238 protein-coding genes, 10 tRNA genes, 1 other RNA gene, 1 pseudogene and 1 other annotated feature (1 of these 251 cut by a window edge) are annotated in these 230,686 nt (G+C 44.8%); of the genes and pseudogenes, 226 read left to right on the forward strand and 24 right to left on the reverse strand.

From position 1 onward, the window contains the following. Positions 1–235: 235 nt before the first annotated feature. From OCV65_RS02085 to OCV65_RS02325, 49 genes and pseudogenes are all read left to right on the forward strand, one after another. Complete coding sequence (locus tag OCV65_RS02085; RefSeq protein ID WP_262580787.1) at positions 236–1,009, forward strand: NifB/NifX family molybdenum-iron cluster-binding protein; 774 nt, start codon at positions 236–238, stop codon at positions 1,007–1,009. A gap of 190 nt (positions 1,010–1,199) precedes the next feature. Further along, complete coding sequence (locus tag OCV65_RS02090; RefSeq protein WP_262580788.1) at positions 1,200–2,639, forward strand: AlbA family DNA-binding domain-containing protein; 1,440 nt, start codon at positions 1,200–1,202, stop codon at positions 2,637–2,639. A gap of 42 nt (positions 2,640–2,681) precedes the next feature. Continuing rightward, positions 2,682–3,077, forward strand: a pseudogene (locus OCV65_RS02095) (UPF0158 family protein); the annotation flags it as partial. Between the two features lie 130 nt (positions 3,078–3,207). Further along, positions 3,208–3,327 carry a DUF4869 domain-containing protein gene (locus OCV65_RS13400; protein WP_416810571.1) on the forward strand — a complete coding sequence of 40 codons (120 nt, stop codon included), beginning with the start codon at positions 3,208–3,210 and terminating at the stop codon, positions 3,325–3,327. 15 nt (positions 3,328–3,342) lie between these two features. Then, complete coding sequence (locus OCV65_RS02105; RefSeq protein WP_330666864.1) at positions 3,343–3,525, forward strand: hypothetical protein; 183 nt, start codon at positions 3,343–3,345, stop codon at positions 3,523–3,525. A 111-nt stretch (positions 3,526–3,636) separates the two neighbouring features. After that, complete coding sequence (locus OCV65_RS02110; RefSeq protein ID WP_262580790.1) at positions 3,637–4,836, forward strand: hypothetical protein; 1,200 nt, start codon at positions 3,637–3,639, stop codon at positions 4,834–4,836. 181 nt (positions 4,837–5,017) lie between these two features. After that, positions 5,018–7,210 carry a hypothetical protein gene (locus tag OCV65_RS02115; RefSeq protein WP_262580791.1) on the forward strand — a complete coding sequence of 731 codons (2,193 nt, stop codon included), beginning with the start codon at positions 5,018–5,020 and terminating at the stop codon, positions 7,208–7,210. A 31-nt stretch (positions 7,211–7,241) separates the two neighbouring features. Beyond that, positions 7,242–10,649 carry a tubulin-like doman-containing protein gene (locus OCV65_RS02120; RefSeq protein ID WP_262580792.1) on the forward strand — a complete coding sequence of 1,136 codons (3,408 nt, stop codon included), beginning with the start codon at positions 7,242–7,244 and terminating at the stop codon, positions 10,647–10,649. A 28-nt stretch (positions 10,650–10,677) separates the two neighbouring features. Next, a complete protein-coding gene (locus OCV65_RS02125; RefSeq protein ID WP_262580793.1) occupies positions 10,678–12,723 on the forward strand; it encodes a hypothetical protein in 2,046 nt (681 codons plus the stop codon). Next, positions 12,720–16,745 carry a hypothetical protein gene (locus OCV65_RS02130; protein WP_262580794.1) on the forward strand — a complete coding sequence of 1,342 codons (4,026 nt, stop codon included), beginning with the start codon at positions 12,720–12,722 and terminating at the stop codon, positions 16,743–16,745. Before OCV65_RS02125 ends, OCV65_RS02130 begins: the two co-directional genes overlap by 4 nt. A 116-nt stretch (positions 16,746–16,861) precedes the next feature. Next, positions 16,862–18,085, forward strand: coding sequence for a transglutaminase domain-containing protein (locus OCV65_RS02135; RefSeq protein ID WP_262580795.1), 1,224 nt, complete (start codon positions 16,862–16,864; stop codon positions 18,083–18,085). A 6-nt stretch (positions 18,086–18,091) separates the two neighbouring features. Then, positions 18,092–21,043 (forward strand): HD domain-containing protein, encoded by a 2,952-nt coding sequence (locus OCV65_RS02140; protein ID WP_262580796.1) that lies wholly within the window; start codon positions 18,092–18,094, stop codon positions 21,041–21,043. A 4-nt stretch (positions 21,044–21,047) separates the two neighbouring features. Beyond that, positions 21,048–24,809 carry a toll/interleukin-1 receptor domain-containing protein gene (locus OCV65_RS02145; protein WP_262580797.1) on the forward strand — a complete coding sequence of 1,254 codons (3,762 nt, stop codon included), beginning with the start codon at positions 21,048–21,050 and terminating at the stop codon, positions 24,807–24,809. Between the two features lie 15 nt (positions 24,810–24,824). Beyond that, positions 24,825–26,987 (forward strand): hypothetical protein, encoded by a 2,163-nt coding sequence (locus OCV65_RS02150; RefSeq protein WP_262580798.1) that lies wholly within the window; start codon positions 24,825–24,827, stop codon positions 26,985–26,987. Continuing rightward, entirely contained in the window at positions 26,984–27,757 is a 774-nt protein-coding gene (locus OCV65_RS02155; protein WP_262580799.1) for a hypothetical protein, read from the forward strand. The genes OCV65_RS02150 and OCV65_RS02155 overlap by 4 nt, the downstream gene beginning before the upstream one ends. A 102-nt stretch (positions 27,758–27,859) precedes the next feature. Then, entirely contained in the window at positions 27,860–28,753 is an 894-nt protein-coding gene (gene rhuM, locus OCV65_RS02160; protein ID WP_262580800.1) for a Fic family protein, read from the forward strand. Positions 28,754–28,864: 111 nt separating this feature from the next. Next, positions 28,865–30,196 carry a DUF1015 domain-containing protein gene (locus OCV65_RS02165; RefSeq protein WP_262580801.1) on the forward strand — a complete coding sequence of 444 codons (1,332 nt, stop codon included), beginning with the start codon at positions 28,865–28,867 and terminating at the stop codon, positions 30,194–30,196. A 166-nt stretch (positions 30,197–30,362) separates the two neighbouring features. Further along, positions 30,363–30,512 carry a 50S ribosomal protein L33 gene (gene rpmG / locus OCV65_RS02170; RefSeq protein WP_118384167.1) on the forward strand — a complete coding sequence of 50 codons (150 nt, stop codon included), beginning with the start codon at positions 30,363–30,365 and terminating at the stop codon, positions 30,510–30,512. Between the two features lie 27 nt (positions 30,513–30,539). Further along, a complete protein-coding gene (gene secE, locus OCV65_RS02175) occupies positions 30,540–30,734 on the forward strand; it encodes a preprotein translocase subunit SecE (RefSeq protein ID WP_118384166.1) in 195 nt (64 codons plus the stop codon). 31 nt (positions 30,735–30,765) lie between these two features. Beyond that, complete coding sequence (gene nusG / locus OCV65_RS02180; protein WP_118384165.1) at positions 30,766–31,281, forward strand: transcription termination/antitermination protein NusG; 516 nt, start codon at positions 30,766–30,768, stop codon at positions 31,279–31,281. An 88-nt stretch (positions 31,282–31,369) separates the two neighbouring features. Next, positions 31,370–31,795, forward strand: coding sequence for a 50S ribosomal protein L11 (rplK, locus tag OCV65_RS02185; protein WP_118384164.1), 426 nt, complete (start codon positions 31,370–31,372; stop codon positions 31,793–31,795). An 80-nt stretch (positions 31,796–31,875) separates the two neighbouring features. Further along, a complete protein-coding gene (gene rplA, locus OCV65_RS02190) occupies positions 31,876–32,568 on the forward strand; it encodes a 50S ribosomal protein L1 (protein ID WP_262580803.1) in 693 nt (230 codons plus the stop codon). Between the two features lie 151 nt (positions 32,569–32,719). Further along, positions 32,720–33,745 carry a YARHG domain-containing protein gene (locus tag OCV65_RS02195; RefSeq protein WP_262580804.1) on the forward strand — a complete coding sequence of 342 codons (1,026 nt, stop codon included), beginning with the start codon at positions 32,720–32,722 and terminating at the stop codon, positions 33,743–33,745. Between the two features lie 16 nt (positions 33,746–33,761). Further along, a complete protein-coding gene (locus tag OCV65_RS02200; RefSeq protein ID WP_262580805.1) occupies positions 33,762–35,315 on the forward strand; it encodes an N-acetylmuramoyl-L-alanine amidase in 1,554 nt (517 codons plus the stop codon). Positions 35,316–35,349: 34 nt separating this feature from the next. Next, on the forward strand, positions 35,350–36,018 hold the full coding sequence (locus OCV65_RS02205; RefSeq protein ID WP_262580806.1) for a zinc-ribbon domain-containing protein: 669 nt from the start codon (positions 35,350–35,352) through the stop codon (positions 36,016–36,018). 26 nt (positions 36,019–36,044) lie between these two features. Next, positions 36,045–36,187, forward strand: a sequence feature (ribosomal protein L10 leader region). Between the two features lie 41 nt (positions 36,188–36,228). Then, entirely contained in the window at positions 36,229–36,786 is a 558-nt protein-coding gene (rplJ, locus tag OCV65_RS02210; RefSeq protein WP_262580807.1) for a 50S ribosomal protein L10, read from the forward strand. 120 nt (positions 36,787–36,906) lie between these two features. Then, complete coding sequence (rplL, locus tag OCV65_RS02215) at positions 36,907–37,281, forward strand: 50S ribosomal protein L7/L12 (protein ID WP_118384157.1); 375 nt, start codon at positions 36,907–36,909, stop codon at positions 37,279–37,281. A 262-nt stretch (positions 37,282–37,543) separates the two neighbouring features. Beyond that, positions 37,544–41,404, forward strand: coding sequence for a DNA-directed RNA polymerase subunit beta (gene rpoB / locus OCV65_RS02220; RefSeq protein WP_262580809.1), 3,861 nt, complete (start codon positions 37,544–37,546; stop codon positions 41,402–41,404). Between the two features lie 14 nt (positions 41,405–41,418). Beyond that, complete coding sequence (gene rpoC / locus OCV65_RS02225; protein ID WP_262580812.1) at positions 41,419–45,039, forward strand: DNA-directed RNA polymerase subunit beta'; 3,621 nt, start codon at positions 41,419–41,421, stop codon at positions 45,037–45,039. An 11-nt stretch (positions 45,040–45,050) separates the two neighbouring features. Next, complete coding sequence (locus OCV65_RS02230) at positions 45,051–45,410, forward strand: helix-turn-helix transcriptional regulator (RefSeq protein ID WP_243007126.1); 360 nt, start codon at positions 45,051–45,053, stop codon at positions 45,408–45,410. A gap of 102 nt (positions 45,411–45,512) precedes the next feature. After that, the gene (locus tag OCV65_RS02235) at positions 45,513–46,088 is read left to right on the forward strand and encodes an HD domain-containing protein (RefSeq protein ID WP_262580813.1); all 576 of its coding nucleotides are present in this window, start codon (positions 45,513–45,515) and stop codon (positions 46,086–46,088) included. Next, positions 46,072–46,581 carry a VanZ family protein gene (locus OCV65_RS02240; protein WP_262580814.1) on the forward strand — a complete coding sequence of 170 codons (510 nt, stop codon included), beginning with the start codon at positions 46,072–46,074 and terminating at the stop codon, positions 46,579–46,581. Before OCV65_RS02235 ends, OCV65_RS02240 begins: the two co-directional genes overlap by 17 nt. Before the next feature lie 322 nt (positions 46,582–46,903). Then, complete coding sequence (rpsL, locus tag OCV65_RS02245; RefSeq protein ID WP_118384151.1) at positions 46,904–47,323, forward strand: 30S ribosomal protein S12; 420 nt, start codon at positions 46,904–46,906, stop codon at positions 47,321–47,323. 223 nt (positions 47,324–47,546) lie between these two features. Further along, complete coding sequence (gene rpsG, locus OCV65_RS02250) at positions 47,547–48,017, forward strand: 30S ribosomal protein S7 (protein WP_199665892.1); 471 nt, start codon at positions 47,547–47,549, stop codon at positions 48,015–48,017. A gap of 15 nt (positions 48,018–48,032) precedes the next feature. Then, a complete protein-coding gene (gene fusA, locus OCV65_RS02255; RefSeq protein ID WP_118452103.1) occupies positions 48,033–50,153 on the forward strand; it encodes an elongation factor G in 2,121 nt (706 codons plus the stop codon). 141 nt (positions 50,154–50,294) lie between these two features. Then, on the forward strand, positions 50,295–51,488 hold the full coding sequence (gene tuf / locus OCV65_RS02260; protein WP_262580815.1) for an elongation factor Tu: 1,194 nt from the start codon (positions 50,295–50,297) through the stop codon (positions 51,486–51,488). 242 nt (positions 51,489–51,730) lie between these two features. Continuing rightward, positions 51,731–52,315, forward strand: coding sequence for an FHA domain-containing protein (locus OCV65_RS02265; protein ID WP_262580816.1), 585 nt, complete (start codon positions 51,731–51,733; stop codon positions 52,313–52,315). Positions 52,316–52,334: 19 nt separating this feature from the next. Continuing rightward, a complete protein-coding gene (locus tag OCV65_RS02270) occupies positions 52,335–54,650 on the forward strand; it encodes an ATP-binding cassette domain-containing protein (RefSeq protein WP_262580817.1) in 2,316 nt (771 codons plus the stop codon). 18 nt (positions 54,651–54,668) lie between these two features. Next, positions 54,669–56,678 carry a serine/threonine-protein kinase gene (locus OCV65_RS02275; protein WP_262580819.1) on the forward strand — a complete coding sequence of 670 codons (2,010 nt, stop codon included), beginning with the start codon at positions 54,669–54,671 and terminating at the stop codon, positions 56,676–56,678. Continuing rightward, positions 56,675–56,809: a hypothetical protein gene (locus tag OCV65_RS02280; protein WP_262580821.1), complete on the forward strand. Its 135-nt coding sequence runs from the start codon at positions 56,675–56,677 to the stop codon at positions 56,807–56,809. The genes OCV65_RS02275 and OCV65_RS02280 overlap by 4 nt, the downstream gene beginning before the upstream one ends. 15 nt (positions 56,810–56,824) lie before the next feature. Further along, positions 56,825–57,832 carry a hypothetical protein gene (locus tag OCV65_RS02285; protein WP_262580823.1) on the forward strand — a complete coding sequence of 336 codons (1,008 nt, stop codon included), beginning with the start codon at positions 56,825–56,827 and terminating at the stop codon, positions 57,830–57,832. Between the two features lie 13 nt (positions 57,833–57,845). Then, positions 57,846–58,115 (forward strand): zinc ribbon domain-containing protein, encoded by a 270-nt coding sequence (locus tag OCV65_RS02290; protein WP_262580824.1) that lies wholly within the window; start codon positions 57,846–57,848, stop codon positions 58,113–58,115. A gap of 30 nt (positions 58,116–58,145) precedes the next feature. After that, complete coding sequence (locus tag OCV65_RS02295; protein WP_262580825.1) at positions 58,146–59,960, forward strand: WG repeat-containing protein; 1,815 nt, start codon at positions 58,146–58,148, stop codon at positions 59,958–59,960. 20 nt (positions 59,961–59,980) lie between these two features. Further along, positions 59,981–60,259, forward strand: a complete 279-nt coding sequence (locus OCV65_RS02300) for a zinc-ribbon domain-containing protein (RefSeq protein WP_262580826.1) — start codon at positions 59,981–59,983, stop codon at positions 60,257–60,259. After that, complete coding sequence (locus tag OCV65_RS02305) at positions 60,238–60,525, forward strand: WG repeat-containing protein (protein ID WP_416810572.1); 288 nt, start codon at positions 60,238–60,240, stop codon at positions 60,523–60,525. The genes OCV65_RS02300 and OCV65_RS02305 overlap by 22 nt, the downstream gene beginning before the upstream one ends. Before the next feature lie 15 nt (positions 60,526–60,540). Beyond that, positions 60,541–62,286: a zinc-ribbon domain-containing protein gene (locus OCV65_RS02310; protein ID WP_262580829.1), complete on the forward strand. Its 1,746-nt coding sequence runs from the start codon at positions 60,541–60,543 to the stop codon at positions 62,284–62,286. A 76-nt stretch (positions 62,287–62,362) separates the two neighbouring features. Continuing rightward, positions 62,363–62,668 (forward strand): hypothetical protein, encoded by a 306-nt coding sequence (locus OCV65_RS02315; protein WP_262580831.1) that lies wholly within the window; start codon positions 62,363–62,365, stop codon positions 62,666–62,668. A 68-nt stretch (positions 62,669–62,736) separates the two neighbouring features. Beyond that, positions 62,737–63,609, forward strand: a complete 873-nt coding sequence (locus tag OCV65_RS02320) for a YitT family protein (RefSeq protein WP_262580832.1) — start codon at positions 62,737–62,739, stop codon at positions 63,607–63,609. A gap of 92 nt (positions 63,610–63,701) precedes the next feature. Beyond that, on the forward strand, positions 63,702–63,875 hold the full coding sequence (locus tag OCV65_RS02325) for a hypothetical protein (protein WP_158574281.1): 174 nt from the start codon (positions 63,702–63,704) through the stop codon (positions 63,873–63,875). A gap of 76 nt (positions 63,876–63,951) precedes the next feature. Here OCV65_RS02325 and OCV65_RS02330 read toward each other — a convergent pair whose 3' ends face one another. Then, entirely contained in the window at positions 63,952–64,737 is a 786-nt protein-coding gene (locus OCV65_RS02330; protein WP_262580833.1) for an HAD family hydrolase, read from the reverse strand. Positions 64,738–64,853: 116 nt separating this feature from the next. Between OCV65_RS02330 and rpiB the strand changes: the two genes are divergently transcribed. The 3 genes from rpiB to uraA all read left to right on the forward strand — a co-directional run bounded on the left by rpiB (position 64,854) and on the right by uraA (position 67,656). Then, positions 64,854–65,312, forward strand: coding sequence for a ribose 5-phosphate isomerase B (gene rpiB, locus OCV65_RS02335; RefSeq protein ID WP_118384145.1), 459 nt, complete (start codon positions 64,854–64,856; stop codon positions 65,310–65,312). Between the two features lie 137 nt (positions 65,313–65,449). Continuing rightward, positions 65,450–66,268: an N-acetylmuramoyl-L-alanine amidase gene (locus OCV65_RS02340; RefSeq protein ID WP_262580835.1), complete on the forward strand. Its 819-nt coding sequence runs from the start codon at positions 65,450–65,452 to the stop codon at positions 66,266–66,268. A 119-nt stretch (positions 66,269–66,387) separates the two neighbouring features. Beyond that, complete coding sequence (gene uraA, locus OCV65_RS02345) at positions 66,388–67,656, forward strand: uracil permease (protein WP_262580836.1); 1,269 nt, start codon at positions 66,388–66,390, stop codon at positions 67,654–67,656. A 37-nt stretch (positions 67,657–67,693) separates the two neighbouring features. Here uraA and OCV65_RS02350 read toward each other — a convergent pair whose 3' ends face one another. Then, positions 67,694–68,971 (reverse strand): HlyC/CorC family transporter, encoded by a 1,278-nt coding sequence (locus OCV65_RS02350; RefSeq protein ID WP_262580837.1) that lies wholly within the window; start codon positions 68,969–68,971, stop codon positions 67,694–67,696. A gap of 183 nt (positions 68,972–69,154) precedes the next feature. Here OCV65_RS02350 and murB point away from each other — a divergent pair, with 183 nt between their 5' ends. The 20 genes from murB to OCV65_RS02450 all read left to right on the forward strand — a co-directional run bounded on the left by murB (position 69,155) and on the right by OCV65_RS02450 (position 81,416). Next, positions 69,155–70,066 (forward strand): UDP-N-acetylmuramate dehydrogenase, encoded by a 912-nt coding sequence (gene murB / locus OCV65_RS02355; protein WP_262580839.1) that lies wholly within the window; start codon positions 69,155–69,157, stop codon positions 70,064–70,066. 2 nt (positions 70,067–70,068) lie between these two features. Then, a complete protein-coding gene (rapZ, locus tag OCV65_RS02360; RefSeq protein ID WP_262580841.1) occupies positions 70,069–70,950 on the forward strand; it encodes an RNase adapter RapZ in 882 nt (293 codons plus the stop codon). Between the two features lie 6 nt (positions 70,951–70,956). Next, on the forward strand, positions 70,957–71,865 hold the full coding sequence (gene whiA, locus OCV65_RS02365; protein WP_262580843.1) for a DNA-binding protein WhiA: 909 nt from the start codon (positions 70,957–70,959) through the stop codon (positions 71,863–71,865). Next, the gene (locus OCV65_RS02370) at positions 71,862–72,116 is read left to right on the forward strand and encodes an HPr family phosphocarrier protein (RefSeq protein ID WP_118382395.1); all 255 of its coding nucleotides are present in this window, start codon (positions 71,862–71,864) and stop codon (positions 72,114–72,116) included. The genes whiA and OCV65_RS02370 overlap by 4 nt, the downstream gene beginning before the upstream one ends. A gap of 140 nt (positions 72,117–72,256) precedes the next feature. After that, positions 72,257–73,177 (forward strand): diacylglycerol/lipid kinase family protein, encoded by a 921-nt coding sequence (locus OCV65_RS02375; RefSeq protein ID WP_262580844.1) that lies wholly within the window; start codon positions 72,257–72,259, stop codon positions 73,175–73,177. A gap of 76 nt (positions 73,178–73,253) precedes the next feature. Continuing rightward, positions 73,254–73,325: transfer RNA gene (locus tag OCV65_RS02380), tRNA-Glu, on the forward strand. Positions 73,326–73,579: 254 nt separating this feature from the next. After that, positions 73,580–74,548 (forward strand): class II fructose-1,6-bisphosphate aldolase, encoded by a 969-nt coding sequence (gene fba / locus OCV65_RS02385; protein WP_118452120.1) that lies wholly within the window; start codon positions 73,580–73,582, stop codon positions 74,546–74,548. Positions 74,549–74,808: 260 nt separating this feature from the next. Next, the gene (locus OCV65_RS02390) at positions 74,809–76,920 is read left to right on the forward strand and encodes a glutamine synthetase III family protein (protein WP_262580845.1); all 2,112 of its coding nucleotides are present in this window, start codon (positions 74,809–74,811) and stop codon (positions 76,918–76,920) included. 143 nt (positions 76,921–77,063) lie between these two features. After that, positions 77,064–77,525: a DUF1700 domain-containing protein gene (locus tag OCV65_RS02395; RefSeq protein WP_262580846.1), complete on the forward strand. Its 462-nt coding sequence runs from the start codon at positions 77,064–77,066 to the stop codon at positions 77,523–77,525. Positions 77,526–77,776: 251 nt separating this feature from the next. Continuing rightward, positions 77,777–77,983: a hypothetical protein gene (locus OCV65_RS02400; RefSeq protein WP_118382399.1), complete on the forward strand. Its 207-nt coding sequence runs from the start codon at positions 77,777–77,779 to the stop codon at positions 77,981–77,983. 177 nt (positions 77,984–78,160) lie between these two features. Next, the gene (locus tag OCV65_RS02405) at positions 78,161–79,312 is read left to right on the forward strand and encodes a THUMP domain-containing class I SAM-dependent RNA methyltransferase (protein WP_262580848.1); all 1,152 of its coding nucleotides are present in this window, start codon (positions 78,161–78,163) and stop codon (positions 79,310–79,312) included. A 34-nt stretch (positions 79,313–79,346) separates the two neighbouring features. Further along, positions 79,347–79,970: an RdgB/HAM1 family non-canonical purine NTP pyrophosphatase gene (gene rdgB / locus OCV65_RS02410; RefSeq protein ID WP_262580849.1), complete on the forward strand. Its 624-nt coding sequence runs from the start codon at positions 79,347–79,349 to the stop codon at positions 79,968–79,970. A gap of 30 nt (positions 79,971–80,000) precedes the next feature. Beyond that, positions 80,001–80,480 carry a metallophosphoesterase family protein gene (locus OCV65_RS02415; protein WP_262580850.1) on the forward strand — a complete coding sequence of 160 codons (480 nt, stop codon included), beginning with the start codon at positions 80,001–80,003 and terminating at the stop codon, positions 80,478–80,480. Between the two features lie 168 nt (positions 80,481–80,648). Next, positions 80,649–80,723, forward strand: a tRNA-Pro gene (locus OCV65_RS02420). 7 nt (positions 80,724–80,730) lie between these two features. Next, a tRNA-Gly gene (locus tag OCV65_RS02425) sits at positions 80,731–80,801 on the forward strand. Positions 80,802–80,829: 28 nt separating this feature from the next. Next, positions 80,830–80,903 (forward strand) — tRNA-Arg (locus OCV65_RS02430). A gap of 89 nt (positions 80,904–80,992) precedes the next feature. Then, positions 80,993–81,066 (forward strand) — tRNA-His (locus OCV65_RS02435). A gap of 14 nt (positions 81,067–81,080) precedes the next feature. Then, positions 81,081–81,152, forward strand: a tRNA-Gln gene (locus OCV65_RS02440). Between the two features lie 11 nt (positions 81,153–81,163). Beyond that, a tRNA-Lys gene (locus OCV65_RS02445) sits at positions 81,164–81,236 on the forward strand. Positions 81,237–81,335: 99 nt separating this feature from the next. Next, positions 81,336–81,416 (forward strand) — tRNA-Leu (locus OCV65_RS02450). Positions 81,417–81,466: 50 nt separating this feature from the next. Here the strand turns inward: OCV65_RS02450 and OCV65_RS02455 are convergent. Then, the gene (locus tag OCV65_RS02455) at positions 81,467–82,267 is read right to left on the reverse strand and encodes a hypothetical protein (RefSeq protein WP_262580851.1); all 801 of its coding nucleotides are present in this window, start codon (positions 82,265–82,267) and stop codon (positions 81,467–81,469) included. 262 nt (positions 82,268–82,529) lie between these two features. Here OCV65_RS02455 and OCV65_RS02460 point away from each other — a divergent pair, with 262 nt between their 5' ends. The 5 genes from OCV65_RS02460 (at position 82,530) to OCV65_RS02480 (ending at position 87,207) form a co-directional block, all read left to right on the forward strand. Beyond that, on the forward strand, positions 82,530–83,744 hold the full coding sequence (locus tag OCV65_RS02460; protein ID WP_262580852.1) for a MalY/PatB family protein: 1,215 nt from the start codon (positions 82,530–82,532) through the stop codon (positions 83,742–83,744). 14 nt (positions 83,745–83,758) lie between these two features. Beyond that, positions 83,759–84,208, forward strand: a complete 450-nt coding sequence (locus OCV65_RS02465) for a hypothetical protein (protein ID WP_262580853.1) — start codon at positions 83,759–83,761, stop codon at positions 84,206–84,208. Positions 84,209–84,259: 51 nt separating this feature from the next. Further along, positions 84,260–85,639, forward strand: a complete 1,380-nt coding sequence (locus tag OCV65_RS02470) for a TrpB-like pyridoxal phosphate-dependent enzyme (RefSeq protein WP_262580854.1) — start codon at positions 84,260–84,262, stop codon at positions 85,637–85,639. A gap of 24 nt (positions 85,640–85,663) precedes the next feature. Beyond that, on the forward strand, positions 85,664–86,662 hold the full coding sequence (locus tag OCV65_RS02475) for a lipoate--protein ligase (RefSeq protein WP_262580856.1): 999 nt from the start codon (positions 85,664–85,666) through the stop codon (positions 86,660–86,662). Between the two features lie 239 nt (positions 86,663–86,901). Next, positions 86,902–87,207, forward strand: coding sequence for a hypothetical protein (locus tag OCV65_RS02480; RefSeq protein WP_262580857.1), 306 nt, complete (start codon positions 86,902–86,904; stop codon positions 87,205–87,207). 244 nt (positions 87,208–87,451) lie between these two features. On the opposite strand, the gene OCV65_RS02485 is transcribed toward OCV65_RS02480, so the two are convergent. The 4 genes from OCV65_RS02485 to OCV65_RS02500 form a co-directional block, all read right to left on the reverse strand. Beyond that, positions 87,452–88,228, reverse strand: coding sequence for a DeoR/GlpR family DNA-binding transcription regulator (locus OCV65_RS02485; protein ID WP_118382408.1), 777 nt, complete (start codon positions 88,226–88,228; stop codon positions 87,452–87,454). Between the two features lie 8 nt (positions 88,229–88,236). Continuing rightward, on the reverse strand, positions 88,237–89,736 hold the full coding sequence (locus tag OCV65_RS02490; RefSeq protein ID WP_262580858.1) for an FGGY-family carbohydrate kinase: 1,500 nt from the start codon (positions 89,734–89,736) through the stop codon (positions 88,237–88,239). A gap of 238 nt (positions 89,737–89,974) precedes the next feature. Further along, positions 89,975–90,610, reverse strand: coding sequence for a class II aldolase/adducin family protein (locus OCV65_RS02495; protein WP_118382411.1), 636 nt, complete (start codon positions 90,608–90,610; stop codon positions 89,975–89,977). Beyond that, positions 90,610–91,455, reverse strand: a complete 846-nt coding sequence (locus OCV65_RS02500; protein WP_262580859.1) for an L-ribulose-5-phosphate 3-epimerase — start codon at positions 91,453–91,455, stop codon at positions 90,610–90,612. The genes OCV65_RS02495 and OCV65_RS02500 overlap by 1 nt, the downstream gene beginning before the upstream one ends. Before the next feature lie 348 nt (positions 91,456–91,803). On the opposite strand from OCV65_RS02500, the gene OCV65_RS02505 reads away from it, so the two are divergent. From OCV65_RS02505 to OCV65_RS02515, 3 genes are all read left to right on the forward strand, one after another. After that, positions 91,804–93,891, forward strand: coding sequence for a substrate-binding domain-containing protein (locus tag OCV65_RS02505; RefSeq protein WP_262580860.1), 2,088 nt, complete (start codon positions 91,804–91,806; stop codon positions 93,889–93,891). Between the two features lie 76 nt (positions 93,892–93,967). Beyond that, positions 93,968–95,500: a sugar ABC transporter ATP-binding protein gene (locus OCV65_RS02510; RefSeq protein WP_262580861.1), complete on the forward strand. Its 1,533-nt coding sequence runs from the start codon at positions 93,968–93,970 to the stop codon at positions 95,498–95,500. Continuing rightward, the gene (locus tag OCV65_RS02515; protein ID WP_118382415.1) at positions 95,500–96,510 is read left to right on the forward strand and encodes an ABC transporter permease; all 1,011 of its coding nucleotides are present in this window, start codon (positions 95,500–95,502) and stop codon (positions 96,508–96,510) included. The genes OCV65_RS02510 and OCV65_RS02515 overlap by 1 nt, the downstream gene beginning before the upstream one ends. A gap of 114 nt (positions 96,511–96,624) precedes the next feature. On the opposite strand, the gene OCV65_RS02520 is transcribed toward OCV65_RS02515, so the two are convergent. Beyond that, on the reverse strand, positions 96,625–97,611 hold the full coding sequence (locus OCV65_RS02520; RefSeq protein WP_262580862.1) for a sugar-binding transcriptional regulator: 987 nt from the start codon (positions 97,609–97,611) through the stop codon (positions 96,625–96,627). 221 nt (positions 97,612–97,832) lie between these two features. Here OCV65_RS02520 and OCV65_RS02525 point away from each other — a divergent pair, with 221 nt between their 5' ends. From OCV65_RS02525 to OCV65_RS02545, 5 genes are all read left to right on the forward strand, one after another. Continuing rightward, positions 97,833–98,828 (forward strand): thiamine pyrophosphate-dependent dehydrogenase E1 component subunit alpha, encoded by a 996-nt coding sequence (locus OCV65_RS02525; RefSeq protein WP_118382417.1) that lies wholly within the window; start codon positions 97,833–97,835, stop codon positions 98,826–98,828. Between the two features lie 18 nt (positions 98,829–98,846). Next, positions 98,847–99,830 carry an alpha-ketoacid dehydrogenase subunit beta gene (locus OCV65_RS02530; protein WP_330424354.1) on the forward strand — a complete coding sequence of 328 codons (984 nt, stop codon included), beginning with the start codon at positions 98,847–98,849 and terminating at the stop codon, positions 99,828–99,830. Positions 99,831–99,853: 23 nt separating this feature from the next. Next, a complete protein-coding gene (locus tag OCV65_RS02535) occupies positions 99,854–101,200 on the forward strand; it encodes a dihydrolipoamide acetyltransferase family protein (RefSeq protein ID WP_262580863.1) in 1,347 nt (448 codons plus the stop codon). Between the two features lie 14 nt (positions 101,201–101,214). Continuing rightward, positions 101,215–102,969, forward strand: coding sequence for a dihydrolipoyl dehydrogenase (lpdA, locus tag OCV65_RS02540; RefSeq protein WP_262580864.1), 1,755 nt, complete (start codon positions 101,215–101,217; stop codon positions 102,967–102,969). A 158-nt stretch (positions 102,970–103,127) separates the two neighbouring features. Then, positions 103,128–104,171: an ATP-dependent 6-phosphofructokinase gene (locus tag OCV65_RS02545; RefSeq protein ID WP_262580865.1), complete on the forward strand. Its 1,044-nt coding sequence runs from the start codon at positions 103,128–103,130 to the stop codon at positions 104,169–104,171. 119 nt (positions 104,172–104,290) lie between these two features. Here the strand turns inward: OCV65_RS02545 and OCV65_RS02550 are convergent, their stop codons facing one another. Next, positions 104,291–105,220: a permease gene (locus OCV65_RS02550; protein ID WP_243061122.1), complete on the reverse strand. Its 930-nt coding sequence runs from the start codon at positions 105,218–105,220 to the stop codon at positions 104,291–104,293. A 311-nt stretch (positions 105,221–105,531) separates the two neighbouring features. Between OCV65_RS02550 and OCV65_RS02555 the strand changes: the two genes are divergently transcribed. Genes OCV65_RS02555 through OCV65_RS02565 form a run of 3 tightly spaced genes read left to right on the forward strand, consistent with a single transcriptional unit; the run spans position 105,532 to position 107,168 of the window. Beyond that, complete coding sequence (locus tag OCV65_RS02555; protein ID WP_118452139.1) at positions 105,532–106,416, forward strand: LysR family transcriptional regulator; 885 nt, start codon at positions 105,532–105,534, stop codon at positions 106,414–106,416. A gap of 1 nt (position 106,417) precedes the next feature. Next, positions 106,418–106,906, forward strand: coding sequence for an N-acetyltransferase (locus tag OCV65_RS02560; RefSeq protein WP_262580866.1), 489 nt, complete (start codon positions 106,418–106,420; stop codon positions 106,904–106,906). 37 nt (positions 106,907–106,943) lie between these two features. Next, the gene (locus OCV65_RS02565) at positions 106,944–107,168 is read left to right on the forward strand and encodes a hypothetical protein (RefSeq protein WP_262580867.1); all 225 of its coding nucleotides are present in this window, start codon (positions 106,944–106,946) and stop codon (positions 107,166–107,168) included. A gap of 189 nt (positions 107,169–107,357) precedes the next feature. Here the strand turns inward: OCV65_RS02565 and OCV65_RS02570 are convergent. Then, positions 107,358–107,440 (reverse strand) — tRNA-Leu (locus OCV65_RS02570). A gap of 194 nt (positions 107,441–107,634) precedes the next feature. On the opposite strand from OCV65_RS02570, the gene OCV65_RS02575 reads away from it, so the two are divergent. From OCV65_RS02575 to smpB, 9 genes are all read left to right on the forward strand, one after another. Continuing rightward, entirely contained in the window at positions 107,635–108,360 is a 726-nt protein-coding gene (locus OCV65_RS02575; protein ID WP_262580868.1) for an NAD-dependent protein deacylase, read from the forward strand. An 89-nt stretch (positions 108,361–108,449) separates the two neighbouring features. Further along, positions 108,450–109,409 (forward strand): type II CAAX endopeptidase family protein, encoded by a 960-nt coding sequence (locus tag OCV65_RS02580; protein ID WP_262580870.1) that lies wholly within the window; start codon positions 108,450–108,452, stop codon positions 109,407–109,409. A gap of 103 nt (positions 109,410–109,512) precedes the next feature. Next, positions 109,513–110,871: a Trk system potassium transporter TrkA gene (gene trkA, locus OCV65_RS02585; protein WP_118382429.1), complete on the forward strand. Its 1,359-nt coding sequence runs from the start codon at positions 109,513–109,515 to the stop codon at positions 110,869–110,871. A 16-nt stretch (positions 110,872–110,887) separates the two neighbouring features. Further along, positions 110,888–112,342: a TrkH family potassium uptake protein gene (locus tag OCV65_RS02590; RefSeq protein ID WP_262580871.1), complete on the forward strand. Its 1,455-nt coding sequence runs from the start codon at positions 110,888–110,890 to the stop codon at positions 112,340–112,342. A gap of 159 nt (positions 112,343–112,501) precedes the next feature. After that, positions 112,502–113,848 (forward strand): phosphoglucosamine mutase, encoded by a 1,347-nt coding sequence (gene glmM, locus OCV65_RS02595; protein WP_262580872.1) that lies wholly within the window; start codon positions 112,502–112,504, stop codon positions 113,846–113,848. A gap of 49 nt (positions 113,849–113,897) precedes the next feature. After that, positions 113,898–115,211 (forward strand): phosphopyruvate hydratase, encoded by a 1,314-nt coding sequence (gene eno / locus OCV65_RS02600; protein WP_262580873.1) that lies wholly within the window; start codon positions 113,898–113,900, stop codon positions 115,209–115,211. A 29-nt stretch (positions 115,212–115,240) separates the two neighbouring features. Then, positions 115,241–115,483: a preprotein translocase subunit SecG gene (gene secG / locus OCV65_RS02605; RefSeq protein WP_118382433.1), complete on the forward strand. Its 243-nt coding sequence runs from the start codon at positions 115,241–115,243 to the stop codon at positions 115,481–115,483. 73 nt (positions 115,484–115,556) lie between these two features. Further along, positions 115,557–117,713, forward strand: a complete 2,157-nt coding sequence (gene rnr / locus OCV65_RS02610) for a ribonuclease R (protein WP_262580874.1) — start codon at positions 115,557–115,559, stop codon at positions 117,711–117,713. Continuing rightward, positions 117,700–118,167 carry an SsrA-binding protein SmpB gene (gene smpB / locus OCV65_RS02615; protein WP_118452148.1) on the forward strand — a complete coding sequence of 156 codons (468 nt, stop codon included), beginning with the start codon at positions 117,700–117,702 and terminating at the stop codon, positions 118,165–118,167. Before rnr ends, smpB begins: the two co-directional genes overlap by 14 nt. Before the next feature lie 701 nt (positions 118,168–118,868). Here the strand turns inward: smpB and OCV65_RS02625 are convergent. Together OCV65_RS02625 and OCV65_RS02630 are read right to left on the reverse strand one after the other, a co-directional pair. After that, complete coding sequence (locus OCV65_RS02625; RefSeq protein ID WP_317258768.1) at positions 118,869–120,470, reverse strand: recombinase family protein; 1,602 nt, start codon at positions 120,468–120,470, stop codon at positions 118,869–118,871. 39 nt (positions 120,471–120,509) lie between these two features. Next, positions 120,510–120,869, reverse strand: coding sequence for a hypothetical protein (locus tag OCV65_RS02630; protein ID WP_262580875.1), 360 nt, complete (start codon positions 120,867–120,869; stop codon positions 120,510–120,512). 256 nt (positions 120,870–121,125) lie between these two features. Here OCV65_RS02630 and OCV65_RS02635 point away from each other — a divergent pair, with 256 nt between their 5' ends. The 64 genes from OCV65_RS02635 to OCV65_RS02955 all read left to right on the forward strand — a co-directional run bounded on the left by OCV65_RS02635 (position 121,126) and on the right by OCV65_RS02955 (position 165,243). Further along, complete coding sequence (locus OCV65_RS02635; protein WP_147567713.1) at positions 121,126–121,317, forward strand: hypothetical protein; 192 nt, start codon at positions 121,126–121,128, stop codon at positions 121,315–121,317. Between the two features lie 97 nt (positions 121,318–121,414). Beyond that, the gene (locus tag OCV65_RS02640; RefSeq protein ID WP_055304116.1) at positions 121,415–122,080 is read left to right on the forward strand and encodes a transglycosylase SLT domain-containing protein; all 666 of its coding nucleotides are present in this window, start codon (positions 121,415–121,417) and stop codon (positions 122,078–122,080) included. A gap of 43 nt (positions 122,081–122,123) precedes the next feature. Continuing rightward, on the forward strand, positions 122,124–122,276 hold the full coding sequence (locus OCV65_RS02645) for a hypothetical protein (RefSeq protein ID WP_262580876.1): 153 nt from the start codon (positions 122,124–122,126) through the stop codon (positions 122,274–122,276). Then, a complete protein-coding gene (locus OCV65_RS02650; RefSeq protein WP_055304120.1) occupies positions 122,266–122,664 on the forward strand; it encodes a PDDEXK family nuclease in 399 nt (132 codons plus the stop codon). Before OCV65_RS02645 ends, OCV65_RS02650 begins: the two co-directional genes overlap by 11 nt. Beyond that, a complete protein-coding gene (locus tag OCV65_RS02655; protein ID WP_055304122.1) occupies positions 122,658–124,061 on the forward strand; it encodes a DEAD/DEAH box helicase in 1,404 nt (467 codons plus the stop codon). Before OCV65_RS02650 ends, OCV65_RS02655 begins: the two co-directional genes overlap by 7 nt. Continuing rightward, on the forward strand, positions 124,052–126,559 hold the full coding sequence (locus tag OCV65_RS02660) for an ERF family protein (protein WP_055304124.1): 2,508 nt from the start codon (positions 124,052–124,054) through the stop codon (positions 126,557–126,559). Before OCV65_RS02655 ends, OCV65_RS02660 begins: the two co-directional genes overlap by 10 nt. After that, a complete protein-coding gene (locus OCV65_RS02665) occupies positions 126,559–127,593 on the forward strand; it encodes a YqaJ viral recombinase family protein (protein ID WP_227070039.1) in 1,035 nt (344 codons plus the stop codon). The genes OCV65_RS02660 and OCV65_RS02665 overlap by 1 nt, the downstream gene beginning before the upstream one ends. Positions 127,594–127,606: 13 nt before the next feature. Further along, a complete protein-coding gene (locus OCV65_RS02670; protein WP_055304127.1) occupies positions 127,607–127,846 on the forward strand; it encodes a hypothetical protein in 240 nt (79 codons plus the stop codon). 13 nt (positions 127,847–127,859) lie between these two features. Continuing rightward, a complete protein-coding gene (locus OCV65_RS02675) occupies positions 127,860–128,369 on the forward strand; it encodes a hypothetical protein (protein ID WP_055304129.1) in 510 nt (169 codons plus the stop codon). Between the two features lie 55 nt (positions 128,370–128,424). After that, positions 128,425–128,691, forward strand: coding sequence for a DUF3310 domain-containing protein (locus tag OCV65_RS02680; protein WP_055304131.1), 267 nt, complete (start codon positions 128,425–128,427; stop codon positions 128,689–128,691). After that, complete coding sequence (locus OCV65_RS02685) at positions 128,645–129,121, forward strand: hypothetical protein (RefSeq protein WP_262580877.1); 477 nt, start codon at positions 128,645–128,647, stop codon at positions 129,119–129,121. Before OCV65_RS02680 ends, OCV65_RS02685 begins: the two co-directional genes overlap by 47 nt. Before the next feature lie 82 nt (positions 129,122–129,203). After that, the gene (locus tag OCV65_RS02690) at positions 129,204–129,545 is read left to right on the forward strand and encodes a nucleoside triphosphate pyrophosphohydrolase family protein (RefSeq protein WP_015554722.1); all 342 of its coding nucleotides are present in this window, start codon (positions 129,204–129,206) and stop codon (positions 129,543–129,545) included. Then, on the forward strand, positions 129,542–130,102 hold the full coding sequence (locus OCV65_RS02695; RefSeq protein WP_262580878.1) for a hypothetical protein: 561 nt from the start codon (positions 129,542–129,544) through the stop codon (positions 130,100–130,102). Before OCV65_RS02690 ends, OCV65_RS02695 begins: the two co-directional genes overlap by 4 nt. Before the next feature lie 3 nt (positions 130,103–130,105). Continuing rightward, positions 130,106–130,498 carry a hypothetical protein gene (locus OCV65_RS02700; RefSeq protein WP_055304134.1) on the forward strand — a complete coding sequence of 131 codons (393 nt, stop codon included), beginning with the start codon at positions 130,106–130,108 and terminating at the stop codon, positions 130,496–130,498. Positions 130,499–130,511: 13 nt separating this feature from the next. Continuing rightward, entirely contained in the window at positions 130,512–131,177 is a 666-nt protein-coding gene (locus tag OCV65_RS02705) for a hypothetical protein (RefSeq protein ID WP_055304136.1), read from the forward strand. Then, positions 131,164–131,580 carry a hypothetical protein gene (locus OCV65_RS02710; protein ID WP_055304138.1) on the forward strand — a complete coding sequence of 139 codons (417 nt, stop codon included), beginning with the start codon at positions 131,164–131,166 and terminating at the stop codon, positions 131,578–131,580. The genes OCV65_RS02705 and OCV65_RS02710 overlap by 14 nt, the downstream gene beginning before the upstream one ends. Continuing rightward, a complete protein-coding gene (locus OCV65_RS02715) occupies positions 131,573–131,824 on the forward strand; it encodes a hypothetical protein (protein WP_055304140.1) in 252 nt (83 codons plus the stop codon). The genes OCV65_RS02710 and OCV65_RS02715 overlap by 8 nt, the downstream gene beginning before the upstream one ends. Next, positions 131,825–132,121, forward strand: a complete 297-nt coding sequence (locus OCV65_RS02720; protein WP_015554728.1) for a hypothetical protein — start codon at positions 131,825–131,827, stop codon at positions 132,119–132,121. It abuts the gene before it with no gap. Next, positions 132,078–132,902: a primase C-terminal domain-containing protein gene (locus OCV65_RS02725; RefSeq protein ID WP_055304142.1), complete on the forward strand. Its 825-nt coding sequence runs from the start codon at positions 132,078–132,080 to the stop codon at positions 132,900–132,902. The genes OCV65_RS02720 and OCV65_RS02725 overlap by 44 nt, the downstream gene beginning before the upstream one ends. After that, a complete protein-coding gene (locus OCV65_RS02730) occupies positions 132,899–133,099 on the forward strand; it encodes a hypothetical protein (RefSeq protein WP_055304144.1) in 201 nt (66 codons plus the stop codon). Before OCV65_RS02725 ends, OCV65_RS02730 begins: the two co-directional genes overlap by 4 nt. Before the next feature lie 118 nt (positions 133,100–133,217). Beyond that, positions 133,218–133,805: a DUF6273 domain-containing protein gene (locus OCV65_RS02735; protein WP_055304146.1), complete on the forward strand. Its 588-nt coding sequence runs from the start codon at positions 133,218–133,220 to the stop codon at positions 133,803–133,805. A gap of 183 nt (positions 133,806–133,988) precedes the next feature. Next, positions 133,989–134,156, forward strand: a complete 168-nt coding sequence (locus tag OCV65_RS02740) for a hypothetical protein (RefSeq protein ID WP_262580879.1) — start codon at positions 133,989–133,991, stop codon at positions 134,154–134,156. Continuing rightward, positions 134,156–134,614, forward strand: coding sequence for a type II toxin-antitoxin system PemK/MazF family toxin (locus tag OCV65_RS02745; RefSeq protein WP_147567703.1), 459 nt, complete (start codon positions 134,156–134,158; stop codon positions 134,612–134,614). Before OCV65_RS02740 ends, OCV65_RS02745 begins: the two co-directional genes overlap by 1 nt. A 5-nt stretch (positions 134,615–134,619) precedes the next feature. Continuing rightward, positions 134,620–135,027, forward strand: coding sequence for a hypothetical protein (locus tag OCV65_RS02750; RefSeq protein ID WP_262580880.1), 408 nt, complete (start codon positions 134,620–134,622; stop codon positions 135,025–135,027). Further along, positions 135,027–136,517 carry a DNA primase family protein gene (locus tag OCV65_RS02755; RefSeq protein ID WP_055304150.1) on the forward strand — a complete coding sequence of 497 codons (1,491 nt, stop codon included), beginning with the start codon at positions 135,027–135,029 and terminating at the stop codon, positions 136,515–136,517. The genes OCV65_RS02750 and OCV65_RS02755 overlap by 1 nt, the downstream gene beginning before the upstream one ends. Further along, the gene (locus OCV65_RS02760) at positions 136,517–137,188 is read left to right on the forward strand and encodes a radical SAM protein (RefSeq protein ID WP_262580881.1); all 672 of its coding nucleotides are present in this window, start codon (positions 136,517–136,519) and stop codon (positions 137,186–137,188) included. The genes OCV65_RS02755 and OCV65_RS02760 overlap by 1 nt, the downstream gene beginning before the upstream one ends. Next, entirely contained in the window at positions 137,188–137,394 is a 207-nt protein-coding gene (locus OCV65_RS02765) for a hypothetical protein (protein WP_055304154.1), read from the forward strand. Before OCV65_RS02760 ends, OCV65_RS02765 begins: the two co-directional genes overlap by 1 nt. Positions 137,395–137,396: 2 nt before the next feature. Then, positions 137,397–137,702 carry a hypothetical protein gene (locus OCV65_RS02770; RefSeq protein WP_055304156.1) on the forward strand — a complete coding sequence of 102 codons (306 nt, stop codon included), beginning with the start codon at positions 137,397–137,399 and terminating at the stop codon, positions 137,700–137,702. Continuing rightward, positions 137,686–137,868, forward strand: a complete 183-nt coding sequence (locus OCV65_RS02775; RefSeq protein WP_055304158.1) for a hypothetical protein — start codon at positions 137,686–137,688, stop codon at positions 137,866–137,868. The genes OCV65_RS02770 and OCV65_RS02775 overlap by 17 nt, the downstream gene beginning before the upstream one ends. Next, positions 137,846–138,082 (forward strand): hypothetical protein, encoded by a 237-nt coding sequence (locus tag OCV65_RS02780; protein WP_055304160.1) that lies wholly within the window; start codon positions 137,846–137,848, stop codon positions 138,080–138,082. The genes OCV65_RS02775 and OCV65_RS02780 overlap by 23 nt, the downstream gene beginning before the upstream one ends. A 242-nt stretch (positions 138,083–138,324) precedes the next feature. Then, a complete protein-coding gene (locus OCV65_RS02785) occupies positions 138,325–139,032 on the forward strand; it encodes a hypothetical protein (RefSeq protein WP_055304162.1) in 708 nt (235 codons plus the stop codon). Between the two features lie 454 nt (positions 139,033–139,486). Further along, positions 139,487–139,774, forward strand: coding sequence for a DUF8033 domain-containing protein (locus OCV65_RS02790; RefSeq protein WP_055304164.1), 288 nt, complete (start codon positions 139,487–139,489; stop codon positions 139,772–139,774). A gap of 19 nt (positions 139,775–139,793) precedes the next feature. Further along, positions 139,794–140,138: a hypothetical protein gene (locus tag OCV65_RS02795; RefSeq protein ID WP_262580883.1), complete on the forward strand. Its 345-nt coding sequence runs from the start codon at positions 139,794–139,796 to the stop codon at positions 140,136–140,138. Continuing rightward, complete coding sequence (locus tag OCV65_RS02800) at positions 140,131–140,487, forward strand: hypothetical protein (RefSeq protein WP_262580884.1); 357 nt, start codon at positions 140,131–140,133, stop codon at positions 140,485–140,487. Before OCV65_RS02795 ends, OCV65_RS02800 begins: the two co-directional genes overlap by 8 nt. 3 nt (positions 140,488–140,490) lie before the next feature. Beyond that, positions 140,491–140,754: a hypothetical protein gene (locus tag OCV65_RS02805; protein ID WP_015554737.1), complete on the forward strand. Its 264-nt coding sequence runs from the start codon at positions 140,491–140,493 to the stop codon at positions 140,752–140,754. Between the two features lie 13 nt (positions 140,755–140,767). Continuing rightward, entirely contained in the window at positions 140,768–141,076 is a 309-nt protein-coding gene (locus OCV65_RS02810) for a hypothetical protein (protein WP_055304166.1), read from the forward strand. A gap of 572 nt (positions 141,077–141,648) precedes the next feature. Continuing rightward, positions 141,649–141,858 (forward strand): helix-turn-helix domain-containing protein, encoded by a 210-nt coding sequence (locus OCV65_RS02815; RefSeq protein WP_015554739.1) that lies wholly within the window; start codon positions 141,649–141,651, stop codon positions 141,856–141,858. 125 nt (positions 141,859–141,983) lie between these two features. Continuing rightward, positions 141,984–142,739, forward strand: coding sequence for a recombinase family protein (locus OCV65_RS02820; protein ID WP_055304198.1), 756 nt, complete (start codon positions 141,984–141,986; stop codon positions 142,737–142,739). Positions 142,740–142,750: 11 nt separating this feature from the next. After that, positions 142,751–143,143, forward strand: coding sequence for a DUF5067 domain-containing protein (locus OCV65_RS02825; protein WP_262580885.1), 393 nt, complete (start codon positions 142,751–142,753; stop codon positions 143,141–143,143). A 190-nt stretch (positions 143,144–143,333) separates the two neighbouring features. Further along, the gene (terL, locus tag OCV65_RS02830; protein ID WP_055304195.1) at positions 143,334–144,968 is read left to right on the forward strand and encodes a phage terminase large subunit; all 1,635 of its coding nucleotides are present in this window, start codon (positions 143,334–143,336) and stop codon (positions 144,966–144,968) included. Positions 144,969–145,191: 223 nt separating this feature from the next. Further along, positions 145,192–146,649 (forward strand): phage portal protein, encoded by a 1,458-nt coding sequence (locus tag OCV65_RS02835; protein WP_055304193.1) that lies wholly within the window; start codon positions 145,192–145,194, stop codon positions 146,647–146,649. Positions 146,650–146,760: 111 nt separating this feature from the next. Next, entirely contained in the window at positions 146,761–147,348 is a 588-nt protein-coding gene (locus tag OCV65_RS02840; protein WP_055304191.1) for a hypothetical protein, read from the forward strand. Next, positions 147,348–148,274 (forward strand): hypothetical protein, encoded by a 927-nt coding sequence (locus OCV65_RS02845; RefSeq protein WP_015554743.1) that lies wholly within the window; start codon positions 147,348–147,350, stop codon positions 148,272–148,274. The genes OCV65_RS02840 and OCV65_RS02845 overlap by 1 nt, the downstream gene beginning before the upstream one ends. An 18-nt stretch (positions 148,275–148,292) precedes the next feature. Then, on the forward strand, positions 148,293–148,610 hold the full coding sequence (locus OCV65_RS02850) for a phage head-tail connector protein (protein ID WP_055304190.1): 318 nt from the start codon (positions 148,293–148,295) through the stop codon (positions 148,608–148,610). After that, entirely contained in the window at positions 148,607–149,014 is a 408-nt protein-coding gene (locus tag OCV65_RS02855; protein WP_015554745.1) for a hypothetical protein, read from the forward strand. Before OCV65_RS02850 ends, OCV65_RS02855 begins: the two co-directional genes overlap by 4 nt. After that, on the forward strand, positions 149,007–149,540 hold the full coding sequence (locus tag OCV65_RS02860) for a hypothetical protein (RefSeq protein WP_055304188.1): 534 nt from the start codon (positions 149,007–149,009) through the stop codon (positions 149,538–149,540). Before OCV65_RS02855 ends, OCV65_RS02860 begins: the two co-directional genes overlap by 8 nt. Beyond that, positions 149,537–149,941: a hypothetical protein gene (locus OCV65_RS02865; protein ID WP_055304187.1), complete on the forward strand. Its 405-nt coding sequence runs from the start codon at positions 149,537–149,539 to the stop codon at positions 149,939–149,941. The genes OCV65_RS02860 and OCV65_RS02865 overlap by 4 nt, the downstream gene beginning before the upstream one ends. Positions 149,942–149,947: 6 nt before the next feature. Continuing rightward, the gene (locus OCV65_RS02870) at positions 149,948–150,373 is read left to right on the forward strand and encodes a phage tail tube protein (protein WP_015554746.1); all 426 of its coding nucleotides are present in this window, start codon (positions 149,948–149,950) and stop codon (positions 150,371–150,373) included. A 25-nt stretch (positions 150,374–150,398) separates the two neighbouring features. Beyond that, on the forward strand, positions 150,399–150,728 hold the full coding sequence (locus OCV65_RS02875; RefSeq protein WP_015554747.1) for a DUF5055 domain-containing protein: 330 nt from the start codon (positions 150,399–150,401) through the stop codon (positions 150,726–150,728). 11 nt (positions 150,729–150,739) lie between these two features. Further along, on the forward strand, positions 150,740–151,177 hold the full coding sequence (locus OCV65_RS02880) for a hypothetical protein (RefSeq protein ID WP_147609148.1): 438 nt from the start codon (positions 150,740–150,742) through the stop codon (positions 151,175–151,177). 5 nt (positions 151,178–151,182) lie between these two features. Continuing rightward, positions 151,183–155,868: a hypothetical protein gene (locus tag OCV65_RS02885; protein WP_262580888.1), complete on the forward strand. Its 4,686-nt coding sequence runs from the start codon at positions 151,183–151,185 to the stop codon at positions 155,866–155,868. A gap of 15 nt (positions 155,869–155,883) precedes the next feature. Beyond that, entirely contained in the window at positions 155,884–156,255 is a 372-nt protein-coding gene (locus tag OCV65_RS02890; RefSeq protein WP_015554749.1) for a DUF6711 family protein, read from the forward strand. A gap of 12 nt (positions 156,256–156,267) precedes the next feature. Further along, a complete protein-coding gene (locus OCV65_RS02895; protein ID WP_055304183.1) occupies positions 156,268–158,490 on the forward strand; it encodes a hypothetical protein in 2,223 nt (740 codons plus the stop codon). Between the two features lies 1 nt (position 158,491). Beyond that, positions 158,492–158,917, forward strand: coding sequence for a hypothetical protein (locus OCV65_RS02900; protein WP_015554751.1), 426 nt, complete (start codon positions 158,492–158,494; stop codon positions 158,915–158,917). After that, entirely contained in the window at positions 158,918–159,544 is a 627-nt protein-coding gene (locus OCV65_RS02905) for a hypothetical protein (protein WP_055304181.1), read from the forward strand. A 2-nt stretch (positions 159,545–159,546) separates the two neighbouring features. Then, positions 159,547–160,449, forward strand: a complete 903-nt coding sequence (locus OCV65_RS02910; RefSeq protein WP_055304179.1) for a DUF6273 domain-containing protein — start codon at positions 159,547–159,549, stop codon at positions 160,447–160,449. A gap of 43 nt (positions 160,450–160,492) precedes the next feature. After that, positions 160,493–161,035: a hypothetical protein gene (locus tag OCV65_RS02915; RefSeq protein WP_055304176.1), complete on the forward strand. Its 543-nt coding sequence runs from the start codon at positions 160,493–160,495 to the stop codon at positions 161,033–161,035. 153 nt (positions 161,036–161,188) lie between these two features. Continuing rightward, positions 161,189–162,400, forward strand: a complete 1,212-nt coding sequence (locus tag OCV65_RS02920) for a reverse transcriptase domain-containing protein (RefSeq protein WP_055304174.1) — start codon at positions 161,189–161,191, stop codon at positions 162,398–162,400. Continuing rightward, positions 162,364–162,699: a hypothetical protein gene (locus OCV65_RS02925; protein WP_055304172.1), complete on the forward strand. Its 336-nt coding sequence runs from the start codon at positions 162,364–162,366 to the stop codon at positions 162,697–162,699. The genes OCV65_RS02920 and OCV65_RS02925 overlap by 37 nt, the downstream gene beginning before the upstream one ends. Beyond that, positions 162,692–162,793, forward strand: coding sequence for a CD1375 family protein (locus OCV65_RS02930; protein WP_015554755.1), 102 nt, complete (start codon positions 162,692–162,694; stop codon positions 162,791–162,793). Before OCV65_RS02925 ends, OCV65_RS02930 begins: the two co-directional genes overlap by 8 nt. A gap of 50 nt (positions 162,794–162,843) precedes the next feature. After that, positions 162,844–162,972, forward strand: a complete 129-nt coding sequence (locus OCV65_RS02935; protein ID WP_015554756.1) for a CD1375 family protein — start codon at positions 162,844–162,846, stop codon at positions 162,970–162,972. A 63-nt stretch (positions 162,973–163,035) separates the two neighbouring features. After that, positions 163,036–163,362, forward strand: a complete 327-nt coding sequence (locus OCV65_RS02940) for a hypothetical protein (protein WP_147609155.1) — start codon at positions 163,036–163,038, stop codon at positions 163,360–163,362. A 15-nt stretch (positions 163,363–163,377) separates the two neighbouring features. Further along, positions 163,378–164,835 (forward strand): glucosaminidase domain-containing protein, encoded by a 1,458-nt coding sequence (locus tag OCV65_RS02950; protein ID WP_330666866.1) that lies wholly within the window; start codon positions 163,378–163,380, stop codon positions 164,833–164,835. Positions 164,836–164,976: 141 nt separating this feature from the next. Next, positions 164,977–165,243 (forward strand): phage holin, encoded by a 267-nt coding sequence (locus OCV65_RS02955; protein ID WP_015554758.1) that lies wholly within the window; start codon positions 164,977–164,979, stop codon positions 165,241–165,243. 74 nt (positions 165,244–165,317) lie between these two features. On the opposite strand, the gene ssrA is transcribed toward OCV65_RS02955, so the two are convergent. The 5 genes from ssrA to thiS all read right to left on the reverse strand — a co-directional run bounded on the left by ssrA (position 165,318) and on the right by thiS (position 168,605). Then, positions 165,318–165,665, reverse strand: a transfer-messenger RNA (tmRNA) gene (gene ssrA, locus OCV65_RS02960). A gap of 73 nt (positions 165,666–165,738) precedes the next feature. After that, positions 165,739–166,341, reverse strand: a complete 603-nt coding sequence (locus OCV65_RS02965) for a thiamine phosphate synthase (RefSeq protein ID WP_262580890.1) — start codon at positions 166,339–166,341, stop codon at positions 165,739–165,741. Beyond that, complete coding sequence (gene thiH / locus OCV65_RS02970; protein WP_118382437.1) at positions 166,328–167,554, reverse strand: 2-iminoacetate synthase ThiH; 1,227 nt, start codon at positions 167,552–167,554, stop codon at positions 166,328–166,330. The genes OCV65_RS02965 and thiH overlap by 14 nt, the downstream gene beginning before the upstream one ends. Before the next feature lie 18 nt (positions 167,555–167,572). After that, on the reverse strand, positions 167,573–168,349 hold the full coding sequence (locus tag OCV65_RS02975) for a thiazole synthase (RefSeq protein ID WP_262580891.1): 777 nt from the start codon (positions 168,347–168,349) through the stop codon (positions 167,573–167,575). Between the two features lie 58 nt (positions 168,350–168,407). Next, the gene (gene thiS / locus OCV65_RS02980; protein WP_118382439.1) at positions 168,408–168,605 is read right to left on the reverse strand and encodes a sulfur carrier protein ThiS; all 198 of its coding nucleotides are present in this window, start codon (positions 168,603–168,605) and stop codon (positions 168,408–168,410) included. Positions 168,606–168,939: 334 nt separating this feature from the next. Here thiS and OCV65_RS02985 point away from each other — a divergent pair, with 334 nt between their 5' ends. Then, entirely contained in the window at positions 168,940–169,398 is a 459-nt protein-coding gene (locus OCV65_RS02985) for a ferritin-like domain-containing protein (protein WP_118382440.1), read from the forward strand. A gap of 29 nt (positions 169,399–169,427) precedes the next feature. Here OCV65_RS02985 and OCV65_RS02990 read toward each other — a convergent pair whose 3' ends face one another. Then, positions 169,428–170,315 (reverse strand): LysR family transcriptional regulator, encoded by an 888-nt coding sequence (locus OCV65_RS02990; protein WP_262580892.1) that lies wholly within the window; start codon positions 170,313–170,315, stop codon positions 169,428–169,430. A gap of 148 nt (positions 170,316–170,463) precedes the next feature. Between OCV65_RS02990 and OCV65_RS02995 the strand changes: the two genes are divergently transcribed. The 6 genes from OCV65_RS02995 to OCV65_RS03020 all read left to right on the forward strand — a co-directional run bounded on the left by OCV65_RS02995 (position 170,464) and on the right by OCV65_RS03020 (position 175,892). Next, positions 170,464–170,949: a DUF2798 domain-containing protein gene (locus OCV65_RS02995; protein WP_262580893.1), complete on the forward strand. Its 486-nt coding sequence runs from the start codon at positions 170,464–170,466 to the stop codon at positions 170,947–170,949. A gap of 155 nt (positions 170,950–171,104) precedes the next feature. Then, positions 171,105–171,530: an Hsp20/alpha crystallin family protein gene (locus OCV65_RS03000; RefSeq protein ID WP_262580894.1), complete on the forward strand. Its 426-nt coding sequence runs from the start codon at positions 171,105–171,107 to the stop codon at positions 171,528–171,530. A gap of 145 nt (positions 171,531–171,675) precedes the next feature. Next, positions 171,676–173,031, forward strand: a complete 1,356-nt coding sequence (locus OCV65_RS03005; protein WP_262580895.1) for a sodium-dependent transporter — start codon at positions 171,676–171,678, stop codon at positions 173,029–173,031. A gap of 26 nt (positions 173,032–173,057) precedes the next feature. Further along, the gene (locus tag OCV65_RS03010) at positions 173,058–174,266 is read left to right on the forward strand and encodes a threonine/serine exporter family protein (RefSeq protein ID WP_262580896.1); all 1,209 of its coding nucleotides are present in this window, start codon (positions 173,058–173,060) and stop codon (positions 174,264–174,266) included. A gap of 43 nt (positions 174,267–174,309) precedes the next feature. After that, positions 174,310–175,335, forward strand: a complete 1,026-nt coding sequence (locus tag OCV65_RS03015) for a threonine aldolase family protein (RefSeq protein ID WP_262580897.1) — start codon at positions 174,310–174,312, stop codon at positions 175,333–175,335. Between the two features lie 23 nt (positions 175,336–175,358). Continuing rightward, a complete protein-coding gene (locus OCV65_RS03020) occupies positions 175,359–175,892 on the forward strand; it encodes a DUF3877 family protein (RefSeq protein ID WP_262580898.1) in 534 nt (177 codons plus the stop codon). A gap of 78 nt (positions 175,893–175,970) precedes the next feature. Here the strand turns inward: OCV65_RS03020 and OCV65_RS03025 are convergent, their stop codons facing one another. Then, on the reverse strand, positions 175,971–176,303 hold the full coding sequence (locus tag OCV65_RS03025; protein WP_262580899.1) for a hypothetical protein: 333 nt from the start codon (positions 176,301–176,303) through the stop codon (positions 175,971–175,973). A 158-nt stretch (positions 176,304–176,461) separates the two neighbouring features. On the opposite strand from OCV65_RS03025, the gene OCV65_RS03030 reads away from it, so the two are divergent. The 18 genes from OCV65_RS03030 (at position 176,462) to OCV65_RS03115 (ending at position 196,804) form a co-directional block, all read left to right on the forward strand. Then, on the forward strand, positions 176,462–177,136 hold the full coding sequence (locus OCV65_RS03030; RefSeq protein WP_118452156.1) for a response regulator transcription factor: 675 nt from the start codon (positions 176,462–176,464) through the stop codon (positions 177,134–177,136). Then, positions 177,136–178,608, forward strand: coding sequence for a sensor histidine kinase (locus OCV65_RS03035; RefSeq protein WP_262580901.1), 1,473 nt, complete (start codon positions 177,136–177,138; stop codon positions 178,606–178,608). Before OCV65_RS03030 ends, OCV65_RS03035 begins: the two co-directional genes overlap by 1 nt. Before the next feature lie 136 nt (positions 178,609–178,744). Beyond that, positions 178,745–179,350, forward strand: a complete 606-nt coding sequence (hisH, locus tag OCV65_RS03040; RefSeq protein WP_262580902.1) for an imidazole glycerol phosphate synthase subunit HisH — start codon at positions 178,745–178,747, stop codon at positions 179,348–179,350. A 15-nt stretch (positions 179,351–179,365) separates the two neighbouring features. Beyond that, entirely contained in the window at positions 179,366–180,127 is a 762-nt protein-coding gene (gene hisF, locus OCV65_RS03045; protein WP_118452157.1) for an imidazole glycerol phosphate synthase subunit HisF, read from the forward strand. 22 nt (positions 180,128–180,149) lie between these two features. Next, the gene (locus OCV65_RS03050) at positions 180,150–180,818 is read left to right on the forward strand and encodes a uracil-DNA glycosylase (protein WP_262580903.1); all 669 of its coding nucleotides are present in this window, start codon (positions 180,150–180,152) and stop codon (positions 180,816–180,818) included. A gap of 43 nt (positions 180,819–180,861) precedes the next feature. After that, a complete protein-coding gene (gene lpdA, locus OCV65_RS03055) occupies positions 180,862–182,286 on the forward strand; it encodes a dihydrolipoyl dehydrogenase (RefSeq protein WP_262580904.1) in 1,425 nt (474 codons plus the stop codon). A 36-nt stretch (positions 182,287–182,322) separates the two neighbouring features. Next, positions 182,323–183,012: a DUF6652 family protein gene (locus tag OCV65_RS03060; protein WP_177999721.1), complete on the forward strand. Its 690-nt coding sequence runs from the start codon at positions 182,323–182,325 to the stop codon at positions 183,010–183,012. 105 nt (positions 183,013–183,117) lie between these two features. After that, on the forward strand, positions 183,118–184,254 hold the full coding sequence (locus OCV65_RS03065) for an exonuclease SbcCD subunit D (protein ID WP_262580905.1): 1,137 nt from the start codon (positions 183,118–183,120) through the stop codon (positions 184,252–184,254). Beyond that, entirely contained in the window at positions 184,251–186,989 is a 2,739-nt protein-coding gene (locus OCV65_RS03070; RefSeq protein ID WP_262580907.1) for an AAA family ATPase, read from the forward strand. Before OCV65_RS03065 ends, OCV65_RS03070 begins: the two co-directional genes overlap by 4 nt. 1 nt (position 186,990) lies before the next feature. Continuing rightward, the gene (locus OCV65_RS03075) at positions 186,991–188,529 is read left to right on the forward strand and encodes a Y-family DNA polymerase (protein ID WP_262580909.1); all 1,539 of its coding nucleotides are present in this window, start codon (positions 186,991–186,993) and stop codon (positions 188,527–188,529) included. A gap of 55 nt (positions 188,530–188,584) precedes the next feature. Continuing rightward, positions 188,585–188,788: a hypothetical protein gene (locus OCV65_RS03080; RefSeq protein ID WP_262580910.1), complete on the forward strand. Its 204-nt coding sequence runs from the start codon at positions 188,585–188,587 to the stop codon at positions 188,786–188,788. 30 nt (positions 188,789–188,818) lie between these two features. Next, positions 188,819–190,132, forward strand: a complete 1,314-nt coding sequence (locus OCV65_RS03085) for a Na+/H+ antiporter NhaC family protein (RefSeq protein WP_262580911.1) — start codon at positions 188,819–188,821, stop codon at positions 190,130–190,132. Positions 190,133–190,259: 127 nt separating this feature from the next. Beyond that, positions 190,260–191,894, forward strand: a complete 1,635-nt coding sequence (locus tag OCV65_RS03090) for a class I adenylate-forming enzyme family protein (protein ID WP_262580912.1) — start codon at positions 190,260–190,262, stop codon at positions 191,892–191,894. Between the two features lie 143 nt (positions 191,895–192,037). Continuing rightward, positions 192,038–192,811 carry a transporter substrate-binding domain-containing protein gene (locus OCV65_RS03095; protein WP_262580913.1) on the forward strand — a complete coding sequence of 258 codons (774 nt, stop codon included), beginning with the start codon at positions 192,038–192,040 and terminating at the stop codon, positions 192,809–192,811. Positions 192,812–192,908: 97 nt separating this feature from the next. Beyond that, complete coding sequence (locus OCV65_RS03100) at positions 192,909–193,565, forward strand: amino acid ABC transporter permease (protein WP_118382466.1); 657 nt, start codon at positions 192,909–192,911, stop codon at positions 193,563–193,565. Positions 193,566–193,579: 14 nt separating this feature from the next. Beyond that, positions 193,580–194,365, forward strand: a complete 786-nt coding sequence (locus OCV65_RS03105; RefSeq protein ID WP_262580914.1) for an amino acid ABC transporter ATP-binding protein — start codon at positions 193,580–193,582, stop codon at positions 194,363–194,365. A gap of 117 nt (positions 194,366–194,482) precedes the next feature. After that, on the forward strand, positions 194,483–195,451 hold the full coding sequence (locus OCV65_RS03110) for an acyltransferase family protein (protein ID WP_262580915.1): 969 nt from the start codon (positions 194,483–194,485) through the stop codon (positions 195,449–195,451). A 39-nt stretch (positions 195,452–195,490) separates the two neighbouring features. Beyond that, positions 195,491–196,804 (forward strand): M18 family aminopeptidase, encoded by a 1,314-nt coding sequence (locus tag OCV65_RS03115; RefSeq protein WP_262580916.1) that lies wholly within the window; start codon positions 195,491–195,493, stop codon positions 196,802–196,804. A gap of 102 nt (positions 196,805–196,906) precedes the next feature. Here OCV65_RS03115 and OCV65_RS03120 read toward each other — a convergent pair whose 3' ends face one another. Next, on the reverse strand, positions 196,907–197,767 hold the full coding sequence (locus OCV65_RS03120; protein ID WP_262580917.1) for a class I SAM-dependent methyltransferase: 861 nt from the start codon (positions 197,765–197,767) through the stop codon (positions 196,907–196,909). A gap of 259 nt (positions 197,768–198,026) precedes the next feature. Here OCV65_RS03120 and yedF point away from each other — a divergent pair, with 259 nt between their 5' ends. The 7 genes from yedF to OCV65_RS03155 are packed head-to-tail and all read left to right on the forward strand — an operon-like array spanning position 198,027 to position 205,391. Next, positions 198,027–198,635, forward strand: a complete 609-nt coding sequence (yedF, locus tag OCV65_RS03125; protein WP_262580918.1) for a sulfurtransferase-like selenium metabolism protein YedF — start codon at positions 198,027–198,029, stop codon at positions 198,633–198,635. Positions 198,636–198,669: 34 nt separating this feature from the next. Beyond that, the gene (gene selD / locus OCV65_RS03130) at positions 198,670–199,710 is read left to right on the forward strand and encodes a selenide, water dikinase SelD (protein ID WP_262580919.1); all 1,041 of its coding nucleotides are present in this window, start codon (positions 198,670–198,672) and stop codon (positions 199,708–199,710) included. A gap of 13 nt (positions 199,711–199,723) precedes the next feature. Beyond that, the gene (gene selA, locus OCV65_RS03135; protein ID WP_262580920.1) at positions 199,724–201,130 is read left to right on the forward strand and encodes an L-seryl-tRNA(Sec) selenium transferase; all 1,407 of its coding nucleotides are present in this window, start codon (positions 199,724–199,726) and stop codon (positions 201,128–201,130) included. 15 nt (positions 201,131–201,145) lie between these two features. Continuing rightward, positions 201,146–203,059: a selenocysteine-specific translation elongation factor gene (gene selB, locus OCV65_RS03140; RefSeq protein WP_262580921.1), complete on the forward strand. Its 1,914-nt coding sequence runs from the start codon at positions 201,146–201,148 to the stop codon at positions 203,057–203,059. Continuing rightward, entirely contained in the window at positions 203,059–203,976 is a 918-nt protein-coding gene (locus OCV65_RS03145; RefSeq protein WP_262580922.1) for a selenium metabolism-associated LysR family transcriptional regulator, read from the forward strand. The genes selB and OCV65_RS03145 overlap by 1 nt, the downstream gene beginning before the upstream one ends. A gap of 24 nt (positions 203,977–204,000) precedes the next feature. Then, positions 204,001–205,143 (forward strand): aminotransferase class V-fold PLP-dependent enzyme, encoded by a 1,143-nt coding sequence (locus OCV65_RS03150; protein WP_262580923.1) that lies wholly within the window; start codon positions 204,001–204,003, stop codon positions 205,141–205,143. Positions 205,144–205,154: 11 nt separating this feature from the next. After that, positions 205,155–205,391: a putative Se/S carrier protein gene (locus tag OCV65_RS03155; protein WP_262580924.1), complete on the forward strand. Its 237-nt coding sequence runs from the start codon at positions 205,155–205,157 to the stop codon at positions 205,389–205,391. A 36-nt stretch (positions 205,392–205,427) separates the two neighbouring features. On the opposite strand, the gene OCV65_RS03160 is transcribed toward OCV65_RS03155, so the two are convergent. Together OCV65_RS03160 and OCV65_RS03165 are read right to left on the reverse strand one after the other, a co-directional pair. Further along, positions 205,428–206,015 carry a TetR/AcrR family transcriptional regulator gene (locus tag OCV65_RS03160; RefSeq protein WP_262580925.1) on the reverse strand — a complete coding sequence of 196 codons (588 nt, stop codon included), beginning with the start codon at positions 206,013–206,015 and terminating at the stop codon, positions 205,428–205,430. A 135-nt stretch (positions 206,016–206,150) separates the two neighbouring features. Further along, positions 206,151–207,185, reverse strand: coding sequence for a proline racemase family protein (locus OCV65_RS03165; protein ID WP_262580926.1), 1,035 nt, complete (start codon positions 207,183–207,185; stop codon positions 206,151–206,153). Positions 207,186–207,508: 323 nt separating this feature from the next. Between OCV65_RS03165 and OCV65_RS03170 the strand changes: the two genes are divergently transcribed. The 9 genes from OCV65_RS03170 (at position 207,509) to OCV65_RS03205 (ending at position 214,458) form a co-directional block, all read left to right on the forward strand. Then, positions 207,509–207,606, forward strand: a tRNA-Sec gene (locus OCV65_RS03170). Between the two features lie 188 nt (positions 207,607–207,794). Then, entirely contained in the window at positions 207,795–209,207 is a 1,413-nt protein-coding gene (locus tag OCV65_RS03175; protein ID WP_262580927.1) for a proline reductase-associated electron transfer protein PrdC, read from the forward strand. Between the two features lie 115 nt (positions 209,208–209,322). Next, on the forward strand, positions 209,323–211,212 hold the full coding sequence (prdA, locus tag OCV65_RS03180; RefSeq protein WP_262580928.1) for a D-proline reductase (dithiol) proprotein PrdA: 1,890 nt from the start codon (positions 209,323–209,325) through the stop codon (positions 211,210–211,212). A gap of 14 nt (positions 211,213–211,226) precedes the next feature. Next, positions 211,227–211,523, forward strand: a complete 297-nt coding sequence (locus OCV65_RS03185; protein ID WP_118382483.1) for a CBO2463/CBO2479 domain-containing protein — start codon at positions 211,227–211,229, stop codon at positions 211,521–211,523. Between the two features lie 2 nt (positions 211,524–211,525). Further along, the gene (locus OCV65_RS13550) at positions 211,526–211,978 is read left to right on the forward strand and encodes a glycine/sarcosine/betaine reductase selenoprotein B family protein (protein WP_465245496.1); all 453 of its coding nucleotides are present in this window, start codon (positions 211,526–211,528) and stop codon (positions 211,976–211,978) included. 27 nt (positions 211,979–212,005) lie between these two features. Further along, complete coding sequence (locus tag OCV65_RS13555; RefSeq protein WP_465245497.1) at positions 212,006–212,251, forward strand: hypothetical protein; 246 nt, start codon at positions 212,006–212,008, stop codon at positions 212,249–212,251. 185 nt (positions 212,252–212,436) lie between these two features. Then, positions 212,437–213,204 (forward strand): proline reductase cluster protein PrdD, encoded by a 768-nt coding sequence (gene prdD, locus OCV65_RS03195; protein WP_118452179.1) that lies wholly within the window; start codon positions 212,437–212,439, stop codon positions 213,202–213,204. Positions 213,205–213,218: 14 nt separating this feature from the next. Continuing rightward, the gene (locus OCV65_RS03200; RefSeq protein ID WP_262580929.1) at positions 213,219–213,707 is read left to right on the forward strand and encodes a glycine/sarcosine/betaine reductase component B subunit; all 489 of its coding nucleotides are present in this window, start codon (positions 213,219–213,221) and stop codon (positions 213,705–213,707) included. Positions 213,708–213,798: 91 nt separating this feature from the next. Then, positions 213,799–214,458 carry a YcxB family protein gene (locus OCV65_RS03205; RefSeq protein WP_262580930.1) on the forward strand — a complete coding sequence of 220 codons (660 nt, stop codon included), beginning with the start codon at positions 213,799–213,801 and terminating at the stop codon, positions 214,456–214,458. A gap of 85 nt (positions 214,459–214,543) precedes the next feature. Here the strand turns inward: OCV65_RS03205 and OCV65_RS03210 are convergent, their stop codons facing one another. Then, on the reverse strand, positions 214,544–215,476 hold the full coding sequence (locus OCV65_RS03210; RefSeq protein ID WP_262580931.1) for a permease: 933 nt from the start codon (positions 215,474–215,476) through the stop codon (positions 214,544–214,546). A 634-nt stretch (positions 215,477–216,110) separates the two neighbouring features. Here OCV65_RS03210 and OCV65_RS03215 point away from each other — a divergent pair. Beyond that, positions 216,111–217,601, forward strand: a complete 1,491-nt coding sequence (locus OCV65_RS03215; RefSeq protein WP_262580932.1) for a sodium-dependent transporter — start codon at positions 216,111–216,113, stop codon at positions 217,599–217,601. Positions 217,602–217,821: 220 nt separating this feature from the next. On the opposite strand, the gene OCV65_RS03220 is transcribed toward OCV65_RS03215, so the two are convergent. Continuing rightward, the gene (locus tag OCV65_RS03220; protein ID WP_262580933.1) at positions 217,822–218,694 is read right to left on the reverse strand and encodes a LysR family transcriptional regulator; all 873 of its coding nucleotides are present in this window, start codon (positions 218,692–218,694) and stop codon (positions 217,822–217,824) included. 685 nt (positions 218,695–219,379) lie between these two features. On the opposite strand from OCV65_RS03220, the gene rpsJ reads away from it, so the two are divergent. The 23 genes from rpsJ to OCV65_RS03335 all read left to right on the forward strand — a co-directional run. After that, the gene (gene rpsJ / locus OCV65_RS03225; RefSeq protein WP_118382489.1) at positions 219,380–219,697 is read left to right on the forward strand and encodes a 30S ribosomal protein S10; all 318 of its coding nucleotides are present in this window, start codon (positions 219,380–219,382) and stop codon (positions 219,695–219,697) included. Positions 219,698–219,762: 65 nt separating this feature from the next. After that, positions 219,763–220,446, forward strand: a complete 684-nt coding sequence (gene rplC, locus OCV65_RS03230) for a 50S ribosomal protein L3 (RefSeq protein WP_118452182.1) — start codon at positions 219,763–219,765, stop codon at positions 220,444–220,446. Between the two features lie 31 nt (positions 220,447–220,477). Continuing rightward, the gene (rplD, locus tag OCV65_RS03235; RefSeq protein WP_118382491.1) at positions 220,478–221,098 is read left to right on the forward strand and encodes a 50S ribosomal protein L4; all 621 of its coding nucleotides are present in this window, start codon (positions 220,478–220,480) and stop codon (positions 221,096–221,098) included. Then, positions 221,098–221,403 carry a 50S ribosomal protein L23 gene (gene rplW, locus OCV65_RS03240; RefSeq protein ID WP_118382492.1) on the forward strand — a complete coding sequence of 102 codons (306 nt, stop codon included), beginning with the start codon at positions 221,098–221,100 and terminating at the stop codon, positions 221,401–221,403. Before rplD ends, rplW begins: the two co-directional genes overlap by 1 nt. A gap of 68 nt (positions 221,404–221,471) precedes the next feature. Continuing rightward, a complete protein-coding gene (rplB, locus tag OCV65_RS03245) occupies positions 221,472–222,314 on the forward strand; it encodes a 50S ribosomal protein L2 (protein WP_118452183.1) in 843 nt (280 codons plus the stop codon). A gap of 23 nt (positions 222,315–222,337) precedes the next feature. Then, positions 222,338–222,619 carry a 30S ribosomal protein S19 gene (gene rpsS, locus OCV65_RS03250; RefSeq protein ID WP_118382494.1) on the forward strand — a complete coding sequence of 94 codons (282 nt, stop codon included), beginning with the start codon at positions 222,338–222,340 and terminating at the stop codon, positions 222,617–222,619. 29 nt (positions 222,620–222,648) lie between these two features. Beyond that, positions 222,649–223,035 (forward strand): 50S ribosomal protein L22, encoded by a 387-nt coding sequence (gene rplV / locus OCV65_RS03255; RefSeq protein ID WP_118382495.1) that lies wholly within the window; start codon positions 222,649–222,651, stop codon positions 223,033–223,035. An 11-nt stretch (positions 223,036–223,046) separates the two neighbouring features. Further along, positions 223,047–223,700 (forward strand): 30S ribosomal protein S3, encoded by a 654-nt coding sequence (gene rpsC, locus OCV65_RS03260; protein ID WP_118382496.1) that lies wholly within the window; start codon positions 223,047–223,049, stop codon positions 223,698–223,700. 2 nt (positions 223,701–223,702) lie between these two features. Continuing rightward, positions 223,703–224,140, forward strand: coding sequence for a 50S ribosomal protein L16 (gene rplP, locus OCV65_RS03265; protein ID WP_118382497.1), 438 nt, complete (start codon positions 223,703–223,705; stop codon positions 224,138–224,140). Beyond that, entirely contained in the window at positions 224,130–224,333 is a 204-nt protein-coding gene (gene rpmC, locus OCV65_RS03270) for a 50S ribosomal protein L29 (RefSeq protein WP_118382498.1), read from the forward strand. The genes rplP and rpmC overlap by 11 nt, the downstream gene beginning before the upstream one ends. Before the next feature lie 29 nt (positions 224,334–224,362). After that, positions 224,363–224,617, forward strand: coding sequence for a 30S ribosomal protein S17 (gene rpsQ / locus OCV65_RS03275; RefSeq protein ID WP_118382499.1), 255 nt, complete (start codon positions 224,363–224,365; stop codon positions 224,615–224,617). Positions 224,618–224,637: 20 nt separating this feature from the next. Further along, positions 224,638–225,006, forward strand: coding sequence for a 50S ribosomal protein L14 (gene rplN / locus OCV65_RS03280; RefSeq protein WP_118382500.1), 369 nt, complete (start codon positions 224,638–224,640; stop codon positions 225,004–225,006). A 16-nt stretch (positions 225,007–225,022) separates the two neighbouring features. Further along, positions 225,023–225,334: a 50S ribosomal protein L24 gene (rplX, locus tag OCV65_RS03285; protein WP_118382501.1), complete on the forward strand. Its 312-nt coding sequence runs from the start codon at positions 225,023–225,025 to the stop codon at positions 225,332–225,334. A gap of 23 nt (positions 225,335–225,357) precedes the next feature. Then, a complete protein-coding gene (rplE, locus tag OCV65_RS03290; protein WP_118452185.1) occupies positions 225,358–225,900 on the forward strand; it encodes a 50S ribosomal protein L5 in 543 nt (180 codons plus the stop codon). An 11-nt stretch (positions 225,901–225,911) separates the two neighbouring features. Further along, a complete protein-coding gene (locus tag OCV65_RS03295; protein ID WP_118382502.1) occupies positions 225,912–226,097 on the forward strand; it encodes a type Z 30S ribosomal protein S14 in 186 nt (61 codons plus the stop codon). Positions 226,098–226,123: 26 nt separating this feature from the next. Continuing rightward, positions 226,124–226,525 carry a 30S ribosomal protein S8 gene (gene rpsH, locus OCV65_RS03300; protein WP_118382503.1) on the forward strand — a complete coding sequence of 134 codons (402 nt, stop codon included), beginning with the start codon at positions 226,124–226,126 and terminating at the stop codon, positions 226,523–226,525. A gap of 194 nt (positions 226,526–226,719) precedes the next feature. Next, positions 226,720–227,262 carry a 50S ribosomal protein L6 gene (rplF, locus tag OCV65_RS03305; protein ID WP_118382504.1) on the forward strand — a complete coding sequence of 181 codons (543 nt, stop codon included), beginning with the start codon at positions 226,720–226,722 and terminating at the stop codon, positions 227,260–227,262. 19 nt (positions 227,263–227,281) lie between these two features. Next, positions 227,282–227,650 carry a 50S ribosomal protein L18 gene (gene rplR / locus OCV65_RS03310; protein ID WP_118382505.1) on the forward strand — a complete coding sequence of 123 codons (369 nt, stop codon included), beginning with the start codon at positions 227,282–227,284 and terminating at the stop codon, positions 227,648–227,650. Between the two features lie 14 nt (positions 227,651–227,664). After that, entirely contained in the window at positions 227,665–228,174 is a 510-nt protein-coding gene (rpsE, locus tag OCV65_RS03315) for a 30S ribosomal protein S5 (RefSeq protein WP_118382506.1), read from the forward strand. Between the two features lie 18 nt (positions 228,175–228,192). Beyond that, on the forward strand, positions 228,193–228,372 hold the full coding sequence (gene rpmD / locus OCV65_RS03320; RefSeq protein ID WP_118382507.1) for a 50S ribosomal protein L30: 180 nt from the start codon (positions 228,193–228,195) through the stop codon (positions 228,370–228,372). A 30-nt stretch (positions 228,373–228,402) separates the two neighbouring features. Then, the gene (rplO, locus tag OCV65_RS03325; protein WP_118382508.1) at positions 228,403–228,843 is read left to right on the forward strand and encodes a 50S ribosomal protein L15; all 441 of its coding nucleotides are present in this window, start codon (positions 228,403–228,405) and stop codon (positions 228,841–228,843) included. After that, positions 228,843–230,159 (forward strand): preprotein translocase subunit SecY, encoded by a 1,317-nt coding sequence (secY, locus tag OCV65_RS03330; RefSeq protein WP_118382509.1) that lies wholly within the window; start codon positions 228,843–228,845, stop codon positions 230,157–230,159. Before rplO ends, secY begins: the two co-directional genes overlap by 1 nt. A 60-nt stretch (positions 230,160–230,219) precedes the next feature. Continuing rightward, on the forward strand, positions 230,220–230,686 hold the 5' portion of the coding sequence (locus OCV65_RS03335; RefSeq protein ID WP_262580934.1) for an adenylate kinase. 178 nt of this gene lie beyond the right edge of the window; 467 of the gene's 645 nt are visible here — the first part of the coding sequence; its start codon is at positions 230,220–230,222; its stop codon lies beyond the right edge, outside the window.

Below are 230,686 nucleotides of genomic sequence, written 5' to 3' on the forward strand. Positions count from 1 at the left end.
CATGATAATGGATCCTTTCTTTCATACTGGTTTAAGTATATCAGATTCATTAAAAACTGTCCGAAAAAGTGTCTTAATTTATGAGACCATTATAAACGCAGGGTATCTGTAAATTAAAAAATAATGAAAAGAAGTAATACTATAAGGTGATTCATAAAAGGCATATGTCAAAAACGTTATTGACATATGCCTTTTATAGGGCTATTATATAAGAAAAGCGAGAAAGGAGCAGTTTATGCCGAGACCAGTAAAATGCAGAAAAGTTTGCCATTTCCCCAATGTTTTAGAATTTCTTCCGGCAGATAATGCTGAGAAAAAAGCACCCATTGTTCTAACGGTAGATGAGTACGAGACAATTCGTCTTTTGGACAAGAAAGGTTATAGTCAGGAGCAGTGCGCAGCATCTATGCAAGTCGCAAGAACAACAGTCCAGCGGATTTACGAGATTGCCCGGAAGAAAATAGCAGATGCACTTATTGATGGACATCCTCTCAGAATCGAGGGCGGAGATTTCAGAATCTGTGACGGTCAGAGCGGCAACTGCAGCTTTGGAGGATGTTACAAACAGGAAATTTACAAAAAATATGCAGCAGAAAAAGGAGAAGGTATCATGAGAATAGCGGTAACATATGAAAATGGACAGATTTTCCAGCACTTTGGACACACAGAGACATTTAAGATTTACGATGTAGAGGAAGGAAAAGTAGTACATTCAGAAATAGTAGATACGAATGGAAGCGGACATGGCGCATTGGCAGGAGTTCTTAACGCATTGAATGCAGACGTTTTGATTTGTGGCGGAATCGGAGGCGGCGCACAGACAGCGTTAGCGGCAGCAGGCATCAAGCTTTTCGGAGGAGTTTCCGGAGATGCAGATGAAGCAGTAGAAGCTTTTATCAATGAAACACTTGAGTATAATCCGGATGTGAAATGTTCTCATCACGAGCACAACCACGGGGAAGGACATACATGTGGCGAGCATGGATGTGGAAGCCACAGTTGTCATTAAGAAGTGACGAGACTTTATCTGGCATCAAAAAAGAACAGAAGAAAATGGTAAGAAAAAATGAACTGTTTTGTTTTCTTGCTTGATAGAAAAGAAGAATAGAACGTATAATAGTGTTAATGATCCAGAGAGGATTGCTCTGGAAATAGAATTATTCGCACCAGTGGTGCGAGTATAGATTAGGAGTGAAAGAATGGTAGAAGATACTATGTTTTCCGGGGAGTCGAAAAATATTGAGTACAAGGTATCCTTACCCGATAAAAGTGAAAAATACATGAAGACGATCGTAGCTTTTGCCAATACACAGGGCGGCAAGCTGATTGTTGGAGTAGATGATAAAACACACCAGATTGTTGGTGTGGAAAATGACGTGTTGTTTCAGCTGATGGATGGAATTGCCAATGCAGTTTCTGATTCCTGTGTGCCACAGATTATTCCTGATATTGAGCCGCAGACGGTAAATGGGAAAACAGTTATTGTTGTATCAGTAGAAGCAGGAAAGAATAGACCATATTATCTGAAATCAAAGGGAAAAGATAATGGCACTTATATCCGTGTAGCAGGTACATCAAGACAGGCATTTCCGGAGAAGATAAAAGAGCTGGAAATGGAAGGTGCTAGAATCTCATGGGATGAGCTTACTTGTGTGGGTTATCCTGTTTCAGAGGAAGCAACAGAGAAACTTTGTCAGGATATCGAAAAGTTCCGGAAGAAAGCAGGAATGTCAGAACATTCTGTAAAGAAAGAGCAGCTGATAAACTGGAAAATCTTAAAGCAGAGTGAGGGACAGCTTCTGGCAACGAATGCCTATGCATTGCTGACATCAGATTATTTCTCATTTTCTAAAACACAATGTGCGGTATTCAAGGGAACAGATCGTGCAGTGTTTCTGGATAAGAGAGAATTTACAGGACCGATTTATACACAAATCGAAGAAGCAGTAGATTTTGTATTGAGAAATATTCGGCTTGGAGCAACGATTGATGGATTGGTGCGAAAAGAGAAATATGAGCTACCGCCGGAAGCAATTAGGGAAATGATTATTAATGCCCATTGTCATCGGAATCTGTTGGATGAATCCTGTATTCAGGTCGCAGTTTATGATGACAGACTGGAGGTGACTTCTCCGGGTGGCTTATATAACGGATTGACTTATGAAGAAGTTATGAATGGTCATTCGAAGATCCGGAATAAAGGCATTGCCAACATATTCAGTCAGATGGGACTTGTAGAGGCATGGGGAAGCGGAATTAAAAGAATCCTTAATGCAGCAGAAGAGTATGGACTTCCAAAGCCGAGATTTCAGGAATTCGATAATATGTTTCGGGTAGAGTTGTTTAGAAACAATTCCATGATGGAGCCGGAGAAAAAGTTCGGAGAAAGTTCGGAGAAGAGCCGGAGAAAAGACGGAGATAAAACGGAGAAAATTCAGGATCATGAATTAACTGATACACAGAAAAAAATCGTGAATTTACTTCTTGCGAATAAACAACTATCTGCAGCAAAAATAGCAGAACAATTAGATTTGGGAAGTCGAAGCATAGAAAAGAATATTAAGAAGTTAAAAGAGTATGGCATACTTAAGAGACATGGTTCGCCTAAGAGTGGCTACTGGGAGATTGTTGAAAAGTAGCGGGATGATAGAAAATGAAGGGTTAAATTAGAAGATGTACTAGAAGCGATGGATTTTGTGAATGATGATACAAAATACTATTATGATGTGAAAAATGGAAAAGTACTCATGATTTTTGATGGTATGGTTGATGGCGAAGATAATCCAGAGCTTATTGCAGAAATAGAAGATTCATTTATAGAAGAGTATATTCCTTTACCAGGACAGTATGAAATTAATGAGTATAGGATTATGGAAGAATTTATATACGACCTGCCTGAAGGCAGAAATCAAGACACATTGGAGAGAGCAATACAGGGAAGAGGAGCTTTTAGAAGATTTAAAGATAGATTATTCGATTTAAATCTGGAACAAAAGTGGTATGATTATCGAGACCGTGCCTATGAACGTATTTCGAAAGAATGGTGCGAACAATATAACATTGATATTGTTGGATGATTAAAAAGCACTTACGTAGGTTTTGGACAATACATTTGTATTGTAGTGAGAAGAAATTCATTCAAGGCTAATCTAACAGGAGGAGTAGATTTTACATGCTGAATATATTTTATGGAGCTATGAAAGAACAATAAACTTACGTCATTTGATGAAATTTGAAGTTGAACCATTTAATATCCGTATCCTTAACATGAATGAAATTGTACATACCATGGAAGAACTGGTATCAATTGCAGGTGAATTTGTTTGATGGCAGGAGGATGCGATGAAAGGAAAACATAAAGTTATTGTATCAACAAAACGTTTAAAGTATGAATTTGAGCTTCGGAGAAATCTGACGATTATCCAGGGGAACGGTGCAACTGGAAAGACTACACTTGTAGATATGATTCGTGATTTTGTGAATAATCCATCCGGCACACCTGTAGAAGTGATCCGGCATATTTAAGTGGAGCAATTAAAGAGTCGATTTTAAGAAAAATGAACATAATTGATCTGAATAAGAAAGGTGAATAACCAGTGGTATGAGTATAGGTTAGGAGTATAAGGGTTACGAGGAATGAAAAAGAAAATACGAATTATATTGGCCGTAATTGCTGGCACTATTGCTGCGCTTGTAGGATATTCGGCATATAAAGTACATCAGAGTGCACAGGAATTTCAGAAAGCATACGAAAGCAAGAAGAGCTTTGAACGAACAGAGACTGATGAAGCTGAAGCAGGAGCAGACGGAGAGAAGAAAGCAGAGGAACAGCCTGGAGACAGACCTTATGGCGTGATCGAACCGGGTAGCGAGTATGAAGTGGACACATACATTGACAATCGGGACAATTCAAATAGATTGTATATCTATGATATGGATTACGTGGATCTGACACTTGATTTTAAACCGAAGAAACTGGAGGATTTCATTGACGTGATCAATGAGAACTCCAAGATTGCCAAGAAATTCAAACCGATTCTGATTGAGTATTGTACCAGAGTATTTGATAAGTATCCGGATATTGAACTCAGACCATTTTACCGTAATCTGAAAGATCTGGAGGTGATTGAATGCACAGACCAGGAACTGCTGAAAGTTACCTGGGATACCAATTCCTGTGGATGTTACGTGAGAGATGAAGATAAGATCTATGTACTGAAGGATAAAGAATACGAAAAAGGCACCTGGGATTATCAGGTCCTTTATCATGAATTCAGCCACTGCTTGAGAGATAGTATTTATGAGGACGAAGATGGTAATCGTGTATCGATACAGTTTATGGGATTGAATTATTATGATATCCCGAATGCGGAAGCACTCAATTCGTTGTTCGCAGTGAGTCTATTTGATTATGAGGAGAAGGATATTGCGTATCAGTTTCAGAGCAATGCCCATCAGATTATATTGGAATGTATGGATAATTACACGCTGAATGATTACGTGAATCACAGTATGACGTATTATGCGAAGCAGTTGGATACATACAATCAGGATGACAATTATGCATTGACGATATTGTCACTGATGAATGAACAGTATGAGGATTATCACGACGACAGCAGAGAGAATCCACAGTCGGTGTATTATCCAATCTATGATTATATTTCAAAAATGTATCTGGATAAATATGTGACAGCAGATATGAGTTATGATGAGGCAAAAGAGGTTATGGATCAGATGTTGGACAGACTTCTTTTTGATGTTCCGGAAGAGTATCATATTGATAGAGATCATTTTTACACATATCTGGCTGATTACTACGAAAATAATATATAGACAATGCGAGAATAGCAAGATCAGCAGGGCAGATGCTCTGCTGATTTTTTATCGCAATTTGATGCGAATACATTGTGAGATATGTCGGATTAGTTTATAATAAATTTATATTTTGTATTCAATCAGGAGTGAAATGGATTCTGGTTGAGAAGAGTGAAAAGTTATGAGGATGGGACAGAAGATGAAGCAAGTATGTAAGAGTGTGCTGAGTGTGATGTTATCAGTTGTTATGTTGATGACCGTTATACTGGTCTCGCAGCCGAAGGAAGTGCAGGCAGCACAGGCGGGAAAGAGCAGAGCAATCTATGTAGTATTTGATAACTCGGGAAGTATGTACAAGCCGGGGAATATGGCGTGGTCGCAGGCAACCTATGCGATGGAAGTGTTTGCTGCGATGATGAATTTCGACAGCGGAGATGTGATGAAGGTATTTCCGATGCATCCGGTTACGGTGAATGGCAATGCGGGTACGGACAGAACGACATCCATTACGGTGCAGTCTACGGATGACATTGCGCAGATTCATAATATGTATACACCGGATCCGGAAGGAACACCTTATACACAGGTGAATACGGCATCAGCAGAACTGACTGCACTGTTAGACAGCGGGGCTGCGCAGGAAGGCTGGCTCGTAGTGCTGACAGATGGTATATTTGACAGTGATGTGCCGGCAGCAGGTCTGCAAGAGGATCTGAAACAGAAGGCTGCATCCCGGGACAATATGTACGTACAGTTCCTTGGCATGGGAAGTGAAGTCGAGAATGTGCCGGACAGCAATGAGGACGCAGGACTCTATGCACAGAAAGCCGGAGACAGTGCGGCGGTGATCAATGAACTGGCAATTGTAAGCAATCGTATTTTTAAGAGAAATGAATATCCGGGATATAAGGCTGGTAATCCGTTGAAACTGGATGTGCCACTCAGTAAGCTGATCGTATTTGCACAGGGAAGTAATGTAGATATTAAGAGCCTGAAGAATAAAGAGGGTGGCGAAGTCAAGATGGAGAACTGCTACAGCGTGTCATGCAGCAGTACGGACGGCGCAGGACAGACTTCTTATGTAACGCAGGTTCCGACGAAAGACACATCATTAAAAGGTGCAGTAGCAGTATTTGCAGATCCGTCTTCATCCATTGTAGAAGGAGAGTATACTCTGAATATAGAAGGAGCAGATTCTATTCAGGTATATTATGAACCAAATGTAGAGTTTGGAGCAGAATTGCTGAAGGGTGGCAAGAAAGTAGATGGAGATACCATTGAAGGAGGTTCGTATCAGGTAAAGGTTGGATTTATCGATCTGTTATCTGGAAAGTTTATTAAGGATTCTAAGCTGCTTGGCAAGCCTGAATATACCTTGACGGTGAATGGACAGGAGTATGGACTGGGTGGCAACGGAGGAGTTACGCAGACGGTTGATATTCAGGCTGATGGAGATGAACTTCAGCTGTCGGCGGATGTTGTGTATCTGAATGATTATATGGATCATGCAGAAAAGACTTATAAGGTATGTACACTTGATATGGAGGTACAGGCGCCGAAGTCTGTGGCATTAAAAGAGATAGATAATGCGGAACCACTGAAGATTACAGCGAAGAAGAATGGCAAGCCGCTGACAAAAGAGCAGTGGGAGAATGCAACGGTAGAACTCGGCACAGTGAATGAGCAGGGAGATACATTTGCGCTGGATTGGGATATCCAGAAAGGCAGTGAAGTGTCTACATGGATTGCAATTCCAAAATATAAAGACGGTAAAATGTTTGAGACCGATACCGGTAAAGCAGAGGTTACAGTTGATGTGTCGACAGAGATTGACGGTAATTCTTATGGCAAGGCGCAGACAGTATCAATGAAGATCAAGGATGACAGAGGCGTGTTGGATTATCTGAAACACTACTGGAAGCAGATTGCGCTTGGCCTACTGCTGCTGATTTTGATTCTGGGATATATCCCACCGTTTAAAAAGCGTTTTCCAAGAAAGATGAAATCAAGACCATCTATTGAATGTACGGCCGAAAAGATTGGGATACGTGATTCGATAGTGAAAGGTAATTTTGAGAAGAATAAGTTATCTGTATTTCTACCATATAAGGCAGAGGTCGGAAGGCTGACATTTTCACCGGCTCCGGTAAAGAAGACTGCGAGGGTGAAGGCTGCAGGAGGCGGAAGTATGATGATCTTGAACACATCGACTTTTGCAGGTAAAGAAGATACGACATTTAACGGAATGTCTATACCGGATAATTACAAAGGACATTACCGTATATCGGCGAGCACGATCATTGTGGTGGCAACGCCTGAATTTACTTATACATGTATTCCGAATGTGCAGAGAACTGCAGACGGATCGATCAAAAAGGGTAAGAGGAAATGATAAAGCAATACTTTAGTGAGGAGGAAGACAAATGATTGCACCAACATTATTAGTAGGACTTGGGGGAACCGGTTCCAAGATTGTAAGCCGTGTATCCAAGATGGTTACGGAGGAACAGCGAAAGCATATTGGTTTTGCAGTATTTGATACGGATATCAATGAGCTGCGTGAGATCCGTGAGGCCAATCCGTATATCAAGACAATTCAGACTTCTACGAAACTGACGGTAGGCGAGTATCTGAATATTGATACGCATGCCAGAGATACCTGGTTTCCGGTAAATGGTATTTTGAACAGCAAGTCGCTGACAGAAGGCGCCGGACAGGTAAGAGCGATTTCAAGACTTGCATTAGATACAGCAATTCGTGCCGGTAATATGGAGCCGTTACACAAAGCAATTGAAGAACTGTATAAGCTGGAAGGAGATTCCGGCGAGCAGGCTCTGCGTGTGGTAATTGTAAGTTCACTGGCCGGCGGTACCGGATCCGGACTGATCCTTCCGGTGGCACTTTACCTGAAGAATTATCTGGCAACAAAGTTCCAGGCAAGTGCGAATATTACACGAGGATTTTTTATCCTTCCGGAAGTATTCTATGAAGTGATCCGTGGACAGTCAGAACGTAACAATCTGCGTTGTAATGCGTATGCGGCACTCCGTGAGCTGGATGCATTTTTGATGAAAGGGGATAAGACCCTGCCTGAGAAATATGACAAGACAGTACGTGTAGAGTTCCCGCGTGTAGGTTCTTCTGAAGTAGAAGAATATGATGTAAGACCATATGATTTCTGCTTCCTGTTTGATGCACAGAATACAGAGGGCAAGAAGCTGAACAGCTTTAACCAGTATCTGGATCATGCAGCAAACTGTATTTATTCACAGTCCATCGGACCGATGAATAAGAGAAGCAATTCATCTGAGGATAATACAATCCGTGAGCTGTGTGCACAGAGAGGACGCAATCGTTATGCGGGAGCAGGTTCAGCAATGCTGATCTACCCGACGGAGGACGTAAAAGAATATATTGCACTTAACTGGGCAAAGGAATGTGTATCGAAGCAGTGGCTGGTATTTGATGATATGTACAGAGAACGCTGCATGGCAAATTCGGAAATGCGTGCGCAGGGATTCCATGTGAATGATATCGATCCGTCTATGAGTTACATCGGTTCGATTGAGCAGATGGCAAAACAGAAAGATCCGTTTGCCAAGGCAATTGAGGAGGCCTGCACCATCTATGATGACGGTGGATACAAGAAAGTCAGCGATAAATGGTCTGAGTACGTGGATCAGCTGAAGAAGTTTGTAAAGACCAGCGTGATGACAGGACAGCTGGATCTGGATTCACAGAAGAGACAGGCAATGGGACTGATCAACGATATCGAGGTCGGTAAGAAAGAGGCAAAAGAAGATCTGCAGTCTGCATTTATGGAAGTTGAAAAGTATAAAGATATGGTTATGAGACGGAGCGAGGATTCCGGAAGAACCATCGCATACACCATCTTCCGTGCAAAGAACGATTCTGCAACGAAGGACCGGCTTCCACACCAGATGGAGACATATCTGCGTGATCAGCATGATGCATTTATCCATCCGAATGCAGTCCGTTATTTCCTGTATCAGGCACTGGAACTGATGAAACAGGAAAAGGTATTCGTTGACAAAGAGAATAAGAAAAAAGAGAAGTTCTTTGATGACTTCTATAATATATTTGATGATCCGAAGACGGATGAGACAGAGACCGTGGATCAGCTGACAGAACGTAAGATTGATAAGAAGACGCAGCAGGAGATGAAGGATCAGTTCCGTTATTATCTGAGTGAGGTGGATAAGTACAGAACAAGCAGCGTGCTGGCAGAAGTACTGAGAGAAGGTATTGATTATATTACCAATCTGTGCGATGCGTTCCAGACCTTCTATGCATCTTTCGAAGATCGCATTGGCAAACTGGACAGAAGAATCAATTCTCTGCTGAAAAAATATGTGAATACAGCTGGTAAAACTACACGTTATGTGTGTGCATCGGCTAACTGCTTTAACAGACTGCTGAAGGAAATGCCATATACCGGCAATACGATTACGATTGATAAGGAGCTGGCAGAGGATATTTATTCAAAAGTCCGCGGATATTCCATGATGAAGGACAAACCGGAAAATGGCGGATACTTCGAGGAATTATTCGAAGATGGAATTATCGGATATTTTGAAAAATCTCTGATGGAGATTTACGGTACAACGGTAAATATGGATGTGCTTTCAGCACTGGAAAGAGAAGCTAAGTACGAAGCCAATGAATATGATTACGGACGTGTAGAACAGTATGTGCGCCGTGTGATCGCAGAGACCAGAAGCCTTTCTAATCCATTTATCGAAAGACCGCTTGGCGAACAGAGAGAGCCGATCGCAGCCTGCACATACAGTAAGCAGCTGGATCCGAAGGATGATTCCCCGAGATCTATGCTGATTGCTCAGGAGCTTGGCAATTACGGTGGCAATCCGGATGAGGATATTCCGTTGAATATGATTATGTTCTATCAGGCAATCTACGGACTGCGTGCCAATGGTCTGTCCAAGTTCTCGCCGGGAAGCGAAGCTGACGGAAGATGCGAAGGTGAGTATTACAAGGCGTATTATGAACTGATCAGCCAGATCAAGCCGAAGTCAGATAAGACACCGGTGATCACTCCGCATATCGACCGCAAATGGCATATCATTACCTGTCTGCCGGATCTGGATGACGAGAATCAGGAACGTCAGGAGAGAAGAATTTACCGTGCATTTATTCTTGGTATGATCTTCAATCTGATCAGTTACCGAAAAATTGCAGAGGGCAAATATCTCTACAGACTGCAGTTAAATGGTATTGATACCGAAGAGTTTGTGGTATCGAATGGCACACCTTGTGATCATTATTATGAAGTGCTGGATGCGCTGATCATTAATCCGGTCGTTGTTAAGACAATCCTGAATTATATGGATAAGAAGTTTACGGCAGAGAAGAACAGTGCCGGTAAGATTACAATCGAGAACAGCCTTCTGATGAAGCATATCGGTAAGTTAAAAACAGATGAGTTTAAGAAGAGCGGGCTGACAATCTTTGATCTTGCGTTGCTGTTGAAGGTATCTACACCGGCGGCAGAATTTGATAAGAAGGTCGGCAAAGATATCATGAGAGAGAGCCTGCAGATGATCTACGAATACATGAGTACTATCGTACTTGGCGATGATCTTGACTGGATCTATGGCAACTTCGTATTCGACCAGGTAAAAGCATTCGATAAAAATGTAGACTGGTATTTTGCAAACTGGAGAGATGATTTCAGTGATTACGTAGATGATCTGATGCAGATCGCAGCCAATGAGCTGGAGAACAAGGAACAGGAGAATCTGTGCGAGAAGATGCAGGAACTGATCGAAAACGCCAGAGAGAGACGAGAATAATTAGCAGAATATAAAGGCGGTGAAAATAATGCATACAGTGATAATACTGAGTAAGCACTCATCGGATCTGCTGAGAGAATACCGTTATCTTTTTCAACCGTTTGTGGATAAGGGAGCCATTAGTTTCTGTGACTGGAATGAATCCGGAACAGACCTTGAAACGTCTGTCCCGGATCTGTACAAACAGATCAGAGGAAAAGTTGACTGGAGGGCTGTGATCGTAAGTGCAGAGCCTGTCTATGGCAATCGGAAAGGTCCGGTGCCGGATGAAAAGAATCCATTTGATTTTCCGGTGGAGGCTGCAAAAGCAGCGGAGGACGCTGTGCCGCAGGATAGTGCGATACCATTGGTGCGCCTGACGCATATGATCTGTGGATATCCGGCAGCACCGGTTAAGAATTTTGAAGAAGCCTATGAGTATGTGGATGTAGAGACGGGAGCGACTCACAGAGTAAGAGCTTCCGAACTTTCCAGAGAAGAGTTCTATGCCCTGTCAGAACAATACCGTGACGGTCTGCGTCCGATCTATCTGCAGGAGAGAGTATCGGAGGAAGCAGAAAAGGCGAGAAAGGCACTGGAAGAAAAATATACGTTTTCTGATGTGCGTCCGCAGGAAGTCTACCTGTTCTCTCTGCGCAGACATCCGGATGATGAGAATTATATCTATGAGTCATGGAAGTCTCCGTTTGAGATGGAGAGTTCTGATTTCAGCCGGAGAAATAACTATCCGGGCATCTGCCGTTTTATCTGCGGTGATATTACAAATCCGGAGAACAGCCGCTATACCAGAGAACTGGTGGAATTCTGGATGGGTATACTGACGGTGGCTGTGAACCATATACCGGCCAGCATCCTGCAGGCGTATAAGCTGTACCGGATGCAGATCGAGGTGTCAAAAGAAGAACTGGGAGAGACACTGAACCGGCATCTGAATCAAATGGAAGCAGCGTCTGCGTTTGTACAGACGAGGCTCGGTATGAAGCCGGAGAATGTATTTGAGGATGGTGCCAAGATTGTTGAAAAGCAGCGTATACCGGTGATCTTCACAGAAGTATCCGGAAAAGATCTGTATATTTCGACAAAAGATATCGGACTCAGCAGAGACTGTCCGGCAGATGAACTGATGTACTGGAATACCAGTGTGCGTGAAAAGTCGGATAATGTGGAACGATATCTGAAGATGCCGAGACGGGCGGTAGACCGTGCGGCGGCGCAGGTGAAATCTCGCGCAGAAAGCTTTTTTGATGAAGAGTACGAGCTGGATCGCTTTCAGATTGAAGAACTGGAAGAAGAGCTGGATACGCTGGAACTACAGATACTGACCAGCGATACCCGAAGTACAGTGGATGGAAAGCAGATTCAGAAGAAGGTTAATGAGATTGACAGGCAGGTGAAAAAAGACATTGCGGTGCGGATGCGCCGAGGTGTTGTGATCAGCACAGGAGTGTTAATTCTGCTTGTATATCTGATGGGATATATTCCGTATATTTTCAACTCGCTTCGTAATGGAGGCGGGGCATTTGCGGGAGCACTTGGCATAAGTCTCGGAGCAACGTTGATTGTGGCAATCGGAGGAATCGTTGCTCTGGTTCTTCTCAGAAAGCAGATCGTGGCGAGTATGGAGCGGTTCAATGATCTGATGCGTTCGGTAGTTAATAGTGTAAATACTTCTGCGCATAAGTATGAGGAGTATTTTTCAACCCTCTGTACTTATATGAAGGCACAGTCTATCTATGCAGGGGTCACAAAGCGCAAGGATGCGGTGTCAGCACGCGTGCAGAAGCTTCGGACGCATAAGCAGGCACTTAGGACAACGATCGCAAGAGATGAAGAGCTGGCGGCAGCGTTTGGTATTCGAAGAGCGGCAGCATTTGAAAAGAATGTAACCAGATTCTTTGATGAAGATAAGGTGCCAAAGGATAACAGGCTTTACTATTATGAAATAGACGGAGGGAAGACAGAGATTCCGCTCAATACAGCGGGAGATATGATCTGGGCTCCGTACAAATTTATTGCAGGTCTGAAGATTGAGAGAGAAGATCTGTATGAGGATGTGAAAGGAGAAGAGTCATGACAGGGATAATGCAATTGATCAAAATTATACTCTGTACAGCATCTTTCATACTCCTCTGTACAGCGAGTCTGAAGATTAATCTGAATGAGTCGGAACGTGCAAGGCAGTTCCCGATGCCGGTAATTGCATTTGTGTATTGTCTGGTCGTGCTGATCTTTTTGAATGGGATCTATGGTGTGACTACAGAATTGGTTGCATATGGAGTTAAGACACTTCCGGCGCTTCGACAGCTGAAGCTTCAGAAGTATCTGGTATATCTGGTGAATCTTCTGATGGTGGCAGGATTCCTGATCGTGAAGCTGATTGCACTGCATGTTCTGAAAAAGAAGCACCACGCAGCAGAAGGATTGATTGAAACAGCCTGTGGCTGGTGCTATGAGTATGATAAAGAGCTGGATAAATGGTTTATAAAGCCGGAATATTCACAGATTCGGTTCATGTGGAAAGGCATCTATTATACGGCAGTCGGCGTGTCGGCACTGGTGTTTGTGCTGTCACAGTACTTTCCGACATTTGCGGCATTCCGGTCGGTATTTTATCCGGTATTTGGCTTGATCGTGCTGGGCGAAATGATCTGCTTTTTGTCCGGTCTTACCAAGAGACAGTTTATCGGGGATATCCTCGGTGAAGATGAAGATGCTTACAAGGTGGCCAATTATGGCCTTCTGCGAGATGTGCTGAAGACTCTGTTTGACAAGCATGTATTATATGATACGACAATCGATAATGGTATTGGTGTTCCGGCAGCATTTGAGACGCTGGAAGAGCTCTGCGAGAGCAAGGATGGCGCATCAGCGAATCTTGGCAGATATTTCCGGGCGCTGAAGGAAAGCGGCAAGGACATTGATCCGGGATATGTAAAGAGTTGCATTAAGCTGATGAAAGGACAGAGCGTATTGTTCTGTAACCCATTTTACCGGGATCTGACAGATTATCTGATGATTCCGATGACGAGACAGCTGATGAAGAATCGGAAGACTCTGGTGGTCATGGGTAGAGACTCCTCCACGGATGATGTGAAACTGTGGCTGGAGCAGGGAATCATAGAACAGATCAATACGGACAGTCTGTGGAAAGTAGAAGTACTGAACACGGCTGTGACGAATGCTGATATCGGGATTCTGAAATTCAGTGATCTGTTTAATTTTGAAATACAGCAGAGAAATTCAGAGTTTTTTGAAAAAGTCGGATTCGTATTTATTGTAGAACCATCGAAGCTTCTGGCGACCGGACAGATTGGATTGAATCTGCTGGTTGGAAGATTTCATAAAGAAGTGCCGGTTGTGTATGCTGCTTGTGACCGTAACTGTGACGGGCTGGTAGATGCGTTGTCGCATACACTTCGTACGAATATTACAGAAGTATCGGCAACCAGCCAGAGTGCATCGATCACATCGATCATGTGTTGGGATGCGGACGGCGAATACATGCACCACAGAATATTCTCCAATATTTCCCGATATATGGGTATCGGTACAGAGATTAATTCGGTAGCGTTAAAATATCAGATCGCGAATACCAAATGGTTCAGTGGTGATAAATTCCCGGTTCTGGATATGAAATGGATCGCAGGACAGTATTATAAAAAGATCTGTGGATTTGCAGATCTTCCGGTAAGCCAGGAAAGCTTTAATAAAGCATTTCAGGTGGACTCCAATCTCTGGAGTGCAAAGTCGCAGGAAAATGCGTTTCTGGTTGTGGAAGATGAATTCCAGAATCTGTTCGAGATGGTGCGCCTCTATGCGACCAGAGCAAAACAGCAGGGATTTATCAATGTGGTCAGCGAGAATTATCTGCTGAGAGACTATATGTTTGCGAATGCAAAGACATTTCTGACAGACCCGAAAGCAGTACCGACTATCGTGGCAGATTATACCAGGTCAGAGCGTAATACCGTGTTAAAACTCCTGATGCGTATGGCAGGTGAACCGGTATGTGAGGATGATATTGCAGAAGCATTCATGGTAAGTGGTATCGTGTATGATGAGGATACACCGGCAGATACATTGAAAGAGCTGATCTATAAGCATTGTAATATTGATGAGATTAATATCCGAATACATTTCCGGGATGAACTGATGGAAGACGGACTTCGGACCATCACCAGAAAGTATTATGAGATCGAAGAACATACAGAGATCGCTGAGTTTGTCAAGAATCTGAAGAATGCATATTATATTGCAGAGGATGAAAAGGGAGAGACATATTATATCGGTGCGAAGCTGTACGGACACATTTTCCAGGCGCTGATTCCTGGGCAGTTCCTGACTTATGGGGGCAAATACTATGAAGTGCAGTCGATCACACCGCGCAATGGCGTAGTTGTAAGAAGAGCAGCCGACCATATTACGGGGCGTAAGTATTACCGTCAGATTCGTCATATTGCGATTCGTAACTGGCAGGATGATACCAGCGTGGGCGGTCAGAAATCACTTGGGGATATCCGTATTCTGAAAGGATATTGTCAGGTAGAAGTGCAGACAGACGGATATCTGGAAATGCAGGATTACCATGATCTAAAAAATGGCCGTCATATCTATGTAAGCAGTATTCCAGTGCGTTCATATCGCAATAAACTGGTGATGAAAGTGGTATTTCCGGGAGCTTCTGAACGGATCCGTTATACGATGGCACTGATGCTTAATGAGATTTTCCGCACAACTTATCCGGATGCATATCCATATATCTGTGCGGTGACTCCATTCAGTACGGAAAGTGAGATTCCGGAGCATCTGAAATATGCGATGTATTCAATGGAGAGTGAATCTGAAGAACCGGGCATATACATTGTAGAAGACAGTGAGATTGATCTGGGACTGATTACCTCTGTGGAGCGTAATCTGGAGCGATATTTTGAAATTATCACGGAACTTCTGGGATGGCATGAGAGAAAGATGAAAGAGCATCCGAAGAAGGAGAAACCGGTCGAGAAGTTTGTGCCGGAATTCCCGGAACCGGAGGAACGCCCGGAGGCAGAGCAGACGGCAGAAAAGAAGAAAGGCATTGTCCAGAAGATTAAAGAGAAGCTGTCTGGAAAGAAACAGCAGGCAGAGGTGCAGCCGGCATGGAATGACGAGGAGCTGGAATTTACATATTCTGAGGGTGAAGAGCAAAAACCGGATCCGGAAAGTACAGAGACGAAAGAACCGGAGCAGCTCGTGCAGGACGATCAGGAAAACCATGAACTTACGGAATATCAAAAGCACTGCTTCCTGAAATATGGATATGATGAGATTGATGGTTTTCTGGATTTCGCAGGCACGACAGCATATCTGGCGGCATATGGCTATGACCATAACCCACTCCAGCAGGTGCGCGATAAGGAAAAGGCAGCGCAGGAATATATCAGGGCATATGATCCGGATAAACTCGGTGCTCATTTCTGTGATTTCTGTGGCGTAGAGATTGCAGGCGGTGAGTACGATGTGCTGAAGGATGGCAGAGAGCGGTGCAGCCACTGTTCTTCAACCGCGCTGCGGACAGGGGAAGAATTCAAAGATGTGTATAAGATGGTACTTCGCAATATGGAGATCTTCTATGGCATTAAGATCAATGCGGCGATTAAAGTACGTATGACAGATGCGAGGACGATCGCAAAGCATTTTGGTGAAGACTTTGTACCGACACCGGGTGTGGATGGAAGAGTGCTTGGATTTGCACAGAAAGATGCGTCCGGTTACAGTCTGTATATTGAAAATGGCTCACCGAGGCTCGCTGCTATGGCAACGATTGCTCATGAACTGACTCATATCTGGCAATACCAGAACTGGGATGATAAGAAGATCATAGAAGCTTATGGGGCACAGAATCGTCTGGAAGTATATGAAGGTATGGCGAAATGGGCCGAGATCCAGTATCTGCTGTATCTGAATGAGACTGCTTACGGAAAGAGAGAGCAGGTTCGAACGATGATGCGGAAAGATGAGTATGGAAGAGGATTTATTCAGTATATGAAGAAATATTCTCTGTCTTATCAGCAGGAAAAGAAACGTACACCGTTTCAGGAATTTCCGCCGCTGTAAGAGATGGACAGCAGGAGCGGAGCATGCACTCATAAAGAGGCATACTCCGCTTTTGCTGCATTACATATGATGGGGCTTTGGGCAGATACCATCAATCAATCAGGGAGACTTAAGGAATGAAAAAAGGGTTATCAGTTATTAAATATATATTGTTATCATTGGTGCTGTTTTTCGGCGGTGTAATGATAGAAGTGTCACCGACGGATTTTGTTAAGGCGGTTACACAGGATGTGAAAGATCTGACGCCGGATCAGAAGGATGACCCGGACAAGGCGAAAGATGTGCAGGATCAGGCACAGGCAGATGATAAAGATAAAGAAAAAGAACCGAAAGAAAATTACCTGAGATATTATTATTCTCTGCTGGATGGTACAGAGAAAAATTGTTATGACAAAGTGTGCGATGCAATAGAAAATGAGGAAGCATCCGTTGAGCTGGAAGGGATCGATAAGGATCAGCTGGCGCGGATCTTCCAGAGTGTGTATCTGGACTGGCCGGAGTATTTCTGGCTGGATTGTCTGCAGTATACATACAATACGAACCCGACAGGGGTGATATTGAATTTGAATTATAATTATACGGGAGCAGAGCGTGAAAAGAGAGAGGCAATCGAAAAGCAACAGTCAGAAGAGATATTGGCAGGAGTGCCGGCTGGCGGTTCGGATTACGATAAGGTGAAATATGTCTTTGAGACGCTGGTAGACATGACGGAATATGATCTGTCTGCCCCGGATAATCAGAATATATATAGTGTATTTGGCAACTGGACAACGGTGTGTGCGGGATATGCAGGAGCTACGAAGTACCTGCTTGACCGGGCAGGCGTGGATTGTATCTGGGTAACAGGAACCGGAGGAGGCGGACCACACGCATGGAATATCGTGAAATGTGATGGACAGTATTATTACGTGGACACTACCTGGGGGGATCCTGGTTACCGGGAACTGCAGGGAGAAGATGTGACGAAAGATTTTATTGCATATGAATACCTGTGCTGTTCCGGGCAGATGCTGAATCAGACACATACGCCTGATACTACTTATCCGCTGCCGGAATGCACGGATACTTCTCTGGAATATTATCGGATGAAGGGCAGATATCTGGAAACGGCAGATGCCGGAATGACACTGGATATTATGAAACAGGCCTATAATGACGGAAAGAAAAACATAAGAATACAGTATGCAAGCAGTGATCTGATGAATCAGATACTGGCGCAGTTGCAAGCCGATCTGGGATGGCAGATGATGGATTATATACAGGCGCAAAGCGGCAAGACACCACAGCTGTGGTCGGAATATCAGTCTGCAAGCTGTGTGGTAATCGTTTATTGGGAGTAGGATGTTATGGAAAGTGAAAAGATCGTATTTATCAGTTATTCATCAAAAGAAATGGAAACGGCAGTGCGGGTTTGCAATTATCTGGAGGAACAGGGAATTGTATGTTGGATCGCTCCGCGTAACATAGAGGCAGGAGCCAACTATGCCAGTCAGATCGTGGCGGCAATCAGAAGATGCGATACGCTAGTTATGCTGGCATCTGAAAGTACCAATGTATCCGGACATGTCAGTAATGAAGTAAGCATTGCTTTTGATAATAAGAAAAATATTATACCATTTAAACTTCAGGATATAGAATTTACGGATGAATATTTATATTTTCTGGGAAGAAAACACTGGATTGAAGCGCATCAGGATTTTAATAAAGGATTATTAACATTAAAAGATACTATTTGCTCATTACGAAATAAAGAGACAGGCAGCATAATAACAAAGCAGGAGCGACCGGAGCAGAATCCGGTACAGGATCGGAAGCAGGATACAGATACGGTGGTATCACCATGTTATAGCAGAGAAGCAATTGTTCGGCTGATTATTGAGAAGAGTCAGAAGTATCCGTACAATATTTATAAAAGACTAACAGACAGGTCCTATGAAGCAATGTTGGATTGCGCAGAGGAATTGTTTGATGCAACTATTCATGTGTATCGCCAGAGGAGAATGGTGGAATGCAGTAAGGAGTTTCCGGAGCTGATCGTGGAAGAACTGTCTGGTGAAAAGGAGAATTGTATTCAGGTGCAGGGACTTCCTGGAAGTGCCAAGAACATGCTGCTTCAGTTTGCGTTTTATAAGATGTTGAAGAATTTCAGTATGGGAGTCAGCAACGCGCTTCCATTTTATGTATCGGCGAGTTATTATGAGAAACTGCCATATAATCAGGAAAATGTGGCAGAGCAGATGAAAGCGATACTGGCTGAAGAATTTCAGGAATATTTTGAATATCTGCAGGAACATCCAGAAGTACGTCCTGTTTTATTCGTAGAAGCAATCCGTGAGCATAATGTGGCAAAGATATCACCGGAAAATGTAATGTTTGAGCTTTGGAGAAAGTATGGAAAATTCAGCAGGATCTGTGCGATTGATGTGGGACTGATTAAAAATCGTGCAAGATTAAAGCGTGTGATCCCGATTGCCGGTGATAATAAAGGATATCTTTTTTCGACACATCAGGTTCCGACGGATGACAGGGAAACCGTGATTAAAATGATAAGGAGCATTTATGGGATTTACCAGTATGAGCTGGATGTGGAAGAGACTTATCAGGTATTAAAGAGACTGAAATTCCCGGTGGTAGATATCTTTTTGATCCGCCTGATCGCTACAGAGATGCAAACGGCATATGATTGCAGGGAGATCAGGCTTTCCGATATGTACGAGAAGTTGGCACTTTCTGAAGTATATGGTGATGTGGAAAAATTAAAATGTGTGGCATCGGAATTGTACCACTATGTATTTGATGTGTCTTATAATCTGAACACGATCGAATATAATGGTGCGATGTGGTCTCTGCCACATAAACATAGCACATATCTGGAGTTTCTGATTGCATACTATTTTGTGGATAAAGTAGAGCATTATCAGGAACAGGATGATTATGCTTTTTTAAAGACAATCATGACAGCAATGTCTAATCGTTTTGTTGTTTCCTTTTTACAGGACAATTATCCACTTCAGGAGATTTTACTGGATTTTATAAAAGGAAAATATGACACGTTTGATGTGCGTCAGAAGAGCAATGCTGCGTATTGGCTTGGAAGACTGGAATATAAGAATCTGTCAGATGCAGCAGTGGAGATTCTTCAGAATGAATTCGAACGATATAAAGATACAGCTAAGAAGGATAACAGGAATTGTCTTGAGAACTGTGACAGACAGTTTTTGTTCCGCTCAATCTGTACAGGTTTGATGTCGCAGGGACAGGTGGGGATTCTGGATGAGTATCTGTGTGTAGTGATTGTAAATGATATTGCTAATGCGATTAACCGGGGTGCGGTGATCGAGTATTTCGGAGATAATTATCAGATGGCAGCACATGATGCTTATTATATGGATAAAGATATCAACCTGGGAGAGCAGGCAATACGAATTCTGAGCAGTCGGATCGAGAGCGTATTGTTAAGAGAGTCTGGCAGATATATTGAAAAAGATCTGGTGACAATGCTGTCTCTGCTGCAGGCGCGTATTCAAAATGAGAGAAAGACTCTGAAGTATGATCTGCGTCCACTGGCAGAAAAGGCATTGGAATATCTGTCTGCATATCAGACAAGACCGAAGAATGTTGTGTCGGACAAGCTGCAGTTTTATTTTAAGAGCATGGAAGAAGATCTTCGGATTTATCTGGATTCGGAGAATTTTGACATCGGACCATTGATCTACAATCGCTATCGTGGATTGCGTGAGATTAAACGAAATCAATGGCTGGAAAAACAGATTGAGGATCCGGAGAGCATTGCAGAACATACATTCAGTGCGTGGATCATGGCAATGTTTTTCCTGCCGGAAGAATATCCGGCAGATGGTTATTCTAAGCGGGAAATTCTTGATATGCTGTTAGTTCATGATATGGCAGAAGCGGATGTGGGAGATCAGATGATCAGTCTGAATGAACCGAAGCGTGAATTGAAAAAGCAGAATGATGTGTTAAAGAAGCTTTTTGTCAAAGGCACCTATCCGGATATTGCGAATCTGACACATTATTATAATGTGTGGACTGGGTATTATAATGGAATGAATGTGAATGCCAGAATCGCAAGAGATATTAATTTGTTACAGACGGTGTACACATTTTGTGAATACTATTGCCGTTATCCGGAACATTTTGAATCTGCCGATGTGGAAAAATGGATGAAGGAAAAGAATAATCTGAAAACAGAACTGGGCTATGAATTATTTGACCGATTGATTACAAATAACCAGGATTTTATGGAGGTTGTTTGCCTATCAGGTAAGCAGGAGTAGCGAGATGAGAAGAGCAAGAAAGAAGACGGTAAGGGTAAATGCGTACAGACTGGGAGAACAGAGTGAAGGGCTTGACAGACTGATAAAAGAAGGTCTGGTAAGTCAATCAGATGACGGAACCTTTGAAGTACATACAATGGAAACGAAAGATGAAAAGGGGGAGACGGCGCATGCAGGAGACTATGTGAAGCTGGATGCATTCGGCAGACCGTACCCCAATAAGGCAGAGTTCTTTGAAAAGAATCACAGGCATATAGATGGTGATCAGTATGAGCAGTTTCCAAAAGACCGGGAAGTCTGGATGATGGGTGATGCAATGTGCCCGGAGGTTGAGTTTCTCATAGAGCAGGGAAGGCTGGAACTTCATAAGGAAGATCCGGAACATTATTTTAAGGGAACCGGCTGGGGTACAAAGCTTACCGCATCCAGTGATGCGGCACTTGTATTCTATGAGATTAAGCGGAATGCCGGTGGAAATATTGTGGATGCTGAGTTTAACTTTGTGGACAGAGATACGTTTGAAGAGACCTATGAACTGATCAAAGATAAAGAACCGGTCAGGTATGATGCATTTATCAGTTACAGTCACAGCGAGCCGGATGCATTTGTAGCAGGAAAGCTGCATACCATGCTGGAGCATTATAAGGTGCCGAAGAAGATTCAGGAGATCAGCGGTAAGAAAAAGATTGAACGGGTATTTCGCGACAGAGAAGAACTTCCGTTGTCTGCAAATCTGGCAATGGGTATCTGTGAGGCACTGGAAAATTCAGAATATCTGATCGTTATCTGCTCACCGAGATCCGTGAAGTCGGAATGGGTACAGCGGGAGATCGAGACATTTCTGTTGACACATACGAAGGACAAAGTGCTGACACTGCTGGCAGAAGGTGAGCCGGAAGAGGCGTTTCCGGATATCCTGTGTTATGAAGAGAAAATATTGCAGCGACCGGACGGTACGGCAGAAACAGTTCGTGAACGCATCGAGCCGATGGCAGCAGATGTGAGAGGTGCCGATCACAGAGAGATAGAAAAGAAGCTGAAGGAAGAGTTCCTAAGAATATTAGCGCCGATGCTTGGCTGTACTTATGATGAGCTGAAGCAGAGACACCGGGATTACATGTTCCGCCGTGTAATCGCGGGTGTGAGTGCGGCAGCAGTGCTGGCAGTCGGAGTGACCGCATTTACACTGTATCAGGCAGCAAAGACGGAAGCACAGTATCAGGAGGCGAGGCGCAATCAGGCAAGATACCTTGCGGACATTTCCGGGGATCTGTTAGATAGCGGTGACCGAATGGGTGCACTTAAGACCGTGATGGCGATCACGCCGGACGATCCAGACGCCGATGAACCGGTGGTGGCGGAGCAGATGTATGCGCTGAATCAGGCACTGTATTCCTATCAGCACACAGATACATTTATGGATTATAAGACAGAAGGCGCTTATGAACTGGATGCACGAGTGCGGGCACAGGATGGGAATCAGGAAGAATACCTGAGTCCGGACGGAACAGTCTATTGTTGCCTGGATCAGCTGGGAACAGCCTATGTGCTGGATGTAGAATCAGGTACCTGTACATGGAAGATAAATCCGGGCAAGTTAAAAGGGTATGATGGCGGTGTATTTCAGTACATCGCACCAATATCAGACAGTCAGGCAGTTGCAGTGTCTCAGGAAGAAATCTTGTTTTTGGATTGGAAAAAGAAGAAAGTTGTAAGTAAGATTGAACGTCAGGAAGAAGAGATTCAGGCTGCAAATCTTTATTATGCGATATCAGGTACGAATCTTGCGGTTACAAATGGACATGTTCTGTGGGTTTATGATCTGGAACAGAAAACATGTACACATCAGATAGAGTATGAAAGTGAGGACTTCATTTATCGGCCATCTATGGTGTTTAATGAAGATGGAAGCGAAATTGCGATGAGTACTGGCAGTCCTGCGAAGGAAAATGTTGAAAGAGGCGTTATATGTGTGTCTCTTGCAGATGAGAGCATTACCAGACTTTCTGATGTGGATTCGGATGTGATGACATATGCGGGGGAACATCGTGTGGCAGTGGTGCAGTGTGAACTAGCGGGAGAAGTGAAGGCATATGATGACAAACCTCCGCTAAGGTATTATGTGACAATGTATGATACGGAGTCGGGAGAGCGTGTCTGGACATCGGAAGACTATGACGTACAGGCAATATCCAGACCATGTACCATACAGACGGCTGCTGTGAATACGGATGGAAATGAACAGAGTCTGATAGTAGTGTCGCTGAAAGATAAATTTTTACAATTAGACGCAGAAACGGGAAGTACTGTGTGCTCGCAGGTATATTCCAGCAATATTGCAGGTGTGAGACATGAATGGGATGAGTGGTATATAGTAGGCCTGGAGGATGGAAGAATGTATCCGGCATTCGCGGGGAGAATTGTAGAGAATACCGGAGATCTGGTGATCGGAGAAATTCATAAGAATGTTGGAAATGTGGTATATAGCAATGCGATGGGAAGTGTAATCAGGACAGAAGAGTCTGGAAGAAAAGTAACTTTTTGCAGACGGGTACAGGATACACAGATGAAGAAATTCACATTTGACAGTTCGTATAACAATATAGAATATATATCAGTCCCTGAGGGGGATGATACGGCTACGTATCGTGTGGTCGAAGGAAAAGATGGCGTAATAGGAGCTGTTAAGACACTGAGCGTATTGAAAGTCGGGGAGGATAAAGTAATCTATGAATACCAGTGTGGAGAAGATTCCGAGATAAATGATGTGACAATCTGCAAACTGGAGAATCAGACCTGCCTGATGTTTTATGACAAAGAAAGAGGGGAGACACTGGTAGACTTGGATACGGGGAAGGTGTTGTGGAGACAGCTTCTGAAAGAAAGTGATTACCGGAATTATGCTGTACAGTGTTTTCATCAGACAGAAAGATGCGTTGTATATAGTCGCCGCCGTTTTATTGTGGCAGATATGACGGAAGACGGGATTGATGTTTCGAATAAAGACGGTCTTGTAGATGATGAGAAGTTCGTGGATGCAGAAAATTATATTGCAGATATTGTAGTCACAGCAGATGATAAATATGTGATTATGGAGGTGCGTGATTATGATTCCAGTTTTTTGAAAGTATGGGATGTAGAAGCAGGAAAATGGAAGAAGATCGATGGCAAGCAGGAGTATCCGATGGGAGCTTGGAATGGATTTGTATTGGGTAAGGAAAGCCCGGTACTTGCAGCATATACGACAGATGGTACGATCGATATTCTGGATCTGGAAACGGGTACCTGTAAGCAATCACTTGCCAGCGGATATTATAAAACGGTGCAGTGCGCATTTATGAATCAGGATCAGTATCTGTTAAGCTATGGTGACGATCAGTATCTGACGATGTGGGATGTGGAATCCGGCAAAGTGCGGATGCGGGATGATTCTGGAGATGCCAGCGGCAATCTTGTGACAGATGGGAACAGCAATTATTTTGGACTTATGTACCGTGGTTACAGGTGGAGCGATGGCGATTATAAGGATTCCAGTCTGAGAATATATTCGGTAGATGACGATGGGCAGTTTTACGCTTATGCGGATGTGCCGAGTGGATATGCCAGCTTTGAGGGCAATGAGATATTTGTGGTCTGGCTGGTAGGTGAGAATGGCTATTTCGCACCGTTATATGATTATCGGGAACTGAAGAAACGCGCAGAGGATGTACTGGATGGAGCGACACTTACGGATGCAGAAAAAAAGCAGTACTTTGTGTCGGAATAAAGGAGTAATTGGAACATGATATGGAAGATATGTTTTGCTATGGCAATTTTGTTTGTCCTGGCAGGGACTGTGGTGTATATCATCTGCAGAAAACAGGGAGCAAGTCGAATACAATATCTGGGCGCAGGCGTATTTCTTGCGTCGGTAACCATGTGTTTCCCGGTGATGTATATGCAGGAGAACGCGGGAATCGCACTGGCAATGTGTATTTCTCACAGTATTCGGATGTTTGTGGTGGATACCGGTGCGGATGATATCCTCAGTATGCTTACGAGAGATATACTCGACTCTATGCTGCTTCCATATAAGATATTGGCGGTGACGTTGTATCTGCTGGCGCCGGTATTTACATTAGGCGTGGTGCTGCAGTATTTTTCAAATACATTTGAGCGGCTGCGGCTGCGCCTGAAGAAAAAACATGATCTGTATATCTTTTCAGAATTGAATGCGCGTTCGTTAGAGATCGCATTCGATATGTGGAGCTGTGCAAAAAAATCGGGACGCAGACTGGAAATCGTATTCTGTTGTTCTGACAAGAAGGACAGTGTTAATACGGATCAGGAAAAAAGTGCACGTAAGCTGAATGCAGTGCTTTTGCCGGAAGAGATTATACATGTGAGGCTGAATAGTCAGAGTCGCAGGGTGAATTATTATATAATCTCAGAAGACGATGATGCGAATGTAGATCAGACATTGAAAATGATTCATGACATGACAGGTGGATCAGCCTGGTATACCAAACAGAGGTTGTGTCAGAAAAATGTAACACTTCATTGTTATGCGACCAATGCGGAAGCGGAGAGTCTGTTGGATGCCAAAGATAAGCAGGATTTGAGAGTTGTGCTTGTAGACGAAGTGCGGGATGCTGTCTATGAACAGTTATATGAATATCCGCTGTATACGAATCAGATGCAGACAGGTGGAGCAAAGCAGAAGATACTTACACTTTTGATTCTGGGTGGTGGTAAAGCAGGATGTGAATTTCTGAAGGCGGCTGTCTGGAGTGGTCGGATGATAAGTTATAAGCTGAATATTCATCTGTTTGATCTGGAAGGGACGCAGCTGAAAGACAGGCTGGAAGCAGAGTGTCCGGAACTTTTGCCAGATGAAGGTAATTATCAGATCTGCATTCATGAGGGAGATATCTTCGGCAGCACAATGCAGCGTGAACTGGACGCATTAGGACAGGTGGATTATTGTGTATCAGCGCTGGGAGACGATGAGACCTCGATTCGTGCAGCGGTATGGATGAGACGCCATTTTTGTGCAAAAGCGGGATACACAAAACCATTTATCTGTGCGTATGTACAAAGTTCGGCAAAGAAAATGGCGGTCAGTGAACTTTCGGAAAATACGAGAAGAAAGACCAGTCTTTCTTATGATATTGTACCGTTTGGATGTGGCGGGGCCTATTATGGTAATGAATCGGATGCGGCATTTGTACTGGAATATCTGGGACTTGGTGTGCAGTCACATTATTTCCGTCTGAACCGGGAATCCGATGCAGAGTCCCGACGGTATGCAGTGCAGAATTTTTATGAAAAGCAGGGCAATCGCCGATCGAGTATAGCGAATGGTATGCATATCAGTACCAAATTATGGGAAATGGGATATGGCATTCTGCGTGTACCGGAAAATGGCGAAGAACTGGAATGTTACCGCAGGTGCGTAAAACCGGTGGATTTCGCTGAGATATTGGCATCATTAAGCGAAACAGAGCGTGCGGCTTATTACAATCTGGAACATGAACGGTGGATGGCATATGTCCGCACGGAAGGATGGAGGCTGTCAAGTAGCGGAGGCAGGACGCTTGCGGAGATCCGTGCCTGTTATGAGTTGTATTGCGAGGAATTCAAGAATCAGAATTATCTGGCGAAAATGCATCCGGCACTGGTGCCGATAGAGAGCGATGACCCATCAGTAGCGACGCTTCAGCAGGTGGATGATATGATCGTGCAGGTGAACCGGGAAAAGGGACTTGGAGAATATTATCCGGATTATGTGCAGTCAGATGTGGAACTTGTGGATCATATCGGAGAGATCGTATCCGGTGTCTGGTGTGGATCGGAGGGCATGCAGATAGCAGGAACACTGGCAAAAGAAGGCACGTGTGTGATCTGCAGCCTGGAGGATATACGCAGATATAATTATAACGAAAGAAAGGAAAAGAGAGTATGAAAAATCAAAAAGTTAAAATCTTAGCACTTGTTATGGCAGGTTGCCTGTGCATAACTGGATTAACAGGATGTGGAGGGGGAGAAAAGGACACGTCGTCCCAATCAGATAATGGAACGACAGAGTCTGTAAAAGAAGAGTCGGACACAGCTGATGAATCAGAGTCGGATACTGCTGATGAGGAGAATAAAGTAAGTGATGATATGATTGGAAGGTATGTCTCCCAGGGCTATGAAAATCCATCCTTTGGATTTAAGGTCTCCCTTCCGGATACTTATACATTGGAAAATAGAAACAATATTGCGCTGTCTGGTGCGGATGTCGTAGAATCCTCTAATTCAGAAAGTACTTATGATTATTTGAGATCCTTAGTTGAACTGGGAAGTACGACAGTTTTTACAGCAAATGATGGGACTACATATATTCAATTGGACATTCAAAAGGCTTCAGCTTTAAATGATGAAACCACATGGGATGAAGAAAAGACCATAGCGGAAAAATCAGTGATGACTGAGGAAGATATTAAAGAATCAGCGGGAGAAGATGCACAAATCACAGAATTTCAAAATAATGTAGAAGAAATCACATTTTTGGGTGAGAAACATTACGCAGCACAATACACATTTAAGAACAATGACGTTCCTTATTATGGTGTGTCGGTGTATTTGGTGAACGAACAGGATTCGCGTTATCTGATATCTGTCAATATATTGGGATTAGATCTGAATGCAGTGGATCAGGCGGATCAGTTATTCAGTGTATATACGAAGTAAACCGGATGAGGAAAAGTAAAAATAGGTAAATAGAAAGAAACCTTACTGATTTTCAGAATTGAGAAACGGAATATCGGTAAGGTTTTCTTTTCGGAATATGGAATGCTTCAAATTCCGGTATCTCGAGATGGAGAATCCGTATGGTTGTCTGCTAATCAAATGGCTGTTTTGTTTGACAAGGATGAAACTAATATTAGAAAGCATATAAATAATATTTTTAGATCTTCAGAAGTTGATAGAGATAACAACACGCAAAAAATGCGTGTTGATGGAGTAAAGCAGTCAGTTGCATTTTATTCGTCGGATGTGATTTTAGCAGTCGGATATCGAGTTAATTCTAAAAGAGGTATAGCTTTTAGAAAATGGGCAAATAATGTACTTAAACAATTCATATTAAAAGGTTATGCAATCAATGAAAAGCGTCTTCAGGCTCTCGAAAAAACGGTTGATATCCAGACGAGAATGCTTGCGGATGCGCTTGACATAGAGGAGAAAGATGTGCTTAGAGCTGTAAACGAATATACAGATGCATTACTTCTTCTTGATCAATATGACCATCAAACGCTAAGTAAGCCGACGGGAAGTACTCCAATATATCGTATTACTTATGAAGAGTGTGTTCAGATGGTTGGTCAAATGAAAGATTCTTTTGATACAGATGTATTTGGTGTAGAAAAGGAAACAGGTAAAGTAGAAGGTATTATCGCTGCGGTTTATCAAAGTGTATTTGGACAAGATGCATATCCATCTTTGGAAGAGAAGGCAGCTAATCTATTGTACTTTATGATAAAAGATCATCCATATGCAGATGGCTGTAAAAGAATTGCTGCGTCACTGTTTTTGGAATTTTTAGATAAGAACAATGCATTGTTTCAGAACGAAGAAAAGAGGCTCAATGATGGGACGTTGGTAGCCATTACGTTGATGATTGCTGAATCGAAACCAGAGGAGAAAGATGTGATGGTGAAATTGGTAATGAATCTACTGGAATTATAACGATATCGTATTGCTAATGCTTTCAAAAAGCTGTTGAACTCTAAGCATCCAGAGCATATAATAGAACCACGGCTTGACTGAAAGAAGTCATGAGTGGAAGGATAAGGGCATATGGAATTACAGAAGAATACAGCACATACATTACAAACAAATAACACAGATCATACATCATATCTGCCGGTGGCATCACTGCGTCCGGCAGATATTTTACTGCCAGACATGGGTGCGGATATGAAAAAATGGGCGGTGATCGCATGTGATCAGTTTACCGCACAGCCGGAGTACTGGGAGCGTGTGGAAGATTACGTGCAGGATGCGCCGTCTATGCTGCGGCTTATTTATCCGGAGATATATTTGAATACAGATGACAGACAGGCGTACACCGATCGCATTGCCGCGATTCAGAATGAGATGTCCGCATATCTGAAAGATGAAGTCTTAAAGGAACGCGTACATCAGGGCTACGTACTGACGGTGCGGCAGACTTCTGCGGGAGAACGGATTGGTCTGGTGGCAGAATTGGATCTGGAAAAATATGATTATCATGTGGGAACCGATGCACCGGTGCGTGCCACGGAAGCTACAGTGAAAGAACGAATTCCGGTACGTGTGGGTATCCGTGAAGGCGCATCGCTGGAAAGTCCTCACGTAATGGTGCTGATGGATGATCCGAAGAAGCAGCTTTTGGAAGCATTATATGAAGAGCGTATGAGTTTTGAGAAGCTGTACGATACAGATCTGATGGAAGATGGTGGTCATGTGACCGGATATGCGGTTACCGGAGTGCATGCGGAACGTGTATCCGCGAGATTGCAGAAGATGGAAGAAGAGTGTCCGGGTATTTTCCTTGCGGTTGGAGATGGCAATCATTCGCTTGCTTCGGCAAAGACGTGCTGGGAGAATGCGAAAAAGGATCTGACAGAAGAAGAACGGACGGATCATCCGATGCGTTATGCATTGGTGGAAGCTGTGAATCTGTACAGTCCGTCATTGCTGTTCTATCCGATCCACAGAGTGCTGTATGACTGCGATAATGAAGCACTGATCAATGGTTTCGCGGAATATCTGGAAAAACGGGATATGAGACTTGTGCGGACGGATAATGACAATCAAGCGGATGTAACATTCTTATATAAGGAAAATGAAGCTTCCTATAAGATTGGAAACCGGGCTGGGCACTTGCCGGTGGAGCTTCTTCAGAAATATCTGGATGAATATTTGAAAGAACATCCGAAGCAGGAACTCGACTATGTACATAGTGAGGCAGCGGCAGAGCATATTGCAGAAGATGGAAGAGGCTGTGCAATGATTCTTGGAGCCTTTGATAAGAGTTCGCTTTTTGATGCGATTGAAGCAGGAGGCGTGTTGCCGAGGAAGACATTTTCCATTGGCGAAGATATCCAGAAGCGTTATTATATGGAATGCAGAAAGCTCGCAAAATAATAGCTGTTTTGCGACAGAGCAGGGAGAAAAGGCTTGACTTCCGTCCGAATGCTGTGCTATAGTATTCTAGCGATGGAAGTAGGTCTTTTTTTTATGCCTAATTTTAGGTAGCCTCGCAAGCTACCGGTAACACGTAAAAATGTAAATACGAAGCGAGGTGGAAGTTGTGCGTACAAGAATTACTTTAGAGTGTACAGAATGCAAGCAGCGTAACTACAACATGACTAAGGATAAGAAAGCTCATCCGGAACGCATGGAGACTAAGAAGTACTGTAAGTTCTGCAAATCACACACAATGCACAAAGAAACGAAATAAGTCGTTCTGAAAAGGAGTGTGAATGTCATGAGTAAGAAAGAAGCTCAGAAGAAAAGCTGGTTCAAAGGTCTGAAAGCGGAGTTCCGCAAGATCATCTGGCCGGACAAAGAGACACTTGCAAAACAGACAGCGGCAGTCGTTTCTGTATCCGTTGTATTGGGAGCGATCATTGCAGTGATTGATTTCCTGGTGCAGAACGGAGTGGATTTATTGGTAAGATAACTGATAAACTGCATGCAAGAAAGGTGATTTTATGTCAGAAGCAAAATGGTACGTGGTTCATACCTATTCCGGGTATGAGAACAAGGTAAAGGCTAACATTGACAAGACCATCGAGAACAGACATCTGGAAGATGAGATTCTGGAAGTCAGAGTTCCGATGCAGGATGTAGTCGAGATGAAGAACGGAGTTCCGAAGACTGCACAGAAGAAGATGTTTCCCGGCTATGTTCTGATCCACATGATCATGAACGACGATACCTGGTATGTAGTACGTAACACAAGAGGTGTTACAGGATTCGTAGGTCCTGGATCCAAACCGGTTCCGCTTACGGATGTTGAGATGGCCGGACTTGGAATCAAGCGAGAGAATATCGAGTCTGATTACGAGATCGGAGATACCATTCAGGTTATTGCCGGAGCATGGGCAGACACAGTTGGCGTTGTCCAGTCTATGAATCTGCAGAAGCAGAGTCTGACCATCAATGTAGAGCTTTTTGGCCGCGAGACGCCAGTAGAATTAAGTTTCGCAGAAATTAAGAAGATGTAGTACGTTTTTCACAGCTGGCTGTGGAAATCAAGATTAAAATCAGTGGGAGGGGTATTTACCCCGGCATTACCACAAGGAGGTAATTAAAATGGCAAAAAAAGTAACAGGTTATATCAAATTACAGATTCCTGCAGGTAAGGCAACACCGGCTCCTCCGGTAGGACCTGCACTTGGACAGCATGGTGTTAACATTGTAGAATTTACAAAGCAGTTCAATGCTAAGACAGCAGATCAGGGAGATCTGATCATTCCTGTAGTAATCACAGTTTACAATGACAGAAGCTTTAGCTTCATCACAAAGACACCACCGGCAGCAGTTCTTATTAAGAAAGCCTGCAACATCAAATCTGGTTCAGGCGTGCCGAACAAGACTAAGGTAGCAACAATCACTAAGGCTCAGGTTCAGGAAATCGCAGAGCTGAAGATGCCAGACCTTAACGCAGCAAGCGTTGAGAGTGCTATGAGCATGATCGAAGGTACATGCCGTTCTATGGGTGTTACCGTTACTGAATAATCTGAGAATAACTGAGTGAAATTGATGATATAACGCAGTGGGAGGGTTATCCCGACATTACCACAAGGAGGTATTTTTAAATGAAACACGGAAAGAAATATATCGAAGCTGCCAAGAATATCGAGAGAGGTAATCTTTACGGAAAAGAAGAGGCTATCGCTCTGGTAAAGAAGACAGCAGTTGCCAAATTTGATGAGACCATCGAGGCTCATATCAGAACCGGATGTGACGGACGTCACGCTGACCAGCAGATTCGTGGAGCAGTTGTACTGCCACACGGAACTGGTAAGAAAGTTCGTATCCTGGTATTCGCTAAGGATGCTAAGGCTGAAGAAGCTAAAGCAGCTGGTGCTGATTACGTAGGAGGAATGGAACTGATCGAGAAGATCCAGAAAGAAAACTGGTTCGATTTCGACGTAGTAGTAGCTACACCGGATATGATGGGCGTTGTTGGACGTATCGGTCGTGTACTTGGACCTAAGGGACTTATGCCAAACCCGAAGGCTGGTACAGTAACAATGGATGTTACTAAGGCTGTTAACGATATCAAAGCTGGTAAGATCGAGTACAGACTTGACAAGACTAATATCGTACACGTTCCGATCGGAAAGGCTTCTTTCTCTGAGGAACAGCTTGCAGACAACTTCCAGACGCTTATTGATGCACTTAATAAAGCCAGACCGGCAGCAGTTAAGGGTCAGTACCTTAAGAGTGTGACACTTACTTCTACTATGGGACCTGGAGTAAAGATTAACCCAGCTAAGCTGGCTTAATCCACACAGCATCGAAATACAGAAAATCACCGTCGATTGACGGTGATTTTTTTGTGCAATAAGCACTGCGGTATGCTATACTGAATCTAAGATGTCTGCTGAAGACGGGAAAAGTCGGGCCGGGTGTGGTCTAGCGAGGAGGACAAAAGATATGAGGAATGATGAGAAGAATACATATTCTGATGATGGTAAGGTGTTTTGCCAGCAGTGCGGAGCGAAGATTGATGAGAATGATGTGCATTGCCCGAACTGCGGCGCATTTCAGGGAGAACGCTATGTAGAGATGCCGGATGATCCTGCGGATGCACCGGTCTACAAGAAAAAAGGCGGCAGCATTCCGTTGATCATTGGAATTATACTGATCAGTCTGCTGATTGTGGGCGGTGTCGGTTATCTGGTTTACAGTCAGGTATTTGCACCGTCGAAGGAAGCCTCCCAAGATTTGGAAGAGCTTGATGAAAAAGAAGAAAAGACAGTAGATGCTGATGAGGTGGATCTGGATGAGGTGGATATTAATGCTACCGAAAACAGTTATTGTACACTGGCCGGAAATGTTAAGAAAGCATCGAATGGTTCGGAAATGCTGAGCTGGGGAGATGAACTGACTGTGTATGCACTGGACTCTGATGGGAATAAGGTGTTGGTAGAAGATGTGAGCAGCGTATATGTAGATGATGCAAAATTACAGACAGGTCTGCTTGCGGCACTGGCGGCTAACGAGAAAGTGAAGATCGGTGGTGATCTGAGCGTACACGGTGATAAGCTTTATCTGGAAGCGAATAAGGTAATGAATGAAGATGGCGTAGAGCTGGTGCTTGAAAAAGGTAAGACGGAGACCATTACAGAAGAGAAAGAAGCAGTGGAGGAAACCGCAGGTGATGCGGGCGGCTATGTATTGCCGCAGAGTAGCAGCAGACTGCTTACAGATGCTGATGTGGCAGGGTTGAGTTTGCAACAGATCAATTATGCAAAGAATGAGATCTATGCACGCCATGGAAGGTTGTTTGATTCTCGGGAACTGCAGAACTATTTTAATTCCCAGAGCTGGTATTCGGGAACGATCGCACCGGCAAATTTCAGCGAGTCGTTACTCTCTGACGTGGAGAAGAAAAATGTTACATTCCTGAAGAATCTGGAGTTCAGCATTTCTCCGAATGGATATCAGTTAGATCAGTAAATGGATCAGGTGCGTTATGAGAAAAGTGCGTATAGTAAGCGCCATGCTGGCTATTGTTTTGGGTGTGACCGGGTGTGGCAGAATTTCGAAACTGACAGATAAGAAATCGGAACAAGAGAAAGTGCGTGTGATTCAAAACGAAAAGCTTGAGAAGAATGAACAGACGGAAGCTCCGGAACCGGAAGAAAAAGAAAAGAAATTACTTGTGGCAATCGATCCCGGACATCAGGCGTGGGATGTAGATATGAGTGCAAAGGAGCCCAACGCTCCGGGGTCTGCTGAGATGAAAGCAAAAGCAAGTACAGGCACTTCGGGGAAATATACCGGCATTCCGGAGTACGAGCTTTGTCTGGACGTGTCGTTGCAGCTTCGCGATGCGTTGCGGGAAGCGGGCTATGATGTGATCATGACCAGAGAGGACAATGAAACTGCAATTAGTAATTCGGAACGAGCCAAACTTGCTAATGACGCGGGTGCAGATGTTGTGATTCGAATTCATGCCAACGGCAGTGAAGATGCTTCAGTGAATGGGGCGCTGGCGCTGATTGCATCTCAGACGAATCCGAATACATCATCGCTTTACGGCAACAGCAGGGAGCTGGCAGAAGATGTGCTGGGATCCTATTGTACGAATACCGGGATGCAGAATCTTGGTATTCAGGAAAATGATACAATGACCGGTCTTAACTGGAGTAAAGTTCCCGTGATGATTCTGGAAATGGGATTCATGACGAATGAACAGGATGACCGTAATATGGAAGATGCGGATTATCGGAATAAGATGGTAGAAGGCATAGTTCGAGGCGTTGAGCAGTATTATGAATCACATCGAACTCCGGATGTGACCGAGCTTGATGAGCTGAGTGCAGAGCTTGCGGGCGAGATTCAGGAGCGTCAGGCGCAGGGTGAATCCTGGAGCGTATATGTAGAAAAGATCGATGATGGAAGCTATGCGTTAGCGGGCGATGGCAGACAGGAAGCGGCGAGCCTGATCAAATTGTTTGTTGCCGGAACAGTATATGAACAGCAGGATAATCTGGCCGGACAGGAAAGTTATAACGGAGAGACAGAAGCGCTTGTACGGAGTATGATCCGTGTCAGCGATAATGATGCGGCGAATACGTTAGTGAGAAGATTGGGATCCGGTGATGCGGCGGCCGGTATGCAGAAAGTGAATGACTATTGTGCGGAACATGGATACTCGGACACTCATATGGGAAGGCTGCTTTTGGATTTTAATGCGTCGGATGATAATTACACCTCGCCAAAGGATTGTGTGAAGTTTTTAGAGTCGGTCGAGAACAATGAGATCGCCGGTGCATCACAGATCCTCGCCTATATGAAAGAACAGGAACGTCGGGGCAAGATTCCGGCAGGGCTACCGGAAGGAACAGTGTGCGCGAATAAAACAGGTGAACTGGAAGATGCAGAACATGATGCGGCAATTGTGAGTACGGACAAAGGTGATTATGCGATCTGCGTGATGAGCAGTGGATTGAATGATACGGCTGCCGCACGTGGCAAAATTGTGGAAATATCTGGTCTGGTATATCAATCTATGATAAACTAGACGCATAGTATCTAATACAAAGGAGGAACCAGAGATGAAGATATGTAAGAACTGTGGGGCAGAGATACAGGATGGAGCTGCATTCTGCACACATTGTGGTACAAAAGTGGAAGAACAGAAAGTAGAAGAACAGAGAGTGGAATCTGAGAAAACAGAACAGGCAGCACAACCGGTAGAACCTGAACAGACATCTGATCAGTCGCAGGCTGAAGGTCAGAATGCCGGAGCGCAGAATGTAAATTATGGACAGAGTCAGAATTATGGACAGGCGCAGAGCTATGGTCAGAATTCAAATTATGGTCAGTCACAGAATTATGGACGACAGGGTGGGTATCAGCCGAATTATACACCGTATGATCCATATGACCACACATCGGAATTTACAGCAAAAGACATTTCTGATAATAAGGTGATCGCAATGCTGGTATATCTGATGGGAACAGTCGGAATCATTATTGCACTGCTGGCAAGTAAGGATTCACCGTATCTGTCATTCCATGTAAGACAGGCACTGAAATTCACGGTGCTCGAAGTGCTTACCGGAATTATAACACTGCTTCTGATTTGGACATTTATTGTGCCGATCGCAGCAGGTATCTTTGGAATTGTATTGTTTGTGTGCAAGATCATTGCGTTCTTCTCTATCTGCAAAGGCAATGCAAAAGAACCATATGTGGTAAGAAGCTTTAATTTCTTAAAATAAGTATTGACAGTGTTGGAAAAGTATGCTAATCTATTAAAAGACTGCCGAAGACAGTAGGTGTCCGCAAGGACGTAAGCGTGATGCGCGCCTACCGAGGAAGAATAGATTAGTACGTCATGTATGAATTTCAACCTCTGTGTCTTTGACACGGAGGTTTTTTATATCTATCGGCGGTGTATAAACCAAAATCTATAAGGAGGTGCACCATTCGTGGCAAAAGTTGAATTGAAACAGCCAGTCGTACAGGCTATCGTAAATGACATCGAAGGCGCTCAGTCAATCGTCCTGGTTGATTACCGTGGACTGACAGTTGCAGAAGATACAGCTCTTCGTAAACAGCTGAGAGAAGCTGGAGTAGTTTACAAAGTTTGTAAGAACACAATGATGAAAAGAGCTTTTGAAGGAACAGATTTTGCTCAGTTAGATGAGTATCTGGACGGACCGAATGCTATTGCAATTTCTAAAGATGATGCAACAGCTCCGGCAAGAATCCTTGCTAAGTTTGCAAAAGATGCAAAGGCTCTTGAATTAAAAGCAGGTGTGGTAGAAGGACAGAAGTATGATGCAGCAGCATTGGCAGAGCTTGCAAAGATCCCTTCAAGAGAAGAACTGCTTTCAAGATTACTTGGAAGTATGCAGTCTCCGATTACAAACCTGGCACGCGTTCTCAACCAGATCGCAGAAAAAGGTGGAGCAGCAGAATGCACACCGGCTACAGAAGAAGCTCCTGCAGAGGCAGCAGCAGAGACTCCGGCTACAGAGGAGTAAGAAGTATGAGGAAGTCTTATGTGACTTCGGAATACAAAGTTCTTTGTGCCTGACAGCGTAGGCATGAAGGATGTCGTTGAATCATGAAAGATCAAAATTAAGAATATGGAGGAAAATGAAATGGCAAAGTTGACAACAGCTGAGTTTATTGATGCTATCAAAGAGTTATCAGTATTAGAGTTAAATGATTTAGTAAAAGCATGTGAAGAAGAATTTGGTGTTTCTGCAGCAGCAGGTGTTGTTGTAGCAGCAGCAGGTGGAGATGCAGCAGCAGCTGAAGAGAAAGATGAGTTTGATGTAGAGCTTACAGCAGCAGGTGCTTCTAAGGTTAAGGTTATCAAGGTTGTTCGTGAGATCACAGGTCTTGGACTGAAAGAAGCTAAGGCAGTTGTAGATGGCGCACCTAAGGTTGTTAAAGAGGGCGTTTCTAAGGCTGAGGCTGAGGAAATTAAAGCTAAACTGGAAGCTGAGGGAGCAGAAGTTAACCTTAAATAATTCCAACAGGCGAATTGAATTCAGTAATCAAAGCACCGTACAGGTATTGCACCTGTATGGTGCTTTTAAATTTCTTCAAAAAATATGAAACTATGTGTTGACAATATTAAGGGTGTCGTGATATAGTAGAAAATGCGCAATTGTGGAAAGTTGTGCCACTAAATTGCGCCTAAAATTAGCTTGACAAGCTAATCTGTCGTTGAAACTGCAAGATTTCAGGCAAATTGATGCCACAAAATATTAAACGAGGAGTGAATGTCAAATGGAGAAAAACAGAATTCGTCCTATCAAGAGTGGAAGAAGTTCCCGCATGAGCTATTCCCGCCAAAAAGAAGTACTTCAGATGCCGAATCTGATCGAAGTCCAGAAGGATTCCTACAAATGGTTTCTGGATGAAGGATTAAATGAGGTATTTGATGATATTTCTCCTATTACAGATTACAGCGGAAAGCTTAGTCTGGAATTCGTGGATTTTACCCTGTGTGAGAAGGATGTGAAGTACTCAATCGATGAGTGCAAGGAGCGTGACGCAACATACGCTGCACCTTTGAAGGTAAAGGTAAGACTTCACAATAAAGAAACAGATGAAATTAATGAACATGAGATTTTTATGGGCGATCTGCCGTTGATGACTGCTACGGGTACGTTCGTGATTAATGGTGCAGAACGTGTTATCGTAAGTCAGCTTGTACGTTCTCCTGGCATTTACTATGCAATTGCTCATGATAAACTTGGAAAGAAACTGTATTCTTCAACTGTTATCCCGAACCGTGGAGCATGGTTGGAGTATGAGACGGATTCTAATGATATCTTTTACGTGCGTGTAGACCGCACACGTAAGGTTCCGATCACTGTGCTGATCCGTGCACTTGGTATCGGTACTAATCCGGAGATCGTAGAACTCTTTGGCGAAGAGCCTAAGATCCTGGCAAGTTTTGAGAAGGATGCTGCGACCAACTATCAGGAAGGTCTTCTGGAATTATATAAGAAGATCCGTCCGGGCGAACCGCTGGCAGTAGACAGTGCGGAAAGTCTGATTACCAGCATGTTCTTTGATCCTAGACGTTATGATCTGGCTAAGGTTGGCCGTTACAAATTTAATAAAAAGCTGGCTCTTAAGAATCGTATTTCAGGTCATGTACTGGCTGAGACGGTTGTAAGCCCGCTGACAGGTGAAATCATTGCAGAAGAAGGAACGAAGATTACTAGAGATATAGCAGATCAGATTCAGAATGCGGCTGTTCCGGCTGTATGGCTGGAGAATCCGGAAGAGGAGAGAAAGATTAAAGTTCTCTCTAACATGATGGTTGATCTGGATGCAATCGTAGATATAGATCCGGCTGAACTGGGCGTGACAGAGCAGGTATATTATCCGGTTCTGGCTACAATCCTGGAAGAGACAGCAGGTGATATCGATGAACTCAAGGATGCGATCCACAGAGATATTCACGATCTGATTCCGAAGCATATTACGAAGGAAGATATTCTTGCTTCTATTAACTATAATATTCATCTGGAGTATGGTGTTGGTACGGATGATGATATCGACCACCTGGGTAACCGCCGTATCCGTTCTGTAGGAGAACTTCTGCAGAATCAGTACCGTATCGGTCTGTCCAGACTGGAACGTGTGGTACGTGAGCGTATGACTACGCAGGATACAGAAGGCATTTCGCCACAGTCTCTGATCAACATTAAGCCTGTAACAGCAGCAGTGAAAGAGTTCTTCGGATCTTCACAGCTGTCACAGTTCATGGATCAGAATAACCCACTGGGTGAGCTGACTCATAAGAGACGTCTTTCAGCACTGGGACCTGGTGGTCTGTCAAGAGACCGTGCCGGATTCGAGGTGCGAGATGTACATTATTCCCACTATGGTAGAATGTGCCCTATCGAGACACCTGAGGGACCTAACATTGGTCTGATCAACTCTCTTGCATGTTACGCAAGAATTAATGAATATGGATTTATCGAGGCCCCATATCGTAAGATCAACCACGATGATCCGAAGAACCCGGTTGTCACAGAAGAAGTTGTATATATGACAGCTGACGAAGAGGATAACTACCATGTAGCACAGGCGAACGAGAAGCTGGATGAAGAAGGACATTTCGTACGTAAGAGCGTATCTGGTCGTTACAGAGAAGAGACTCAGGAGTATGAGCGTACAATGTTTGATTACATGGACGTATCTCCGAGAATGGTATTCTCTGTTGCTACAGCATTGATTCCATTCCTGCAGAATGACGATGCGAACCGTGCGCTGATGGGATCTAACATGCAGCGTCAGGCCGTACCGCTTATGCTGACAGAGGCACCGGTTGTAGGTACTGGTATGGAAGAAAAGTCTGCTGTTGACTCAGGAGTATGTGTGGTTGCTGAGCAGGGCGGTATTGTAGAGCGTTCTACTTCTACGGAGATCACAATCCGTCAGGACGACAAGACTCTTAAGAAATACAAGCTGACCAAGTTCCAGAGAAGTAACCAGAGCAACTGCTACAACCAGAGACCGATTGTATTTAAGGGAGAAAGAGTAGAAGAAGGACAGGTAATTGCTGATGGTCCGTCTACATCACAGGGCGAGATGGCCCTTGGAAAGAATCCGCTGATCGGATTTATGACCTGGGAAGGTTACAACTACGAGGATGCCGTTCTGCTTAGTGAGAGACTGGTGCAGGACGATGTATATACATCTATTCATATTGAAGAATATGAAGCAGAAGCGAGAGATACCAAGCTTGGACCTGAGGAAATTACAAGAGATATCCCGGGTGTGGGTGATGACGCTCTGAAGGATCTGGATGAGCGCGGTATTATCCGTATCGGTGCAGAAGTGCGCGCCGGAGATATTCTGGTAGGTAAGGTTACTCCTAAGGGAGAGACAGAACTTACGGCAGAAGAAAGACTGCTTCGTGCAATCTTTGGTGAGAAGGCACGTGAAGTACGTGATACTTCCCTGAAAGTACCGCACGGAGAATATGGTATTGTTGTAGATGCGAAGGTATTTACAAGAGAGAACGGTGATGAACTGTCTCCTGGAGTAAATCAGTCTGTACGTATCTACATTGCACAGAAGAGAAAGATTTCTGTTGGTGATAAGATGGCCGGACGTCATGGTAACAAGGGTGTCGTTTCCCGTGTGCTTCCTGTAGAGGATATGCCGTTCCTGCCAAATGGTCGTCCGCTGGACATCGTGTTGAACCCACTGGGTGTGCCTTCACGTATGAATATCGGACAGGTGCTGGAGATTCATCTGTCACTGGCAGCAAAAGCATTAGGATTTAACATCGCGACACCGGTATTTGACGGTGCAGACGAGCATGATATTATGGATACTCTGGAACTTGCAAATGACTATGTAAATCTGGAGTGGGATGAATTCAAGAAGCTTCATGAGGCTGAACTTCTTCCGGAAGTTGTGGATTATCTGTACGAAAACAGAGATCACAGAAAACTGTGGAAGGGTGTACCGCTTTCAAGAGACGGTAAAGTACGCCTTCGTGACGGACGTACCGGTGAGTATTTCGATAGTCCGGTAACAATCGGTCACATGCATTACCTGAAGCTCCATCACCTGGTAGACGACAAGATCCATGCACGTTCTACCGGTCCTTACTCTCTGGTAACACAGCAGCCTCTGGGTGGTAAAGCTCAGTTCGGTGGACAGCGTTTCGGAGAGATGGAGGTATGGGCTCTGGAGGCTTATGGTGCTTCTTACACACTGCAGGAGATCCTGACTGTGAAGTCCGATGATGTAATCGGCCGTGTGAAGACCTACGAGGCAATTATCAAGGGTGAAAATATCCCTGAGCCGGGTATTCCGGAATCCTTCAAGGTACTTCTGAAAGAGTTGCAGTCTCTGGGACTGGATGTACGTGTGCTTCGTGATGACAATACAGAAGTAGAGATCATGGAAACCGTAGATATGGGTGAAACTGATTTCCGCTCACTGATCGAGGGAGATAGAAAGTATCGTCAGGACGAGGAGAATCTGGGCGAACATGGATATACCGCTCAGGAATTCCAGGGTGAAGAACTTGTGGATGTTGAGGAACCGGAGGAGGATGATGACCTCAATGGTGACTTTGAGATTGAATTTGACGAACTGTCTGACGAAGAGTAGAAAGGGGTGCCAGTATGCCAGCAAATAATAATGAACAAACATACCAGCCTATGACTTTTGATGCGATCAAAATCGGGTTGGCATCACCTGAAAAAGTATTAGAGTGGTCAAGAGGCGAAGTTACTAAGCCTGAGACTATTAACTATAGAACACTGAAGCCTGAGAAAGACGGACTTTTCTGCGAGCGCATTTTCGGACCTAGCAAGGACTGGGAATGCCACTGCGGAAAGTACAAGAAAATCCGTTATAAAGGTGTAGTCTGCGACCGATGCGGCGTTGAGGTTACTAAATCCAGTGTACGTAGAGAGCGTATGGGACACATCGCTCTGGCGGCTCCGGTTTCCCATATCTGGTATTTCAAGGGAATCCCAAGCCGTATGGGACTGATTCTGGATCTGTCTCCGAGAACACTGGAGAAGGTATTGTACTTTGCATCTTACATCGTGCTGGATGCAGGTGATACGAACCTGATGTACAAACAGGTACTTTCTGAGGCTGAGTATCAGGAAGCAAGAGAGAACTGGGGCAATGCATTCCGTGTAGGTATGGGTGCAGAGTCTATCAAAGAACTTCTGGAAGCGATTGATCTGGAAAAAGAATACGCAGAGCTGCAGGCAGGTCTTGAGGGCGCTACCGGACAGAAGCGTGCCAGAATCGTAAAACGTCTGGAAGTGGTAGAAGCATTCCGTGAGTCAGGAAATAAGCCGGAGTGGATGGTGCTTACTAACATCCCGGTTATTCCACCGGATCTTCGACCGATGGTTCAGCTGGATGGTGGACGTTTCGCCACATCTGACCTGAACGATCTGTACAGAAGAATTATTAACAGAAATAACCGTCTGAAGAGACTTCTGGAACTGGGAGCTCCGGACATTATCGTAAGAAACGAAAAGAGAATGCTTCAGGAGGCGGTCGACGCATTAATCGACAATGGTCGTCGTGGTCGTCCGGTTACAGGACCTGGTAACCGTGCACTGAAGTCTCTGTCTGATATGCTGAAAGGTAAGTCAGGACGTTTCCGTCAGAACCTGCTGGGTAAGCGTGTTGACTACTCAGGACGTTCGGTTATCGTAGTAGGACCGGAGCTGAAGATCTATCAGTGTGGTCTGCCGAAAGAGATGGCTATCGAGCTGTTCAAGCCTTTCGTTATGAAAGAACTGGTTCAGAGCGGAGCAGCCCATAATATTAAGAATGCCAAGAAGATGGTAGAGAAGCTTCAGCCAGAGGTGTGGGATGTGCTGGAAGATGTTATCAAAGAACATCCGGTTATGTTGAACCGTGCCCCTACACTGCATAGACTTGGTATTCAGGCGTTTGAGCCTATCCTTGTAGAGGGTAAGGCGATTAAGCTTCATCCGCTGGTTTGTACAGCGTACAACGCGGACTTCGATGGAGACCAGATGGCGGTACATCTTCCGCTGTCAGTGGAAGCACAGGCAGAGTGCCGATTCCTTCTTCTGTCGCCAAATAACCTGCTGAAACCGTCGGATGGTGGTCCGGTAGCGGTACCTTCACAGGATATGGTCCTTGGTATTTACTATCTGACACAGGAGAGACCGGGAGCTGTCGGAGAAGGCAAGTGCTTCAAGAGTGTAAATGAAGCAATTCTGGCTTATGAGAACCAGGCAGTTACACTGCATTCACGTATCAAGGTGCGTGTATCTAAGACTATGCCGGACGGAACTGTTAAGACAGGAACGGTAGAGTCTACACTGGGAAGATTTATCTTTAATGAGATTATTCCTCAGGATCTCGGATTTGTTGACCGTGAAGTTGAGGGCAACGAGCTGCTTCTGGAAGTTGACTTCCACGTAGGTAAGAAACAGCTGAAACAGATTCTGGAGAAAGTTATTAATACACATGGATCAACAGCTACAGCAGAAGTACTGGATGCGGTAAAAGCAACCGGATACAAATATTCTACAAGAGCTGCCATGACCGTAGCGATCGCCGATATGACGGTACCGCCGGAGAAGCCGGAAATGATCGCTCAGGCTCAGGAAACTGTAGATAAGATCACGAAGAACTTCAAGCGTGGTCTGATCACAGAGGAAGAACGTTATAAGGAAGTCGTAGAGACATGGAAGACAACCGATGATGCCCTGACTAAGGTTCTGCTGGACGGTCTGGATGCATACAACAACATCTTCATGATGGCTGACTCAGGAGCCCGTGGTTCTGATAAGCAGATCAAACAGCTTGCAGGTATGCGTGGTTTGATGGCTGATACAACCGGACGTACGATCGAGCTTCCTATCAAGTCTAACTTCCGTGAAGGTCTGGACGTTCTGGAGTATTTCATGTCAGCGCATGGAGCTCGAAAAGGTATGTCAGATACAGCACTTCGTACTGCCGACTCTGGTTACCTGACCAGACGAATGGTAGACGTTTCCCAGCACGTGATCATCCACGATGTGGATTGTGCTCAGGAAGGCAAGCCGATTCCGGGAATGTATGTAAAAGCATTCATGGATGGAAAAGAAGAAATTGAGAGTCTGCAGGAGCGTATTACAGGACGTTACCTTGCAGAGGACGTAGTAGATAAAGATGGTAACCCAATCGTAAAGGCGAACCACATGGTTACACCGAAACGTGCGGAGAAGATTATGAAATACGGTGTTGATGAAAATGGTGAATCACTCAAGCAGGTGAAGATCCGTACCATCCTGACATGTAAGGCACACAATGGTGTCTGCACGAAGTGTTACGGAGCCAACATGGCAACCGGAGAGCCGGTACAGGTTGGTGAGGCTGTTGGAATCATCGCAGCACAGTCTATTGGAGAGCCTGGTACACAGCTGACCATGCGTACATTCCATAGTGGTGGTGTAGCCGGAGACGATATCACACAGGGTCTTCCTCGTGTCGAAGAGCTTTTTGAGGCAAGAAAGCCAAAGGGACTTGCAATTATCACAGAGTTCGGCGGAGTTGCCACAATCAACGATACGAAGAAGAAACGTGAGATCATCGTTACCAATCAGGAAACAGGCGAGTCTAAGGCTTATCTGATTCCTTATGGATCAAGAATTAAGATCGCTGATGGAGCTGTACTGGAAGCCGGTGATGAGCTGACAGAAGGTAGCGTTAACCCACATGATATCCTGAAGATCAAAGGACTTCGTGCGGTGCAGGATTACATGATCCAGGAAGTACAGAGAGTATACCGTCTGCAGGGTGTAGAAATCAACGATAAGCATATCGAGGTGCTGGTTCGTCAGATGCTGAAGAAGATCCGCATCGAGGAAGCAGGAGAATCCGGATTCCTTCCGGGAACAATGGTTGATGTACTTGAGTTTGAGGATAAGAACGAAGAGCTTGCAGCAGAAGGACTTGAGCAGGCAACTGGTGAGCAGATCATGCTTGGTATTACTAAGGCATCTCTTGCAACGAACTCATTCCTTTCAGCAGCATCATTCCAGGAGACCACAAAGGTTCTTACCGAAGCAGCTATTAAGGGTAAGGTAGACCATTTGTGTGGTATGAAGGAAAATGTAATTATCGGTAAGCCAATTCCGGCTGGTACCGGTATGAGAAAGTATCGTGATGTCAAACTGAGTACAGAACTCGAGATGAATGACGAGATCACGTTGGATGACGATCTGGTATTTTCAGAAGAAGTGGATGATGTACAATAGGAGCGTAGAACATGAGCAATAAAAATGTTGAACCGGAAAGAGTAAGAAAAGGTCCGATGACCGTAGAGGAAATTAAAGCCATGCGGGCAGCTGAAGGTATGATCGTGGATCTGGAAGACGAAGGTACCAACGTATATGTGATCAAAGCTTACCAGGAGAAGATGAGCGTTGCGGTTGGAAGAATGTATAAGCAGGCCAGAAAGGAAATGGGACTGACTCAGCAGGAAGTCGCAGACGTATCTGGTGTAAAGCGTCCAAATATCGCACGTCTGGAAAGCGGTAAACACAGTCCGACTGTGGATATGCTGAACCGTATTGCGGACAGCATGGGAATGGATATGGAAATCCATCTGATTGAAAGAGAACAATAAATGATATGGAATACTCAGGGGCAGATACTGTCGCTGAGTATTCTTTATATATGATGCCAGGGACCAAAGGTCTGACGGGCATCTGAATCAGGAGGCAGAATTATGGCAGAGAGAATTACCAGAGAACAGGCACATGATATTTTGATGAAATATATGAAAGGTGAACGCTACATTCAGCACTCTTATGCAGTGGAAGCGATTATGAAAGGACTTGCCAAAAGACTTGCACCGGACGAAGTGGAGTACTGGGGAATTGCAGGACTTTTACATGATCTGGATGAAGAACAGTGTGACTGGCAGCACGATATGTCCGTGCATGGACCGACATCAGTAGAAATTTTGAAAAAAGAAGGAATAGATGATCCGGTTCTTGGGGATGCTATAAAAGCGCACAATCCGAAATGTGGCATGAAAGCTAAGACCAATCTGCAGTATGCACTGCTTGCGGCAGATCCGATGAGCGGGTTTGTTAAGGCAGTTGCACAGATCTATCCGGATAAGAAAATTGCAAGCGTGAAACATAAATCTGTCATGAAACGATTTAATGAACTCCGATTTGCATCTGGTGCCAACAGAGATTATATGGAAGCAATCGAGTTTACCGGGCTCAGTCTGGATGACTTGATTGATGTGGCTTTGGAAGAAATGGGAGCAATCGCAGATGTCCTTGGATTGTAAAAAGAATAAGACATTGTCAAAAATCAGTAAAATCTTACTTCCTGTTCTTGCTTTATGTTGGATGATGGTGATTTTCTGGTTCTCGGCTGCACCGGCACCAGAGTCATCCGAGATGAGTTATACGGTAGGACTACAGATCGGTAAAATAGCAGTGGCGGATTTTGATGCGTGGACTACAGAAGAACAAAATGCTTTTGCAGAAAAAATCGAATATCCAATCCGTAAAATGGCACATGCGACAGAATATGCAATTCTTGGAATGCTCGTATCGGGAACAGCGTATGCATATGGTATCTGTGGAAAGAAGGCAATACGATATGCCTGGATTTGGGCTGCATTCTATGCCGCGACCGATGAGTTTCATCAGCTTTTTGTACCTGGAAGAAGTGGGCAGATCCGGGATGTGATACTGGACAGCGCAGGGGCTGCGGTTGGAATCCTGATATTGTGCAGAGTCGGCAGAGTGCGGCAGAGAGTTGCGAGAAAAAAGTAAAACAGCTTTTTATTTACCGGGGTATGTGTTATAATGAAACATGTAAGAATGATGGGAGTATTTGATAAATATCATTCCTGGAGTATAAATAATCCAAGCCGTGCAGAAGCAGAGTTCTTTTGTACGGCTTTTTTATGTATAAAATCGCATAAGATCAGAACTTGCCTGTTTTGACCTGATTCAAACATTCTTTATAAAAGCCCTTGACATTTACAGATAAACCCACTAAAATATTCAAGTGTGCACAAAAATGCATTGTTTTTTGTGCGCCAAACATTAGATGTTTAACCAGTAACTTATTTTATTGTAGGAGGTGAATGAAATGCCAACATTTAACCAGTTAGTTAGAAAAGGACGTCAGACTTCTGTAAAGAAATCTACAGCTCCGGCACTTCAGAAGGGTTACAACTCTTTAAGAAAGAAAGTAACAGACACATCTGCACCGCAGAAGAGAGGTGTTTGTACAGCTGTTAAGACAGCTACACCTAAGAAGCCTAACTCAGCTCTTAGAAAGATCGCCAGAGTTCGTCTTTCTAACGGAATCGAAGTAACAAGCTATATCCCAGGAGAAGGACACAACCTTCAGGAGCATAGTGTAGTACTGATCCGTGGTGGTCGTGTTAAGGACTTGCCAGGTACAAGATACCATATCGTTCGTGGAACACTTGATACAGCAGGTGTTGCAAAGAGACGCCAGGCTCGTTCTAAATACGGTGCAAAGAGACCAAAAGACGCTAAATAAGATATTTAGACAAGATATCATAAGCGCGTAAGCGCAGACAACTGTTATTCACAAACAGAACTATGATGAAGTAAGTTGCAGGGTAGAAGATATATCTGCAGATAGAACAATGCGTATCTGCAGACATTTTTCTGAAGTATGCCCTGTGCACTACACAGTATCATTAGAACGACACATGTGAGTACCTATGAATTAAATCAATATATTTAAGGAGGGAAGAACCGTGCCACGTAAAGGACATACTCAGAAAAGAGACGTATTAGCGGATCCAATGTACAACAACAAAGTGGTTACAAAGCTTATCAACAACATCATGTTAGATGGTAAGAAGGGCGTAGCTCAGAAGATTGTATACGGTGCATTCGCAAGAGTAGAAGAAAAGACAGGCAAGCCGGCAATCGAAGTATTTGAGGAGGCTATGAACAATATCATGCCAGTACTCGAGGTTAAAGCAAGACGTATCGGTGGTGCAACATACCAGGTACCGATCGAGGTAAGAGCAGACAGAAGACAGGCACTTGCACTTCGTTGGCTGACCATGTTCTCACGCAAGAGAGGCGAGAAGACCATGGAAGAGAGACTTGCAAACGAAATTATGGATGCTATGAACAACACAGGCGCATCTGTAAAGAAAAAAGAAGATATGCACAAGATGGCAGAAGCAAACAAGGCGTTTGCTCACTATCGTTTCTAATTTTAGGAGGCAATAATGGCTGGAAGAGAATATCCATTGGAGAGAACCAGGAATATCGGTATTATGGCGCATATTGACGCTGGTAAGACTACACTTACAGAGCGTATTCTTTACTATACCGGTGTAAATTATAAAATTGGTGATACTCATGAAGGTACTGCTACCATGGACTGGATGGAACAGGAGCAGGAAAGAGGTATCACTATCACATCAGCCGCTACCACATGTCACTGGACTCTGCAGGAAAACTGCAAGCCAAAGGCAGGTGCTAAGGAACATCGTATCAACATCATCGATACTCCGGGACACGTTGACTTTACTGTAGAGGTAGAGCGTTCACTTCGTGTACTGGACGGCGCTGTTGGTGTGTTCTGTGCTAAGGGTGGTGTTGAGCCACAGTCAGAAAACGTATGGCGTCAGGCTGACACATACAATGTACCTAGAATGGCATTCATCAATAAGATGGATATCCTGGGTGCTGATTTCTACAATGCAGTAGACCAGATCAGAACAAGACTTGGTAAGAACGCTATCGTTCTTCAGTTGCCAATCGGTAAAGAAGATGATTTCCAGGGAATCATTGACCTGATGGAAATGAAAGCTTACATCTACAATGATGATAAGGGTGATGATATTTCTATCACAGATATCCCGGCTGATATGGCTGATGATGCTGAACTGTATCGTTCAGAACTCGTAGAGAAGATCTGCGAACTGGATGACGAACTTATGATGATGTATCTGGAAGACGAAATTCCGGAAGTAGACCAGCTTAAGGCAGTTCTTCGTAAAGCTACATGTGAGTGTACAGCAGTACCAGTTTGCTGCGGTAGTGCTTACAGAAATAAAGGTGTTCAGAAACTTCTGGATGCTATTCTTGAGTACATGCCAGCTCCTACAGATATCCCATCTATCAAGGGAACTGATATGGATGGTAATGAAGTTGAGAGACATTCATCTGATGATGAGCCGTTCTCAGCTCTGGCATTCAAGATCATGGCTGACCCATTCGTTGGTAAGCTTGCATTCTTCCGAGTATATTCAGGAACTATGAACTCAGGTTCTTATGTATATAACTCAACAAAAGATAAAAAAGAGCGTGTAGGACGTATCCTTCAGATGCACGCTAACAAACGTCAGGAACTGGATAAAGTATATTCAGGAGATATCGCAGCTGCAGTTGGATTTAAGATCACTACAACAGGTGATACAATCTGTGACGAGCAGCATCCGGTAATCCTTGAGTCTATGGAATTCCCAGAGCCGGTTATCGAGCTGGCTATCGAGCCTAAGACTAAGGCTTCTCAGGGTAAACTTGGTGAGTCTCTTGCTAAACTGGCAGAAGAAGATCCGACATTCCGTGCTCATACAGATCACGAGACAGGTCAGACAATCATCGCTGGTATGGGTGAGCTCCACCTGGAAATCATCGTAGACAGACTTCTGCGTGAGTTCAAGGTAGAGGCTAATGTAGGTGCTCCTCAGGTTGCGTACAAAGAAGCATTTACTAAGGCAGTTGACGTTGACAGCAAATACGCTAAACAGTCAGGTGGACGTGGACAGTACGGACACTGTAAAGTTAAATTCGAGCCTATGGATGCCAACGGTGAAGAACTGTTCAAGTTTGAATCTACTGTTGTCGGTGGTGCTATTCCGAAGGAATATATCCCAGCTGTAGGTGAAGGTATCGAGGAAGCTATGAAGTCTGGTATTCTTGGAGGATTCCCGGTAGTTGGTATTCATGCTAACGTATATGACGGATCTTACCATGAAGTCGATTCAAGTGAAATGGCATTCCATATTGCCGGTTCCCTTGCATTTAAGGATGCTATGAAGAAAGCTGCTCCGGTACTGCTCGAGCCTATCATGAAGGTAGAAGTAACCATGCCTGAAGAGTACATGGGAGATATTATCGGTGATATCAACTCTCGTCGTGGACGTATCGAAGGTATGGATGATCTGGGCGGTGGAAAGATTGTACGTGGATACGTACCGCTTTCAGAAATGTTCGGATACTCTACAGACCTTCGTTCCAGAACACAGGGACGTGGTAACTACTCAATGTTCTTCGAGAAGTATGAGCCGGTTCCGAAGTCAGTTCAGGAGAAGATCTTATCTGGTAAAGAGAGCAAATAATAAAACAGGCGTATTTTGTGCTTAAAAAGTATGGAAAAGGCTTGAAAAACTGGGCATTTTGAAATATAATCAAAATTAGCCGAGTTAACATGAAAAAATAAAAAAGCCTGAGAAGGCAATTGAATAAGGAGGATATTCAAAATGGCAAAAGCTAAATTTGAAAGAACAAAACCACATTGTAATATCGGTACCATCGGCCACGTTGACCATGGTAAAACTACTCTGACAGCAGCAATCACAAAGGTTCTGTCTGAGAGAGTAGAAGGTAATGCAGCTGTAGATTTCGAGAACATCGATAAAGCTCCAGAAGAGAGAGAGCGTGGAATCACTATCTCTACAGCACACGTAGAGTATGAGACAGCTAAGAGACATTACGCACACGTTGACTGCCCAGGACATGCTGACTACGTTAAGAACATGATTACTGGTGCTGCTCAGATGGATGGAGCTATCCTTGTAGTAGCTGCAACTGATGGTGTTATGGCTCAGACTTCAGAGCATATCCTGCTTTCACGTCAGGTAGGTGTTCCTTACATCGTAGTATTCATGAACAAATGTGACATGGTAGACGATGAGGAGCTTCTTGAACTGGTAGAGATGGAAATCCGTGAGAAACTTGACGAGTATGAATTCCCAGGCGATGACACACCAATCATCCAGGGATCAGCTCTTAAAGCTCTTGAGGATCCACACTCAGAGTGGGGCGACAAGATCATGGAACTGATGGATACTGTTGATGAGTACATCCCAGACCCACAGCGTCCTACAGATCAGCCATTCCTTATGCCAATCGAGGACGTATTCACTATCACAGGACGTGGTACTGTTGCAACTGGTAGAGTAGAGCGTGGTACAATCCACCTCAACGAAGAAGTTGAAATCGTTGGTATTAAAGAAGAGATCCAGAAGACAACTGTAACTGGTATCGAAATGTTCCGTAAGCTCCTTGACGAAGGACAGGCTGGTGATAACATCGGTGCTCTGCTTCGTGGTATCAAGAGAGAAGACATCGAAAGAGGTCAGTGTCTTATTAAACCAGGCAGCGTAACATGCCACAGAAAGTGTACTGGTCAGGTATACGTTCTGACAAAAGACGAAGGTGGACGTCATACTCCATTCTTCAACAACTACCGTCCACAGTTCTACTTCAGAACAACAGACGTAACAGGTGTATGTAACCTTCCAGAAGGTGTTGAAATGTGTATGCCTGGAGATAACGTAGAGATGACAATCGAACTGATTCACCCAGTAGCTATGGAGCAGGGTCTTCGTTTCGCTATCCGTGAAGGTGGACGTACTGTAGGTTCAGGACGTGTTGCTACAATCATCGAGTAATTATAATCTGTTATCAGAATATTAACTCAAATATTTACCCCAGAGGCTTAGGCTTCTGGGGTTTTTATATATAGGATGAAATAGTATTAGGGAAGAATGTTTACAGTCTTCCCTTTATTTTTAACTTATTTATAAGGCATAAGCTTCAATATATGGTATAATTTTACCAAAAGTGTTGAAGATGGCTACAACTATGATACCCTTTAACATCTTAGTATATTTTATATATGGAGGATTTGAGCGTGAAGAACTATTTGGATGAATGGAAAGATATTCAAGACGTGTACATCCCGCAAGCGAATACAATCGGATTTCAAGAGTCTGTAATCATAAGAGATTATATTCCGCCAAGAGAGACGTCTGTGTTTATGCCGGAAGCGGATGGAACAGAATTGCTGCGCCATGAAGACAACGAGACGGAACTTCTGACGTCAGAGACAGATGAAACAGATCTGTTGGTGAATGAGAATGATGATGAGACAGTTCTGGCAACGACTGAGTATTCGGGTGATGATGAGACCGTGTTGGCATTTATGGCATATGAACCGATTAAACTGAAGCGTGTGAAGACGCAGGAGATTGTTGAGGTTACGGGCGATGAATTTTATATTGGCAAGCAGGCTGGTAATAATTATGTGATAAAAGATAATCCGATGATCAGTCGGAAACATGTGAGAATTTTTAAACAAAGTGGTTCGTATTGGATTGAGGATCTGGATTCTTTGAACCATACGTATATTGATGACAGTATGATCCAGACGCCTGTAGTGCTGACAGCGGGCATGACGTTCCGGCTGTCTACGGATGAAGTCTTTGAAGTAATATAAGCAGTAGGGATATAAAGGGATGGAGAGAAGAATGTTGACTGTGATCAACAGTAATGGAGCGATCACAGAAGTTGATTTAGATAAATATAATAAAAAAGAACTTCGCATTGGACGTGATGGAAGCAAGTGCGATATTGTAATTGCAGATCCAATCGTATCCAAAGTGCATGGCATGATACATTTGGAACGTTCGTATCTGATGTATAGGGATGAGGACAGCAGTAACGGTACCTTTTGGGAAAATGGAGGCGGTCGGAAGCTGCTTAGTAAGAGAGACGGCTTTGTTGATATTTTTGACCAGACTGTGTTGAGAATTGGTAATGTGAATAATCCGGATGAGATGGTACTGCTGTTATATCAGAATTCAGATGAGCGGGAAGACTGGAAACGGGTATCTCTGGATGGACAGGTGGTACGGATTGGTCGTGATCCGGAAAACCAGATTGTACTCCGGCATCCGGGAGTATCCAAGAGACATTGCATGATTATTAGAAAGGATAATCATACTGTTCTGCATGACCTGAGAAGCGCCAATGGTGTGATGGTTAATGGCAGAGCCGTATCTGGCAATGTAGAGCTGAATGATAAAGATATCATCCAGATTTTGGATTATAAGCTGTTATATTGTAATACATGTGTATATTATCATACGGTCACATCAGGCATATCACTGCGTGCATCGCATGTCAATAAGATTGTCGGCAGAGGCAGAAAGAAAAAGCAGATCTTGAATGATGTAAGCTGTGAGATTAGGCCAAATGAATTTGTGGCGATTATCGGAGGATCCGGTGCAGGTAAGACAACGCTGATGAATGCAATCAGCGGATTTGAACAGGAATTTACCGGAAAAGTATATTGTAATAACGTGGATCTGGTTGCACAGTTTCAGCATCTGAAGAATATTATCGGATTCGTGCCTCAGCAGGATATTATCTATGAGAATCTGACATTGAAGCGTATGCTTTTATATACAGCAAAGTTGAAGATGCCGGAGGATACAAAGAAACAGGAGATGGAACAGCGAATTGAAGCTGTGCTTAAAATGGTGGATCTGCTGGAGCATCAAAATACTTATATCCGCAAGCTGTCGGGCGGACAGAAGAAGAGAGCCAGTATTGCGGTAGAACTGCTGGCAGATCCGAAGCTGTTTTTCCTGGATGAACCGACATCAGGACTGGATCCGGGTACGGAAAAGAATCTGATGGAAACATTGAGCAGACTTGCGAAGGAACAGAATAAGACGATTATCATGGTTACCCATACCACACAGAATCTGCATTTGTGTGACAAGATTATTTTCATGGGACCGGGCGGAAGACTGTGTTTCTGCGGAAATGTGCAGGAGGCAGAGGCATTTTACGGAACCAGTAATCTGGTGGATATCTATAATAAGATTGCAGAACAGCCGGAATATTGGCAGCGCAAATTTGGACAGAGCAATCAGACCAGCACATTTCGTAACAATGTGACGGATATGCATGAGAAGCCAATCGTGAGCAAACGGAAGAAAGAATCAGCACTACGCCAGTTTGGAATCCTGGCGGAGCGCTACGGTGAACTGCTATGGAATGACAAACAGAGACTCGCACTTCTGCTGATCCAGCCGTTTTTGATTGCATTATTGTTAAATATCGTAGCGGACAAGAACATTTTTGATATATATGAGAGTACAAAGTCGATGCTGTTTGCGCTCAGCTGTTCCGGAATCTGGATCGGAATGTTCGATTCAATCCAGGAAATATGCAAAGAGCGTGTGATCCTGAAGCGAGAATATATGGCAAACCTGAAACTGCCATGTTATATGCTTTCAAAGTTCATGCTGCAGGCCGTGCTGGGACTGGTGCAGTCGATAATACTGACATTCGTATTTCTGAATCTGATCGGGAAGGATGTCAAAGGAATCTTCCTGTCGGATTTCCGTCTGGAAGTGCTGCTTACGATGTGGCTGACCGTGCTTGCATCCATTGCGATGGGGTTTATTATCTCGGCAATGGTTAAGAGCGGGGACAAAGCGATGGCAGTGGCACCGTTTGTGCTGATTGTACAGCTGCTGTTCAGCGGAATATTATTTACGCTGAAAGGAATCGGTAAGAAGATTTCTTATTGCACGGTAAGCAGGTGGTCTGTGGAAGCGCTTGGAAGTATTTCTAGACTAAACAAGCTGGATCTGAAAATGCAGGCGGATTTCCCGATGCTGGAACATGAGGCAGAGTCATTTTTTAAGGCGACAGGAGGTCATGTAATAAAGGTGTGGCTTATCCTGCTTGCAATGACGATAGTCCTTGTGGCGATTGGAACGGTCCTTTTACGAAATGTGGCGAAAGATCGAAGATAAGAAAGGCAATGAGAAGTAATGAGCGAGAAAAGAGTGCTGGCAGGTACCTATGAGATTATTGGATATCTGCAGTCCGGAAGTGGCGGAGATGTATACAAGGCTTACCACAGACGTCTGAAGAAAGAAGTCATTCTGAAGAAAATCAGGCACAAAGGTGTAAGCATGAACATCAATCGTCAGGAAGTAGACATTTTAAAAAATCTGCGGCATACATATCTGCCGCAGGTGCTGGATTTCTTTATGGAAGATGGCGAATATTATACCGTAATGACTTATGTGCCAGGAAAGTCATTTAAGCAGTTGTTAAATGAACATGCGGTATTTTCACAGAACCAGCTGATACGCTGGGGACAGCAGCTGTGCAGTGCGTTGTATTATCTGCACAGTCAGAATCCGCCGATCATTCATGGTGATATCAAGCCGGCGAATATTATGGTGACACCGGAAGGCAATATCTGTTTGATTGATTTTAATATTTCTTTTTATATGGATGATAATACTGTGCTTGGTTACACGGATGGTTATACTTCGCCGGAGCAGTATATTATTGCACTGGATGCCCAGTCAGCAAAGTCAATCCCGATGCATGACCAGATTGATGAAAAAAGTGATATCTATAGTCTGGGAGCAACATTTTACCACCTGATTACTGGACAGAAATTGCAGCGTAACCGGACCGGAAGAGAAAAGGATGCATTGCAAACTCATGTCAGCGAGGCGTTTTCCAGTGTGTTGATGAAATCGATTGAAGTTGACCGGAATAAACGTTATCGGACGGCGAGGGAATTCTATCAGGCATTTCAGAATATCTACAAAAAAGATAAAAGATACCGTCAGCTGCTGCTGCGCCATAGGCTGATCCGCGGTGGGATGGTTGCACTGCTTGGTATATCCATTGTAACTGTTGGGTACGGCGTGCATGAGATAAAGCTTGAGAAGACGGAAAAGTATAATGATCTGGTAGCGGAACAGGTGTCATATAGAGAAAGCGGCGATTATAAAAAGGAAGAAGATACTTATAAAGAAGCGGTTAAACTTCTTCCGGACAAACTGGAAAGCTATTATCAGAATGCATATACATTATATGAACAACAGGAATACCAGAAATGCATCGATTTCGTAGAGTATGATGTGTTGAAGAGTGAAAAAGCAGATCTGATTGATGACCGTATAACGGATATTTATTATCTGGAAGCGGAAAGTTATTTTGAACTGGAAGAATATGATAAGTCAGTGGAAATATTTGACCGTTTATTCCAATACGGTGAATTTGATAATCTGTATTACCGCGATTATGCGATTGCACTGGCCTATGATGGTAAGACAGATAAAGCGCAGGAGGTGTTGCAGGAAGCAATTGACCATGATCTGACAGAAGACTCTATTTATTATGCCAAGGGCGAGATCGAGAAATCCATGGGACAGACGGATTCGGCAATTACTGAATTCCAGCAGTGCATTGCTGTCTCTGAGGACAATAACCTGAAAATGCGTTCGTATGTGTTAATAAGTGAGATATATGAGAAGAATGGGAAGCTGGAAGATGAACGTGCGTTACTGCTTGAGGCAAAGAATGCACTGCCGGTGGAAAATCAGATGATCTTGCTGGAACGGCTGGTACAGACGGACATTGAATTGGCAAATCAGGGGAATACATCCCTTCGCGATGAGGCGATTGAGGTGTCAAAGGAAATTATTACGCAGGGCTGGGATACTTATACAACTTATAACAATCTGGCAATTCTTAATGAAAAACAGGGAAATCTCGGTGAAGTGGAATCGATATTAAATCAAATGAAAGAGCTGTACGGTGATGATTACAATATCGAGAAGCGGTTTGCATTTCTTGAAATAGATAAGCAGGAGCAGAAAGCTAACAGCAACAGAGATTATTCAGCATTTGCATCTTATTATGAACACGCCAGAACCATGTATTATGAGCAGATGAAGAACAATGATACGGATGCAGAGATGCAACTGCTGGAAAATGTATACCAGCAGGCTGTGAATGGAGGATGGATAAGATGATGGGAACAGGAATGATCATATGCATTGCAGGAATTATCGGAATTATAGGGAGTGTTACTGCGCTGATTTGTACAGTCCGGGTATTCGCAAGGCAGAAAAAGCACGTATTGGAACGAATCGAGAATGATTAAAAAGAGGTGACTGATGTGAAGGATAAGATAAAATATATCATAAGTCCGATCATGATATTGTCTCTGGCATTTGTATTTATGCCAATTATCAATATCGGAAATTGGAAAGTATCTATGAAGGATCTTGCTCAAATTACATTTGCTAAAATAGATGAGCCTTACATACTTCAGCAGATCCAGAGCTATATGCAGGAATATGTGAAACCATATGTGTATCTGGGGATGATCCTGGTTGTGCTGACGATCTTTGTGGCGGTGATGGTACTTGTATTTAAGTCTAATGTATCTTATATCATCGGAATGATAGGTGAAGTAGCGATGATGGCAATTATTATAATGTTATATGTAGCTGCTAATTCCGGCGTTGATACGATAAAAACTATGGCATCGTATTTTGGTATGGGAAATGTGGTAAAAGTGAATTATCTCCCTGCTATATTCTGGACAGTTATGCAGATTGTATCTATCATTCTCTGTATTGTTGGAATTGCAGTAAAAGACACGACGGCAGAGAAAAGAAGAGTGCGAACGATTTCCAGACGCACAGGGATGACCAGCGGTGAAGTGCGACCGGGTACAGTCTGGGAACAGGGCGGTAGACAGCAGACGGATTACATCAATCGGGATTCCTGGGGAGCACGGCAGGAGCAGAATAATATTGCAGAAGAACAGAAATATCAGATGAATGACCGCCAGGAATTTTATGGTGCGATTATTGGCTGCCAGGGGGAATACATCGGCAAAGCATTGGAACTTACAGAGAAAGAACCGGTATTTGTGGAAGATGCATCAGGTGTGATCGGCTGGACAAGACAGCGACCGGCAGAAGGACAATGTGTGGCAGCGGTGTATTATGTGCCGGAGTACGGTGAGTATTGCGTGACTCCTTCACAGCGGATGACAGTATTTTTGAGCAGTGGTCAGCCATTGGGAGCAGGACGGAATTATTATCTGCCAAGAACTACTGAAATCTATATTCAGCTGAATGGCGAAATATCCAGAAGAAACTTTAAACTGGCATAGATGGGAGAAATGAATGATGGGATTAGAGAAAACAGTATTTGTAAATTCAGAGAAAATAGACACAAACGAGAGCCTGAAGCAGGCGTATATGGAACTTGGACAGGCGTATTATGAAGGTGGTTTTGAGGATCCGCTTCCACAGTTGTTACCGTTATTTGATAAAATAACCAGAATCAAAAATGAAATTGCGGCAACACCAGCGGTTCGGATGTGTCCGCAGTGCGGGAGCACGGTAAAAGCAGGTGAGAATTTCTGTGCTGTCTGCGGAATGCGTCTGCAGTAATCGGTGGTGAAAGCGAAAGAGGAATGAGATATGATTTGTAAGAAATGCGATACGCCCAATGATGATGATGCAAAATATTGTATGCATTGTGGGGCAGATTTGGAAGAACAGAAGAGCCAGAAAGTAAAAAAGAAAAACAAAACTTTGATTGGAGTAATCGTTGCAATGGCGGTGATTCTGATTGCAGTCGTGATTGCAGTTATTCTGGTGATGCATTCAAATGATGTGAAAAAGCAGGAAGAGTATAAACAGTATATTTCTCAGGGAGACAAATATCTGGAAGATCTGGATTATGACAAAGCGGAGGATGCTTACCTGAGTGCGATCAATCTTGATCCAAAACAGGAAGATCCATATCTTGCACTGGCAGATCTGTATCTGACACAGGAAGAGTATGACAAGGCTATTGAAATCCTGAAGAAGGCAGAGAAGAATACAGGCGGCAATGGCGGTGCATCTTCGAAGGTGAAAGAAAAAAAGGAAGAGACTGAAAAGATAATAGAGGATATAAAGAATGCAGAAAAGTACAGCTGGGTGGTACAGCCGGAGATAGAAGCAGACGAGATCTATTATCTGTCTGGTTACAACAGTAAAGATGTGTGTAAAAACACAGAATGCAAGCAGATGATCAGTGACTATGCGGTTATCAGGAAGGGGGATACATATGGGCTGATTAACAGCGATGGCAAGTGGTATAAAGATCTGGAATGCACCAATATCACAACAGTTATAGGGTATTATGAGCTGCAGACAAAGGAAACTATGTATTCTGCAGAGCTTGATACAGATACGAATGATTTTGTCCTTTATGAAAATGATGAACTGCGGTCAGATGTTGCTATGGTTGGAGATATTTATGGCGCGCAGGGAGAGTATTATTACTGTGGCAGTATGCATAACTGGATGGAAACTTGCATGACACCTTTGAGATGGGAGCTTAATCCGTTAGAAGAAGCTGCACCAGTGCAGGAAATGACGGCCGTCTATACAGAGGATGACGGAGATCCATCCGTGTGGCTGGAAGAAAATGGTAAAAAATATGCAGTCTGGAAAGATAATAAAGCGGTAACGGAGTTTGAGTATGATGAATGCGGATCACTGGAATCCGGACTGCTGGCAGCCAAGAAAGATGGCAAATGGGGGTATATTGATGAGAGTGGAAAGACTGTGATCCCATTTGAATACGATGTTTCGTGGAAACACTATGCGTCACCATATCCAGATACGGACATGGGAGAATACTGCTATGCAGCCACAGAAGGATACGTGCCGTTGGTGAAGGATGGCAAATGGGAGATGCGTAATACGGAGAATAAAATCGTAATTCCATCTGGCACATTTGAAGAGATTCTTCCGGTACATAATGGCAGATGTTGGGTAAAGAAGGATGGCAAATGGGGAGTGATTGAGTTTGAAAAGGCAGTGAAGGATTCAGAGGACGATAAAGATAACGAAGATCCAACGGAAGAGGACACTGATAAGAACGAGACATCTGACAGCAATGCAGATGCGCTTATCCAGAAGATTACCAGAACCTGGACTAATGAAGGTAATGTCTGGAATAATACTTACACGACTACGTTCAATGCAGATGGAAGCGTTACCAGTGAAGGTTGGCGGAATAAAGATACAGGAATCTATGAGGTGACGGGACCAACAACTATAAAAGCAACATTTAACAGTAATCAGGTTGATTCCCCGGGAACCGGATGGGAATCCATAGATGGATATACCTATTCGGTTACTTACGAGTATGATGCAGGAAGCAATACACTGTATGCAACGTATGATGACACGTTTAAATCGGGATATATGAGTAATGCCAGTGATGGATATCTTCATTAGGAAGTAAGAGGAATGAGAGAATGATTTGTAAAAAGTGTGAGGCGCAGAATGAAGATGCTGCAAGATTTTGTGGGCATTGTGGTGCTCCGCTTGAGGAACGGGATTGTTCTCAGGCGGAGCCGAAAAAGAAGAGTAAGGTTGGAATTCTGGCAACGATTGGAATAATTTTGATTGCGGTAATTATTGCGGGCGTTTTCGTGATGAGGACAAACCAGGTGAAAAAGCAGGAGCAGAATCTGGTCTGCTTGCTGCAAAGAAAGACGGCAAATGGGGTTATATTAATGAAGATGGCGAAATAGTGATTCCGTTTGAATATGATGCATCCTGGAAACATTATGATCCAGCAAGTTATAATGGCCTGGATGAGATAGAATACTGCTATGCAGCTACAGAGTGTTATGTACCATTGGTAAAAGACGGACGGTGGGAGATGCGTGATTCGAAAAATGAGGTTATTATTCCTTCGGGTACATTTGAGGAAATTCTTCCAGTACATAATAGAAAATGCTGGGTAAAAAAGGATGGCAAATGGGGAGTAATACAGTTTGATCAAGATGAGAAGTAGATAGGAGAATGTGCGATGTTTTGCAGAAGATGTGGAGAAAAGCTTGAAGACAATGTACAGTTCTGCCCGAAATGTGGGTCGCCGGTTAATCAGAATCCTGTGGGCAACAGACCGGAACTGGAGCCAGATCTGGAGCAGAAACATGCTGACAGACCGCAGGGAACAGTCAAGAAGAAAGCAAAGTGGCCATGGATTTTGGCGGTGATCGTAATTCTGGCAGCAGTGATCATAGCTGGTGTTCTGGTGATGAAGAAGCAGAAGACGAAGAAGCAGTATCAGGAAACGGTGTCCAACGCTGATAAATATCTGGAAGATATGGATTACGAGAAGGCTGAGGACAGTTATCTGGAAGCAATCAAACTGGATCCGAAGGAAAAGGAAACATATATCAAGCTTGCTGATTTGTATATGGAACAGGATGAGCCGAACAAAGCAGCTCAAATTCTGAAGATCGGTTTGAAGCATGTAGATAAAAAGGATAATGCAGAACTGTCAGAAAAATATAGTCTGTATACGTATGTGGATGAAGAGTTGATCCCGGATATCGGACAGGTGAAAGAGGGGGAATATGAGTGTTCGTATCTGCAGGTTTCAGAGTATGGGTTCGCGGTAGATTCTGTGCATTCAGAGAGTGGAGTATTGAACTGGAATATTGCAGATTATGATAATGACGGTGAAGAGGAATTACTGGTCCTGGTAATGGATAATAAGTCTGCTACAACGATGGATGGCGGTATCGGTACAGATATTGACAGAAATGAAATTGATCTGCAGATGTATGAATTGGAAAATGGAAAGGTTGTAAAGAAAGATCAGTATCAGGGACTTGTACCGGTATTGGGATATGGTGATTCTGAGGATGATGGCATTTTCCTGCAAAAAACGGATAATAACATTTACATTTGCGGAAGCTGTAGTAACCATGTATATATATATGCAGATGGAACGATTGTCAAATCTTTTATGCTGACATATGAAGATGGTAAATTTAAAGAGCAGGCAGGACAGGTGACAGAAACTGCGGGTTCCAGCTGGGAGGATGACGATGGAACGGCAGCGATGATGGCGGATCTTGCAGAAAGTATTGGCCTTACCAAGGACGCAGACACAATTCGTAAGACACATGTTCCAGTGTTTGGATTCCAGGATCAGCCAGATAAGATGCTTTTGCGTATCACCGGAGAAAACAGTGGTTATAATGTGTCTGTATTTTATCAGCAGCCAAATGTAGAAAATATTGGTAAAGTGAAGCTGAAACTGCAGTTAAAATTTGATATAGACAAGGATGAGGCAACGGATGAAGAGACAGTAAGTGCGGATACATATTTATCAGTATATGGAGCAATTTTGGATCAGGAAGTCGGCGGGGCTGATACTGAATTTGGCATTTATAATAATTATTACTTTTACGATATTGATAAAGACGGCGTGAAAGAAATGATATTACAGACAGGTACCTGTGAAGCCGATTATATGTATGATATATATACGATTGAAAATGGAACGGCAAAATATATCGGTCAGACTAACGGAGGACATACCGGATTTTATGAGGACGAGAATGGGGGAACAGAACCATATATTGTCGGTCTGACAGCGCATATGGGATATGAGACAGTATTTCATCTGAGTATTAATAATGGTCAGATCCAGATAGAAGTTATATCGAACAGAGAGCTGCAGGAGGGAGACGAATATTATAATGCCAGTGCAGAACTTCCTTATGCGGATATCACAAATAAAAGCTTGCTGAGCCAGTAGATTTAACTTGGCTTTCCTGTTAATCTGCACTATAATATTTTACACAATAGAGAGTGAGGCATGGGAGGATTGACTTATGAAGGAAAAGATTGCTAAGATCGGATGGAAGAATATTGTATTAGTGGTTCTTGCAGTACTTCTTGTGATATCTGCGAGTCAGCTACATACATTGCGTAAAGAATATAAAAAGGTGTATTCACAGAACATGGAACTGAATAGTAAGATGGCAGAACTGAAAGAGAAGAATGCCAGTCTGGAAGCACAGATTCAGAGTGCAGGAGAGATGTCGTCATCTGATACAGATTCTGCTTCTGAGACGGATGATACGAAAGATGCTGATTCAGCGTCGAATGAGGATTCAAAGAAAAATTCGGATAACTAATTGTTGTACGAGATGATTCCCATACGGTATAATATATATCAAATGTCATGATAGGATGGAATAGGGAAATGAAGAAAAAACTCACATATAAAGGCGTAATTGGGGAAGTCTTTGCGTTAACAGGAGCGGTGGCAATTATTGCAGCAGCTGTATACTTTTTTTTGGTACCGAGTCATACAACAGTTAGCAGCATTTCCGGTCTTGGAATTATACTTACGAATTTTATACCGTTGCCGTTGTCGGTAATTACGATGATTCTGAATGTGGTATTATTGCTCATCGGATTTATTACCTGTGGGAAAGAATTTGGTATGAAAACGGTCTATACCAGTATTTCATTGCCAGTGTTTATCGGAATATTCGAGAGAATATTTCCGAATATCGAATCGCTGACGAACAGTCAGGAGTTGGATGTGCTGTGCTATGTATTAGTAGTTAGTGTAGGACTCAGCATTCTGTTTAATATGAATGCATCTTCCGGCGGATTGGATATTGTGGCAAAGATTATGAATAAGTATCTGCATATTGAACTTGGCAGAGCAATGTCTTTGTCTGGAATGTGTGTGGCGCTTTCAGCTGCATTGGTCTATGATAAAAAGACGGTCGTATTAAGTATCCTCGGCACATATTTTAATGGCATTGTGGTAGATCATTTTATCTTTGGTCAGAATCTGAAACGGCGAGTCTGCATCATTACGAAACATGAGGAAGAACTGCGGAGATTTATTCTCCATGAACTACACAGTGGAGCAACAATTTATGAGTCGATCGGTGCCTACAACATGGAAAAGAGACATGAGATCATTACCATTGTGGATAAGAATGAATATCAGAAACTGATGAATTATATTAACAAGCTTGATCCGAAGGCATTTATTACCGTATATACGGTATCGGATATGCGTTATCAACCGAAGATACCGGGAGCTGGTGCATTTTAGTACACGGATAGCTGGTGACGGGTATTACGCTGGGCGCAGTTGGCATTGGTTATATATACAAGAAGATATTGGCTTGTGAGGAGGAATAGAGAATGGATTATACAGAGGCACTAATGAATCTGATTATGGTACTCGGATTCGTATTGGTATTTAGTCCAAAGACTTCCTATATTTATGCGAATACAACCGAGAAACATCAGAAGTTTTATCGTGGTATTGGCATTATTCTGGCAGTCTGGGGAGTTGCATCACATGTTCTTAAATAATTTAAATAGATCATAATAAGGAAAATGAGGCCATAGTTAATCAAAACGTTTGATTAATTATGACCTTATGTATAGATTAAAGAGTACGAAGGATTTCTTCAAGCACGTCATCAACACAGTCTGTGATATGGTTGGCAAGTGCACGTACTTCGGGCATGCCGGTGGACATGGCATAGCTGGTTCCTGCAACTTTTAACATTTCGATATCATTCAACTGATCGCCGAATGCAATACACTCAGATGGATCGATATGCAGGTAATCCAGAATGGCTTTTAATCCAAGACCTTTGTTAGCGTTATCTCCAACAAAGTCTACCCAGATCAGACCGGCAGTCACAGCATGCACTTCGCCGTGGAATAGTTTACCGAAATGTGGTCCGATGCGTGTTGTGCCATGCTTTGGGTCGCAGACGGCAATTTTCAGGATTGGCTCTGGGACATCTGTTTTGAGATCCTTCACTTTTGCAACGTTATACTTATTTGTGTTTTTGATCAGATCATATATTTCCGGATTGTCGGTGTCTATGTAACTTGTATTTACTCCGGAAACCATGCCGTAACAATCAGGAAAATCGTGGATTGCATCAATAATATCCATGCAGATATCCTGTGGCAGATACATTTTGCTGATGATTTCATTCTTGTGTGCGCAGAGGCAGCCATTTTCGGCAGCATAGCAGATATTCTCGCTGATGGGGTCAAACATTCGGCGGAGATTACTGTATTGCCGACCACTTGCGGCGGTAAAATATATCCCCTTATCGATGAGACGGCGAATTAAATCAGCAGTCCGCTCCGGAACGATCTGTCCATGATTGGTAAGTAATGTACCATCAATATCGCTTGCAATTAATTTTATCATAATAAGATACCTCGAATAAATTGTTGATTAAGATCGATATTTATTATAATATAAGAAGTGAAAAATGAAAAGGTATTACGTAGTACCTTTGAAGTCCAGAAAGGGGAACGGAAATTATGAAAATCGGAATTGGAAATGATCATGCTGCAGTAGATATGAAGAATGAGATTTCAGAATATCTGAAAGAGAAAGGATATGAAGTAGTTAATTACGGAACAGACTCTAATGAGAGCTGTGACTATCCGGTATATGGAGAAAAGGTCGGTGAAGCAGTAGCGCATGGTGATGTGGATCTTGGTATCCTGATTTGCGGTACAGGAGTTGGTATTTCTCTGGCTGCTAATAAAGTAGAAGGTATCCGTGCAGTTGTCTGCAGCGAGCCATATACAGCTAAACTTTCCAGACAGCACAATAATACCAACATCCTTGCATTTGGAGCAAGAGTTATCGGTATCGAGACAGCTAAGATGATCGTAGATGAGTGGCTGAATGCAGAATTCATGGGCGGAAAGCATGAGAGACGTGTGAACATGCTGATGGATATCGAGAAAAGAAAAATCCATGGTGACAAATAATCAGTAAGAATCTCGTGATAAACCAGAGGATTACAGTACATAAGCCTGATTGTTTCGGAAGGAACAGTCGGGCTTTTTAGCATTTCCGATGTTGTGGCATATTCTGATATAGAGTGGATAAAAAGGATATGGTAAATATGGCTTATTCAATTATGATGGATGCCGGTCACGGAGGTCGTGATCCGGGTGCAGTATACAATGGACGACAGGAAAAGGATGATACTCTCAGACTTGCATTGGCAGTGGGAGAGAATCTGCAGAATAACGGAATTGATGTGGAGTATACTCGTACAACGGATGTATACGAAACTCCTTATGAGAAAGCAATGGAAGCAAATGAAGCAGGAGTAGATCTCTTTATTTCCATTCATCGCAATTCCTTTCCGTCGGATAATACAGCGTTTGGAGTGGAATCGCTGGTGTATGATCTGTCTGGACTGAAATATGAGATTGCTGAATCGGTCAACCAGCAGCTTGAGGCAGTAGGATTCCGGAACCTTGGAGTGAAGGCACGACCGAATCTTGTGGTGCTCAAACGGACAAAGATGCCGGCAGTGTTGATTGAAGTAGGGTTTATTAATTCGGATGTGGATAATCGGTTGTTTGATGAGAATTTTAATGACATTGCATTGGCAATTTCGGATGGAATATTGGATGTCTTGAGGGATAACAGTCTCATATCTGAATCAGAAACAGATCCTGGATCAGATACGGAGCACGCTCCTGATATGAAGCCTGAGCCGGAATATCGGGTACAGGCAGGCGCATTTCGCAACCGTATGTACGCAGAGCGTTTGCTGGGTGAACTACTGGAGCAGGATTATCCGGCGTATATTGATGATTCCGGCGCATATGCGAGAGTGCAGGTGGGACGATATACAGATATGAATCAGGCAGTAGCGATGGAGCGGAGATTGAAACGGGACGGATATCAGACTGTTCTTCTGAAACAATAGTGGCAGAAAAGAAGACGATTTTGCTTCCTGTACAGAAAATCTTCCATATGCAGAGAGTGGGTTATGTGCTACAATAGGAGAGATAAAAAATTGAGATACTTTTATGAGGAGGAAATGAGATGGGAGAACGTAAAATTATCCAGGTCGAGGATAAAGTGCCTTTTAATCTGCTTGTACCGCTGAGTATCCAGCATATGTTTGCAATGTTCGGTGCATCCGTGCTGGTGCCGTTCGTGTTCGGCATTAATCCGGCAATTGTACTGTTTATGAATGGTGTGGGTACATTGATCTTTATGACCGTAACAAAGGGTAAGGCTCCGGCATACTTGGGATCCAGCTTCGCATTCCTGGCACCGGCGGGTATCGTTATCAGCAAGATGGGATATTCGTATGCACTGGGCGGATTCGTAGCTGTTGGATTCTGTGGATGTGTATTATCGTTTATTATTTACAAATGTGGAACAGAATGGGTAGATGTTGTGCTTCCGCCGGCAGCGATGGGACCGGTAGTAGCATTGATCGGACTGGAGCTTTCAAGCTCTGCGGCCAGCAATGCAGGACTTCTGGATGATAAGATCGATATGAAAAATGTAATCGTGTTCATGGTAACGATCGGTGTGGCAGTATTTGGCAACGTATTATTCCGTGGATTCCTTTCTGTTATCCCGATCCTGATCGCAGTTATCGCAGGATATATTGCAGCGCTGTGCTGTGGTATTCTGGATTTCTCGCAGGTAGTTGCAGCACCATGGTTTGCAATTCCGAATTTCCAGATGGCGAAGTTTGATCTGGGCGCGATCCTGATGATACTTCCGGTACTTCTGGTTATTACGTCGGAGCATATCGGACATCAGGTTGTCACTGGTAAGATCATTGGCCGTGATCTGTTGAAAGATCCGGGACTTCACAGATCTTTGTTCGGAGATAACTTCTCTACCATGCTTTCAGGATTGATCGGTTCTGTGCCGACCACTACTTATGGTGAGAATATCGGTGTAATGGCGGTAACAAAGGTGTATAGTGTGCGTGTGATCGCAGGTGCGGCAGTGCTGTCTATTATCTGCTCTTTTGTCGGTAAGCTGTCTATGCTGATTCAGACAATTCCCGGACCGGTAATCGGTGGTATCTCGTTCCTGTTATATGGTATGATCGGAGCATCCGGTATCCGTATTCTGGTAGATTCCAAAGTGGATTATGGTCGTTCACGTAACCTGACACTGACATCGGTTGTATTCGTAACCGGTCTGTCAGGTATTGCTGTGAACTTTGGAGATGTACAGCTTACAGGTATGGTACTCGCATGCGTAGTAGCCATGATCCTGAGCCTGATTTTCTATGTACTGGATAAATTCCATCTGACGAATGATCAGGAAGGATCACAGGAATAAGAGAAGAATATCGAGAAGTAAGAAAAGGAAGCAGGCGTTATTCGCCTGCTTCTTCGTCTTTTTTTTGCTCCGGCAGATACATATGTACCTGCTCGATTCGGTTTTTATCTAATTTTTCGACAATCATGCGGATACCATCTTCGGTAGTGATCTCATCGCCTGCTTCCGGAAGACGATCCAGATGCTCAATAATCAGTCCTCCTACGGAATCATAATCATCGGAAGAAAGGTCAAGATCTAAGCGGTCATTAATCTCTTCCAGATTTGTAGAGCCTTCTACCAGATATTCATGTGGTCCGATCTCTTTGATAAAGTCTTCCTCGTTATCATCATATTCATCTCGGATTTCACCTACAATCTCTTCCAGCAGATCTTCTAAGGTGATCAGTCCGGCAGTCTCGCCATATTCGTCCAGAACAATGGCGATGTTAAATGAAGATTCTCTCATTTCCAGGAGAAGTTCGGAAATGTTCTTATATTCGTAAGTGAAATATGCTTCTCTGAGGATATCCCGCAGATGAAAGTCTTTTTTGTTATCATATAACAGCAGATCCTTCATATTGATCGTGCCGATGACGTTATCGGTGGTGTCCTCAAAGATCGGGAGACGGGTAAATTTGTCTTCCCGGAATATATCGATCAGTTCATCGTAAGTACTGTTCACATCCGCAAATGTCACGTGTACACGTGGCACCATAACATCCTTTGCTTTGGCATCACCAAGGTCGAATACGTTATTGATCATTTCCTTTTCTTCTGATTCGATCACGCCGTCTTCGTGGCTGACATCTACGATCGTACGCAGGTCATTCTCTGTCATCACGTTCGTGTTGGCATTCGGATCAACGTGCATGATCCGAAGAATAATATTGGCCAGGCCATTGACAATGAAGATTACCGGAGTCATCAGACGGATAAAAATACTGATGACCGGGGCATAGAGAAGAGAAATCTTCTCAGAATGTATCGTGGCCATGGTCTTTGGCGTAATCTCGCCGAAGAGCAGGATCAGCAGGGTAAGGATACCGCTGGCAATTGCTACCATAGAACCGCCCAGCCCATAAGCTAAGGAGGTGGTCAGTGATGCGGCAGACAGGTTCACAATGTTGTTGCCAATCAGGATGGCGCTTAAGAACTTCGCCGGATCATCTGTGATTTTTAGTAAGGTTTTTGCCCGCGCATTGCCATCATCAGCAAGGCTGCGGATTCGGATTCTGTTGACGGTGGTCATTGCGGTCTCTGCGGATGAAAAAAATGCAGAGAGAAAAAGTAATACTAGCAATATAATCAACTGTATGACGTCACTCGAGTCCAATGATATGTTCACTCCTTCTTGTGATTAAAATTTGTACAGCATTGCTGTACATAACATTGGAATTAATATACCTTATTTCTGGGAATAATGCAAGTGTAGAAGTGGCGATTTGACAGGCGTTACTTTACATTGCAATCCTTTTAGTGTATGATTTACAATGAATAAAAAAGAGGGGTAAATGCGATGAACGAGATTTTATATAAAAGATTATGTGAGGCAGTTCCGGCGGACAGAGTGCTCATAAATGAGCCAATGAAAAAGCATACGACATTTCGGATCGGAGGTCCGGCCGATTATTTTGTGATACCTGTTTCGTGGGAAGAAGCAGAGCTGGTGATCAGCATTTGTAAAGAGTTTCAGACACCTTATTATATAATAGGAAATGGAAGCAACCTTCTGGTATCTGACCAGGGTTATAGAGGTGTGATCATACAGTTATATAAAGAAATGAGTCAGGTAGAGGTAGAAGGAAATGTGATCCGTGCACAAGCGGGAGCATCGCTGGCACGTATTGCAGGAGCAGCGTTGGAAGCAGGACTTACCGGATTTGAATTTGCAGCAGGAATTCCAGGTACACTTGGCGGTGCGTGTGTGATGAATGCGGGTGCTTATGGCGGTGAGATGAAGGATGTACTGGTGCGCGTGACAGTGCTGGATGAGGATGATAAGATTCATGTAATTGAGAAAGATGATCTGGAACTTGGATATCGTACCAGCATCATTGCGAAGAAAGGCTATACGGTACTTGGTGCAGAAATTGAACTGCGGGAAGGCGAGAAAGAAGCTATTCGTGCACTGATGAATGAACTGAAAGAGAAGCGAGTGACCAAACAGCCATTAGAATATCCAAGTGCCGGAAGTACCTTTAAGAGACCGGAAGGATATTTTGCGGGAAAACTTGTGCAGGATGCGGGATTGCGTGGATTTCGCGTGGGTGATGCCATGGTATCAGAGAAACACTGCGGATTTGTCATTAATGCAGGTGAGGCGACAGCTGCGCAGGTGGATGAACTGATGAAACAGGTGTCGGCAAAAGTCAGAGAGCAGTTTGGCGTGACACTGGAGCCGGAAGTTAAGAGACTGGGAGAGTTTTAGGAATGAGATTTGTTATCGTTACAGGAATGTCGGGGGCAGGGAAAAGCTCCGTATTGAAAATGTTGGAAGATGTGGGTTATTTCTGCATGGATAATCTGCCGGTATCATTGGTGCCAAAGCTTACAGAACTTTTGTCCATGCCGAATTCTTCTATTGATAAAGTGGCTCTGGGGATGGATATCCGAAGTCGGTATGGAGCTGGTGATCTGGGTGAAGCTCTGGATCAGCTGGATGAGAGGAACGTGGCTTATGAAGTGCTTTTTCTGGATGCAAAGGATAATGTACTGATTAAGCGCTATAAAGAGACCAGGAGAAGTCATCCGCTGTCAGGAACCGGACGCGTGGACCAGGGGATTGCCGAAGAACGACGGTTACTTGTGCCATTGCGGAATCGGGCGGATTATATTCTGGATACCAGCAGACTGTTGATACGGGATCTGAAACGTGAGATCACCAGCATTTTCGTGGAAGATAAGCAGTACAAGAATCTGTACATTACAGTGCTTTCGTTTGGATTCAAGTATGGTATTCCGAGTGATGCAGATCTGGTCTTTGATGTACGTTTTCTGCCTAACCCTTATTATATAGAAGAACTCCGACCGAAGAACGGTAATGATAAGGAAGTGCAGGACTATGTTATGCAGAATGAGAAGACCGGTCAATTTTTAAATAAGCTGACGGATATGATCAGTTTCCTGATTCCGAATTATATAGCGGAAGGTAAGACACAGCTGGTTATTGCGATCGGATGTACCGGAGGCAAGCACAGGTCAGTTACGATAGCCAATGCGCTGTATGGCGCACTGGAACAGTCGGAAGGAGACTACGGTGTGAAGATTGAACACAGAGATATAGAGAAAGATGCCATTACAAAGGCAAGGTAGGTTGATATGTCATTTTCGAGCAAGGTGAAAGAAGAGCTGGCAGAGCAGATTCCGGTGGCAAGACATTGTATGCTGGCGGAACTTGCGGCGATTACAGCAATATGCGGTCGTACAGAGACCGATGAAGCGGGAGAGAAGATCGTTCATATTCATACGGAAAATGCTGCCGTAGCGAGAAAATACTTTACATTACTGGAAAAAACATTTAATATAGGGAGTGAAGTTTCTGCGTATACTTCTGTTCGGAGTAATCCGGAAAAAGGAAGTAATATTTACTATCTCCTTGCTCAGGGCGAGGGGTTACAAGCAGTTCTGAATGCGTCAGTGCAAGCGGTATGCTGTAAGAGAGCATATCTTCGGGGGGCATTTCTGGCAGCGGGTTCTATAAGTGATCCGAGCAAGTCTTACCATTTCGAGATTGTATGTAATACAGAAGAGATGGCAGACTATTTACAAGGGTTGATGATCGGATTTGATATGGAAGCGAAGATTGTCAGACGCAAGAAGAATTACGTAGTATACTTAAAAGATGGAGCCGGCATTGTGGATATGCTGAATGTCATGGAAGCGTATGTTGCGTTGATGGAACTTGAGAATGTCCGCATTCTCAAGGAGATGCGTAATTCAGTGAATCGTAAGGTGAATTGCGAGACAGCTAATATCAATAAGACAGTATCGGCTGCAGTGAAGCAGATGGAGGATATCGTGTTTATCCGGGACACCATAGGCTTTGAACATTTGCCGGAAGGATTACAGGATGTTGCCCTTACACGTCTTGCATATCCAGAGGCGACACTAAAGGAACTGGGGACGTTGCTTAAGACACCGGTCGGCAAGTCCGGCGTGAATCACCGCCTCAGAAAATTAAGTGATATGGCAGAAAAGATAAGGGATAATCAGGGAGGGACAACATGATTAAAAAACCGATTACTCTGAAACTGCGGGACGGTCTGGAAGCGAGACCGATCGCTTTGTTAGTACAGGAAGCCAATCAATATTCAAGTACAGTGTACATTGAAGTTGAGAATAAAAAGATTAATGCGAAGAGCATTATGGGCATGATGAGTTTACAGCTTGGTAATGGAGAAGAACTTACGGTAGTTGCAGATGGCGATGATGAGGCAGATGCAATTCAGGGTGTAGAGAAGCTCCTGGTGACAGAATAATAATACATAGACAAAAAAGGGATGTATCGATAGATGCTCCCTTTTATTATATGTAATGCCAGGGGACGAAGCACGGAATAATCCGCAGGCATTACAATTATAGTGGATAGAATCAAACATTCAGAAGGAGGAAACTTGTAATGAAGAGAATGTTATTTGTATACAATCCACATGCAGGGAAAGGACTTTTGAAGCAGAAGTTATCTGAGATTGTGGATATTTTTGTGAAAGCAGAATATGAAGTCGTGATCTATCCGACGCAGGCATATAGGGATGCATATCGTAAGATCACAGAGATGACAGAGGATTATGATCTGGTCGTCTGCAGTGGTGGTGATGGAACGATTGATGAGGTGGTAACCGGCATGATGGAACGTGAGCATAAGATTCCGGTAGGATATATCCCAACAGGCACTACCAATGACTTTGCCAATAGCCTGAAGATTCCGAAAGATTTCCTGGCGGCAGCGGATAATGCGGTACATGGAAGTGCATTTCCATGTGATATCGGTCAGTTTAATGATGACGTATTCGTATATATTGCTGCGTTTGGACTGTTTACCGATGTGTCTTATGAGACAAAGCAGGAGATTAAGAATGTGCTGGGACATCTTGCGTATGTGTTGGAAGGCGCGAAACGTCTCTTTAATGTACCATCTTATAAGATCAGAGTAACGCATGATGATGAAGTGATCGAGGACGAATTTATCTATGGTATGGTGACCAATTCCAGATCTGTTGGTGGATTCCGTAATATGATCGGTAAAAATGTCAAGTTTGACGATGGTGTATTTGAAGTAACGTTGATCCGCCGCCCGAAGAATCCAATTGAACTGCAGGAGATCATCGCTGCACTTCTGATCGAGCAGGTAGATACTAAGCATATGTATTCTTTTAAAGCAAAGAAGATCACCTTTGAGTCACTGGAAGAGATTCCGTGGACACTCGATGGAGAATACGGTGGAAGTCATGATATGGTAGAGATTATGAACCAGAATAAAGCGATGGAATTAATGGTCCCGTCTAAATATGTCGACGAATTGTCGGAGGATGAAAAATAAATTAAAAAAAATTCACTTTCCTCTTGCATTTTGAATTAATATTTGATATATTAATTGAGCACGAGTTAAGTGACACGGCTCCGTGGTCAAGCGGTCAAGACGCTAGCCTCTCACGCTGGAATCCGGGGTTCGATTCCCCGCGGAGTCACTGATTAACCTGATGATCGAATGGTCATCAGGTTTTTTTGCTTTACAGGAAATTGCTTTCCTGTAAAGTAAAAAACGCTCCGCGAGGATACGCACACTGACGAAATGTCAGGAAAGTGACGCTGAACGAATTGGAGTGAAATGGATTTAACTCAACGAAATTACATTTATGATTGAGTTTTTAAAAGAAGTAGGCTATAATGTACACGTATTAAACATTAGCTAAGAACATTTTAAGGAAAGAAGGTAAAAGTTATGGGATTGGTAACAACAACCGAAATGTTTAAGAAAGCTTATGATGGCGGATACGCAATCGGTGCTTTCAATGTTAACAACATGGAGATCGTTCAGGGTATTACAGAGGCAGCCGGAGAGCTGAAGAGCCCGGTTATCCTTCAGGTATCTAAAGGTGCTCGTGCATACGCTAACCACACATACCTTGTTAAATTAGTAGAGGCAGCAGTTCAGGAGAATCCAGAGATTCCGATCGCTCTTCACCTGGATCACGGTGATAGCTTTGAACTTTGCAAGAACTGTATCGATGGTGGATTTACATCAGTTATGATCGATGCTTCTTCTAAGTCATTCGAAGAGAATATCGCTATTACAAAGCAGGTAGTTGAATATGCTCATGCTCATGGTGTAGTAGTAGAGGCTGAACTTGGAACACTTGCAGGTGTTGAGGATGAAGTAGTAGTTGAGCATGGTAAAGAAAGCTATACACGTCCGGAAGAAGTAGAAGAATTTGTAACAAGAACAGGATGTGATTCCCTTGCAATTGCTATCGGAACATCACACGGTGCATACAAGTTCAAAGCTTCTCAGTGCACAAGAAATGCTGATGGTATCCTTGTACCACCTCCGCTTCGTTTTGACGTTCTGGAAGAGTGTACAAAGCGTCTGCCAGGATTCCCGATCGTACTGCACGGTTCTTCTTCAGTACCACAGGAATTCGTTAAGATGGTTAACCAGTATGGTGGAAATATGCCAGATGCTATTGGTATTCCAGAGGACGAGCTTCGTCACGCAGCTGAACTGTCAGTATGTAAGATCAATATCGACTCAGATATCCGTCTTGCTATGACAGCTAATATCCGTAAGCACTTCGTAGAGCATCCAGATCACTTTGACCCACGTCAGTATCTGAAACCAGCTCGCCAGGCTGTTAAGGATATGGTTGCTCACAAGATCACTAACGTACTTGGAAGTGCTGGTAAAGCCTAAATCACAAGAATGTTATAATTTTTTGCTTGCATTTTAAAAAGTATTGATATATACTTACAGGCATAACAAGAACGAAGGCGTTCCGACTAAGGTTGGAGCGCCTTTTTATATCATGCGATCATCGGGGCTCGCTTTTATAAAAATGCCGGTACACAGTGCCGGGCGTTCTTGGTATAAAGCACTTGCGTAAACAGAAAGTTTGCTATATTATAAGAGGCAAGGGTTCCTGTTTGGACAAAGAAAGGAAAGGAAACAAGAATATGAGTGATGTAATAAACGTAGCAGAAATATTTGGTGAAGATGTATTTAACGATACAGTGATGCAGAGCCGACTTCCTAAGAAAGTGTACAAGGATCTTAAGAGAATGATCCAGGAGGGTCAGGAATTGGATCTGGCTACCGCTGATGTCATTGCGCATGAGATGAAAGAGTGGGCGATTGAGAAGGGAGCTACTCACTACACTCATTGGTTCCAGCCATTGACAGGTGTTACAGCAGAGAAGCATGATTCATTTATTTCAGCACCGATGGAGAACGGAAAGGTGCTTATGAATTTCTCCGGTAAAGAACTGATTAAGGGTGAGCCGGATGCGTCTTCTTTCCCATCAGGCGGTCTTCGTGCTACATTTGAGGCAAGAGGATATACAGCATGGGATTGTACATCACCTGCGTTTGTAAGACATGATGCAGCAGGCGCAACACTGTGTATTCCTACAGCATTTTGCTCCTATACAGGAGAGGCGCTGGATCAGAAGACACCACTTCTTCGTTCCATGCAGGCAATCAATGAACAGTCACTGAGACTTCTTCGTCTCTTTGGCAATACAACGGCTAAGAAAGTAATTCCTTCCGTAGGACCGGAGCAGGAGTACTTCCTTGTAGACGCTGAAAAGTTCATGCAGAGAAAAGACTTGATCTATACAGGACGTACACTGTTTGGAGCAATGCCTCCGAAAGGACAGGAACTGGATGATCATTATTTCGGAACCATCCGTCAGAGAATTGCAGGATTCATGAAGAATGTCAATGAAGAACTCTGGAGAGTTGGCGTAACAGCTAAGACACAGCACAACGAAGTAGCGCCTGCACAGCACGAGCTTGCGCCGATTTATGCAGAGTGTAATGTGGCAGTTGACCACAACCATCTGGTAATGCAGACATTGAAGAGAGTTGCGTGCCAGCACGGTATGAAGTGTCTGCTTCATGAGAAACCGTTCGCAGGAGTGAATGGCTCCGGCAAGCACAACAACTGGTCTATCACTACAGATGATGGTAAGAACCTGTTGGATCCAGGTAAGACACCTCACGAGAACCTGCAGTTCCTGCTTGTACTTACATGTGTTCTGAAAGCAGTAGATGATCACGCAGCACTGCTTCGTGAATCTGCAGCTGATCCGGGTAATGATCACAGACTGGGAGCTAATGAAGCACCACCGGCAATTATTTCCGTATTCCTTGGCGAACAACTTGAAGATGTGCTGGAGCAGATCATTGAGACTGGCTCAGCAACACATAGTTTAAAGGGCGGCGTTCTGGAAACAGGAGTAGATACACTTCCTGACCTTGTTAAGGATGCTACAGACCGTAACCGTACATCACCGTTTGCATTTACCGGTAATAAATTCGAATTCCGTATGGTAGGATCAAGAGATTCTATTGCATCACCGAATATCGTGCTGAACACGATCGTTGCAGAAGCATTTTCAGAGGCATGTGACGTACTGGAGAAGGCAGATGATTTTGATAAAGCACTGAGTGAACTGATTACGAAGTATGCAACTGAACATAAGAAAATTATTTTCAATGGTGATGGATATTCTGATAACTGGGTAGAAGAAGCTGAGAAGCGCGGACTTCCGAATATCAAGTCTATGGTTGAAGCAATCCCGGCACTGGAAGCAGAGAAGACGATCAAGGTATTTGAACAGTTCCATGTATTTACGGAGGCTGAGCTCAGATCTCGTGTAGAAATCAAGTATGAGAACTATGCGAAGGTAATCAATATCGAAGCAAAGACAATGATTGATATGGCAAGCAAGCAGATCATTCCGGCAATCATTAAGTACACCAAGACGTTGGCAGACACGGTTGTTGCTGTTAAAGCAGCAGGTGTAGATGCAAGCGTACAGGTAGAGACACTGACAGAAGTAAGTGTACTTCTTAAAGAAGCAAAAGAAGCACTTGCAGCACTGATCAAGGTGACAGATGAAGCAGCAACCAAAGAAGAAGGCGAAGAACAGGCTAAATTCTTCAAGTTCACAGTATTCCCGGCTATGGAAGCACTTCGTGCACCGGTTGATAAGCTGGAGATGATCGTGGATAAGGAAGCATGGCCAATGCCATCATACGGTGATCTGATGTTTGAAGTATAAAATTTAGAAAAACATTACAATTTCTTAAGAGCCTTGCGCTTGGAATCCATGGACAGGTATGGTATTCTAAGTGCAAGGTTTTTGTTATGATTATAAACATAGTTTTTAAAGCCGTGATAGTGGATGAGTAAAAGGAGAGTCCGATGATGACGAAAAATGAATTCATGATAAAATTGCAGGAAGCACTGGAGAACGATCTGGATGCGTCGGCGGTGCGTGATAATGTAAATTATTACAGTAATTATATTGATGACGAGATACGTAAAGGTCGCAGTGAAGAAGAGGTACTGGACGAGCTGGGAGATCCATGGGTGATTGCACAGTCTGTGATTGATATGTCCGCTCAGAAGAATGTGACAGAAGATTACGGTGGCAGCTATCGAAGTGCCGGAAGATCGTCAGAACGTCAGGAGAGTTCTTATAATGTTCATGGCTATACGATTGGAAGCTGGTGGCAGAAGCTGCTTCTGATACTTGGGATTATTGGAATTGTATTGATTGTTGTAGCGGTGATCGGAGGAATCATCTCGTTGGTAATGCCAATCGTGATACCGGTTTTGGTAGTGATTCTGCTAGTGAATTTTATCAGAAGGCTGAAAGAATAGGCGAAAAAAGAATAGAAAAGTAAAAGACCGATGGGGGAGCCATCGGTCTTTTGAGGGGAGTATAAATAATTAATAAGGGGTTGTAGAAAGGCTTGCTTTCTACATGATTTAGTATAATATAGCGCGTCGCAAAATGCAAGAAAAAATTAAGATTTTTTTAAAATAAGTAATATTCCGGATATGGATGTATAGTCTGCCGAAAAACGGCAACAATAAGCCTTGTAATCATTAAGGATTAGGAGGAAAAAGTCATGGCAAATAACCAGAATTCTTCAAATCAGAATGCATCAAACAGAAATGCATCTGATCGTAATGCATCAAACCGCAATGCGTCCAACAGAAACGCATCCAATAAGAATGCATCCAACAAAAATGCATCCAACAGAAATGCATCCAACAGAAATGCGTCCGATTGCAATTCGTCAGACAGAAATGGTATGAATTACAGCGACAGATAGTAAGATGTGAAAGGAACCGGTGTGTGAAACACACCGGTTCTTACGCTGTGAGAGGAAATTGGATATGGAATAAGCGGGAAAATAAGCGGCCAGCTTTCTTGACAAGTATGCTCTGCTACAAGTAATATGAATAGGTAATAACAGTAACCAGATAGTGATACATAAATGAGGAAATATATGAAGAAAATGGAATTGATCGCTCCCTGCCATTTTGGGTTGGAAGCGGTATTAAAGAGAGAAATTCTGGATCTGGGTTATGAGATCTCAGAAGTGGAAGATGGAAGAGTGACATTTTATGGTGATGCGGATGCAATCTGTCGTGCCAATATTTTCCTGCGCACAGCAGAGCGTATTCTGTTGAAGGTGGGGAGCTTTCGGGCGGTAACATTTGAAGAGTTATTTGATAAAACAAAAGAACTTCCGTGGGAAGATTATATTCCACAGAATGGCAAATTCTGGGTGGCAAAAGCGGCTTCAGTTAAGAGTAAGCTGTTCAGCACATCAGATATTCAGTCCATTATGAAGAAAGCCATGGTGCGCAGAATGCAGGAACGTTACTGTGTAGAGTGGTTCCCGGAGAACGGTGCGTCTTATCCGATCCGCGTATTTTTAATGAAGGATATCGTAACGGTAGGAATCGATACCACAGGTATTTCGCTACATAAGCGAGGATATCGCGAGGTGTCTGGTAAAGCGCCGATTACAGAAACGCTGGCAGCAGCGCTGATCATGCTGACACCGTGGAGAAAAGATCGTATTCTGGTAGATCCGTTTTGTGGAAGCGGTACATTTCCGATTGAAGCGGCTATGATGGCGGCTAATATTGCTCCGGGTATGAATCGGTCATTTTTGTCTGAAAAATGGGATAATCTGATTACTAAAAAGAACTGGTATGATGTGATCGATGAGGCTAATGATATGATCTGTGATGATGTAGAAGTGGACATTCAGGGATACGATGTGGATTCTTCTGTGATCAAGATTGCCAGAAGAAATGCGAGAGAGGCTGGAGTGGATCATCTGATCCATTTCCAGGAGAGGGATGTAAAGGATCTGAATCATCCGAAGAAATATGGGTTTATTATTACGAACCCGCCGTACGGAGAACGTCTGGAAGATAAGAAGGATCTGCCGGATCTGTATCGTGCGTTTGGAGAAAGCTTCAAAAGACTTGATTCCTGGTCTGCGTATATGATTACAAGCTACGATGATGCGGAACGGTATTTTGGACGAAAAGCGGATAAGAACCGTAAGATCTATAATGGTATGTTGAAGACTTATTATTACCAGTTCCTGGGGCCAAAGCCACCGAAGCGGAAAGAAAAATAGATAATAATTATAGAAAGAATGGTTAAAGAAAGTTATGGGAAAGATAATATTTGCAACAGGAAATGCGCATAAAATGGTCGAAATACGTATGATTCTTGCGGATCTTGGCATGGAGATTCTGTCACAGAAAGAGGCAGGGATTCAGGCTGATGTGGTAGAAGATGGAAGTACTTTTGAGGAAAATGCGATGATCAAGGCAACGGAGATCGCGAAGATTGCCAGTCAGATGCCAGAATATGCAGATGCTATTGTGATGGCGGATGATTCCGGATTGGAGATTGATTATCTGAATAAAGAGCCGGGTATCTATTCTGCACGTTATATGGGAGAAGATACTTCTTACGATATTAAAAATCAGGCACTTCTGGACCGATTGGACGGCGTAGAAGATGCGAAACGTACAGCGCGCTTTGTATGTGCCATTGCAGCTGCATTTCCGGATGGAAGTACAGAAGCGGTGCGCGGTACGATGGAAGGCATTATCGGACACGAGATTGCAGGAGAGAACGGATTTGGTTATGATCCCATCTTTTATTTACCGGAATATGGATGTACCAGTGCAGAACTTGCGCCGGAAAAGAAAAATGAACTCAGCCATCGTGGTGAAGGACTTCGGAAAATGCGTGCGGTCATTGAAGCACGTAATGCGGTTAAGTAGGTTGAGTGATAGAAGGGACAGACAGTATATATGAAAATATTGATTGTTAGTGATACCCACAGATATCTGGGTAATCTGCAGACGGCACTGGAAGAGGAAGAGCCAGTTGATATGTTGATTCATCTGGGGGACATCGAGCATCAGATGGCAGATGTGATTCAGATGGCAGGATGTCCGGTACATATGATTGCAGGGAATAATGATTTTCTCTGTAATCTGCCGGAAGAGGAAGAATTTGAAATCGGCAGCTATCACGTATGGATCACACATGGGCATCGATATGGTGTAAGCTTCGATACAGAAGAGATTAAGGAAGAAGCACGGATACTCGGTGCAGATATCGTAATGTTTGGCCATACGCATCGTCCGCATCTGGAGGAAGAGGAAGACCTTATCGCGTTGAATCCGGGTAGTATGACCTATCCAAGACAGAGCGGCAGACAGCCGAGCTACATGGTAATGACATTGGACAAAGAGGGAAAGGCATCCTTTGAGATAAAGTATTTGTAAGAACAGTAATATGAACAGGGTGAATGTGGGCAGGATGCCTGCGTTTACCTTGAAAAACTCCGCCGAAAAAGAAAAAATAAAAAAACTTAAAAAAGTTGTTGACATTTAGAAAAACATGCCCTATAATACATATTGTGTCACGGAGATGACGCAACATAAAGAAAACATCGGGGTGTGGCTCAGCTTGGCTAGAGCGCCTGGTTTGGGACCAGGAGGTCGCAGGTTCGAATCCTGTCACCCCGATACTTATGCGGGTGTAGTTCAATGGTAGAACACCAGCCTTCCAAGCTGGATACGTGGGTTCGATTCCCATCACCCGCTTTCTTAATCCGTAAAGGGTTAAGAATGTGAGTCTGTAGCTCAGCTGGATAGAGCAACGGCCTTCTAAGCCGTAGGTCGAGGGTTCGAATCCCCCCAGGCTCGTTGACGCGTTCAAAACGGTCATACTTGATGAACGGGTCAGTCCCAGAGCCTTGGCGTAATGAGCTGGTAGATGGACTTGATAGAATATGGTGGGTATAGTGCAGTTGGTTAACGCGTCGGATTGTGGTTCCGAAGATCGTGGGTTCGAGTCCCACTACCCACCCTTTTTTCTTTTAATGGGCTATCGCCAAGCGGTAAGGCACAGGACTTTGACTCCTGCATTCGTTGGTTCGAATCCAACTAGCCCAGTTATTTAATAGGGGCGTGTAGCTCAGGTGGTAGAGCACTTGACTTTTAATCAAGTTGTCCGGGGTTCGAATCCCCGCACGCTCACTTAAAAGAAAGCGCACACTATAACAGGTGTGTGCTTATTTTTCTATTATTAGCTCTGTTGAATAAGAGTACAGAGCGTTGAATAGTTATATTGTATACGCGGATATGGCGGAATTGGCAGACGCGCCAGACTTAGGATCTGGTGTCACCGACGTGCAGGTTCAAGTCCTGTTATCCGCACTAGAAAACGCAGTATGAGAAGTGATTTTCCATACTGCGTTTTTTATGTGCTATCGTATTACAAATCTTCTTATCAGGCAACTGATCGCTCCTGCGATGCAGATCGGAAGCAGCTTCTGGCAGAGACTTCCATACACCATCAGGCCGCCCTGTAATCCTTCCAGTGCTTCCGGAGATACCGGGATCATGCTGTATAGAATATAGGACAGGAAAGAAGTAACACCAATGAAGAGAAATGAGAATAATCCCCGTCCGGTATCTTGGTTCTGCCCATTATGCCCTTGCTTGCCGCGTCCCATCAGTACCCAGAAAAAGGTAATGATTTCGTAAAAAATGAGAACTCCGGCGGTGCCGAGATATGCCATTAATATATAATTCTTCTCTTCCGTAATCAACAGAGGATTACCATATGTACTGCAATTTTTACCAAAAGTAGATGCCAGTAGACAGATGATCCCTGCAATCAGGATCAAGGTAGCTGCTTTTAATATCATATTCAGTATCTTAAAGATTAGTCGAGTACCGGTCTTGGCTGCTTTGGCAGCCGGTGATACGACATTTGGAAGGCTGTGCTTTTTCTTGGACTTTTTAGAATCCTTTCGTTTGGACGACTTGGAATTGTTACGTCTGTTGTCGTAGTCATCATCATCAATATCGTAATCATCATCGATGTCATAGTCGTCATCAAATTCGTCGTCATAGTAATAATCATCCGGCTCGTCATCGTCTTCTATAAAACTGTTTTTCAGAAGATCATCCAGGTCGTCTTCATAGATTACTTCAAAATCATCATCAAAAAAATCCTGCGTATCGTTTTTTAGATTTTTACGTCTGTCTTTTATCTTTGCCATTATATAAATCCCCCTTATTCCAATCTATTTTAAAATGTGTATGCACGAGACACAATAGATGTCACAGAATTTTCATGAAGACATAAGGAAATCTTCAGAAATGATGATTTTGGCAAATGTTTGTGGAAGTGCTGTGCGAATTGTCAGAAAAATATATTCTCTTACGGTGATATGCTTGCGTAAACAGGGGAAACTGGTATAATGTTAGCATAAATGTGTAAATGTAGAGTTTTGTGAAAGACAGATTGCAGGAGGAAAGGCTTTGAAATATGATTTTACAACAGTGATCGACCGGCATGGAAAGGATTCGCTGGCATTAGATGGACTGGGAGGAGGAGACCATTTTTCACCTGATTGGCCGAAAGAAGGATTTGATGTAATCCCGATGTGGGTAGCGGATATGAATTTTCCGACTGTACCGACGATTCAGGAAGCAATCATAGAACGGGCAAAGCATCCGATGTTTGGATATTATCGCCCGACAAAAGAATATTACCGGGCAATTATTGACTGGCAGAGAACACGCAACGGTGTGAAGGATCTGCAGGTACGGGATATCGGCTATGAAAATGGAGTGCTTGGTGGTGTGATCTCAGCGATCTCAGCATTTGCATCACCGGGAGACAGCATTCTGCTGCACAGCCCGACATATATGGGATTTACCAGATGTATTACCGAGAATGGTTTTCATATCATACATAGTCCGCTGAAGCAGGATGAAAATGGAGTAATGCGGATGGATTATGAAGATATGGATGATAAGCTTCGCAGATACCATATTCATGTGGCGGTCTTTTGCAGTCCGCACAATCCATGTGGACGCGTGTGGGAGCGAGAAGAGATTGAAAAAGCGATGGAAGTATATCGGAAGAATCAGTGTATTGTAATATCCGATGAGATTTGGTCTGATCTGACATTGAATGGTCATAAGCATACGCCGACACAATCTGTGAGCGAGGATGCAAAAAATCGAACGATCGCATTTTATGCGCCGAGCAAGACGTTCAATCTTGCAGGACTGATCGGAAGTTATCATATTATTTATAATCCATTTTTGCGGGATCTGGTACAGAACAAAGCCAGCAAGTCGCAGTATAATGAGATGAACGTATTGTCTATGCATGCTTTGATCGGAGCTTATCAGCCGGAAGGAGCAGAGTGGGTGGAGGAACTTAGGAAGGTACTCACAGAGAATACGGAGTATGCGTGTGAACATATCTGGCAGAATTATCCAGGTGTGAGAGTGAACCGACCGGAAGGAACTTATATGCTGTTTCTGGATTTGAGTGAATGGTGTGAGACGAATGGGCAGACACTGGATGAAGTGATGAAAGCCGGCTGGGATGTGGGCGTGGCATGGCAGGATGGAAGACCGTTTCATGGTCCATGTGCGATCCGGATGAATTTGGCACTTCCAATGAGCAGAGTGCAGGAAGCATTTGACAGACTGGACAAGTATGTGTTTGCAGTAAAATGACAGGAGGACGACAGATGCTTCAGGGAATTGAACAGATATTTGATAATATTACAGAGATGATTACGGGATTAAAACGGACGACATATCAGGAAAAGTTTGAAACATTTCAGGCAGAATACGGATACTATTTTGAGGAAATGAGTGCTTATATGAAGGAAACAGAGAATCATGAAGCGGCGGCAGAGGCGGTTGGTATCCGTCTGATGCATGCGGCAGAGAAAAAATGTGGTAACAGACGTGGTAAGCTGGATGGAAGGACGCGATCAGAACTCAGTCTTTTTATGGTGTATTATATATTTCCTTCTATATTAAAGCAGGGAGGCGATATGGAGACACTCGCAGAGGGAGTGCTGAAAGTGAGCAGAAAGACGCTTCGTAATAAAGAGCTTCAATGTGCAGATTATGACACAATCTATTATGGATTCAGTGATAAAATTCTGGGTTTTATTACCCGGAGAAAATAATAACAGGGTTTTGAACCCAGATAACATCAATACGAATTGGAGGAAGACAAGATGGCAGAAAATAAGAAGATCCCTTACAAAATTTATCTGGAAGAGCGTGAGATGCCAACACAGTGGTACAATGTGCGTGCAGATATGAAGAATAAACCGGCACCACTGTTAAATCCAGCTACCTTGGAGCCGATGAAGCCGGAAGAACTGGAGCATGTGTTCTGTAAAGAGCTGGTACAGCAGGAGTTGGATGATACGACACCGTATTTCGATATTCCGCAGGAGATTCGGGATTTCTATAAGATGTACCGTCCGTCACCATTGGTTCGTGCGTATTGTCTGGAAAAAGCGCTGGATACGCCGGCGAAGATTTATTACAAATTTGAGGGAAATAACACATCAGGAAGTCACAAGCTGAATTCTGCGATCGCGCAGGCATATTATGCAAAGAAGCAAGGATTGAAAGGTGTAACTACCGAGACAGGAGCCGGACAGTGGGGAACCGCGCTTTCCATGGCTTGTTCTTATTTTGATTTGGACTGTCGTGTCTATATGGTAAAATGTTCTTACGAACAGAAGCCGTTCCGACGTGAAGTTATGCGTACTTACGGTGCGCAGGTTACACCGTCTCCATCTGAGACAACGGCTGTAGGACGTAAGATTCTGGAAGCACATCCAGGCACAACAGGAAGTCTTGGCTGCGCGATTTCAGAAGCTGTAGAAGATGCTACTACGCATGAAGGATACCGTTACGTGTTGGGATCTGTATTGTCGCAGGTACTTCTCCATCAGACAGTGATCGGTCTGGAGACAAAAGCAGCATTAGACAAATACGGCATCAAACCGGATATGATCATTGGCTGTGCCGGTGGTGGATCTAACCTTGGCGGACTGATCTCGCCATTTGTAGGTGAGAAGCTGCGAGGTGAGGCAGATTACCGCATTATCGCAGTAGAGCCGGCAAGCTGTCCAAGTCTTACCCGTGGTAAATACGCATACGATTTTTGTGATACCGGAATGGTATGCCCGCTGGCGAAAATGTATACGCTTGGCAGCGGATTTATCCCGTCACCGAATCACGCTGGCGGACTTCGCTATCATGGCATGAGTTCTATCGTATCACAGCTTTATGATGATAAACTTTTGGAAGCTGTATCAGTAGAACAGACAAGCGTATTCGAAGCGGCAGAGAGATTTGCAAGAGTCGAAGGTATCCTTCCTGCACCGGAAAGCAGTCATGCGATTAAGGTGGCAATTGATGAAGCATTGAAGTGCAAAGAGACCGGAGAAGAGAAGACTATCGTATTTGGTCTGACCGGAACAGGATACTTTGATATGGTAGCATATGGTAAATACAATGACGGTGAGATGTTGGACTATATCCCGACTGATGAAGATCTGGCAGTAGGATTTGCAGGACTTCCGAAAGTAGACAAGTAAAAGGCAGCATAGGAGAGAACAAGCATGATTAATAAACTTACTTATATAGAAAGTACAGGAGTGAATCCATATAAGAATCTGGCAATGGAAGAGTATCTGTTTTCCCATTGTGGAGAGGATGAGGCGATTCTTTACCTCTGGCAGAACCAGCATACAATTGTAATCGGACGAAACCAGAATGCATGGAAAGAGTGTCAGATCAGCCGGATTGAAGAAGATGGTGCAGTGATCGCAAGGCGGTTATCTGGGGGTGGCGCAGTATTTCACGATCTGGGTAATCTGAACTTTACATTTCTGGTAAGCAAAGAGAATTACGATCTGAAAAAACAGTTAGACGTAATCCTGAAAGCGGTACAGAAGCTTGGCATTCATGCAGAGGCATCCGGAAGAAATGATATTCTGGTGGATGGCAAGAAGTTCTCCGGCAATGCATTTCACGAGCACAGAGGACGCCGGTATCATCACGGTACACTGATGGTAAATGTCAAATTGGATGAGCTGAACAAATATTTAAATGTATCGAAGAAAAAGCTGGAATCCAAGGGAATTGCATCGGTACGTTCCAGAGTGACCAATCTGTTAGAGTATAATCCGGAGCTGACAATTGATGCGCTTAAGAAAGCACTTCGTGAAACCTTTGAAGAAGTATACGGATACGAAAGCAAAGAAATCAAAGAGACAGATCTTGACCAGAAAGAAGTAGATACATTATATGACAAATATTCTTCATGGGAGTGGATCTACGGAAGAGAATTTGAATTCCAGTATGAAGTATCCGAACGATTCGACTGGGGACAGATAGACATGCAGTTCCAGGTAGACAGCGGCATGGTGGTAGATGTAGCTGTATATTCAGATTCCCTGAAGCCGGATGTGATAGGTCAGATTCCGAAGCAGTTAAAGGATCAGAAATATAATAACCAGCTTATGGCAGATCAGATCGGAAGATTGCACAGTGAAGATGAGCAGGAAGAAAAAATGTTCCGGGATATCGAAGGATGGATCCGGAAGGTAGAGCTGTAAAGATAAGTAGCGGCAAGAGGTCTGTTGCTTGTGAAGAATGGATGAGAAACCGCCGTATTTGTGGAAAACTAACCATAGATACGGCGGTATTTATATATAAGATGTTAGGGTAAAAATCATGCTTGATTATTATATTACCGAAAAATAGTAATATTTAAAATAAATGTAAAAAATAAAATCTTTAATTCTACATAAAAACATCTTGCCTTGGTGGAAACAACAGGGAGGAATTAAAGGCTATGAGTGAACGGAATGAGTATATTCAATGTGCATATGAAGAATTGGAACGACTGAGCCTGGATAGGCAGAAACGATTAGAATACGAGACAAGACAGAAGAATATCAGAGACTATAACAGTCAGATGAAGAGTGCGCGAATCCAAGGCGAAGAAATAGGAATGCAAAAGGGAAAACAACAGGCCGAAGAGCAGATTTTAGCGTTGGGGAAAGCGTTGCAACGGGTGGGACGTTCAGAAGAAGCTATTAAAGCAATGACGGATGAGAAGTATTTGAAAAAATTGCTAAAAGAATTTGGCGTTTTGTGATATTTGAGTTCGAAATGCTAGAGTATATCAAACATTTATTTTTGGATATGAAGAGTAACTAGTATTGTTAGATTAAATTATTGATATCTGGGAAATTAGGGAGAAAGCAAAATGTTTTAAAATTGAATAGAATACAAAAAGAAACTGCTGCTTTACAGGTTGTTTTGTAAAGCAACAGTTCTTTTGGTTGATAGATATGGATAACATCCTGATGGATTTAAGTGAAATCACTGGTTGAAGGTGATTAAACTTCTTCATCTACTACGATTAATTCGGTGTGTCCGTCATTGGCTTCCTTTATATAACGGAAGTCAGGTGTTTTGTTAGTAATCACGGTCGAGATATCCTTCATTTCAGCAATGGTGTGAAGTGAAATCTTGTCAAACTTATTATGGTCTACGAGAAGTACGGAATTTCCGCTGATCTGAATGGCAACTTTTTTGACATCGCCCTCCACCTCGCTGGAATTGGTAATACCATGTGAGATAGCAATGCCATTGCAGCTCATAAAAGCAATATTAGCGTTCAGACCTTTGAGCTGGTTGATAGACTGAATTCCGCTGTAGGACATGGTGCCACGATTCAGCATACCGCCAATCATCATAACATCAATATTGTAATGAAATGCTTCTTGCATGACATATATGCTGTTGGTGATTACGGTTAAGTATTTAAAACCGCTCAAATGACGTACCATATGTGCGACAGTAACACCGGATCCCAGGAAAACAATATCATTATTGGTCACTAATTCGCAGGCTTTTTTTGCAATTCGATCCAAATTAGGTTCATATTTGAGCATTTCAATTGGCTGCTGTTCCTGTGCCAGCGAAGATGGATCACTTGGCAGCCTTCTGGCACCGCCGCGGATGCGGAGCAAACGTCCTTCGGCATCTAAAAAGTCGATATCTCGTTTGATAGTGCTCAGCGAAACGTCACAATACTCCCGTAGTTCTTCATAAGTGCAGATTTCATGATTTTTTAAGTAGTTTTGAATTTCATTCAATCTCTTTTCTTGCATAATAGTTCCTATTCTTTTAAGCCTTCAATCTGACTCCATACCGGATCCATTGCATCAATGATAGCGCAGTATGCAGCGTATTTCTTTTCGTAATAAGCGTGCTTTTCAATATCTGGCTCGTATATTTTTTTAATTTTTACCCATTTTTTGGCGGCATCCTGCAGAGAGTCAAATACACCTGCATTAACTCCGGCACAGAGGGCGACACCCATTGCTCCGAGCTCTTCGGCTTGTGAAATTTCAACACGGATGCCAAGAATATCAGCAAACATCTGCATCCAGACTTCAGAACGGGTAGCTCCGCCTGCCATTCGCACTACAGATGGATTGTCGCAGTATGGAAGAAGACGACTGATGTGCATTTTGTGGCAAAATACAACGCCCTCAAACAATGCGCGCATCATATCTGCAATGGTGTGGTCATTCTGAAGACCGATAAATGCAGCTTTGGCATCGATGTTTACATTGGAATCGTAGATGAACGGAAGGAAAAATACTGAGTTTTTATACAGTGTGGAATCAACCATTTTTCCGTAAGTTGCATATACATCTTTGGAGCGTTCCATAAAAGTATCGATAAACCATTCTTGTGTGGAAGCGGAAGTGGAACTTCCTTCCATGTAGGAAATATATCCTGGAAGACCGTAATAGTACTGCATGAAAATGTCCTTGTCATCAACAACATTCTTCTTTAGAATACTATTAATGCCCCAGGAACCGACAATTATACCCAGCTGGTTTTCTTCGACAATACCAGCAGAAAGAATCGATGCGCTGATGTCGAATAATCCACCAACTACAGGAGTTCCTTCCGCAAGTCCTGTGAGTCTGGCTACATCGGCAGTGATTGTGCCGCCGGTATCACAGCTTTCGATGATTGGTGGAAAGATGTGTTTGTATTCAGCAATTCCAAATGCTTCAAACAGATTGTCCGCGTACTGGCCGGTTGCCATGTCAACAACATTCCAGCTAGATGCTTCTGTGATTTCACATACAAAATTACCAGTTAATATGTAACGAATATAATCTTTGACGCTTCCGACGTGAGCTGTTTTGTTGAGGACTTCTGGTTCGTGGTCCTTAAACCAGGCAACAATCGGGCTTGTCTGTCCTGTCCAGAGTTTGTTCCGAATCTGTGGAAATACAGAATCAAATGTGCCATCGGTGAGCCATTTCTTGATGTAACCCTTAGAGCGGGCATCGCTACTGAGGATACCAGGCCATGTAGGAGCCCCATCCTTATCGACCATATAGGCACCGTTGCCCTGTCCGGTTATACCGATCGATAAGATTTCTTTTCCGTCTTGAATGCCGGCTTTTTCAATCACATCTTTGATTGCTTTTAAAGACATATCCTTCACTTCGTACATGTCACGTTCGTTTTGACCGCTATGCGGATAGGAAATGTGCAATTTTTCACCATGAACGGCAATTTCGTTACCGTCCATATCGTATATTGCAGCTTTAACCATTGTTCCGCCGATATCAATACCCATTAAATATGTCATATAAATTCTCCTCTCTTAGTTTGATGTGATATAAATGACATATAATTTATCTCAAGACTATCATAATCACGAAAAAAAGTCATTTAAATATCAAAAGTTATTCAAAATAAACAAAAAAGATTGAAAATGATATAAAATAATTCATTTTATGAACGATTATGAAACAAAAATGAACTAAACAACAATGCCGAACAAGTCGTCCGGCATTTCATTAATAAAGAATAAGCAAATATTGAAATTACTGTCCAACATTAGCCCAAACAGCTACACACTCAGCATTCTGTTCTTCTGTGAGAAGTGCTGGCTCACAAACGCCAGCAGCAGAAAGATAAGTGATGGAAGATGTTTCAAGATATACAGCAGCATACAATGCTTCATGCAGATCCTTTCCAACTGTGATAACGCCGTGATGTTTCAGAATGACTGCAAGCTTGTCACCGATATAGTCAACGGTCAACTGTCCCATGGAAAGATTTCCCGGTGGAGAGTAAGGTGCTACGGTAACTGCACCACGAGTAGCGTTGGCAAGGGTGGTCAGGCATGCCGGCAATTCGTCTGATACAAGTCCGACTGCTGTTGCATATGGCTGATGAGTATGCAGGATTGCATTGACTTCCGGCATATTATCAAAAATGTAAAAAAGTGCCGGAGTGTCAACCGATTGTTTACGAGTTCCCTCTATAATGTTTTTATCTTTGTCAAAGACGATCATATCGTCAGGTGTCATTATTTCATAAGACATACCGGATGGTGTAATGATAATATCACCGTTCGGCATACGGAGGCTGACATTACCTCCTGCGAGTGCGATCAGATTATTGCGTTTCATTTCCAGCGCAGTTTCGATCATTTCCTGTTTTTCTTGTTCGTACATTACTGGCTGCTCCTTTCATATTTGTCTTTGATGAAGCTTAAGGCGTCTTTCGCTGCCTTATAAGGATCTTCATAATTCTGTGCCCACATTTCAAGTGTCATTGGACCGCTGAAATTAATCTCGCGAAGTGTTTTGAAAAATTTGATAAAATCAACATTACCATTGCCAAAAGGAATATCCCTTACTTTGCCGACAACGGTATCCTTCACATGGGTAGCTACAAGGTGCTTCTTTGCAAGACGATACTGGTCACATGACCAAGTATTCCCCTTGCCTGTTGAATAAAGATTGGCAATATCCGGGAATATCTGTAGCCAAGGGGAATCTACATGTTCGATGATCTGCAGACCCTTCTCCAGAGAATCCATTGTATCGATATCCACATTTTCCAACGCTAACATGACACCGTAGGAAGCAGCTTCCTGTGTGAGCTTCGCCAAATTTTCAAGGAAAAGCGCATATGTTTTTTCGTTGCGAGTATTGTAATACTCGTCGTATGCCATAGGCTGAATGATGCGAAGACCAATTTCGGCAGAAAAATGAATGGCATCCCTGGTAAGTTTCATACCCTTTGTTGCAAGTTCAGGGTTCTCACTTCCGATCGGGCAGTTACGTGTACCACTCAGACACATGGTCATGATCGGCATGTCGTAAGCTTCGATTGCCTTTCGGATCTCAATGATCTCAGATTTATCTGAGGTAACGCGTGCCTGAAATTCTTCGCTTTCATCTGTGCTGAGTTCGAAATAATCGAATCCAAGATCCTTCGCGATACGAAGTTTTTCAGAAAGTGCAAGATCTCTTGGCAGTGCTTTTTCATAGAGACCAAATTTATGCTGTATCATAATTTCTCCTTTGAACGAAACAATTTCGTTAATTTTTTGAATATAATACATCTGGTTCATTATTGGTCGACTTCATTATTCACGTGCAAATAAATTCTAGCATGTGAAAATAAGGCAAGTCAATTTTCAAATATATTGCAAAAGTGTAGAAAAAAATGACCTGTTTTGACACGCAATCGGTATTATTAATCCAAACGAATCCAAATGATTCGAACTCATTGACGAAATGCACAAAAAAGAATAGAATCCAAACTAAAGTTGATCGATTTTCACAATAACGTGCGTGGTGAAAAGTGCTTTTGACAACAAAAGTAACAAAAGGGAGAAGAGAAAAAAGGAGGTTATTGTATGAAAAGAAAAATAATCGCATCGTTACTGGTGTTAGCGATGGCGGGATCGTTGCTGGCTGGATGTGGCAACAAAGCTTCAGATTCAGGAAGCTCTGATAGTTCAAAATCCAGCAAATCATCAGCATCGGAGCTGAAAGGTGATTCAAGTGAGAAGTACTATATGTGCGTACCGATTTCTGGTGTAGAGTATTGGTATCCGGTATTCCAGGGAATGAAGGAAGCGGCTAACGCACTTGGCGTACAGGCTTACTATATGGGAACACCTGAGTGGGATTCTTCAGCACAGGCAGATGTATTTAATCAGATCATGGCACTTGATCCAACCGGAATCCTGCTGCACCCGACAGACGGAGATGCATTTGTTGATCCAATCAACAGTGCAATCGCAGATGATGTTCAGGTTGTAACATTTGCAGCTGATTCACCAGATTCTAACAGAACAGCTTATGTAACGTCTGATAATAACAAAGAAGGTTCTACCGCTGCAAAGGAAGTAGCAGAAGAAATCGGTGGTAAGGGATCTATCCTTGTTATGAGAAATCCAGGACAGACAAATCACGAGACACGTGACGATGCTTTCATTTCTTACATTAACGAAAATTACCCGGATATTAAGATTTATGAAGAGAATTCCGGACAGAATGCAGACGCTACTTACACAGCAGTCATGACAACATATCAGAAAGATGCTAACCTCAAAGCCGTATTTACACCGGAAGCTTCTTCAGCAGTAGGTGCAGCTCAGGCAGGTCTTGAGATCGGTAACGGCGATCAGGCTCTTGTATGTGCATGTTGTGATACTTCAGAAGAGATTCTTGACCTTCTGAAAGCAGGACAGTTCTTCTCAGCAATCGCTCCTGATCAGTATCTGCAGGGATACATGGGAATGCTGGATCTGTTCTTTGCAGCTCATAATGAAGTTCTTGAACCAATGAATGGTCGTGCAGACGCTGGTGAGAACTTATGGCAGAGTCCGTTTATGGACAATGGTCTTTCAATCGTAACAGCTGACAATGCAGATGATTTCTATCTTGATGCATATGCAGAAAAGCTTGGCTACAAAGACAGTGAAGAAATCCTTGAGCCTTTGGAAGAGCCAGAAGGCTGTGGATTTGGTGATGGATCAGGCGAAAAGTATTATATGTGTGTACCAATCTCTGGTGTAGAGTACTGGTATCCTGTAATGCAGGGCATGAAAGATGCAGCTAAGGCTCTTGATGTAAGTGCATACTACATGGGAACACCTGAGTGGGATGCTTCAGCACAGGCAGATGTATTCAGTCAGATTATGGCTCTTGATCCAACTGGTATTCTGGTTCATCCGACAACAGCAGAAGCATTTGTTGATCCAATCAACAGTGCAATCGCAGATGATGTTCAGATCGTAACATTCGCAGCTGATGCACCGGACTCAGAAAGAACAGCGTATGTAACATCTGACAATACAAAAGAAGGTAACAGAGCAGCTCAGGAAATCGGTGAAGCACTCGGAGGAGAAGGCTCCGTACTCGTTATGAGAAATCCTGGACAGACAAACCATGAGAATCGTGACAACGCTTTCATCGCTTACATGGAAGAAAATTATCCGGACATCACAATTTACGAAGAGAATTCTGGACAGGATGCAGACGCTACTTATTCAGCAGTTATGACTACATACCAGAAAGATGCTAACCTCAAAGCCGTATTTACACCAGAAGCTTCTTCAGCAGTAGGTGCAGCTCAGGCAGGTCTTGAGATCGGCGGCGGATCAGAACAGGCACTTCTGTGTGCATGCTGTGATACATCAGAAGAGGTTCTTGACCTTCTGAAGGCAGACCAGTTCTTCTTTGCAATTGCACCAGACCAGTATCTGCAGGGATATATGTCTATGCTTAACTGCTACTTCGCAGCACACAATGAGATTTTACATCCTATGAATGGTCGTGAAGCAGCTGGTGAAAACCTGTGGCAGACACCATACATGGATAACTCACTTTCAATCGTAACGAAAGACAATGCAGATTGCTTCTACCTTGATTCATATGCGAAGAACATTGGATTATCAGGTGCAGATCAGCTCATTGAGCCTTACGAAGCAAAGTAAGTGTTGATTTTGGCGGTGGCTCCGGCTCCCGGAGCCGCCGTTTTGTTACTTAACAGTATGAAGAAAGGGTGAGATTATGGCATTACTTGAACTGAAACATATATCCAAAAGTTTTGGGCAGAATCAGGTTCTGAGAGATGTTAACTTCGAACTGAGACCTGGGGAAGTACATGCACTTTTGGGAGAGAATGGTGCGGGAAAGTCTACGATGCTGAATATCATCGGTGGAGTTTTTGAGCCAAGCGGGGGAACGATTCTGATTGATGGTGAAGAGAAAAAAATCACATCTATTCTCGATGCCAAAAATCTTGGAATTGGATTTGTGCATCAGGAAATTGAACTGTGTCAGGATGTAACTGTAGCAGAAAATATCATGATGACAAGTATTAGCGACAGTCACACATTAAAAGTTAATTTTAAGAAAATGGTAAAGGAAGCAGCGGAGATCTTGAGACCGATGGCAGGTGATACGATCGATCCAAGGGCATTGGTTTCATCGCTTCCGATATCTCAGCAGCAGGTTGTTGAGATTGCCAAAGCATTGGCATATAAATGTAGGATTCTTCTTCTTGATGAGCCAACAGCGGCACTTTCAGAGAGTGAAGCAGAAGCACTTTTTGAGATTGTGGGACAACTGAAAAAGGAAGGTATGGGAATTATTTTTATCAGTCACCGTATGGAAGAAGTGTTTGAACAGAGCGACCGGGTAACAGTCTTGCGTGATGGGGAGATTATCTCTACAAGACCGTCATTGGATGCACCTTTAGATGAGCTGATCCGGGACATGGTTGGTCGTGAGATCAGCGATATTTATCCACCAAAAGCAGAACATATTGATTATAGTGATTCGAACGTAATGCTTAAAGTTGAAAATCTTACGGATGCAAAGAACCGTTTCAGAGATATTAACTTTTCATTATACAAAGGAGAAGTTCTTGGCTTTGCGGGTCTGGTAGGCGCCGGAAGAACAGAAATTCTGCAGTCGATAGTTAATTTGAGAAAACGTTCATCAGGAACGGTTGAACTTCTTGGTGAAAATATTGATAAATTAGGTACTTCAAAAATTTATAACAAAGGTCTGGTATTGCTTTCAGAAGATCGTAAAAAAAGCGGATTGTTCCTTGATTATTCAATTGCTGAGAATACCAGTTCTACATATCTGGATTTGATTACCAATGGAATTATACTCAGCAAGAAAAAAGAAATGGAACTTGCCAGGGATAAGATTACTGAACTGAATACCAAGGCAGAAGGTCCTAAACAGGTGGTCGGAAGACTTTCTGGTGGAAACCAGCAGAAGGTATTGCTTGGAAAACTGCTTGCAAAAGTTCCGAAGGTTATTCTTCTTGATGAGCCTACACGAGGTGTTGATATCGGAGCGAAGTCTGAAATTGGAAAGTATATCAGAAAGCTGGCAGATGAAGGTATTGGAGTTATTTTGATTTCATCAGAAATGAATGAATTGTTGGGACTTTGCGATCGTTTGATCATGATTGATATCGACGGTGATCAGGTGCCGGAAGTTACAGGAGAACGTCAATTCGATTCAGATACGGTTGTATACTACATTTCTGGAGCATACAAATACGATAATAAGGAGGCACAATAATGGCAGCTAATAATGTAAGTACAAGAAAGGGAAAGAGTTTCTTCGCAAAACTTATGGAGAGACGAGAGGCTATGCTCGCATTAATCGTCGTGGCCATGTATATTGTTTTATCATTTATTACTCCAAGTTTTATGACATGGAGTAACCAGAAGGTAGTTATCTCAAGTATGGCGGTAGATGGTATCGTTGTAATTGGTATGACAATCAGTCTGATTTCCGGAGGTATCGATCTTTCTGTAGGATCGACATTGTGTCTGTCTATGACAGTAGCAGCGCTTTTGATGAGAAATGGTAATCATCCATGGCTCTGTTCACTGGCTGGTATCGCAGTGACAGCATTGATCGGTTTGATCATTGGATTACTTGTAACGAAGCTTCATCTGACACACTTCATTGTTACCTTATGTTTTATGGGAATTGCCAGAGGTCTTGTATACATTTTGACAGGTGGTTCTCCGGTATCTCTGGTACGTGTGTTTGCAGAGAACAAGGGATTTGCATTTCTTGGGCAGGGAACAATTGGTGGCGTATTCCCGATGGCTCCCGTTTGCTTCATAGTAATTGCAATCATAGCTGAATTGTATGTTCGTAATTCAGCTGGTATGAGAAAAGTATTCTATACAGGCAGTAACGAACAGTCAGCTCTTTATTCTGGTATTAAGGTTGACAAAATGAAAATTATTGCATGTGTTGCGTGTGCAGCACTTGCGGGTGTGGCAGGAATCATTTATATGATCCGTTATTCCGGAGTAGCAGTAAATGCCGGATCGGGAGAAGAAATGGTAGCGCTTTCAGCAGCTGTTATCGGTGGTGCAAGTATGAATGGTGGACGTGGTTCTGTTATCGGTTCAATCTTAGGACTTTTGTTTATCGTTATCATCCAGGATGCACTTACACTGATGATGGTTCCGTCATACTGGCAGGATTTCGTAAAATACGCGATTGTGCTGATTGCAGTAGCAATTGATGGTGTAACATATTACAGATCCTTAAAAGCATCACAGTCTTAAAAACTCCTTATACTGAATATAATATAGTGCGAAACGAAAAAGAGTGTGAAAGCCGTTATTGGCTTTTACACTCTTTGCGTTTAATGACTGCGATTAAGGATTAGGGCTGTTCATTTACAAGGTGTTATCATCCGCCAGTTCCAGCACTTTCTCGGCTGTCTGTACATCGGTGATCAGTGCATGCAGATAGTGTCCGTTCAGTGCACCCAGGATAGAGCGGACTTTTTTCTCACCGCCGCCGACGCCGATGACGCGCTTATGTTCCGGTAGATCCCGGATATCGATGGATATGATTCTGTTCTTCAATGTTGTGTTGCATAGTTCGCCGGTGGTGGTAAAGAAGTTACCACAGATATCCCCGGCCGCCTCAGCGTCCACCAGTTCGTTGATCGTAGCGGTGTCAAATGGATAATCTGACAGGTGATCTGCATCCCGGACAGGTGCCTCACCGATACCTACCAGAGTAACATCCAGATTGTGTGAGGCTTTTAATATAGAAGCAATCGTTGGTTCTTCTTTGATGGCAGAACAGAGTTCTTTACTCTGACACATAAATGGTGCTGTCAGAATGGTGGCGTGTCCATTGTATTTATCGATCAGATGTTGTGCCAGAATGTTCGGCTGGAAATCCACGCTCTGGGACGAACCGCCTACCAGTGTATACACGTGGATGTCCCGGATATTCTTATTCGGCGGCAGATTCTCAATCATGCTGTTCAGTGTACGTCCCCAGGTCAGACCTATTTTCATATTATTATGGACAAGCTGTTCAAAATAAGAAGCCGCTTCGGAACCAATCTTTCTGGTAAGTGTATCGGTATCAGCTCCGGAGCAGTCTACCAGTTTGATATCCTGCAGTCCGAAACGCTGGCGGAGCTTTTCCTCTAATTGAAGCGTCTTCATGGCACCGCGTACGTCTACGATCTCGAATTTGATCATACCTTCGGCTTTGGCCTCTTCCAGCAGACGGCTTAAGGTTACGCGGGAGATGTTGAGCTGCTTGGCAATCTCTGTCTGCGTGTAACCTTCTTCATATAAATAGTATAAAGCTTTCAGCTTCAGATAATATCTGTGCTCCTGAGAAATGGACAATGTAATCACCTTCTTCTCTTTACAATTGTAAGTTTAATATATTATAGAACGAAAATAGTGATTTGACAAGTAAAAGTTAACAATTGTAAAGCTGGAAATATATAAAATTACAAAAATAAACTAAATCGGTTGACACTGGCATGTCATAGTGCTATATTATGGACAGAAAGGCTTTGCAATAGAAAAGCAAGTATACAAATGTAAACATGGATATTTGGAAGGAGATAACTATGGAAGGATTTAATGTTAAAGACAAGAGCTTATTGGAAAACAAAGAATTTCTTCAAGAGTTGATGGAAAGAATGATGCTTGTACATACTTTTGAAGAGAGAGCATTCTGGTTGTTTGGACAGGGACTTGTACACGGAACTATGCACCTGAGCATTGGAGAGGAAGCAACAGGTGTTGGTACTTCAGCAGCACTTACAAAAGATGATTATATGCTGGCTACACACCGTGGACATGGACAGGCGCTTGGAAAAGGTGTTAATGTAAATGACATGATGGCAGAGATCCTTGGACGTGCAACAGGTACAAACCATGGTAAAGGTGGATCAATGCACATTTGCGATTTCGACAATGGTATCCTTGGAGCCAATGGTATCGTTGGTGGTAACGGACCTATCGCATGTGGTGCAGGACTCAGTATTAAGATGCAGAATATTCCGAATCGTGTATGTGCTGCATTTTTCGGAGATGGTGCTTCTAACGAAGGAGCAATTCTTGAGTCTATGAACCTGGCATCTGTGTGGGAACTGCCTGTACTGTTTATCCTGACAGATAATGGATATGGAATGTCTACAGCAAAAGCAAAAGCTACTAAGACAGTAGACTTCGGAAAGAGAGCAGATGCATTTGGATTTAAGGCATTTGAGTGTGACGGTAACAATGTTCTTGAAGTATATGAGACAGTTAAGGAAGCCCGTGAGTATGTAATGAACGAGCATGGACCGGTTCTCGTAGTTGAGAATACATACAGAACATCTGGACATTCTAAATCAGATAATAATAAATATCGTTCAAAAGAAGAGATCAAATATTGGGAAGATCACAGCCCGATCATCCGTTTCCGCGAATTCCTTGTAGAGAATAAGATCTTTACAAATGAGGAAGTTGACGCTATGCAGGCAACTGTTGATAAGAAGATCGAAGATGCAATCGAGTACGCTAAGGCTCAGCCACAGCCGGTTGTTGCAGATTTGGAAGCAGACGTATACGCAGAGTAGTTTAGGAGGAAAAGAAAGATGAGTGAAATGAGAAAGATTTCTTATAGAGACGCGGTTCGTGAAGCTATGGTTGAGGAAATGCGTCGCGATGAAAAAGTATTTTTAATGGGTGAAGATATTGGTGTTTACGATGGAGCATTTGGTGTTTCCAAAGGAATGATTGGAGAGTTTGGACCGGAGAGAGTTCGTGAGACTCCTATTTCTGAGCAGGCTTTCGTAGGAGCAGGTGTTGGTGCAGCGATTACAGGTATGCGTCCGATCGTTGAGCTGATGTTCTCTGACTTCATGACAGTATGTTATGACCAGATCATCAACCAGGCTGCAAAGATGCACTTCATGTTCGCAGGTAAGGTAAGTGTACCTATGGTTATCCGTACAGCAGCTGGTGGTGGTACTGGAGCAGCTGCTCAGCATTCACAGTCTCTGGAGCAGATGTATCTGCATGTACCTGGACTGAAGGTTGTGGTTCCATCTACACCATATGATGCAAAGGGTCTGTTAAAGCAGGCAATCCGTGACAACAACCCAGTCATCTTCCTTGAGCAGAAGAAACTGTACAATGTTAAAGGTATGGTTCCGGATGAGGATTATACAATCCCATTTGGCGTTGCTGATGTAAAGAGAGAAGGTACAGACGTAAGTATCTTTACATACGGAAGAATGGTGCAGATGAGTCTTGACGTGGCTGAGAAGTTAGCAGAAGAAGGAATCAATGTTGAGGTTGTTGACCTTCGTACTCTTTCACCACTTGATACAAATACAATTATTGAATCAGTTAAAAAGACACACAAAGCTGTAATCGTTCACGAATCTGTTCAGTTCGGTGGCTTCGGCGGTGAAGTTGCTGCACAGATCACAGACAGCGAAGCTTTCTACTATCTTGACGCTCCAATCAAACGTGTTGGTGCTTTGTACTGCCCAGTGCCATTTAACCCGACACTTGAGGCTGAAACATTCCCTACACCAGCTAAGATCGAAGCTGCAGTAAGAGACGTTTTATAGGAAGATAGTAAGGAGGAAGCATAATGGCAACAGAATTGACGATGCCAAAGAACGATATGGACATGGAAGAAGGTACTATCGTTAAATGGCTTAAAAATGTTGGCGATAAAGTAGAAAAAGGTGAGATGTTCATGGAAATCGAGACAGACAAGACTTCCATGGAGATCGAATCTCCGGCAACAGGAGTTCTCCTTGCTCAGTTCTATCAGGGCGGAGATGTAGTGCCGGTTAATACAGTTATGGGATATGTCGGAGAAGCCGGAGAAGCTGTTCCGGAGCAGGGCGCAAAGGCTGCTGCTGAGGAAGCTCCGAAGGAAGAGAAAAAGGAAGCACCTGCTGCAGAAAAAGCACCTGCAAAGGTTCTGTCTGATGCAAGTGGAATTCCTGCAACTCCATATGCTAAGAAGCTTGCAAAAGATAATGGAATCGATCTGAAAGAAGTAGTTCCGACAGGTCGTCACGGCGAGATCCGTGCAATTGATGTATTTACAGCAATTGAAGCTTCACCGGTTGCAACACCGCTTGCTAAGGCAATGGCAGCAGATCTCGGCGTAGATCTTTCAACTATTCAGGGATCCGGATACAGAGGAAAGATCCTCAGTGATGATATCAAGGCAGCATTTGCTCAGGCTCAGACAGCAGCAGAGGAAGAAAATGTTGCAGGCGCAATGAAAGAGATCGCAGAAGTACTTGAGCGTAGAAAACTTTCTTCTATGCGTAAGGCTATCATGAAGAACATGAACTCAAGTCATACTGAGATTCCTAGCGTAACACAGAACATCAAGGTTGATGTTACAGAGCTGCTTGCTCTTCGTGCTAAGATCAACGAGGGTAAAGAGAAGGCTGAGAAGGTATCTGTAAATGACCTGATCATTAAAGCTGTCGGCAAAGCTACAGCTAAGTTCGAGAGATTCCGCATGACGTTGGAAGGCAACGAGTATGTCGTCCACAATCAGGTTAATGTGGGAATGGCAGTTGGTATCACAGACGGACTGGTTGTACCGGTAATCAAAGACGTTGATAAGAAGACACTGCTTCAGGTATCTAAGGATGCAAAAGAACTTGCTAAGAAAGCAAGAGACGGTAAATTAAAATCAAGCGAAATGGGTGACGGACGTATTACCATTTCTAACATTGGTATGTACGGAACACACAGCTTTACACCAATCATTAATCAGCCAGAGGCTTCTATCGTTGGTGTATGTGGAACAGAGGATGAGCTTGCACTGGTAGACGGACAGGTAGTTGTACGTAAGAAGATGATGATCTGCGTAACATTTGACCACAGAATCCTGAACGGAACAGAAGTCTGCGAATTCGAGTCATACCTGAAAGAGCTGATTGAAAATCCGGTCACAATCTTGATTTAATCTAGGAGGATAATATGGCAACAGAATTAACTATGCCAAAGAACGATATGGACATGGAAGAAGGTACTATCGTTAAGTGGCTGAAGAATGTTGGAGATAAAGTAGAAAAAGGCGAAATGTTCATGGAAATCGAGACAGATAAGACTTCCATGGAGATTGAGTCTCCTGCAGCAGGAGTTCTTCTTGCTCAGTTTTATCAGGGTGGAGATGTAGTCCCGGTTAACACAGTTATGGGATATGTCGGAGAAGCCGGAGAAAAGGTACCGGAGCAGGCAGCAAAAGGAGATGCACCTGCAGCTGAGGAACCAAAAGCTGAGGCAGCAGCATCTGTAGCAGAGAAGAAAGAAAATGAATATGATGTAGCTGTAATCGGTGGAGGCCCTGCCGGATACGTAGCAGCAATCCGTGCTGCACAGCTTGGCGGAAAGGTTATCATCTTCGAGAAAGATACCGTAGGTGGAACATGTCTGAACAGAGGATGCATCCCGACTAAGACATATCTGAAGACTGCTGAGTACATTCATCATATCGAAGCAGCTGCATCAAGAGGCATTGTAGTTAATGCTGAGCACAGCGTAGACATGCCAAAGGTTGTAGCATATAAGGACAAAGTTGTAAAACAGCTGACAGGCGGTGTTGGAAGCCTGTTAAAGGGAAATGGCGTGAAGCTGGTATCCGGAGAAGCTTCTCTGGAAGATGCAACAACAGTTGCATGTGACGGCAAGACATACAAAGCTGACAAGATCATCCTTTGCGGTGGATCTAAAGCAATCCGTATCCCGATTCCGGGTGTGGATCACAAAGATGTTATGACCAGTGATGAGATCCTGGCTATGACAGAAGTTCCGGAAAGACTTGGTATCATCGGTGGTGGTGTAATCGGATGTGAAATGGCATCTGCATTCAGTGCATTCGGAAGCAAAGTTACCATCGTAGAGGCTATGGACCGCGTAGTATCTATGCTTGACAAAGACATTTCTGCAGAAGTTGACAAGACTCTGAAGAAAGGCGGCGCAAGCGTTAATTGCGGACGTAAAGTATTAGAGATCAAAGACAATGGCGGACATCCGGTAATCGTAACAGATAACGGAGAATTTGAAGTAGATAAAGTCCTTCTGTCAATCGGACGTGCAGCAGACCTTGGATGTCTTGGTAAGCTTGCTGATCAGATCAAGACAGAGAGAGGCAAGATCGTAGTAGATGATACGATGAAGACATCTGTTGATAATATCTACGCTTGTGGTGATATCAACGGACGTATCATGCTTGCTCACTCAGCATTCAAGATGGGTGAAGTAGCAGCTGAAAATGCAGTAAAGGGAACCGCAGTAAAATGTGACCTGAGCTATGTACCAAGCTGCCTGTACCTGTCACCGGAAGCTGCTTCTGTAGGTCTTACAGAAGAAAAAGCAAAAGAGGCTCATCCAGAAGGAGTTCGTATTGGCAAGTTCAATATGGCTGCTAACGGAAGAAGTGTTGCATCTGGAGAGACAACAGGATTTATCAAGGTAATCGCTGACAACAAATATGGTCAGATCCTTGGCGTACATATGGTAGGCGGCGTAGCATCTGAGATGATTGCAGAGGCAGTCGCACTGATGCAGATGGAGATTACAGTGAATGAAGTAGCTGAATCTATCATTCATGCTCACCCAAGTTATTCAGAGGCATTTGCAGAGGCATGCGCAGACTGCCTTGGAATGTGCATCCACCAGCCTCCGAAAAAAAGAAATAAGACAATTTCTAATTCCTTCTTAAAATGTTTATAGTGAGAAAAGCGCTTCTGTATGGGGAAGCGCTTTTTTCGTGTTTGAATTATTAACATTATTTTGACAATATTTTCATAGACATTTTAAATTCAGATTGTTACAATGTGAGTATGCATTGAAGAAGGAACGATATGCAAATATCGAAATGAGGTGTTAGGATGGAAGAGCAAAAGAAATGTGCGGTTAAGCGGATCGGAGTACTGACTTCCGGTGGCGACGCACCAGGTATGAATGCGGCTGTACGTGCCGTAGTGCGTACAGCACTCTACATGGGAATTGAAGTAGTAGGTATCCGTCGCGGATGGCATGGTTTGATCAATGGAGACATGTACCGTATGACAGCGGTGGATGTGTCGCATATTATCAACGAGGGTGGTACAATGCTGTACACAGCCCGCAGTGATGAATTCCGTACTAAGGATGGACGTAAGAAAGCATACGATAACTGTAAGCTGTTCGGACTGGATGGAATTGTGGCAATCGGTGGTGATGGTACATTTGCCGGAGCTTTGGCACTTTCTACGGAATATCCAATCTCTGTAGTTGGCATACCGGGTACAATTGATAATGATATCGGATGCAGCCACTATAGTATAGGATACGACACAGCAGCGAATACGGCAGTAGAAGCAATCGATAAGATCCGTGATACGATGCAGTCTCATGAGAGATGCTCGGTTATCGAGGTCATGGGACACAGAGCAGGTAATCTGGCACTGTATGTTGGTATTGCGACAGGTGCAACCGCCGTTCTGATTCCGGAAGAACCTTGGGATTTTGAGGAAGATGTTGCGGAGAAGATCCGTAATGCAAGACTTGCAGGACGTACCCATTTTATGGTAATCGTAGCAGAGGGAGCTAAGCGTAAAGCAGACGGAACGCTGGATAATGAAGTGGTTGGTAATGGTACTGCCGGACATCAGGTTGCAGATCTGATCCGTGCAGAGTTGGGACTGGATCCTAGAGTGACCGTACTCGGACATATTCAGCGAGGCGGTTCACCGACAGCACGAGATCGTGTGACAGCTACCCGTATGGGATATGTGGCAGTAAAGGCTCTGGCAGAAGGTAAGACGAATCGTGTAGTCGTGCGTTATTTTGGTGAGATCAAGGATGTAGATATGGTAGAGGCTCTGAAGCAGGAGAACCGGCTGGACGAAGAGGAAAAGCAAGTTCTGAGAGCAATGACATTCTCATTCTAGAGCGAATACAGTCAGCTTAAAGTATAAAGAAAAGTATAAAAAATGGGAGGTGTCGGATATGTAATCCGGTTACCTCCCATTTATTATATGAATCCTTTTGCGATTTTTATATTAACTGATTAGTCTGTCATTGCTCCGGACTTCTGCAACTCTTTCTGTGCCCGCTCTGATTCAGAAGGCATAGACATTTTCCGCGCATCGCGGAAGAATGTTGCGGAAGTGATGATCATAACCACACATACGATATAAGTCAATGTGGACAGTGACAGGAAGCATGCAACCTTATATGCAATGACTACACCGATACATCCGAAAATGGACAGCATAATCGTTGCGGTACGGTCGTATTTTCCTTCTTTGATGAATTTAAAGCAGGATGCGTTCATCAGGAATGCACAGGAACCCATCATGATCGGGAATGCAACTCCGATGTTCATGCCAAGTGCACCAACAAGTGCCATGCATGGAGCATACAGACCAACACCGATCATCATCAATGCGCCAAGGAAGAAGTTAATGACCACTCCTACGACTAATTTGATACCGCTAAGTCCGGTTGCAGTGCCGACAGCACCGAATGGACCGACGCCGGCGTTCTTGCATACAAGTGCAACAGCCAGAATTACCAGACCGACAGACAGAGCATAACGAACGGTTTTCAGATCCCATTTGCAGACGATGCCGGAACCAACGAGTGCGCCGATAGCAGCTGCGGCCAGCATGAGATAAAGAGTCAACGGATCAATGTCTACGAAAGTCATAAAGAGGATGCCCTCTAATGCAACGGGAATCGTGTTGCCGACATTTAATGTACCCGGAATAATCTCATCATTCGTTGATTTGGTGAATTTGAAACATGCAGACTGTGTTGCAAAACATCCGATACCCCAGGTATCCAGCATGTTGGTGAATAAACCGATCAGGGCAAGTGTAATACCCTTTTTGAAATGGATCTCGTCTTTGTGCTTGATCAGATCGACAATCAGAAACAAAGCAGAGCAGATTGTAAATGCGATCAAAACAATTCTTAGTAAAATTACTGCATTCATTTTAACCCTCCAGATAAATATACCAAAATATTGTGATAAACAGTTACCTGGCAGATGTCCACCCCGATAACCTTGGAAATCCGCCAGCATTTTTAATTTTATAACTTTGTCTTTTGTTAAACAATTTAAGAAAATTAAATGGGTCATTTAATATATCTAAAGAGTGGAGGAATTGAAGAAAAATGGTTATGATATAAAAAATATTGAATGGGTCGTTTAACATTTCTAATGTATGCGCGGTGGATGCGTCTTGCGTACTGGCTGCTGCAATTATATAATAAAAAAGAGTGTTACAAACAGGGAGCAAAAAAATGACAAAGTACGAAATGATTCTAAGCGTGTATCATACACACAGCATATCGGTTACAGCAGAAAAATATAATTATACGCAGTCAGCGATCAGTCAGGCAATTAAGAGCTTTGAGAAAGAACTTGGTCTTCCGCTGTTTAAAAGAACGAAAAATGGCATGCTGCCAATCTCAAATACAGAAGAAATTATCCGGGAATTGCGAACAATCTGCGATGCAGAGAACCGTATTGCGGATATCGCATCGAATCTGACCAGTCTGAAAAATGGTTATATACATATCGGAACGATCAAGAGTATTGCATATAACTGGTTACCTTCTATGGTAAAGAATTTTTCAAAAAAATATCCAAATATTCATTTTAAAATATCAATGGGAAGTTCTTCGCAGCTTCATGATAAGCTGGATCAGAATGAGGTGGATTGTATCTTTGTGTCCAATTATCTGCTTCCGGATAATCTGGAATTTTATCCGATGGATACGGATGAACTGATGCTCCTGACGGCGAGAAATCATCCGCTGGCAGACAAACTGAAGGTGAATCTGACTGATATTAAGGACGAGAATTATATTTATTCAGAAGATGGTTTTGACTTTGAAGCGGGTGGGATCTTTGAGCAGAATGACATTCATCCGACTGTGCTTTACCAGTTAGATGATGACGTGGCTGTCCAGAAAATGGTATCCGATGGGATGGGAATCAGTGTATTACCGAAATTATTGCTGTCCAATCCGCCATTTGACATCTGCATCCGCCCATTTACGGAGCATTACAAACGGACATTGGGCGTGGCATATCTGAAAGACAGCGAATTGGATCCGGCGACAGAAGCGTTCTTGGAATATGTAAAAGAATGGAAATCAAATAAAGGAGAACAGCGAAGATAGGATGAATATCAGAAAGACCAGAAAAGAAGATGTCCCAGTAATTATGGATTTGTATGAAAATGCAAAAGCATTTATGCGCAGCAAAGGCAATCTGACACAGTGGAATGACGGATACCCATCGGTAGAAATTATCACAGAAGATATCGACAACGGTAATTCTTATGTGTTTGTGGAAAATGATGAGATCGTAGGAACATTCGCGTTCATCATCGGTGAAGATCCGACTTATCAGGTGATCGAAGATGGCGAATGGCACAGCAGTAAGATCTACGGAACCATCCACAGAATTGCATCATCCGGTAAAGCGAAAGGCCTGGCAAAGACCTGCTTTGATTACTGCAGTGAAAAGATTGATTATCTCAGAATTGATACGCATGAAGATAACCAGCCGATGCAGGATGCGGTGCTCAGATATGGGTTTAAAAAATGCGGAATTATATACGTCAGGGACGGAAGTAAGAGAGTGGCATTTGATTATATAAAAGGATAGAGAATATGGGTATTCTTTCGTAACAGTAGCAATTCCATTGATTCTCGGTCTTTTATTTCTCTGGTTTGGGAAAAAACTGTGGAACAGAGCAGGTAAAAGAAATGAGGAATATCGACAGCGGTATACAGGTCATACCACACTTCGTGTGATAAGAGTGGCAAAGCACGAGCGGGAGGAGCATGATTCCAATGAACAGGCGGCGGAAGCTGCTTTTGGAGTCTGTTATGCTTTGGGATATGAAGGATTACTGCTGACGATGTAGAAGCAATATTGGGAGTAAACGAATGAAATGAGTCTCACAGGAGAAAATCTTGTGGGACTTTTTAGTTGTAATGAAAACTCAAGATTATATCTATATGTACACAAAATGGTAATCAAAGGTAATCAAACTCAAATGAGTAATAAAAAAGCGAGAAGCCTTGATTTACAAGGTTTCTCGCTCATTAGCTAGTGCGGAGAAAGGGACTTGAACCCTCACAGTGTTGCCACCACTAGAACCTGAATCTAGCGCGTCTGCCATTCCGCCATCTCCGCTTGCTGACAAAAGCTATATTACCACAGGCAATATGAATTGTAAAGAGTTTTTTGAAAAAAATAAAAAATTTCTTGTACAGGTAGTTTTTCAAGGTAAACAGGTCACCCTGTTGCATTTACTGTGAAAAGCCTGGTCTCATATTGAAAAAGGACAGTATTGGGAATACAATAGATAAAATAGGAGGTGCAGATATATGTACACAGAGGAAGTTGCAAAATTACAGAAAATTATAGATGACAGCAGCAGGATTGTGTTTTTCGGAGGCGCGGGTGTATCTACGGAGAGTAATATTCCGGATTTCCGGAGTGCGGACGGACTTTATCAGCAGAAGTATAAGTATTCGCCGGAGCAGATTGTAAGTCATAGCTTCTTTATGCAGAATCCGGAGGGGTTCTATGAATTTTATAAGAATAAGATGATGTTTCTGGATGCAGAGCCGAACCCGGCGCATAGAAAACTTGCGGAGATGGAGCAGAAGGGAAAGCTTACGGCGGTGATCACGCAGAACATTGATGGGCTTCATCAGCTTGCCGGAAGTAAGAATGTGTTGGAACTTCATGGAAGCATCCATCGCAATTACTGTATGAAATGTGGAAAATTCTACGATGCGAAGTATGTGAAGTATGCAGATGGCGTGCCAAGATGTGAGTGTGGCGGCATGATTAAGCCGGATGTTGTATTATATGAAGAAGGGCTGGACAGTAATGTGATCGATCGGAGTATTCGGGCGATCAGTGAAGCGGATACATTGATCATTGGAGGCACATCTTTGGTGGTATATCCGGCAGCAGGATTTATTGATTATTTCCATGGCAAGCATCTGGTAGTGATCAATAAGAGTGCGACGGCGAGAGAAGTGGGTGCGGAACTGACCATTTCTGCACCGATCGGGGAGATACTGAGTCAGATTACGTTATAATATGGTTGTGGTAAGTTCATGTGGATTTAGACCTTGGAACTCTGACAGCACACATAAGAAAAGACTGGAAAGAGCAGGTAGACAGATTTATGAATGAGATGAGACAGACAGCGTGGAGCAGAGAACATCGGAAGAAACCGTATGTGACCGCTGTGATATTGGCGGTATTGATTGTAGCTGAGATATTTATCCTGAGCGGCATACTTGGATATTTATTTGGAACGGCGGGAGTGGTACTTCATGAGATTGTGCTGGCATTGATCGGTGTATTAATGATTCTGATCATGCGGGGCAGAATGAAGACGGCATTTCCATTTCGGAAGCTGAAATGGTCTGGTATATTTGGCTCTTTGATCCTGTGGGGCGGTATCTTGCTGCTGACCAGCGTGGTGACACTTACGATGGCGTATTTTTTTCCGGACCAGATGCTGAATGCGAGTAATGGTGTAGATGAATTGATGTCTGCGACACCGATGTGGATCGACCTGCTGGTGGTTGCAGTGACGCCGGCAATCTGCGAGGAGATTGCATTTCGCGGAGCATTACTGACCTGTTTTCGTGGGACGCGGAGCAAATGGACTGGGATTATTATCGTAGGATTATTCTTTGGTGCGTGCCATGGCAGCGTGTGGCGTATGGTGCCAACGGCGATACTTGGACTTGTTATGGGATATGTTCTGTTTGAGACGGAGAACATCTTCTATTGTATGCTGATACATTTTACCAATAATGCATTTTCAGTAATACTGACAAATGCGCTCGTGTGGCTGGAGAGGCTGCAGGGAACAGGCGCACAGGCAGTTGATGTGGCAACAGACAGACTGCCGTTAGCATCTGTTGGCATTTATATGATTTTTGCAACGATAGCACCACTGCTCTTATATATAGGTAACTATCTGATTCACAGGGGGCAGCCGGGATATACGAAGGTATTCCCACGGGAGAAAAGAGGAGCGCTGTGGGGAATGCTTGGTGCCTGCGCAGTTCTTTTTGGATGTGGAGTCTTTCTGATATCCGCCGCTGTTGTGCTTCAGGTAATACTGGGGTAAAAAAAGGATTGCCTTTCTGGAACGAATTGCTATAATGGAGTATAGATTTAATATAGGATAGTAGGCTTGTGAGCCAGGCATGAGAGTGTCGATGGAGGATAAAATGAAGATATTGATTGCTGGTGATGGTAAAGTTGGAGCATCACTGACCCGGGAACTGACAGCAGCCGGGTATGATATTACACTGATTGATTCGAAGCAGAATGTGTTGGATAGTAGTATTGAGCGATTTGATGTGATGGCGATTCGGGGTAATTGCGCATCTATGGAAATACTGGAAGAAGCAGGCGTTAAGGATGCGGATCTTCTGATCGCGGTGACAAGTGCGGATGAAGTTAATTTGTTGTGCTGTCTTACAGCGCATGGTATGAATCCTGATATTCATACGATTGCACGTATCAGGAATCCGGAATACAGCAAGCAGATTTATCGGATGCGTGGGATATTTGCGCTGTCATTGTCAGTGAATCCGGAGAAGCAGGCTGCGATTGAGATTGAGCATCTGCTGAAATACCCGGGATTCCTGAAGAGAGATTCTTTCGCAAAGGGAAGGCTTGAGATTGTAGAACTGAGAATTGGTTCGGACAGTAAGCTGAAGGATCTGGCATTGAATGATTTGGATTCCGTAGCAAAATGCAAAGTACTGGTATGCGTTGTATTGAGAAAAGGCAAGGTAATTGCACCGGATGGCAATTTCGTATTGCAGGAAGGCGACCGTATCTTTGTTACGGCACCGACCGATAATCTGACGATATTATTGAAGAATCTGGGCATTATTACGCATAAGGTACGTCGCGTTATGATCTGTGGCGGTGGTAAAGTCAGCTATTATCTTGCTGAGAGACTGAAGAAGAGTGGTATGATCGTGCAGATCATTGAACAGGATTATGAGAAATGTCTGGATTTGGCGAAGCGTTTGCCGGGAGCCAGCATTATCCATGGAGATGCCAGCAATCAGGCACTGCTGGAGAGCGAAGGCATCCAGGATTGCGATGCGCTGATTACGATGACTGGCATGGATGAGCAGAATATCATCATTTCTTTATATGGTAATAACTGTGGCGTGCCGCAGGTGATCACGAAGGTAGGACATCTGGATCACACCAAGATTATCGAGAATCTTCCTATAGGAAGTATTGTGAGTCCGAAGGAGCTGTGTACCAATGCAATCGTACGTTATGTGCGTGCAATGCATAATCAGGAAGGTGCTGCGATTACGGTGTACGGTATCGCGGATGGTCAGGCAGAAGCACTGGAATTTCTCGTGGAGAAGGATACCAGATACTGTGGAGTGCCATTGAAGAACATGGAGACGAAAAAGAATATCCTGATCGCAGGTATTTCTCATAAGGCGAGGACAGAGGTGCCGGATGGAGAGTCCAGCTTTGAGGTGGGCGATACGGTAGTTGTTGTATCCGGTCGTGACGAAGTACTATATCAGTTGGATGATATATTTGAATAGGTGAGGAGACGTCATTATGAACTATAAGATGGTTGGGCGTTTTCTGGCCCAGATATTGACTGTGGAAGGTTTGTTTATGATTCCGGCGGTGATCATCGGCTATGTATGCGGAGAAGATAATGCCATGCAGGCACTGCTTTGGAGTATTCTGATCATTGCAGTGGTGGTTGCGTTTTTAAGGCTTACCTGCAGGCATGCGGCAAGTGGATTCTACGCAAAAGAAGGTTTGGCGTGCGTAGGACTTGGATGGATCGGTATGTCATTATTTGGTGGACTTCCATTCTTTATCGCTCGCGAGATTCCGAACTATGTGGATGCATTATTTGAAATCGTATCCGGATTTACTACAACCGGATCATCCATTTTACCGGCAGTAGAAGACATGTCCCAATGTCTGTTGTACTGGAGAAGCTTCAGCCACTGGCTGGGCGGTATGGGTGTGCTGGTGTTCCTGCTTGCGATTGTGCCGGCAGGAGGCAAGGGCAGAGGCTATACGATGCACATTCTTCGTGCGGAAAGCCCGGGACCGGTCGTTGGTAAACTGGTTCCTAAGATGAAGGATACAGCGAAGATCCTGTATCTGATCTATATTTTGCTGACGGTCATTAATATTATTTTCCTGTTGGCTGGTCATATGCCGGCATTTGATGCATTTTGTACTGCGTTCGGTACAGCCGGAACCGGTGGTTTTGGTATTAAGAACGACAGCATAGCAGGTTATAGTCCGTATCTGCAGAATGTAACGACTGTATTCATGCTGTTATTCGGAGTGAATTTCTCCTGCTATTATCTGCTTTTGATCAGGCAGTTCAAGGCAGTGTTCTTTGATGAAGAATTACGGTTATATCTTGGCGCTGTGCTTGGAAGTACGGCGCTGATTGTGTGGAACCTGCGAGGATTCTACGGATCTCTGGGTGAGACTATACGGCATGCGGCATTCCAGGTGTCCAGTATTATTACGACCACTGGATTTGCTACGACGGATTTTGATAAATGGCCCGGATTTTCCAAGGCGATCATATTGTCGCTGATGGTACTCGGAGCGTGTGCAGGAAGTACCGGAGGAGGTCTGAAATGCGGACGCGCGCTGATCTTGCTGAAGAGTGCACATCGTAATATCCGTAAAGTTCTGCATCCACAGAAAGTGCAGGTAGTGCGCAACAACGGTCGTATGGTGGACGAGAAGATTGTGGCAAGCATCAATGCGTACATGGCTATCTATGTGATCATTGTGATCTTAAGTTTCCTGATGATATCCATTGACGGATTTTCGGTGGAGACGAATCTCTCGGCAGTGCTTGCATGTTTTAACAATATAGGACCGGGACTGGATGCTGTAGGACCGACCTGTAACTTTAGCGCATACAGCATTTTCTCCAAATTAGTACTGATCGGAGATATGCTGGCAGGTCGACTGGAGATATTCCCGATATTGATCCTGTTATCAAGATCTGCGTGGAGCCAGAGATAAGTGCATCATAACTGGATTTTGTTGCAATATTATATCAGCTGGGAGTCAATCCCCCAGCTGATATAGCCTCCGGCAGGATTGCAGAGGCATTCTCGAAAAAGTTTACCGTATAAACGGAACTGTATAGATACATTAATAAGGATAGTAAGGAGAAGAATTATGGGTAAGTATTTTGGAACAGACGGCTTCCGTGGTGAAGCCAATGAAGTGCTGACAGTGGAGCATGCCTTCAAAGTGGGACGTTATATCGGATGGTATTACGGACAGGAACATCGCGCAAGAGTCGTGATCGGTAAGGATACCAGACGAAGCAGCTATATGTTTGAGTACTCGCTGGTTGCAGGTCTGACAGCTTCCGGAGCGGATGTATGCCTTCTGCATGTTACGACTACACCGAGTGTGTCTTACGTGACAAGAACCGAGGATTTTGACTGCGGTATTATGATCTCTGCCAGCCACAATCCATTCTATGATAATGGTATTAAGCTGATCAATCACAAGGGACATAAGATGGATGCCGATGTTGAGGCGAAGATTGAAGCATACATTGACGGAGAGATACCGGAGCTTCCACTGGCGAAGAAGGATCGGATCGGACGCACCACAGATTACTCTGCAGGACGTAACCGTTATATCGGATATCTGATTTCTTTGGCAACCAGATCTTTTGAAGGTAAAAAGGTAGGACTTGACTGTGCAAACGGAAGTTCATTTATGATTGCAAAGAGTGTGTTTGATGCGCTGGGTGCTAAGACTTATGTGATCAATAACGAACCGGATGGTCTGAATATCAATACGAACTGTGGATCTACTCATATCAACGTGCTGCAGGAGTATGTACGTGAAAAGGGACTGGATGTAGGATTTGCTTACGATGGAGATGCGGATCGCTGTATCGCAGTGGATGAGAACGGCAATGTCGTAGACGGTGACCTGATTCTGTACGTATGTGGTAAATATCTCAAAGAAACAGGACGTCTGAATGGTGATGCGATCGTGACAACGGTAATGTCCAATCTCGGATTATACAAAGCCTGCGATAAAGTGGGCATGAAATATGAGAAGACCGCTGTTGGTGACAAATACGTATACGAGAACATGGTAAAGAATAATTATTCTCTGGGCGGTGAACAGTCCGGACACATTATTTTCAGCAAGCATGCGACGACCGGAGACGGTATCCTGACTTCTCTGATGATTATGGAAGTTATGCTGGAGAAGAAGATGACCCTTGGCCAGCTTACAGAGCCTGTACGCATTTACCCGCAGCTTCTGAAAAATGTGCGTGTTACAGATAAGAAGACTGCCCGTGAGAATCCGGCAGTGCAGGCAGCAGTTAATGCAGTGGCAGAGACGCTGGGTGATGACGGACGTATTCTGGTGCGTGAGAGCGGTACAGAGCCTGTGATCCGTGTCATGGTAGAAGCAACGACGGATGAACTGTGTGAGAAATACGTAGATCAGGTGATCGATGTGATTCGCGCAGAAGGTCTGGTTGTGGGATAGAACGAACGGAATCTGGAAATAATACCTCCTGTAATAGGAGGTATTTTTTATGGATAAATATGTACCGATCAGAGATGTATATGCGAGAGAAATCCTTGATTCGCGAGGGAATCCTACGATCGAGGTGGAGATACTGGCTGGAGAGAAAACCGTGGGGTGTGCAAGTGTACCGTCGGGTGCGTCCACCGGGAAATATGAAGCAATCGAACTGCGTGACGGAGAGGCACGTTACATGGGAAAAGGTGTGGAGCACGCGGCTGACCATGTGAATGCACAGATCGCGCCGGAGATCGTGGGGATGAATGTACTGGACCAGAGAGGGCTGGATGAGGTGCTGAAGAGACTTGACGGCAGCAGGAATAAAGGGAAACTTGGCGCTAATGCAATTCTCGGGGTGTCGATGGCAGCGGCGAGAACGGCAGCAAAAATATCCGAACGTCCATTGTACACGTATCTTGGCGGTGTACAGGCGAGAACATTGCCGGTTCCGATGATGAATATTATGAACGGTGGCAGGCATGCGGACAACACGATTGACATTCAGGAATTTATGATCCTGCCTGTGGGTGCACCGGATTTCCGGGAAGGTGTAAGGATGTGTGCGGAGATCTACCAGAGCCTGAAAGCGCTGCTTGGGCAGCGCGGCTGTAACACGGCGGTAGGAGATGAAGGGGGTTTTGCACCGGATCTTCCGGATGCGAAAGAGGCACTGAGCATGTTAATGGATGCCTGCAAGATGGCAGGGTATCAGCCGGGAAAGGATATGTTGTTTGCGCTGGATGTGGCAGCGTCTGAGCTCTATGATGAGAAGCTGAATGCTTATGTGTTTGACGGCGAGAGCCGGATGCATGGACAGAAGGTTCTGCGCACGACAGATCAGATGATCGCGTATTATGAGGAACTGCTTGCGGAGTTCCCGATATATTCGATCGAAGATCCGCTAGACGAAGAAGATTGGGAAGGATGGGTCAAGATGACCGCGCATCTTGGCGAAAATGTATATTTGGTAGGAGATGATCTGTTTGTGACGAATACCGAACGTCTGAAGAAAGGGATAGAACTTGGCGCAGCCAATGCGATCCTCGTGAAGATCAATCAGATCGGAACGTTAAGCGAGGCATTTGATGCGGTGGAAATGGCACACCGGGCAGGCTGGCAGGCAATCATATCCCATCGTTCGGGAGAGACTGTGGATACGATGATTGCGGATATTGCGGTCGCATTTAACACGGGGCTTATCAAGTCCGGTGCACCGTGCAGATCAGAGCGTGTAGAGAAATATAACCGCCTCATGAGGATTGAGGAAATGTTGGGAAAGACAGCAGATTTTCCTTGCTATATGGACACTCCTGTGCTAAAATAATTATGTTTAATCCGCAGGAGGTGTGAATCGTGGAAATTTTGAAGACCGTATTAATGATTTTACTTGCAATCGATTGTATTGCACTGACAATAGTTGTATTATTACAGGAAGGTAAGTCGGCAGGACTCGGAACTATCGGAGGTATGGCTGATTCTTACTGGGGACAGAACAAAGGACGTTCTATGGAAGGTACTTTAGTGAAGGTTACCAGAGTGCTCGCAGTATTATTTATCCTGCTTGCGCTGGCATTGAATCTGAAGGTATTTGCATAAGAAGATGAATTTGGATGTAAGGCACTCTTGTAATAAGGGTGCCTATTCTTATGTGCAGAAGTTAGGAGAGAAGATGGACCAGACATTTGAGAAGAGAAAAAAGATTATATATGAATTTATATGTGATGATATGTATGTGCCGATGAAGCTGAAGGAGCTTGCTATTCTGCTGCAGGTGCCGAAGGAGCAGCGCAGTGAGCTGAAAGCGGTCATGGATGCACTGGAGGCAGAGGGCAAGGTGCATGTATCTCAGAAGGGAAAGTATCTCAAGGGAGTAGGACGGACGCTGCGCGGTGTCTATCAGGCACATCCGCGAGGATTTGGCTTTGTAACGATAGAAGGGGAGACAGATGATATCTTTATCCCGGAGAAGGAGACCAATGGAGCACTTCACGGAGATACGGTGGAGATTCTGTTAACTGCTTCGCCGGAAGGAAAGCGTAAGGAAGGCAAGATCGTGAAGATCACAGAGCGCGGTACGGCAAAGATCGTAGGTCTCTATCAGGTGGCAAAGGGCAAGCATTACGGATTTGTGATCCCGGATAACCAGAGATTTCTGCAGGATATCTTTGTACCGGAGGAACGCGCAAAAGGCGCGGTAGACGGTCATAAGGTGGTCGTGGAACTGACGTCTTACGGTTCAGATAATGCCAAGCCGGAAGGTAAGATCGTAGAGATTCTCGGTCATGTGAATGATCCGGGCGTGGACATCATGTCGATCGTAAAGAGCTATGATCTGCCGGTGGAATTTCCGGAGAAAGTGATGAATCAGGCAGAGCGTGTGCCGGAAGAGGTCAGTGATGCAGATATGGCGGGTCGCAAGGATCTGCGTGAGTGGGTGATGGTCACGATCGATGGCGAAGATGCGAAGGATCTGGATGATGCGGTATCGCTTACGCGGACAGAAGATGGCAAGAACTGGATTCTGGGCGTACATATCGCAGATGTGGCGAATTATGTGCAGGAGCGGAGTGCATTGGACAGAGAAGCACTCCATCGTGGAACCAGTGTCTATCTGGCAGATCGTGTGATCCCGATGCTTCCACACCGTCTGTCGAATGGTATCTGTTCGCTAAATGCAGGCGTGGACCGTCTGGCAATGAGCTGCATTATGACAGTAGATGCCAAAGGAGATGTAATCGATCATGAGATCTGTGAGTCTGTGATTCGTGTTAATGAACGTATGTCTTACACCAGCGTCAAGAAGATCCTGGAAGATCATGATGAGGAAGAGACGACGCGTTACATTGATCTGGTGCCGATGTTTGAGGAAATGGAGCAGCTTGCCGGTATCCTTAGAAACCGCAGACATCAGCGGGGTTCGATTGACTTTGACTTTCCGGAGAGTAAGATCATGCTGGACGAGGAAGGACATCCGATGGAGATTCATTCTTATGACCGCAATGTGGCAACGAAGATTATCGAAGATTTCATGCTGCTTGCCAACGAAACGGTAGCAGAAGAGTACTACTGGCGGGAGATTCCGTTCGTATACCGGGTACATGAGACACCGGATGAAGATAAGATCAAGAAGCTTGCAATCCTGATCAATAACTTTGGTTATTCCCTGCATATTTCCGATGAAGTGCGTCCGGGGCAGATTCAGAAGCTGCTGGCGAAGATCCAGGGCACGCCGCAGGAGACGATGATCAGCAGACTGGCACTGCGCTCGATGAAACAGGCAAGATATACGCCGGAGAATGATGGACATTTCGGACTGGCGGCGCGTTATTATACGCATTTTACATCCCCGATCCGCCGTTATCCGGATCTGCAGATCCATCGCATTATCAAGGATGATCTGCGTGGTAGAATGAACGAGAAAAAGATGGAGCACTATCAGACGATTCTGCCGGAAGTAACCAGACAGGCAAGTGAGACAGAACGCCGGGCAGAAGAGGCAGAGCGGGAGACCATCCGCCTGAAGAAGGCTGAGTATATGGAAGCACATATTGGCGAAGTATTTGAGGGTGTGATCTCGGGCATTACCAACTGGGGCATCTATGTGGAGCTGTCTAATACAATTGAAGGACTGGTTCATGTTGCAAATATGTACGATGACCATTATGATTATTATGAGGATAGATACGAGATGGTTGGCGAGCACACAGGCAAGACGTACAAGCTCGGTGAGACGGTGTATGTGCGTGTGATCGATGCCGACTGTCTGACAAGAACCATAGATTTTGAGATGGCTGATGAAGGAGATATGGAAGATGGCGAAGAGTAATGGCAAGCTGATTGCCAATAATAAAAAGGCATATCATGATTATTTTATTCTGGATACTTACGAGACAGGCATTTCGCTGGCAGGTACAGAAGTAAAGTCCTTGCGTATGGGTAAATGCAGCATCAAGGAGTCGTTTGTAAGAATTGAAAACGGCGAAGTCTTTATCTACGGTATGCATATCAGCCCGTATGAGAAAGGCAATATTTTCAACAAAGATCCGCTGAGACCGAGAAAGCTTCTGCTGCATAAATATGAGATCAATAAGCTGCTTGGTAAGACCAAGGAAAAAGGTATCGCAATTGTGCCGCTGAAGGTATATTTCAAGGGAAGTCTGGTGAAGGTAGAGATTGGGCTTGCCAAAGGTAAGAAGCTGTACGATAAGCGTCAGGATATTGCTAAAAAGGACCAGCAGAGAGAAGCAAGCAGAGACTTCAAGATCCGTAACTTCGGATAGTTATCTGCTGAAAATGCGCTGAAACAGCCAGTGGCTGAACGGCGCTGCGGCAAACATATTCCAGAAGATCAGACCGAAGACAGTTCCCTGTAATTTGTTCTTTGGCATAAATATAACCTCCTGTTATATAAAAAATAAAGGCGTAAATCCAGAGACAGAATACGAATACGTATCTGTAATCTGGACTTACGCCTTTTTGCTGCTCGACTTAATTATTTTATAACTGTAGAAAAAGAAAAGTCAAGAGGAGGTTTCGACAATACATTTTTCGAATAAATGTTAGTACTGAAAATATGGTTGCCTGCCTGTTACCAATATGATAATATACAGACAGGGAAACCAAAGCCAGGCGGCTACCCTTCTTTTTCGGAGGGATAAAAACACCCTCCAGACGAAAGAAAGGAGGGCGATAAGATGATTACATATTCTGATCTGATTCAGTTTTGTATATTCATAGTTGCCCTTGTTGGTCTCTGTTATGAGATATTCAAGGGAAAACGGAAATAGCCGCCAACTACCGCAAATAGTTGACGACTATAAAAATTAGTTGACAATTACAATCGGGTAGCCGCTTGCGGTTTCCCTCTTTGTATGTTCAATATAGCACATCTGGCAGCAAGACGCAAGAGGATAAAGCAGTCCTGTTTGTGGACGTATCTTTATCTTCCATAATCTGCATTGCCTTTTCGCATCATTCATTTTCACAAACACATCCACACCATATCATAAAAATAACGGCACTGTATATGATATTCACACACAGCACCGTTATCATTTCGTTCTACTGAACAAGGATTGCATATCGAGTCCAACTTGTTCAGTCTTAGTGGAGCTGTGCGCTCAATATCCGAACTCGAGATAGTGAGCGTATTGTTCCCCGAAATGTTGAAAGTCAACACGAGCTTGCGTCCTTTGTCCCCATCATCGTACACATAAACCGAGTTGACAAGCGTGTCGATGATACGCCGCTGATACTCAACATCTTCTATATCACCCCTCTTGAACGATTCGAGCCAATACATGATTCGCTCCTTCGTCAAGAGGGGCTTTTTCATTTCCTCCCGGGCAATCTGCCCTTCGAGGTCTCTGCGTTCTTCTTCCAGCTCCTCAAGACGTTCCTTCGTTGTTGGTGTGATAATGCCTTGCTCTATTGCAGACATGAGGTTCTTGATTCTCTTATTGGTCTCCTTCAATCGTTCCTGTAAACCTATGAGAATGGAGGTGTCTTGAAGCTCCTTCTCAATCAGCTCCATAGCTCGAGTGGATATTTTTTCTATGTTTTCATCGGTGAGTACCTGTTGCACCGTGAACTCAACGACAGTCCGCTCGAGCCATTCTTTTTTCTCGACTTTCTTCTCGCAGTTATGCTTCCTCTTACGATTTACGCACTTGTAGTAATGGTGAACCTTCCCGGTCTTTGAAGTGCCACTCTCACCCACCATAGGCTCGCCACAGTGACCGCAGAAGACCTTTGTAGTGAGTAGATAGTCCTCTATGGCTTTGGCTTTTGCCCGGGCTGTATAGTTGTGCCGGAAGGTTGCTTGCACCTTATCGAACAAGGTCTTGTCGATGATAGGAGGTACTGCGTCCTCCAAGACTACATCATCGTATCGGTACACTCCAATGTATTTATCATTTCGCAGAATCCGGGACAAGCTGTTCTTATTGAAAGCATTTCCTCGGGAGGTCTTAAACCCATGCTCATTCAGCCAATTCACAATCTGCGTTTTGGACTTACCCTCTGCGTACATCGTGAAGATGGTTCTGACGGCTTTTGCACCCACTGGGTCAATCTCATACTGACGGTCGTTTCCTATCTTATATCCAAGCACAGGACTTCCCATAGCGATACCGTGGAGAGCGTTCTCTTTCATACCTCGCTTGATACTCCGGGCAAGATTCTCGCTGTAATACTCCGCATATCCCTCGAGGACTGATTCAAGAATGATTCCTTCCGGGGTGTCCGGCATTGGCTGTTTGGCGTAGAAAATCTTCACACCATTACGTTTGAGCTTTGCTTTATAGATGGCACTGTCGTATCTGTTCCGGGCGAAGCGGTCAAGGGTGTACATAATCACAGCGTCAAAATGCCCCTTCTCGCTGTCCTTGATAAGCCGCTGGAAGCTCGGTCGGTTGTCTGTCTTGCCGGAGATAGCCCGGTCGATATATTCGTCTACGACAATGAAGTCGTTCTTGAGGGCAAACTCGTGACATTCACGAAGCTGTCCCTCGATTGATTCTTCTCGTTGGTTGTGGCTCGAGTAACGAGCATATATTACCGCTTTGATAGTCTCACCTCCAATATCTTCTTTCTATATACCAAAGCGAAGGGAATGACCTTATCACACTGCCGCAGTTGTTCCCTTATCCCCCTCAAGCTCCTCACGGTTCTCAAATTCATAAGCCATAGACATGAACTCATGCTTCGCTCGCCGGGACAGTCCTCGGTAGATACGAAGAATGTCTTCCTCGTCTTCGTTGGCTGGTTTGGTCTCTTGTAAGTCTTCCTCGTCTGCGAAGAAGTCCATGACGGAACACTCAAGCAATTTTGCCATTTCCAGCATTTCGGATTCCTTCGGTAATGACCCTTTGGTGTTGATGGCTGTTGCGAAAGAACTTGAACCCTTAACAGCTTTGACAATGGCGGTCAGATTCGTGCCTTTTTCAGCACAGATACGATTGATATTCTCTGCGAATGTCATAGTGATTCCTCCTCTGCAAAAAATAAATTCGTAAAAACCGAATTTTCCTATTGACAATTCGCATAATAAGAATTAGAATAAGAACACGAAGTTCGGAAAATGCGAATTGGCAATAAGAAAGCGACCTCTCGAAAATGGCAGTTTTCGGGAAGTTATAGTTATTGATGGTCTTATAAGAATAATAACAATAATTCGCCTATTTGTCAATGGCAATTCTGATTTCAAGAATTTATATCGTGAAGGAGGTAAGAGATTCGTGGACATTAAAGAGAGAATGGCAAATGTGGGAATGACACAGGTAGACATGATACTGGAATTGCAGAAGCGAGGTTATGCAGTTCAGCCGCCTATGATGTCAAGTATTCTCCGAGGGGTTTATACCTATCCCAAGGCAAAGCAGATTCTCGCTGTTTGCAAAGAAATTCTCAAGGAACGTGAGAATGAATGAGCCTGTCAGAAGTACAGGTAAATGACCTCGCAAGACCCTTAGTGGGTATCATCACAAAGTTTTACGCAGACCCTAAGAATGAGGAGGATTTTCAGAAATGGCTACGCAATGTAGAGGAACGAAAACAAAAAGAATCAACAGACATAAGCTCGCTGTGATTCAAGCATATATCATCATCGGTACGCTGGTACTGATTGGCTTTATCGGTGGTCTTGTCGTAGGACGAGCTACCGCTCCGAAGAAACAAGTTACCGTAACGGAGACGGTTGAAGTTCCTTCCTACGAAGCCAATTCCCTCCCGGTTGCCGAAGAAGTTACATACTTCGATGTACCACTTTCACACAGCTTGCAGAGATACATCTACGAGGTGTGTGCGGACGAAAATGTTCCAGTGTCACTCATTATCGCAATGATAGACCAAGAGAGCAAGTTCAACCCGGAAGTGGTTAGTAAGACCGGGGATTACGGTCTCATGCAGATTAACACCATCAATCACGAATGGCTGGCAGAGGAATACAGAACAGCAGATATGCTTGACCCATATCAAAATGTTTTCTGTGGAATCAAGGTCATTGGTTCGTACATTCAGAACTACAATGACTACGGTTTAGCTCTGATGGCATACAACATGGGTGACTACGGTGCTAAGAAAGCATGGGAAAACGGTATCAAATCCACCTCATACAGTGAGAGCGTTCTTGCTCTCATGCAAAAGTATGAACAGGAGGTGAATGTAAATGCCACAAATGCTGACGCTAAGTAACGGCAGACCCGAAACAATCCTATCCCCGAAGGATTTTGAGGATTTGATTGATAAGCACATGGGTATGGATTGTGCCAACTACTATCAGAATCAGATAAAACAGCTTTCAGAACTCATTCGAGACCTTGACAGTTATGTGGACGATAAAGACGTTCACTCGACCGTCAAGGAGGTGCTGAAAGAACATGGCTACTAACCGAAAAATCGGTAACAGTTTTGAGACCGAGTTCTGTGAGCTACTGTTCCAGCACGGATTTTGGTGTCACAACATGGCGCAGAACGCCGCCGGGCAACCAGCAGATGTTATCGCTGTTAAAGGCAAAACGGCGTACCTCATTGACTGTAAGGTGTGTTCAAATAACCGATTTCCTCTCTCGAGAGTGGAAGAAAATCAGCATTTTGCTATGGAAACATGGAAAGCCTGTGGAAATGGCGAGGGCTGGTTCGCACTAAAGGTTGAGGACGAAATCATTATGATTCCTCACTTTTCAATGGTGGCTCTCTCCTATGAGAAGTCAGCTCTAAATCTGACAGACATTCGAGAGTATGGAACGCCGCTGGAAAGGTGGTTGAAGAAATGCTGATTGAAGTCTCAAACACACTGACGGTCGAGAACCCTACCCCGGAAATGGTGCTGTGGTGCAAGAGAAATCTAACCATACCAAACCCGGAATATGCGAAAAAATCTCGCATGAACTTATGGCTCGGCAACACGCCGAAAGTCCTGTCACTCTATGAGACCCGAGGAACAACGCTGGTGCTTCCGTTTGGAACACTCCGGCTACTACCGAAGGACATATCCGATAAGGCATTGTTCTTGAGCGAATTTGTTGCCCCTGTGGAGGTAAATTATAACGCCGATGTTCCACTCTATGACTACCAAGAAATCGCCGTACAAGCGATGGTAGCCGCCAAGTATGGGATATTACAGAGTGCCGCCGGAAGCGGTAAAACGCAGATGGGTATTGCCCTCGCCGCAAGGCTGGGACGGCGTACATTATGGCTCTGCCACACACTTGACCTTATTAAACAGAGTAAGGAACGAGCCAAGCTCTATATGAGCGAAGACCTCATGGGTACTATCACGGAAGGAAAAGTCAATCTCGGTAAGGGAATCACCTTCGCCACGATTCAGACCATGTGCAAGCTCGACCTCGCACAGTACCGGGACTACTGGGATTGCGTAATCACAGACGAGGTACACAGGGTCAGCGGCAGTCCTACCGCCGTGACACAGTATCAAAAAGTGCTGAACAGTTTATCGGCACGACACAAATACGGTCTGTCAGCAACGGTACACAGGTCAGATGGAATGATTAAAGCTACCTACGCCCTTGTTGGTGAGGTTGCCTATAAAGTCCCGGACGAAGCTGTGGCTGACAAGATTATGAAGGTAGGTATCTACCCTGTTGGTACAGGGGTGCAGATAAGCCGGGAAGCCCTTAACACGGACGGAACGTTGAACTACACCAAGCTCATTACATATCTTACCGAAAACGCCGCCCGGAATCAGCTTATTGCAGATTCCATTGAGCAGAGACCTTCTCTGATTCTGTCGGACAGGCTGAATCACCTTGAAACATTGATAAGTCTTCTCCCGGTTGATATGCAGAAGGACGCTGTGATGATAAGCGGCAAAATGACAACTAAAAAGGGCAAGGCTGAACGAGAACTGGCTCTTGAGGACATGAGGAGCGGCAAGAAGAAATACCTCTTTGCTACATATTCACTGGCGAAGGAAGGGCTGGACGTACCACGGTTGGAGCGTCTGTACCTCACCACCCCACAGAAGGACTACGCTGTGGTGACACAGAGTATCGGGCGTATCGCTCGTACCTTCGATGGAAAGTCAGACCCTATCGCCTACGATTTCGTGGACGATATAGCTTACCTCGTGAAGTCCTATAAGAAGCGATGTACGACCTATCGAAAGAACGGCTGTTACTTCGTAAAGGAAGGAGGGACAAGCCCATGCGATTGATTTCTTATGACTGTGAGGTCTTCGCCTATGACTGGCTCGTAACCCTCAAGGATAAGGAAACAGGCGTTTACACCTGTATTTGGAACGACAACGAAGCTCTGAAAATGGCATTGTCCGATGATTGTATCTATGTCGGTTTCAACTCGAAACACTACGACCAGTACATCATCAAAGCGATTGCCGCCGGGTTTGCCCCGGAGGAAATTAAAAAGGTCAACGATTTCATTATTGCCGGAGGGCAAGGCTGGCAGTGTCCGCTTCTCGATGGTATCTACTTCCGTTTCAGTAATGTGGATATTCGAGACGATACGCAACAGGGGTTATCCCTTAAAGCCATTGAAGGACACCTCGGTATGTCGGTTAAAGAATCCAGCGTACCGTTTGACATTGACCGTCCTCTGACCCCGGAGGAAAAAGCCGAGACGGAGTTCTACTGTAAACATGACGTTGATACCGCCGAGAGACTGATTGACATTCGTAAAGACTACTTGAAGAACAAAATCAACCTCGGTCGGCTGGCTGGTCTTGATGAAGTCAAGGCAATGGGTATGACGAACGCCAAACTGACTGCGGCAATGCTGAAAGCAACCAAGAAGCCACACGATGATGAACGCAAGTATGTCTACCCGGACAATCTGCGAAAAGAGTACATACCACCCGAGGTTTTCGCTTTCTTCGATAGAATGTATGACCTCTCCATTTCAGACAGTGAGCTTTTCAAAGGCAAGTTCAATCTGAACATCGGTGAGTGTCCTGTGACACTCGGGTATGGCGGTATTCATGGTGCAATCCCAAACTTCTTTTGGGAGGAAACCAAGGATAGAGGAATTTGGAATGAGGACGTAGGAAGCTACTACCCACACCTCTGTACCATCAATGGGTACACAAGCAGAAACATTCCGTCTCCGCAGATTTACGAGGACATTCTCGACCGCCGTATGAAAGCGAAAGCCGCTGGCGATAAGCACACGGCGAACGCTCTGAAACTGGTTTGCAACACCACCTACGGTTGCTTGCTGAATCAGTACAACGACCTCTACGACCCTCTCATGGGTAGGTCGGTCTGCATTTCCGGGCAGTTATATCTACTGGAACTTGCAGAGCATTGTTACCAAGAGATTGAAGGACTGCGAATTGTCCAGCTCAACACGGACGGTATCATGGTCGAGTGCGATAAGAAGGACTACGACACACTGACCGCTATCTGTGCTGAATGGCAGTCTCGTACAGGCTTTGACCTCGAGGAAGATACCGTTGTCAAGATAGCGCAGAAAGACGTAAACAACTACGTTGAGGTTCAGCCGGGCGGCAAAGCAAAAGCCAAAGGCGGCTATCTCGTGAAGGGTATCGCTCCGGCTGGTGCTTTCAATATCAATAACTCCTGTGTGATTGTGGCTACCGCCCTCAAGGAGTTCTTTGTAAACGGAGCACCTGTCGAAGACACCATCAATAGTTGCGATGATATTTTCCAGTTTCAGATTATCGCCAAAGCCGGGGCGAAGTACCGGGAAGCCTATCATGTGGTGGACGGTGAAAAGCAGTCCGTTCAGAAGGTGAACCGAGTGTACGCCACAGCGGACGAGAGATACGGAAAAATCTTCAAGGTGAAAGCCGAGGACGATTCCGAAGCGAAAATAGATTCTCTCCCGGAACACTGTATCATCGACAACGATAACGAGCTGTCCATTGACGAGGTAGACAGAAGCTTCTACATCGCAATGGCGAAAAAGCGAGTTGACGATTTCAAGGGTATCAAACCCGAAAAAACTAAAAAGCCAAGGAGGACAAAGAAAATGGCAACTACTACCAAGACCACAAATGTATATCAGAAGCTCCTTACTGCAAGGGCAAAGTTCCTTGAAGCGAACGTGGAGAAGACAGGAAAGAATATGCACCTGTCCTTCAAATACTTCGAGCTTGAGGACATTGTACCGACCGCTATCCGCATTTTCAATGAGGTTGGTCTTATCCCTGTGGTGAACTTCACCGCTGATGTTGCAACCATGAACATCATCAACACCGACAACCCGGAGGAATCCGTACCGTTCGTTGCTCCGTTCAATCAGATTGCTCCTATCGTGAGCAACGCTGGCAAACAGGCTACAAACGAAATGCAAGCTCTCGGTTCTTCCATCACCTATATGCGCCGTTACCTGTATATGATTGCGCTGGACATTTGCGAGAGCGATTCCATTGACGCAAATCTCGGCAATGGCGAGACTGCTTCCGCTCCGGCGGCAGAGAAGAAAGCCCCGGCTACTCCCGAGCAGAGACAGGAAGTGAAGGAGAATCTGACTGCTCCGGCTGACAATGCTTCTGCTTTACAGATTAAGGGTCTGAAAGCTGTTCTCAAGAAGCTCAAGGACGCTGACCCGAGCAAGGAGGAACTGATTGCGAACATCGCAGTACAGACCAAGGGATTCACGGAGATTTCCAAGTCCGATTGCGAGACGCTGATTCAGAAGATTACCGCAATGCTGGAAGGAGGGGCTAAGTAATGGCAGACATTAAGTGGCTCGAGGGCAATCGTATTCAGATTGCCCCTCCCAAGAGAACCAAGAAAATCACAGGTACTCGCTTCGCTACTATCCTCGGTCTGAATCCGTGGAGTACCGCATTTGAAATGTGGTGTGCGATTACCAAGACCTATGAGAAGCCCTTCGAGGACACTATCTACACGGTTGCTGGTAAGACCATCGAGCCGAAACAGGCTCGCTACATGGAGCAGTCCTACGGTATGGACATTGTTCGCCCTTCCGATGTGTGGGGTGAGGACTACTTCAATAAGACATGGGGAGATTTCTTCCCGGAGAGCAAACACCTCGGCGGTATGTGGGACTATCTGATGAAGGGTGAAGACGGCAAGACCATCGAAGCTGTTCTCGAAATGAAGACCACAAAACGTGCGGAGGACTGGCAGAACGATGTTCCCGAGTATTACGCATTACAGGCGGCATTATACGCTTACCTGTACGGTGTGGACGATGTGATTATGGTCGCTTCCTTCCTTGACGAGAAGGACTACAAAGACCCGGCGGCGTATCAGCCGACCGCAAGCAACACCATCACTGTTGAGTTCAAGGTCTCCGAGCGTTACCCGGACTTCGCAGACAAGGTAGCCGCCGTTGAGCAGTGGTGGGTTGATTATGTCGATACTGGTATCTCCCCGGAGTATGACGAGAAGAAGGACGCTGAAATCCTTGCGGCACTCCGCACCAACACCCTGTCTCCCGAGACTGACATTGAAGCTCTGATTGCAGAAGCCGAAGGTCTCAAGAAGGAGCTGGACGAGATTTCTGCTTCCACAGCAGACAAGGAGAAGCGTCTCAAGACCATCAATGACATTATCAAGGAACACGCTATGGGGCAGTTCCGTGACGGTGATAAGAAGGTCGAGGTCAAGGGTTCTACCTATGTGTGGACTGTCTCTCGTTCCGAGACTACCAGCGTTGATAAGGACGCTCTGAAAGCTGACGGCTTGCTGGATAAGTACAGCAAGAAATCTGAAACCTACCGTATGACGGTTAAATAAGGAGGACAAATTCATGGCAAACAGTAAGGAACTGACCGAACAGGTCATGGAACTGCATAAGAAGCAGACCGAGGAAATGAAAGCTCTCGAGGAACAGCGTGAGGAAGCTCTCAAGGTTGAGAAGTACGATGAAGCCGCTGTTGAGCTTCACAATATGTACAACAGCTATATCAAGGCTGGTTTCACCGAGGAACAGGCATGGAAGTTGACGGAAATCGTCTTCACCAACAGTACGAAAAAAGGAATTTTTTAAGGAGGACACTACAATGGCAAGAATCCCTATGACGAGCGGTTTTGTAATTATCCCGGAGGGAGAATACGTTTTCCGCATTTATGACGCAACCTATGACGAGGATTTCGGTCGTATCGAAATCAAGCTGGTAAACGCACAGGGCGCAACCCACACCGAGCGTTTCTCTATCAAGGATAAGAATGACGAGTACAACGAAAAGGCTCTGAACGCTTTCTCCTACTTCGCTAAGACGGCTATGAACGATTACACGATGGAGGACATTGACCCGGAACAGCTTATCAATCACTACATTCGTGCAGAGGTTGTTCACACCAAAGTTCCGAGCAACAAAGACCCGAACAAGGAAGTCACTTTCGCAAACCTCGGGGACAAGTCTCCGGCAGATGGTTTCGATACCGAGCCTGTCGCTCGTGCGCTCACTCTCGGTAATGGTAATAACGCCGCTCCGAAAGCCGCACCTAAGACACAGACCACTTCCGCTCCGGCTAAGACTGGACTGGATATTGACGCACTGTTGGGTTAAGCAATCAGCCGGGAGGGGCAAGCTCCTCTCCCGGATTTTTAATAGGAGGTGTCGCATGACAGATAATGTCAATCACCCGGCACATTATGAGACCGGGAAATTCGAGTGCATTGAGGTAATGCTCGAGACACAGGGCGTGGAAGCTGTTCTGAATTTTTGTCAGTGCAATGCTTTCAAGTATCTGTATCGTGCCAAGCGGAAGAATGGTCTCGAGGACATGAAGAAAGCCGTTTGGTATCTGAACAAATATATCGAATTGAAGGAGGGTCATAACTATGACGAAACGACAGTTGGTGAAATGGCTGGAAGCCAAACAGAGTGACGCAAAGGCAGAGGTCGAAATCCAGTACGCAACGGCTGAAAAAGCCTATTTTGCACAGAGAGACGAAGCTCTGAAAATCAATGAAACTGTGGACGAGGTGTTCCGTTTGATTTCGGAAGCTGATACGGTGGCGAACCGCTGGAAAGAAGCTCTCGAGAAGGTTGAAGGGATTGATACTACCTGTGGTTGGTACACCTCTTTGACAACGAAGCTCTCTGATTTGTCTGATAAAGAGAACATTCGTATGTACATTATGAAGGATTTCACGGACGGTACTGACGCTCTCCGTCAGTTGAAAGCAAAGCGTTCCGAAACCCTTCGTGAAATTGAGAAGAACTATATCAATGTGATTGCGAATGTGGAATCCATGAAGAACGCAAAGACGGCGGTTGAGTATCTTGAGAAGCTGGGTTCGACCTGTCCGCTCTGATTGAAGCTGACAATCACCCTGTTACTACCGCACTCACTGTGGAGGTAGATACCAAGTTTCTGTTTATCGGAGGTGAAAAGAAATGACAATCAATGAGTATCAGACCGAAGCTCTCCGCACTGCGGCTGGCATGAACCACCCGAACAATGACGAGATTCTTCTCAACGGCGTTATGGGTCTCTGTGGTGAATCCGGCGAGTGTGTGGACATGGTTAAGAAGTACCGCTTCCAAGGTCACGAGCTGGACAAAGCTCACCTCGCAAAAGAGCTGGGCGATGTGGCGTGGTATATCGCAGTTGCCGCCCATGCTATCGGCTATGACCTCGAGACGGTGTTGCAGATGAACGTAGATAAGCTCCGCAACCGTTACCCGAATGGGTTTGAGAAAGAGCGCAGTCTTCACAGACAGGAGGGTGACGTATGACACTGGCAGAACGTATTGAGAAATTCAATAACCTCATGGGTGACATTGTTCCCCCGGAGGTCAAGAAAGACCTGTTGGAGAAGGGATTCTTCACCGCTCCGGCAAGCACCAAGTATCACGGCAATTACGAGGGTGGTTTGTTCGACCACAGCTACATGGTAGCTCACTACCTCAAGAAGCTCACCGAGGATTGCCGCCTTGACTGGCAGAACCCTCGCTCACCTCTGCTGGTTGGTATGTTCCACGACCTCTGTAAGATGGACAACTACCAGCACCCGGTCATTGCTGAAACTCTCGGCGGCGAGGAAATCAGAGACGATTCCAAGTGGGAATACGCTATAGACACTCTGCTCAAGGGTCACGGTGATAAGTCGGTTATGGTGCTGGCACAGTATTTCAAGCTCACCGAGGAGGAAATCATGTGTATTCGCTATCACATGGGAGCTTTCTGCGATAAGTCCGAATGGAACGATTATACACGAGCAGTGCATAAATATACGAATGTTCTGTGGACACACCAAGCCGATATGCTCGCTTCTCATGTAGAGGGGGTGTGAGGTATGGTGGCAAGAATCCCGAATTTGGAGCTTCTGCTCTATAAGGCACAACAGGCTCTCGCCCATGACCCGGATTTCGTTCAGAAGATTGCCGAGATTAAGGAGAATGATAGCCGCAAGAAAGTCTACCTCGATTTCAGTGTTGAGTGTTTCTCACAGATTTGGGGTAGCACCTGTACCGGGTTCGATGTGACCGAAGCTGGCGAGCCTGTTATGGCTGGTTCGGCTATGACCGAGGAATACACCACCATCGTACATGAGAAGACCACAGACACCTACTGTGTGTTCTTCGGAGACCGCCCTTGCTACAAGGTGGATAACCCGAGCAACGAGTTTTACGAGGACATGATGAAGCGTCAGATGGCAAGCCTGTCTCGAGCCAAGAACCGCTATTAAGGAGGAGTGAGCGATGATTAAATTTGAACAGATTGAGGTATGGGGAATCAAACACGCTATTCGTGGCATGAGAAATCCTCTCAATAGCTGGGAACGCTCTGACACCGTATTTGACGGTGACAAGATGTGTCTCGGGGAAAATGACGTTGACCTTATGACCCGGCTCATTCATGGCGGCGCACCTCACCGTAAGTTCCTCCGTCAGATTTTCGTATCGGTGGATATTACCGCTCCTCTCTACTGGTGGAAGGAGTTCGATACATACAAGGTCGGTACGACAGCTAATAGTTGTTCCACCATGCACAAGATACAGGCAAAGGAGTTCACCTTCGAGGACTTCTCCTGTGAGCATTTGGACGAGCCGAGCAAGGCGATTCTCGGTGTTGTGATTAACGAGCTTAACAACAATCGTGGCTGGTACAACGATTACAACAGGCTCGTAAGCGAGGGTGATTTCACCGATGTAGAGCGCAAGCAGTTTTGGTGGAATATGATTCAGCTTTTGCCCTCCTCTTTCAATCAGAAGCGAACGGTCACTATGACCTACGAAAACCTTCTGAATATGCTGGAATATCGCAGAGGTCACAAGCTGGACGAGTGGCGTATGTTCTGCGATTGGATTCTCACCCTCCCTTATGGTTCGCTCTTGAAGGAAGGTGTGGGTAATGAACAGAGCTGAACGGCGTAGACAGAAGAAAGCCGGAATTAAGGTACAGAAAGAACCCACTCTGAATCTGAAAGTCAGTGATTTCGACCACATGGTCTCTCATGCGGAGAAGTCAGCCAAGGAAAGAGCGACAGCGGCGGCAATTCACGAAATCGACCGACAGATTCTTGAGCATGACGAAGCCTATTCTCTCGACATTGACGCAATGGTGCTGTGGACGCTTCATGTTTACCTCGGGTTCGGTAAGAAGCGTCTCGAGAGATTCTACCGGGATATGTTGAAGGAACACATTCACATGAGGGAGGTCTACGAAATGGACGATACCTACCCGGAACGCTACAAACTCAAGGAGCTTTGCAATGTCGATGTGGAAGCTCTGAATAATGAATTTAAGGAGGTTATACACAATGTATAAGTTGAAGAACGTCAACGGCAGAGTGAACGCTCTGCTCCGCACCGGGAAGGACTTCGTAAAGAACAACCTCTCCGTGTCTGCGGCACAGCATATCATTGATACTGGTAAGCTGGTGAAATCTGACAACCCGGACTACCCTATCTGCATTGATAACCAGTGGTATTTCGAGGATGTTGAGGTCAAGAAGACAGCAAAGAAAGCCCAGTTGAGTTCCATGTATGGGGAAATGAAGGAGGACAAGTAAATGAGCCGAACTTTCTACTCCGAGTATGTGAATCATTGTCTGCGATTCTATGCTCGACACGACAGACCGAAGTTCCACTCGGAAGCAGACAAGCATAACTGGGCGGCGTGTGACAGCGCACTCAAGTCGTTCTCCGATAATGACCGAGCAATGCTCCTGTATATCTATCGTGAGGGCGATACCGTCCCGGACAATATCTATCAGTTGGCGAAGTCCAAAGGTATCTCACAGGACAGCATTTGGAAGCTCGTAAATGAGCTGGAAAGAAAGGTGGCAAAGCGGCGTGGTTTACTATGACAATATTCCCGAGGAATTAAAGAAACTCGACCAGTGGGTGTGTGCGAATGATGGAAGCAAAGTCCCTATGAAAGCATGGGAGAACGAAGCCGCTTCCTCAACCAACCCGGAAACATGGTCTGATTTCGAGACTGCTCTCGAATCGTACAACCAGCACTATTACGACTACTGCGGTTTCGTATTTGCGGACAATGGGTATGTCGGGATTGATATTGACGAGGGGTACGATGAAGACGGTCTTATGAGCGTCCTCGGGGCTGATATTGTCGGTAAGTGCCACAGCTATACGGAGAAATCCCGGAGTGGGCGTGGATTCCATATCCTACTCCGTGGAACTCTCCCCTTCAAGGGCAAGAACAATCTTGCTGGCGTGGAGATTTACAAGGCGGCTCGCTACTTCATTATGACCGGGAACACCCTTCTCTACCGAGAAATCATCGAGAACCAAGAAGCGATTGATTATGTTGTGGAGAAATACTTCCCGGAAGCTCGAGAGACCTCCGATAAGGTGGTTGTTGGGCGAGACAAGATATACGCCCCGGTATGGGAAGAACCTGTCGTGAATGGGCGTGTAAAGCTCCGTCCAGTATATCCAAGAATCCCGGACGGAAGCCGCAATATCTGTCTCACCTCCCTCGCTGGTATGCTCCACAATCAAGGCTACTCCAAGTCACAGATTTACGAGGAGCTGTTGTACGCCAATACGGTTGCCTGTGACCCACCTCTCGACCGAAACGAGTTGCGAACTATCTGCAACAGCGTCACGAGGTACAAGCGATGAAGATTAAGTGCTGTAAGGACTGCGTTGCTCCGAAGCGACACCCCGGCTGTCACGGTGTATGTCCCGAGTACCTATACGAAAAGGCACTGTGGGAGGAAGAAAAGAAAGTCATTCGTGAGGAACATAGGCGATTCAGTGAACTATATGAGCAACGCTCCGAGGGTGTGCGAAAAGCATTAAAACACAGAAGACGATAACTTGCACAGAAAAGATAAAAATTTATCTTTTAGGTATTGACATTCAATCTTGTATGTGTTATCTTATAATCACAGCAAGACAAAAACTTATCCAATAAAGATTAAGGAGGATTTTATCATGGAAGTTATGAGAAACATGACTATTGACACTGAACTGTTTGAACTGGGAGACATTATCTCCTTCACACTCACCACAGGGGAAAAGGTTAAGGCGAAAGCCATTCGTGAGACCCCGAACGGTATGCTTTTCATCACCGTTGACTGTCTCAAGGACGGGCAGAAAATGTTCGAGAATCCCGGCAGAGCCGAAAAGGTTGACTACGAACATTCCGACCTTCGCAAGAAGTTGAACGGAGAAATCTTCGAGAGCTTCCCGGAGAAAATCAAGGGTCGCATGGTTGGTATGCGAGTAGGTCAGACGAACTGCTTTGATATGCTCCGTATTCCTACCGAGCGTGAAATCTTCGGAGAGAACCCTTACGGTAAGGACGAGCCTGTATCTGTTAGACGCTTCTACGGCATGGAGAACCGCCATGAGCGTATCGCTTTCCAAGGCTCGGAGACAGGTACATGGGAATGGTACTGGTTGCAGAATAAGGTTGAGGATTCCGCTTCCAATTTCGCCCTTGTCGGCAACAACGGTGGTGCGAACTACTACTACGCTTCCGATTCTTTTGGCGTTCGCCCGGTCTTTCTCTTATCCTAAAATCTCGCCCCCTTGTGGGGCGAGTTCAATAAAGAACGGAGGTAAATGTCGTGCAGACAAGATGTGAAAACTGTAAGAAAAGATGTGTCTGCCACGCTTGCCCTCTACATAATCAATGCCGCTACGCTTTGAGGTGCAAATCCTCAAAGTGTTACTGCGGAAAATATAGGAGGTTATCAGAAAATGGAACAGAGCAAAATCTGTCCTCTCCTCACGACTAACACTGTCGTAGACGAGAATAACACCGTGAAAATTGGCACACAGCCTGTTTTCTGCGTAACCGAGCAGTGTTCGTGGTGGTTGGAGGATAAACAGAAATGTGCAATCGCAGTTATGGGAGGTAAGAAATAATGGCATATTACATGAATAAGAGCGTCCCGGCGAAGCGAGGAGATATTTTCTACATTTCCAACTCCAAGTGCTACGCCACAGACCCGAGTAATACAGAGGGAAGACCGGCAATCGTTGTCTCCTCTGATAAATTGAATGAACACGCAGATGTTGTCGAGGTGGTCTATCTCACCACCAAGGAAAAGCGTCTCATGCCTACTCATGCAGAGGTGCTGTGCAAGATTCCTTCAACCGCTCTGTGTGAGACCATCTACACGGTCAATAAGGACAGGCTGGGCGATTTCGTCCGTACCTGTACCGATAAGGAAATGGAGGGTGTCAATGCTGGAATCCTCTGCTCACTCGGTATCGCCGCTCCTGTGGTCGATGGTGAGCCTGTTGACAACTCTGTAACGGTCGAGAGGAATCTTTACAAGCACCTTTACGAAGACCTTCTCAATAAGGTAATGGCGAGGTGATGGATATGGGTAAAGGAGCTGATATGAGCTGGGAAGACATTCAGAATGAGTTCGACATTATGAACCGAATGTCGTGCCGCCCGGTTGGGTTGCAAAAAGTCCCCGGCAATCATATTTTCGATGAAGACCAGTCTGTGAAATGGAACAGAGAACAGGTCGAATTGAATAACAAGAAGTATCAGAGTGAAGTCGCTCGGCTCAACACCGAGAAGAACAAGGCTCGAGATTCCGTCTACAATCTGATTATCGAAAAGATTCAGTATGAAGTGGGTCACAGGCTCTCTCGCAAGAAAGCGGAAGCCATTTGGAATCGTGCCTATGAGGACGGACACTCTTTCGGATTCTATGAAATCCGTTGCCGCCTGTCAGACCTTATTGATTTGGCGATTACTCTGCTGGGAGGTGATAAGTAATGCAAGAGCTTTTCGAGACACGCAACGGTCGTGTCATTATGGACGAGGGCTTATCCTCGAAGATGTATCTGATTAAGCAGTATCACCCCGAGAAAGCAGACGAGACCAGCTCCGGGTTTGAGTGGTCTGAAATGGGTATGGCAAACCTGTTTGGCTTGCTCTATTCTCACGAAGCTCGCTACTGCCCGGAACACAAGAGCTGGTACACCTATCACGAGGGAGCATGGCGTAAGGACGAGGGAGCAATTCTCGTGTCCGAGAAGATTAAAGATTTCGTTCGTTTGATGATTCTCTACTGCGGAGAAATCGAGGACGATGATACCCGAAAGTCCTACACCGGGTTCGTCAATAAGATGGGTGACAGGCGTATGCGAGATAGAATCCTCAAGGACGCAACAGGTGAGCTTCGTATCTCTGCTGTGCAGTTTGACGCAGACCCCTATCTCATTAACTGTCTCAATGGTACATACGACCTTCGAGACTTCTCCTTCCGGGAACATAGCTGGAACGATTTTCTCACCATGCAGACAGCATTTAGCCACACTATCTCCAAGACGGTTAAGTGTAAACGCTGGGAGAAGTTCATTAAAGAGGTTACACAAAATGACGAGGACAAGGCAGACTTCCTTCAAAGAGCTTTGGGTTATTCCATGCTGGGTATGAGTAACGAGGAGTGTATGTTCATTCTTCATGGTAAGACCACTCGTAACGGTAAGTCTACTCTGCTCAACACCATCGAGACTATGCTCGGTGACTATGCCAAGGTTGCCCCGGTCGGTATGATTTGCCGTGGAGACCGTCAGAAGGACGCAGAAGCCGCCAGTCCTACCCTCGCCGGGTTGAAGGGCAAACGCTTCGTCACAATGTCCGAGAGCAACGAATACGGCAAGCTGGACGAGGAGAAAATCAAACAGCTTACAGGTGGCGAGGAAATCTCCGCTCGTGCGCTGTACCAGTCGGCAATCACATTCAAGCCGCAATTCACCTTATGGCTTTCCTGTAACGACCTTCCGATGGTGACAGACAAGTCCCTGTTCGCTTCCGAGCGTATCAAGGTGGTAGAGTTCAACCGCCACTTCTCCCCGGAGGAACAGGACACTCACCTAAAGGACGAGCTGTGTGAACAGTCCAGCATGAGCGGCATTTTCATGTGGTTGGTGCGCGGGTATATCCACTACAAGGAGCGTGGACTTGCAATGAGCGGCAGTCTGAAATCGGTTGTTACCAAGTACGAGCGTGATAACGACCTCGTATTGCAGTTCCTCGAGAACCGCTGTGAGCGTGTCCCGGAGGAAAGCTCGCCAACCGTTATCAAGGCGAAAGACCTGTACAACGCTTTCAAGATTTGGGCGAAGTCCGAGGGTGCTTATATCCTGTCGGCTCGTAAGTTCAATTCTGAAATGGAGCGTCACCCGGAGTGGTTCGACAGGAAATCGACCTCGAGCGGCTATGCAACCTATTGTGGTCTGAAATTGAAGGAGGTACTGTGATGAAGTACATGAGCGTTATCACGAACTTTGGGTGTCACTACAAATGCCCCTACTGTATCGTGAAGGAGAATAATCTCCATATCCCGAGAACGACCCTCTCCGGGTTGGATAATCTCGAGGAAGCCTTGAAAGAGAATAACTGCGACATTGTTTCTATCTCCGGCGGTGGAGACCCACTCCACGAGTACGAGAAACACATTGACTGGTATCGAAAGTTCTTCGGTATTGCACACAAGCGCAATGTTTTCTTCAACGGTAGTATGCGCCCTATTCCTGTGGAAATGCACACCAGCTACATGACTGACGAGACCGCTTTTCCATTCTATGATTGCTACCGGGTTGTGTACCATGCAAACAGTATCGACCAGCTCTCGCAAATTCGCCGGACTGGTAATGAGATTGTTCGGGCAGTATTCGTGGTAACTGCGGACTACACCATCGCTGACATCATGGACATTGCCCTGTTCGTGAAAAACAGCACGGGGATTGACGAGTTGAGCTTCCGGCAGTTGGTTGATGATAAGTACACCGAACAGCACTACCTTGAGGACTATCTCCGCATGGGTCACAAGAAGCTGTGGTGGTACATCGAGCAAAATGACTACAACCTCTACTACGCAGAGAATGAAGTCAGCGGTAGATACAGGGATTTTGAGAAGGAGGTGCTGTAATGACTTTACAGGAAAAATCAGAGCTGGTACGGCTCTTGAACCTATACCAAGCTGACCTTCTCAATCAGAATCGGAAGAATATTGAGAACGGCAGAACCGAGTATTTTGTTCCCGGCGTGAAAGCACAGTATGAACACGCCCGAATTATCAGCACGAAACTCTCTGTCGAACTCGGCAAGGGTATTAAGTCATGGTGGGAGGTATAACTATGAATATGGTTTGCAAATGCGGCGGCAAGGAGTTCTTCACAGAGGAACACGGCAATCAGACAGGGCTTTACTGCTCCGCTTGCGGTAAGTGGCAGAAATGGCTCAAGAAGGACGAGATACGACTTTTCAATCGTGGTATCAAAGTAGAGAACGCTTCTCTGCTGGAACGTCTCAAAGCTCGTATCGAGGAAAGCGCAATCAAGGTATCTACCGTCAAAGCTCCGCATACCTACATGAAAGCTGTCGGCACGAGAGAGCTTGAGAAGATTCTCGAGGAGGAGTTGGGAAATGAAGACACGAAATGACATACTTGCCGAATACGTCCGCAGTCGTTACCCCGAGATTGAGAAGACCTTCGACTTTGCCGCCTACTCTGCTGGTGTGGCTCTCAAAGAGTTCGGCAGATGTATTAAAGAAGCGTTCGGAGGTACTGGTAAGGAGGTAGACGATGTTTGCGATTCAGAACATTAAGACCGGGAAGTTTTTGTATGGCACAGACTACCGATACCTCCCTCCTCACCAGCGTACCAGCAACACGAAAATGCTCACTTATAGCTCTATCGCAGAAGCCGCACACGACTTTTGGGTTAAGAGGAAGTGCGGCAAAGATTACAGAATCGTTGTGCTGAAATCGGTTGAGGTTAAGCGAGTGATTGACTACTACGAGAGCAAAAACTTCATTTAACACAAAGTGGATAAGTATTTATCAAAAACGACATTTACCAAACTATCTGAAAAGGATTGAAAAACAATCTTTTCATAAGAACGAGTTATTCTTATTATTACAGTAGTTAAAGTAGCTGTTCTCAAGGTATTGCGTGTAACTTCCTTTATATAGAAAAATCCCTATATATAGAAGTTATACGCAAAAACCGATTTTCAACTACTTCTACTACTGCAATAAGAATAAGAAGAAAGGAGACCGAAATGGATATAGATAAACTGTTAGCAGACAGTTCCGAGGAGACTGTTGCGACTAAGGAGACTGTTTCCAGCGAGGAGAATGTCGGAACGAAAGCCGTTGCGACTACTGGAAAGAAAGAAACGAAGCCTAAGAAGAAAGGCAAACCGAGGGGTGGCAACTCTCCTGTGATTGGTACGAATGGGTTCAACCTTGACGTTGGGGATAATGCGAAGTTCTTGAGCGTCAACATGGCACTGTTCAATATGCCAAACATTGATATGGAAAGTGAATCGGAGGTTCAGCAACGACTTTCCGACTATTTTGCGTTGTATGCGAACGCTGATATGAAACCGACTGTTGCTGGTATGGCGATGGCATTGAATGGCATGAGCAGACAGACGTTGTGGGCTATTACACATGACGCTCCGTTGGGTGGGCGTGGAAATTATAGTACGTTGCCGCCGAGCGTGACTGACACCATTAAAAAGGCGTACTTTTTGCTCGAAAATTTGTGGGAATCCTACATGAACTCCGGCAAGGTCAACCCGGTAGCTGGTATCTTCCTCGGCAAGAACAACTATGGCTACCAAGACAAGACCGAGTACGTTCTCACACCGAACCAGCAGAACGACAACGACTATTCCGCTGATGAAATCAGAGAACGCTATATTGCAAGCGACCAGCAGAAGCGACTTTCAGCAAGCAACTCTGACGAGGACACGAGCGACTAAGCGACTATCTCTCCCCTCTCCTCTCTTCGACTATCAGCCGAGCGACTTTCGACTATCGACTATGAAACTGCTCCGGGATTTCCCGGGGCTTTTTCTATGCAAAAATTCACGGAAATTTTCAGAAAATCAGCCGGACACGGCACTCACCTCTTTAACACTTTAATACAATAAAGCAAAATGCAACCCGGGCGGCGTGGGTGAACGTGTCCGGCGGCGTTCCTTTCATATAATGCGAATTTTGCGCCCGGTGCAATTCGTAAATTTAGAATTTAGGTGTTGACAATTCGTATAATAAGAATTAGAATAACAATAACAACACAAACAAGATAAACCGCCAACACAAAAAAGATAAATTTTTATCCGAAAAGTATTGACAGACAATCTTGAAAGTGTTATCTTATAATCACAGCAAGACAAGAAACAACACTAAAAAGATTATATGGAGGTTTTCAAAATGAAAAGATATGAATTAGCACCGAACGGGACACAAAAAAGTTTCTATGGAAAAGCCGTTGTTGAAATTGACAACGCCGGGAATGAAACGCTTTACAGCTACAACACCCCTATTATAAAGCGGCTTGCAAATGGTTCACTTGTTAAATTGTGGGGCGGTTGGAGTAACACAACCGGGAAACATATAAAAGCGTTTTGCGGTTTGAATAAAGCCGGATTCATGAAGCTTGAACATGAAACAACGCCACAAGAAAAAGCGGCGGCGTATAACGGTACACTTTACAGATAATAGAATGGAGGAAACGAAAATGAAAGTTAAAACCACAAGAAAAGCTATTGTAAACGGTTCTTATAATGTTAAATGTGCCGGGTATTGTGATTTGTCCTATTTGCTGAACAATCATTCACCCATTGCGTACACTTGCGGCGTTTACGGTTGGAATTTTGACGTTTATGAGGTTTACGGCGTTACGATTTGCACAGGTTATAGAAATATGCCGGGTGCAAGGCTTCAAAAAATTAGTGAATACGAGGAAAAAGCCCGGGCTATTTTGAGTTGGGAAGATAAACGCCCATTTGAAGAAAAGCAGATAGCCGTTGAAAACCTTTTGAAAGAATTTTGTAAATTGAATGGGGGCGTTATTTATGAATAAATACAGCTTTACGAACAAAGGCAAAACGTGGGAACGTATCACGAAAAAGCAAGCCCGGGCGGCTTATAACAACGATTTAACCGTTCTGTTTTGCCCGGTGAATATGCGCCCCTTTACGCCGTGGCATTTAGAAATTGACGTAAACAAGAATTTTGAAGGTTATAACGGCGTTACTTTTGAAAAAGCCGTGGACGCTTTTGAAATTTATAATTGTACCGACAACGAAACCGGGCGCTATACGGCGTTTTATATCCCGGTTGCAACGGTTGATAGATTCACCGGGGAAACGCCCACGGCGTACACGTTGGGAACGGTCAAACAATATGATTATAGCGTTATGGAGGGCTGAAAAATGAAAAGATTTGAAAGTTTGTGCAATGAATACCGGGAAAATAAGCGTTTAATTGAAGAATTGCAAGCTATGAACGATTCTATAAAATCGGATATTCTTGCAATCATGGGAAACGATGAAATGCACGTTGAAGGGGCGGCAAAAGCCACTAATAAAACGGTTGTTTCAAGTCGTTTTGATTCAAGCGGATTCAAAAAAGAATACCCGGATTTGTTCACCGAATACAGCCGGGAAACAAGTTATAAACGTTTTTGTGTACTGTAAAGGGGGTTTTATTATGACGCATTATAAATTTGTTTCGTGGGACGTTCCCGCATTTGAAACGATTTTAACCGGGCGTATTCCGGCGGCGTTGCTTGCCGCTGATAATGGAAATTTACAGCCGTTGAAAGATTTACACATTGCAACACAAACCCCGGTTTATAAATGTTCCGGTTGGTGTATTCCTTTTGCGGAATATATGCGCCGCTTTTGGGTAAAAACAAAATATTACGGCATTATTGAAATGTACGCATTGAATAAAACAGATATTAGAAAAGAGTTGAAAAGCAATGTGATTGAAATTATGGAGGTCAAAAAGAATTGATAATATTATGTGTTCTGATTTTTCCGTTTGTTGTATTAGCGGATTTACTGAAAATGAATAAATGATTTTATAGCCCCGGTTATATACCGGGGCTTTTTTGTACGTGTACCGCCGCCCAGTAAACGTAAAACATAATCAAGAATAGCCGCCCGGGGTGAACGTGGCAAGCCTTGAACGCTTGTGAACGTGTCCCGGGCTTGTGTCGTTCATGGGTGTTGGTGCATTGTGTCCGGCGTTCATCGTGTCCGGCGGCGTGGGTTGTTCGGTTGTTCGTGTCGTTGTGTCCGGCTTGCGTTGTGGGGGCGTTGCGGGGCGTTTCCCGGGGCTTTTGTGCGTGGGTGTATGTGTTTATATGGGTTCACCGTTTCCCGGGCTTGTGGCGGCGTTTTGGGGGCTTGTGGGTACACCCCCGGGGGGGATTGACAAGGGGCGAAACCGGGCGAGGGAGTACGCTGAATATTCTCAAAAAATAAAAAGACCCTATAAAAGATAATTTCTTATCCTATCAGTGTTGACAATCTTCCTTTCTCGTGCTATACTCGTATCACAAACAACATATAGGAGGTCAAAACATGGTTAAGAATAACATTGAAGTTGATGTAAAGGTGAAGCTCCTCGAAGCTGGGAAGACACAACAGCAGTTGGGTGAAGAAATCGGCACTACTGGACAGTACATCAACCGAGTTCTCAAGAAGAATGGTGGAATCGTGAACGATACCTTCGTGAAAATGATGGACGCTCTCGGTTATAACATCGTTCTCACCTACGAAAAGAAAGATTGAAGTAGTTAAAGTAGTTGAAAACAGCATTTTGCGTGTAACTTCCTCTTAGTACACGCATATATAGCAAAAGTTACCGCAATTTTTGATTTTCTACTACTTTTACTACTTGAGGAGGTGAATATCTCGTGAAAGCGATTGGTTATATCCGTGTATCTACGGAGGAACAGTCTGCGGACGATAAATACGGTATCGAGGTGCAGAAACAGGCGATTTCTGATTACGCCGACAGGAATGATTTTGAAATTGTATGCTGGCTGACCGATACAATCAGCGGTGCGAAGGACAACCGCCCGGAACTGGACAAGATTCTCTACAATGCAGACCAGCTCCCGGCACATGAAGCCGTGATTGTATTCAAGAACGACCGTGTTGCTCGTGACACAAAATTGTATTTCTATTACTTCTACACGCTCGAGAAGCGGAATGTGAAACTGCTCTCTACCGAGGAGCATTTCTCGGAAGGTGACGATTTCGCCAACATCTACCGCTCTCTGCTGATGTTCGTTGCGGAACAGGAGCGAAAGAACATCGCTCTGCGTACCGGGCGTGGACGGTCTCTCAAGGCACAGTGCGGTGGGTACTCCGGCGGCAACAAACCGTATGGTTATTACTGCGTAGACGGTATGCTCATGCAGAACCCGGAAGAACGCCCTATCGTGGAGACGATATTCCGAGAGCATGACGAGAATCACACCTCTTTGCTGGACATTTGCGAGATTCTATACGATGGTGGGTATCGAACCCGAAAAGGCAAGAGATTTCAGCCGTCCACCATTCGAGGAATCCTATCTAATCGCCCCTTCTATGAGGGCAAGTACAAATATGGAGACATGGGCTGGGTACAGGGCGTACACTCCCCGATTCTCCCATTGGAGGTGTAGAAATGAAGAAAATGCTATCTATTATGCTTGCCGGAGTGCTTATGCTGGCGGTCTCCGGGTGTGGAGCTGAACCACAACACAAGGTCTCGTATGTCAGCGGAGAAAAGCTCACTGTTCTCGAGCAGTACGATTGTGTGGCTGTCTATACGCAGTACACCAACGACAGCTCCGAAACTGCTGTCCCGGCTGATGAAGTGTCGGTCAAAGCATTTCAGAACGGTGTCGAATTGTCACCGCTTGTCCCGACAGGTGACAGAACTAACGGCTATGTGCAGTGTGATTCCAATGTGCAGAGCGGCACGACCGCTGATGTGGTGTGGCTATTCGAGCTTGACGATGATTCTACCGTATCGGTGGAGCTGTCCGGCGGCGAGAAAGTCGAAATCCCATTGACAGAGGAATGAGCCTATGTGGGTGCTGGCAATATTGATATTTCCCTTTGCGTTACTCTATGAGATTGTGAAGATGAATGAGCAGTCTCACCATCGAGGGAAACGAAAACGAAGAAAAAGATTTTAATGACGAGGGTGCGTTATCGCACAGAGATTTAATTCTCTGAACGGTGACGCACTCTCTTTTTGTTCGGAGGTATTTATGAAAGAGTTACTTGAAAAAATTCTCGGGCAAATCAAAAAGACCCCGGAAGGGGTTAGAGCCTATGAGGATTTATACCATATCTGTCTCGAGACACAGAAGACAGACATTCCCCTATCCGTGGAGTATTTGAAAAAGCTGTCGGACATTATCGAGAATCGGATTCCACAGTCTGAAACAGACAAGGAGCTTCGCTCCCTGTTCATGCTTCACAAAAAGGTTCTGCTTGCCGCCGCTCCTTTTGATTTTGAAAGCTATCTGCTCTATGTCGAATGGGAACGTGAGCCGGACAAGAAGTTCTATGTCCCTCGCCGTGAGGTCATGCACCCTGTCGTACAGGCAATGCAAGATTTGATTGACGATAGGCTGGATTTACTTACGATTTCCATGCCGCCCGGTACTGGTAAGTCCACTCTCGGTATCTTCTTCCTGTCGTGGGTCATGGGTCGATTCCCGGATTCACAGTCCCTTGCTTCTGCTCACTCGGGTATGCTGACACGCTCCTTTTATGACGGTGTGTATCAGATTATCACCGACAGCGAGTACCTGTGGGCTGATGTGTTCCCGGGAGTAAAGATGGCGGCAACGAACTCCAAGGAGGAAACCATTGACCTTCACAAGAAGCACCGATTCTCTACACTCACCTGTCGAGCAATCAATGCTTCACTGACTGGTGCTACCCGATGTGACAAAATCCTCTACGCTGATGACTTGTGTTCCGGCATTGAGGAAGCTATGAGCAAGGAGCGATTGGATAAGCTGTGGAGTGCCTACACCAATGACCTTAAATCTCGAAAAAAGGAAGGTGCGAAGGAAATCCATATCGCTACCCGATGGTCTGTCCATGATGTTATCGGTCGATTGGAGAATCAGTACGGTGGTGATTCCCGAGCGAAGTTCATTGTTCTTCCGGCACTGGACGCAGACGGTGAAAGTAATTTCAATTACACCTACGGTGTCGGATTCAGCCGCCACTATTTCGAGGATATGAGGAACAATCTTGACGAAGCGTCTTTCAAGGCTCTGTTTATGAATCAGCCTATCGAGCGTGAGGGTCTGCTCTACGATGTGGACGAACTGCGCCGATATTTTGAGCTTCCAGCAGAAGACCCGGACGCTATTATCGGTATTTGTGATACCAAGGACAAGGGTTCTGACTACGCTTTCCTCCCGGCGGCGTATGTGTACGGTAATGACTACTACATTGACGATTGTGTCTGTGATAACAGCTTACCGAACATCGTTGACGCTCGATTGGTGGACATACTGCTTCGCTGTAAGGTTAAAATGTGCCGTTTTGAGAGCAATTCCGCTGGTGGTCGTGTTGCCGAGAAGGTACAGAACGAGGTCAAGAAGCGTGGCGGTATCACTCGCATTACGACCAAGTTCACTACTGCCAATAAGGAGACAAAAATCATCGTAAACAGTGCATGGGTTAAGGAACACTGCCTGTTCAAAGACGATAGCCTGTATAAACGTCAGAGCGATTACGGTCGTATGATGGATATGCTCGGCTCTTACACTGTGGCTGGTAAAAACAAGCACGATGATGTTCCCGATGGTATGGCTATGCTGGCAGAGTTCGCACAAAGTCTGTCCGGCGCAAAAGTTGAAATCTTTCAGAGACCGTGGTAACACAAGAAGTGTTACTTATCCACACTTTCCACACAATTATCAACATATTGTATGCACTATGGTGTTGACATACACTATATAGTGTGTTACAATGTAAAGCGTAATAGTGAGTAATTTATGCTCACTCAAATTTTAGAGATAAATGGGTGCATGATTGCACGAGGTAATTTAGACCTCGAGCAGTCATGCACCCATTTTTTGTATGCAGAAAGGAGGAAGGAACGTGGCACATCAAATTGACGAGAGCAAGCCGAAGTATCTAAGTCAGACACGATTTATGAGCGGTCGGCGCATTATCAAGACCAGCGTGACAGAAATCACGGACGAAAACGTGGTTGATGTTCTTCGTAAGGCTCTTGCTACTCACGATTTGAACCGCAGTGAGATTGACTACCTGTGGAAGTATTACCGTGGAGACCAGCCAATCAGAAACCGTGTCAAAGACGTTCGCCCCGAAATCTGCAATAAGATTACCGAGAATCGTGCAAACGAAATCGTGTCCTTCAAGGTTGGGTATCTGTGTGGCGAGCCGATTCAGTACGTTAGCCGTAATGGTGGCGAGGAAATCGTAAAGCAGATTAACACCCTCAACGAGTATATGTTCGCAGAGGACAAAGCCGCTCAAGACCAAGAGCTTGTCGAGTGGCAGATGATTTGTGGTACAGCGTTCCGTCTTGTCCTTCCCGATGAACCGGGTGAGGAAGACGAAGCTCCTTTTGAGCTTTACACTCTCGACCCGAGAGACACCTTCGTTGTGTATTCAAACGAAATCGGTAACAAGCCGCTGATGGCGGTTAAGTACAGCAAGGACGATAACGAGATTTTCCACTACTCGATTTACACCGAGAATCGCTATTACCTCGTGGACGGAGACATTTTGGTGGAATCCAAACCTCATGCCCTCGACATGATTCCGATTATCGAGTACCCGGGAAACAATGCTCGTCTCGGTTCTTTTGAGATTGTGCTTCCTCTACTGGACGCAATCAACAATGTGGAAAGTAACCGTATGGACGGTATGGAGCAGTTGGTACAGGCTTTTATTAAGTTCATTAACTGCGACATTACCAAGGAGGAATACGAGGAGTTCTTACAGCTCGGCGCAATCAAGGTGAAGTCCGTGGACGGACAAGCCGCTGATGTTGGTGTAGTCACCACAGAGCTGAATCAGACACAATCGCAGACCCTCAAGGACGATTACTACAACGCAATGCTCACCATCTGCGGTATGCCAAACCGTAACGGTGGTTCTTCCACGAGTGATACTGGTTCTGCCGTGTTGCTCCGTGATGGTTGGTCTGACGCAGAAGCTCGAGCAAAGGACAGCGAGAATGTTTTCAAGCGAGCAGAAAAGAAAATGCTCAAGCTGGTTCTTCGTATCTGTCGAGACCTCGGCGGTCTCACGCTCAAGTTGAGTGATATTGATATGAAGTTCACTCGCCGTAACTACGAAGCCATTCAGAGTAAATCTCAAGTCCTTATCTCCATGCTTCAAGAGCCTAAGATTCACCCACAGTTGGCGTTCCAGCATAGCGGAATGTTCTCTGACGCTGAATCTGCTTACACCATGAGCATGAAGTATTACGAGGAGCAACAGGAGAAAGCCGCTGAACTGGCTAAGAAGACCGCTCCCGATGATTCCGGGGGCGATGATAATGACCCGGACAATAACGATATTTAAGCGGTAAGCCGCTGTGAATATAGGCAGAGAAGCCTTAAATCGCAATAGTCAGAGAAGACTTAAACCGCAAACATTGTCACAGAAGACATTAAAAGACAGGAGGATTTCAACATGGCAAAAATTGACATTAGCAAGATTGACGGCTATGCCGACATGACCCCGGAACAGAAAATTGCCGCTCTTGAAGCGTTCGAGACAGAAGACCCCGATTACAGCGGATATGTAAAGAAGGATATTTTCGATAAGACAGCTTCCGAGCTTGCGGCTAAGAAGAAGGAGCTGAATGAAAAGCTCACTGAGGACGAGCAGAAAAAGCAGAAGGAACAGGAGGAACGTGAGGAGTTGCAGTCCAAGTACGACAAACTGCTCCGTGAAAGCGAAGTTTCCAAGTTCAAGGCAAAGTTGCTCGGCATGGGTTACGAGGAGAAGCTGGCTGACGCTACCGCAGAAGCAATGGCTGATGGTGATACCGAGAAGGTCTTCGCCAATCAGAAGAAACATCTTGAGAATGTCGAGAAGAAGGTTCGTGCGGAAGCCCTTAAAGATACACCGAAACCGACCCCGGACGGAGATTCCAAGACAATGACCCTTGAGAAGCTCCGCAAAATGTCTCCACAGGAGCGTTATGACTATTCTGTGAAGAATCCCGAGGACTACAAAGCCCTCTACACCAATAACGATACAGGAGGTAATGAGTAATGGCTCATAAGATTTATGACAATTTCTATCTCTCCAACGAGGTAGAAGACCAGTTCAATTCCCACCTCGATTTACAGCAGTTCTGTACTGTTGATAACTCTCTCGTGGGTACTGCTGGTATGAAGCGCAAGATTAACGTCTACAAGGCTACCGCTGGTACGGAGAAGCTGAAAATGGGCGAAGGTAACACCAAGAGCATTGAGGTTTCTTTCACCCCGGAGGAGTACGAGATTCAGCTCGCACAGAACAAGTTCCAGTATTATGACGAACAGGAAATGACTGACCCTATGCTCGTTCCTGTCGGCACTCGTCACATGGGTACTGATATGTTCAATACCGTAAACGGCGATGTGTACGGCGAGTTCAAGAAGGCTACTATGGTCGTTCCTACTGCGAAGATTGACTTCGCCGCATTTGTGGACGCTGTTGCCAATCTGAACATCGAAAGCACTGACAATCAGCCGGAGAAGGTTGCTCCGCAGACTTTCGCTTTCGTACACCCGGGCGATACTGCCGAGCTTCGTAAGAACCTCGCGGAAGACCTCAAGTATGTGGAAGCGTTCGCTCGTGCTGGCTACATCGGTACTGTTGGCGGCGTGAACATCTACACCAAGAAGGACGCTACGAAGGGTACTATCGTGGTTGCTACTCGACAGGCAGTTACCATCTTCAATAAGAAGGGTGTCGAGGTTGAGACTGACCGTAACGGCGATATTCGTCAGAACACTATTTGGTCTCGTAAGTATTACCTTGCGGCTCTGACTGACGCTACCAAGGCAGTCAAGATTTTCAAGGGTACTGCTACTGCCACTGCGGACACTACGGTTTCCGAGGGCAAGGTTTACTACGCTAAGACCGACAACGGCTACATCGTTGGTAAGCCTAAGACCAACCCGAAGACCGAAGGTTTCTACGAGATTGCCTAAGTAAAGGAGGTGGACAACATGACCGAGGAAGAAAAGCTGATTGCTCTCAAAGCGATGGTCGGTGGTTCGGACAGTGACGAAGTGCTGTCCACCTATCTCAAACTGGCTGGTCGTAAAATCATCAATCGAGCATATCCGTATGATTCCAGCGTAACGGAAGTTCCGGCACAGTATGACACTCTCCAATGCGAGATTGCCGCTTATATGCTGAACAAGCGTGGTGCGGAGGGTCAGACCTCTCATTCCGAGAACGGTATCTCCCGAAGCTATGAAAATGCTGATATTCCTTCCTCAATGCTCAAGGTGGTTACTCCTCATGTGGGGGTGATTAAATGAGAATGATGGAACGAAACAAGAGCAAATTCTTCTACGCTCTGTACAAAGAGAAAGTCCCTAAGACGGACGAATACGGAAATGTTACAGGGGAATATGAAATCATTCGAGACAACCCGGTAGAGTTCTCCGCTAATATCTCTGCCGCCAAGGGTGAAACAAGCACCCGACAGTTTGGAGAAAGCGAGAGCTATGACAAGGTAATTGTCATGGGGACAGACGCTCCCCCTATTGACGAGTACACAGTGCTATGGGTCGATAAAACGCCACAGGTTGATGAAACCGGGGCTTTGGTTACGAACGATGATGGTGAGGTCATTACTCCTCACGATTATATCGTCAAGAAGGTAGCCAAGAGCTTGAACAGCGTATCGGTTGCGATAAGCAAGGTGACTGTCAGTGGGTAGAAAAGTTATCTCATTCGGATTGTCAACGAGTGAAATCAACCGAGCTATGAAAGAGCTGGCTGATTACAAACAAGAAATCCTTAGAAAAACAGAACTCCTCCGAGAGAAAGTAGCCGAGAGGCTGGCTGATGAAGCGAAAAGCGGATTCAGCGGTGCAATCGTTGACGAGCTTATTCTCAAAGGAGGGCAAACTTCTCCACGATACGCACAAGTCGATGTGTCGGTTGACAATCGAGGGTCGGTTACTGTCGTTGTCGCAAGTGGTGAAGACGCTGTGTGGGTTGAGTTTGGTGCTGGTGTCTATCATAATGGCTCTCCCGGTTCGTCCCCTCACCCTCACGGTGCGGAACTGGGAATGACAATCGGTGGATTCGGTAAGGGTAACGGCAAGAAAGAAGTTTGGGGATTCTACGAAAATGGCGAATTGAAGCTGTCTCGTGGTACTCCGGCTCGTATGCCGATGGCTCTTGCAATCACCACCGTTTGCAATGATATTCAGTCTATCGCAAAGGAGGTGTTCGGGTGATTGACATTGAGACAGAGGTATTCAGTATCGTGTCCGCAGAGGTGCGAAAGAAATACCCGAAAATCTATATGACTGGCGAATATGTCAAGTCTCCACCTTCCTTCCCTTGTGTCTCTCTCATTGAGACAGACAATCAAGTTTATCGAAACACTCGAGATTCCGGGTGTATCGAAAACCACGCACAGGTGCTTTACGAGGTCAATGTCTACTCTAACAAAACGAGTGGTAAGAAGACTGAATGTAAAGCAATCATCGCTCTCATTGATTCCAAGATGGAAGCACTCGGTTTCACACGAACCCTTATGAACCCTGTTCCCAACGAGGAAGACGCAACGGTTTACAGAATGGTGGCTCGATACAGGGCTATCGTCTCTAAAAACAAAACTATTTATAGGAGGTAAACAAGCATGGCTATTAGCACTTACAAGATTTTTCTCATGCAGAAGAACACTTCCGCATGGGAGAAGCTGATTGACATTAAGGAGTTTCCCGACCTCGGCGGTGCGCCGGAAATGCTGGAAACTACTACTCTGTCTGACAAAATGCAGACTTACATTCCGGGTATTCAGTCCCTCGATTCTCTTGAGTTCACTGCGAACTATACTCTCGAGGAGTACAAGAAGCTGAAAGCACTGGAAGGTACAGAGAAGGAGTTCGCCGTTTGGTTCGGTGGTACGGAAGCTGGCGATACCGTCACTCCTACTGGTGACAGCGGTAAGTTCAAGTTCAAAGGCTCTCTGTCTGTTTATGCTAACGGCGGCGGCACGAATGAGGTTGTCGAAATGACTATCACTATCGCTCCGTCTACTGTTATCAGCATGGACGCAGAGTAAGGAAAAATAAGGAGGATAAATCATCATGGCAAAGCAGTTGAAATTCACTTTCAAGGATAAAGAATATGTCCTTGAGTTCACTCGCAGAACGGTTACGGAAATGGAAAAGAAGGGCTTCGTTGCGGCAGAGGTCGAGAACAAGCCTATGTCCACTCTCCCGGCACTGTTTGAAGGTGCGTTCCTCGCACATCATCGTTTCGAGAAGAAGGAAGTTATCAACGAAATCTTCTCCCACATGACGAACAAGGAGGAGCTTATCGGTAAGCTGGCAGAAATGTACAACGAGCCGATTATGGCACTGGTCGAAGAACCCGAGGAATCCGAGGGAAACGTAAGCTGGACAGCGAGTTGGTAAGTGATTCGCTGTTGACAGATGAATCCGCTAACAAGGGGAGCGAGCGTGAGAATCGCTCTGCTCCCCCTTCTTATTCGGAGATTTTTCTCGCAAAGTTCCCCTATTACTTATCAATAGGCATGACGGAAGAACAATACTGGGATAGAGATTCTACTCTCGTGAAGTCCTACCGCAAAGCGGAGGAGCTTCGCAAAGAGAGGGTCAATCAAGAAATGTGGTTACAGGGTATGTATATCTATGACGCAATTTCTCGTCTGTCTCCGATTCTTCGTGCTTTCGCCAAAAAGGGAACGAAAGCCCAACCTTATGTTGAGGAAGCATATCCCATCAATAAAAAGACGGTGGAGGAAGCAGAACTCAAGAAGGAAAAGGCTAAGTCTGAAAAGGGTCTGCGCTATATGCAAGCGTATATGGTACAGGCAAATAAGCAGTTACAAGAAAGGAAGTGAGTTTTATGCCTACTACAATCGAACAACTCGAATTGGAAGTTCAGTCGAGTTCCACCTCGGCTGTCGCTGGTATAGACGCTCTTTCCGCTTCTTTGTCCAAACTCAAAAATGCAGTTAGGGGCGGTGTCGGATTAACAAGCGTTGCAAATCAAGTACGCAATCTCGATACCGCCCTTAAAAGCATGGATAGTTCCGGGGCAGATAAGATTGACAAGCTCGCTTCCAGTTTGGAAAAGCTGAAAGGTCTCGGCAGTCTCAAGATTTCGTCTTCCATCGGAAATCAGCTTCAAAATATCGGCAGTGCCGCCGCTTCCCTCACTGGTGTAGATTTCAGTGCTATGGAGAAGCTGGGTACAGCACTTCAACCGTTGAACAATCTGAACGCTTCCGGGCTAAAGTCCACTATCAATGCGCTCAATAAGTTACCGAAGCTGGCAGACACCCTCGACAACATGGATATGACTAAGTTCACCAGTCAGATTCAGCAGTTGTCTACGGCTCTTGCTCCGCTGACAAATCAGCTCAATGCTGTAACTGCGGCGTTCAATCGTCTTCCTACGAACATTCAGAGAGCTATTACCGTCACGAACAGAATCTCGCAAGAGAACAATAAGGCGGCAAATAGTTACATGAATCTGTATGCCAAAATCAAAATGGCTATGGGTGTTGTGCGTACTGGTGCGAGAGTAATCGCTTCGTGGATAACACAGTCCAACCAGTACATTGAGGATTTGAACCTGTTTACCGCTTCTATGGGTAAATACGCAGAGGAAGCACAGAACTACGCAGAAGCAGTCAGCGAAGCTCTCGGTATCGACCCGGGCGAGTTCATGCGAAATCAAGGTGTGTTCAACACCATCATTAGCGGTTTCGGCGTGGCGAGCGATAAAGCGTACCTCATGTCCAAGAACCTCACACAGCTCGGCTACGACATTTCTTCGTTCTTCAACATTTCGTTTGAGGACGCAATGCAGAAGTTACAGTCGGGTATCTCGGGTGAACTTGAGCCGCTTCGTAGACTGGGTTACGACCTGTCTGTTGCAAGACTGCAAGAGGAAGCTCTTGCTCTCGGTATCGAGAAAAAGGTCTCTGCTATGACACAGGCTGAAAAGTCGCAGTTGCGTTACTACGCAATTATGACACAGGTAACTACCGCTCAAGGTGATATGGCTCGTACTCTGAACGCTCCGGCGAACCAGCTTCGTGTTTTACAGGCACAGGTTACGCAGTGTGCAAGAGCTTTGGGTAATATCTTTATCCCGGCTCTGAACGCAGTATTACCGTATGCAATCGCTTTGGCGAAGATTGTCCGTATGCTGGCAAACTCTATCGCAAGTCTGTTCGGATTCAAACTCCCGGAGGTAGATTATTCCGGCATTTCTGCTGGTGCTTCTGCGGTTGGCGATTTGGCTGACAATGCCGGGGACGCTTCCGATGGACTGGGTAAAGCCGGGAAAGCGGCTAAGAAGCTGAAAAATGCTCTGCTCGGTATTGACGAGCTGAACGTCCTGTCTAAAGACGATAGTTCCAGTGGAAGCGGTAGCGGCTCGGGTGCTGGTATCGGTGGTGGGGATTTAGGCATTGACCTTCCTACCTACGATTTCCTCGGTGACGCAATCACTTCTAAGGTTGACGAAATCGTTCAGATGATTAAGGACGCTATGTGGGAAATCACGGCTGTTATCAGCGGATTCTTACTGGCAATCGGTACTATCCTTGTTGTCACTGGTGCGAACATTCCTCTCGGTCTCGGTCTCATGGCTGTTGGTGCTGTCGGTTTGGCGGCTTCGGTAATGGCGAACTGGAACGGAATGTCGGAACGGTTGGCGAAGGTACTTACCCTCGTTACCGGGGTACTGGGCGGCTTCCTGTTGGCTATCGGTGCTTTCCTTGTATTTTCGGGTGTCAATGTACCGCTCGGTGCTGGTCTCATGGTGGCTGGTGCGGCGGCTCTCGGTACTGCGGCTGTAATTAACTGGAAGTTCCTCAACGGAGACCTGTCGAACGCTCTGTCCATTCTCACGGCAATCGTGAGCGGTGCGTTGCTGGCTATGGGTGCATTGTTCGCCTTTACTGGCGTTGATGTTCCTCTCGGTATCGCATTGATGGCGGCTGGTGCTGTCGGCATGGTTACAGCAATCGGTCTTAACTGGGATTCGATGTCTGACCCTCTCCGTAGGACAATCGGTATGCTCGAAACCATTGTTGGAGGTGCATTACTGACATTCGGTGCAATTCTCGCTCTGACTGGTGTAAACGTTCCTCTCGGTGTTGCGATGATTGCCGCTGGTGCGGTTTCTGTCGCTTCGGCAGTAGCTTTGAACTGGAACTCCTTAACAGGTGATGTTCAAGAATCCGTATTAAGCATTGTGGCTATCGTGAGCGGTGCTTTAATCGGTGTCGGTGCAATCCTCGCTCTAACAGGAGTTGCAACCGGGCTGGGTATTGCGATGATTGCCGCTGGTGCTGTCGGTCTTGCCGCAACGGTCGGTTTGAATTGGAACAGTATGCCGGACAATATCAGAAAGGTTACTACGAAGATTCTTCTCATTGCTGGGGCGGCTTCCATTGCCATAGGTATGATTCTCGCTTTCACAGGAGTTGCAACTCCTCTCGGCGTAGGTCTTATCCTCGCTGGTGCGGCGGCTCTCGGTACGGCTGTGGCTCTTAACTGGGACACTTTGACAAACAAGCTAAAGGGCGTAACTACTAAAATACTTGCTATCGCTGGGGCGGCGGCTCTTGCAATCGGTATTATCCTGTGCTTCACCGGGGTTGGTATTCCTCTCGGTGTTGGATTGATATTATCGGGTGCGGCGGCTCTCGGTACAGCAGTAGCTATTAACTGGGAAACCATCAAAGAAAAAATCAAGGGAGTTTTTACCAAGATTAAATCAATGGCTGGTTCTCTCGGCAAACTCGCTATCGGTCTCATGCTGTGTCTGACAGGTGTTGGTATTCCTCTCGGTCTTGCTCTCATTGCAGATGGGGTCAAAGACTTCGCTACTGGAAAACCTGTTAGCTGGGGTTCGATGGTGAGCGGAATTAAGGAAGCTCTCGGAAATATATCTGACGAGTGGAACAAATTCAAAAAGAAGGTTAAGAACAGCAAGCCTGTTCAATTCCTTGCCGAAGTAAAAAACAATGCTTCGGAATGGTGGGACAACGTAAAGGGTTGGTGGTCTGACAAGACGAAAGACGGTCTATCTCTTGAAACTGGCGTAAAGCTCGTAAAAGATGGCTGGTCTTCTGTGAAGAACTGGATTGGTAACATTCCGGCTGTGAAACAGGGTGTCGGGCTTCTGAAATCCGGCTGGTCTACCGTGAAAAACTGGATAGGCAACATTCCTACCGTAGACCAAGCTGTCGCACTCGCAAAGAGTGGCTGGCAGACGGTCAAGGGCTGGATTGGCAATATCCCGGGAGTATCGCAAGCAGTAAGTCTTGCGAAATCCGGCTGGAACTCTGTAAGAGAGTGGGTCGGTAATATCCCGGTTGTCAGTCAAGGAATCTCGTTGCTGAAATCCGGCTGGACAACGGTTAAAAACTGGGTCGGCAATATTCCTACCCTGTCCCAAGCAATCAATCTCATTAAGAGCGGTTGGCAGACAGTAAAGGGTTGGATTGGTAACATTCCTACTCTGTCCCAAGCAATCAGCCTTATCAAGAGTGGTTGGACTACGGTTAAGAATTGGATTGGAAATATCCCGGTTCTTTCTCAAGGTATCAGCTTACTCAAGTCGGGTTGGACTACGGTTAAAAACTGGATTGGTAACATTCCTACGCTTTCGCAAGGAATCTCGTTGCTGAAATCCGGCTGGTCTACCGTAAAGAACTGGATTGGTAGTCTTCCTGTTATCGCTCAAGGTATTTCGCTTTTCAAGTCCGGGTGGACAACAATTAAGAACTGGATTGGTAGTCATACCGTAGGTGTCGGTATCTCTCTATGGAAAAACGGTTGGAGTTCTATCTCGAGCTTCGTTGGTACTTCGGTATCTGTCGGTATCTCGCTTTTCAAATCCGGCTGGACTTCTATTAAGAAGTTCTTCGGACTGGCGAACGGCGGTATCGTTGGTGCGAACGGCGGCGTGAAGATGTTCGCTTCCGGCGGTATCATCACTCCGAATATGTGGAAAGCAATGCCGAAATATGCTGGCGGCACGAACCGAGCGCATGGCTCTATGTTCGTTGCTGGTGAGAGCGGTGCAGAGTTGGTAGGTCATGTAAATGGCACTACCGAGGTGCTGAACCGATTCCAGCTTGCTTCTGTCATGCACAGCTCCATCGTAAGCGGTATGGCACAGTTCTCCGGGTACTGGCAGTCCATGTCTCGAGACATTGTGACTTGTGCGAACGGTATTATCAATGCCGTTGTCGTAAGTACCGCCGGAATCAACGATAACCTCGTGCTGGCTTCGGCAAGCGGTTATGACCCTTATAACTCGCTGGCACAGACGGTGTACGAAGATTCCAAGAAATCCTATGACGGTGCATATTCCGATGATTCGTGGTCTCGCAATATGCATGAGTTCTACCACGAGTATGTCGAGCCTACACTCAAGGAAATCGCTACCGATACCAAGAGACAGGCAGACAAGAAGGAACAGACCATCGTAAAGGTCGGCAACCGTACAATCAATGACGCTGTTACCACGCAGAAGGAAGCGAACGGTTTCAGCTTCACCGAGTAAAGGAGGTGTGTAGCGATGGCATATTTAGCGATAAATGGTTATGAGCTACCACCTTGTAAACGAGGTGTGAGCGTAGTCGTAACCACCGTGGTTGACAGCGGACGAGACGCTAACGGTGCTGTTGTAGGTCAAAGAGTTGGGCGAGACCAGTACAAGATAGATGGGCTTGAGTGGGCGTGGCTCACTGCGGCTCAATGGGAACGGATTCTCTCTATCTTGAGCAATTTCTTCGTCTATGTCGAATTTAATGACCCTGTGACAAATAAACGCAAAACCGTAAGAATGTACTGCGGAGACCGTACAGGAGAACCCTACTGGGTGACAGAAGACGGTACTCCAACGCATTATCGGAATTGCAAGGTAAATCTTATCGACACTGGCGAGTAAAGGAGGGGTTTTATGCAGAAAGTATCGAAAGCATACAAAGAAAGCATGAAGTCCTCTCTCCGTGAGAGAGCATACATTATGATTTCTTTCGGACTTGTGAACCAAGAAGCACAGGCGAAAGCTACGGTCGATAATGGCAGTTATGCCTACTACTCGAACAAGGACAATATCTTCGGAGAGCATATTGACGATACGGTCTATGCCACTCTCGAGGAGGAGTTCACGAAAGTAGATGGCTCTATGTTCTTTCTCCCTCGGGCTACCGAGGGAGGGAGATACTATGATACCGGGATTGTCTCGGACAAGCTGATTTCCGAAGCTCGATGTGAAGTGATTATCAGTTTGAACACAATCGCAACGGATTTCAAGGGTCTCACGATTAACTTCGGTGAGAATTACCCGGTTGATTTCGATATTGTCGGAAGTACCGGGCAGACCATTGAGTTTAGAGGGAATACAAAATCAAAGTGGAGTACCGAGGAAGTATTGGAAAATACAACCTATATCAAGCTGGTGTTCTACAAGATGAAGAATCCTCAAAGCCGTTTGCGTATCTACTCTATCATGTTCGGTTACGGACTTGTGTATTACAACGATTCTGTTATGAGTTCTGCTCTTGACAGTTACGTTTCCCCTATCGGGGCTGATGTTCCGCAGTTCGATTTTTCGGTAACGCTGAAAAACTACGACCACTACTTCAATGTGGATAACCCGAACTCGGCTATCAACTACCTCGAGACAGGACAGGAAATGGATATTATGTACGGTTATCAGACCCCGGGTTCTGACACTATCGAGTGGATTCAAGGAAACCACCTGTGGTGTTCCGAATGGGAAAGTGACGATAACACGGCTACAATCCGTTGCCAAGACATTTTCCGCAACATGGACGGCGAGTATGTGAAGGGTCTGTATAGTGCCGCTGGTAAAAGCTACTACGCACTGGCAGAGGAGATTTTGAAGGACGCTGGGATTTCCGAGTATTATATCGACCCACGTTTGAAGAAGCTCTACTCTAACAACCCGATTCCGAGAGTGAAATACAAAGAAGCATTGCAGATTATCGCAAATGCCTGTCGATGTGTTCTCACCCAGTCTCGAGACGGTAAGGTTCAAATCAAGTCGAATTTCATGCCGAGTGCTTCCATCGCAACCAACGGCGAGGAGACCTACTCCAATGCCGCAAACGTGCTGACGGACACACCGAAGGTCGAATATGCAACCCTCGCCGGGAATTATACCCCTACCGATGGGACGATGTTCTTCCTTCCGAGAAACGGCAAGGCGGCTCTGACAACCGGGTATGTCTCGAAGGAAATCTCCGGGGCAAACGGAACATTCACAAAGAATCCTGTCGTTACTATCACGATGGAAGCGATTCGAGCTTATTACGGTTTGAAGCTGGTCTTCGGTACAGCTCTCCCGGCGGCGTTCACAATCAGAACGTACAAGGGTGGCGAGCCTGTAAATGAATACCCGGTTGAGAAAGACGAAATCAACACCACTTCGATTATTCTTCGAGATTTCGATGATTTCGATGTGATGAAGATTGAGTTCACAAAAACCGCAGAGCCGTACAACCGTATCGTACTGAATTATTTCAGTTTGAGCGATGTTGTGGATTTCACCATGAATCGCCGGGACATGACCTCCTCCCCGAAAGCTATCAAACAGGAGCTTATCAAAGAGGTTATCGTCCCATGTTACACCTACCAAGAGAATAATCGAGAAGAAAACCTTGTCTATGAGGACATAGATGTAGTCGCTGGTGAGGTCGAGACTTATTACATTCAAGACCCTTCCTATGGTTATAAGGTGAAGCTCGATGAAGTCGAAGGTAAGGCAACCGTAGTGGCATGGAGTAACTACTTCGTTACCATCAAATTCAATGTCACTGGCTCGTTCAAGCTCGAGGTACAGGGTTATCGGTACAAAATCGTTGAGAAGTACGCTACGGTGTCTCTCAATGCTCGTGGTAAGACAGTCAAGTGGAAGAATCCTCTGATAAGTAATACCATGATGGCGAATGAGCTTGCCGCATGGCTGGCTGATTACTACACAGCCGGAATCGAGTACGAATACGATACTCGAGGAAATCCCGAGCTGGACGCTACCGACATTGTGTATCAAGAAAACGAGTTTCACGATGGTATGAGGGTAAATATCTACCGTCACACTGTCAATTTCAAGCAAGCATTTTCGGGTCGAGTAACCGCCCGAAGGATTGGAGGTTAAAATGTCGTGGTCTACACCGAAAACCGATTGGAACGGTGAGACTGTCGATGGTGTTTACACCGGGGACAGATTCAACGCCGTGGACTTCAATCGAATTAAGAACAACCTCGAATACCTCCGTGAGTTGGCTATCAAGATGTATGACGAGTTCGCTATTCAGTCTGTCGGAAGCGATAAGACCGTAAAGGACTACTTCTATGCTGATGAAATCAATGCACTGGAAGCGAACCTCGTTACCATCAATACCCACAGTCTCAAGAGGTCTTACGGCACTGCTCCTACCTATGCCGCCAATGGTAATACGATGGATTTCAAAGAACTCAATCGTTTGGAGGGAGCAATCCTTGACCTTTACGACAGGCTCACCAATGAGAGTGAGGGAAGGAGGACATTCACATGGAATTTTGGTATGAAGGGAGGGTTATAAATGGCGTGGAAATTACTTCCTACTGATTATACGGACGCTGTTTGGAGTGGTCTGAAAAGATACACACAGGTCGATAACTCCGATGGTACGGTATCGTTCAACGATGTTACGACCTACACCAATAAGGAGAAATCCTTCTTCGGTGCGAAAGACGCTAACCGTATGAACGAAGCTCTGAACTACATCATGTCTATGCTGGAAAACGGCACGAACTTGTATGAGGAGTTTCAGACCTACTTCACCACGCAGAAGGAGCTTTTCAAAAGCTCGGGTGATAGTTCTTATCAAGAGCTGACCCAGTATTTCGTCAACCTCAAGGCACAGGGCGATTCGTCTTTGGCACAAATCGAAAAGACCTATGAGGAACACATGACTACCTACGAGAGCGAGCAGACTGCGGCATTTAACACATGGTTTGCTGGTATCAAAGGTAAGCTGAACGAGGATATTGCCGGAAGTCTGCAAAATCAGATTACCGAAGTAGACGAGCGTTTGGCGGCACTGGAACACATGACCTTGAAGAACCTTTTCACTGTACCTGTTGCGATTGACAACACTGGTACTACGCTTCTTGCTGACGATTTGGGTAATGCAATCGTGGCAGATTGGAAATATAAGGAGGAATAAAAATGAGTGCAATCAGTATTGAAACCAAGAAAGTGACGGAACTCACGGCGTTCACCGCACCGACCGATTCGTGTCTGATTCCGATTCACGATGGCACAGGCTTGAAGAAAATCACCTTTGCCAATTTCAGAGCCAAGGCGGTTGAGGGTACGGAAGCGAAAATCGCTCCTCTGCTCTTTAACAACGCCGGGGCGCACAATGCAATTTACCGTGGTAAGTCGCTGGGTAGCACCGTGACTACCGCCCAGTATGCCGCTATCAAGGCTGGTACATTCGATGATTTATACATCGGTGACTACTGGACTATCGGCGGTGTCAACTACCGTATTGCGGCGTTCGATTACTACCTCAACAGTGGTGATACGAACTGTACTACCCACCATGTAGTTATCGTGCCGGACACTTGCCTGTACAACGCACAAATGCACAACACCAGCTCCGGCGGTTGGGAAAGCGGTGCGGCAAATACTACGGCTGGCGGCTATGTCGGCTCGGATATGTACAAGAGCAATCTCGAACAGGCTAAGACCACTATCAAGAGTGCGTTCAGCGGTCATGTTCTGAAACACAGAATCTATCTGACGAACGCTGTTGCGAATGGTCGTGCTTCCGGCGGCGCATGGTGCGATTCCGAAGTTGACCTTATGTGCGAGCAGATGGTCTACGGCAGTGGTATTTTCTCCCCTGTTTCTGACGGTAGCAATGTCCCGGCTAACTACCGTGTCGAGAAATCCCAGTTGCCGCTGTTCCAGCACGAGCCGAGCCGTATTTGCAATCGTGCGACATGGTGGTTGAGAGACGTTATTACCGCTTCCGGTTTCGCCCGTGTCGACTACAACGGTGGTGCGAACTACGCCAGCGCTTCCGATTCTTATGGCGTTCGCCCGGCTTTCTGTATATCTTAAATCTGCGCCCCCTTGTGGGGCGCACAAGGAGGTTTATTAACAAGTGTCTGTATTGAAATCGAAACGAAAACCGTCACAGTTTGAGGTATTTCACCACCTCAACAAAATGCGTAAGGAGGTCACGGATTTACTGCTCCGTGATTTCGGGTACGACCTCGACAAAGCCGTGAAGAAAGTTGAAACAACCTTCGGCGGCAGACCGTATGAGGAGTTATCACCCGATGAAAAAGTCCGATATGAAAAGCTCATGGAAAAGAACACTGCGTTTGCAGAATGGTTCATCGCAGACGAGCGAAAAGTGATTGTTGATTGTCTGCGTAATATCACCGAGGAGGTATATGTTGCAAACAGCATTTACCCAACCTACCGGGAAGAACTGATTGAGCGTAGAGTTCACCAAGACCGAGCAGTCGGACAGTGTTATAGGCTCACACAGGAATTGCAGTATGCTATCGAGACCCTTCCTGTCGATGTGAACAAGTACCTTCGTTTCGCTGAAATGATACAGACCGAAATAAACCTTCTTAAAGGTTGGAGAAAGTCTGACAACAAGTTCAAGTCGGCTCTCCAAGAGGGTAATCTCTGATTCCGCTTCCAATTTCGCCAATGTCAACAACAACGGTAATGCGAACTACAACAACGCTTCCAATTCTAATGGCGTTCGCCCGGATTTCGATTCTGTGATTGAGTAGCCTATCGAGCGTTTCACAGACAGAGAAAGGAGAGATTATCCTTCCGTATGGTAAATACTAAATGCGACACCTCCTATTACGATAGCCGAGGTTATAAGCGCAAGATATTTGATGGAAATGTTCTTTACGAAAGTAAAGCTAAAGCAATGAAAGGTAGTGATTGGAAACCACAGGTACAGAGGTTTAACATGACCTATCTGTTGGAGTTATCGAAAATGCAACGAGACCTTGAGAACATGGAGTATGAGTTCTTACCAACTACAAACTTCACCTTGCATGAACGAGGAAAGCTCCGGCGTATTACAGGCGAACAGGTTCAAGACAGAATCGTGAAACACGCTCTCTGTGACGAGGTTTTGAATCCTCTGATTGAACCACACCTCATTTATGACAATGGAGCAAGCGTTGTCGGAAAAGGTATCGCTTTCACTCGTAAGAGGTTGCTCACCCACCTTCGGAAATATTATGCACAGCATGGTAGCAACGAAGGGTACATTCTTCTGATAGACTTCTCGAAATACTACGACAATATCAGACATGATGTGTTGTTGAAGTTGTTTGAGCAGTATGTCGATGATGAACACGCCCTATGGCTTCTGCGAAAGACCGTAGAACGCTCAAGGATTGATGTATCGTACATGAGCGATGAAGAATACGAACACTGTCTCGACAGGTTGTTTGATTCTCTCCTCTATCAGTATATGAACCCGAAGCTGTTCACAGGCGAAAAGTTCATGGGGAAGCACCTTAATATCGGAGACCAAGTGGCACAGACCGCCGGAATCTCTTACCGAATACGAATTGATAATTATGTCAAAATCGTTCGAGGTGTGAAATTCTACGCTGGCTACATGGACGATAGTTATGCTATTCACGAGAGCAAAGAGTTCTTACAGGAGCTTCTTGAGGACATTATCGAGATAGCGAACGAACTCGGAATCACGGTCAATACCCGGAAGACGAGAATCTGTAAGCTCTCCGAGCATTGGCGATTTCTTCAAGTTCAATACTCTCTAACGGACACCGGGAGGGTGATTCAGAAAATCAATCCCAAACGGCTTACCGCAATGAGACGGAAAATGAAGAAACTCGCTCCGAAGCTAACAGAAAAGGAGTTTACGGACTTCTATAAGAGTTGGTTTAAGAATCATTACAAAATAATGAGTAAGAAACAACGAAGTAACATGGACACCCTATTCAATCAATTAAAGGAGGTAACGAAATGTACACTATCACCCTTGCCAATGGCAAAAAGCTGACCGGGCTGGATATGAACGGCACGAACTATGTCAGCAAAGAAAAGGTGGACGAGACTATTTTCAAGGATAATCTCTCTACCATGAAGGTCTCCGATGGAGAGACCGAGACTACCTACACTGATATGGTCTTCATTCAGCAGATGGAATGGGCTGACGGCACTTTCTATCTTGCGTTCCGTGAGAAGACCAAGGAGGAGAAGCTGGTAGCCGCTCTCAACGCAACCTCTAATAGTATCACCGATGTACAGGTGGCACTTGCGGAAGTATACGAAATGGTTTTAGGAGGTAACTATGGCTAAGATTTACGTTGCACTGATTCGCAAAGGTCTCAAGACCATTAACGATGTACCCGAACAGCTCCGAGAGGAAGTCAAGAAGCTGTTGGAGGAATAATCATGCTGTGGCGCATTTTGCTATGGCTCAACAGGAAGGAGGTGAAAAACATGGCTGTTATCTATGTGGCACTCATTGTCAAGGGTAAGCGTACTTACGCAAGCGTTCCAGCTGTTCTCAAGGAACAGGTAAAGGAAATGCTCATTGACCTTGAGCTGGAAGACCTTATCACTGAATAAGGCGGCATGAGGGAGGGTCGTTCCCGGCTCTCCCTCACATTCTAAAAGAGGAGGACAAGAAATGTGAACATTGAGTTCAATCAGATTCTTACCTTCGTCTCCGTTGTTGCCGCCGTGTACTTTGCTTTCAAGAGCAATAGTCGAGCCAATAATGACGAGGTGAGCAAGAAAGCACAGGTTGACGCTATTCTGTCTCAAAAGCTGGATTCTATCAGTGATGATACGAAAGAAATCCGCAAGGAAATCACAGACGTTAAGGTAAAGGTCAACGACCTGTCCGAGCGTGTCGTGATGGTTGAGCAGTCTACGAAATCCGCACACCACCGACTTGACCGATACGAGGAAGAAGAAATCTACCACGGTAAGCCAAGAAAACGATGGTGGGTATGAAAGGGGTGATACCCGATGAACCATTCAGATTTTGTCAAAACCGTTGCGGCGTATATCAAGAAGTACGCCCCGGTATACGGAATCGAGGTCGTGTCACCTATCATCGCTCAAGCGGTGTTGGAAAGTGGCTACGGCACTTCCGAGCTGGCTGTAAACGCTCATAACTACTTTGGTCTGAAATACCGGGAAGGTCGTTGTAAGACCTGTATCGGTATCTATCACATGGTGGGAAGCGAGCAGAACGCAGACGGCAGTTACACCAGTTCTGCTATGCAGTGGTGTAAGTTCAAGGATATGGAAAACGGAGTTATCGGCTACTTCGATTTCATCAACATTCCGAACTATAAAAATCTCAAAGGCGTTACCGACCCTCGGAAATACCTTGAGAATATCAAAGCCGATGGCTATGCTACGTCTCACAAGTATGTGGACAACCTCATGCGTGTTATTGAGACATGGCATTTAACCGATTATGACAAGAAGGAGGAAACAAAAATGAGCAACAGTCCTTTGGTGGTCTACACCAAGCTCTCCCCGAACCATTCCGGGCAGAGAACCCATTCCATTGACCGTATCACACCGCATTGTGTAGTAGGTCAGCTCTCCGCAGAGAGTATCTGTGGCTGTTTTATCAACACCTCTCGACAGGCGAGTTGCAACTACGGTATCGGTACTGACGGTCGTATCTCCATGAGCGTTGAGGAGAAAAATCGTTCGTGGTGTTCTTCCAGTCGTGAGAACGACCAGCGAGCAGTCACTATCGAGTGTGCGTCTGACAAGACAGCTCCGTATGCGTTCAATAACGCTGTGTATGCGTCCCTCGTGAACCTGTGCGTTGATATTTGTCAGCGTAACGGCAAGAGCAAGCTCTTGTGGCTGGGCGATAAGAATAAGACCCTTGCCTATGCGCCGAAGTCCGATGAAATGGTACTGACGGTACATAGATGGTTCGCTAATAAGTCTTGCCCGGGAGACTGGCTGTACAACCGTCTCGGCAACCTTGCCGCAGAGGTCACTAAGCGTCTCACAGGCGGCTCTACCGACACTGGTAAGGTAGATGTACCCTCTGACGGTAAAACGCTGTACAGGGTGCAGACAGGGGCGTTCTCGAAGCGTTCCAACGCTGACGCATGGGCGGCAAAACTGAAAGTCGCTGGCTTCGATACCTACATCGTACAGATGGATAATCTGTACAAGGTACAGGTCGGTGCTTACAGTCAGAAGTCCAATGCCGAGAACATGATGGCGAAGCTGAAAGCCGCTGGCTATGACGCTTTTATCACTACCAAGTCCGGCACTGCGGCTGGTACTGCGAAGAAATCTGCGGCTGAAATTGCCAAGGAAATCTACAATGGTACTTGCTCTGACGCTCGCTGGTCTTCGTGGGGCAACGGTGCAGACCGTGTAAATCGTCTGAAACAGGCTGGTTATGACCCGAGCGAAGTACAGTCCGAGGTCAATAAGCTGTTTTAACCCAAGTAGTAAAAGTAGTTGAAAATCGGTTTTTGCGTAAACTTTTGCTATATATGCGTGTATATAGAGGAAGTTATACGAAAAAAGCCAAGAACAGCTACTTTAACTACTTCAAACATCAATTTTAAGGAGGAAATCAACATGATTAACTGGAAAGTGCGTGTAAAAAACAAGAGCTTTTGGATTGCTCTGATTCCGGCGGTGCTTCTGCTGGTACAGGTGATTGCCGCTGTCTTCGGTTACACCCTCGATTTGGGTGAGCTGGGGGACAAGCTGTTGGCTGTTGTCAATGCTCTGTTCGCAGTCCTCACGATTCTCGGTATCGTGACTGACCCGACCACTGCTGGCATTGGAGATTCCAAACAGGCTCTTACTTACGAGACACCTAAAAAAGAGGACGCAGTTTAACCTACGTCCTCTACTATGAAAACAAATCCGACACAGTGCTTCACGAAAAAGAATGAGTTCGGATTTGCACTATTTGGTGGACCTGGCGGGAATCGAACCCGCGTCCGAAAGCCCTTCCATTCCGGCATCTCCCATCACAGTCATTATACTGACATTCCCTCCGTCTCCCGCCTAATGACAGGCTGAAAACTTCAGTAGCTTCATAAAGTCTTCCATTCCCTCAAAGCTTTGGGAACGAAGTGCTCCGCCTCGTTGAAGCCGGTGACTCAGGCAGCGGATGACCCGAGGCCGACTACTGCCAAATTAGGCAGCGTACGCTAAATTATTATCTGCGTTTAAATTTAAATGGAACTTTTAACGTAGTGTCCCGCTACGGATGGCTTCCAGAACTTCTAAACCCCCGTCGAAACCAGTACAAGCCCGAATATAAAAGTGTACTGATTAGGCAGATGTTCTTTTGCGTATAGTCCATTATACGCAGTGGAAGGGGGAATGTCAAGGGGTAAACTGCATCATTCCTGACATGATACATCCACCTTTTGCTCCGCAGGAGGCGATTTCTGCAGCCTGATTTTGTGCAATCGTGTGTGTATCAGCATCCAACTGGATTCCGCCGATGGCATAGACCGGGATGGATACGCTCTTACAGACATTTCTTAAAAAGTCCAGTCCCCGAGGTGCCAGCCCCTTTTTACAGTCTGTGACATAGACGTGTCCGGCAGTTACGTAAGTCGCGCCAAGTCTCTCTGCTTCCATAGCATCTTCGACAGAGTGTACAGAAGAACCGATCTGTGTGAAATCGTTCAGTTCATGTGCATATTCTCGGAGAAGTGGAAGGGGCAGGTGGATAGAAGTGCAGCCAAGTGCCCGTGCGACATCCGGGTAGGTGTGGAGAACACATGGTACTTCATAGGAGTGACAGAGCTCCAGCACCTGTGCCGCCAGTTTTTCATATTCCTGTGCCGGCAGGTCTTTTTCCCGCAGAATGATAAACGCAGGATGTGTCTGACAGACCATTTCCAGCTGTTCCGGAAATGGCCTGTGACAGAGACTGCGGTTCGTGACTGCGACAACCTGCATTTCTTTAGACGTATACATAGTCGTTCATGACCGGCTGGAGATGGTTCTGAACCAGCGCCTGATAGACTTCATCTACGCTTCTTCCGTCAGAGATCTCGAACTGGTCGTCTCCTTTTTCTTCAATCTCATCGACGTGTTCACCGATTCCGGTGCTGACTCCGGCAGAAATTTTGGTAGCTGCGATCTGCACCAGGTTATCCCTTACGCGGGCACATTCTCTGGTAGAGATAGTGATACTTGCAAATGGCATCAGCAGCCGGTATGCGCAGACAACCTGCAACAGCTGTGCCTCGTGTACATCCATCGGATTGATCCGGTCATTGTTGATGATCGGACGGAGTCTCGGACAGGAAAATGCGATCTCGGCATGTGGGTATTTGCGCTGCAGGAGCCATGCATGATAGCCTGTAGCAAATGCGTCCTTGCGGAAATCATCCAGCCCTAAGAGAGCACCGAATCCGACACCGCGCATGCCGCCCATCAGTGCGCGTTCCTGTGCATTGACACGATATGGGAAAATACGCTTGTGTCCGGCGAGGTGGAGTGTTTCGTATTTGTCGGAATTGTAAGTTTCCTGGAATACGGTTACGTAGTCGGCTCCGCATTCGTGCAGGTAAGCATATTCATCGGAATTCATAGGGTAGACTTCTAATCCGATGACTTTGAAATATTTTCTTGCAATCTTACATGCCTCGCCGATGTATTTGACGTCAGATTTGACACGGCTCTCTCCGGTCAGGATCAGGATTTCCTGGAGTCCGGATTTGGCAATGGCAGCCATTTCCATGTCGATCTGCTCTGCGTTAAGCATCGCACGGCGAATCTTGTTGTGACAGTTAAATCCACAGTAAATGCAGTAGTTCTCGCAGTAGTTGGCAATGTACAGCGGCGTAAACATATTAACGCTGTTGCCGAAGTGCTTTCTGGTCTCGCGCTGCGCAGCCTGTGCGATCTCTTCCAGAAATGGAAGTGCAGCAGGGGAAAGGAGTGCGGCAAAGTCTTTCGGTGTTACCGGATCTGCCTGCAGTGCCCGGCGCACATCAGCAGCCGTATAGCTGTCATAGTCATAGTTTTTGGATGCTTCCACCACCTGATCCATAATGTCAGAACCTGGATCCTCCATACCTGGCAGGTAGGTCATGTGGTCAATACGGTTTTTCTTCTGATCTTCCAGAATTTCTTCGTTCAGAATACTTTCGTTCAAATGTTCTTCTGTTGCATGTTCTTTCATAATGCTCGCCCTCCTGACTTACTCGTGTAAGAATCCGGTCAGTGGTGAAGAAGCGCTTGCACCACGATCCAGAGTTCTTCCAAGACCTGCGAGATAAGCATTACGTCCGGCAATGATAGCGTCGCGGAATGCAGAAGCCATGAGAGCAACATCTCCTGAGGTTGCAATAGCTGTGTTTGCCATGATAGCTGCTGCACCCATTTCCATTGCTTCACATGCCTGAGACGGACGGCCAAGACCTGCATCTACGATAACCGGAAGATCGATCTCGTTGATCAGGATCTGGATAAATTCCTTGGTGCAGAGACCTTTGTTAGATCCGATCGGAGCGCCGAGAGGCATGATACAGGCAGCACCTGCATTGGCCAGATCTCTTGCAGCATTCAAATCCGGATACATGTAAGGCATAACAGTAAATCCTTCCTTTGCCAGCATCTCGGTAGCTTTGATAGTTTCGTAGTTATCCGGCAGCAGATATCTGGAGTCATGGATAACTTCTACTTTTACAAAATCACCGCAGCCAAGCTCTCTGGAAAGCTTTGCAATGCGAACAGCCTCCTCTGCGGTTCTTGCACCGGAAGTATTTGGCAGCAGGGTAACATTTTCTGGAATGTAATCCAAGATGTTAGCAAGTCCGCCTTCATTTGCACGGCGGATAGCCAGGGTAACGATTTCGGTTCCGGCATTCTCAACGCATGCCTTTACCAGATCCAGCGAAAATTTGCCGGAGCCAAGGATAAAGCGGGAGGTAAATTCGTGACCGCCCAGTGACCATTTGTCAGTTGTCTGATTCATAATAAATAACCTTCTTTCGTGAATAATATTGATGTTGGTTTGCTCATCTGAAGGCAGGTTAGCCACCGCCTACGAATGTTACAATTTCCAATGTGTCGCATTCGGTGAGCATGGTATCTGCAAAATGCGCTTTGGACAGAATCTTGTGATTCAACTCTACAGCAATGCGACCAGCCGAATACTGGTTCGTTTCCAGATATTCAGCAACCGACATTGGATGTGGAAGTTCTACATTCTTTCCGTTCACAGTGATCATAGTGCGCTCCTTTCCTGAGAGAGTTAATTCGTGCGACGTTTCAGAGCCTGTCTCGATTACGCTGTAAATCTGCATGGCTCTGAGACGTTACAAAAAAAGAGTCCACAAAAGAATACACCCGCGGTGGTGCACCCCTTCATGAACTCCTGTTCAATCTCAAAATCAATCGTATGCCGATAAAACATATTCGGTTTTACTAACCAAAAGTATACGGAGTTTTTGGTGGGATGTCAAACATTTTGTCACCAAATCTGGAAAAATACGGTCGCCATGGAATAAGAAGAAAAAATGGAGTCATACTACCATTGTTCATAAAATACAAGGAGGAGTTACCATGATATTATCAGAAAAAGAACGCACTACGATTGAGGATTTACAGACACAGGAGAAAAGTTGTATTGAGAAATACGGAATGTACGCCGGGCAGGCAAAGGATCCTGAGTTGAAGAAGCTGTTTCAGACATTGCAGAGTAAAGAAAGAGAGCATTACGATTCACTCGGAAGAGTCTTGAAAGGCACAGTACCGTCGTGTGACTGCAACGACACGGCAGGGCGTGATTATGAACCGAAAGCGACATATACAGCCATGAGTTCACCGGAAGAAAAAACAAAGGATGCATTTCTTGCAACGGACTGTATTGGAACGGAAAAACTGGTGTCAGGAGAATATAATACTAACGTATTTGCATTTGGAAATACAGAAGTCAGGAAGCTGCTGGCGGACATTCAGGTAGAAGAACAGAATCATGCAGAAATGCTGTATAAGTATAAAATGGTGAATGGGATGAAGTAAAAATGCCGGGCAGCGGAAGTGGATCATGATTAAGTCTGAAAAGTAGACTCGTCACCATGCAGTATCCGGATAAAGTCGCGGAGATAAGGCTTATTCCGGTAAGATTTGTAATATAATCCAAAAGAATATATATCATTATTACAGAGAGTGCGCTTCGTTAGGTGCTGATATGCGGGGAGGCGGATATCTGGAAGAAGCGCTACGCCGTATCCTGCATCAGCCAGAAGGAGCGCATTTTCTGTTGTTTCACAGTAATATAACTGGGACGGTTTCTTGTCTTTTGCATATTCCCATTGCCCGTTGTAGATGGTTGGGGAGATCACGCCCGGATCATACAGAATGATGGCATAATCGTTCAGGTCATCTGCGGTGACCTGATGCTTCTGGTTTAGTGGCAGCGTGTCCCGGAACAGACAGGCAAAGTGTGGACGGCATAACTCTTTATAATGAAGAGAATCTTTGACACCTGGAGCGTGGAATCCCACAGCAACGTCCAAAGCTTCCCTTTTCAGGGCATCTGGAAAATGTGTTTCCGGAAGAATGAGAACCTTTGGGTGGAGCATCGGATAAATGTCTTTCATCTGTTCCAGTGCATTAGAAAGTAATTCCATGTGCAGAGGATTGGCACAGCCAATATGAAAATCGATGATTTTAGACTCGTCCTGGCTGGCAAAACGCTGGACGGAACGTCTGGAAGTATTCACTATAAGCTGGGCATCTGACTGGAAAATACGTCCATTTTCCGTGAGTCGTACCATTCTTGTACTGCGGATAAAAAGTTGGGTACCCAGTTCTGCTTCTAATGTATGGATCTGTCTTGTAATGGCCGGCTGAGAGACATTTAACTGCGTAGCAGCCCTGGCGAAGTTCAGATGTTCAGCCACGGCCAGAAAACATTCTATTTGAAATATCGTCATGATATACCTCCTGAAAATCGAAAATGAATTATTATTAATTCGTTTCTGTTATTAATAATAGCATTTTTTGAATTCTAATACAAAGCATTCTGTTGTAAAATGTTTGATTGTATCTGAAAGACAATAAGAATGACAGGAGGAAAATGATATGCCGATGCATAAGAGAGAAAGTTTGATTTACACGATTATGATGTGTTTTACGATGGTGTTGTGGATGAGTATTTATAATGTAACATTACATATGGGAATTTTGAATGTGGAGACGATAAAGGAAGCGTGGCTTGGATTCCCGATCGCCTATGTCTTTGCGATGCTGTGTGACTGGTTTGTAGTGTCTGGTCCGGCAAAAGGATTTGCATTCCGTTTTCTGGTAAACCCGGACAGCAGTACGATGAAAAAAGTGATTGCAGTATCTTGCTGTATGGTAGTTCCGATGGTAATTATCATGTCGTTTTATGGCGGAATGGAAGCATGCGTGAGATCAGGAGAGTGGAGTGCACTGCCAATCATCTGGCTGACCAATATTCCGAAGAACTTTATTATGGCGTTGCCGTTTCAGCTGATCGTTGCGGGACCGCTTGTGAGAAAAGTATTCCGTACGGCATTTCCAGTAGGAACCATACTTGCGGAGTAATTTATAGAATATTAGGTTTATAGAAAGTTTATAATTAAATTAGCACTCATCTCTTTACAGTGCTAACAAAGTGTGTTATATAATATATATAGCAAATAAAACAAACACACTTGAGGGACGAAGATCCCGATAGCTATAGATGAGGAGGATGCTTTATGGTATTGGCTAACAGAGGTTATAACAGTTTATTTGATAATATGTTTCGTGATCCGTTTTATGGACGCAGTCAGGAGCGCACAGAGACGCAGGTAATGCGGACTGATATTTACGAGAAAGACGGCAACTATCTGATTGAGATGGATCTTCCGGGTTACAGCAAGTCTGATATTCAGGCAGATCTGAAGGACGGTTATCTGACAATCACGGCTCATAATAATGAGACTGATGAGGAGAAGAAAGCCAAAGGTAAATGTATTCATAAGGAGCGTTACACAGGCACTTGCAGCAGACAGTTTTATGTAGGCGAGGATCTGACACAGGAGGATATCAAGGCAGCATTTAATGATGGAGTGCTGAAGCTGATCGTGCCAAAAGAGATCAAGAAAGTCGAAGAAGAGCCGAAGTTTATTACCATTGAGTAATGAAATGCGGAAAGTTCGCACAATGAGTGCTTTATTATAGATGGAGATCGGAGATTCCGGTCTCCATTTTTTATGCCATTTTTTGCGGGAATGTGTTATAATGGGCGGTACGAAAAAGAGAAAGAATTGGAGGAAATGAGAATCAATGAAAAGAGAGAGCTTTAAGAGCCGTCTGGGCTTCCTGTTGGTTAGTGCAGGATGTGCGATCGGTATCGGCAATGTATGGAGATTTCCATATGTGGCAGGACAGAACGGAGGCGGTTTTTTTGTATTATTATATCTGATTTTCCTGGTAAGCATGGGACTTCCGGTATTAACTATGGAGCTTGCGGTAGGACGCGCGAGTCGTAAAAGTGCGGTTATGGGTTACAAGGCGCTTGAGAAGCCTGGCAGCAAATGGCATATTCACGGATGGTTCTGCATCCTTGGGTGTTATGTGTTGATGATGTATTATACAACGGTATGCGGCTGGATGATCAGCTACTTTTTTAAATTTTTGACAGGAGAATTTAAGCCGGGAATGAATGCAGATCAGGTAGGGGCAGTATTCGGAGGACTGCTTGCATCACCGGGACAGATGGGCGCATGGATGGTAGTATCTGTTGTGGCTGGTTTCTTTGTATGTTCTAAGGGACTGCAGGATGGTCTGGAGAAGATCAGTAAGTTCATGATGGTGGCACTGATGGTGCTGATCCTGGTACTGGCAGTACACAGCCTGGTGCTTCCGGGTGCGGGAGAAGGACTGAAGTTCTATCTGGTTCCAAGTGTGGATAAGATTCAGGAAGTCGGCATCCGTAATGTGGTAACCGCCGCGATGAATCAGGCATTCTTTACACTGAGCCTTGGAATTGCGGCAATGGAGATTTTCGGAAGTTATATGTCTAAGGATCACACCCTTCCGGGAGAGGCAGCAAGCATCTGCGGACTGGATACATTTGTAGCACTGATGGCTGGTATGATCATTTTCCCGGCATGTTTTTCATATGGAGTACAGCCGGATGCAGGTCCGTCACTGATTTTTGTGACGCTTCCGAATGTATTTGTAAATATGGCGGGTGGACGCGTATGGGGAGCACTGTTCTTCCTGTTTATGGTATTTGCAAGCTTTTCTACTGTTATTGCAGTATTTGAAAATATTATTTCATTCAGCATGGATATGTTTGGCATAGAACGTAAGAAAGCATCTGTGATCAACTGTGTGATCGTACTTGTTGCCAGTATCCCATGTGTACTTGGGTATAATGTATGGAGCAATCTCCATCTGATCGGAGGAAGAGATGTGCTGGACAGCGAGGACTTTATTGTCAGCAACCTGCTTCTGCCGATTGGTTCCCTCATCTATCTGCTGTTCTGTGTGACTAAGATGGGATGGGGATTTGATAAATATCTGGATGAATGTAATCAGGGAACTGGATTACGTTTTGGTAAATGGCTGAAACCATACTTCCAGTTTATACTTCCGATATTGATCCTGATTATTATCGTTCAGGGATTAATTTGATAAGTAACAGAAAGGTATAAACAAGCATGGATTATGAATTGCTGTTAAATGAGATCATTAATATAGGTAAAGAGATGATCAAGAGCGGTGCGGAGACGAACCGGGTTGAAGATAGTATGTATCGTATGCTGGAGAGCTACGATATTGGGCAGTGTAGCGTGTTCGCGATTCAGAGTAATATTCAGGTAACGATCAGATCGAAAGACGGAACGTTTATTACGCAGGTGCGCAGGGTCCACAGGACAGGATTTAACTATGATCGTCTGGATTATCTGAATAATCTTTCCCGCTATATCTGCAGGAACCAGCCGTCTGTTGCAGAGATTCAGGAGAAGTATGATGGGGTGATGAGCCGTAAGAAACAGCCGGCGTATATTGAGTACCTGGCTTCCCTCATGGGCGGTGTTGGATTTGGCGTGTATTTTGGATGTGATCTGGAAGATACACTTGTGGGAATTGTGGTTACTGTGCTGGTACTGGTGTGGTTTGGACGGCGCCTGAAACGCAAAGAGCATAATCTGGTCGCTTATAATCTGATCGTGTCGTTTGTGGCTACGGCGGGGATATTTGGAGCATATCATCTGGGGTTCGGCAATCATCCTGACCGTACATGCCTGGGGCTCAGCATGGTACTGATCAGTGGACTGTGCGTTGCGAACGGTCTTCGGGATCTGGTAAGCCGTGCATATCTGTCCGGATTTTTGAATATTATTCATGCTTTTGTCGGAGCTGTGGGGATTGCCTGTGGCGCGGAGCTTGCAATGATATTGTTTCGGGGAGAGATGTATGAAATGTGTCTGACTCCCAGTGTGCCGGTACAGCTGATATCCTGTGGCATTGCAAGTATGGGATTTGCATGGTTATTCAAGGCGGCCGATAAACAGGCGTTTTATGTTGGGATTGGTGGCAGCATGACCTGGGGAGCATATCTGATCGCACAGTATTTTCATGGGGATGCATTTATCTGCACGATAGTAGCGGCAGCTGTGGTAGCAGCCTATGCATTTATCATGTCCAGATACCATCGGGCACCGGCTACCATTTTCCTGACGACATCTATCATGCCTGTGGTACCGGGGGCAAGCCTGTTCTATATGATGTATGGGCTTGAGCAGGGAGACTATGTGATGGCAAATCAGCAGGCAATTACTCTTGCAACAACCTGCCTTGCTATAGCATTTGGCTTTCTGCTGGTAGATATTGCCAGTCAATATGTATACAAACAAAAAGAATAATAAAAGCATCAGGAAGAAGGAAAAATCAGAAAGGAGAATACAGATGTTATCATTTGAATGCGATTATAATAAAGGAGCTCATAAGAAGATCCTGGAGCGTCTGCTGGAGACAAACGAGGAGCCGGCAAAGGGATATGGCTTCGATCCATACTGCGCATCAGCGGCAGAGAAGATTCTGAAAGCATGTGAACTTGCCGGTGGTCAGGTGCAGTTTCTGACCGGAGGTACACAGACTAATCAGATCGTAATTGATGCCATGCTTGCAGGTTATGAAGCAGTAGTGGCAGCGGATACGGGGCATGTGAATTTCCATGAAGCGGGAGCAATCGAGTACACAGGACATAAGGTGCTGACAATTCCACATGTGAACGGCAAGCTTGATGCAGGAGATCTGGAACAGTATCTGAAGGATTATTATGCAGATGATAATCATGAACATATGGCGCGTCCGGGTATGGTGTATATTTCACATCCGTCAGAATATGGAACACTGTATTCAAAAGCGGAGCTGGAAGCCCTGTCTTCTGTATGCAAAACGTATGAGATTCCACTCTTCATGGATGGAGCAAGACTCGGATACGGTCTGATGAGTAAGGACACGGATATAACACTTCCGGATATTGCAAAGCTGTGTGATGTGTTTTATATTGGTGGCACAAAGGTGGGTGCACTGTGCGGCGAGGCGGTTGTATTTACCCATGGAAATATGCCGAAGCATTTCCTTACTACGGTAAAACAGCATGGTGCATTGAATGCCAAAGGACGGCTTCTTGGCGTACAGTTCGATACGTTATTTACCGATGATCTGTATTTTGAGATCAGCAAACATGCGATTGATATGGCAGAAAAGCTGAAAAAAGCATTCAGGGAAAAAGGTTATAAGTTTCTGATTGATTCTCCGACGAACCAGATCTTCGTGATCCTGGAAAATGATAAGAAGAAAGAGCTGGAGAAAGAAGCATTGTTTGGATTCTGGGAGAAATACGATGAGACCCATACAGTTGTGCGTATTGCTACAAGCTGGGGAACCACAGAAGAAGAACTGAACGCATTAATTGAGCTTATCTAAGTGTATGGAGGAAGAAATACAGCATGGGATATTCAAAATTAGAGAAGAATCTGATCGACCTGATGAAGGAAGAGCAGGCAAAGCTTGGTTATCGTAAGGAGGCTGTCAGATTGTACTATCCGCTGAGTTCGCTGAATCATCTGTTTGATGCAGAGGACAGCGTGGATGCTATGCAGGAAAGGCTGGCACATTTTCCGGAGGATATGACAGCGAAGCTTGGCATGCTTACAGTTACACACAAAGGCGACAGATTCTGCTTCCACATTCTGGAAGAAGGCAGTGAGTATGTACATGAGCATATGGGAGCCAATGAATTTATCAAAGAACTGGTAGAATTATTGTGGCAGCATGGTACAACAATGGAACAGATCCGCGCACTGTTTGACCGTCATGCGGATGGTGTGAGCTGTGAGAATATCGATAACGGAGAGTTCGATTATCTGATCCGTTTTCCGGAAAACGTTGGTGATCCGTATTATTATTGTTTTAAAGATGAAGGATGCCATATCATTTATCACAGATTTTTGCCGGAAGATTACGCGGATTTCGATTTCTAATAATACAAGACTTATAAACAAGACAGGGCTATGATTAATCAAAAGTGTTTGATTAATCATAGCCCTGAAAACATATATTTATTTTTTTCTTCTGTGGAAGAAACCATGTCTCTTCTTTTCTTTTTCTTCTTTTCCGATAGAAAGAAGTTCGTCGTATGCTTTGCGCATCTCTCGCTCCTGCTTTTCGCGGACTTCCTTTGGTGGAATATTGGCATAACGGAAATGGAATTCTACATCATCATCGTTATCTTCATCCGAACTCACTGGCTCGGTTCTTACCGGTGTGGTCTTCGCGGGTGCTGTGGTATGCTTTTTTGGAAGGCGGAACTTCTTACGGCAGCTGTGACACAGCATGTAATCAGGATTCTTTTTGCTAGGGGTTAATGTATCACCACAAATTGGACACTTCATAATAATCGTCTCCTCTTTTTTGATTCTACGGATATACTACCATAAAATTGTGAAAAAGCGAAGAAAAATTCACAAAAGCATCATAAAACTGTGCTACACTAAACGTAAGATACAGGGCAGAAATCCCCATTATGATACAAAGAGGGCAGGGTGGTTAGATGAGTAATATACAGATATTGGTAGTAGACGATGAGAGCAGAATGCGTAAACTGGTAAAGGATTTCCTTCAGAGAGAAGGCTATTCGGTATTGGAAGCAGGGGATGGAATGGAAGCGATGGACATTTTCTATGAGCAGAAGATCGATCTGGTGATTCTGGATGTGATGATGCCGAGGATGGACGGATGGCAGACATGCCGTGAGATCCGCAGAGACTCCACAGTGCCGATCATCATGCTGACAGCCAGATCTGAGGAGCGTGATGAGCTGCAGGGATTTGAACTTGGTGTGGACGAGTACATTTCCAAGCCGTTCAGTCCGAAGATCCTGGTGGCGCGTGTAGGTGCACTTCTGAAGCGTATATACGGAACAGATGCAGAAGAGAAGATGGAAGCCGGTGGTATTGAGCTTGACAAGGCGGCACATCAGGTACAGGTGGACGGCAAGAGTATCGACCTTAGTTATAAAGAATTTGAACTGCTGACATATTTTCTGGAGAATCAGGGAATCGCACTTTCCAGGGAGAAGATACTCAATAATGTGTGGAATTATGATTATTTCGGAGATGCGCGGACCATTGATACCCATGTGAAGAAGCTGAGAAATAAGCTGGGTGATAAAGGTAATTACATTAAGACCATCTGGGGGATGGGTTACAAATTTGAGGTGGAATAATGAAGCATTCGATTAAGAAACAGATGATCGTAATTTTCATCTCGCTTCTGGCGTTTATGTGTGTAGCGGTTCTGGCATGTAATGTATGGCTGCTGGGACCATATTATATCCACAATAAAGAAGCCAAATTTATCAGCATGTACGAAGCACTTCTGGATGCGGAACAAAATGACGAACTGGATACATCCGATGAGGAGACATACAGTGACCTGGTACGCCTGGCAGAGAAGAATAATCTGTTTTTTCTGGCAGTTAATCTGAAAGATCAGAAGATCATTACCAATGTGCAGCATACCATGGATCTGCAGCAGAATCTGGACGCGTTTATGCTGAACCGGACAGAGAAAAATGACCGGACATTAAAGAAGACAGATGAATACGAACTTACAGAGACCAGAGGAAAGGATGCGGGAACGGAGTATCTGATGATGCGTGGAACGCTCGGCTCCAAGTATATCTTCCTGATTCAGAGCCCGATCGAGAGTATCCAGCAGAGTGTAGCATTGTCTAATAAGTTTCTGATTGTTGTAGAGCTAATCGTGTTGGTCGTGGGAATCCTGATGGTGTGGTTCTTCTCCAAACGTCTGACAGAACCGCTGCGAGAGCTCGCGGGACTTTCAGAGAAAATGGCAGAGCTTGATTTTGATGCCAAATACACCAGTGGTGGTGACAATGAGATTGGTGTGCTGGGTGAGAACTTTAACCGGATGTCAGAGAAGCTGGAACGTTCGATCTCAGATCTGAAGAGTGCCAATAATCAATTGTTGAAAGATATTGAGCAGAAGGACAGACTGGAGCAGATGCGGAATGAATTCCTGGGAAATGTGTCCCATGAACTGAAGACACCGATTGCATTGATCCAAGGATACGCAGAAGGCTTAAAAGAGGGCGTGAATGATGATCCGGAGAGCAGAGAGTTCTACTGTGATGTCATTATGGATGAAGCCTCTAAGATGAATCATATGGTACGTAATCTGCTGGATCTGAATCAGCTGGAATTTGGTGATGAAAAGATTCAGTTTGAACGGTTTGACCTGACCGAGTTAGTGAAGGGTGTTCTGCAAAGCATGGAGCTTTTTGCAGAGCAGAAGCAGGCAAAGGTAAGCTTTCGCCAGACAGAGCCATTGTACGTGTGGGGCGATGAATATAAGATCGAACAGGTTGTGAGAAACTATGTAAGCAATGCATTTAACCATCTTGCGGGAGACATGGTGGTAGAAGTGAAGATTGAAGTGAAAGATGGCATTGCAAGGACGACAGTATTTAATACCGGCAAGCCGATTCCGGAAGAAGACATTTCGCACATCTGGGAGAAATTCTATAAAGTAGACAAAGCTCATACCAGAGAGTATGGCGGTAACGGTATCGGACTGTCTATCGTCAAGGCCATCATGGAGTCACTGCACCGAAAATATGGTGTGGAGAATTATGACAATGGGGTTGCCTTTTGGTTTGAGTTAGAGGTAAAATGATGCCATGGACTGCTGCGGAGCAATCCGTGGCATTTCCTTTTTGCAAAAATGATATGCAAGAAATTATTATGCAGTAAATTATTATGCAGTAAATTGTTATGCTTGAGAGGTAATACAGAAGAAAGGAACCAGATATATGGTCGCAATTATTGATTACGATGCAGGAAATATTAAAAGCGTGGAGAAAGCCATGCAGCTTCTTGGACAGGAAGTGAAGATTACCAGAGACAGAGACGAGATCATGGCAGCGGATCATGTGATCCTGCCGGGAGTCGGAGCATTCGGAGACGCGATGGAGAAGTTACATCAGTACGGACTGGTGGAGGTGATCCATGAGGTGACGAAGAAAGGTACACCATTCCTTGGGATCTGTCTGGGACTTCAGCTTTTATTTGAGCGGAGCGATGAAGCACCGGGCGTGGAAGGTCTCGGAGTTCTGAAGGGAGATATTCTGAAGCTGCCGGATAAGGAAGGCTATAAGATCCCGCATATGGGCTGGAATTCACTGGATTTTCCGCGAGAGGGAAGACTTTTTAAAGGATTAGGCGAACATCCATATGTGTATTTCGTACATTCTTATTATCTGAAGGCGGCAGAGGAAGAGATTGTTACCGCAACGGCGGATTACACGACGACGATTCACGCTTCTGTAGAAAAGGGCAATGTATTTGCCTGTCAGTTCCATCCGGAGAAGAGCAGCGACGTAGGACTTCAGATTTTGAAAAATTTTGTGGAGCTGTAGAAGGAGGAAGATGACATGCATACCAAGAGAATTATTCCCTGCCTGGACGTACATAACGGACGAGTGGTAAAGGGCGTTAATTTTGTAGATTTAAGAGATGCCGGCGATCCGGTAGAGATTGGCAAGGCATATGATAAAGCAGGTGCAGATGAGCTGGTATTTCTGGATATTACAGCTTCGTCTGACGCCAGAGAGACAGTTGTAGATATGGTCCGCAAGGTAGCAGAGACTGTATTTATTCCATTTACGGTAGGCGGAGGCATCCGTACTGTGGATGATTTTCGTGCACTGTTAAGAGAAGGTGCAGATAAGATATCGATTAATTCATCCGCAATCAATACGCCGCGTCTGATATCCGATGCTGCGGACAAATTTGGCAGCCAGTGTGTGGTCGTTGCAATCGATGCCAAGCGCAGAGCCGATGGAAGCGGCTGGAATATATATAAAAATGGCGGTCGTATCGATGTGGGTATCGATGCGGTTGAGTGGGCAAAGAAAGTAGAACAGCTGGGAGCGGGAGAGATTCTTCTGACCAGCATGGACTGCGATGGAACAAAGGCCGGATATGATCTGGAACTTACCAGAATCATAGCAGAAGAAGTATCAATTCCGGTGATCGCATCAGGAGGTGCCGGTACGCTTGAGCATTTCGAAGAGGTACTGACAGATGGCAAGGCAGATGCGGCACTGGCAGCATCATTGTTCCACTACAAAGAACTGGAAATTCGGGAAGTAAAAGAATATTTGCGTGAGAAAGGCGTATCGGTACGCCTGTAAAAGCACAGAGGAGAGGAAATGTATGGCAGCGATTAATAATGACTGGCTGGATGCCCTGAAGGGAGAATTCAGCAAGCCATATTACCGGGAATTATTTAAAAAGGTAAATGAAGAATACAGCAGATATCAGATATTTCCGCCGGCAGATGACATTTTCAATGCATTTCATCTAACGCCGTTATCGAAGGTGAAGGTGGTAATCCTGGGACAGGATCCATATCACAATGTGGGACAGGCACATGGACTCTGCTTTTCAGTAAAGAAAGGTGTAGATATTCCGCCATCACTGGTCAATATTTATAAAGAGCTGCATGATGATCTCGGATGTACGATTCCGAATCACGGGTGTCTGACAAAATGGGCAGAACAGGGTGTGCTGATGTTGAATACAGTATTGACGGTTCGTGCGCATCAGGCAAATTCACACCGCGGAATCGGATGGGAAGAATTCACCGATGCGGCGATCATGGCACTGAACAGTCAGGACAGGCCGATCGTTTTTATCCTGTGGGGTGGCCCGGCGCAGCGGAAGGCTTCGATGTTACACAATCCGAATCATCTGATCCTGAAAGCACCACATCCAAGTCCGCTGTCAGCATATCGGGGATTCTTTGGAAGTAAGCCGTTCAGCCAGACCAATGCATTCTTGGAAGCGCATGGTCTGGAACCGATCGACTGGCAGATCGATTAAAAGAGTGAATGTGAAGTATGGACTGAGAGCCAGGAGGTAATGTATGAATAACAAATTTGATCTGCTTATCATAGGGGCAGGACCGGGCGGCTATGTGGCTGCGAAAAAGGCCGCAAAGCTTGGTATGTCGGTGGTGATCATCGAGAAAGGACCAATCGGCGGTACCTGTATTAACCGCGGATGTATTCCGATGAAGGCACTGCTTCGTGCATCGACATTGTACCGGGAGATATTGGGATGCGGCAAATACGGATTATATGCAGATGATGCAGGGTATGACCTGCAGGATATGATCGAATATAAGAACCAGGCGACGCGTGAGATGCGGGAGAATCTGGAAGAAGAGTTCAAAGAACTTGGTATCCAGTCAGTACAGGGGACTGCGACAGTTATGTCAGGAAAGCAGGTGCGTGTCACATTTGAAGACGGAAGCAGCAGCTTTTATTTTGGCAATAAGATACTGATCGCAACAGGTTCTAAGGAAAGAAGACTGGACATACCGGGAGCGGATCTGCCGGGAGTTATGACCAGTGAAGCACTGATGACATCCGGAGGTAATAAATATCATAGCCTGATCGTGCTTGGCGGTGGTGTGACCGGTCTGGAGACAGCAACCGTATTCCGTAATCTGGGAGCGAAAGTTACGATCATTGAAGTATCGGATCATCTGATTCCGCGTATCGACAGCGAATTTTCCGACGAACTGGAACGTCTGATGCGGGCACATGGCGTGGAAATATATAAAGGAAGTATGTCGGAGCGGATTACCCGCGACGAAGAAGGAGTATGCTGTGAATTTGTCTGCGCGGAGGGTACGAAGCGTGTACATGCGGAGGCATTGCTGATGTCGGTGGGACGTATTCCGAATACCGATGGATTATTTGCACCGGAGGTGCCGATCAAGATGGATCATGGCAAGATTCTGGTGGATGAATTCTTCCGCACCAGCGTGCCGGGAATCTATGCCGTCGGAGATGTGACCGGCGGTATCCAGCTGGCACATGTGGCATCAGCGCAGGGCACTTATGTGGTGGAGAAAATGAACGATCTGACACCGTCCGTTATCGTATCCATGGTGCCGAGCTGTCTGTTTACACCGATTTCTATCGTGCCAAGCTGTCTGTATACCGAGCCGGAGATTGCATCCGTGGGACTGACTGAGACCCAGGCAAGAGAAAAAGGCGTGCAGATCCGGGTCGGACGTTATGATATGAAAGGCAATGGACAGCAGATCATTTCCAGAGAGACCGGAGGATTCATCAAAGTAATCTTCGCGGCGAACAGTGATGTGTTACTGGGAGCGCAGATCATGTGCGCCAGAGCGACAGATATGATCGGAGAGCTTGCGACGGCACTGGCAAATGGCTTGACTTCCACACAGCTCATGTATGCGATGCGTGCACATCCGACATTTAATGAAGCGATTTCCTGTGCGGTGGAGAACAGCAGAGATAATATAAAGGAATAATTATTACAAAAGGTGACGATAAAGGAGTGGATCGGAATGGACAAAGCGGCAAAACGGTTAGCGGTTATCTATGTCATATTGTTATCTCTTTGTGCACCGCTTATGGCGGTTCATTTTGAACTGTTTACATGGTTTATGGGTGTGGTGGATATGTCGTACTGGACACAGACGGTACTGTGGTTCCTGCCGATGCTTGTGTATGGCGGAATCCTGGTAATACTTGGCATCTGGAACATGGTCAAGTCATTCCAGATATACAAAAGGCAGGACATGCTTGGCTGTATCAACGGAATGCTGATCCATAAGTATGGTCTGGTCATCTTTTTCTGTGTGAACTTTATCGTACTTTTTCTGGTATATTTCATGCTCACATTTGGACTAGTCATGGGAACGAGGGGACTGGCACTTCTTGTTGCACCGGTCTGGCTTCCGTTTGTACTGGTGATGATCGGGTGGAGTGTTATTATGAGCTGGCTTGCGATCCTGCCTGGAAGTATGTACAGTATACAGGTGATCCGGGGGAGCGTCCGCGCCGGTAAGATCAGCGGAGGTGCAGCTGTGCTTCATGGGATTTTGCAGTTTCTGTTCCTGGCGGATGTGCTGGATGCGATGTATCTGGCAGCAGGCAAATGGGGACGTGGAAAGAAAAGTTCCGTGCTGGTGGCATTGGTGTATATAGCGGCAGTGGTTGGAATAGTGTGGATTGTATATAAATTGAAAAACTGAGATACAAATGATTGAAATAAACAATAAACAGGTAAGAATGGGCAGCCTTGTTGTGGGCTGCTCGTTTTGCTATAATAACATCATATAAAAAGGAGGCACAGTCTTATGAAGATCATACATTTGTCGGACCTTCACCTGGGGAAGCGGGTGCATGAGTTTTCGATGCTGGATGACCAGCGCTATATATTGAAGCAGATTCTGGAACACGTTGCAGAAGAACATCCGGATGCGGTGATCTTAGCGGGCGATATTTATGACAAGCCTGTACCTCCGGCGGAAGCAGTACAGTTATTTGACCAGTTTTTATGCGGGCTTGCGGAGCAGGGCGTGGAAGTTATGATCATCAGTGGCAATCACGATTCGGCAGAGCGTATTGCATTTGGCGGGAAACTGATGGAGCACAGCGGTGTGCATGTGTCTCCGGTCTATGACGGGGATGTGAAGCCAGTGGAATTAGAAGATGAATATGGTATCGTACAGTTCTTTTTATTGCCGTTTATCAAGCCGATTCATGTGAGGCGCTGTTATGCAGAGGATGAGATAGAGAGTTATACAGATGCCATGCGTACAGCTATTTCCCATATGGAGAGAAATGCGGATGCCAGACAGGTGCTGGTGACGCATCAGTTTGTGACAGGCGCGGAGCGCTCGGATTCGGAAGAAATCTCTGTGGGCGGCACCGACAATGTGGATGTAACTGTATTTGACGGGTTCGACTATGTGGCACTGGGGCATATCCACAGACCGCAGCGGATCATGAGAGACACGGTGCGGTATTGTGGGACTCCGTTAAAGTATTCCTTTTCAGAAGCCGGTCATGAGAAGTCTCTTACCGTTGTGGAACTGGCAGAAAAAGGAAATGTGTCGATTCAGCACATTCCTTTGACACCAAAGCATGATATGCGGGAGATCCGAGGCGCGTATATGGAGCTGACAGACCGGGCGTATTACCGGGATATGGACAGGGAAGACTATCTGCATATTACATTGACGGATGAGGAAGATATACCAGATGCAGTCAGAAAACTGCAGGTGATCTATCCGAATCTGATGAAGTTAGACTACGATAATGCGAGAACGCGCGGGAATCAGGTGTTACAGGAGATTGAGGCTATCGAAAAGAAATCTCCGATGGAACTATTTGCGGAATTTTATGAGACACAGAATAATCAGCCGATGGATGAAGAACAGTTCAGGCTGATGCAGGAGATTATGGAACAGGTGTGGGAGGATAAAGCATGAGACCAGTTTATATCCGCATGTCGGCATTTGGACCGTATGCGGGCATACAGGAACTGAATATGGAAGAACTGGGAGCAGGCGGACTTTATCTGATCACAGGAGATACGGGAGCCGGCAAGACGACGATCTTTGATGCCATTACATTTGCGTTATATGGAGAAGCCAGCGGTGACAGCAGAGAAGCGGGGATGCTCCGTTCCAAATATGCAGATCCGTCCGTGCCTACAGAAGTGGAACTTACATTTATCTATGGTGGCAAGACATATAGCGTATGCAGAAATCCGGAGTACGAGCGTCCGGCAAAACGCGGTACAGGCATGACGATGCAGAAAGCGGAGGCAGAGCTTGTTTATCCGGACGGCAGAGTGGTCACGAAGCCGAAAGATGTGACGGCAGCAGTGACAGAGATCATGGGTGTCAACAGAGAACAGTTCTGTCAGATCGCGATGATCGCACAGGGGAAGTTCAGGGATCTGATCGAGAAGGGAACGACAGAGCGGCAGAAGATATTTCGTGAGATATTCCGGACGGCACCGTATCAGCAGGTTCAGGATATCCTGAAAAGAAAATACCGCGCGCTGGAACGTGAATGTGAGACATTGCGGGAGAGTGTGAAGCAGTATATTCAGGGGATTCTCTGGAATAAAGATGCATCTGAAGAGACACCGGTGGAAGAAGTGATGGAACTTCTGACAGAACAGAATAAGGCAGATCAGGAGATGCAGGCAGGACTGTTTGAAGAAGTACAACAGAAAGAACAGGTGCTGCAGAAGATCCGGTCCGAGTTAGAACAGGATCGGGAGCGGAAGAAGAGGCAGAAGCTGTATCTGGAATTGCAGGACAGACGGAAAGCGCAGCGGGAGCAGATTGCAGAATTACAGCAGAGATATTGGGAAGAACAGGGAAAAGAGCCGGAGCGCAGACGTCTTGCAGATGAGATCAGCAGACTGGAAAGCCTGATGCCGCAGTATCTTCATTTAGAAGAATTAAAGAAGAATGAGAGGGCAGATCAGGACGAGCAAGAGAAACTGTCGGGAAAGCAGCGTCAGTATGAGGCAAAGCAGGAAGAGCTGAAAGGTAAGATCCAGGAAGGCAGAGAAGCTGGTGAATCACTTGCGGATGCGCCGGAGAAGTATCAGAAGCTTCTATATGAATCGGAGAAGCATCAGCAATATATGGAACGGCTGCAGAATCTGGCGCAGGATATACAGCAGTATGAGAAGCAGAGACAGAGTCTTGCGTTAAAGCAGCAGGAATATCGGACAGTGCGGGACAGAGTACAGAAAAAAGAATCAGAGTACCGCGTTAAGAATCAGGCGTTCTTAGATGAACAGGCAGGAATACTTGCTCAGACCTTAGCAGAAGATCAGCCATGCCCAGTGTGCGGTTCCATGCATCATCCGGCACCGGCAGAGCAGAATCCGGGTGCACCGTCCAAGGAAGAGCTGGAAAGGTTACAGCAGGAACTGGAACAGTGCAGAGCGGAGGAAGCGGAAGCCAGCAGAACAGCAGGGGAACTGCTTGGAAATGTGAGAAGCAGGGAAGAAAGTATCCGCAAGGAAGCGGAAGAATTGGAACTTGCAGGAAGTCTGGAAGATATGACGTATCAGCTTGCAAATCAGGAAAAGCAGGGAGAGGAAGCGGGAACGAGGTTACAGCAGGAGCTGAAGCTTGCATCAGAGAAGGTAAAGCAGAAGGATATGTGGAACCGACTGCTCCCGGAGCAGGAAAAAGCGTTGGAGAAAGTAACAGAAGAACTGCAGCAGATCAGGGAGCGGCAGGTCGCACTTGAAAGTAAGCAGAAAGCAGCGGTGGAGGAAATTCAGAGGCTGACGGAAGTACTGCCTTATCCTGGTCAGAGAGAAGCGCAGGAGAAGCAGACGGAACTTGTGCAGAAGCAGAATGTGATAAAGCGCCAATTAGAACAGGCGGAAAAAGCAGTTCAGACAGCAGAAGTGGAAATTGCCGGAACGGAGGGACGTTTGGCAGAACTGAAACAGCAGCTGGAAGAAGCGGTGGAAGCGGATACGGAAGCGTTACAGCAGAAGCAGATGGAGATAGAAGCAGAAAAAGCGGTATGCGAAGAACGCGGGAAAGAACTGCATCACAGAATACAAAATAATCAGTCCGTATTAAAGAATCTGCAGAATCGAAGCAAAGAACTGGTGGAGAAGGAAAAGCAATATGCGATGGTTCGTTCGCTGGCAGTGACCGCTATGGGTAATATTCCGGGTAAGGAAAAGATCATGCTGGAGACTTATGTGCAGATGACGTATTTTGACCGCATCATTGCCAGAGCCAATACCAGATTGATGGTCATGACCGGAGGACAGTATGAGATGAAGCGGCGCAGAGGCAGCAGTAATCTCCGAAGCCAGAGCGGACTGGAACTGGATGTGATCGATCATTATAATGGAAGTGAGAGAAGTATCCGCACACTTTCCGGTGGTGAGTCTTTCCAGGCATCCCTGTCGCTGGCACTTGGACTTGCCGATGAGATCCAGGCATCTGCAGGTGGTATCCGGCTGGATACGATGTTTGTGGATGAAGGATTCGGATCATTGGATTCGGAGTCGTTGGAACAGGCAGTTCAGGCATTGGCAGGACTTGCAGAGAGTAAACGTCTGGTGGGAATTATTTCCCATGTAGATGAGCTGAAGAATCGGATCGACCGCCAGATCGTGGTGAAGAAAGAGCGAAGCGGCGGAAGTACTGCCGAGATCCGAGGTGTGTAGGATGGCAGATCATAGAGAAGAAAAGCATACGTATATCGCAATTGATCTGAAGTCCTTTTATGCATCGGTGGAATGTCTGGAGCGCGGTCTGGATCCATTGCACACAAACCTAGTGGTAGCTGATAAGAGCCGTACGGAAAAGACGATCTGCCTTGCGGTGTCACCATCTATGAAGGCTTATGGGATTCCGGGAAGACCGAGACTCTTTCAGGTGGTACAGCAGATGCAGAAGGTCAATGCCGGCAGACAGCGGAAAGCACCGGGCGGCACATTGGAAGGAAGTTCGGTCAATTCGATAGAGTTAGAATATCGTCCGCAGATGAAGGCAGATTACGTGACAGCGCCGCCTCAGATGGCAAAGTATCTGGAGTACAGCGGACGCATTTACGATATTTATCTCAAATACGTGGCACCGGAAGATATGCATGTGTACTCGATTGACGAGGTGTTTATGGATGTGACGCATTATCTGAACACGTATCAGATGAGCGCGGAGGAGCTTGCGGGAAAGATCATCCGGGATGTGCTGGAGATGACGGGCATCACGTCGACGGCGGGGATCGGCACGAATCTGTATCTCAGCAAGATTGCCATGGATATTGTGGCGAAGCATATTCCGCCGGACAGACACGGCGTGCGGATTGCGAGTCTGGATGAAAGAAAATATCGAAGACTGCTGTGGATGCATCAGCCATTGACAGACTTTTGGAGAGTCGGCCATGGATATGCAAAAAAGCTTGCGGAGCAGGGCATTTACACGATGGGAGATATTGCCCGGTGTTCGATTGGCGAGCTGGGTGAGTATTATAATGAAGAACTGTTGTACCGGATGTTTGGGGTAAATGCGGAACTTCTGATCGATCACGCCTGGGGATATGAGCCATGTACAATGGAGGATATCAAGTCGTACAAGCCGGAGACGAACAGCATGGGCTCCGGACAAGTGCTGCATTGTCCGTATGATGCGAAGAAAGCCAGACTAATCGTGCAGGAGATGACAGATCTTTTAGCACTTGACCTTGCAGCGCATGGACTGGCGGCGGATCAGATGGTGCTGACTGTTGGTTATGACAGGAGCTGTCTGGAGGATTCGAAGATCCGCAGTAAATATCATGGTGAAGTGACGACAGACCGCTATGGAAGAAGCGTTCCGAAACATGCACATGGCACGACGAATCTCCCGGAGCATACGGCATCATCCAGAGAGATTATCCGGGCGGTAATGGAGCTGTATGACCGGATTGTGAATCCGGATCTCCTGGTGCGCCGGGTAAATGTGACTGCAAATCATGTGATAGAAGAAAAGCAGGCGCAGAAGAAAGAGCGCTATGAGCAGCTGAATCTGTTTACCGATTATGGAAAAAAGGAACTGGAAGAGAAAGAGGCGGCAGAAGTGAAGGAACGTGAGAAGCATCTGCAGCAGGCACTTCTGGAGATTAAGAAGCGTTATGGGAAAAATGCGGTGCTCAAGGGCATGAATCTGGAAGAAGGTGCGACCACAATCGAGAGGAACAGCCAGATCGGCGGCCACAAGGCGTAAGAACAAAGCTGGTCATAAAGTGTATGATAAGGTATAAGAGAGAGGCGGAAAAAGTATGAAAGAGATTGATTTCAGCAAATACGAAGATATGCTGGATATGCCGCATCCGGTGTCGAAGAATCATCCACAGATGGCAAGACGCGACCGGGCGGCACAATTTGCTCCATTTGCGGCACTGACCGGACACCAGGAAGTGATCCGGCAGATGGAGAAAGATCATGTCAGTGAAGACATGGAACGGGAAACATTTTACGAGTAATAATTTCAGGAAGAATGAGAGGGTAAGACAATGAAAAAGAGTAATCCGAAGGCACTGTTGCCAATTGGTGTATTCCTGGTCCTGTATCTGGGACTTGGAATTGTGTTTGAATATGTGATGAAGATTCCGATGGGATTCTATAATATTCCTATCGTGCTGGCATTTATGGTGGCGATTCTTACGGCCTGCCTGCAGAACCGTAAAGTGTCATTTGATGACAAGCTGGGGATTATGGCACAGGGAATTGCTGATAAAAATATTATTACCATGCTGCTGATCTTTCTTGTGGCGGGAAGCTTTGTGGGCGTTGTAGGACGCAGCAGTGCGGAAAGCGTAGCGTATTTTATGCTGTCACTGATTCCAGCCAAATTTGCAGTGGCGGTACTTTTTGTGGTGGCATGTTTTGTGTCAACTGCCATGGGAACATCGGTAGGAACGATCACACTGATCGCGCCGATCGCGGCGGCGGTATCGGATGCATCCGGTTTTGACCTGGCACTTTGTGTCGGTTCTGTTATGGGAGGAGCAATGTTCGGAGATAATCTTTCTTTTATATCGGACACGACGATTGCAGCCTGCAATGGGCAGGGATGTCCAATGAAGGATAAATTCCGTGAGAATTTCTGGATCGCATTTCCGGCAGCGCTGGTAACATTGGTATTGATCCTGATCCTGTCACTTCGCACAACCCTGAATGGTGCGGTGGCACATGAATACCATCTGCTTCAGATTATTCCATATGTACTTGTTCTGGCAGGAGGTATTATCGGCATCAATGTATTTGTTGTGCTTCTGGCAGGCATCTTTTCGGGAATTATTATCATGCTTGCAACCGGACAGACAACGGTAGTGGATATGATCGGAAATATGGGCTCTGGAATCTCGGGCATGTTTGAGACTTGTATGGTAGCCATTCTGGTAGCGGCTCTCTGCGCCATGATCCGGGAATACGGTGGTTTCGAAGCACTGCTTTCGGCAATTCGTAAGGTGTTCCGGGGACGTAAAGGAGGACAGCTTGGCATGGGACTTCTGGTAGCAGCAATGGATATTGCAACGGCCAATAATACCGTAGCCATTGTAATGGCGAATCCAATTGCGGCAGAAATGTCAGAAGAATATGGAATTACGCACAGCAAAGCGGCATCCCTGTTGGATACATTCTCTTGTATTTCCCAGGGGGTAATTCCTTACGGTGCGCAGATGCTGGTGGCGCTTTCGGCAGTGCATGAGATGGGACATGAATTGTCTGCGTTTGATGTGATCCCGAAGCTTTTCTATCCGGGAATGCTGTTGATCAGTTCATTAGTATTCATCTTTGCATTCCCTGAGAAAAAGAATCAATAGACTTGTATGTTCATTGAGATAGCGGTTCGAAAGAGCCGCTGTCTTTTTGAATACTTTGATTGACTTTTATCGGTAGATATGTTAAAGTGTACTTTAGTGAATAAAAGCGTTAAAGGGGTAAAGCAAGATGCCGATTACAAAACTGTTAGAAGAAAATGCGAAAAAGTACGGAGATGACATTGCTCTGGTGGAGATTAACCCGCAACAGCCGGAAGACCGCCGGATCACATGGAAAGAGTATGAGCTGATTGAACCGACTCCATTTGTACATTATCGCAGAGAGATCACATGGAGTGTGTTTGATGAGAAAGCGAACCGTTTTGCGAATCTGCTCCTGAGCAGAGGCGTGAAGCGCGGTGATAAAGTTGCAATATTGCTGATGAACTGTCTGGAGTGGCTGCCAATTTATTTTGGTATTCTGAAGGCCGGAGCGCTTGCTGTTCCATTGAATTTCCGTTATTCGGCAGATGAAATTGAATACTGTGTCAATAAATCGGACACAGATGTACTGGTATTTGGGCCGGAATTTATCGGGCGTGTGGAAGAGATTGCAGATTCCGTTTCTAAAAATCGTCTGCTGTTCTTCGTAGGAGACGGATGTCCGTCATTTGCAGAGAGTTATGCCCATCAGACAGCGAACTGTTCTGGTATGGCACCGAATGTAGAGATTAGTGACCAGGATGATGCGGCAATTTATTTTTCGTCAGGAACAACAGGATTTCCGAAGGCGATCCTGCATAATCACGAGAGCCTGATGCATGCGGCTAAGGTAGAACAGAAGCATCACGGACAGACCAAAGATGATGTGTTCCTGTGTATTCCGCCGTTATATCACACCGGTGCGAAGATGCACTGGTTCGGAAGCCTGCTGACTGGTGGCAAGGCAGTGATCCTGAAGGGAACCAAGCCGAAATATATATTAGATGCATTGTCGAATGAGCAGTGTACGATCGTGTGGCTGCTGGTACCGTGGGCACAGGATATTCTGGATGCGCTGGACCGCGGAGATCTGAAGTTGTCTGATTACAAATTGGATCAGGTACGTCTGATGCACATTGGGGCACAGCCGGTGCCGCCGAGTCTGATCAAGCGCTGGAAAGAATACTTCCCGCAGCATCAGTACGATACCAACTATGGACTCAGCGAATCTATTGGGCCAGGTGCTGTACATCTTGGCGTGGAGAATATTGATAAGATCGGAGCTATCGGTAAAGCCGGATACGGCTGGGAGACCCGTGTGGTGGATGAGAATGGTAAAGACGTAAAACAGGGCGAGGTCGGTGAACTTCTGTTAAGAGGTCCTGGCGTTATGACCTGTTACTATAAAGATGAGAAGGCAACTGCGGATACCTTAAAAGACGGCTGGCTGTACACCGGAGATATGGCAAAAGAAGACGAAGATGGATTCCTCTTCCTTGTAGACCGTAAGAAGGATGTCATCATCAGTGGTGGTGAGAACCTGTATCCGGTACAGATTGAAGACTTTTTGCGCGGCTGCGATGCCATTAAGGATGTGGCTGTTATCGGACTGCCGGATAAGCGTCTGGGAGAGATCGCAACAGCTGTTGTAGAAGTGAAAGAAGGATATGTATGTACCCAGGAAGATCTGGAAGAATACTGCAGGAAGCTTCCTCGTTACAAACGTCCGCACAAATATATTTTTGCAGAAGTACCGCGAAATGCGACAGGCAAGATTGAAAAGCCGAAGCTTCGGGAGATGTACTGTGGTGAGCGTCTGGTGGAGATGCAGAACAAAGGTTAAGATTCATAAAGGGCAGGATGAGACTGCTGTGAACAGAAATGTTTGCAGCAGTCTTTTCTTGTATTGAAAAAAATGCTTTACTTTAGTCTGCTACCATGCTACAATGCTACTAAATTAGCAGAATGAAAACAAAGGAGACATTTATGAAAAAGAAGATTATCGCAAGTTTATTATGCCTGACAATGGTATTTTCCATGACCGCCTGCGGAGGCAAGAATTCAGACAGTGATGTGGATTATATTAAGGATAAGGGAACTCTGGTGGTAGGTATCACCGATTTTGAGCCAATGGATTATAAAGATGATTCCGGAGAATGGGTCGGTTTCGATGCGGATATGGCAAAGATGGTTGCTGAATCTCTTGGAGTAGATGTAGAGTTTGTAGAGATTGACTGGGATAATAAGATCATGGAGCTCAAGTCTAAGAACATCGATGTCGTATGGAATGGTATGACACTGACTGACGAAGTGAAGAATTCCATGGAATGCACCAATGCATACTGCAGCAATGGACAGGTTATCGTTACAACGGACGAGTCTAAGCTGGATGATCCGTCTAAACTGACATTTGCAGTAGAGGCAGGATCTGCCGGAGAAGCAGTAGCCAAAGAAGAAGGATACAATGCCAATTCCGTAGCATCGCAGGCAGATGCCCTGATGGAAGTTGCATCTGGTACATCGGATGCGGCAATCATTGACCTGCTGATGGCAAGTGCCATGATCGGGGAGGGCACAAGCTATCCGGATCTGATCCACTCTGATGAACTGACTTCAGAAGAGTATGGAGTCGGATGCCGTAAGGGCTCTGATCTGGCAGCATACATCAATGAACAGCTTACTAAGGCATACAAAGATGGCAAGACACAGGAAATTGCTGAGAAATACGGCATTGCAGATGCAGTACTGGAGCAGAAGTAGAATCAGCAATCATATATGACTGACAGCATGAAAGACATCGTGGATAAGGCAGAGAGCCTGAGCTCTCTGCCTTGTTATCGCGTAAGAGGGAGATACAATGTTTGGAACAGTAACACTGGAATTAACAAAAGGTCTGTGGACCACATTTCAAATCTTTATATTGACGCTGGTATTTGCATTGCCGGCAGGATTGATTCTTGGTATCGGAAGTGCCAGCAGATGGAAACCGCTCCGCTATCTGATTCAGGTCTTTGTCTGGATCATCCGGGGAACGCCACTGATGCTTCAACTCATCATTATCTTTTACGGACCGGGTCTGTGGCTTGGGCATAATATCTGGAGTGGTAATGAAGCAGGTCGTATTACGGCAACGGTAGTCGCCTTTGTAATCAACTATGCCTGTTATTTCTCGGTCATTTTCCGGGGTGGGATCGAAGGAGTTCCGGCTGGACAGAGAGAGGCAGGACAGGTACTTGGCATGACAAAGAGTCAGATTTTCTTTAAGATCACACTGCTTCAGATGGTGAAGCGTGTTGTGCCGCCGATGTCTAACGAGATTATTACACTGGTTAAGGATACATCTCTTGCCAGAATCATTGCGGCATATGAGCTGACATTTGCAGGATATTCATTTATGAAATCAGCGGGACTGACCTGGCCGTTGTTTTACACAGGAGTGTTCTACTTGATTTTTATCGGTATCCTGACACTGCTCTTTAACTATATTGAGAAAAAACTGGATTATTTTAAATAGGAGGTGTGCGAGAAATGGCTGTTTTAGAGGTAAATAATATAGAGAAACATTTTGGGAGCACACGAGTTCTGAAAGATGTAAGTTTTTCCCTGGAAAAGGGCAATGCACTGGCGATTATCGGGTCATCGGGTTCTGGTAAGACAACATTGCTCCGCTGCCTGAATTTCTTGGAGACACCAAATCAGGGTACAATCGCGGTCAATGGTGAGACCATATTTGACGCGTCACGTCCGGTGAAGATGAGCGACAAGGAGCTGCGCAGTAAGAGACTGCATTTTGGCATGGTATTTCAGGCATTTCACTTATTTCCACAGTATACGGCACTGGAAAATGTCACACTGGCTGAGAAGCTCCTGGCACAGGAACGTCCGGATTATAAGCAGAATAGAAAACAGATCCTCGCGGAAATAGAAGAACACGGAAAGGAACTTCTGGCGCAGATGGGACTGGCAGACCGCACGGGTCATTATCCGCACCAGTTATCCGGTGGACAGCAGCAGCGAGTTGCCATTGCAAGAGCGTTGGCGTTAAAGCCGGATATCCTGTGCTTTGACGAGCCTACATCTGCACTGGATCCGGAGCTTACCGGAGAAGTGCTTCGTGTAATCCGTGGTCTTGCTGATCAGAAGACGACCATGATCATCGTTACACATGAGATGGCATTTGCTAGAGATGTGGCAGATCAGATTATATTTATGGATGATGGATATATTGTGGAGCAGGGTGACGCTAAGCAGGTGATCAATCATCCGAAGGAAGAACGCACCAGACAGTTTTTGTCAAGATATTCGCAAGGATAGTTATGAATGGAATGGGATAAAATGCATGAATTTTCAGTGAAATTCAATCGCTTTTTCTGAGAAAATGCGGATTGAAAGACGGATATCGGTGTACTAAAATAGTCTCTGGTGATGAAATTGAAGCAGGAACAACAGAGAGAATATTTATTTGATAACTATAAAGTGCTTTTGATCATTCTGGTTGTAATCGGTCATTTTATCGAACCGTGTTACGACCAGAATTCTTTTTTATATGAATTAAAATGGGGAATTGTGGCATTTCATATGCCTGCATTTATTTTTATATCCGGTTATTTTTCTAAGCGCATTCCATCTATAAAAAAGTTAATACAGGGACTGGTTATACCGTATTTTGTATATGAACTGGTATATTATTTCTTGTATACTTTGGTGCTGGATAAACATACGGGACTTTATTTTGACCGGCCGAAGTTCTCGCTCTGGTATCTGATGGCGTTATTTGTATGGCGTCTGCTGGCACCGGTAATCAAGAAGGTTCCGTATCATATGCCGCTTCTGTTTGCGGGCGGACTTTTGATTGGTTTTGTGGGACTCGGCAATTATCTGTCTATACCAAGGATTCTTTTTTTCTTTCCGTTTTTTATGGCGGGAATGGAATTTGACAGCAGTGTGCTGGAACGATTCCGAAAGCCGGCAGGATACTGTGGGGCGCTGGCTGTTCTTACAATGCTGATCATAGGATTGTTTGTGGATGACTATCACCATAAGCTTCCGGTGAAGATTTTTTATGGCAGATACTCTTATGCAGGACTCGGGTTGGATCCGGTGGAGGGGATGCTGATCCGTTGCGGATGTTATGTGCTGTCTTTTGTATTGATCTATCTGCTCATGCTGGTGCTTCCGGCAGAGAAAAAAGCGTATTCTTATATCGGAGAACGAACGATGGCAGTATATATCTTTCATGGACTGGTGTACAGTTGTCTGAAATACGCAACTCCTGTGCTGGCTTCGGTGAGAAGTAATACAGAAAGTATACTGTTGATTTTGTTCTGTCTGGCATTGGTATGGATCGCATCCAGAAAACCTTTCGTATTCGTTACCGATAAAGTGTCACATCTGTTATAATATTAATTAGATGTATTGATCGGTATTGAGAAAAGGAGAATGATTATGAATTATACAGAAGGATTATTCCGATTTATAGAAAAGAGTCCAACGCCGTTCCATGTGATTGATAATATGAAGCAGGAACTGGCAGAACAGGGCTATAAGCAGCTTCTGGAGCGTGAAGAGTGGAAGTTGGAGCAGGGCGGCAAATACTACGTGATCCGCAATGGTTCCGCGATGGTCGCATTCCGCGTTCCTAAGGGAACGTTTGGCGGCTTCCAGATTGTGGCAAGCCACAGTGATGCGCCGTGCCTGAAGCTTAAGGAGAATCCGGAACTGTGGTCAGAGCAGGCGTATGTCCGTCTGAATGTGGAGAAATACGGCGGCATGATCTGTTCGACATGGTTTGACCGTCCGCTTTCCGTGGCGGGAAGACTGCTTGTGAAGAGCGAGGAAGGCGTCACAGTGAAGCTGGTTCAGATCGATAAGGATCTGCTGATGCTTCCAAGTCTTGCTATCCACATGAACCGTGATATCAATACGGGATATGATTACCATGCGCAGAAGGATATGCTGCCTTTATACGGTATGGGAACAAAGGGCGAAAAGGAAAGTTTTATGGACCGGATTGCCCGTGAAGCAGATGTGAAGGAAGAAGATATTCTTGGAAGTGACCTCTATGTATATAACCGTATGCCGGGCAGTGTCTGGGGCTCAGAAGATGAATTTATATCGAGTGGTAAATTAGACGATCTGGAGTGTGTGTATTCATCTATGGCCAGTTTTCTGAGTGCAGAGGAACATGACCGGATTCCGGTGCACTGTGTTTATGATAATGAAGAAGTAGGAAGTTCCACCAGACAGGGTGCGGCATCAACATTTCTTGCGGATACACTGGAACGGATACAGGAAGCGTTTGGCGGCAGTGCGTCCGATTATCGGAGATTGATCGCAGGAAGCATGATGTTATCCGCAGATAATGCGCACGCCGTGCATCCAAATTATCCGGAAAAGGCATGCCCATCCAATCGTCCGTTAGTGAATCAGGGAGTTGTGATTAAGTTCAGTGGTAATCAGCGTTATACGTCTGATGGCGTGACAGCGGCAGTATTTCGCAGTATCTGTGGGAAAGCAGGTGTGCCGACACAGGTATTTACCAATCATTCGGATATCGCAGGCGGTTCAACACTTGGCAATATTTCCGCACTTCAGGTTCCGGTGCCGTGCGTGGATATCGGACTTCCGCAGCTCGCCATGCATTCCAGCTATGAGACGGCAGGCGTGAAGGATCTGGAATATATGATTATCGCAATGAAAGGCTTTTACGAAGCTGCGACGGAAGAAATGGAAAATGGAATAAAGATTCAATAAGCATTAATATACACAATCAGCCCTATGATTAATCAAACAATGTGATTAGTAATCAAAAATGTTTGATTAGTCATAGGGCTGAATTTATACATAATAGTTTCGTTATTTTGCTTCCCAGCGTCCAGATGCGCCGCAAGGAAGAATCAGTCCGCTTTCTGTAACCGGAAGTCCGATTTCCTGAGATTCTACGGTACCGTTCCATGGAGCAAGTTCCGTGCTTAACATGTAGGTCAATACAGCAGGTGCGAGTCCGGTTGTGTATGAATTGACCAGGAAGAATAACGGATCATCGGATAATATCTTTGTGCAGAGCTTGATGAAAGAATGGATGGAATCTTCAATCTTCCAGATCTCGCCCTTAGGTCCGCGTCCGTAAGACGGTGGGTCCATGATGATGGCATCGTAGTGATTGCCTCTGCGGATCTCGCGTTCTACGAATTTTACACAGTCATCTACAAGCCAGCGGATCGGAGCGTCTTTCAGACCTGAAGAGACTGCGTTTTCCTTTGCCCAGGTTACCATGCCTTTTGAGGCATCTACATGAGTTACCTTTGCGCCTGCTGCGGCAGCTGCCAGGGTAGCACCGCCTGTATAGGCAAAAAGGTTCAAAACCCGGATCTCACGATCTGCATGTTTGATCTTGTCAGAGAACCAGTCCCAGTTTGTTGCCTGTTCCGGGAAAAGTCCGGTGTGTTTAAAGTTAAACGGCTTCAGATTAAATGTCAGATCTTTATAATGGATCTGCCACTGTTTCGGCAGGTCGAAAAATTCCCATTCACCGCCGCCTTTTTTGCTGCGGTGGTAGTGACCGTTCATGTGCTTCCAGCCACGGTTCTTTTTAGGAGTATCCCAGATGACCTGCGGATCCGGGCGGACTAACAGGTAATCACCCCAGCGTTCTAATTTTTCACCTTTGCTGCAATCTATTACTTCATAATCATTCCATTGATCTGCAATCCACATAATGTACCTCTTTCTTTATCGTTTCTATAAATATAATTGTACCATGCGTATCCTCAAATGAAAAGCGGTAACTGTCTATAAAACGCTTACCTATAGAAACAGTCTATGGCGGACGGACTATATAGAAGCTATCTATTTGAATAAAATAAAGAAAAGGACTATAATCAGATGTATAGAAAATATATTTACCTTTTACACTTATAATGATAGAATATATCTATAAATGTAAAGGGATAGTTTAAGAAAGGTGGAAATTATCATGATTACAGTTAATGCAATGGGCGATAGCTGCCCGATCCCGGTTATTAAGACAAAGAAAGCTATGCAGGCTCTGACAGGACCGGAGACAATCGAAGTATTGGTGGACAATGAGATTGCGGTGCAGAATGTTACAAAGATGGCTTCTTCCAGCGGTGGAAAGGTTACATCTGAAAAGCTTGGGGAAAAAGAATACAAAGTAACAATCGCTATGGGAGGCGCAGCAGTTACAGCAGACGATGCAGAAGAGACAGCGTGCATTCCGGATGCAAGAGATAACATGGTAGTAGTAGTGAGCTCTGACCGTATGGGAAGCGGTAATGATGAACTTGGTAAAGTTCTGATCAAGGGCTTCATTTATGCAGTTACACAGTTAGACAAGCTTCCTAAGACAATGCTGTTCTACAACGGTGGAGCAACACTTACATGCGAAGTCTCTGATTCTCTGGAAGATCTGAAATCACTGGAAGCACAGGGCGTGAACATCATGACATGTGGAACTTGCCTGGATTATTATGGAATTAAGGAGAAGCTTGCAGTGGGATCTGTGACCAATATGTACGTGATTGCAGAGACTATGGCAGGGGCTGATAAGATCATTCGCCCATAGCCGGCAGGGTTCCCCAAAAGGAGGATATTATAGAATGAAAACAGACGTTAAGCTGACAAGTCTCAGTAAGACAGCGGGTTGAGCGGCTAAGATAGGTCCGGAGACCCTTGCTCAGGTTCTGAGTAAGCTGCCAAAATTCCAGGATGATAATCTGCTGGTTGGAATAGAGACTTCTGATGACGCCGCTATTTATAAAGTAACAGACGACATTGCCATGATCCAGACCGTGGACTTCTTTACACCGATCGTGGATGATCCATATATGTTCGGACAGATCGCAGCAGCCAATTCGCTGAGTGATGTCTGGGCGATGGGCGGCGAACCTGCAGTAGCACTTAATATTGTAGGCTTTCCGAACTGCCTGGATCCGGCAATCCTGGGAGACATTCTTGCAGGAGGTGCAGATAAGGTAAAAGAAGCAGGAGCCGTACTTGTAGGTGGTCATTCCGTGCAGGATGACGAACCGAAATATGGTCTGTGCGTGTCCGGGTTTGTACATCCGGATAAGATATTTAAGAACTACGGATGCAGGCCGGGAGATGTGCTGATCCTGACGAAACAGATTGGAAGCGGAATCGTGAATACCGCGATTAAAGCGGATTTTGCATCACCATCTGCGATACAGGAAGCACAGACGGTAATGGCTTCGCTGAACAAGATCGGCAAGCAGGTGGTAGAGCGTTATGATGTATCTGCCTGCACAGACATTACCGGATTTGGGCTGTTGGGGCATTGCGTAGAGATGGCATCTGCCAGTGAAGTAACCTTCGAACTGAAGGTGCGTGATATTGAGTATTTTGCAGATGCAATCGATTATGCCAAGATGGGACTTGTACCTGCCGGAGCTTATAAGAACCGCAGGTATTCCATTGATAAAGTAGAGACAGGAAGTGTGGAAGAACATTATCTGGATTTGCTTTACGATCCACAGACATCAGGTGGGCTGCTGATCAGCGTAGCACCGGAGTATCTGGAACAGATGCTGGCAGATTTTGCACGCTCCGGCATTGATACTAAGGTGTCTGTGATCGGACGTGTGGCTGAGAAGAGTGACAAATTAATCAGACTGTATTAGAGAGGCGAAAGTCATGAATAAAAATCTATTATACCGCAGTATTCCGAAGGTTGACGTTCTGTTAGAGAGTCAGACAATCCAGGAAATGATTGAAAGATACAGCCGTGATTCTGTGATGGAAGCGATCCGCGCAGAGATGGATAACCTGCGAGCGTTCATCGGCGGCTGTGATGAGGAAGATAAAGCACAGGAGCAGATTGCACTTCTGGTATCTCATATCGGAGATGCTGTAGAGAAGATGCACACTCCTAATATGAAGAAAGTAATCAATGGCACGGGTACGATCCTGCACACCAATCTGGGACGTGCACCGATCAGCCGGGAACATATGAAGAAAGCATTTGACATTGTGACAGGCTATTCCAACCTGGAATACAACCTGGAAGAGGGACGACGCGGCGAGCGCTATTCGCATTTTGAGAAACTGCTGTGTAAGATTACAGGAGCAGAAGCGGCCATGGCTGTCAATAATAATGCATCTTCTGTACTTCTGATTTTAAGCTCCCTTGCAAAAGGCGGTGAGGTCATCGTGTCCCGTGGTGAACTGATCGAGATCGGCGGCAAGTTCCGCATTCCGGATGTAATGACACAGAGTGGTGCGACGCTTGTGGAAGTGGGTACGACCAATAAGACGCATGTCAGTGATTATGAAGAGAATATCACAGAAGAAACAAAAGCATTATTAAAAGTACATACCAGCAATTATAAGATCGTTGGATTTACTGAATCAGTAGGAATCGATGAACTGATGCCGATCGCGAAGGAACATGGCATTCCGGTGATTGAAGATCTGGGGAGTGGCGTGCTGATCGATCTGTCCAAATATGGTCTGACCTATGAGCCGACTGTACAGGAGTCGGTGGCTAAAGGGGCTGATGTCGTGTGCTTCAGCGGCGATAAGCTCTTCGGTGGCCCACAGGCAGGTATCATTGTCGGTAAGAAGAAATACATCGATATGATGAAGAAGAATCAGCTTACCCGTGCACTGAGAATTGACAAATTCACAGCGGCTGCACTGGAACTGGTTCTTCAGGAATATCTGTCAGAGGAACAGGCAGTTCAGCATATTCCGGTGCTGCGTATGATCACAGAGCCACTGGACGAGGTGGCGCGCCGGGCAAGAAGTCTTGCGAGAACGATTCGTTCGACAGATCTTCCGGCGAAGGTGGATGTGGTATCCTGCGAATCTCAGATCGGTGGCGGTTCACTTCCGATGGAGCGGATACCAAGTATGGCAGTAGCTATCCACCCAAAGCATGAAAGCGTAGCGGCTTTGGAAGACCAGATGCGGCATCTGACCGTGCCAATGATTCCGAGAACGGTTAATGACACGATCATGCTGGATGTGCGGACGGTAGAAACAGAAGATTTCAAATTGATCGCAGCAGAACTGCAGGAACTGCTGGGACAGGAGAAATAGGCTGGAGATATTAGAATGAAACATGTGATAATAGGTACGGCAGGGCATATTGATCATGGCAAGACTACTTTGATCAGAGCCCTGACCGGGCGTAATACAGATCGCTGGGAGGAAGAACAGAAGCGAGGGATCACCATAGACCTTGGCTTTACTTGGTTTGACCTCCCAAGTGGTGACCGTGCCGGAATCATTGATGTTCCGGGTCATGAAAAATTTATTAATAATATGGTAGCCGGAGTGGTAGGCATGGATCTGGTTATGCTGGTAATCGCAGCTGATGAAGGTGTGATGCCGCAGACCAGAGAGCATATGGATATCCTCGGGCTGCTTGGTATTCAGAAAAGTATCATTGTACTGAACAAATGTGATCTTGTAGATGAAGAGTGGCTGGAGCTTGTGGAAGAGGAAGTGCGTGAAGAACTGGAAGGCACGTTCCTTGAACATGCACCGGTGATGAAAGTATCAGCGGCTACCGGTCAGGGACTGGATGCTTTGGTGCAGGAGATTGACCATATGATGCAGGACGAAGTGGAAGAAAAGGATATTACAACGATTCCGAGACTTCCTGTTGACCGTGTGTTTTCGTTATCCGGATTTGGTACGATCATTACCGGAACACTGCTTTCCGGTACGATCACAAAAGAAGATACGTTAGAGATCTATCCGATTGGCAAGACCAGCAAGATACGGAGTATTCAGGTACATGGAGAGGATCAGGAATGCTGTTATGCGGGACAGCGCGTGGCGATTAATCTGTCCAATGTCAAGAAGCGTGAGTTATCCCGTGGGTGTGTGCTTGCACCGCCAAACAGCATGAAGAATACAGATCTGCTGGATGTGAAAGTGAATATTCTGAAGTCATCTATGCGTGTGCTGACCAATCACACCAGACTGCATTTGTTTACCGGAACCAGTGAAATTCTGTGTCGTGCTGTGCTTCTGGATAAAGAAGAAATCGGACCGGGTGAGAGTGGCTATGTACAGCTCAGACTGGAAGAAGAGATTGCACTTCGCAGAGGAGATAAATTCGTGATCCGTTTCTATTCGCCGATGGAGACTATCGGCGGAGGCGTGGTTCTGGAGCCGAATCCGGTGATCCACAGACGATTCCAGGAACCGGTGATCGAAGACTTGAAGCGCAAAGAATCCGGTTCATCCATTGATGTCATCGAATTGCGGGTTCGCGAACACGGAGAAGATCTGTTGACACAGGCAGAGGTGGCAAGGCTTACCGCCATGTCCCCGGAAGAGGTGGCTGAGGATGTACAGACGTTAAAGGATTCTGGCGTGATTCTTACATTTGCTACAAGAAAGGATCTCTATCTGTGGCATGTGGGATCTGAGAAGTTAATGCGTCAGAAGATTCTTGAAGCATTGAAACAGTATGAAGAGAAATATCCATACCGCTATGGTATGAAAAAAGCAGAAGTGCAGGTAACCTATCTGAAGAAGATGAAGCCGGTGGTATTTGACCACTATGTTGAATATCTGGAGCAGGAAGGTGCCTTAAAGCGCATGGAAGAATACCTGTGCACGGCAGATTACGAAGTGAGAAAAGATACGGTGTATGACCGTGTGTCTGCGAAGATTCTGGATACCGTGCGGAAAGCGGGCTATGATTTTGCGCGTTATTCTGACATTGCCTTTGGTGAAAAAGATAAGGCTGTGGCAGATGATATATTAAATATTCTCCTGGAAGAGAAGCGGATCGTAAAAGTTTCCGATGACCTTTATACCCTGACAGAATATATGGAAAAAGCGAAGACGATGATCCAGGAAGAGTTAAAAAAACGCGAGGTTATTACGACAGCGGAAGTGAGAGATCTGTTCCAGACCAGCCGTAAGAGTGCGAAGCCGATCATTGAGTATATGGATAGCATTAAGGTGACAAAGCGTGTCGGAGCAGAAAGTGAAAGGGTAGCATACTAATGAATTTAAAGCAGTTAGAAGCATTTGTAGAGGTAGCAGAGGGCGGCAGTTTCTCCAAAGCGGCAAAGAATCTGTACCTGACACAGCCGACGATCAGTGCGCATATCTCTGCGCTTGAGAAAGAACTGGAAGTACGGTTGTTTGTCAGAAATACAAAAGAAGTCAGTCTGTCGGCAGAAGGTCAGACACTGTATCGTTATGCCAGTCAGATGGTAGATCTGGAGAAACGGATTGAGGAAGAATTTGGAGAACGCAGGAAAATGGGACGCCAGTGTATTACCATTGCGGCATCTACGATCCCATCCCAGTATCTGCTTCCGAAGATTCTTGCCAGATTTAACGAAAAATATCCGGGAGAGCAGCTTAAGATCATGGAGTCTGACAGCGCAAATGTGGTTAATCAGGTGGTCGAGCATATGGTGGATATTGGATTTACCGGCACTGTGCTCGAAAAGAAGCACTGCAAATATTTTCCATTCTATAAAGACGAACTGGTGATCATCACGCCGAACACAGAAGTGTATCGGAAACGTGCTGAGACGCCGGATGATATTTCGTGGATTCTTGACGAACCGGTCATTATGCGTGAAGAAGGTTCCGGAACCAGAAAAGAAGCGGAGAAGCAGCTGAAGGTAGCAGGCATTCGCAGCGAGCAGTTAAATGTGATTGCCAGCATCGAGAACCAGGAGACGATTAAGAAATCTGTCTGCAGCGGTATGGGTGTGTCACTGTTGTCGAAGCTTGCAGCAGCGGACAAAATAGCGGATGGAAATGTCCTTGCGTTCCATATACCGGGAGCAGATGATGGAAGAGATATCAACGTGGTTTATAATAAGAATCATCAGTTATCTTTATCAGCAGAACATTTTTTGAAAATTGTACAGGAAGTTTATCCGTATGAGAGATATAAGAAATAATGCGGATAGAAATGGGTGAGTATTATGATATATATGGATAATGCGGCAACTACCATGCAGAAGCCAAAGGAGGTCGTTCGGGCAGTGGCGGCTGCAATGGAATCTATGGGGAATGCCGGACGCGGTGCTCATGGTGCATCGCTTAGTGCGTCAAGAACAGTCTATGACACCAGAGAGCTGCTGTGCCGTTTTTTTAATGGCACCAGTCCCAGACAGATTGTATTTACAGCAAATTCTACGGAAAGCCTGAATATTGCCATCAAAGGTGTGCTGAATCCGGGAGATCATGTGGTTACAACGGTTATGGAGCATAATTCTGTCCTGCGTCCATTATATGAGATGGAGGAAAAGGGTGTAGAGCTTACATTTGTAAAAGCAGACGAGCGAGGCGTGATGGATCTTGCTGATCTGGAAGCAGCGATCAGACCGGATACAAAGGCTGTCGTATGCACCAATGGCTCCAATCTGACCGGTAATTATGTGGATATAGAAGCAGTGGGCGCTATCGCAGCGAAGTATAACGTGCTGTTTATCGTAGATGCATCGCAGACTGCAGGAGTATTTCCGATTGATGTGCAGAAAATGCATATTGATATTCTGTGCTTCACGGGGCATAAGAGCCTGTTGGGACCGCAGGGAACCGGAGGTATGTATGTAAGAGAAGGTCTGGAAGTACGCCCGCTCTTAAGCGGCGGAAGCGGAGTGCAGACCTATAGTAAAACACATCCGAAGGAAATGCCGACGGCGTTGGAAGCAGGAACCCTGAACGGACATGGAATCGCAGGACTCCATGCGGCGGTGGAATATCTGATGTCTGAAGGAATTGATAAGATCCGCACCAGAGAGCAGGAATTGATGTGGAGATTCTATGAAGGCGTAAAGGATATTCCGAATGTAAAGGTATACGGAGATTTCTCTACGAAGAACCGTTGCCCGATCGTTACATTGAATATTGGAGCGTATGATTCATCAGAAGTAGGAGATGCCCTGCTGATGGATTATGATATATCGATCCGCCCGGGAGCACACTGTGCGCCGCTCATGCATGAAGCACTTGGAACGGTCGGACAGGGAGCTGTGAGATTCAGCTTCTCTCATTACAATACGGAAGAAGAAGTGGACACAGCCATTCGTGCAATTCAGGAATTGTCTGTGGATGAAGAATAAGGAGAAGAGACATGCGCAAAAAAGAATTAAAGCTGGTTGTGACATTTCACACGACCACAGATGCGATGGCTATGGAGAAAGCCTGTAAAGAAGCGGGGGCTCCTGGCAGACTGATTCCTGTACCACGCGAGATTTCGGCAGGTTGCGGTTTGTCGTGGTGTGCAGGAATAGAGGATCGTGACACGATCCGGAAGGTGATAGAAAGCATTGGTGTGCAGGAACAGGAAATGCACGAAGTGATGGTATAAAAATGGTTCGAGATCAGATGGTCTCGAACCGTTTTTTTATAATCCATTTACAAATGCATCCAGTACATGTGGCAACAGGGCATCACTCTTTTCTGTCAGAGAGAATTTCCCTTTTACGAGTGACCAGTCATATAGCAGTGCGCGCTCGAACATAGCGTAGATATCCATCAGATCTTTGGCAGAGGAAGTTGGTGCAAATTCACCGGAGTCCAGTGCGTTCTGCATGATCTCACTAAGCCATACATAATAAAAACGCTTGTGATCGGACAAGGAACGCTTGTCTTTAGTGACCAGCTGGGCTGAGTACAGATAAGCAACCAGGCTGACGTCAATACTGGTTTCGATCATATAAAATAATTCATGATTTAAGAATAATAATTTGTCGTAGGACGATAAGTTGGGGTCTACTACATTATATAATTCTTCATATTTTTCATCAAACAGATAAGACAATGTATTCAAAAGCCCTTCTTTACTCTTGAAATAATGATAAAAGGTACCTTTTGATGTCTTGGATGCTGTGATGATGTCTTCTACTGTGGTGTCGTCATATCCGTTTTTGTAAAACAGATTCCATGCAGACTTAACGATACGGCTTTTGGTGGATTGTCGTTTCCGCGGCATATAATCATTCCCCTTCTGTTATGGTATAACGTGTGGAGAGATAACCGATAGATGGAACAGGTTTATACCTTCTAAAAAAGGCGAGTTCTATTAAGAACCCGCCTTCGGTTGCTCTCCACGTGATTATATCACAGATTAACCAATTAAGAAACCATATTTTAACTTGTCTTCCGGATCGATCAGGTATGTACCAACACCTGTCAGGTTAGCTGTACCTGTGATCATAGGAATGACTGCATCGTAATCACTGATCTTGGTTTCTTCTTTAATAACACCCTTGAAAGTGGTTCCGATGAAGCTTTCGTAGATAAATTCTTCGCCAATACCGATCTCGCCCCATTTGTGCAGAGTAGCAAGCTTAGCACTTGTACCTGTTCCGCATGGTGAACGGTCAGCCTGAGCATCTCCGAATACTACGACATTTCTCATGGTAGCATGATCCGGATTAGGAGTTGGTCCGTAGAACTCTACGAGGTCAACTTCTGTGATGTCCAGTGTCGGATGCTGAATTTCAACCTGCTCGTTGATCAGGTCGCGCATCTTCATGCCAAGAGCGATGTACTCAGGTACTGTCTTAGCATTGATAGGTCCAATGTCAAGTTTGGTAGTATCTACCAGTGCGAAGAAACTTCCGCCGAATGAGATAGTATAAGGAATCTCTTTTCCGTCAACAGTAACGGTAAGGTTATCCTTATATACAAATGCAGGTACGTTAGTAAGTGTAACACCAGTTACCTTTCCGTTCTTAACTTCTGCAGTTGTACGAATGAGTCCGGCAGGTGCCTCAAGAACTACGCTGTTCTCTCCTTCGTGAGATTCAACGAGTCCAGCCTCGATTGCTACAGTAACAGCTCCGATGGTGCAGTGTCCGCACATGTTCAGGTATCCGCCTGTATCCATGAAAATAACACCAAGATCGGCTTCTTTATCGATTGGCTCGCAGAGAAAAGCTCCGAACATATCATGATGTCCTCTAGGCTCTAACATAAGAGCTGTACGAACATGATCATAATTCTTTTCCATCCAATCTTTCTTCTCGATCATTGTGTTGCCTTCTGGTTCAGGGAATCCTCCGATGACCATACGACAGAACTCGCCAACTGTGTGTGCATCTACTACCTGAAGTGCAGCCTCAAATCGGTCAAAGTTCACATTTGCTTTCAATTCCATAGCATTACCCTCCTTTAAAGTCATAATTTATAGATAAATTCTATAAATAACATAAGTGAAAAAATAACAAGTATTGATAAAATCTATGATAATGTATTTGTAAAAAAACAATTTAATACGGTAAAATGATGAAATATTAACAAATAGACCGTATTCTATAACCCGGTCTAGTCTGTCGTCTAGTACCGGGTTCAATCTTTCTATACTCATTATGGCTGAAATGCCTTGAAAAGTCAATGGTTTTTTGATATTATAAAAATGTGAAAAAGCTCTTGAAATAAGGCTTTTTATGTGTTATCTTAAGTAGGCATGATATGTAATACGGGGGTAGATGGGCAACTGGTGTGCCTCCTGGTCTTCAAAACCAGTGTTGGGCGTTAGGAGCGTCCTGGGTGGGTTCGATTCCCACATGCCTCCGCCAAAAGAAAGCTATTGAAGTATATAGAAAAAGATAGTCTTTTGACAAACATGATAAAAGTTTGACAGAATAAATTGCCTATAGATTTTACCTATAGATACAATCGGATAAGTTGGGCGGGATAGGTTCAAAGTATTTCGTCTTTACTTAATATAATAACAATCAAAGTATGAGAAAAGGAGATGTGTGTCATGGAAAAAGTACAGTTATTATTACGTCAGCACGTAGGTGCACCTTGTGCCCCATGCGTAGCTGTAGGTGATAAGGTAAAAAAAGGTACATTGATTGCCACACCAACAGGCTTGGGAGCTAATATCTTCTCAAGTGTTTACGGTGAAGTATCTGAGATCCTTGAAGACCGTATCGTCATCAAGGCAGATGCAGAACAGCCAGATGAGTTCGTGCCGATTGATGTGCCGGAAGATGCATCAAAGCTTGATATGATCAAAGCAGCTGGTATTGTAGGTATGGGTGGAGCCGGATTCCCGACAGGAATTAAGCTGAATATTGACTTATCCGCAACAGAGCAGGGTGAGTTCAGAGAGGATATCAACCCAGAGCTTCCAAAAGACTTCAAACTGGAGCACAGCTACATTCTGATCAACGACTCTGAGTGTGAGCCGGGTCTTGCTCACAATATTAAGCAGACTATTGAGCAGACAGACAAAGTTATCCGTGGAGTAAAATACTGCATGGAGATTACAAAAGCAGATAAAGCAATCTTTGCTATTAAGAAGAAGAACAGAGAGGCAGTTCTTAAACTTCTGGATGCTTTGAAGGATGAGGAGAACATTTCCGTTCACCTGCTTCCGGATATCTACCCGATGGGTGAAGAGCGTGCCGTAGTTCGTGAGTGTCTGGGCGTTAACCTTGATACCACACAGCTTCCGTCAGCAGCAAGATCGGTTGTAATCAACCTCGAAACAGTTGCTAAGATCGCTGAAGCTATCGAAGAGAAGAAACCATGTATTTCTAAGAATGTTACAGTTCGCGGTAATATCAAGGGCGGCAGCGAAGCTCATGTATTTATGGATGTTCCAGTTGGTATCTCTGTAGGAGAGCTGATCGAGATGGCAGGTGGACTTGATAAAGATGATTCAGTTGGTGAGATCATCATGGGTGGTGCGTTCACAGGACGTGCAGCAGAGCTTGATGAGCCTACAACTAAGACAACAGGTGCAATTCTTACAACATATAGAATGCCTGATCTTACAGATAAGAAAGTTGGACTTCTTGTCTGTGCATGCGGCGGCAATGAAGCTCGTATGCGTACAATCGCTGAGAAGATGCATGGAGAAGTTGTTTCTGTATGCAGATGTAAACAGGCAATCGAGAACAAGCCGGGTGCACCACTGAAGTGTCTGCGTCCAGGTAACTGTCCGGGTCAGGTTAAGAACAACATGCAGTTCAAGAAAGATGGATGTGAATACATCATCATTGGTAACTGTTCAGACTGCTCTAACACAGTTATGGCTTCTGCACCACAGATGGGACTTAAAGTATTCCATCAGACAGACCATGTAATGAGAGCAATTGGTCATGCACAGTATCGTCAGCTTACAGTATCTAAGCAGGTTGACCAGGATATCAACGTAGAAGACTAATTGGCAGTATTAGCGGTATAATTCGCATAGGGAAGCGAACTACCCCGATATTCTAATCCCGAAGCGATTATATATAATATGGAGAAATCTATAAATAAACAAGGAGGTAAATGTTATGTCAATCACAGCTGAAACAGCGAAACAGCACGCAAATGATCCTGCAGTGTTATGCTGTAGAGCAGAGGCTGGAATCACTATTGAGCCAGCCAACCTTGAAGATCCGGCGATCTTTGATGAACTGGTAGACTCAGGATTACTGAATCTTGACGGATGCCTGAAGATCGGTCAGGTTCTGGGCGCTAAGCTTACAAAGACAAGTGATTCTTTGAGCCCACTTACAGCAGATAATATGGAGGGTTACAAAGACTCTGTAGAGGAGGAAGCTCCGGCAGAGGAAGAGGCTCCGGTAGAAGCGGCAGCACCGGCAGCACCGGCAGCAGCTCCTGCAGCAACAGCAACTGCAAAGGTTGCAGGCGGAGTTCTTAAAATCCACATTGGAGAAGGTAAAGACATCGATCTTTCAATTCCAGTTGGTGCACTTGGCGAAGGTGGTTCTGAAGTAGTAGAGGTTGCTCCGGCAGCAACAGCAACAGCGGCGGCTCCAGTTGCAGCTCCTACAGCAGAGACATTGGCAACAGAAGGAAAGGTTGTAAGAAGCCTTACAAGAAAACATTTTGCAATCACAGAAGTTAAGAGAGGACCGGAGACAACAATCGAAGGAACAACACTTTACATTCGTGAAGGCATTGAAGCAGATGTAATCGCAGATTCTGAGCTTGTTAAAGATTTTCATCTGGAAATCATCACACCGGCTCAGTACCACACATATTCAGAGACTATCATGGACGTTCAGCCAATCGCTACAAAAGAAGGAGATGCTAAGATTGGTCAGGGCGTTACAAGAGTAATCGATGGCGCTATCATGATGCTGACTGGTACTGATGAAGGCGGAGTTCAGATCGGTGAGTTCGGTTCTTCGGAGGGATATATGGACGAAAACATTATGTGGGGACGTCCGGGATGCCCAGATAAGGGTGAGATTTTCATCAAAGGTAATATCGTAGTTCAGGCTAAGACAAACATGGAACGTCGTGGACCTATGGCTGCACATACAGCATTTGATATTATCACACAGGAAATCCGTGAAGCACTGAAGAAACTTGAAGATGATCAGGTAGTAGATACAGAAGAATTTACACAGGTTCGTCACCCAGGACAGAAGAAAGTAGTTATTTGTAAAGAGATCATGGGACAGGGCGCTATGCATGATAACTTCATCCTGCCAGTAGAGCCATGTGGAATCCTCGGAGCAAGAGCTAACGTTGACCTTGGTAACCTGCCTGTATGTATGAGCCCACTGGAAGTTCTTGATGGATGTATCCATGCTCTTACATGTATCGGACCTGCATCTAAAGAGATGACAAGACATTACTGGAGAGAGCCACTGGTACTTGAGGCACTCGCTGATCCAGAGATCGACCTTTGTGGTGTAATCTTTGTTGGATCTCCACAGATCAATGCTGAGAAGTTCTACGTATCTGAGAGACTTGGTCAGACAGTAGAGATGATGGATGTTGATGGAGCTTTCGTTACAACAGAAGGTTTCGGAAATAACCATATCGACTTCGCTAGCCACCACGAGCAGATCGGTATGAGAGGAGTTCCTGTAGTAGGACTTTCATACTGTGCAGTTCAGGGAGCACTTGTAGTTGGTAACAAGTACATGACAGCAATGGTTGATAACAACAAATCAGAAGGCGGTATCGAGAACGAGGTTCTTGGTAACAACACACTTTGCCACGAAGATGCAATCCGTGCTCTTGAGATGCTCAAGGTACAGATGGCAGGCGAGACAGTGAAGCCGGCTGAGAAGAAATGGAATCCAAATGTTAAAGCTTCTAATATAGAGGCAATTGAGGATGTGCTGGGACACAAGCTTGATCTTGTGGAGAACGAGCAGAATCTTCCACTTAGCCAGAAGCGTATTGACAAAGGATATAACTAGAAAAGGTGTTTTAAATGAATGACGAACGTTTGAAATATGGTGACAGAATCATATATATGGAAGGTATCTGCGTGGATGTTGATGATTGCAGCATCAGCGTCGATCTGAAAGGAAGACTAGGGTTTTTCAAAGCTCCGAAGAGAATGTTTATCTGCGATACTGAGCCGAAGATCGGTCAGGAATTCGGATGGCATATGAGTTTTCCGGAACAGCTTGGGCCTGAGATCCATGAAAAGTACGTCAGCAATTTAGAAAAAGAGCGTCGTAAACAAGCGGAAATGAACGCTCGGTCGAAGAAAGAGGAGGAATAAAAATGAGTTTAACGGTTGTTAAAGGATTACAATCAGAAATCTTCGTTCCAATTACTCCACCGATGGTATGGACACCAGTAGAGAAAGAATTGAAAGATATGACAGTTGCGCTTGCTACAGCAGCAGGTGTACATCAGATTGATCAGGAAAGATTCAACCTTGCAGGTGACTTCACATGGAGAAAGATCGATGATAAGTGCCCATCAGACAAATTGATGGTATCCCATGGTGGATATGATAACAGTGATGTTAACAAAGACATTAACTGTATGTTCCCAATTGACAGACTTCATGAATTGGTAGCAGAAGGATTTATCAAAGCTACAGCTCCTTACCATGCTGGATTCATGGGTGGTGGCGGAAACCAGGAGAAGTTCAAGCACGAGACTGGTCCGGCAGTAGCAGCAATGCTTAAAGAGGAAGGCGTAGATGCAGCAATCCTCACCGCTGGATGAGGTACCTGCCACCGCTCTGCAGTATTGGTGCAGAGAGCGATTGAAGAGGCTGGAATTCCTACAGTTATTATTGCAGCCCTTCCACCAGTCGTACGTCAGACTGGTACACCACGTGCGGTTGCTCCGTTGGTTCCGATGGGAGCTAATGCAGGTGGTCCACACAATGTGGAACAGCAGACAGCTATCGTTAAAGCTACTCTTCAGCAGCTGGAAGAGATCCAGACACCTGGAAAGATCGTACCACTGCCATTCGAGTATGTTGCTAAGATCTAATAGTTAGTCGTTAGATTGAAAGGGAAATGGCGTAGCCATTTCCCTTTCTTATTACCTGATTTAATTGTAAGAAAAGTAAGAACAAATATCTGAAATGATTGAAATAATTTGGGATTATGGTAAAATATAATTAGATAATTTGGAGATTAGAATCTGAAATATGAGTCAGAAGGAGGAGCTCTATTATGGCAGTTGAAGAGAAAAAACTACGTCGGCTCACGATTAAGGCGTATCATATGGATACAGTTGTGATGGGGGATCGCAACGATATTACGACAGGCGGTAAGATGACCGTGTGTAAAGACATTATTCCGGATTTACTGAAGGATGCGAAGTATATTAAAGATATTGATATTCAGGTGATCCAGCCGGGTGAACATGACCGGTGGACGAATACGATCATGGATATCATCCCGATTTCGACAAAGGTACTTGGAGTACTTGGAGAGGGGATCACACATACGATTACGGGGGTATATGTGATGCTGACCGGAGTAGATGTGAATGGAAAGCAGTGCCATGAATTTGGCTCCTCTGAAGGTAATCTGAAGGATCAGCTGGTTCTTAACCGGGCAGGTACACCAGGGGACAATGACGTGATTATTTCCTTTGATGTAACACTTGCAGCGGGCATGGGACAGGAGAGACCTGGTCCGACAGAAGCACATCTGTTATGTGATAAGTTTATTGATATTTTTAGAGCGAAGTTGAAGAACTTTAATGGTAATCAGTGTACAGAAAAGCATGTCTACAATGATGTGGTGCGTCCGGGCGGTAAGCGAGTGTTAATCATTAAGCAGGTAGCCGGACAGGGTGCGATGTATGATACTCATATGTTTCCGAAAGAGCCGTCCAGCTCAGAAGGAACCAAGTCGATTATTGATATGGAGAATATGCCGGTGATGATCACACCGAATGAATACAGAGACGGAATCATCCGCTCTATGCAATAAGGAGGAAGAGAATTATGGGAATTGGACCATCGACCAAAGAGACTACATTACATCATTTTAGAGATCCTCTGCTGGAAGTGGTATCAGAGGATACAGACCTTGATCTTCTCGGAATCCTTCTTGTGGGAACGCCGGATGGTAATGAAGAGAAGATGTTCGTGGGAACAAGAGCTGCTGTTATGGCAGAATGTATGAGAGCAGACGGAGTTATTATTTCCTGCGATGGCTGGGGCAACAGCCACGTTGACTATACAAACACTGTGGAGCAGATCGGTAAAAGAGGAATTCCTGTAACGGGAATTACATTTAACGGTACGGTTGCTCAGTTCGTAGTTGTGAATGACTATCTGGATGCGATCATCGATATTAATAAGAGTGCGGATGGAACTGAGACAGACGTTGTGGGTGAAAATAACATGACTAAGTTAGATTGCCTGAAAGCAAAGGCTCTGTTGAAACTCAAGATGCAGAAGAAAGAACGCGAAGAAAAAGCAATTAAATAAAGATATACATACAAAGGGAAATGCATTTCCTGAAAGTGGAAATGTATTTCCCTTTTACTATGAAAGAGCGGAAGGGGGATGTGAGTATAGGATGGAGAACGCGAATAAGGAGCTGCAGGAAGATCGCAGAAAGAATCATTATGTGGTGGAGACAAAGCGTGACACCAAGCTGATGCTGACATTTATAGAATTTAAGAACAGAGTGGAACATCCGGCAGCTACGGTTTATATGATTGCAATGGGTGTGATGCTGATTGGTTTGATGTATAAGCAGGCAGACAGTATTGCAATGGTTGGAAAAGTAATTGGCTATATATTTGGTGCAGTACTGATATTGATGGGATTGTTCCGGAAGTATATATCGGTGTATATGATGAAGAATAACCCAGAGGTACATGTCAATGAAGAGATTACATATCTCTTCGGTAATACTGGTATAAGAGCTGATAAGCCACAAGAAGGGACGGAAGAACACCTTGCTAATTATAAGGAGGTATATTGCGTCTGGGAGGATGAAGCAGACTTTTATCTGGGAATGAATAATGATGATCTGATTGTGTTACAAAAGGCGAATTTTACTACAGGAGAGGCATCTTTGTTCAAAGATTTTATTCTGGAGAAGAGTGGGGTTAAATATATATGGAAGCCTGCGAAGTTTGTAAATGTCTGCAAGAATGCAGTGCTTAAGGCGAAAATCAGAGCTACACAGATGCAGATGGCAGCGGATCAAGATGGTAAAGAGGAAAAATAAAAGAATTCATTCGATGAAAAAGGAGTTTGAATCGTGAGATCCAAACTCCTTTGTATTTACTATATTTAGTTTTCTTGAATGTTGCCTATGCTGCGTCGCCCTTCTTGATTGCATCATGCAGATACAGGAATGCTGTGATGTATACAACCACAACGATAACCTTTGTCAGAACATTGATATCCATAGAACCTACGAATTTGTAAGCTACATATACACCAACTGCTCCGAAGATAGCCTGTGTCCAGCAGGCAACTGGATCAAAACGTCCAGCTGAGATGAATTTCGGACCATTACCGAAAGCCATCAGGAATGCACAAGATCCCATCATAGCCGGGAATGCACAACCTGCATTCATTCCAAGTGCAAGTACCATAGCCATACAAGGTGCATACAGACCTACACCGATACTCATAAGAGCACCAAAGATGAAGTTACCAACAACAGCAACTACAAGCTTGATTCCGCGAAGTCCAAGTGCCTCACCCTGTGTACCGAACGGACCAACGCCCAGGTTCTTCATAAGAACTACAGAAGCAAGGATAAACAAACCAACGAACAGAGCATAACGTACTTTCTTACGGTCGAACTTAGATACGACATCAGCCATAACAAATGATCCGAGAATAGATACAACAATCATCAGAACGAGTGTCAGAATATCCATCTCAACAAAACCAAAGAACAGGAAAGCCTCTACACATACAGGAACGGTATCACCTACGTTAAGGGTACCAGGTACTAAGATGTCGTCTACTGATTTGGTAAGTTTGAATCCAGCTGATGATGGAGCAAAAGAACCAATTCCTAAAGTATCGAAGAAGTTAGCGAAGAAACCAATGATACATGTAGCGATTAAGTTTCTTGGCTGTAATCCGCGTTTCCACAGTTCTTCACCGTTAAGACCAATTTCAGAATCCTTTTCAGGATTAGCACGAAGCTCTTTAGTTTTCTTAGCCATAAGGATAACATTTAAAAGAATACCGATTACACAGAGTGCCTTCAAAATGTACATTGCCATAAAACATCCCTCCAGATTAATATAAAATTGTAAATGTGCAAAGTGATCACGCCTATATATGTACGTGAATCTGACACCCCGATTTGTCAAATTCACTATAGAAATATGTGTCACTTTCTTTAATCTGATTGTATCAGTCTCCTTGTTAAAAGTCAATCAATATGGTGCAAATAATTAAATTTTTCTTAAGCAAAACTAGAATATGGACTAGAATTTGTACTAGACTGGATTCTAGTAGACAAACCGTTACGGAGCAGTTCTTTTTTTATACATCTTGAAATTCCGTACTTTTTTCACTTGAGATAGCAGAGATAGCTACAGCATAAGATATAATAATACAGACATTAGAGAAACTAATATATACAAATATTAAAAAAATGACAATAATGCATATAAAAATAAATTGACAATAAAAATAAGTATAGTACTTAAATAAGATTGAAAATAGATCGCTTAATTTGAGGAACGATGTGCTCTTGGTGATTAGCGATAGTTATATCGATATTAATATATATAATTTCAATATTGACTTTAAAATAGCACGATGATAAAATTTAAATAAAGATGAAGTGTGGGTAATTGATATTAAGTAACATGACTTGCGCATGTTATGGATGGAAATGGGGGCTATTTTATGGAACAGAAACAAGAAAAATTTAGTACCATAGGGTATATAGCTGCTGCTCTGGGTATGTGTATTGGAACTGGTAATGTGTGGCGCTTTCCTCGAATCTGTGCGGCGAATGGAGGCGGAGCTTTTATTCTGGCCTGGACAATTGCGATGCTGGTTTTTGCTGTTCCGCTTCTGTCGACGGAAATGGCGATCGGTAAAAAGGCGAGACTTGGATGTATTGGATCTTTTCGTGATTTCGGCGGAAAGAAATATACATGGATGGGATTTTTTGTGGTTGCGGTTTGTTTCTTCCTTATGAGCTATTATTGTGTGCTTCAGGGATACTGCCTTAAATATGCTGTGAAGTCCGTTGCTTCATTTGAGACGAATCTGACAACAGATACTACGGCGGCGATCTGGACCTCGTTTACAGATTCGCCGGCACAGGTGATTTTCTTTCATGCGATCGGATTTGCGTTAGCTTGTTTTATTGTGTATCAAGGGATCGCAGGTGGAATTGAAAAGTTCTGTAAAGTTGCGATCCCGGCATTGTTTGCGATTCTTGTTGGGTTGTCAATCTATGCAGTGACATTAAAGGGCGCAGATCAGGGGCTTCAGTATTTGTTTACGATTAAGAAAGAGTATATTCTGAGTCCGAATACCTGGATTCAGGCATTTATTCAGGCTGCGTGGAGTACCGGAGCGGGATGGGGCTTTATTATTACATATTCTAATTATGTAGGAGAAGATGAAGATGTCCCGACCAGCTGTCTGATCATGGGGCTTGGCGATAACCTCGGAGCAATTCTTTCCGGACTTGTTGTGATTCCGGCAATCTGTGCACTTTCTGCAACACCGGAAGCGGCAGCGGAAGCATTGAGCCAGGGCAATTTCGGACTTACATTCATTTACATCTATCAGTTGTTTACAACGATTCCTGGTGGAAGATTTATTTCGTTTATTTTCTTCGGACTGCTTGCGATCGCAGCGATTACTTCGCTTTTCTCAATGATCGAAGTTGGAGTAAAGTGTGTGGTAGATATGGGCGTTGGTCGTAAGAAAGCTGTTGTAGGTGTTTGCTTCGCAGGTTTCGTGGCAGGATGCTTCTCGGCATGGTCTCTGAATAATATTGATAATCAAGACTGGGTATGGGGAATTGGACTTCTCGTCAGCGGAGCTTTTATAGCAATTCTTGCAATCAAGTATGGCGTAGAGAAGATAAGAACAGAAGAAGTCAATGCGAAGGGTGCAGAGATTCGCCTTCCGAAATGGTACTTTAATACATGCATGTATATCATGCCTGTATTGGTAGTGGTTATGGTTGGCTACTGGCTGCTTCAGACAAAGGAATGGTTCCCGGATACATGGCTGAATCCATTTATCATTCAGGATAATACAGGAACTGTACTGTTGCAGTTTGGTGTGGTGATTGTTGTTGGTATTGCGCTTGGCAAGTTCTTCAACCGCAAAACAGCAAAAGGTCGGATAACAAAAGAAGAGAACTGCAGGTAGAATTGTGAAAGAAGGTGTTCTTTATGACGATGGATGCAATTATTATGATGATAATTACACTGGTAGGTTACATTGGCAGTTTTAGCTATTTTATGATAAGGGTCTTTAAAAAAGAAAAAAGTAAAGCGGTGAGATAAATATCCTCCCGGATTGATGTTGGAATATACATTGATCTGGGAGGATATTTTTATGGAAATTTTGAGATATAAAAAGTGATCGGTTAATCATCCAGAAGAAAGTCTTTGGCGTACTTTAGAAATATCTTGGTAGCTGGCGATAAGGCATCCTGGGATGTGAATGCCAGTCCGAGTTGCCTGTAAACTCTCGGTACTAACGGCCGTACGGCAAAATTTCCGACCTGCCCGCGGAGCAGAAGGCCCGGTAGTATCGTCATTCCTAATTCGTGTTCTACCATTGAAATGGAACTGAATTCGTTGATGGTGACATAGCGGATATCTGGTTTGATCTTATATTGCTTTAAAATGCGATGAACGTCATTGCCTGGCGTGTAGTCGGTGACGACGAACGGAGCGTCCTGAAACCATTCCAGAGGGATTTTCCCCTGTTTGGCGAATTCGTGTGCGGAAGGAACTACAGCGTAAAGTTCGTCATCCATGACCGGCAGGAACTGATAACGCTGATTCTTCTGGTAACTGATGAATCCGATGTCGACCCGTCGGTTTTCAATCCACTCTGCCAGATCGCCCTCGGTTCCTTCGATGATTTTGAAACGGATATCGGGATAACTTTTTTGAAATTCGCGGATAATCTTAGGAATCCAGTGAATCGAACAGCTGAGATATGTGCCGATGCGGATCGTGCCGACCTGTGCACCTTTCAGTGAAGCAATTTCCTGGTTGATTTCCTCATCGGCGTTCAGAAGATTCCGGATGGCAGGAATTAATGCTTTTGCTTCTTTGGTCAATGTGACGCCGTGATTATCCTTTATAAATAGAGAGAAGCCAACTTCTTTTTCGAGTGCTTTCATCATCTGGGTAATACCGGACTGTGTGTAGCCCAGCTCTTCGCCTACGCGGGTAAAGCTGCCGTAGTCATCTGCGGCAAGCATGACTTTCCATCTTTTTGTATCCATGTAACTTCCTTCTTTCCTATTATAATAGATGTATGATATGATGCCAGGGTCAAAAGGTCTAAATCCACATGAGCTCGCTCATAAGTGGATGAAAGACCTTGGGACCCGCCCCAATATGAGCCTAAAAGTGGGATGCTAATCCCACGATATGCGAATAATTGGGAGGATTGTGGGAGTGCATAGCACGGAACAATCCGCAGGCATCATAGTTGGGGGGTGCCCCTCCAACTATGATGGTAAAAGAAGAATCCTTGACCATAACGTTTCCTTATATATAATATGATATAATATAATGGCACAACGGTCAATGGCAATAGAAAGGGATATTTCTGGATAACGGGTATGGTTTTTTGAGTGCGAAAAGTGTAAAAATACCGGACTCGGGATTGTATGTAAAAAAGTACAATAAAAACAAAAAAAACCTTGCAAATATAAAAGATATCCGATATACTGAAAAAGCTGTGACATTGATAGCTGTGAAGCGCGAGGTTGCCGTCTGAAAATGACGGGTTTTCCGTGGAGCGAATGTCAAGTTAGGAAACTGGCGACAAGTCACTGTACGAAACTATAACGGCCACTGAGATGTGGTAACAACGTGTGAGTTTCTCACGACACACACGGGAGAGTGTACAGTCACCGCTTGTCGTACTGAAGTTAAAAGTACGAAAAGGAGGCGACTTTTTTTATGGCAAGTCAAGTAATGAGAATCACTTTGAAAGCGTATGATCATCAGCTGGTTGATGCGTCCGCTAAGAAAATTATCGAAACTGTAAAGAAGAATGGAGCACAGGTGAGTGGACCGGTTCCGCTTCCAACTAAGAAGGAAGTTGTAACAATTCTGAGAGCCGTTCACAAATACAAAGATTCCAGAGAACAGTTCGAGCAGAGAACTCATAAGAGACTGATTGATATCATCGCACCTACACAGAAAACTGTAGATGCACTGTCCAGACTGGAAATGCCGGCTGGTGTTTATATTGATATCAAAATGAAAAACAAATAAGCAGTCCTAACATTTAGGATGAACACACATGTGGTGTTCCGCTGTAAATCAAGGAGGTAATTATAATGAAGAAAGCTATTTTGGCTACGAAGGTCGGAATGACTCAGATCTTCAACGAAGACGGAGTACTGACTCCTGTAACAGTTCTTCAGGCTGGTCCTTGTGTAGTAACACAGATCAAGACTGTAGAGAATGATGGATACAGTGCAGTACAGGTTGGTTTTGTTGACAAGAAAGATAAGACAGTTAACAAAGACAAAAATGGTAAAAAAGAAATCGTTCATCGTCACGGTGTGACAAAGGCTGAGCAGGGACATTTTGCAAAAGCTGGTGTTACAAGCAAAAGATACGTGGCAGAGTTCAAATTTGAGAACGCTGATGAATATGCACTGGCTCAGGAAATCAAAGCTGATATCTTTGAGGCTGGCGACAAGATCGATGCAACTGCAATCTCTAAAGGTAAAGGATTCCAGGGCGCGATCAAGAGACACAATCAGCACAGAGGACCTATGACACATGGTTCTAAGTTCCACCGTCATGCTGGTTCCAACGGAGCTGCATCTGATCCGAGCAAGGTATTCAAAGGAAAGAAGATGCCAGGACAGATGGGTAACAAGAAGATCACAATCCAGAATCTTGAGGTTGTTCGCGTAGACGCTGAAAAGAACCTGCTTCTGGTTAAGGGGTCTGTACCGGGACCAAAGAAATCTTTAGTAACAATCAAAGAGACAGTAAAGTCTGGCAAGTAGGCTTTAACTAAGGAAAGGAGGAACGCTAGAGATGGCAAACGTAGCAGTTTACAATATCGAAGGTAAAGAAGTTGGTACAATGGAACTGAACGATGCTGTATTTGGTGTAGAAGTTAATGAGCACTTAGTACACATGGCAGTTGTTAACCAGCTTGCAAATAAACGTCAGGGTACACAGAAAGCTAAAACACGTTCTGAAGTATCTGGTGGCGGAAGAAAACCATGGAGACAGAAAGGAACAGGTCATGCAAGACAGGGTTCTACAAGATCTCCACAGTGGACAGGCGGCGGAGTAGTATTCGCACCGACTCCAAGAGATTATTCATTCAAGATGAATAAGAAAGAGAAGAGAGCTGCTCTGAAATCTGCGCTTACAGCAAAGGTTGAAGAGAACAAGTTCATCGTTATCGATGAGATCGCACTTAGCGAGATCAAGACAAAGAGCATTGCTAACATGCTGAAAGGCTTAGATGTAAGCAAGGCACTGGTTGTTCTTGAAGATGGTAATGTAAATGCAGAGATCTCTGCTAGAAACATTGCTGATGTTAAGACAGCTAAGACAAATACAATCAACGTATTTGACGTTCTGAAATATAACACAGTAGTAGCTACTAAGGCTGCTGTACAGGCAATTGAGGAGGTGTACGCATAATGGCAAACATTCAGTATTATGATGTAATCCTTAAACCGGTAGTAACTGAGAAGAGCATGGAGCTGATGGGTGAGAAGAAATATACATTTCTGGTACACACAGAGGCAACAAAGTCTCAGGTAAAAGAAGCTGTAGAGAAAATGTTCGCAGGAACAAAAGTAAAGAGCGTTAACACCATGAACCTTGACGGAAAACAGAAGAGAGTACGTGGAACATGGAAGTTCGGTAAGACAGCTAAGACTAAGAAAGCAATCGTTCAGCTGACAGATGACAGCGCAGATATCGAGATTTTCGAGGGACTGTAAGAACGAAACTGAGTATACGGTGCAATTCCGTGAGATGAATAATTAGTAATTCGAAAGGAGAAGTAATCATGGGAATTAAGACATATAACCCATATACGCCTTCCAGAAGACAGATGACTGGATCTGATTTTTCGGAGATCACAAAGAAGACTCCTGAGAAATCTCTGCTGGATTCTAAGAGCAGACAGGCAGGACGTAACAACCAGGGTAAAATCACAGTTAGACACCGCGGAGGCGGAGCTAAGAAGAAATACAGAATCATCGACTTCAAGAGAAGAAAAGATGGTATTCCGGCAACTGTAATCGGAATCGAGTACGATCCGAACAGAACAGCTAATATCGCACTGATCTGCTACGCAGATGGTGAAAAAGCATATATCCTTGCACCAGCTGGACTTACAGATGGTATGAAGGTAATGAATGGACCTGAAGCAGAGGTTAGAGTAGGTAACTGCCTTCCTCTTTCAGAAATTCCGGTAGGTACACAGATCCACAACATCGAGCTGTACCCTGGAAAAGGTGGTCAGCTTGTTCGTTCCGCTGGTAACAGCGCGCAGCTGATGGCTAAAGAAGGCAAATACGCAACACTTCGTCTTCCATCAGGAGAGATGAGAATGGTTCCGATCGTTTGCCGTGCTTCTATCGGTGTGGTTGGTAATGGAGACCACAGCCTGATCAACATTGGTAAAGCAGGACGTAAGCGTCACATGGGTATCAGACCTACAGTACGTGGTTCTGTTATGAACCCTAACGACCATCCGCACGGTGGTGGTGAAGGTAAGGCTGGAATCGGACGTCCAGGTCCGTGTACTCCTTGGGGTAAACCGGCACTCGGCCTGAAGACCCGCAAGAAGAACAAGCAGTCTAACAAGCTGATCGTAAGAAGACGTGATGGTAAAGGTATTAAATAATAGATTCGCAAGGAGGTAGAACCATGGCTCGTTCACTTAAAAAAGGACCATTCGCAGACGCTAGTCTGCTTAAGAAGATTGATGCTATGAACGCATCTGGCGACAAGTCAGTTATCAAGACCTGGTCTCGTCGTTCTACAATCTTCCCAAGCATGGTTGGACATACAATCGCCGTTCATGACGGAAGAAAACACGTACCGGTGTATGTGACAGAAGATATGGTTGGACACAAGCTTGGAGAGTTTGTTGCAACCAGAACATACAGAGGACACGGAAAAGACGAAAAGAAATCTAAAGTTAGATAATTAACAGTATTTGAAAGGAGGGTTCATCCATGGCTAAAGGACATAGATCCCAGATCAAGAGAGAAAGAAATGCTAACAAGGACACAAGACCTTCAGCAAAGTTATCTTACGCTAGAGTGTCAGTTCAGAAAGCATGCTTCGTATTGGATGCCATCAGAGGTAAGGATGTACAGACAGCACTTGGTATTTTAACTTACAATCCAAGATATGCTTCAAGCTTAATAAAGAAATTATTAGAGTCAGCAATCGCAAACGCTGAGAACAACAACGGTATGAGCGCTGATAACCTTTACATTGCAGAAGCTTATGCAAATAAAGGACCAACAATGAAGAGAATCAGACCTAGAGCCCAGGGTAGAGCTTACAGAATCGAAAAGAGAATGAGCCACATTACACTGGTACTGGATGAAAGATAAGGAGGGCAATCATGGGACAGAAAGTTAATCCTCATGGCTTAAGAGTCGGTGTTATCAAGGATTGGGACTCTAAGTGGTATGCTGAGAAGGAATTCGCAGATTACCTTGTAGAAGACCATGAAATCAGAACATTTCTTAAGAAGAAATTATATAGCGCTGGTGTTTCTAAGATTGAGATCGAAAGAGCATCTGACCGCATCAAGATCAGCATTTACACTGCTAAACCGGGCGTAGTTATCGGTAAGGGCGGTTCTGAGATCGAAAAAGTAAAAGCTGAACTTGCTAACTACACAGACAAGAAGTTAATTGTAGATATCAAAGAAGTTAAGAGACCTGACAAAGACGCTCAGCTCGTAGCTGAGAACATTGCACTGCAGCTGGAGAATCGTATTTCGTTCAGACGTGCTATGAAGTCTTGCATGTCCAGAACAATGAAGTCCGGAGCACTTGGTGTGAAGACATCTGTTTCAGGACGTCTGGGTGGAGCTGATATGGCTCGTACAGAGTTCTACAGTGAGGGAACAATCCCGCTTCAGACACTGAGAGCAGACATTGACTACGGATTCGCTGAGGCCAATACAACTTACGGAAAAGTTGGTGTTAAGGTATGGATTTACAAAGGCGAAGTTCTTCCGGAAAAAACAGCTAAGGAAGGAGATAGATAATCATGTTAATGCCAAAAAGAGTTAAACGTCGTAAACAGTTCCGTGGATCCATGAAAGGAAAAGCTCTTCGTGGAAACACTCTTTCATATGGTGAATTTGGTATTGTTGCAACAGAACCTTGTTGGATCAGATCTAACCAGATCGAGGCTGCCCGTGTTGCTATGACTCGTTATATCAAGCGTGGTGGTAAAGTTTGGATTAAGATTTTCCCAGATAAACCAGTAACTACAAAACCAGCTGAAACACGTATGGGTTCCGGTAAAGGTACCCTTGAGTACTGGGTAGCAGTTGTGAAGCCAGGCCGCGTAATGTTCGAGATCGCAGGCGTATCTGAGGAAGTTGCAAGAGAGGCACTTCGTCTTGCTACACACAAATTACCTTGTAAATGTAAAATCGTTTCTCGCGCAGACTTAGAAGGCGGTGATAACAGTGAAAATTAATGCATTTGTAGAAGATTTAAAGACAAAATCAGCTGCAGAGCTGAATGAAGAATTAGTAGCTGCTAAAAAGGAACTCTTTAACCTGAGATTCCAGAACGCAACAAACCAGTTAGACAATACCAGCAGAATCAAAGAAGTTAGAAAGAATATCGCAAGAATCCAGACTGTGATCACTGAGACACAGAGAGGTTAATTAGCTTCTTAAAGAAAGGAGTAAATGTCGTGGAAAGAAATCTTAGAAAAACACGTGTAGGCAAAGTTGTCAGCAATAAGATGGATAAGACTATCGTAGTTGCTGTAGAAAATCATGTGAAACATCCACTTTACAACAAGATTGTAAAAAGAACTTATAAATTAAAAGCTCACGATGAAGAGAACACATGCAACATCGGAGATATTGTTAAAGTTATGGAGACAAAGCCAATCTCTAAGGATAAGAGATGGAGACTTGTCGAAGTTATGGAAAAAGCGAAATAGTATAAGGAGGGAAACCTGCAATGATACAGCAAGAAAGCAGATTGAAAGTAGCGGATAATACAGGTGCTAAAGAGTTACTTTGCATCCGCGTGCTTGGCGGCTCAACCAGAAGATATGCAAGCATTGGCGACGTTATTGTTGCAACTGTTAAAGATGCAACACCAGGCGGCGTTGTTAAAAAAGGCGACGTTGTGAAAGCTGTAGTTGTTCGTACTGTAAAAGGTACTCGTCGTAAAGACGGATCTTACATCCGTTTTGATGAAAATGCTGCTGTAATTATTAGAGACGATAAGAACCCAAGAGGAACCCGTATCTTTGGGCCAGTAGCGAGAGAGCTTCGTGACAAACAGTTTATGAAGATTGTTTCCTTAGCTCCGGAAGTACTTTAAGGAGGTGCGATCACAAATGGCGACAATGAAAATCAAAAAAGGCGATATGGTTAAAGTAATTGCCGGAAAAGATAAAGATAAAGAAGGCAAAGTTATCGCTGTTAATCATAAAAATGGAACAGTCCTTGTCGAAGGCGTCAATATGCTGACAAAGCACACAAAACCAAGTATGGCTAACCAGAATGGTGGAATCATTCACCAGGAAGGACCGATCGACGCATCTAACGTTATGTACCTTCACAAAGGTGAAGCTACAAGAATCGGTTTCAAGATGGATGGCGACAAGAAGGTTCGTGTTGCTAAGAAAACAGGCGAAGTAATTGATTAATTTGAGGAAGGAGGTCCAGAGCTTTGAGTAGCAGATTAAAAGAACAGTACCAGAACGAGATCGTTGATGCAATGATCAAGAAGTTCGGTTATAAGAATATTATGGAAGTACCAAAACTCGATAAAGTTGTTATCAACATGGGTGTTGGTGAAGCAAAAGATAATGCAAAAGCTTTAGATTCAGCAATCGCTGATATGGAGAAGATCACAGGACAGAAAGCCGTTGTTTGTAAGGCTAAGAAGTCAGTGGCTAACTTCAAGATCAGAGAGGGCATGGCAATTGGATGCAAGACTACCTTAAGAGGAGATAAGATGTACGAGTTCGTTGACCGTCTGGTTAACCTTGCTCTTCCACGTGTACGTGACTTCAGAGGTGTTAATCCGAATGCATTTGACGGAAGAGGAAATTACGCTCTTGGTATCAAAGAGCAGCTTATCTTCCCAGAGATCGAGTACGATAAGGTAGATAAGGTTAGAGGAATGGATGTTATCTTCGTAACAACTGCTAAGACTGACGAAGAAGCAAGAGAACTGCTGAAACAGTTCAACATGCCATTCACAAAATAAGGAGGTAAATTATGGCTAAGACAGCAATGAAAATCAAACAGCAGCGCAAACCAAAATTCTCTACAAGAGAATACAGCCGTTGCAGAATCTGCGGACGTCCACATGCGTATTTGAGAAAATATGGAATCTGCCGTGTTTGCTTCCGCGAACTGGCTTACAAGGGACAGATCCCAGGCGTAAAGAAAGCTAGCTGGTAAACATTAGAAAAGGAGGATACAGATCCATGACTATGAGTGATCCAATTGCAGATATGCTTACAAGAATTCGTAATGCGAATACTGCTAAACATGATACAGTAGATATTCCTGCATCTAAGATGAAGATCGCAATCGCTGATATTCTGGTAAATGAAGGATATATCGCAAAATATGACATCGTAGAAGACGGAGCGTTCAAGACAATCCGCGTAACACTGAAGTATGGTGTTGACAAGAATGATAAAGTTATTACAGGTCTTAAGAGAATCTCTAAGCCAGGTCTGCGTGTATACGCTAACTGCGAAGAGCTTCCTAAAGTTCTTGGAGGACTTGGAACAGCTATCATTTCTACAAATCAGGGCGTAATCACAGACAAAGAGGCTAGAAAAGCCGGTGTAGGTGGAGAAGTACTTGCATTTGTATGGTAGGCCGAAAGCAACTTAGTGAAAGCGAGCCGAAAGGCTCAGCTTGAACTTAGTGCGAGGTCGTTCTTTGAACTTAGCGAGGTGTTTTCGAGCTTAGTGAAAAGAACTTCCTTGAATATAGAGCGTTAAGTGCTCACAGTAACTGAAAACAGAGCAGCCAAGACTGCTCCGAGAATCTAAGTTAAGGAGGAAAGGCAATGTCACGTATCGGAAGACTGCCAATCGCAATTCCAGCAGGAGTAACTGTTGAAATCGCAGAGAATAATGTAGTGACCGTTAAAGGTCCTAAGGGAACTCTTACAAAAGAGCTTCCAGTAGAGATGGAAATCAAGCAGGAAGGCGAGACCATCGTAGTAACAAGACCAAACGATCTGAAGAAGATGAAATCTCTTCATGGTCTTACAAGAACACTGATCAATAACATGGTTGTTGGTGTTACCGAAGGATACAAGAAAGTTCTGGAAGTAAACGGTGTTGGTTATAGAGCGGCTAAATCAGGAAATAAACTGACTCTGAGCCTTGGATACTCTCACCCAGTTGAGATGATCGATCCAGAAGGTCTTGAGACTGTTCTGGAAGGACAGAATAAGATCACTGTTCAGGGTATCGATAAAGAAAAAGTTGGCCAGTATGCGGCTGAGATCAGAGACAAGAGAAGACCGGAGCCATATAAGGGCAAGGGAATCAAGTATGCTGATGAAGTAATCAGACGTAAAGTTGGTAAGACAGGTAAAAAATAATTAAGGAGGGTGAGAGATAATGGTTAGCAAGAAATCAAGAAGCGAAATTCGTGTTAAAAAGCACATGAAAATACGTAACCGTTTCAGCGGTACACCTGAATGCCCGCGTTTAGCAGTATTCAGAAGCAATAATCACATGTATGCTCAGGTTATTGATGACACAGTTGGAAAGACTCTGGTATCCGCTTCCACTCTTCAGAAAGATGTGAAAGCCAATCTGGAAAAGACCAACAATGTAGAAGCTGCTGCATACCTTGGAAAAGTGATCGCTGAGAGAGCACTTGAAAAGGGCGTTAAGGACGTAGTCTTTGACAGAGGCGGATTCGTTTATCATGGAAAGATTAAAGCATTAGCAGACGCAGCAAGAGAAGCTGGTTTGAATTTCTAGAAGGAGGAGCACACATGAAACAGGAACGTATTGATGCTAGTTCATTAGAATTAACAGAAAAAGTAGTATCAATTAAGCGTGTTACCAAGGTTGTTAAGGGTGGTCGTAATATGAGATTCACAGCTTTAGTAGTTGTTGGCGATGGTAACGGCCATGTTGGTGCAGGCTTAGGAAAGGCAACCGAAATTCCGGAAGCTATCCGCAAAGGAAAAGAGGATGCAGCTAAGAAGCTTATTTCTGTAGCATTAGATGAAAATGGAAGTATTACACATGATTTGATCGGTAAATTCGGAAGCGCTTCAGTATTACTGAAGAAGGCACCTGAAGGTACTGGAGTTATCGCCGGTGGTCCGGCACGTGCCGTTATCGAGATGGCAGGTATTAAGAACATCCGTACAAAATCTCTCGGATCTAACAATAAGCAGAACGTAGTTCTTGCTACTATTGAAGGTCTGAAAGAGGTTAAGACTCCAGAAGAAGTGGCTAAGCTTCGTGGAAAATCCATCGAAGAGATCTTAGGCTAATAAGGAGGTAGAACCGAAATGGCAAATTTGAAAATCACATTAGTAAAATCTACAATCGGCGCTGTACCGAAGCATAAGAAGACTGTAGAAGCTCTTGGACTGAAGAAGGTTAACAAGACTGTTGAACTTCCGGACAACGCTGCTACAAGAGGTATGATCAAACAGGTACAGCACCTGGTAAAAGTTGAGGAAGCTTAATTAATTTATATTGAGTAAGGAGGTGTCACGATGGACTTATCTAATTTAAGACCAGCTGACGGAGCAAAGCAGAGCGATAACTTCAGAAGAGGACGTGGACATGGTTCTGGAAATGGTAAGACTGCAGGTAAGGGACACAAGGGTCAGAAAGCTCGTTCAGGCGGCACAAGACCTGGTTTCGAAGGCGGACAGATGCCACTGTACAGAAGAATTCCTAAGAGAGGATTCACTAACAGAAATTCTAAGACAATCGTTGGAATTAATGTAAGTGCTCTGGAAGTATTTGATAATGATGCTGTAGTTTCAGTAGAGACATTGATCGAAGCAGGAATCGTTAAGAACCCAAGAGATGGCGTTAAGATTCTTGGTAACGGTGAACTGACAAAGAAACTTACAGTTCAGGCAAATGCATTTAGTGCCGGTGCGGCAGCTAAGATTGAGGCTCTTGGTGGAAAAGCAGAGGTGATCTAATGTTCAAAACAGTTCGGCGGGCATTTCAGATTGAAGATATTCGAAAGAAAATCTTTTACACCTTCATGATGCTGGTTGTGGTTCGTTTAGGATCACAGCTGCCGACTCCAGGTGTAAACCCGGACTATATTAAAAACTTTTTTGCACAGAACACGGGGGATGCGTTTAACTTTTTTAACGCATTCACCGGTGGATCTTTTGAGCAGATGTCAGTATTTGCTCTGAGTATTACACCATACATTACTTCATCTATCATCATTCAGTTGCTCACAATTGCAATTCCTAAGTTAGAGGAAATGCAGCGCGAGGGCGAAGATGGAAGAAAGAAGATCGCATCTTTTACAAGATACCTCACAGTAGCTCTGGCATTGATGGAATCAACTGCTATGGCAATTGGTTTTGGACGTCAGGGTCTGCTTCAGGAATACAATTTTGTAAATGCAGCAATTGTTGTATTAACGCTGACTGGCGGATCCGCACTTCTGATGTGGATTGGTGAGCGTATCACAGAGAATGGTGTTGGAAATGGTATTTCAATCGTATTGTTGATTAATATCCTTTCACGTGTTCCTAGTGATCTGAACACACTGTTTGAACGTTTTGTAAAAGGTAAGACTATTGCTAAGGGCGGGCTTGCAGCAATTATTATTGCAGCAATTATCCTGGTTCTTGTTGTAATGGTTGTTATTCTTCAGGATGGAGAACGCAGAATTGCCGTGCAGTATTCACAGAAGATGCAGGGTAGAAGAACTTATGGCGGTCAGTCAACTCATATTCCTATGAAGATTAATACTGCCGGAGTTATTCCTATTATCTTTGCTTCTTCTCTGATGCAGTTTCCGATTGTAATCGCATCTTTCCTTGGAAAAGGTAACGGAAGCGGAATTGGAAGCGAGATTCTTCGAGGAATGAATCAGAGCAACTGGTGTAACCCACAGAATATTAAGTATTCCTGGGGACTGGTTGTATACATTATATTAACCGTATTCTTCGCTTATTTTTATACCTCCATCACATTTAACCCGATGGAGATTGCAAATAATATGAAGAAGAGCGGTGGATTTGTCCCAGGTATCAGACCGGGACGTCCAACGGTCGAGTATTTGACCAGAATTCTGAATTACGTCATTTTTATGGGCGCAGTCGGACTGGTAATCATTCAGTTTGTGCCAATCCTGTTTAATGGATGGCTGGGAGCAAAAGTATCATTTGGTGGTACTTCCCTTATCATTATCGTCAGTGTTATACTGGAGACATTGAAGCAGATTGAGTCGCAGATGCTCGTTCGCAATTACAAAGGATTTTTAAATAACTAAGCATTTTGACCTGCGGATTATTTCGCGGGTTAAAATACTATAAAGGAGGATGTGTATAGCATGAAGATCATTATGCTGGGTGCACCTGGTGCAGGTAAAGGAACACAGGCTAAGAAAATTGCTGCAAAATACGGAATTCCGCATATTTCTACAGGAGATATTTTCCGCGCCAATATTAAGAACGGAACAGAGCTTGGAAAAAAGGCTAAGACCTACATGGATCAGGGACTTCTTGTTCCGGATGAACTGGTAGTTGACTTGGTAGTTGACCGTGTCAATCAGGATGACTGTGAGAATGGTTATGTTCTGGACGGTTTCCCGCGTACGATTCCTCAGGCTGAAGCATTGACGGAAGCTCTTGAGAAAATGGGACAGAAGGTAGATTTTGCAATTGATGTAAATGTACCGGATGAGAACATTGTAAAACGTATGGGCGGAAGAAGAGCATGCGTGACATGTGGTGCTACATATCATATGGTATATGCTCCGACCAAGAAGGAAGGTATCTGTGATACCTGTGGCGGAGA

This window comes from Dorea ammoniilytica (assembly GCF_025567415.1).
Taxonomy (GTDB): Bacteria; Bacillota; Clostridia; order Lachnospirales; family Lachnospiraceae; genus Claveliimonas; species Claveliimonas ammoniilytica.

What these genes read in the sequence shown, in the direction of transcription:
- OCV65_RS02155 (WP_262580799.1), top strand. Translation starts at nt 26,984, where the DNA reads ATGAAAAATCAAAAAGTTAAAATCTTAGCACTTGTTATGGCAGGTTGC.
- OCV65_RS02720 (WP_015554728.1), top strand. Translation starts at nt 131,825, where the DNA reads ATGAGCCGAACTTTCTACTCCGAGTATGTGAATCATTGTCTGCGATTC.
- OCV65_RS03200 (WP_262580929.1), top strand. Translation starts at nt 213,219, where the DNA reads ATGGGAATTGGACCATCGACCAAAGAGACTACATTACATCATTTTAGA.
- rpsH (WP_118382503.1), top strand. Translation starts at nt 226,124, where the DNA reads ATGACTATGAGTGATCCAATTGCAGATATGCTTACAAGAATTCGTAAT.
- OCV65_RS02300 (WP_262580826.1), top strand. Translation starts at nt 59,981, where the DNA reads ATGATTTGTAAAAAGTGTGAGGCGCAGAATGAAGATGCTGCAAGATTT.
- OCV65_RS02750 (WP_262580880.1), top strand. Translation starts at nt 134,620, where the DNA reads ATGGGTAAAGGAGCTGATATGAGCTGGGAAGACATTCAGAATGAGTTC.
- OCV65_RS02125 (WP_262580793.1), top strand. Translation starts at nt 10,678, where the DNA reads ATGCATACAGTGATAATACTGAGTAAGCACTCATCGGATCTGCTGAGA.
- OCV65_RS03155 (WP_262580924.1), top strand. Translation starts at nt 205,155, where the DNA reads ATGCGCAAAAAAGAATTAAAGCTGGTTGTGACATTTCACACGACCACA.
- OCV65_RS02505 (WP_262580860.1), top strand. Translation starts at nt 91,804, where the DNA reads ATGAAAAGAAAAATAATCGCATCGTTACTGGTGTTAGCGATGGCGGGA.
- whiA (WP_262580843.1), top strand. Translation starts at nt 70,957, where the DNA reads ATGTCATTTTCGAGCAAGGTGAAAGAAGAGCTGGCAGAGCAGATTCCG.
- hisF (WP_118452157.1), top strand. Translation starts at nt 179,366, where the DNA reads ATGCATACCAAGAGAATTATTCCCTGCCTGGACGTACATAACGGACGA.
- OCV65_RS02470 (WP_262580854.1), top strand. Translation starts at nt 84,260, where the DNA reads ATGGCAGAAAATAAGAAGATCCCTTACAAAATTTATCTGGAAGAGCGT.
- OCV65_RS02530 (WP_330424354.1), top strand. Translation starts at nt 98,847, where the DNA reads ATGAGTGAAATGAGAAAGATTTCTTATAGAGACGCGGTTCGTGAAGCT.
- fba (WP_118452120.1), top strand. Translation starts at nt 73,580, where the DNA reads ATGGGATTGGTAACAACAACCGAAATGTTTAAGAAAGCTTATGATGGC.
- OCV65_RS02150 (WP_262580798.1), top strand. Translation starts at nt 24,825, where the DNA reads ATGATATGGAAGATATGTTTTGCTATGGCAATTTTGTTTGTCCTGGCA.
- rplX (WP_118382501.1), top strand. Translation starts at nt 225,023, where the DNA reads ATGGCGACAATGAAAATCAAAAAAGGCGATATGGTTAAAGTAATTGCC.
- OCV65_RS02145 (WP_262580797.1), top strand. Translation starts at nt 21,048, where the DNA reads ATGAGAAGAGCAAGAAAGAAGACGGTAAGGGTAAATGCGTACAGACTG.
- OCV65_RS02195 (WP_262580804.1), top strand. Translation starts at nt 32,720, where the DNA reads ATGAGGAATGATGAGAAGAATACATATTCTGATGATGGTAAGGTGTTT.
- rnr (WP_262580874.1), top strand. Translation starts at nt 115,557, where the DNA reads ATGGACCAGACATTTGAGAAGAGAAAAAAGATTATATATGAATTTATA.
- smpB (WP_118452148.1), top strand. Translation starts at nt 117,700, where the DNA reads ATGGCGAAGAGTAATGGCAAGCTGATTGCCAATAATAAAAAGGCATAT.
- rplV (WP_118382495.1), top strand. Translation starts at nt 222,649, where the DNA reads ATGGCTAAAGGACATAGATCCCAGATCAAGAGAGAAAGAAATGCTAAC.
- OCV65_RS02110 (WP_262580790.1), top strand. Translation starts at nt 3,637, where the DNA reads ATGAAAAAGAAAATACGAATTATATTGGCCGTAATTGCTGGCACTATT.
- trkA (WP_118382429.1), top strand. Translation starts at nt 109,513, where the DNA reads ATGAAGATATTGATTGCTGGTGATGGTAAAGTTGGAGCATCACTGACC.
- OCV65_RS02485 (WP_118382408.1), bottom strand. Translation starts at nt 88,228, where the DNA reads ATGCAAGAAAAGAGATTGAATGAAATTCAAAACTACTTAAAAAATCAT.
- OCV65_RS02165 (WP_262580801.1), top strand. Translation starts at nt 28,865, where the DNA reads ATGGAATTACAGAAGAATACAGCACATACATTACAAACAAATAACACA.
- OCV65_RS02670 (WP_055304127.1), top strand. Translation starts at nt 127,607, where the DNA reads ATGGCAAACAGTAAGGAACTGACCGAACAGGTCATGGAACTGCATAAG.
- OCV65_RS02120 (WP_262580792.1), top strand. Translation starts at nt 7,242, where the DNA reads ATGATTGCACCAACATTATTAGTAGGACTTGGGGGAACCGGTTCCAAG.
- rplF (WP_118382504.1), top strand. Translation starts at nt 226,720, where the DNA reads ATGTCACGTATCGGAAGACTGCCAATCGCAATTCCAGCAGGAGTAACT.
- OCV65_RS02665 (WP_227070039.1), top strand. Translation starts at nt 126,559, where the DNA reads ATGGCAGACATTAAGTGGCTCGAGGGCAATCGTATTCAGATTGCCCCT.
- OCV65_RS02240 (WP_262580814.1), top strand. Translation starts at nt 46,072, where the DNA reads ATGTCCTTGGATTGTAAAAAGAATAAGACATTGTCAAAAATCAGTAAA.
- OCV65_RS03115 (WP_262580916.1), top strand. Translation starts at nt 195,491, where the DNA reads ATGATTATGAATTATACAGAAGGATTATTCCGATTTATAGAAAAGAGT.
- OCV65_RS02685 (WP_262580877.1), top strand. Translation starts at nt 128,645, where the DNA reads ATGACGAAACGACAGTTGGTGAAATGGCTGGAAGCCAAACAGAGTGAC.
- nusG (WP_118384165.1), top strand. Translation starts at nt 30,766, where the DNA reads ATGTCAGAAGCAAAATGGTACGTGGTTCATACCTATTCCGGGTATGAG.
- OCV65_RS02330 (WP_262580833.1), bottom strand. Translation starts at nt 64,737, where the DNA reads ATGATAAAATTAATTGCAAGCGATATTGATGGTACATTACTTACCAAT.
- rpoC (WP_262580812.1), top strand. Translation starts at nt 41,419, where the DNA reads ATGCCAGCAAATAATAATGAACAAACATACCAGCCTATGACTTTTGAT.
- OCV65_RS02325 (WP_158574281.1), top strand. Translation starts at nt 63,702, where the DNA reads ATGGATTATACAGAGGCACTAATGAATCTGATTATGGTACTCGGATTC.
- OCV65_RS02990 (WP_262580892.1), bottom strand. Translation starts at nt 170,315, where the DNA reads ATGACGATATTTCAAATAGAATGTTTTCTGGCCGTGGCTGAACATCTG.
- OCV65_RS02400 (WP_118382399.1), top strand. Translation starts at nt 77,777, where the DNA reads ATGGCAAATAACCAGAATTCTTCAAATCAGAATGCATCAAACAGAAAT.
- rpiB (WP_118384145.1), top strand. Translation starts at nt 64,854, where the DNA reads ATGAAAATCGGAATTGGAAATGATCATGCTGCAGTAGATATGAAGAAT.
- rhuM (WP_262580800.1), top strand. Translation starts at nt 27,860, where the DNA reads ATGCTTCAAATTCCGGTATCTCGAGATGGAGAATCCGTATGGTTGTCT.
- prdD (WP_118452179.1), top strand. Translation starts at nt 212,437, where the DNA reads ATGGCAGTTGAAGAGAAAAAACTACGTCGGCTCACGATTAAGGCGTAT.
- OCV65_RS02675 (WP_055304129.1), top strand. Translation starts at nt 127,860, where the DNA reads ATGGCAAGAATCCCTATGACGAGCGGTTTTGTAATTATCCCGGAGGGA.
- OCV65_RS02875 (WP_015554747.1), top strand. Translation starts at nt 150,399, where the DNA reads ATGGCAAAGCAGTTGAAATTCACTTTCAAGGATAAAGAATATGTCCTT.
- OCV65_RS02310 (WP_262580829.1), top strand. Translation starts at nt 60,541, where the DNA reads ATGTTTTGCAGAAGATGTGGAGAAAAGCTTGAAGACAATGTACAGTTC.
- OCV65_RS02825 (WP_262580885.1), top strand. Translation starts at nt 142,751, where the DNA reads ATGCTATCTATTATGCTTGCCGGAGTGCTTATGCTGGCGGTCTCCGGG.
- OCV65_RS02735 (WP_055304146.1), top strand. Translation starts at nt 133,218, where the DNA reads ATGGAAGTTATGAGAAACATGACTATTGACACTGAACTGTTTGAACTG.
- OCV65_RS03025 (WP_262580899.1), bottom strand. Translation starts at nt 176,303, where the DNA reads ATGAAGTGTCCAATTTGTGGTGATACATTAACCCCTAGCAAAAAGAAT.
- secE (WP_118384166.1), top strand. Translation starts at nt 30,540, where the DNA reads ATGAGTAAGAAAGAAGCTCAGAAGAAAAGCTGGTTCAAAGGTCTGAAA.
- selA (WP_262580920.1), top strand. Translation starts at nt 199,724, where the DNA reads ATGAATAAAAATCTATTATACCGCAGTATTCCGAAGGTTGACGTTCTG.
- OCV65_RS02935 (WP_015554756.1), top strand. Translation starts at nt 162,844, where the DNA reads ATGGCTGTTATCTATGTGGCACTCATTGTCAAGGGTAAGCGTACTTAC.
- uraA (WP_262580836.1), top strand. Translation starts at nt 66,388, where the DNA reads ATGGGAGAACGTAAAATTATCCAGGTCGAGGATAAAGTGCCTTTTAAT.
- OCV65_RS02890 (WP_015554749.1), top strand. Translation starts at nt 155,884, where the DNA reads ATGGCATATTTAGCGATAAATGGTTATGAGCTACCACCTTGTAAACGA.
- OCV65_RS02840 (WP_055304191.1), top strand. Translation starts at nt 146,761, where the DNA reads ATGGCAAAAATTGACATTAGCAAGATTGACGGCTATGCCGACATGACC.
- OCV65_RS03075 (WP_262580909.1), top strand. Translation starts at nt 186,991, where the DNA reads ATGGCAGATCATAGAGAAGAAAAGCATACGTATATCGCAATTGATCTG.
- OCV65_RS02630 (WP_262580875.1), bottom strand. Translation starts at nt 120,869, where the DNA reads ATGACATTCGCAGAGAATATCAATCGTATCTGTGCTGAAAAAGGCACG.
- OCV65_RS02920 (WP_055304174.1), top strand. Translation starts at nt 161,189, where the DNA reads ATGGTAAATACTAAATGCGACACCTCCTATTACGATAGCCGAGGTTAT.
- OCV65_RS02805 (WP_015554737.1), top strand. Translation starts at nt 140,491, where the DNA reads ATGAAAAGATTTGAAAGTTTGTGCAATGAATACCGGGAAAATAAGCGT.
- OCV65_RS02810 (WP_055304166.1), top strand. Translation starts at nt 140,768, where the DNA reads ATGACGCATTATAAATTTGTTTCGTGGGACGTTCCCGCATTTGAAACG.
- OCV65_RS03165 (WP_262580926.1), bottom strand. Translation starts at nt 207,185, where the DNA reads ATGGAATTGAAAGCAAATGTGAACTTTGACCGATTTGAGGCTGCACTT.
- OCV65_RS03105 (WP_262580914.1), top strand. Translation starts at nt 193,580, where the DNA reads ATGGCTGTTTTAGAGGTAAATAATATAGAGAAACATTTTGGGAGCACA.
- OCV65_RS02235 (WP_262580813.1), top strand. Translation starts at nt 45,513, where the DNA reads ATGGCAGAGAGAATTACCAGAGAACAGGCACATGATATTTTGATGAAA.
- OCV65_RS02395 (WP_262580846.1), top strand. Translation starts at nt 77,064, where the DNA reads ATGATGACGAAAAATGAATTCATGATAAAATTGCAGGAAGCACTGGAG.
- OCV65_RS02090 (WP_262580788.1), top strand. Translation starts at nt 1,200, where the DNA reads ATGGTAGAAGATACTATGTTTTCCGGGGAGTCGAAAAATATTGAGTAC.
- OCV65_RS02995 (WP_262580893.1), top strand. Translation starts at nt 170,464, where the DNA reads ATGCCGATGCATAAGAGAGAAAGTTTGATTTACACGATTATGATGTGT.
- OCV65_RS02680 (WP_055304131.1), top strand. Translation starts at nt 128,425, where the DNA reads ATGACAGATAATGTCAATCACCCGGCACATTATGAGACCGGGAAATTC.
- OCV65_RS02640 (WP_055304116.1), top strand. Translation starts at nt 121,415, where the DNA reads ATGGCTACGCAATGTAGAGGAACGAAAACAAAAAGAATCAACAGACAT.
- OCV65_RS03010 (WP_262580896.1), top strand. Translation starts at nt 173,058, where the DNA reads ATGGATTATGAATTGCTGTTAAATGAGATCATTAATATAGGTAAAGAG.
- OCV65_RS02985 (WP_118382440.1), top strand. Translation starts at nt 168,940, where the DNA reads ATGATATTATCAGAAAAAGAACGCACTACGATTGAGGATTTACAGACA.
- OCV65_RS02975 (WP_262580891.1), bottom strand. Translation starts at nt 168,349, where the DNA reads ATGAATCAGACAACTGACAAATGGTCACTGGGCGGTCACGAATTTACC.
- OCV65_RS02415 (WP_262580850.1), top strand. Translation starts at nt 80,001, where the DNA reads ATGAAAATATTGATTGTTAGTGATACCCACAGATATCTGGGTAATCTG.
- OCV65_RS02375 (WP_262580844.1), top strand. Translation starts at nt 72,257, where the DNA reads ATGAAGAGAATGTTATTTGTATACAATCCACATGCAGGGAAAGGACTT.
- OCV65_RS13550 (WP_465245496.1), top strand. Translation starts at nt 211,526, where the DNA reads ATGAGTTTAACGGTTGTTAAAGGATTACAATCAGAAATCTTCGTTCCA.
- lpdA (WP_262580864.1), top strand. Translation starts at nt 101,215, where the DNA reads ATGGCAACAGAATTAACTATGCCAAAGAACGATATGGACATGGAAGAA.
- rplN (WP_118382500.1), top strand. Translation starts at nt 224,638, where the DNA reads ATGATACAGCAAGAAAGCAGATTGAAAGTAGCGGATAATACAGGTGCT.
- OCV65_RS02475 (WP_262580856.1), top strand. Translation starts at nt 85,664, where the DNA reads ATGATTAATAAACTTACTTATATAGAAAGTACAGGAGTGAATCCATAT.
- OCV65_RS02950 (WP_330666866.1), top strand. Translation starts at nt 163,378, where the DNA reads ATGAACCATTCAGATTTTGTCAAAACCGTTGCGGCGTATATCAAGAAG.
- rplP (WP_118382497.1), top strand. Translation starts at nt 223,703, where the DNA reads ATGTTAATGCCAAAAAGAGTTAAACGTCGTAAACAGTTCCGTGGATCC.
- rplW (WP_118382492.1), top strand. Translation starts at nt 221,098, where the DNA reads ATGGCAAACATTCAGTATTATGATGTAATCCTTAAACCGGTAGTAACT.
- OCV65_RS02775 (WP_055304158.1), top strand. Translation starts at nt 137,686, where the DNA reads ATGAAGACACGAAATGACATACTTGCCGAATACGTCCGCAGTCGTTAC.
- OCV65_RS02905 (WP_055304181.1), top strand. Translation starts at nt 158,918, where the DNA reads ATGGCGTGGAAATTACTTCCTACTGATTATACGGACGCTGTTTGGAGT.
- rpsE (WP_118382506.1), top strand. Translation starts at nt 227,665, where the DNA reads ATGAAACAGGAACGTATTGATGCTAGTTCATTAGAATTAACAGAAAAA.
- OCV65_RS03060 (WP_177999721.1), top strand. Translation starts at nt 182,323, where the DNA reads ATGGACAAAGCGGCAAAACGGTTAGCGGTTATCTATGTCATATTGTTA.
- rpoB (WP_262580809.1), top strand. Translation starts at nt 37,544, where the DNA reads ATGGAGAAAAACAGAATTCGTCCTATCAAGAGTGGAAGAAGTTCCCGC.
- OCV65_RS02785 (WP_055304162.1), top strand. Translation starts at nt 138,325, where the DNA reads ATGGATATAGATAAACTGTTAGCAGACAGTTCCGAGGAGACTGTTGCG.
- OCV65_RS03020 (WP_262580898.1), top strand. Translation starts at nt 175,359, where the DNA reads ATGGGATATTCAAAATTAGAGAAGAATCTGATCGACCTGATGAAGGAA.
- OCV65_RS02770 (WP_055304156.1), top strand. Translation starts at nt 137,397, where the DNA reads ATGAATATGGTTTGCAAATGCGGCGGCAAGGAGTTCTTCACAGAGGAA.
- OCV65_RS02885 (WP_262580888.1), top strand. Translation starts at nt 151,183, where the DNA reads ATGCCTACTACAATCGAACAACTCGAATTGGAAGTTCAGTCGAGTTCC.
- murB (WP_262580839.1), top strand. Translation starts at nt 69,155, where the DNA reads ATGAACGAGATTTTATATAAAAGATTATGTGAGGCAGTTCCGGCGGAC.
- OCV65_RS02790 (WP_055304164.1), top strand. Translation starts at nt 139,487, where the DNA reads ATGAAAAGATATGAATTAGCACCGAACGGGACACAAAAAAGTTTCTAT.
- OCV65_RS02870 (WP_015554746.1), top strand. Translation starts at nt 149,948, where the DNA reads ATGGCTATTAGCACTTACAAGATTTTTCTCATGCAGAAGAACACTTCC.
- OCV65_RS02755 (WP_055304150.1), top strand. Translation starts at nt 135,027, where the DNA reads ATGCAAGAGCTTTTCGAGACACGCAACGGTCGTGTCATTATGGACGAG.
- OCV65_RS02930 (WP_015554755.1), top strand. Translation starts at nt 162,692, where the DNA reads ATGGCTAAGATTTACGTTGCACTGATTCGCAAAGGTCTCAAGACCATT.
- OCV65_RS02130 (WP_262580794.1), top strand. Translation starts at nt 12,720, where the DNA reads ATGACAGGGATAATGCAATTGATCAAAATTATACTCTGTACAGCATCT.
- OCV65_RS03120 (WP_262580917.1), bottom strand. Translation starts at nt 197,767, where the DNA reads ATGTGGATTGCAGATCAATGGAATGATTATGAAGTAATAGATTGCAGC.
- eno (WP_262580873.1), top strand. Translation starts at nt 113,898, where the DNA reads ATGGATAAATATGTACCGATCAGAGATGTATATGCGAGAGAAATCCTT.
- OCV65_RS03085 (WP_262580911.1), top strand. Translation starts at nt 188,819, where the DNA reads ATGAAAAAGAGTAATCCGAAGGCACTGTTGCCAATTGGTGTATTCCTG.
- rplR (WP_118382505.1), top strand. Translation starts at nt 227,282, where the DNA reads ATGGTTAGCAAGAAATCAAGAAGCGAAATTCGTGTTAAAAAGCACATG.
- rplL (WP_118384157.1), top strand. Translation starts at nt 36,907, where the DNA reads ATGGCAAAGTTGACAACAGCTGAGTTTATTGATGCTATCAAAGAGTTA.
- OCV65_RS02140 (WP_262580796.1), top strand. Translation starts at nt 18,092, where the DNA reads ATGGAAAGTGAAAAGATCGTATTTATCAGTTATTCATCAAAAGAAATG.
- thiS (WP_118382439.1), bottom strand. Translation starts at nt 168,605, where the DNA reads ATGATCACTGTGAACGGAAAGAATGTAGAACTTCCACATCCAATGTCG.
- OCV65_RS02650 (WP_055304120.1), top strand. Translation starts at nt 122,266, where the DNA reads ATGGCTACTAACCGAAAAATCGGTAACAGTTTTGAGACCGAGTTCTGT.
- OCV65_RS02700 (WP_055304134.1), top strand. Translation starts at nt 130,106, where the DNA reads ATGGTGGCAAGAATCCCGAATTTGGAGCTTCTGCTCTATAAGGCACAA.
- OCV65_RS02230 (WP_243007126.1), top strand. Translation starts at nt 45,051, where the DNA reads ATGAGCAATAAAAATGTTGAACCGGAAAGAGTAAGAAAAGGTCCGATG.
- OCV65_RS02695 (WP_262580878.1), top strand. Translation starts at nt 129,542, where the DNA reads ATGACACTGGCAGAACGTATTGAGAAATTCAATAACCTCATGGGTGAC.
- OCV65_RS02800 (WP_262580884.1), top strand. Translation starts at nt 140,131, where the DNA reads ATGAATAAATACAGCTTTACGAACAAAGGCAAAACGTGGGAACGTATC.
- OCV65_RS02455 (WP_262580851.1), bottom strand. Translation starts at nt 82,267, where the DNA reads ATGGCAAAGATAAAAGACAGACGTAAAAATCTAAAAAACGATACGCAG.
- OCV65_RS03015 (WP_262580897.1), top strand. Translation starts at nt 174,310, where the DNA reads ATGTTATCATTTGAATGCGATTATAATAAAGGAGCTCATAAGAAGATC.
- OCV65_RS03000 (WP_262580894.1), top strand. Translation starts at nt 171,105, where the DNA reads ATGGTATTGGCTAACAGAGGTTATAACAGTTTATTTGATAATATGTTT.
- OCV65_RS03050 (WP_262580903.1), top strand. Translation starts at nt 180,150, where the DNA reads ATGGCAGCGATTAATAATGACTGGCTGGATGCCCTGAAGGGAGAATTC.
- OCV65_RS02535 (WP_262580863.1), top strand. Translation starts at nt 99,854, where the DNA reads ATGGCAACAGAATTGACGATGCCAAAGAACGATATGGACATGGAAGAA.
- OCV65_RS02320 (WP_262580832.1), top strand. Translation starts at nt 62,737, where the DNA reads ATGAAGAAAAAACTCACATATAAAGGCGTAATTGGGGAAGTCTTTGCG.
- OCV65_RS02580 (WP_262580870.1), top strand. Translation starts at nt 108,450, where the DNA reads ATGAATGAGATGAGACAGACAGCGTGGAGCAGAGAACATCGGAAGAAA.
- OCV65_RS02290 (WP_262580824.1), top strand. Translation starts at nt 57,846, where the DNA reads ATGATGGGATTAGAGAAAACAGTATTTGTAAATTCAGAGAAAATAGAC.
- rplD (WP_118382491.1), top strand. Translation starts at nt 220,478, where the DNA reads ATGGCAAACGTAGCAGTTTACAATATCGAAGGTAAAGAAGTTGGTACA.
- OCV65_RS02705 (WP_055304136.1), top strand. Translation starts at nt 130,512, where the DNA reads ATGATTAAATTTGAACAGATTGAGGTATGGGGAATCAAACACGCTATT.
- OCV65_RS02495 (WP_118382411.1), bottom strand. Translation starts at nt 90,610, where the DNA reads ATGTACGAACAAGAAAAACAGGAAATGATCGAAACTGCGCTGGAAATG.
- secY (WP_118382509.1), top strand. Translation starts at nt 228,843, where the DNA reads ATGTTCAAAACAGTTCGGCGGGCATTTCAGATTGAAGATATTCGAAAG.
- rpsS (WP_118382494.1), top strand. Translation starts at nt 222,338, where the DNA reads ATGGCTCGTTCACTTAAAAAAGGACCATTCGCAGACGCTAGTCTGCTT.
- OCV65_RS02900 (WP_015554751.1), top strand. Translation starts at nt 158,492, where the DNA reads ATGTCGTGGTCTACACCGAAAACCGATTGGAACGGTGAGACTGTCGAT.
- OCV65_RS02715 (WP_055304140.1), top strand. Translation starts at nt 131,573, where the DNA reads ATGTATAAGTTGAAGAACGTCAACGGCAGAGTGAACGCTCTGCTCCGC.
- OCV65_RS02340 (WP_262580835.1), top strand. Translation starts at nt 65,450, where the DNA reads ATGGCTTATTCAATTATGATGGATGCCGGTCACGGAGGTCGTGATCCG.
- rplB (WP_118452183.1), top strand. Translation starts at nt 221,472, where the DNA reads ATGGGAATTAAGACATATAACCCATATACGCCTTCCAGAAGACAGATG.
- rplO (WP_118382508.1), top strand. Translation starts at nt 228,403, where the DNA reads ATGGACTTATCTAATTTAAGACCAGCTGACGGAGCAAAGCAGAGCGAT.
- OCV65_RS02795 (WP_262580883.1), top strand. Translation starts at nt 139,794, where the DNA reads ATGAAAGTTAAAACCACAAGAAAAGCTATTGTAAACGGTTCTTATAAT.
- OCV65_RS02545 (WP_262580865.1), top strand. Translation starts at nt 103,128, where the DNA reads ATGGAAGAGCAAAAGAAATGTGCGGTTAAGCGGATCGGAGTACTGACT.
- OCV65_RS02280 (WP_262580821.1), top strand. Translation starts at nt 56,675, where the DNA reads ATGATGGGAACAGGAATGATCATATGCATTGCAGGAATTATCGGAATT.
- OCV65_RS02205 (WP_262580806.1), top strand. Translation starts at nt 35,350, where the DNA reads ATGAAGATATGTAAGAACTGTGGGGCAGAGATACAGGATGGAGCTGCA.
- OCV65_RS02115 (WP_262580791.1), top strand. Translation starts at nt 5,018, where the DNA reads ATGAAGCAAGTATGTAAGAGTGTGCTGAGTGTGATGTTATCAGTTGTT.
- rpmD (WP_118382507.1), top strand. Translation starts at nt 228,193, where the DNA reads ATGGCAAATTTGAAAATCACATTAGTAAAATCTACAATCGGCGCTGTA.
- OCV65_RS02660 (WP_055304124.1), top strand. Translation starts at nt 124,052, where the DNA reads ATGCGATTGATTTCTTATGACTGTGAGGTCTTCGCCTATGACTGGCTC.
- OCV65_RS02295 (WP_262580825.1), top strand. Translation starts at nt 58,146, where the DNA reads ATGATTTGTAAGAAATGCGATACGCCCAATGATGATGATGCAAAATAT.
- OCV65_RS02895 (WP_055304183.1), top strand. Translation starts at nt 156,268, where the DNA reads ATGCAGAAAGTATCGAAAGCATACAAAGAAAGCATGAAGTCCTCTCTC.
- OCV65_RS02525 (WP_118382417.1), top strand. Translation starts at nt 97,833, where the DNA reads ATGGAAGGATTTAATGTTAAAGACAAGAGCTTATTGGAAAACAAAGAA.
- OCV65_RS02655 (WP_055304122.1), top strand. Translation starts at nt 122,658, where the DNA reads ATGCTGATTGAAGTCTCAAACACACTGACGGTCGAGAACCCTACCCCG.
- OCV65_RS02815 (WP_015554739.1), top strand. Translation starts at nt 141,649, where the DNA reads ATGGTTAAGAATAACATTGAAGTTGATGTAAAGGTGAAGCTCCTCGAA.
- tuf (WP_262580815.1), top strand. Translation starts at nt 50,295, where the DNA reads ATGGCAAAAGCTAAATTTGAAAGAACAAAACCACATTGTAATATCGGT.
- OCV65_RS02765 (WP_055304154.1), top strand. Translation starts at nt 137,188, where the DNA reads ATGACTTTACAGGAAAAATCAGAGCTGGTACGGCTCTTGAACCTATAC.
- OCV65_RS03210 (WP_262580931.1), bottom strand. Translation starts at nt 215,476, where the DNA reads ATGGCAATGTACATTTTGAAGGCACTCTGTGTAATCGGTATTCTTTTA.
- OCV65_RS02965 (WP_262580890.1), bottom strand. Translation starts at nt 166,341, where the DNA reads ATGTATACGTCTAAAGAAATGCAGGTTGTCGCAGTCACGAACCGCAGT.
- hisH (WP_262580902.1), top strand. Translation starts at nt 178,745, where the DNA reads ATGGTCGCAATTATTGATTACGATGCAGGAAATATTAAAAGCGTGGAG.
- OCV65_RS03090 (WP_262580912.1), top strand. Translation starts at nt 190,260, where the DNA reads ATGCCGATTACAAAACTGTTAGAAGAAAATGCGAAAAAGTACGGAGAT.
- OCV65_RS02730 (WP_055304144.1), top strand. Translation starts at nt 132,899, where the DNA reads ATGAAGATTAAGTGCTGTAAGGACTGCGTTGCTCCGAAGCGACACCCC.
- OCV65_RS03080 (WP_262580910.1), top strand. Translation starts at nt 188,585, where the DNA reads ATGAAAGAGATTGATTTCAGCAAATACGAAGATATGCTGGATATGCCG.
- OCV65_RS02465 (WP_262580853.1), top strand. Translation starts at nt 83,759, where the DNA reads ATGCTTCAGGGAATTGAACAGATATTTGATAATATTACAGAGATGATT.
- OCV65_RS02955 (WP_015554758.1), top strand. Translation starts at nt 164,977, where the DNA reads ATGATTAACTGGAAAGTGCGTGTAAAAAACAAGAGCTTTTGGATTGCT.
- OCV65_RS02690 (WP_015554722.1), top strand. Translation starts at nt 129,204, where the DNA reads ATGACAATCAATGAGTATCAGACCGAAGCTCTCCGCACTGCGGCTGGC.
- OCV65_RS02515 (WP_118382415.1), top strand. Translation starts at nt 95,500, where the DNA reads ATGGCAGCTAATAATGTAAGTACAAGAAAGGGAAAGAGTTTCTTCGCA.
- OCV65_RS02910 (WP_055304179.1), top strand. Translation starts at nt 159,547, where the DNA reads ATGAGTGCAATCAGTATTGAAACCAAGAAAGTGACGGAACTCACGGCG.
- lpdA (WP_262580904.1), top strand. Translation starts at nt 180,862, where the DNA reads ATGAATAACAAATTTGATCTGCTTATCATAGGGGCAGGACCGGGCGGC.
- rpsC (WP_118382496.1), top strand. Translation starts at nt 223,047, where the DNA reads ATGGGACAGAAAGTTAATCCTCATGGCTTAAGAGTCGGTGTTATCAAG.
- OCV65_RS03175 (WP_262580927.1), top strand. Translation starts at nt 207,795, where the DNA reads ATGGAAAAAGTACAGTTATTATTACGTCAGCACGTAGGTGCACCTTGT.
- rplA (WP_262580803.1), top strand. Translation starts at nt 31,876, where the DNA reads ATGAAACACGGAAAGAAATATATCGAAGCTGCCAAGAATATCGAGAGA.
- OCV65_RS03070 (WP_262580907.1), top strand. Translation starts at nt 184,251, where the DNA reads ATGAGACCAGTTTATATCCGCATGTCGGCATTTGGACCGTATGCGGGC.
- OCV65_RS03160 (WP_262580925.1), bottom strand. Translation starts at nt 206,015, where the DNA reads ATGCCGCGGAAACGACAATCCACCAAAAGCCGTATCGTTAAGTCTGCA.
- OCV65_RS03005 (WP_262580895.1), top strand. Translation starts at nt 171,676, where the DNA reads ATGAAAAGAGAGAGCTTTAAGAGCCGTCTGGGCTTCCTGTTGGTTAGT.
- OCV65_RS02590 (WP_262580871.1), top strand. Translation starts at nt 110,888, where the DNA reads ATGAACTATAAGATGGTTGGGCGTTTTCTGGCCCAGATATTGACTGTG.
- OCV65_RS02740 (WP_262580879.1), top strand. Translation starts at nt 133,989, where the DNA reads ATGGAACAGAGCAAAATCTGTCCTCTCCTCACGACTAACACTGTCGTA.
- OCV65_RS02315 (WP_262580831.1), top strand. Translation starts at nt 62,363, where the DNA reads ATGAAGGAAAAGATTGCTAAGATCGGATGGAAGAATATTGTATTAGTG.
- OCV65_RS02480 (WP_262580857.1), top strand. Translation starts at nt 86,902, where the DNA reads ATGAGTGAACGGAATGAGTATATTCAATGTGCATATGAAGAATTGGAA.
- OCV65_RS03065 (WP_262580905.1), top strand. Translation starts at nt 183,118, where the DNA reads ATGAAGATCATACATTTGTCGGACCTTCACCTGGGGAAGCGGGTGCAT.
- OCV65_RS02510 (WP_262580861.1), top strand. Translation starts at nt 93,968, where the DNA reads ATGGCATTACTTGAACTGAAACATATATCCAAAAGTTTTGGGCAGAAT.
- OCV65_RS02390 (WP_262580845.1), top strand. Translation starts at nt 74,809, where the DNA reads ATGAGTGATGTAATAAACGTAGCAGAAATATTTGGTGAAGATGTATTT.
- OCV65_RS02780 (WP_055304160.1), top strand. Translation starts at nt 137,846, where the DNA reads ATGTTTGCGATTCAGAACATTAAGACCGGGAAGTTTTTGTATGGCACA.
- OCV65_RS02710 (WP_055304138.1), top strand. Translation starts at nt 131,164, where the DNA reads ATGAACAGAGCTGAACGGCGTAGACAGAAGAAAGCCGGAATTAAGGTA.
- glmM (WP_262580872.1), top strand. Translation starts at nt 112,502, where the DNA reads ATGGGTAAGTATTTTGGAACAGACGGCTTCCGTGGTGAAGCCAATGAA.
- OCV65_RS02550 (WP_243061122.1), bottom strand. Translation starts at nt 105,220, where the DNA reads ATGAATGCAGTAATTTTACTAAGAATTGTTTTGATCGCATTTACAATC.
- terL (WP_055304195.1), top strand. Translation starts at nt 143,334, where the DNA reads ATGAAAGAGTTACTTGAAAAAATTCTCGGGCAAATCAAAAAGACCCCG.
- OCV65_RS03100 (WP_118382466.1), top strand. Translation starts at nt 192,909, where the DNA reads ATGTTTGGAACAGTAACACTGGAATTAACAAAAGGTCTGTGGACCACA.
- prdA (WP_262580928.1), top strand. Translation starts at nt 209,323, where the DNA reads ATGTCAATCACAGCTGAAACAGCGAAACAGCACGCAAATGATCCTGCA.
- OCV65_RS03185 (WP_118382483.1), top strand. Translation starts at nt 211,227, where the DNA reads ATGAATGACGAACGTTTGAAATATGGTGACAGAATCATATATATGGAA.
- OCV65_RS02135 (WP_262580795.1), top strand. Translation starts at nt 16,862, where the DNA reads ATGAAAAAAGGGTTATCAGTTATTAAATATATATTGTTATCATTGGTG.
- OCV65_RS03095 (WP_262580913.1), top strand. Translation starts at nt 192,038, where the DNA reads ATGAAAAAGAAGATTATCGCAAGTTTATTATGCCTGACAATGGTATTT.
- OCV65_RS02370 (WP_118382395.1), top strand. Translation starts at nt 71,862, where the DNA reads ATGATTAAAAAACCGATTACTCTGAAACTGCGGGACGGTCTGGAAGCG.
- rdgB (WP_262580849.1), top strand. Translation starts at nt 79,347, where the DNA reads ATGGGAAAGATAATATTTGCAACAGGAAATGCGCATAAAATGGTCGAA.
- OCV65_RS02405 (WP_262580848.1), top strand. Translation starts at nt 78,161, where the DNA reads ATGAAGAAAATGGAATTGATCGCTCCCTGCCATTTTGGGTTGGAAGCG.
- thiH (WP_118382437.1), bottom strand. Translation starts at nt 167,554, where the DNA reads ATGAAAGAACATGCAACAGAAGAACATTTGAACGAAAGTATTCTGAAC.
- OCV65_RS02200 (WP_262580805.1), top strand. Translation starts at nt 33,762, where the DNA reads ATGAGAAAAGTGCGTATAGTAAGCGCCATGCTGGCTATTGTTTTGGGT.
- fusA (WP_118452103.1), top strand. Translation starts at nt 48,033, where the DNA reads ATGGCTGGAAGAGAATATCCATTGGAGAGAACCAGGAATATCGGTATT.
- OCV65_RS02760 (WP_262580881.1), top strand. Translation starts at nt 136,517, where the DNA reads ATGAAGTACATGAGCGTTATCACGAACTTTGGGTGTCACTACAAATGC.
- OCV65_RS02745 (WP_147567703.1), top strand. Translation starts at nt 134,156, where the DNA reads ATGGCATATTACATGAATAAGAGCGTCCCGGCGAAGCGAGGAGATATT.
- OCV65_RS02925 (WP_055304172.1), top strand. Translation starts at nt 162,364, where the DNA reads ATGTACACTATCACCCTTGCCAATGGCAAAAAGCTGACCGGGCTGGAT.
- OCV65_RS02500 (WP_262580859.1), bottom strand. Translation starts at nt 91,455, where the DNA reads ATGATACAGCATAAATTTGGTCTCTATGAAAAAGCACTGCCAAGAGAT.
- selB (WP_262580921.1), top strand. Translation starts at nt 201,146, where the DNA reads ATGAAACATGTGATAATAGGTACGGCAGGGCATATTGATCATGGCAAG.
- OCV65_RS02560 (WP_262580866.1), top strand. Translation starts at nt 106,418, where the DNA reads ATGAATATCAGAAAGACCAGAAAAGAAGATGTCCCAGTAATTATGGAT.
- rapZ (WP_262580841.1), top strand. Translation starts at nt 70,069, where the DNA reads ATGAGATTTGTTATCGTTACAGGAATGTCGGGGGCAGGGAAAAGCTCC.
- OCV65_RS03220 (WP_262580933.1), bottom strand. Translation starts at nt 218,694, where the DNA reads ATGGATACAAAAAGATGGAAAGTCATGCTTGCCGCAGATGACTACGGC.
- OCV65_RS03205 (WP_262580930.1), top strand. Translation starts at nt 213,799, where the DNA reads ATGGAGAACGCGAATAAGGAGCTGCAGGAAGATCGCAGAAAGAATCAT.
- rpsJ (WP_118382489.1), top strand. Translation starts at nt 219,380, where the DNA reads ATGGCAAGTCAAGTAATGAGAATCACTTTGAAAGCGTATGATCATCAG.
- OCV65_RS02850 (WP_055304190.1), top strand. Translation starts at nt 148,293, where the DNA reads ATGACCGAGGAAGAAAAGCTGATTGCTCTCAAAGCGATGGTCGGTGGT.
- rplK (WP_118384164.1), top strand. Translation starts at nt 31,370, where the DNA reads ATGGCAAAAAAAGTAACAGGTTATATCAAATTACAGATTCCTGCAGGT.
- OCV65_RS03035 (WP_262580901.1), top strand. Translation starts at nt 177,136, where the DNA reads ATGAAGCATTCGATTAAGAAACAGATGATCGTAATTTTCATCTCGCTT.
- yedF (WP_262580918.1), top strand. Translation starts at nt 198,027, where the DNA reads ATGATTACAGTTAATGCAATGGGCGATAGCTGCCCGATCCCGGTTATT.
- rpsL (WP_118384151.1), top strand. Translation starts at nt 46,904, where the DNA reads ATGCCAACATTTAACCAGTTAGTTAGAAAAGGACGTCAGACTTCTGTA.
- OCV65_RS02855 (WP_015554745.1), top strand. Translation starts at nt 148,607, where the DNA reads ATGAGAATGATGGAACGAAACAAGAGCAAATTCTTCTACGCTCTGTAC.
- OCV65_RS02845 (WP_015554743.1), top strand. Translation starts at nt 147,348, where the DNA reads ATGGCTCATAAGATTTATGACAATTTCTATCTCTCCAACGAGGTAGAA.
- OCV65_RS02275 (WP_262580819.1), top strand. Translation starts at nt 54,669, where the DNA reads ATGAGCGAGAAAAGAGTGCTGGCAGGTACCTATGAGATTATTGGATAT.
- OCV65_RS02085 (WP_262580787.1), top strand. Translation starts at nt 236, where the DNA reads ATGCCGAGACCAGTAAAATGCAGAAAAGTTTGCCATTTCCCCAATGTT.
- rplC (WP_118452182.1), top strand. Translation starts at nt 219,763, where the DNA reads ATGAAGAAAGCTATTTTGGCTACGAAGGTCGGAATGACTCAGATCTTC.
- OCV65_RS03030 (WP_118452156.1), top strand. Translation starts at nt 176,462, where the DNA reads ATGAGTAATATACAGATATTGGTAGTAGACGATGAGAGCAGAATGCGT.
- OCV65_RS02555 (WP_118452139.1), top strand. Translation starts at nt 105,532, where the DNA reads ATGACAAAGTACGAAATGATTCTAAGCGTGTATCATACACACAGCATA.
- OCV65_RS02725 (WP_055304142.1), top strand. Translation starts at nt 132,078, where the DNA reads ATGAGCTGGAAAGAAAGGTGGCAAAGCGGCGTGGTTTACTATGACAAT.
- OCV65_RS02575 (WP_262580868.1), top strand. Translation starts at nt 107,635, where the DNA reads ATGTACACAGAGGAAGTTGCAAAATTACAGAAAATTATAGATGACAGC.
- OCV65_RS03215 (WP_262580932.1), top strand. Translation starts at nt 216,111, where the DNA reads ATGGAACAGAAACAAGAAAAATTTAGTACCATAGGGTATATAGCTGCT.
- OCV65_RS03295 (WP_118382502.1), top strand. Translation starts at nt 225,912, where the DNA reads ATGGCTAAGACAGCAATGAAAATCAAACAGCAGCGCAAACCAAAATTC.
- OCV65_RS03150 (WP_262580923.1), top strand. Translation starts at nt 204,001, where the DNA reads ATGATATATATGGATAATGCGGCAACTACCATGCAGAAGCCAAAGGAG.
- OCV65_RS02270 (WP_262580817.1), top strand. Translation starts at nt 52,335, where the DNA reads ATGGAGAGAAGAATGTTGACTGTGATCAACAGTAATGGAGCGATCACA.
- OCV65_RS03145 (WP_262580922.1), top strand. Translation starts at nt 203,059, where the DNA reads ATGAATTTAAAGCAGTTAGAAGCATTTGTAGAGGTAGCAGAGGGCGGC.
- OCV65_RS02490 (WP_262580858.1), bottom strand. Translation starts at nt 89,736, where the DNA reads ATGACATATTTAATGGGTATTGATATCGGCGGAACAATGGTTAAAGCT.
- OCV65_RS02105 (WP_330666864.1), top strand. Translation starts at nt 3,343, where the DNA reads ATGAAAGGAAAACATAAAGTTATTGTATCAACAAAACGTTTAAAGTAT.